This window comes from Arsenophonus sp. PmNCSU2021_1 (genome assembly GCF_036919435.1).
In the GTDB taxonomy this organism is placed as follows: Bacteria; Pseudomonadota; Gammaproteobacteria; order Enterobacterales; family Enterobacteriaceae; genus Arsenophonus; species Arsenophonus nilaparvatae.
On sequence record NZ_JAZHPL010000004.1, the window covers coordinates 461,372 to 640,811 of the forward strand.

The window sequence follows — 179,440 nt, forward strand, 5'->3', positions numbered from 1 at the left end:
TCGGCGACACTGGCGATATCCGGCGACACCCCTTCAACCTCGTGGGCCGCCGCCAGGGTTTCCATGCTGTGGGTCATGCTTGCTCCTTACGCCACACGCTGGCTGCGAATGGCGGTAAATTTGGCGGAAATTTCGCCCGCGTCCGTCAGGGATTCTTCCCCGTTGCTCCAGGCGTTGGTCATCATGTGCGTTTCGCCGGAATCGGCGGCAAACTCCAGCGTGACATCGTGCCAGCCGTTGATGACGTCCACACTCAGATCACCCCGCGCCGGGAATTTGCATTCCAGCGTGGCGGCGCGAGGTGTCGATTTGTAGCCATAAACGCGTGCGCCGGTCACTTCCTCGCGTTTTTCCCCGGACGGGGTAAAGGTGGCCCCCGTCAGGGTCGGGTATTCCTGCCCGTTAACCCGGACAATGGCCTTGCCCTGGTATTGCAGTTTGCCAAATGCCATCGTACCCCCTTACAAAATGAACTGAATTTGTTCTGCGAAAATGCGGAACTGGTTGACCACATCCGGCCTGCACAGTACGTCTACCCGGTTGCGGTCGTTTTTGTTGCGCTCGACAATCAGGCTGTCGCGGAAGCGCTCGAAGTTCTCAATCAGCCCCGCCTCCAGCCACTCTATCGCCAGCGCCAGTAACTGGGTGCGGATAATGGCCGGCGTCACCATCGCCTGCCCCGGTGCCACCGGCGTACCGTCATCGGCCAGCTTATGGCGCGGAAAGCGCTGGGTGATGCGTACCCCGGTGGAATAGCGCAGATAAGACAGCGTCGCCACGGTATTCACATCGAGGTAAGACGGATCCGGATCGCCATAGGCGTTGGTACGATAGGTGGTTATCTGCCGCTCAATCTGCACCCCATCGTCGGCCCCCACGGTCACGGTAGCGATGCCGTCATACAGCAGCTGGTTACGCTCATTGGGGCGCAGCCGGTCAGACAATGCCGGCGCCAGCCGTCGCGGCAGGCGCAGGCTTTGCAGCGGGCGCGCCGGATCAAGACTTAAATGTTTTGCGCCAATGGCGCACAGGGTGGCCGCCCACAGATAGCCCGGCTCGGGGGCGCGCTGAATGCCGCTACAGGTCAGCAGAAAATCATTGCGCGTCTTACCGAACTGGGTGATTTCCCCCAGACTGCCGGTATGGGCCGCCCAGGCGATGCCGTCAGACATTTTGGTCGGTCCCCAGCGATCGCGCAGCGCTTCACTCAATAATTTCAGATTAGCCGCATCGAGCCAGGGCATGACAATATGGTGATACTGGGTATCCCCCAGCGCGGCAATACTGTTGGCCAAATCAGGGTTCGTCGCCCGTGCAGCGGGCGCGGCAAGTGTCACTGCCAGTCCGGGCGGCGTTATCTCGCCATCGTAATAATTCAGGCGGATATCCTGCGCCGAATAGTCGGAAATAAACCGTGCCGTCAGGGTCACCACCGTTTGATCGGCAGTGACATTTTCACCCCCCGGGGCGGCAGACACCGCGGTCACCGGCAGCGACGGCAGGGTATTAATCGCTGTCGCCAACGCATCACCGACCGTCTTACCCTGCTGGCCTTTCTCCACCGTCACGCGCACCCGCACACCGCCGAGATAGACATTCAGTACCCCGGCCTGTTGTGCTGTGCCCGATAAGGTCAGGCTGCCGGCATCGGCCTTGCCCGCCCCGTTACCCTGCGCCATCACGGTTAACACCGCATCCGGGTTATCGGTTAAAAATTCCCTCACCATCGCCGCCAGCATCGATCCCTGGCCCCAGAGTGTCGCGGCATGATCGGCGCGGGTGATGCGGACCGGCGTGTCTACTGCGCCGCTGCCGTCGACCTTGCCGTCCTTGATGGCGGCCTGACCCAACATCAGCACCTGGGTCAGCGTGGTCGGGGTACCGGTGACGGCCTGCGAATTATCAATCTCAATATGCGTCAGCGGTAGGCGAACCCCGGCGCTGATTTCATTAAAGCTTATGGTCATGAAGGCGACTCCTGTTTACTCAAGGCGGCAGGGGCTGACGTTTGCCGGGTGGCCGCCGGTTTGGATGGGGGCGGGATTTCCAGCACATCCTTGAAACGCAGCAGGCGTGTTAGCCAGAAAGCATTGCGCGGCACCCAGGCCCCCGTATCCGGTAACATCCGCAGGGAATTCGGTTCACGCACCGCACGCTCCGGGGCCGGCACCACAAAAATCATCGGTAAGTCATGCGGGTTAGGGAAGCGCATCAAAGCGTTATCGGTGTCATTCATGGTCGTTGTTCTCTCCGCGCAGGGTGATAGGGGCGGCGAACGGCGGGCTGCCGTCCGTCTGGGTAAAGGTTTGATAATGGCGCAGGTACGCATCCACACCGTCATCCTGAAGCAAAGGCGGCACCGGCTCCTCGCAGGTGAAATAAGTGCCATACAGCACCACGCCATGTTGCCCCTGTTGCTCGGTGTACAGGTTGCGCCCTTCTTCAAAACGCATCGGTCCGGCATGACCGGGACGAAAACCCGACAAGCCCGCTATCAGCCGCGCCACTATCTGGTAGAGGCCGGGGCGGTCTCCCTCGGCACCATTGATAACCTCGGCCACCACGTAAAAAACAAAACGGCTGTCAATCACCCCTTTCACTTGACCCGCCTGCGCTCCCAGCCACACCAGATATACCGAGGGCGGTGTAAGTAGCACATCACGCAGCCCCGCCTCGCTCCAGTCGCCGGGATGGGTGGCGATATCACGCAACGTGTTGCCAAATACCTCATGTAGTCGCGCCAGCAAGGCGTTTTCGGTGGAGACAATCATCAGATAAACCCCTTCTGCCTGCGCCCGAACACCGACGCCTCGGCCTGCATCTGCGGCAGGTCGGCACTGTCGGGAGCCTGGTTATCGTTATCCACCCCGAGCGGCAGTTCACCCTTTTTCACCGCCTCCAGCCAGCGCAGCGCATCCTGGTAACGCTGGCGGGTTTGCTCAGTGGCCCGCTCGTCATTCAGGTAGTAAAACGCCAGGGTGCAGGCATGCTGTTTCAGCACCGACGGCACCACCGAGAGCGGCAGCGCGTAACGGGCCGCGATAAAGCTGTCCATCAGGGCGCTGGCATCGCTGAGCGCCTGGTCCACTTTCTGCCGGGCTGCCGCCTCATCGCCGCGCCCGTCGACCAGTTTTTCTATCAACGGGGCGCTATAGCGGGCGCGTAAATCCTGCTCACTGGCATACATCCCCTGACTCTCCGTTAATGACCGTTAAAACCCGGTTTAAAGGGCGTTTAGAGCGCATCCGCCACCAACAGTGTCAGCTTGCCTTTCATTTCGTTAGAGACCGTGGTGCTGCCCTCGGCCAGTAATTCCCGCTCCAGTAACTGGGTGGCGGTTTTTTCCAGCTCCACCGGCACCACCAGATGGGTCGGGCGAATACCCAGCTTGCGACCGCCATCGGCACTAAAGCCGCGCATGGCGCTCCAGCCTTTCCAGAGGTTATCCAGCGTCAGTGACGCCTGCATGCGGTAAGCCATCTGCCAGAAGCCGTAGCCCACATTGCGCCGGGCGGAGGCACCAAAGACAAATTCGTTATCGGTAAACGCGCGCCCCTCATCGACCTTGGTCAGGGCGAGTAACTCCGGCGGGCGGCGGTTCTGGAAAATCAGCGGTTTAAGCGCCCGTGAGCAGTCCAGCAGATACCATACCGCCCCCTCGTAGTCTTTTTCTGTTGCCCCGGTGCCGGTTTTTTCAATCAACTGGTTGGCGACCTTTTTGGCGGTGCCGGTGCCGTCGACCTTGGGATAGACCGGATGCTCGCTATCAAAAAAAGGTTTACCGTCGTAGCAGTCGGTTTTATTGCCGTCGCGCAAGGCGGTAAACACCAGTTCGTCCGGTTGTGCGGCGGCAGCGCGCCCCATTTCCTGAAACAGCGGGGTATACACGCCCAGATTGTCATCCTCGAAATCATCGCGGGTAATGGCCACCGTACCTTCATAGGTCTTGTTGTTGATGGTGTAACCATAGACTTTCATCTGCTGGATACTGCGTGCACCGACCCACTCACGGAACGCGGGAAACTGCCCCAGCCAGCCGTAGGTATTGGATTTTGACGTCGAGGGCACGCTGGTCGCCACCTGCTGATAGTGAGACGGGGCCATCGCCAGCCCGTTCTGAAACTCTTTGCGAAAGCCGGTCATCAGGGCAGTGATTTGCGACGGGGTAATGGGGGTTGGCATTATAGTGCGTCCTCGGTCTTGATTTTCTGGAACGCCGCCGGGGTCATCCCCAGCACGCGCGCGGCCTGTAACTCTTCCGCCGACAGGGCGACGGTGGCGGTTTTTTCACGGTGTTGGGGCGGCAGCATCAGGGTTTCGGTCTGCACCCGGGTCAGGGCGGCTATCGGCTGGCGCGTCGCCAGTTGCGCCGACAACGCCGCCACGCCAATCTGGTCGCCGAGTGTTTCCAGGTAGGCGCGCTCGGATTTCAATATCCGCCCGTCCTGCTCGGCCTGGTCCAGCGTCTGCGCCAGGGTGGTTTTTCCCAGGTCGGCGGACAGTGACACCACCTGCTCACGCACCGCGTTATAGGTCTCGACCGGGACATAGCGGCGTAAATCCACGGCCGCCGTCGGTGCCTGGGTTTTCAGGGCGTTCAGGTCAGCGGACAGGGCCGCCATAGTGGTTTCCAGCGCGGTAGCCTTGTCCGCCTGGCTTTTTAGCGTGGTCACGGCAGACAGGGCGGCGGTGGCGACCTCATCGGTCAGCTCGCCGCCCTCCGGCACCGTCAGGCCCAGCGCGGCCAGCAGCGCTGTTAACGATGGATTCATTGCAGGCTCCTTAGGGGAGGAAGGGGGAACAGTTAACGCCTGGTAGATATCTTCGGCGCTCAGAGCGGCCACCGGGCGCAGGCCCGTCAGACCCGGATCGCCGGTAATGGCTAACATTCTTAGCTCCAGGGGTTCGCCGCTGCGCGCGTCATAGCCCATCACCGGCGAAAAATAGGGAAATTCATTGTTTTTTAGGCGCTCAAGCGCCGGCGGGTTCCACTCCGGCTTGACCCAGACCCCGGTGTTGTCGTCCCAGCGAAAACGTGCCGGGGTAGCCGGAACAAAGCCGGCTGCCGGGGCCGCTTCCTGTTTAAACAGCGTCTGGTGGTTATAATCGATTTTGACAGGCTGATTGAGTGCCACCACCCGCGCCACCATGCGGTTAAACGCGGCTTCGTTAATCAGCCAGCCTTCGGCGGGCGTCTCGGGGCGACCGTCACGCGCCCGGACATGGCCGGCGGGCATCACCTGACACCAGCCGTCATGATCAAAGGGCGAGAGCGTCGCGGCGTTGAGCACCGCATAGGCTATCTTGGGAACAGGGGGTTTTGTCGTCATGCCGGCAGTGTGGCAGCCTGAGTGCGGACGGTGGGATTACGCTACATTAACAATCAAAGAGGGGGCCAGTTTTACGTTGGCAGGGGGGCAGATTTCAATGGGCACTGACAACGGCGGGCGATCGCCTGAATAACCCCGTTCAAAACCCCTTCAAAAACGCCGTAGCGCGTTCAAAAGATTTTTTTGATGCAAGGTATACCTTCTCCGTCATCATCGCGTGGTGGGGCGCACTGGCGTTTATGGGTGCAGGGCGTTGGACAGGCGTTGCGCCAGGGCGTCAAGGATATCCCGCTCGCCGGTCGGATCCAGTCCCATAAACGGACGGGCCGGGATGGCTGCCGGCCCCGGACGCATCCCCGGTTTGCCGCCCCACTGATGGATGGCCGCCTGCGGCGCATTGGCCCCGATACGCGCCCAGCTATCCCCCCAGTCGATGCTCACCGAGCGCGCCATATCGCCCTCACGGGTTAACACCTTGATCGGGCTATAGCCGTGCCGCTCACGCCAGCGGCGATACGGATCGCTCAAGGGTGCCCAAGCTGCCCCGGTATCCGGCGCGCGTTCGCGTTCAAACGCCTGCTCAGTGGCCGAAAGGAGGCTGGCGGCAACGATACGGGTGATCGCCTTGCCGTCTTCGCCAACGCGTTGCAGTTCAGCAAACAGGGTTTGCAGGCGCTGGCGATCAATCACTGCGGTTAATTCAGTCTGTGACATCTTGCCCTCCGTATGGGGGTCGGTTAAAATACAGCCAATAGACCGGTGTACGCTTAATGGTAAAGTCGATGTCAGTCCCAGCAATGGGGCATAACATGTATGCAGGTTCGATCCCTGCCACCGGTTTAGTCTAACGTTCCTGCCAGCAGTTCTAGCTTGCCACCGGCCAAATCAGATTTCACTTTATTGAGGTTGAGAATGCGATAAGCATTGATCACCACATCCAGGGTATCCGGGTGTTTCTTAACGCCATAAGACGCATTAACCACAATACGTGCCAGCCCCGCTTTTCCTGGCACAAGAAAAAGCAGGTTTTGGTGAGCCTTATCCCAGAGTACAGCTTGAGGCTTTGCCAACAAGCCAGGAAGTGCGGCCACATCCTCGGGCAACAATGCCACCCCGGTTTTAGGGTGCTTGTCACTGTCGGCATGCAACAGGTTTTTTTCGCTCATTGCCAGCAGACGGGCCGGTGCTTGCCCCGTGCGTGCCTGTACCGCACGGGCAATGGCTTCCGGCAAAAAGCCCAGCGTGTGAATGCCGTTGCCGGCACGCCGGCTTTGCATAATGCGCGTGGCCCACAGCGAAAAACTCAACTGACGCACCGGGCTGTTGTTCAGATCCTGCACCACGGCTTCACGCAGCGCCGCGTCTTTGACCTCAAGGAGTTTGCGGATCATGGTCTGGTCAACACCGAACGCCGCCGCGCCGGGGTGATAGGACCAACCCACATCCGGCGTCATTTTTACCTTGCCATCATCAAAGGTGGTCACGGGGCTGGTGACGATTTCCCCACTACGCTTATCGACACCCGCCGCTGCCTCATGCGTGTGTAGCTGACCGGCCTCTTCCGTAACGTGCAGGCCCAACGCATCGAGTCGGCGTTTTGACAAGGCGCGTACCCGGCAGCGGCAGTTAAACCCGTTGGGCGGGTAATGACTTTGCCAGAAGGGGTGATCGTAACGAAAGACCTTGCCATGCAGGGCGGCATGCGAGGGCCGGGTGCGGCTATCCCCGACGGCGACATACTGCCAGTAGGGATACAGGTCTGCGGTGGCCATCATCTGTGCATAGCGCCCGGCATTATAGGCGACGCGGGTATTGACGTTATATATCGTCGCCAGACGGCGGGCGCTGCCCAGTTGTACGACTTCGGCCTTGCCCTGGCTGTCGACCACGACCTGCTTCCCCCACCATCCGAGCGTTTGCAGCCGGGGCGTCAGCGTGTCGATAAAATCCTGCCGGGATATTCCCTGTGATTTTGCTCTATCCACCTCGTCACGGATCGCACTCAGGACGTCCAGCCGCGCCGCCTTGGCGACGGTAAATATCCGGGCATGAACGTCCGCCTGTTGCTCAAACCAGTTCCAGGTGATGTGATACCCCTTGGCGCGGAAGTAGGCGATGGCCTCTTTTGGCGGCAGGCGGGCGACGACGCCCAAATCAATCGGTTGTGGCATCGAGACGCCCCCAGACTTCCAGTGCAAAGGTGGCGCGGGTCAGCAGTTCAATCAGCGCGCGGTCGTCCATCTCGGGGTAAAGAATCGCCGCCTGCTCCAGCGCCGCCTCTGGCCCCTGCTCACGGATAGCGGCTATCACCGGTGCCAGTAGCGGGTCGGCACTGGCGTTCAATCCCGGGGCGTCAAGTGCTGTCTGCACCGCGTCCAGCGCGTCGCTTATCGGCGCTGCCGGTGTGAGGGTCGCGGATAGCGCCGTTTGCGCCACTGCCGGTGGTGACGAGACGGTAAACACCGCCTCATTGCCATCCGGCACTGGAATGCGCAGCTTATCGTAGATCCAGGAAACCGGTATCGCCATGCCGGTCGCCAGTTTGGGAATAGCCTCGGCAAAGCTGGCCATATCCTCACATTCCAGCGTATCAAACACCAGGCGGGGGAGTCGCCGCGGGTCAAGCGGGACCGGGCTGTTCAGTGCCAGCAGCGGATAAATGAGATCACGGTTAAAGGTCCGTGACAGCTGGCGTAAATCGGCGTTGCGGATCTCCTTGCGCACCGCATTGTGCACCTCGCCCAGCGAGCGCGCGCCTTTATCGCCCGCCTCTGAGGTCAGTGTCCCGCCGAGGATCGCTTTAGATATCGCGCGCTCTCCCCAGGCAATCATCGCCATAAACGGGTCAGACTGACCGTTAGCGGCGGCCTCAAACTCCAGGCTCATGCCGGCGGGAATAATCCCCCCGGCCCGGCGGCCAATATCCATCACCGCCCGCATCAGGGCGCTTTTCTGCTCGGCACTCGCGCCGCTGGGGTATTTCCCCACCCGCAACGGTAGTCCGTAAATCTCCAGAAACTCGGCGAAATCCCGCACGCTGTAATTCTTGAAGATAAACGGCCAAATCAGCGTGCGCACCAGCCCCTGGGTGCCGGGGTAGCCGGTTTTGGCCTTGGCCTCATGGCAAATCCAGCCAAACGGCTGTAACACCTGTCCGGCATAGCTGCCATCGCGCAGCCGCAGCTCGCGGTAGTCGTCGGGATTGACGCAGAACAACGCCGGATCGCGCCAGTGGACAGCGCGCGGGAAAAATTCGCCGCCGCGCCGGGGACCCCAGATAATTTCCTGCATCGCATAGCCTTTGAGAAGGGCGTCGGTGGCGTCAAACAGCGCATTGTCAAACCAGGGCGCATCGGTGAGCCGCGCTTCCAGCGCCACTGCCTGGGCTTTCTCCTGGGCGTTGGGGTTATCCGGCGGCTGAATACGCCATTCCACACTGTGCAGCGCCAGGCGGCGCTTGCTGAGTTCAGAAAACAGATGGGTATCTTTTTCTTCCAGATCGGCGGCCAAATCCACCAGAGCGGTCATGTCACCGTGCTCTGCCGCCCGCAAACAGCGTGCGGCACGGTTAGGGGTGATACCGGACGCCGGATGTTCTGGCGCACGGCTGGCCACCTGGGGAATATCGGTCTTTGCCGTCTGGCTGTCCGGTGAAAACACCCGCGGCTGTCCCTGAATATCTACAAGCCTTTTCATTACCAGCATCCTCGCTCATCAGCGTTATCATCGTCATCGCCGACCTCATCGGCATACTCCATCGCCCGGATACGGGCTGGCAATGCCTGACAGGCCGCCTCATCCAGCACAAAACCGTCCAGCGCGGCGGCGCGGTTGGCCATACAGAGCGCCACCGCATAGTCGCCGTGACGGCGCGCGCCCTGAACGCCTGACGGCGTATCCTTGCTGCGGCCCTTGTCAATTTGCGGTATCCCGTTCACTACCTTGATATGCAGCAAATCATCCAGCGTGGACTGATGGCGGGCCAGGGTCAGGTTTTGCGCTTCCAGCTCACCTTTCAGTTTGGGCATCCATTCGGCATACCATTTTGCCGAGAGCGTGACGCAATCCACCATGTCCGGGCCGAAATGCAGCCGGGCGGCTTCGGCCAGATAGCCGCCGTTGCCGGTGGCGTCAAAGGCGGCCCCCACCAGACGCGGCAGCCGGGTCAGGATGGTGAGCATTATCTGCTTTTGCTGGTCATAGGTGACGTTGCGCAGCTCGACGCGCAGCGCCTCGCGCTTGCTTAAATCCGGGGCGATGGCCAGTACCACAAACACCGACAGATCGCCCTTGCGAGCAAAGTCCTCGCCGAAACAGTAACGACAGTCCGGCGCAAGGGTCGTCAGCACCGCCTCGAGGTGCGCCTGACACCAGGCCTCCACTTCAGCTTCACGCTGCGCGGCGCTCCACAGTTCAAATACCGCCGGGGCCTCAAAGCGCAGCAGGGGGACACGGCCTGTCGGGGCCATCGCCGCCTCAATCAGCGGGCGGGCAAGATAGGCACCGCCCGACTTGCGCGGCACACAGCCGTATTCCTCCTCGGCACATTCGCGATTGGGGGCATTTTTATACAGGTTATCGCGCCACGATTTTTCGGCGTCAGGCGACCACATCTGCCCGGTGACCGTGCAGATACGGCGATACAGTCCCTCGCCAATCGCCTCATCGAGCGTGATGCGGTGCAGGCTGTAATCCTTGCGCCCTTCGCGGGCGTCCTGAATGTAGGCATTAAACGGGTTATCGACCCCGTTATGGGTGGAAATCAACCGCACCCGCGCGCCCCACATGTTGAGCGCCAGCGCCGCCTTGAGCAGCTCTTCAAGGGATTCATGGAACGCCGCCTCGTCAATCACCACGTCGCCCTGCAAGCCACGGAGGTTGGACGGGCGAGCGCTTAACGCCTGAATTTTAAAGCCGCTGTGCGGAAAGCGGATCATGTACTGGAGAATTTCCTCGTGTTTCTCGCTGTCCCAGAAAGTGGACTCGTAAACATCGGCCTGGGCCAGCTGGTTAAAGGCGCGGGCAAACAGCGCGCAGGCGGCAATATATTCCAGCGCCATCTCCTTCTTGCTGCCGACGTAAAACACGTTGCGTCCGCCATCGCGCCGCGACTTGCTGGCGGTGATGACGTTGCGCCCGGCCTCGGCCCAGGTCAGGCCGGTACGGCGGGATTTTTCGGCAATGCACACCGGGCTGTCGTCGAGGAACCAGCGTTGTTGATAAGGCAAAAACACCGGTTCATTTTCGGGTAACGCCAGTGATTCGGGCACATCGACGCCGCAGGCGCGGGTGGCCTCGCGCAGGTCAATTTTGCGCGGGTCGGTCAATCGGTGCATCGGGGCCGGTTGTTCAGCGGTTCGCATTGTCTGTTTCCATTAAAAATCAAACCGTTAAAAAATGCATTAGGCCTTACCCAGCAAAATGTCGCGGATTTTGCTTTCCATCTGGTGACTCATGCCCTCTTGTCCACGGAGCGCTTCACTGACGGCATTCGCCGCTTCCTCAGCATAAGCCTGGCGGATTTGTGCCTCGCGCTTGTGGCTCATCTCTGCCGTGCGCTCCAGGCGCTGGGCGGCCAGCATGGCTTCTTTGAGAAAATCAATATCAATCTCGTCGTTATCCTGGCTGGCAATCTGGTGCTTGCGGATGCCCTTGAACAGCAGGGAGCGCGCCATCTCCATAATCAGCCGCGAGGTTTCGCCGGTGGGTTTTTCGCCCAGTTCAGCGGTCAGGGCGCGGGTCTGCTCACGCAGCTCGCGTAAATCCCGCGCCACGCGCTCGTTTTGCGTTGCCAGCCGGTTCACCCCTGAGCGGGACAGTTGTTGCTCGACCGGGAGGCCTGCGGCATCAATCAGGCGGTTAATCTCGTCCACAATCTGTAACTGGGTAATGCGTTTTTCTCGCAGCAGGGCAAACAGGCGTTGACGAATATCCGCCGGTAATAAATCCACCTTACTGGCGCGCCCGCGCGTGAGGTTTTCTTCCATCGCGACCTCCCTAGCGCCGACGTGGCTTCTTCACGCCCGGCACGGTTGCGCGACCCTCGGCGACCTCCTGCCCGCGCCCGCTCAGATGGGCCACTAGATAACCCCCGGGCAAGGTATCAAGCCGCAACAGGTCCTGCTCCGCCAGCCAGGCCAGTAACACGCGCACCCGGTCGCGCGACACCTTATGACCGTAGGCGTCGAGGCAGTCCTGCAACACCGATTCATTTAATTCGCCGTGATACTCATTCAGTGAACGCACTATCACCAGGCGTTGGTCTTGCGTCAAAATATCGTCAATCATCCGTCACTCCGGTAAAGGGCTTTTTCCACCAGTAACTCTAGCTGATGCGTCACCGCCTGCAAGCTGGCGCGGGTTTCTTTCAAATCGCCGCGCAGCTCGGTGATTTCCACTTTCAGGGCATGCACTGTCTGTGCCGACGGCGCATTACCCAGCTGGGTTTCTACCGTCAGCAGACGGGCGTTAAGGCGCTCGACCTGCTCGCGTCCGGCAAAGGAGCGGCGCATCAGCCACATAAACAGCGCCCCTGCGGTGCTGGCAGCAGAGAGCGCCGGGGCAATAGAGTCTTTAAGCACGTTAACCCACACGCCGCCGCTCCCGTCGTGCCTGGCAGGCCACACAGCAGCGCGCCTGGGGCATCACGGCCAGCCTTGCCGGGTCTATCGGAACCCGGCACGCGGCGCAATAACGCGCGGGCGGGGTTCGGGTCCGTCCGTTGTCCGGTATTGAGGGGGTTATCGTTTCCATCGTTTACTCATCATGGGGTTGCTCTTGTCGGTAATGCTCGGCCTGGCGCAACGCGGCCTTGTCGGCATTACACTGTTTAATCACGGCCAGCAGTTGCAGGGAATAGTCCACGCTGGCCCCAAAGGTCAACGGCTCCGGTGGTAGCGGAGCCGGACAGGCCGCCAGTAAGCCTTCAGGGAGCGGTACGGGCGGCAACGTCACCACTTTCACGGGCGGCGCGGCGCACCCGGTCAGCCACAGGGCCAGGCACAGGCTCACGGGCACAATTGACCCACGATAACCGCTGGCGCACCTGTTGGCGGTCCTTTTCGCTTTCTCCGCGCAGGTGTTGTTTTTCATGCGTGACGGTCTGCTCCAAGGTATGAAATACCTGCTGTATTTGGCGTTGCTCTGCCAGTGCCTGCCAGGCTTCGTCCCGCTCCTGGCGCAAGTCGTGCAGCGCGGTTTCCCGCAGGCGTTCACGTTGCCAGAGCCAGCCGGCAGTAGCGAGTAATAACGCCAGCAGGCACAGCGTCAGCCCCGTTTTAAGTAACGTGTTCACAGCGTCGCCTCGGGGTCAGGCAGTCCATGCCGACACAGCCATTCATCGGCGGCGCGGCGATTGACCAGACCGTTCAGCGTGACGCCCTTCACCTTAACCCAGCGACGAAACTCATCGCAGGCCGCCGGGATATCGCCGGCATTCAGGCGCTTTAGCAGGGTCGAGCGCGCAAAGGCCCCCGACCCGACATTGTGAATAAACGCCGCGAGCGCCACGCGCTGCCCGTCTGACAGCGGTACGGTGACCTGCTGGTCAATCACAGCGAAAGCCTGGCGCATATCCGCCGCCAGCAGGGCCTCACATTGCGCCGGCGTTTGGGTCGTCTCGGGGGTGATATCGCTACCGGTATGGCCGTAGCACACCGTCAGCACCCCGCCGCTGTCGGCATAGGGCTGGAGGGCGTGACCTTCCCAGAACGCGGTATAGCAGGCGGCAATAGTCAACAGACCGGCACCGGAGACGGCGAGGAGTTTTTTACGTAACGGGTCGGGCAACGGCGGCATAGCGATACCTTGATACAGGGATTCCTGGTCACAGGGTAAGCGTTGCGTGATAAGGCGGGGGATTACGCTCCGTTAACAATCCGTCCCCTGGGGGCCAGTCGATTGTTCGGATACGTTAGCAGGGGTTAGTCGGCAAACAGGGCGGGTTGGGTACGCTTGACATAGCGCTGGCGCTGGGTGGCAATCACTTTATAAATCTGTATCTGGCCGAGCCGGTATGCCTTGCGTAGCGTTTCAATCGGTGTGCCCTGCTGCCAGCGGTGGAAAATTTCATCGTCGCGTAACGCCGTAAGCAGACTGTCGCCTTTGGGCAAATAATAGTTACGCCCACCCGCATACGCGGCCAGGGCCGCCGCCATTTTACGCGCCAGAGGGCGAGATTGGGGGGCGGTAAATCCCTGGCGTTGCAGTTCATTATCCATCACATCCACCAACGCGGCGAGTAATTGTGGCCACTGAGGCTGTAAGGTTTCCTCATCCACCGTGTCTATTCGGTCAATTAACGCATGCAGCTGGGTATCATCGGCGAGTAAATCTGCTTGTTGTATCTTCATCGTCTACCTCATCAGGTGAGTTGAGTAATAATGTTATTATACAATATATTATCCCATAACCCTAAAGCGAGACGCCCCTTCTGCCCACGGTGAAGATACCCCGTTACCGACGTTATGACGATACACGGGTCTCGGCCTCATAACGCTGACAAACGCGCGGATAACTTTCAGCCGGCGTACCCGGGGGGAGTGTCGCCAGCATGCAGCGCCGATGCCAGCGCTTAAGACTTTCAAGCACCTTGACGGCCAGGGCGTTATCCTGATTGAGCCAGGCCAGCTGTGCCACCCCCAGGCCACCGTTCTCCCTTGCGGTGGTACGCCTTATCCAGGCATTCAGTGCTGCCTCATCGCCGGACTGCACAAACCCCTGGCGGTGCATGGTCTGCCAGATGGCAAGGATTTTAGCGACCGGTGACGCGGGTTTAACGCCGCGTAAAACCGGCTTTGAACGCACGGTAAAGCCTTTTTGCTGAAAGGCATGTAACACCCTGACCAGCTCGGGTACCGTCATTTCCCGGCAACTGGTTTTATCGGCGCACACCTTCATCAGCGCCGCGCGGTAGGTCGCTTCATCCAGCTGCAACTCCCGACGGGCCACATGGATAAGTTTGATTAAGGTAGCCCGGTTCATGCCTTATCTCCCGTGTTTATCGTCGCCGGTGGTTGGGTCAATAGGCGTTGCGACAAGGCGGCCAGCTTGCGCACTTTTTCATCGTCAATCATCGCCGCCAGACCGTTTAGACGAAGCTGGGCGAGCATGATTTCCATGTCCGCCACGGCTTGACAGACTTGTCGCATATTCTGACCCTGCGAAAGAAAACGGCACAGCGCGCCGGCCAGTGCCCCGCAGCGCTCAATGGTTTTTAACATCTGTCGGTCATGCCCCCAACGCGCCAGGGCGGCGTCATAAATTAAATTTTCATTCACTACCATCAATATGTCCTCGGCTGAATTCGGCGCGCCCGATGCCCTAACGTGCGCGCCGGATGTAAAGCCATCGATTAAAAAGGCATTACAGTTTGGAGATATCGAGCGACAGTTGTTTATAACCTGAGTTCGGGATAAGCATTATCAATTATACTTGAAGATACGTACCTGCAACAGGTATCTTTGGTTTAGATGGCATTAAACAATATGCAACCAGTCCGCCTAATAAATTCACTACAAAGTTAGCCGGAGAGCGATGTCGCGTATGCTCTATTTGACAAAGATTTTTTAACTCATCAAATACCGTTTCAATGACAGAACGATGACGCAAGATGGCTTTGTCGAAACAAGTCTGTTTAATAGGCTTCATTTTCTTCTTGATATTCGTTATAAGGCTAATTCCCATCGTTTTGAGTTGCTGTTTCAGTGAAGCCGATAAATACCCTTTATCTGCGTACAAACAACCAGAAAGATCCTTTGTCAGCTCAGGCAATGGTTTCCGATCATCGGTGTTTCCTGGTGTGAGTCGAAAACTGAGTATTTCCCCCAAATGATTGATAATTACATGAAGCTTGAAACCAAAGAACCAACCTGTTGAATTTTTTCCCCGTTCAGCTATCCCATTGAAGACTTTATGTCTGCGGATCCGTAAGTTATCACACACCGCTATCGGAGTAGAATCGGCAACCGATAGCCCCGTGCATTTTCCCTTAATTGACTCAAACAGTGCCGTTAACGCTAAGGCACTACGCGGAAGTAACTCTACACAGCGTGAATAGGATGGCAAGTTAAGAAATTCCTTCCGGAGATATAAGCGGACATAATAGAGATAAAATACCTTGAATTGCCTGAATCGGAGTTGATGAAACAACACAACCAGTGTCATCATTTCCGCCAACGAAAGCTGAGTAGACCGTCTACGACGCTTAGTACCGTTAGTCAGCAAATATTCATGCATTTTTGGCTCGAAGTCTTTGCAAAAATCATCCATCAGGCAATAAAGTTCAGTAAGATTTTCCATAATTGTTTAACAATGCTCTACTCTTTAACCAGACTGTTAGAGTATTTTAACAAAACAGGCTCATTCAACTATTTGAATATCAAGACTTTCTCTTTATTTCTTATCCCGAACTCAGGTTTTATAGGCTTTGTCCGCTTCCCGCTGATAAAAACGCAGATAGGTACTGCTGCCGCTGACCTTAATCGAATCGCTGACCGCCCGCATCGCCTCTTGCCATTCTTCATCGTCAATATCTAAATCCCGTAGCGCCAGCACTTCATTAATATCAATCTGTCCCTGTTTATTGACCTTAAAGGAACGCTTCACGATGGCGATTAATTTGGCATCCGCGCCATCTGACCATTTGGTAATGCAGGCCGCGATTTTTTCTTTCGCCGCCTGGATACGTTCATCAAAAATACGGTGTTCGCCCACCGCCCGAACAAGACGATATTGCCCGTCAAAGCTGGTCAGGGTGACATTGCCTTTAGCGGCCCCGTAATTGACGCCATATTCGGCGGCGGATAAATCGACAAAATCCCGAATACGTTGCAGGGCGCGCAATTTAAATTCGGCCAGTTGATGCCGGAGCTGCCGCGCCTCGGTAAACAGGCTGTCAATCAATTCATCGCGTAACAGGTCAATCGGCTTGATATGACTGACCGGCACCATATGCCCTAACGCATTAATGCGATAGCCGTCAGGGGGTGTTAGGGGAGATTTTTCAGGGTGATAATGCATATTTCGTGTTTCCTCGCTAAAAGAGTGGATAACGGCGGCGCATTTAGTCCTGCGCGTCCCAATAGACCAGACAGCCTGATAACGGTTTGGCATAGACCTGACGCCGCTGGCCCTGGTAATACAAGGTAATGGCCGTCACCGCATCGGACGCCGTCGGCTGACCCGCCGGCGGGATAATTTTTATAAACGGGCGCTGCCGATAACGCCGGGCGGACAGAATGTCGCTGCCGACCGCGCGTAACTGATAACGCACGCTATTCATCGCATCAAACATGTTCATCATGATGACCTTTCCTTTTCAGCATATTCATTGATAACCGAGCCTCACACAGTAGCGTGCTCAGTAAAACCGGCCCCGATTCGGACGGCACTGACCGCCCGGACAACAATGCCCGTAAGGTGCGCCAGGCGGCGTACCACGCCTGACGCCGGCTTGGGCCAGAGAGATAACAGCCCAGTTGCAGCGCTTCCCAGCTATCTACATCAAATCCCTGCCACCGGTAATACTGTTGCTGGGCCGGGGGCAAGGTCGCCGCCGCCATCTCATACCGGTCCAGCCAGAGGTACGGCGTTGCCCCGCGTGACAGGGTAATATTGGGCCGGATAGTCCCATCAACGTTATAGCTGGCGTAGCGGGCCATACGCCGCAGGGCGCGGACTTCATGGCGTACAGGGTTATTCATCATTGGCTCTCCTGAGTAAACGGTTCATGTCATGACATAACTGCATCATCACCTCTTGCGCATCCGGCAACACATAGAGCGCAGCGCCCCGATTGCCAAATGACACTAACAGGCTGTGTGACGATTCCAGCGAGACGGACACCACCCGCCGGGTATTGAGCAGCACCTGGCGTCCGGTGCTGTCGGTAAAGAGTACGCCGCCCATGCTCACCCCCTGGCCGGCAGCAGGTCGGTCTCGGTATACACCTCCCTGAAGGCCGCCTTGATGTATTTTTCCCCCAGTTGGGCCTGTGCATCACCGCTGGCCATCAGCCACGCCTGGCGCAGGGTGTGCGACAATACCCGCAAGGCACCGGCTTTCTGGGCAATGGCCTGTACCAGCGTCAGCTCACTCTCGCCGGTAATGCCCCAGGCGGCAGCAATCGCGGCCACATCCGCTTTTTTTGCCTTTAACAGCCGTTTAGAGCGGGCGATACGGCTGTACAACCGGGCCAGGTCATCCGCCCCCTGGGTTGAGCGGGCCGATTTCGACAGGCCGCGCGGGTTACCAATCAGTACCATACCGACCCCGGTCGCATCCTGAATGGCGCGCAGCTGCTCCAGCCCGTCAATGCCCAGGTGGTCAGCCTCATCGACAATCACCAGCCCGTGAGTGCCGGTTAGCCGCCGCCGAATTGCACGCGCCAGCGTCCCCTTGTTTCTAGGCAGGTCGCTAAGGCCCAGCGCTTCCGCCAGCTCCAGCAGACACTCGGTGATGCTGGCGTGGGCCGGGGAAAGGGTCACCATCCAGGTATTGGCATGCTGGCAGTACTGACGGGCGGCAAAGGTTTTGCCCACCCCCGGCACCCCGACAATCACATTCATGCACTGCGCCAGCCGGACAAACTGGAACACCGCCCATATCTCCTTGACCGTGGCGGTCTCCACAAACTGCGGCGGCGCAGGCAAGGTCTTTTTTTGCTGATAATCCGTCAGCCAGCGGGTTAACAGTTCACCGACCCGCTGGTTATTGCCGTTATAACTGCCGTTGATAAAGCTGGATATCACTGCGCTCGACTGGCCGGTTTCGCGGGCAATCTGCGCCTGGGTGACCTGGCCTGTATCGATTAACGGTTGCAGCTGCTTGATAATCTCTGGGTTTTCAGTCATCATCTTGCCTCCTGATAAAAGTTGTTTTGTATTTCAATCAGCCATCGGTTTGCCGACCAGATGGCTTTTTTACAACAGCGGGTCAATCTGCTGGGCTTCCAGTAATGCCAAACCCCGCTGTAGTGCCGCTTCCGTATCAAGGTCGCTCTGTTCTTCAACCTCAGCTTTTAATGCGGTATTCCCCAATTGCCGATAAACATTGACCGGTAACTCGAGGTCATTCACTTTCTCACCCGGCAACGTCAGGGTGTTTTCTGCCTCAGCAAGCGCCACTTTCTCCTCACCCCGCTTACGCATCCCTTTGATACGTTGCTGCCGGTTGTGGTATTCCGCCGTTACCGGGAAGGCCAGCTGTTTATTGCCGTCCCACAAGGCTTCACACAGGTAAGTACCGTCCATACGGCGCACGATAACCTTGCTGCCATCGTGAATGTCGTAACTCACCAGCACCTTGCGGTCGTGCTCATCGGCCAGTTTGGCGGCATAATAAATATTGTTAAGGAAACGGATTTCACAGCGCCTGACCGTGCGCTCGGTCTGTGGCATAAACAGGTCACGCAGTTCAAACTGTGTCAGCCATTCCAGCTCGGTGGCTTCGTTTTCCAGCTTCCAGCGGCGAAACTCGGCCGGACTGTAATGCTGGCCATCGGGGCGTTTGGGTAATTCACTGTGCGGACGGGCGTTGTACCACTCGACCCCGGCCTTGATTTCATCAATCAGCCTCTCCCAGGAAGGCAGCTTGCGTAGCGTGCTCTGCTGGGCGACGGTCAGTGCATGGCCCTTTGCCTGGGCATTTAAGGCGGATTTAAGCGCCTTGCCAGTCTTGCGCACGGTTTCCCGGTCAGCGCCGGTACCGTAATAAGTGGCAAAGCGGCGGGCAATGTACATGGGCAAGGTACGGTTAAGGCGTTCAATAATGCCGCGCCCCTGGGGATTGCCGGCAATACCGGTCGGGTGGTCAATCTCGAGCCGCCGCAGAATACCGGTCACGTCTGCATCCAGGGTGAGATTGGTTTCCCCACTGCCGTTATCTGAGTAGTAGAGAAACGGCTTGCCGTGAGTGGCAATGCCATAACGTAGGGCATCGGTGACGGCAATCACGTTTTCAGAGAGCGAGAGGCTCCAGCCGGTGATATAGCGGCAGCTGCCATCGAGAATAAAGGTCACTTCCGGCGAAAAAGGTTGACCGTGGTCGGGATGGGCGACTTTCATCTTCATGCCGTGACCGTCTCCAATCCAGACGTAGTTAACCGGTAAACTGCTCCAGTCGCGGCGGACAAACCCTTCCAGCTGGCGATATTCGCTGCCGGTTTTGCGCCCGCGCTGTTTGACGATTTCGGGGAGTTTATCCATCGCATACAGCACCGCATCATAGGACGGCTGCGCGGCCAACATCAGCGGCTCATCGGCATAGCGTTGTTGCCACTCGGCGCAAAAATCTACATAGGCCTCTTTCATGCTGCACCCGTTTGGCTTGCGATAGTGCGCCAGATAGTCATGTAACCAGGCGATTTGCTCCGGCTTAACGACTTCACGCTTACCCGGTGCCAGCACTATCAGACGTTCGGCGGGGGTAGTGGCCTTTCTGTAGTCGGCCAGCCAGCGCTTAAGGGTGATTTCACTGAGCTGACGGCTTTTGCCCTTCTTGGCATTGGCCACCTGTGCCGCTTGCGCGATGCTCTCGGGCAACTGGCCGGTTTTCGCCTGCTGGACGATAAAGCGGATGGCCTGGGCGCAGCTATAACGGGGCTGTTGGCCTATGGTGAGGATATGTTGCACCAATAACATGCGTGCATCGGCAATCTGACGTTGTTTATCCGTCAGGTCGGCTAATTTATTGCCAAGCAATGCAGGGCAACGGCGATAAACTTCCAGCTTGCCAAGCTTCTCCGGATCGGTGCTGACCTTTGATACAGTGGGTTGTTTGGCAGCAGCATCCACCGGCGCGGCGATCATCAGTTGTTGAAGATGACGCTCACGGATCGCACATTGTGCTTCCGCCGGTAAGCAATCTATGTGGTACTCGTAAGCCTTGGTGCCGGGACGTTTACGTACCAAATCGGGCGTATTTTTCGTTAAACGCGCCAATATCTCTCTAATGCCTTTAGTAGTTTTAGGGAGACCCATTACGCCAATAAGTTCTTTAGCAACAACAAACATAATTATGATGCCTTACGTATGTAACTTTTAATCTTGTAACGGCTGGGCCAAATGGTTTCCGGTTCGACCCCCAACGCTTGGGCAATAATCTTCTGATAAGTCTTACAGGGCGTGCGTAAAACCGTTTTGAGCGAATCCTTGCTGTAACCGGCTTGCAAGGACAGTAAGCGAAACGACAACCCTCGCTTATGGATCTCCGCTTTAATGATCTCAGGGTGCCAATCAGCACACATGTCTTCTTTTTTGCTCATCATTCGTCTATCCTAAAAAGTTATCCGCATGAATAACTGAAAAGTTATGCGTACAGGTAAAGTATAAGAACCAAAAGAAACCAATTCAAGGTTTCTTTGTGGTTTTAATGGTTTTATTTATTTCTTTTTATAAATCAATGCAATAAGTTGCAGGTGCTGGTGATGACAAAAAAACCTAGTCGTACTTTTCTTGAACCCGAAAAAGAACCGGTAATCGAGAGAATTTTTCAATTGGTTGATAGATATTCATCTAGAAGTGAAGCCGCAAGGGCTTGGGGGATTAATGTTAGTACATTAAAAAATTATTATAAAAGAAGACACTTAAAGCCAAGCCCTAGACGAAGCCAGTTATTGAAGATAGCCGAGCACGAAGGCGTTTCTCTCAATTGGCTTCTTAATGGTGAAGGCGACATTTATGAATCCGACAAAAAAACCCAAGAACCCAATAAGTTGGTTTCAAATGGAGATGCCGAACGGAAGCTTTTTGAGCTTTTATCGCTTCTGACGGATCAAGAAAAGTTAAGATTATTCGAGATTCTTGCTCGTAAAGGACTTGAGACAGTTTTTCACCTACTTGATACAGAAAATCAAGCACTTCTAGAACTAAAAGGAGATAGAAAACGAATAGCTTTACGGTTAGAATCCATGTCAGAAGAACAGCTTAGAGAGATTTTATCCAAAATTGAAATCAGTGCCGGAGAAACCATTTCAGAAATAGATCACATTGATGCTAACATCAGGGTCAGAGCATGAAATAAGCCTTGGCCCAGTAAAACTGTCTTATAAATGCAATTTAAAGGGCATTAAAGCTTGTTTGTAGCGGTATCAAATATTTTACTTACAGGTAAACAATTGCTTATTTTTTAAGCATCGGTATCAAATCAGAAAATCGCTTCTAACCTCAAGAAATCCCATGAGTTCCCGCCAATTCCCGGATATTCCCACGAGTATCAAATAAATTACTTCTCTATACGTTTGCCCAGGCGATAGCCGGACGCGGGCCACAAGGCACCATTAATTTTAATACCGCCTCTGACCGGGTACGCCTGTGTTATCCGCAGGTCAAGGTCTATGACAAGGCGACGAATCAGAATCGTCTGGAGCCGCTCTCAGCGCGCGCGGCGGGCCTGCGGGCAAAAATTGACCGGGAAAAAGGGTTCTGGTGGTCGTCTTCCAATCAGGAATTGATGGGCATTGTCGGGATTGAGCGCCCGTTAAGTGCGCGCATTGATGATGCCAATAGCGAGGTCAATCTGCTTAACCAGAACGGCATTACCACGGTGTTTAACCGCTTTGGTAGCGGATTACGCCTGTGGGGCAATCGCACCGCGGCCTGGCCGACCGTGACGCATCTGAAGAATTTTGAAAATGTGCGGCGCACCGGGGATATGATTAATGAATCTATCCGCCATTTCAGTCTGCAATATATTGATCGCCCCATTAATCAGGGGCTGATTGATGCGCTGACCGAATCCGTGAATGGCTATGGTCGGAGGTTGATTGCCGATGGGGCGCTGCTGGGTTTTCACTGCTGGTATGACCCGGCGAAGAACACCAAGGATGCGCTCAGTCTGGGGCAGTTGAAACTGAATTACAAATACACCCCACCGCCGCCGATGGAGCACCTGACCTTTGAGACGGAAATCACTAATGACTATCTCACCTTCCTGAAAAGTGGGGTTTCCACATGAGCGTGACGCACAGGGTCAATAAGATAACGATAAGGAGGAGATGATGGCGGGCAATGCACTGCATTTTATGACCAATGCCAACGTCTACCTGGACGGCAATAGCCTGATAGGTCGGGAAAAAGAAATCAAGCTACCGGAAATCAACGTGGTGCAGCAGGAGCATCAGGCGCTGGGGATGATAGGCAAAATTCAGTTACCGGCGGGGTTTGACAAGCTGGAAGGGGAGATTCACTGGACCAGCCTGTATGAAGAAGTGGCGCTGCGTACCGCCAATCCCTTCAAGGCGTATCCGCTGCAATGTCGCGGTAGCCTGCAGCGCTATAACCCGGCACAGGGTCGCCAGGATGAATTACCCGTCGCGGTGTTTATGACGGTGATGTTCAGCAAAAATAGTCTGGGCAGCTTTAAGCAGCATGAGGTGCCGGAGATGAGCAGCAGTTTTACCTGCAGCTATATCAAGCAGGTGATGGATGGCCAGGTGCTGCTGGAGCTGGATGTGATCGCCAATATTTTTAAAATCAACGGTGAAGATATGCTCACCGATTATCGCGCCAATCTGGGCGCTTGACAGTAACAGGTAAGGAATAACCCTCATGACACCGTCTTTACATTACACCTTGCAATACCCTTATGCCCTGGGCAGTGGTGAAAGGCTAACCCAGGTCAGCTTAAACCGGCTCAAGGTCAGTGACATCAAGGCGGTACGCCGCTTAAGTGAAAACGCCAATGACTGGGACAGTCTGTTGATTGCCCGTATGACCGGCCTGATACCGGAAGATATCGACAATATGGATTTGGTGGATTATCAGCAGTTGCAAGACCACTTTCGCCAGTTTGCGGGGCTGGATGCACTCGCCGAAGGCGCTGCGTCAGGCGCAGGCCCTGTTGGCGAGATGGTTCCGTTGGCAGCCGAGTGAGCTGGATGCGCTGACCGTGGTGGAATTTGAGGACTATTTACAGGAAGCCGCCGCCCAAATCCGGCAGGAGCACGGGCAACGCGGGACAAGTACTTAACCGTTAATCAGACGTAACACAGGCAGGTGACTCGGTGGCCAACACATTTTCGATTGGGGTGGTGATTAAGGGGGCGGTGGCCAGTGCCTTTCGCTCGGCGATGGGTGACTCCCGACGTAGCCTCAATCTGTTAGGGGACACCACCCGTCGTCTGCAGACTCGTCAGCAACAACTGACCCAGGCAATGACCCGCTACGGTCAGTTGGGCGGTCAGGCTGCGCGTAACCTTAATAGCGAGCTGGGTCGGGTGGGTCAGACACTTTCCCGTCTCGAGCAACAGCATCGCCGTTTGCATCACACTATGATGGCCAGTCAGATTGCCGGGCAACAACGACAGGCCCTGATGGGGCAAGGACTGGCGTTAGGGGCCACCACGGCGGCAGCGGTGGGCGCGGTCGCGCCGTCTGTCAAGCAGTCGATGACCTTTCAGGACAATCTGGTCGATATGGGTATCACCGCCGGTTACGACGGTGCCACCCAGGCGGCGCTGGGTAAAGATATCCGCGCCTGGAGCCAGCAATACAACCAGACGCAGGATGATTTACAGGCCGCCACCCGTGCGCTTATTGGCAATAACATTGACAGCCTGGACGCTATTCGCGCCTACCTGCCACACATCGCCCGCGGCGCAACCGCCACCCGCACCTCCGCTGAACTGTGGGCACAGGCGGCGGTGACCACCCAGCAGTGGTTGGGCATTGCCGCGAAAGATTTTGCTGTGGTACAGAACATCATGGCGCAAGGGGGTAAGGCTGGGTCATTTGAAATCGCTGACCAGGTGAAGTGGTTGCCGGAGCTGGCACCACAAATGGCCAACATAGCCCAGGGTAAAGCGGCGGTGGCCGAGATGGTCGCTGCCTTGCAGGTAGCCAAAATGGGTGCCGGTAGCACCGATAAAGCGGCGAACAATTTCAATAACTTTCTGGAAAAACTGTACGCCCCTGAAACTAAAAAACGTTTTGGTGATGTCGGTATCGATATTGAAAAATCACTCATGCAGCAAAAAGCGCACGGGATTTCGCCGATTGAAGGGATGATGAATACCCTGCAAACCTATCTGGCGCAAAAGAGTCCCGAGGCGCTGGCGCAATTTAAATCAGCGATGGCGCTGCAGGACGATACCGCCCGCGATAAAGCGTTACTGGCCCTGCAGCAGAACTTTGGCTTAGGTGAACTGTTTGCCGATATGCAGGTGATGGCCTTTGTGCGTCCGATGCTGGCCAATATGGACAAGTACCGGCAAATCCGCGCCCAGGCCCTGGCGGCCGCGGACAAGGATGTATTAGGCAGTGACTATAAAAAACGGCTTGAATCCCCCATTGAACAGATGAAAAAGTTAGGCATTGCCAGTCAGGATTTGTCGCTGAGTCTCGGTGATGCACTAAAACCAGCGGTAGAGAATTTAGCCGCCACGGTACTCCCTTATGTGAACGCCGCCAATGCCTGGGTCAAAACCCACCCCCAGCTGGTCAGTGGTATGGCTAAAACGGTGGGCGCGCTCCTGTTGTTTAAGGGGGGATTGTTGGCCACAAGGTTGGCGTTCAATCTGCTGGGTTCGCCGATACGCCTGCTGTGGGGCGGGTTTACCCGGCTGCGTACCGGTTGGTTATTACTCAGCACCGCCTTTGGCATGGGTGGGCGCTTAAGCCGCTTCGCGGGCAGTGCGGGACGATTAGGTAAGGTGTTGGCCGGCGGACTGGTGACGGGCCTGCGCCTCGCCGGACACGCACTGCTGTGGCTGGGGCGGGCACTGATGTTTACCCCTATCGGCCTGACTATCACCGCGATTGCCGCCGGCGCTTACCTGATTGTCCGCTACTGGACGCCGATAAGCGCTTTCTTTCAGGCCCGTTGGGCCGAGGTGAAACAGGCGTTTTCCGGCGGTATTGCGGGCGTTGGGGCACTTATCCTTAACTGGTCGCCAGTGGGTCTGTTCTATAAAGCCTTTGCCGGGGTGATGAGCTATTTCCATGTTGAACTGCCCGCCCATTTTACCGATGCGGGTCGCCAGCTGATTGAGGGTCTGGTCAACGGGATCAAGAGTCGTTTAACCGCCGCCAAAGAGGCGATTGTCCATTTTGGTGACAGTGTGTCGGGCTGGTTTAAGGAAACGCTGGGGATCCTCAGCCCTTCTCGTGTTTTCGCCGGATTGGGGGACAATATTGTGCAGGGGGCGGTGCTGGGCATTACCCGCACCACGCCCGCGTTAGAACGCGCCGTCGGCGGCCTGATGCCGCTGATGCAACCGCCGTCCCCGCGTGTGCCCCACTGGCCTGATACCCCGATCTCCCCTGCCGGTCAGGGGAAGGCTTTTTCAGGCATGCAGATCACCTTTGCGCCGCAGATTGTGATGAACGGTCAGTCGCAGACGACCCCGGCGGCGTTGCGTGATGCATTGGCTATCAGTGTGCGTGAGCTGGAAAAACGCCTGGCGCAGCTGATGCACCAACAACAACGGCGGGCCTTTCACTGATGCTGGCGATACTCGGTGAGATTGAAGTGCAGTTACAGACCGGCTTTACCGCGCTGGAAGCCATCCTTGGCGGTGAGTTTGCCGAGCAGGCGCGCATTGGCCGTAAACCGGGTCTGCAGTGGGTCGGCGACAAGTGCGATGAATACAGTTTAAGCGTGCGGTTTCATCAGCAGTACTGTCAACCGACCGCGCAATGGCAACGGCTACAGGCCGCCTGTCGTGCCCACCAGGCACTGGCGTTTGTGCTCGGCAATGGCGAGTACCTGGGGCATTTTGTGATCACCACGCTTACCGGTCGTACGGTGTTGGCGCATGCCGACGGTATCGCCCAATGCCTGGAGGTCGATATCAGTCTGCGTGAATTTACCGGCGATCTGCGCCAACCACTTAAGCCGCCGGCGATGGCCACGACACTGAACAGAAAAGCCGCCGGGCTAACCCGGGCAATAGCCACCGGTACACCGCTATCGCGGGCGGTGGGTCTGGCCCGTCAGGCGCAGTCGGCACTGGCCACGGCCTCACAGGCGATCCGGGTGGTGCGCCAGATGAAAACGGATCCGGTCGCGGCGTTAACGCGCCTCCCTGGGGTCATTACTAGCTTAGGTGAGGTGGCCACCCCGTTGATACAGGCGCAGCCGTTGTTGGCCGGCCTGGAAGCCCATTTTCCTGCGGCCAGTCAGCTGACCCGAGCGGCGGGCAAGGTGGCGACCACGGCCAGCCAGGCGAAAAACACGCTCAGTGCTCTGACCCCCGGTACCGGCCAGGCACTGCCCGGTGCACTGGATACGGTGGCCGGTCAGGTGGGCGGTGCCCTCAGTACCTGGAACGACGTCACCCCGCTGCTGAGCCGTCTGACGAGCCATCTGGTGACGCGCCGCTAAAGGAGAACAGGACGATGTTTGCAAGCCAACAGGAAGAAGAACATAAGCCAGGTGTCTGGCAGCATATTACCCGTGAGGGCGAGCGCTGGGATACGCTGGCCGCCTACTATTACGGTGACGCATTGGGCTATGTGCGGATCATTGCCGCCAATCCTGATATCCCCATTACACCGGTGTTGCCTGCCGGCATCACCCTGGCTATCCCGTTGATTAACGCACAGGACAGCGTTGAGGAGACACCGCCATGGTTGCGTTAATGACACAACGACAGCAGGCGGTACCGGCCCCGACCTGGACCCTGCATTATGGCCAAAAGGACATCACGCACGATATCACCCCGGACGTGCTCGGGATCCGCTTTACCGATCAGCTCAGTGGCCAGTCTGATGAGCTGACGGTCGAACTGGAAGACAGCGCCGGGCGCTGGCGTGGGGCCTGGTATCCGGGTAAAGGCGACACGCTCTCATTGGCGCTCGGCAGGGTCGGCGCGCCATTACGTCCCTGTGGCACCTTTTCGATTGATGAAATAGAGCTTAGTGGCCCGCCGGATACGGTGTCGCTGCGTGGGTTATCCGCTTCGGTGACCACCGCGCTGCGAACCCGGAGCTACCGGGCGTTTGAGCAGACCAGCCTGGCGGCCATCGCCCGGCGGATTGCCCAAAAACACCACCTGACACTGGAAGGGCTGATTGCGCCGCTGCCCCTTGACAGGGTCACGCAGCAACATGAAACCGACCTGGCTTTTTTGCGCCGGCTGGCGGAGGAGTACGGCTATATCGTTAAAGTCACGCCGAGCAGGCTGATTTTTTCTGAGCGCATCAGATTGCGAGAAGCCTCGCCAGTTAACGTCATTACCCCGCAAGCCGTCAGTCATTACAGCCTGCGCGATACGCTTAACCGTATCTACCAGCAGGGCAAGGTGAAATACCAGGACAGCCAGCGCAAACAACTGGTCACGGTCGGTATCAAGGCCGATGGCACGATAGGCGACGTGGCGCGAGAAACGGCGCCTCAAAAACAGGGACGTTCAACCAGCGCCGATACCTTAAGACTGCACAGCCGGGCACGGAGCCGGGAAGAAGCGACTGCCAAGGTGTGTGCGGGGCTGAACCGGCATAATGAATATCAACGGGTGGCGACGGTAGCGCTGGCGGGCAATACGGCGTATCAAGCCGGGTTAACCGTGCGCCTGGCCGATTTTGGTCGCCTGTCCGGGGTGTGGCTTATCACCGAAGTCCGCCATGCCCTGTCGCGCCAAAGCGGGTACACCTGTGAACTCACCTTGGGCCAGGGGCCGATGGCGCGCATGAACAGGAAAACGATTCGCGCGGATCAGTCGGCGACCCCACCGGTGATGGGGGTGAAAGCCGATGGCAGCGTGGGGCCGCTGAGTGAAAAAGAGATGACAATCGGAGAAAAGCCACCATGAAAGCACTGCAATTGATGTTCGGTACCATCAGCCAGATTGATGAGCAAAACGTCCGGGTACGGGTACGGCTGCCGACCTGTGATAACCTGCGCACCGCCTGGTTGCCGGTATTGCAACGCAACACCCAGGATAACAAGGATTACGGGCTACCGGATTTAGGTGAACAGGTGAGTCTGCTGCTGGATGCTGACGGTGATGACGGCGTGGTGTTAGGGGCGGTGTATTCCGAGGTAGACCCCCCCACGGTGGCAAACCGCGATAAACGTCGGGTGGATTTTGCCGACGGGACTTTTGTCGAGTATGACCGCAAAAACCACGCGATGGCTATCGGGGGCGAGATACAGGCCCTGACGCTGACCACCCAGACCACGGTGCTGATTCAAACGCAAAATGCGACGGTGAAGGCAAGTAAAACCCTGTTTTTGGATGCACCCGATACGGTCGCGACGGGCAACCTGACGGTGCAAAAGCAACTGACGTACCAGGGCGGCATGAGCGGTTCGGGCGGCAGTGGCGCGACAGCCATCATTGACGGCACGCTCCAGGCCAGCGGCGATATCCAGGCAGGTCGGGTGTCGCTGCAAGAGCATCAACATAGCAACGGGCATGACGGTAAACCCACCGGCAAGCCGTTATAAGTGAGGGAGGAACGCGTTTGATGAACACAATGACCGTCCTCAGCGCCGCAGACTGGCAACCCGCGCTGCATGCATCGGGTGAGCGGGTCAGTGGCGTCGAAGATATTCAGCAGTGCCTGCGACTGATTTTAGGCACCCCAAAAGGCAGCGACCCGCATCGACCGGATTTTGGCAGTGACCTGCATCGCTATCTGGATATGCCGGTTGAGCGGGCCTTGCCGCATGTGGTACGGGAAACGGTGGAGGCCATCAGGCGCTGGGAGCCCCGATGCGAATTACATCAGGTGCGGCTTAATGCGCAGGGTGAGCGGGTGAATCTCCTGCTGCGCTGGCGACTGCCGGGCAGTCAGGTCAACGCACAAACGGAGGTGGCATGGCGTTAACCCTCGAGAAGCCGGTTTTTATTGCAGCGGATGCGCAGACCATTACCCGCGAGATGATCACGGACTATGAAGCGGCCAGCGGCAAGACCCTGTGGCCGGCGCAGGCTGAGCGGCTATTGATTGACCTGTTCGCCTACCGGGAAACCCTGGTGCGCAGTGCCATTCAATCCGCCGCCGAACAAAACCTGGTGGCCTTTGCCCGTGCGCCAATGCTGGATTATCTGGCCGAGCTGGTCGGCGTTTACCGTCTACCGGCTCAACGGGCACGCACCACGGTGGAATTTTCACTGGCGGCCCCGCCCTCGGTGACGATACCGATACCAGCCGGCACACGGCTCAGCGCCACGGACAGCCTGCTATTTACCACCGACAGCGAAGTCAGGCTGACGCCGACGGCATCCACGGTGACGGTGAGTGCGACCTGCAGCGAGGCGGGAACAAAGGGTAACGGTTGGCAACCGGCGCAAATCAGCACCCTGATGGAGGCCATCGATGACGGGGATATTCAGGTCACCAATACCACGCCAAGCGAAGGCGGCTCAGACGCGGAGGATGATGAGCATCTACGCAACCGTATCCGTCTGGCTCCGGCGTCCTTCAGTACCGCCGGTTCCCGTGAAGCGTACCGTTTTCATGCCATGAGTGCCCATCCGGGGATTTGTGATGTGGCGGTGACCCGCCCGAAACCCGGCACGGTCAATCTATATCCGCTGCTGACCAGCGGGCTGCCGGACAAGACGGTGCTCAGCCTGGTGACGGCCCTGTGCTCGGAAGAGCGGGTGCGCCCGCTGAATGATACAGTGCAGGTGCTGACCCCTGAAAAGGTTGACTATACGATTAGTGCGCAACTGACCTGTTATGCCAGCCAGCCGGGCGAGCCGGTACTGAAACAGGCGCGGCAGGCCGCTGAGCAGTATGCGGCAAGCCAGGCTAAACAGCTGGGTCGGGATATTGTGCCCAGCCAGATTATCGCGGCACTCTCGGTCCCCGGCGTTTACCGGGTGCAGCTCACGAGTTTCACTACCCTTGAGCCGACGGTACTGGCCGCGCAGCAATGGGCGCATTGTAGCGACATTCAGTTGACCCTGGGCACGGAGAGCGGCGATGACCGATAACAGCCTGTTACCGCCGCTGCTGGCGGCAGAGAGCCATTTTCAGGCGCTGGCGGCACAGGCCGCGCGGTTGCAGCAGATTGACCTGACGCCGCTGCTGGTTTATCTGCTGGATATGACCGAGGCGTCGGCCTTGCCCTGGCTGGCAGAGCAGCTGGCGTTAACCGGGGTCAATGGCTGGTCTCTGGCAGAATCGGATGATGCGCGCCGGGCGATGCTGAAATCGGCCATCACGCTGCATCGCTATAAGGGCACCCCCTGGTCGATTCGTGCCATGATACGGGCGCTGGGATTTGGGGAGGTGACGATAACCGAAGGGGGAGCAGCCCTTAAACCTGAACAGGCCACCGCGTATCCCGATGGCGAGACTCACTGGGCACTGTACCGGGTCATTCTTAACCAGCTGATCACCAATGACCAGGCAGCAAAATTGCGCGAGACGCTGGCGGCCTTTGCGCCGGCGCGGAGCGAACTGGTGGCGCTGGATTATACGGCAGTGCCGCTGCGCTATAACGCTCAGACGACCTACCATGGGCGCTATAATCATGGCAGCAGTTAAAAGTATGCAAAAACAGTTAATCCATACACGAAAAAAGACTACACTGTGACCAACAATCCACCCATGATGGAATAAGCACGATGGAGAAAAAAGACATGAGCTATTTAAAAGAACAGGCCGAATGGGCGGACGGTATCTACCAGATAGAGACCTCCGACCCGGTATTGGGTGGGCCAGACGGTATTACCAACCGGCCCGCGCGTGAACTGGCGAATCGCACCGCCTGGTTAAAGCAGCAATTAAAAGCGGCGGAAGCGGCGTTAAGGGCGCATACACGCTCCCGAAACCACCCGGATGCGAGCGTAAGTGAAAAAGGTTTTGTCAAGCTCAGCAATGCCAATCAGAGCAGCAGTGAAACGGAAGCCGCAACCCCCAAAGCGGTAAAAATTGTCAATGACAGGCTGAATGCGGTGGTCGACCATGCGCCTTCCGATTTAGATACGTTGAACAAGCTGGCCCAGGCCATCAGTAATAACCCGAAATTTGCCGAAAGCGTGACCCAACTTCTGAGCCAAAAGTTGGCAAAAAATGAGAATGGGGCCGACATCCCAGACAAGAATCTTTTTCTAGAAAACCTTGGTTTGTTAGAAACGGTAAATCTGGCTAAAAATGCCACACCCAATCAGCGTAAAATTAACGGCAAAACTCTCACTCAGGATGTGCAGCTAACTGCCACAGATGTTCATGCTGTTACACCCGAAGTATTGCGTGTCGAAATCCCGGTAGGTATTCCCCTGCCTTGGCCTGCTGAAAGAGCGCCGACCGGTTGGTTTATCTGCAACGGTGAGCCATTCGATAAGAAAAAATACCCGCTTTTAGCACTCGCCTATCCATCAGGAAAACTCCCTGATTTACGTGGTGAGTTTATTCGTGGCTGGGATGCTGGGCGAGGCGTGAATCCTAGGCGTAAGGTTTTATCGTCTGAAACTGCATCACTCGAGAGCCACGCTCATGGTTATCGGGACAGGTATTATGTTGAAGATGATGGTCCACTAGGCCACGCAAACAATAAAGAAAAAATGCCTGTAGGGTATAATGCAGATACAGGTTCACGTGCTACGGATGGAGATAATGATTCTTTTCTATTCATTGACAAAACAACGTCTAATGCAGGCGGTAGCGAAACCCGCCCGCGAAATGTCGCGTTTAACTACATTGTCAGGGCGGCCTGATAATGTTGAGTTAGTAGCAAACCAGCTCCCATGTTCTCGGCGCTTTAATCCCTGTTCTGGTATAATCTGCACTGATAATTAACGATTTTCCGACTATTTCGACATAAGTACCTAAATTGCCCTCGGGAGCAATACCTTTGTATTTTACCGTCGCGTTTGCCGAGAAAATGGCATGAGGGACGGGACAAGGTAAAGATACCGTATAAATCTGTCCGGCATTGAGTGGTGGTGTGATGCCCCATTGTCTGATAAGGCCGCTGTCACCACATTTCCACCATCCATTCGTAGCGAGGTGAGCTGTATTTTTTGCTCCTCGATTGTTAATCTGCATATTAAGCCAGCTGCTTAACGCCCCGCCCCAAATAGGGCCAGTTACATCACCATTTTCTTGATAAACCGCGGTTCTGCCGCCCCATGAGATATGCAAATTGCTATGAGTATTGATGGTTCCATCAATTTCTACACTCTTTAACCAATGCAATCGATCATTATTCCAGGAAGCTACTTTTGCATTATTAGCATAAAATGCCACGTTGCCATCGCCATTAGCCCGTAATCCTGAATCGTTATCGCCGATATGCACAGATTGGGTCACATGGAGGTTGCCATTGACGCTACCACCCGTTCGTTTATCCAGTGCATTTTTTGCACAATCTACCGTTTCTAACAAACCAAGGTTTTATTAAATAGAGAATTTAGCTAATATTTTGCCCAAAACCAGCAATGACAAGGCTTTCAGAGGGAGAATAAGAGGCTAAAATGGCAAAAATAGGCTATATGAGGGTGTCAAAAAATGACCAAAACACCGATTTACAGCGAAAATCACTCATTTGTACAAATTGTGAGCAGATTTTTGAGGATAAAATCAGCGGAAAAACAGACCAGAGACCCGGATTAAAACGCGCGCTAAATGCACTGAAATCGGGTGACACCTTAGTCGTCTGGAAGCTGGATAGACTGGGTCGCAGCATTAAACATTTGATTACTTTAATATCCAAACTGGAAGATGAAGGTATTCATTTTCATAGTTTGACGGATGCCATTGATACCTCTACGTCCGCTGGCCGTTTTTTCTTTCATGTGATGAGTGCGTTGGCACAGATGGAGCGAGAACTGATTGTTGAGCGTACTAAGGCAGGTTTGGCAGCGGCAAGAAGTAGGGGGCGTATTGGCGGCAGACCTCAGTCGCTATCTTTTGCACAGCAACAGGAAGCTCAAAAATTATTGGCGAATGGTCATAGCAGAAAACAGCTTGCATTACTGTATGGGATTTCATTGACCAGCATCTACAAATATTGTCCCGCTGATCGTGCCACTCAAACAGACCAAAGTGCCTCCGATGAAAAATGACAGTGTAATTTCGTTGCACTGATGGAAACAAAAGTAGCCTGCCATTTATCGCACGTTTTGGCTTCAAATATCGCACGCCGCATCACCAATAACGAGGTTTTATCATGGCATGTCACCGATCATGCAAAACTGATCCACTAACGATCATCTAAAACTGATCCACTTGGTATTATTCGCACATTTTTGTACGGATAATTTATGTTAACCAAGGAGATATTTGTGGATATTCATGTTCGCTTTGCACAAGGACAAAGCCTTCGAAAAATTGCCCGTGAATTGGGCATATCCCGTAACACCGTAAAACATCATTTACAACAACAGACAATGCCAACTTATGCTAAAAGAAGTCAACAACCGACTAAATTAGCACCCTTTAAACCTTATTTGCTTCAGCGAATTGAACTGGCTAAACCTGATTGGATCCCTGCAACAGTCTTATTTGATGAAGTAGTTGAAAGCGGCTATCAAGGCGGTATTGCTCAATTACGCCGATTTGTTTGTCAATTTAAACCAAGCATTGTTCCCGAAGCTGTCGTCCGTTTTGAAACACAGCCAGGTCAACAAATGCAAATCGACTTCACCAGCATCCGGCGAGGTAAAAAATCACTAAAAGCGTTTGGTGCAACGCTAGGCTATTCGCGTGCGAGTTATGTAAAGTTCTTTGATAATGAACGAGCAGAATCCTGGCAACAAGGTTTACGAGAAGCTTTCGACTATTTTGGTGGTGTACCACAGGAAATATTGTGTGATAACGCAAAATCCCTCATCATCGAACGGGATGCTTATGCAGAAGGTGAACATAAATTACATGTCGAAATGCTTCAAATGTCGAAAGATTACGGGTTTAAATTGTGTGCTTGCAAGCCCTACAGGGCAAAAACTAAAGGGAAAGTAGAGCGCTTTAACCTCTATTTAAAAAACAGCTTTATCGTACCATTAAATACCGACCTTCGTGCTCATAATCTTGAACTGGATATTGAGATAGCTAATGCAAGAGTGGGGCCCTGGTTACAACGCGTTGCCCATCAGCGGATTCATGGAACAACGTCACGAGTTTCGCACAGGCCTATAAAATTCTAGAAATGGCTTAAAAGTAATGATTAATCTGCAAGTTACTGAAATGCATAAATTCACTTAATTTACAATAAGTTATATTTAATTTATAAGGTTTTATCTATTTACATATTATGCTGAATTAAACTTAAAAATAGAGCGTTTTTTTATTGGTGCGAAACTCGTGAACGTTAGAGAAGCCAGCAGATAGACTAGCTAAGGAAGTTAAGTATCTTCTACCCTTACCAGCAAGGGTTTGCCAATCTATCCCGCAGACTGATACGCTTAATATCCGTATCGTACCGCCCCTTGAATCTGTCAGTTTGCAACACTCAATCAGCGTATACGAAGCATTGCTGGGAGGTGAACATGTTATTGCATGAACAAATTGAACACCTGTGTGAGTCATTGAAATTAAATTCTATTCCGACTCATTGGTCATCACTTGCCGAACAATGCATTGCCCAAGACAAAAGCTACGGAGAGTTTTTACTGTGCCTATTAAAATGTGAGCAACAACAACGAGATGAACGAACCCGTAATCTTTTGAGTCGGATGGCAGGATTCCCAGCACATAAAGAACTTAATACGTTCGATTTTAAGTTTGCAACGGGGATCCCCAAACAACACATACAGGAATTAAGCGCATTAACGTTTATTGAACGTAATGAAAATGTCGTGTTGCTTGGCCCAAGCGGTGTAGGCAAAACGCATTTAGCTATTGGGTTAGGATTAAAAGCAGTACAGGCCAAGAAGAAAACCCGCTTTACCACGGCAGCTGAACTGATGTTGCAACTCTCAACTGCCAAACGACAAAATAAGCTCAAACAATATCTATCACGTTCGGTGATGGCCCTGAAATTGTTGATTATCGATGAGATTGGATACCTGCCGTTTGGGCGAGAAGAAGCAAACCTGTTTTTCAATGTGATTGCCAAGCGTTATGAGCATGGCAGTGTCATATTGACGAGTAACTTATCATTTGGGCAATGGCCAAATGCTTTTGCTGATGACGCAACATTAACTGCCGCTATGCTTGATCGTTTACTTCATCATTCGCATGTACTGCAATTAAGCGGTGAAAGCTATCGATTGAAAGATAAGCGGCGCTCAGGAGCAATGACTGAGTAAAAGTGGATCAATTTTGATTGATCGGATTTAGCTAAAAAGTGGATCAGTTTTCGGTGATCGTTGACAATGGCATACAATATTTCTAATGGTTCGCGTGTTTATGTTGCCAATAAATATGCGGATGAGATAACAATGACGGCGGCTACCAATGCGGTAGAGGCGGTATTAACTGTCAACGCGATTGGCAGTATTAAAGCGGGCGATATCGTCCAAATTGATTGTGGCTGGAAGAAAATGTCAGGCGCTTTTAAAGTGAAAGAAGCAGCTGATACCCGTATTACACTGGCATCAATCGATACCACCGATAAAACCGTTTTTCCTGATGGTGGGGCTAAAGGGAGTTTAAAGAAAGTGGAAGCATGGGAAGCAATGCCGCAAGTCATGACTTTATCAACGGAAGGGGGTGAGCAACAAACGCAGGAAATTCAATTTTTGGAAGATGAGCAGGCAGAAACGGTTGATACCTTTAAAAATGGCATCACGCAGGTTTATACCTTTGCACATGATGCGAAATCACCCATCCGTAAGTTATTGATGAAACTCGATGACAACAAGCAAATAACCACGATGCGTTTTTTCAATAAACGTGCCAGCGAGGATCGTTATTTTACCGCTTCGGTCTCTTTCCAGCGCGTGCCCAATACCGCCATCAATGAAGTTGAAAACGTGGTAGCCCGTTTCTCACTTAAATCTGATATGCAAATCTATACGGTATAGTTTAAGGATGCAGCATGGCAAAATTTACCCTGATACCCAAGCCAACGTTTAAAGCCAATGTCCTCATTCCGGTGGCAGGCAAAAAAGAGCCAGAGGTGGTCACTTTCACCTTTAATCATAAAGCCATGAGTGAACTGGAAACCATGCGAGAGATGCCGATTGATGAATTTTATCGGCAGATTATTGCTGACTGGGCAATTGAAGCGCCTTATCACGCTGATAACTTAAAGTTGCTATTTGACAACTATCCCTCAGCTGCCAGCGCCATTAGTACAACGTATTATAGCCACGAGTTTCGCACAAAACTAATTTGGGTACGCTAATAAAACACGGATTTGCTCAGTAATAGCACTTTTGATTACGTCCCAATTTTGTTGATAAAGGGTTATTTTTTCAGATATACGACGTTTATGTTGTTCAAACCACGCAGAAATAGCGAGAAAAATATGATTTCTTTGCGCTCGGCTCGTGCGAGCCTGACAGCGTTCAATACCACAGTTTTGTTTAACTTCTCGATGATAAACTTCAACAGACCAACGGGCATCCATGATAGATTTGACGTATTGACGGGTGGGATTCTCTTTGTTTGTTACTATATAATCAATACGGCCGTTTTTGGCTGTAAATTTGAAAACGGTTACCCAACCATATCCTCGCAAGTGTATTGACGTTCCTTCTTCTGAGATGTCTAACTTGTTCAGTTGTTTGTTATGGTTAACAATCCTATTTTTCCTCAGCGTGGTTACCCAGATCCAACCATGAGAGCGAATTGATTTCAGGTTATCCAGGCTAGAATACCAAGCATCCATCACTACGGCTTCTGGCATGATCCCTCTTTTTTTAGCAAGAGTGAGCATTTCGGAAAAGTGCGTGTTTTTTGTTTGTCCATCAGAATCTTTATCATAAATACGATAATTGATAGGAATTGATTCAACCTTCGTCAGATCATGCCAAAGCAAATTAACTAAACCTATGCCAGCAATAACCTCATGTTCATTACCTGAATATTGATAATGGACCATCTCTATTTTTTTACTACGTGTTTTGGCAATCAATGTATCATCGGCAATTAGTACGCAAGGGCTTTTTTTGTCTATAGAAGGTTCAACTAATCGCCATAGGTCTTTAGGTCTAAAACATCTACTTTTTAGCCATCGGCTAACAGTGTCATGAGATAAAGGCGATGGGCTTACTTCTGATAACGCTAAACCAGAGTATCTTAAACTGCTTACTTGTAAGAATGTTTTATAGATATCTTTAATACATGGATAACCCGACAAAATATGAACACCCTGATTTTTTCTTGTTTTTAAATTTATACTTCTTTTTTGGAGATTGCGAAACTTGTGATAGCGAACTATTAGGCCAACGCGAAAAAAACTCCTAGCGGTCGTTGAGGCCATGTATGGCGGCATGACCGAGACCGATATCCGCAACTTTGAAGCCGCCTTTGGTTTTAGGCCGGAAGACAGCGAGGTTGAAGTCTGGCCAGATGTCTGGGCGGCTTATCTTACCTTTAATGCGCTGCGTACTCAGTGGCGAATGGGGGTGAATGGGCCAACAGCGCTGGATTATAGTGTACTGCCACAGGTTATTGATTTATTAAACCTGAACAGTGATAAGACGACTTTGTTTAATGATATACGGGTGATGGAAGCGAAAGCCTTAGCGATAATGCACCAATAAGGCGGATATTTTTATCACAGGCTTTAAATTTTTTGTTGTTTGAAGGAAAATATAATGACTGATATCGCCACGATTTCATTAAAAGTCAACACGGCGGATTTGGAAAGAGGTGAACAGAAGTTAAAATCCTTTCAGGGAACAGCGGAAAAGGTTGAAAAGGCTTCATCAAATCTGGAGGGCGGATTAAAAAAAGTCAGCTTGGCCTCATTAAGACATGCCGAAAGCTCGCCGCTTCACATCAAAAAGGTTTACTCCCCCTTGACCAGTTTGTTGATTACAACACGATACTGGAGGAATCGAGAGATAAACTAAGTCGGATGAATTTGGCACTGACCGCAGAAGGGAGAGCGCTACTTGCACAGGAAGAAACTTCAAAGCGAGCGAAGTTAGCCGCGGATAATTTTCTAAACACATTAAAACAGCAATCAGACACGATAGGCAAGACGCGAACTGAAATTCTTGAACTGAAAGCGGCGCAGATGGGCATTTCGCAACAAGCAGCGCCGATGATTGCCAAAGTAAAAGCACAAGAAAAAGCGTTTATGAATGGCGCGGTAACGATGGGGCAATATCGTCATGCAATGCGTATGTTACCGATGCAAATGACCGATGTGGTGACTTCATTGGCTTCTGGTATGCCCGCCTGGATGGTATTCGTTCAGCAAGGTGGACAGATAAAAGATTCGTTTGGCGGTGTGGGTAATGCCTTTAAAGCAATAGGCTCAATATTAACCCCTACCCGATTGTTGATGGGGGGATTGGCAGGTGTTACGGCAGCGGTTGCCATCGCCGCTTATAAAGGCTCTCAGGAATTTAGTGAATTTAACAAACATCTTATTTTAACGGGTGGTTATGCAGGTAAAACGGCGGGGCAACTTGACAGGTTGGCCAAACAGCTGTCAGGAAATGGCATCACACAAGGGGGAATGGCGGATGTAATCACTAAAGTTGTGGGGTCGGGTTCATTTTCTGGCAATGAAATTGATAATATTGCCAATGTCGCTGCCAGAATGGAAAAATTGGTGGGTCAATCTGTTGATGAAACAATAAAACAGTTCCAACGCATCAAAGATGACCCAGTTAAAGCGATTAACGAACTTGACAAAAGCCTGCATTTTCTGACAGCAACACAATTAGCGCAAATATTGACATTAGAGGAACACGGAAGAAAGCACGAAGCCGCTAAAGTTGCCATGGAAGCCTATGCGACTGCAACGAAGAATAGAACCCAGCAGGTAAAAGCGAATTTAGGTTATCTTGAGTCAGCCTGGGCAGCGGTTAACGATAAAGCAAGACTCGCCTGGGATAGCATGTTAGATATTGGTCGTGAACACACATTAGACCAGAAGATACGCGAATATGAAGAAAAATTAGTCGCATTCCAGGTAAATCCGGGTGCAAGATTAAATTATTATCATGCCTCAGGAAAAACAGAGACAGATATAAGGCGTGAACTTGATTTACTGAAAGAGAAAAAATATCAACAGGATATTGAAAATCAGAGAAAGCAAGCGGTTGTAAGGGCTCAAGAGGCAGAAAAAGCACGGTTCAGGGTTGACGAGGCGCTTAAACGCAAATATGAAAATGCGGAAGAAAAGCATCAAAGTGAGCTTGAAAGAATAAGAAATTCAGGCGGTTCAAAATCCGTAGTCGATGAAGCAATAAGGCGTGAAAATGCCCGTTATGCGAAAGAAAAATCAAGTCCAGATTCAAAAGCTGATACATACCGCCCGTCTTTAGGCACCCGTTGGGAAGAGGAAGCGCAAGCCAGAAACAGAGCACTACAGTCAGAACTACGAACGTTACAGGATGAAAGTCAATATGTTGGGATTATCAGCCAGCAACGTCGAGAACTTTTTAAAACAGAAAACCAGTTAGCCATTCTTGAAGAGGCCAAAAGTGGCACACACCAACGCCGACTGAGTGAAGATGAGCAATCGTTATTATTAAAAAAAGAGGCGATTCTCTCTGAGAAGCGTGAAGCTGCAGAGATAGGCGATAAAATTGAGAAACAAAAACAACTCAATGCCTTGCGGTTATCGAATGATGGATTGCAAGAAGAAATCAGACTTAGGCTGGAGAGTATTGGCAAAACTGAGATTCAAATAGCTAAAGAGCAAGCGCTAAAGAAATATCGTGAAGAAATGGCGCGTAAAGGGATTGAACAAGAAAATCCTGAGTATGGACGAGGCCTAACGCTCATTGATGAGAAGTACAAAAATGAGGAGTCATTGCGGAAAAACTGGGAAGCCGGGATTAAGCGAGGATTTACAAATTTCGAACAACAAGCGACTGATGCTTATGGCAATGTCGCCAATGTTACCCAATTTGCTTTTGAGGGAATGAGTCAATCACTGACTGATTTTTTGGTAACAGGTAAGGCTAATTTTGCTGATTTCACAAAATCATTACTTGAGATGATTGTGAAGATAATGACGCAAATGGCCATTTTAAAGGCGATGAAAGGGGCTTTTGGCGGGCAAACAGGCGGAATTGGAGGCGCGATTGCCAGTATTTTTGGTTTCTCATCAGGCGGTTATGTGGGCGTTGGAGGTAAATATGACCCGAAAGGTATCGTTCACGGTGGCGAGTTTGTATTTACCAAAGAAGCGACTCAACGGTTAGGTATTGCTAACCTGTATCGTCTAATGGATGGAACCAAGCGGGGCTATGCGTCTGGTGGATATGTGGGCACGTCTTCAACGCCCATGTACGGTATGCAGCCCATAGCAAGCGGTATCAATGTCAATTTAGGCGGTATCCATGTTGATGGTCAACCGCAGCAATCCAGCCCTTCCAATGTCAATATGCGCGCAGCTGAACAATCCTTAATCCAGAAAATTAAATCGGTTTTAGTGGCAGAGAGTCGCGACGGTGGTGATTTGCATAAAATTATCAAGACAGTCAATGGGCGGGGTTATTAATCCGATGAGTGTATTTTCTATGCAGCAATTAGCTTCTTTTGATATAGTTACCTATGAATAAAATTAATGGTTAGCTAGATGATGGTTAAATTAAAGGAAAAACAATGAAAAAAACGTTATTGTTTTTAATCCCCCTATTATTTTCTGGCGCAGTAATGGCAAAAGCCGGTGAGAGTACGCTTTCTTTTGGGTATTTGAATGTAAAGTCTAATGAGGTTAAAGACCAAGTTAATCTGTTAAGAGAAAATGCAAGGAAAGCGGGTGATGAAATGAATAATCACTTTGGCAAATCGGCAACGCTTTCCTTAGATAGTTATCATGATTTAGGGGGCGCTTTTATGCGTTACCGGTATGAAATCGATGACGAATGGGGTGTAATCGGTTCAATTACCTATTCTACCAAAGATTATAATGCCACTGCAAAGGCGGATAAAAATAATAAAAAAGATAGAATACATGCTACAGGTAAAGTATCCGGTGATTATGTTTCTTTGATGGTGGGTCCCACTTATCGGGTTAATGACTCTGTCAGCCTTTATGGACTAATCGGTGGCGCCTATAAGAAAGCTTCTTATGAATCAAGCTCACAAGAGTTCAGAGATAATAAATTAGTTAATAGCGCTAAATATTCAAATTCAGATAACAAAACACAGTTAGCCTATGGGGTTGGTATGCAAGTCAACTTCTGGCAAGGGGCAACTTTAGACGTGGGCTATGAACGTTCAGGCAGTGGCGAATGGAAAACTGACGCATTCACGGTTGGTTTAGGATATAAGTTTTAAGTTGTGAGAGTGTAAAATAAACTGTGTAAATGGCATTTTGATAAAAAACTTTTTATAGGATAACAAAATGCCTATCAGTAACGAATTGATTGATGAACTACTCAAAGATTGTCATGCTCCACAAGACCTATTGGGTGAAAGTGGGAAACTCTCCTTCCGTCATAGCACTACTACATCTTTCTGTGGATTTCCAGATACCAGTGAAAACGGTCAGAAGATTTTCCCAGGTTTCAGCATCCCCATCCCCATCCCCATTTCCATATGCACGGATAGTGATCCTGATTCGGTATCCATCCTTATTGCCAGTCGCCAAATTGATGAAGTGAGTAGACGCAAGTTGGATATCGACGAGTCCATTTAGGAAGTCGGGCATGTATACTTGCAGGTAAAGCGAAAGCATTCTAATTAGCCATGTAATACTTGCTGTATTAGAACTGACAGCATGATCCCTAAATAAAAACGACTACGTAATTACTTTGAATGTTTATTCTGTTTTATTAAAATTGATTTTAATTCTTTAATTTCAGTTAATAAATCCGTTGTGATCTTTGGTATTCCAGAATTTGTACAATTGACCTCCTTATTTCTATTTATAGCTTCCTGAAGAATCATAACTATTTCTGTGTTCATGGAGCGCCCATTTTGTTCAGCAATCTCAGCTATCGCTTCTCTCATTCCAGCAGGCATCCTAATGTTAAATCTATCCATTTCTTGGCTTGGGTATTTCTTTGACATGATAGTACCTCAAAATTTTATTAAATTAATGATAGCACCAACTTGACATATTTATAAATGATGATAAATTGGAGCTAGTGCCAAGTTGGATTTTATGCCGGTTTGGTTTTATATGGAGATAGTACATGAGTAATGAATTACATAGCCAAATAAGAAATAGTCGATTTACTTTAAATCTACCTATACGAATGCGTAAGGAGTTAGAAGAGAAAGCGGAAATGGATTTTATATCCTTAAATTCTGCAATTATTATGCGATTAGCCAAATGCTTACGTGAGGAGCGTGATGATGTTAAATAAAAGCAAAACCCCAACTGCGGGAACAGTTAGGGTTTCAAATGAGTTAACCATTTACAGCGAGATTAACAACATGAATACTTTAGCAGTTACAACACAAAATGTCACTATGTCGAGCAGTGAGATTGCTGAATTAACGGGTAAGAAAAAAGCTGATGTCCATGTTGATATCTGGAATATGCTATTTCAACTTTATTCTATTTCGAAAGATGACGGATTTTTCCATCATGTTAAAAATCAATCAGTTACTATCAAAGAAGGGATTTATGTCACCTTTGATGTTCGGGGTTATGTTTCTGAATTTAGTCTTGATCGTTATCATTCAGAGGTTTTAGTAACTGGCTATGATGTTAAGCGTCGTGCTGCGGTAATTAAACGTTGGTTCTGCCTTGAAACTAATCAGGTAAAACCGATTGTTGATCCTATGATTGCATTAAATGATCCGGCTGTCATGAGAGGCTTGTTGCTAAATTATAGTGAAAAAATCCTTGAGCGTGACCATCAAATAGCAGTAATGAAGCCCGATGTAGAAGCATTAGAACGCCTCGCTAAATCCGATGGTGCTATGTGTGTGACTGATGCCGCTAAACAATTACAAATACGTCCTAAAGCCCTGTTTGATTTCTTGAGTGGGAATAAATGGATTTATAGACGCTTGGGCAGTCCCTGGATTGGTTATCAGGACAAGATTCAACAAGGATTGATTGAGCATAAAGTGACAACCATTACCCGCACTGATGGCGTTAATGAAACTAAAACACAAGTTCGTATCACACCTAAAGGGATTGCTAAATTGGCAAAACTGTTAAGCGTGGAGGGGGCAGCATGAGTAACGCCATTTCTACAATTAATGTCTCATTCTATGGTGATGATTTGTACGTGGTGAATTACAACAATGAACCCTATGTACCCATGAAGCCAGTAGTTGAGGGCATGGGGCTGGACTGGAAAAGTCAGTTTCACAAGATTAAATCTAGATTTTCAAAAGGTATGGTGGAAATCACCATACCTACAAAAGGGGGTCAGCAATCCATGATTTGCCTTGCTCTTCGTAAACTTGCAGGCTGGCTATCGACTATTAGTCCGAATAAAGTGAAAGCAGAAATCAGGGATAAAGTTGTCCGTTATCATGATGAGTGTGATGATGTGCTCTATGAGTATTGGACGACCGGAGAAGTCAGGAAAAAAGAAGATAAATTATCGGTGCTTAATCGCTTTTCAGGCGAAAGTGGTAGAATTTTAATCACGATAAAAGATAACAGAGTTCATCATGCTAGTGAAATATCAGCAGATGAGTATGTATTATCGCTGGATTCTTTTATGGAGCTGGCTCACCGAGCAGGGTATCTGATTATCCGCAAGGATAAATTATTGTCACTGTCTAATGAATGGTAATACGTAATACATTAATTAACGTGTAATTTACAGGCCACTCTTCAGGTGGCCTTTTTTATGGAGTCAAGTTAATGGATGAATTTAAATGGCGAACCCAGATTCAAGACAGCCCGACTGGCGAGTTCAGGTATCGAATCAAAGAAGTGGAATTTGGTGATGGTTACAAGCAGGTATCCGCCGATGGGATCCATCCCGAATCGCAATCCTGGCCTTTTTCTTATTTAGGCAAAAAGGCCGAAGTGATGCCTATCTTTGATTTTATTCGCCAACACACCGTTAAATCATTTATCTGGATGCCCCCGTTTGGTGTCAAGGGAGTGTATCGGGTCAAAGCCGATTCAATCAAGATGACGCCGGTTGCGCGTGATGTCATGAAAATATCAGCCACGTTTGAGGAGGCTTTTTCGGCATGATAATCCATTCAGATGTACAAAAATTAGAACCCGGTGAAAAAATCCAGTTGGTGGAAGTCGATGGCAGTGCTTTTGGTGGTCCGGTTTTGCGTTTTCATGCTTACAATCTTCGTTACACCCCCGAAGAAATTGAAAAGGCAGAAGATAAATTAAAGCCGAAGCCTATCTGGTGGCAAGGTAACGAATATGGCGCATGGCCTTATGAAATTTCGGGTTTATCAAAAAGTAGTGAGGGCAGCCAAGCCAGACCGATTCTTAAAGTGGGGAACATTGATAGTCTGATATCATCACTGTGCCTGGAATTTGATGATATGGTTCAGGCAAAAGTAACCATTTATGAGACCTTTTCGCACTATCTGGATAGCAAATTTTCCTGATGATAATCCCACCGTAAATCCGGATGAATGCTTTAAACAGGTATTTTATGTTGACCGCAAAAGTCATGAGGAAGCGGGGGGAATTATTCAATTTGAACTGGCTTGCCCGTTTGATTTACAAGGCGTTATGTTGCCAGTGCGTCAAATTCATCATCTCTGTTACTGGTGCATGCGGGGTGGGTATCGTTCAGGCAATGGGTGTGCCTATAATGGCCAACGCTATTTTGACGAGAAAGGCAATCCGGTTAATGACCCCGCCTTAGATGTTTGTGGCGGCCTAATGAGCGATTGTAAAAAGCGATTTGGTGAAAATGCACCCTTGGATTTTGGCGGATTTCCTGCGGCAGGGTTAATACGATGATAACAAAAAGTCTTACCGAAGCAATATTTAATCACGTTAAAACGGCATTTCCGCAAGAAGCCTGCGGGGTTATTTGCCAAAAGAGCCGTGTAAAACGCTATTTTCCTTGCCGTAATCTTGCTTTAAATCCGACTGAATATTTTGAACTATCACCCGAAGACTATGCCAATGCGGAAGACTGGGGAACGCCTGTTGCTATCGTCCACTCACATTGTGGCGACGGCGTGACAACACACCCAAGTGAAATAGATAATCTGCAATGCGATGCCAGTGAATTACCGTGGATAATTGTGTCGTGGCTCGAGGGGGATTTGCGTATTATTCAACCAAGAGGGGAGCGTGAATTAACGGGAAGAGCGTTTGTTTTGGGTTACGCCGATTGCTGGACTCTGATTGTTGATTATTTTCGTCAAGAACACGGTATTACATTGAATAATTATAGTGTCACTTATCCATGGTGGGAGCAAGGTGAAAACCGTTACATGGAGAATTTCACCAAAGAAGGTTTCGTTGAAATTAATGACACACCAAAAGTAAGTGATGTGGTCATTATGCAGGTTCAGGCTGATGTCGCCAATCATGCGGGTGTTTTGTTGGATAAAGGTATGCTGTTGCATCATCTGTACGGGCAATTAAGCCGTGTCACGCCCTACAGTGATTACTGGCGCCACCGCACCGTCAAGATTGTCAGAAGGAAAGAATGGGCATGAGTGAACTAAAAACGGTTAGGCTGTATGGAAAACTGGGCGCAAAATATGGACGCGTCCATCAACTGGCCATTAGCTCCCCAAGAGAAGCCATTAAAGCGTTATGTGTGCTTTACTCAGGCTTTGAGCGTTATCTGGCGGATGCGCATTTGAGAGGCGTAGAGTTTGCGGTCTTCAAGGGAAAGCGGAATATAGGCGAAGATGAATTTCACCTGAACACAAAAGAGGATATTCGAATAGCGCCGATAATTAAGGGCAGCAAACCAGGTGGCTTCTTTCAGACGATGTTAGGGGTGGCCATGATAGGAGCAGCAATGATGCTGGGACCTGCTGGGTGGGCAGCGTTTGGGGCAGGCGGGTTTATGGGTGGTGCTTTAGCGTTAGGCGGTGCGTCAATGGCATTAGGCGGTATAGCGCAAATGTTGTCACCGCAGCCGCCTGGGGCTTCCGTTCGTCAGGACGCCGATAATAAACCGTCTTATGCGTTTGGCGGTGCGGTGAATACGACAGCGCAAGGTAATCCGGTGCCGTTATTGTATACCTTGGATAGAAAAGAGATAGGTGGGGCAATCATATCCGCGGGGATTTACACCGAAGACCAACGATAACATTCATTATGGACATTGAGTCGCTGAGGCGACTTTTTTTATGGGTGAAATATGACAAGTCTTATTTTTGGGGCTAAAGGCGGTGATGGCGGTGGACATAAACCCGTAGAGTCTCCTGATAGTTTGCTATCGGAATCAACCGCAAAATTACTCTTTGCTATTTCTGAAGGAGAAATTGCCGGGGGGTTAGATGCTACCCGTATTTTTCTAGATGGTACGCCTATCGGTAATGCTGACGGCAGTAAAAACGTTGAGGGCGTGACGTGGGAGTTTCGTCCGGGCAGTGAGCAACAGGCATACATCAAAGGTATTCCGTCAGTTGACAATGAAATTAGCATCAGCAGGGAGTTAAAAGATGAACAGCCGTATATCAGGTCGATAAATAATATCCAGCTATCCGCTATTCGGTTACGTTTTTCGGTACCACAACTTCTTGAACAACATGATAATGGTGATACCTCCGGTTACCGCATCGATTATGCCATTGACCTGTCAGCGGATGGGCGTGGCTACAAGGAAGTGTTGCATGCTGCCTTTGATGGGGAAACAACCAGTGAATATCAGCGCACACACCGTATCGATTTGCCTGCTGCCAAAACCGGCTGGCAATTGCGTGTTCGTCGTTTCACCCCTAACAAAAATACGGCGCGAATTGCCGATAAAGTGGTTGTTGCCGCCATTACTGAGGTGATTGACGCAAAATTAAGATATCCTAATACCGCTTTATTGTTTATCACCTTTGATGCAAGACAATTTAATAATCGCATCCCTAAAGTCAGTTTGCGCCCCAAAGGTGGTTTGCTGGTAAAAGTACCCGCAAACTATGACCCTGTAAACCGAACTTATTCGGGCGTCTGGAATGGCACCTTCAAGTTGGCCGCGACGAACAATCCCGCCTGGATTTTTTATGACCTGGTTTTGAATAACCGTTACGGTTGTGGAGAGCGGATTAATAGCACACAGATAGATAAGTGGGATTTATACCAGATAGCCCAGTATTGCGATGAAAACGTTCCTGACGGTCAGGGTGGTTCAGGTAAAGAGCCTCGTTTTTTATGTGATATTTATATTCAGTCTCAGGAATCGGCTTATCAGGTATTGCGTGATATTGCGGGCATTTTTAGAGGCATGACTTTTTGGGCGGATAATTCTGTCAAAGCGGTGGCTGATATGCCCTCGGATGTCTTTCGGATTTTCACGCAAGCGAATATCGTCGATGGAAAGGTGACATATTCAGGCGGTAGTCAGCAAAACCGTTATACGCAGGTGCTGGTTTCCTATTCGGATGCCGATAATCACAGTCATGATGGGATTGAGGCGGTCTCTGATAGCAAACTGCAGCGCCGTTATGGTGTGCGTAAAACGGATATTTCGGCGATGGGTTGCACTCGGCAATCAGAAGCAAACCGACGTGGACGCTGGATATTATTAAACCTGAGTTCGGGATAAGCATTATCAATTATACTTGAAGATACGTACCTGCAACAGGTATCTTTGGTTTAGATGGCATTAAACAATATGCAACCAGTCCGCCTAATAAATTCACTACAAAGTTAGCCGGAGAGCGATGTCGCGTATGCTCTATTTGACAAAGATTTTTTAACTCATCAAATACCGTTTCAATGACAGAACGATGACGCAAGATGGCTTTGTCGAAACAAGTCTGTTTAATAGGCTTCATTTTCTTCTTGATATTCGTTATAAGGCTAATTCCCATCGTTTTGAGTTGCTGTTTCAGTGAAGCCGATAAATACCCTTTATCTGCGTACAAACAACCAGAAAGATCCTTTGTCAGCTCAGGCAATGGTTTCCGATCATCGGTGTTTCCTGGTGTGAGTCGAAAACTGAGTATTTCCCCCAAATGATTGATAATTACATGAAGCTTGAAACCAAAGAACCAACCTGCTGAATTTTTTCCCCGTTCAGCTATCCCATTGAAGACTTTATGTCTGCGGATCCGTAAGTTATCACACACCGCTATCGGAGTAGAATCGGCAACCGATAGCCCCGTGCATTTTCCCTTAATTGACTCAAACAGTGCCGTTAACGCTAAGGCACTACGCGGAAGTAACTCTACACAGCGTGAATAGGATGGCAAGTTAGGAAATTCCTTCCGGAGATATAAGCGGACATAATAGAGATAAAATACCTTGAATTGCCTGAATCGGAGTTGATGAAACAACACAACCAGTGTCATCATTTCCGCCAACGAAAGCTGAGTAGACCGTCTACGACGCTTAGTACCGTTAGTCAGCAAATATTCATGCATTTTTGGCTCGAAGTCTTTGCAAAAATCATCCATCAGGCAATAAAGTTCAGTAAGATTTTCCATAATTGTTTAACAATGCTCTACTCTTTAACCAGACTGTTAGAGTATTTTAACAAAACAGGCTCATTCAACTATTTGAATATCAAGACTTTCTCTTTATTTCTTATCCCGAACTCAGGTTATTAACGAATGCTTATGACAGGACGATTACCTTTTCAACAGGGCTTGAAGGGGCTATTCCAACGCCTGGACAGATTATAGGGGTAGCGGATGCAAATCTTGCAGGGCGAATTATTGGTGGCAGGATTTCATCTGTTGATGAGAGAAAAATTACGCTCGACAGGCAGGCAGATGTTAAATCGGGTGACAGACTTATCATTAACTTACCCGATGGAAAATCAGAAGCAAGAACCGTCCAGACGGTTAACGACAATATTATCACTGTAACAGCCCGTTATTCTCAACCGATTGAAAAAAATGCGGTTTGGACAGTAGATGCCAATGACTTGGCGATTCAGCTTTATCGCGTAATTAGCCTTCAGGACAACGCCGATAATACATATACCCTCACGGGGACTTTCCATAATCCAGATAAATATGCGCATGTTGATTCGGGCGTCAGGATTGATAAAAGACCGATTACTGTTATCCCCCCTGGTGTCCAATTACCCCCGAAGAACGTACATATCTCTGCTTATACCCAAATCAGTCAAGGGATTGCTGTTACAACGTTAAGCGCTGACTGGGATGCCACAGAAAATGCGATTGCCTATGAGGCGCAATGGCGAAGAGGAAATAATAACTGGGTAAGTATACCTCGAACATCTACATCCAGTTTTGAAGTTCAAGGGATATATGCCGGACGTTATCAGGTAAGGGTAAGAGCCATAAACTCATCGGATATCTCATCAATCTGGGCGAATGCGCCTGAGACAATACTGAAAGGTAAGGAAGGCGAACCCCCTACACCTGTTAACTTCAGAGCTTCCACGTTGGTGTTTGGGATTAAGTTAGACTGGGGATTCAACGAAAATACGGAAGATACGTTAAAAACAGAGATTCAGTACAGCGAAACGAATGACGGTGAAGGCTTGATGTTACTGGCTGATATCCCTTATCCGTCAAAAAGCCATGAAATGTCAGGGTTGGCCGCAGGGACAGTCTTTTATTTTCGCGCAAGACTCGTTGATAAATCCGGTAACCCGTCACCGTGGACAGAATTTGTGCGGGGTGAGTCAGAATTCGATGCCAGCAGTATCATTGATGAAATTGATAAAAAAATTAACGATACGGAAGCGATTAAGCAGCTAAAGAAAGGGATAGACAGTAGCACAGAAGCGATACTGGAAAACGCGAAGGGACTTAACGGCAATACGCAGTATTTCATGCGTCAAAATGGCAAGATTAAGGCGGAAATTGTCAGGGTTGACAATTATGTGGTAACCGAGACTAAAGCCTTGGCTGAATCTATCCATCAGGTCAGAGCGACAGCAGATAAGTCCTGGGCAGCCGCGCAAAACTCGCTACAAGCCAAATATGACATGAAAAAGGGTGAGGCTTCTGCAACCTGGACATCGTTAGTCAAGATTGTTTATGACGGCGTCTCTTATGATGCAGGCATGGTGATTGGTGCTGAGCTTAAAAACGGTAAAGTCAGCACACAAATTGGCTTTAGCGCCCAAACATTCATCGTATACAATCCGGCTAATGGCAAGATGGAGCCGGTTTTTGCCATCAAAAACGGTCAGGTAATTTTTAATGATGCGCTAATAAGTAAGGCAACCATTGAAAATGTAATAGTCGGAATGGATTTAAAGTCTAAAAATTATATTCCCGGACAACAAGGAACACGTATAGATATGGTTAACGGTAATTTTGAAGTTAACGGCGTATCCTCTAATTATCGGACAAGACTAACAAACAAAGGTTTTTATGTATATTTAGGCAATACTCCGATTATAGAAATTGGAGAATTTATATGATTGGCTTAAGAATAACAAATCCAGATGGTTCTTTTTTTTATTTTAATGAAAATACAACACCAGCGACAAATATATGGACAAAAGCTGTTGACGTTAGAAGAGGTAGTTGGACCTGCCCCAACCCAATACCGCAAGGTTATAAATTTGTTATTTCTCGCGGAGGAGCACTTGCTAGTGTAAGATTTGTGCAGCATGGTAACGCTATGGTTGCCGCAGGGACAGAAACACTAGTATCTTATTCTGAGTCTAATCGTTTAGTGACAGTACGTAATTTACACGGGGTGGGGACTGAACCTATCCAAATTATAGCTTATCCAGACTACAATAAAATACCTCTTGTAGGAAGCGCGGGGTTGAAGATACTAGGTAGCGCTATTTTTCTAAGTTCACTGCCGATAACTGGTTATTCATACGCTTTTCACAAGAAGATTATGATTATTGATGGAGTTTTTAATCCTGTAGAATTAGGAGCTGGTTTAACACCAGATAATGCCATTTATTTTTTTTATTCTACCGATGTAAAAAATTATATTGGCAGAGAGCCTATCAGGGATGGGGGTGGAAGTGTAAAAAGTTTGAGGATATCAAACATAAGACGTAATTCACATAGCTTGGCAAAATCTAAATATTATGTAATTGCTTTTAGGGCAGCTAAATCTGGCGAACTAGAGACCAAGGGGTGTGGACTAAAATTGCGTAATATTGATGGTAATGTGACATTTAATTCTCAGTTTAATGTTATGACAAAACCTGTTTTAGTACCAAGTAGTGAATTTGCGGTTGGAAAAGGAAAAACAATTCCAGGAATAAAAAGGCCGATGTACACCCCTCAACGGGTTGGAGATTATTTTTGGCATACGGATGGCGGTTATCTAGATTATCTAAATGTCTGTCGATACAGTGCAACAAGTTTAGGTCTTTCTCGTTACAGATATTTTTATAATTCAGCATATATTGGTGAAACGACAACCGCCTTGTTATCTTTCCCAGTATTAGTATTGGATGCAGAAGATTACTTTAAATTCTAATTAAAACCCTTCTTTTATTTATAACGGAAATAAAAATGATTTATTCAGATGGCACAATTACAATAGTGTCAGGCTCTTCTATTGTCAAAGGCACAGGCACAAAATGGAATAGCAATAATCCACTAGTATCACCTGGCATGTTAATGCTGATTAAAAATGGTGATGTGAATTATCCGTACATGATATTGGCAGTTAATAGCAACACGGAATTAGTCCTTGCTGAAGAAGCAACATTTTCAGCTACCGACACAACATACACGATTAATCTCACCAAGCCCAATAATAATTCTGATGCAGCAAGAGCACTTGTTGCAGCCAACACTTACATTATCTATTTTCTGCAAAACATGAACACATGGATGACTGAAAATGGTGTGGTTGAAATCACGTTACCGAGTGGTAAAACAGTTAAGTTAGCGTCGATTAAAGCACTGCAAGAGCTAGTAGAAAGCAAAGCAGATGCTAGTAGCATTGAAGAGATAAAAACTGCACTAGAAAGTAAAGCTGATACAAAAACTGTTGAAGACATAAGTGAAACGGTGACCGGTAAGTTTGATAAGGACACGAGTTTCGCACCAATAAAAAAACGCTCTATTTTTAAGTTTAATTCAGCATAATATATAAATAGAAAAAATCTCATAAATTAAAAATAACTTATTGTAATTTAAGTAAATTTATACGTCTTAGCAAGTTACAGATTAATTATTGTTCTGAAGCCATTTCTAGAATTTTATATGCCCGTGCGAAACTCGTGAAGGAAAGCGTAGTTCAGGAAATCGGTAGCGCTACTGATAAAGTCATGAGTCAAAAAGCATCTACTGATATTCTTGCGAAAAAAGATTCAAATGAACAACTTAGAGCTGGAAAAATAAGTGCCTCACATTCTACCGGTGACTCAGTTATATGGTTAGGAGATCCTAAAGAGGGTTATGATTTAGTCTATGTACGTTCATCTAAACGTGGTTTTATACGTAATAATAGGCTTAGCGTAGCAACTTATTTTCCAGATAAAGATGGAACATTTGCTTTATTGTCAGACATTCCAAAAATGATAGCGGATGCTAACGGTTTTTTTAAAAGAGCCTCGCCGATAGTAAAAATCCATCCCGATGGTAGTTTTGAAACCAACGAAGAATCAGAAGGGGCAAGAGTCCAACGAACTGGAATTGGCAGCTATTTTATTTCCGGCGTCATGGGTTATAACGCTGATGGAGCATGGGGTGTGAATGGCGGAATATCAATCCCTAAAGATATTAATGGATTAGAACTTATCTACGTCAGAGACAAAATCTTATCCAATGGTGATATTGAGATTCAAACATTTCACCGACAACACACCCATTTGCCTAAAGATTTTCAAAATTGGCGAATTAAAGAAATTATTGACGGCAAACCAGTTTATTACGCTGACGGTGAGCAAGTTGATATTCCACCCTCGACATGGTTAGACGTGCGGGTGCAAATGCCCGTTGATTCAATTTGGGGTCAGCAGCAAAGATTGAAAGCGAAATAGCACTTCACAAAAATTTTTATCTGAAAATCGGATACATTGAACATCAAAAGACTTACCTTCTTACTCGAAAATTTCGTTAGTTGATTAAACCCTATCATGGGATAGCGGGTGTGGTAAACAACTTTTCACATTAAAAAATCGATCGAATCGATCAAAATAATTCATTTTATTTTTGTTTTGGATTCATGGAAAACTAAATACCCATGCGGCATTTAATTCTAAATGTCAGTTTTATTTAGTTAAATTAATCAAAAAATGGAGATAAAGTGAAGAAAAAAAACTATACTAGCCTGTGCGATTATGGGAATTCTGGCAAATGTTAACGCTGAAGAAGTTAAAACCAAGGGTGAGTTTTCATCAGTATTGGGTACAACAGCCGAAGCTTCAGCATTAGGTACAAAAGCTGAAGCTTCCGGACTCGCAAGCACTGCTATTGGTACGGAAAGTAAACCCACCGGTGAGTATTCATCAGCATTAGGTGCAAAAGCCGTAGCTTCCGGATACGCAAGCACTGCTATTGGTCAAGCAAGTAAAGCCACCTGTAAATTTTCATCAGCATTAGGTTCAAGAGCCGAAGCTTCCAGATATGCAAGCACTGCTATTGGTACGAGAAGTAAAGCGCAAAGAGAATATACAGAGAATCTAATTGATATGGTTAGAAATCAACTGAATGATCCCGATAAAAATGCATTAATTACAGAGCTCTCTGTTGGTTATATTGTTCAAGAGGATAAGAAAAGTGGCACTGCTGGTGTAAAAAAATTTAGTCAAATCACCCACGTTGCCCCGGGTACTGAAGACACCGATGTGGTTAATCTTTATCAAATGAATAGTGCAATAGAGAAGAAATTAAGCGATACACGGATAAATCATCTTGAGGATAAGTTATCGAAAACTAACACGAAAATTGAACGAGGACTCGCGACCTCTGCGGCGCTGACCGGACTTTTCCAGCCTTATGGGGTCGGTAAAGTGAATTTCACGGCAAGTATTGGGGGATATGGTGCTTCTCAGGCCCTGGCGGTTGGTACAGGCTACCGTATCACTGAAAATGCGGCCGTTAAAGCGGGGGTTGCTTATTCTGGGGGCAATCATGTGATGTATAACTCGTCATTTAATTTTGAGTGGTAATCCTGTTAAGTTTTACAATAGTCCCCAGAAAAACGCTGGGGACTTTTATCTTCACGAGTTTCGCAATCTCCAAAAAAGAAGTATAAATTTAAAAACAAGAAAAAATCAGGGTGTTCATATTTTGTCGGGTTATCCATGTATTAAAGATATCTATAAAACATTCTTACAAGTAAGCAGTTTAAGATACTCTGGTTTAGCGTTATCAGAAGTAAGCCCATCGCCTTTATCTCATGACACTGTTAGCCGATGGCTAAAAAGTAGATGTTTTAGACCTAAAGACCTATGGCGATTAGTTGAACCTTCTATAGACAAAAAAAGCCCTTGCGTACTAATTGCCGATGATACATTGATTGCCAAAACACGTAGTAAAAAAATAGAGATGGTCCATTATCAATATTCAGGTAATGAACATGAGGTTATTGCTGGCATAGGTTTAGTTAATTTGTTTTGGCATGATCTGACGAAGGTTGAATCAATTCCTATCAATTATCGTATTTATGATAAAGATTCTGATGGAAAAACAAAAAACACGCACTTTTCCGAAATGCTCACTCTTGCACGAGTTTCGCACCAATAAAAAAACGCTCTATTTTTAAGTTTAATTCAGCATAATATATAAATAGATAAAACCTTATAAATCAAATACAACTTATTGTAATTTAAGAAAATTCATGTGTTTTAGTAACTTGCAGATTGATCATTGCTTTTAAGCCATTTCTAGAATTTTATATGCCTGTGCGAAACTCGTGTCTTGCTAAAAAAAGAGGGATCATGCCAGAAGCCGTAGTGATGGATGCTTGGTATTCTAGCCTGGATAACCTGAAATCAATTCGCTCTCATGGTTGGATCTGGGTAACCACGCTGAGGAAAAATAGGATTGTTAACCATAACAAACAACTGAACAAGTTAGACATCTCAGAAGAAGGAACGTCAATACACTTGCGAGGATATGGTTGGGTAACCGTTTTCAAATTTACAGCCAAAAACGGCCGTATTGATTACATAGTAACAAACAAAGAGAATCCCACCCGTCAATACCTCAAATCTATCATGGATGCCCGTTGGTCTGTTGAAGTTTATCATCGAGAAGTTAAACAAAACTGTGGTATTGAACGCTGTCAGGCTCGCACGAGCCGAGCGCAAAGAAATCATATTTTTCTCGCTATTTCTGCGTGGTTTGAACAACATAAACGTCGTATATCTGAAAAAATAACCCTTTATCAACAAAATTGGGACGTAATCAAAAGTGCTATTACTGAGCAAATCCGTGTTTTATTAGCGTACCCAAATTAGTTTTGTGCGAAACTCGTGATCTTTTCTCAATTACCCCATTCAAGGGGCATCCTATTAGCAGCGTTGGAGGAAATGGGTCAATTCCGCTTTATGCCAGTTTGAAAGGGCACCATTTAGCGTTAACTGGTTATCCTGTGTAGTCTGAGATAACAAAGTTTCTATCTCAGCAATAACTCTATCTGCATTTTCGCGTTTGCGGATAATCTGTTTAATTGCTAATTTCTCTGCATCGGCTATTTTATCTTGAAGCTCTTCCGTTACGTGCCAGATACGCTCACATTCTGTAGCAATAGAAGGAACTAACCGGACTTCCATCGGATAAGGTGAAGGAATGCCTGTCACTTCTCTTAATGCATACCAGATAGCATTATTCCATGAATCTCTAAAACGAAAGTTTTATCTCTAAAACGAAAGTTTTGTGTCATTAGGGCAATGATACGAGCAAGATTTTGTGTATCTTTGTTGCTGAACTTTTCGTGAGCTTCGGGTTGGTATTTTGGTACAGAATGTAACTCTGCTTCCATGCGGTTAAATTCAGCAATGTAGGCTTCTTTAAATGCAGCTGCTTTTTTGCCAGTAAATCCCATAACCAAGAATACGAAGCCATCTTTGGTCATTTCGTACATGGGACGTTTTTCACCTTTACTATCAGTGTAACTAACGGACACAAAATTGTGTTGGTTAAATGAAGGTGAGCAATCAAGATTTCTTATTTTATCTAAAACCCGTTCATGACGTTTACCAAAGTAATCTGCTACATCTCTAGATGTAGTAATGACTTTTCCATTATGGAAGGTAACTTTAGGTGTGATAGTAGAAAGTTGAATATTCATTCTTGTATCCTTTTTCAGAGGAAACCTGAAAGGCTCAGGCGGCCAAGTGCTGAAAACTTGTACAAGATCAAGCGGGTTTATTTCCATTGCTGGTCTTTTATTCGCCCACACTCGGCCATATCTAAAATATGGACACAAAAGATCCGCAATCTATCGTGCGCGGACTTACGTCTTGTAAGGTGTTTTCAGCGCCTAGTATAGAATATAGCGCATGATTTCTTCTTTCGTCAATGGGTATTGTTCAAGAAAAGCCGCGTGTCATTTGCGTATCTTTTTAAGTCCTATTGTTGTCATATCGAGGTCAGCTTAATTTTCATAACTTCCTGTTTTTAAAGCTATTGTCCTACTGCTGACCATGTAAATTTGGTGGAGCTGGCGGGAGTTGAACCCGCGTCCGAAATTTCTACATCCTCGGTACTACATGCTTAGTCTAGTCTTTACATTCGCCAGCTAGCTGTGGACAGACACACTACTAACAGACTAGCCTGATTAAGTTTAACGCTTCAACCCCAGGCTAGGCATCCACGCGATCTCTTTTAGGTTTGACCTCTCTTGATCCCCGTCCTAAGAGCGGAGGCTAGAGAGAGAGGGCTCTGCGCAGGTTATTAAGCTGCCAGTGCGTATTTATCGTCGTTTGCGACTATTTTTTTGCGGCTTTTTACGAGGCCAACCGCCCCTCGGCATGCACCTTGGGTTTCGCAAATCCCGTCGAATCCAGAATCAGCCCCAAGTTTATTACTTTAATTATATCAGAAAAAAACTTAATAATGCTAGTACTTAGCTCATTATCGACCTGCGTTTTTCATAATTCTCGCTTTGTCTAACTTCCATTCGCGATCTTTAATGTCAGAACGCTTATCGTGCTCTTTTTTACCCTTGGCGACACCAATTTTGACTTTACACCAGGCATTTTTCCAGTAAAGGGATAATGCTACCGCTGTGTGGCCTTCGCGATTGATTTTACCAAATAGCGAATCTAGTTCACGCTGATTTAGCAATAACTTTCGGGTGCGCATTGGATCACAAACCACATGGGAGGAGGCTACATTTAGCGGGGTAATTGTTGCACCAAAAAGATAAGCTTCACCTTCTTTCAGTAAAACATAACTGTAGCTAATATTGGCTTTACCTGCGCGCAGTGCTTTGACTTCCCAACCCTGCAAAGCTATGCCCGCCTCAATTTCTTCACTGATGAAGTATTCATGGCGTGCTCTTTTATTTAACGTAATCGTTGCCGAACCGGGCTTGTGTGCTTTTTTCTTTGTCATAATTGGCGATTATACTGTATGTATAAATAAATGGCACGGTAAGGATCTATTATTTGGTGTTAAGTGAGCATTTATTAGACTAAGTTGTCGTGCAGAATTTTTATTTAAGTGTATATCAATGTTATTATTGTTTCTGATTTATTTGGTGAGAATGGTTATGCCGCAAATTAGTCGATCTGCATTAGTGCCTTATAGTGCGGAGAAAATGTACAATTTAGTTAATGATGTAGATTCATATCCACAATTTTTACCAGGTTGTGTGGGCAGTCGGGTGCTGAATCATGTTAATAATGAAATGACTGCGTCGGTTGAGGTTGCTAAAGCGGGTATTAGTAAAACTTTTATTACGCATAATATATTGCAAGATAATAAGAGTATTCAAATACAGTTGGTAAAAGGGCCATTTCGTAAATTAATGGGTAATTGGTTATTTACACCTTTAAATGAAAATGCCTGTAAAGTGGAATTATATCTTGATTTTGAATTTACTAATAAATTGATTGAGTTGGTTTTTGGTCGGATTTTTAAAGAATTGTCTGGAAATATGGTGCAAGCTTTTACTCAACGTGCTCACGAGGTTTATCGTGGTTGAAATAAATATTGAGGTGGTTTATGCATTGCCAGATAGGCAATTTCTGTTGCGCGTCAAGCTAGCAGAGGGTGCGAGTGTTGAAGAGGCAATTATGCAATCAGGTATTTTGTCACTTCGAGATGGCATTGATTTGAGTAAAAATAAAGTCGGTATTTATAGTCGACCCGCTAAATTATCCGATGTCTTATCTGATGGTGATCGGGTTGAAATTTATCGTCCATTACTTGCTGATCCGAAAGAGATACGTCGTAAACGGGCAGAAAAAGCCAAACAAAAATCTTAATAATCTGTTTGTAATGAGGTAGGTTGACCGCCAATTTAAATGTCGCCTAATTGGCAGTCTATTAATATTTATTTAAATAAATATCAATAACGTGATGTAGCATCTACATAAGTGTTGATGCTTTTTGTGCTGCTAATGTATCGTTATTTTTAATGTCAACTAAAATCCCATTGCGATCAAAAGTGAGTGTTAGTGTTTGCTGTTTAACTTTTTCATGTCCAGGCTGTTGACGGAAAATATAATACCAAACTTGCTGGCCAAACGGTTCCTTTAGCATTGGTGTTCCTAATGTATAGGCTACTTGTTGTTGCGTCATTCCTTTTTGGATTTTTGCAACATCACTGGCAGAAAGATAGTTTCCTTGATTAATGTCAGGACGGTAAACAAGCCGTTCTGCTATAGAACAACCCGCTGTTAAAACAACAACAGACATAGCAGCAGCAATTAACAGTTTACAACGCATGGTCATATATTCCTTTAAGAGTCAGAATATCGATAATAATCGACATTGATGAAATTGAAAACCTTTCCTCATTTTTCTATGATCTATACTATACAATAAAGTTGAGGATGTTTTTAAGCAGCAAGTAGATCTTTTGCGCTAGCCAGGATGTTTTTTGTTACTTCACTACCACCCAGTAAACGGGCGATTTCTTGTAAGCGAGTTTTTTTATCTAATAATTGCATTTGTGTTTCTGTTTCACAGCCATTGGTCTGTTTACTCACATAAAAATGGTGATGTCCACAGGCTGCAACTTGAGGTAAATGGGTAACACACATAACTTGAGTTGAATTGCCTAATTCACGTAACAATTTTCCAACTACCGCGGCGGTAGCACCGCTGATACCCACATCAACTTCATCAAAAATAAGTGCGGGAGTATCCATTTTTTGGGCTGTAATGACTTGTATGGCCAGCGCGATGCGTGATAGTTCTCCACCTGAAGCAATTTTTATTAATGCTTGATGTGGTTGCCCAGGATTGGTTGTCATGTTGAACTCGACTTGGCTTGCTCCATCAATTTGTAAATGTTCAGGATTAAAATTTACATCAACCGTAAAATAGCCATGAGGCATTGAAAGTTGGTGCATACTGTTGGTGATTAATTGACTTAATTCACTGGCATATTGTTGCCGTATTTGGTGGAGTTTGCCGGCTATTTCTAATGCATATTGATGTTGAACTTCGACCTGACTAGTTAAGTGGTCACAATCATCTTGCTGCTGATTTAGTTTTTCTTGTTCTGACAGTAGTTGTTGGTGTAATTCAAACAATAATTCGGGCGCAACCCGATGTTTACGGGCTAAATTGACATATTTGGGGATGCGTTGTTCTAATTCGAATAGTTGGCTAGGATCTAGCTCCGTTCGATCACCATAATGACGCAATTCATTACTCACTTCATTAATTTGGATCGATGCCTCTTCAAGCATATCAAGTAAATGACTGAATTGATTACTAACAGAAGCAAGCTCATTAATTTCTTGCTTTGCATGATTTAGCATACTGATAATATTTTGTTCCTCATTGTCATTAAGAATTTGTAATGCATTTTGACTCAAGGAAAGAAATTGTTCACGATTTGCTAGCTGTTTATACTCTTGCTCTAATTTTTGATATTCATCAGCTTGTGGTATCAATTCACCCAATTCTTTAAGATGATATTCAATAAGTTGTTGGCGCGACAGGCGTTCAGTTGCTTGTTGTTGAAATTTCGTTAGTTCTTGGCAACTTTGATGCCAATTTTTCCAGGCCGATTTCATTTCAGCCAAGAGAGTGGTTTGGTTAGCGTAAGTATCCAACAGAAATTTTTGATGCTGATTATCTAATAATAATTGGTGAGCGTGCTGGCCATGTATTTGAATAAGTAACGTCCCTAGTTCGCGCAATTGTGATAAGGGAACCGCTGTGCCGTTAATAAAACCACGTGATCGTCCATCAGCAGTGATGGTTCTGCGTAGCAAGCATTCATTATGGTTATCTAACTGATAATTTTTAAGCCAATCTTGCGCTGAAGGAGTATCAGTAAGAGAAAAATAGGCACAGATATCGGTACGAGAAGCACCAGGGCGAACAATAGTGCTATCCGCTCGGTTGCCTAAACATAAACCTAATGCATCAATTGCAATTGATTTGCCAGCCCCTGTTTCACCGGTAATAGCACTCATACCAGGATGAAAATCAATTTCTAGTTTGCGGACAATGGCAAAATTATTGATGGTTAATTGAATAAGCATGTGCTTCTCCTGTATGTAAAAACACAACTGTTAATAAATACAGTATAAACTGGTTTTTTATACAGTAAAGTAGTAATTAAAAAAAATTAAAAGGTTTTCTTTGACCAGCCTAATTTTGAACTTAATGTATTGAAATAATTATAATCTTTTGGGTGGATGAGATTAAGTTTTTTATTACTTCGTTTGATTAATACTTCATCATCATCTTGGATAGGTAAAATAATTTGGCTGTCACAGCTGATTTCATAATTGATGTTTTTTTGTCTAAATTTTAATTTAATACTACTATCGCTGCTGATGACTAATGGACGCGATGAGAGGGTGTGAGGGAACATAGGGACTAGCGCGATAGCCTCAAGATTTGGAGTGAGTATCGGGCCACCGGCAGAGAGTGAATAAGCGGTTGAGCCAGTTGGTGTAGTAATAATTAGTCCATCGGAACGTTGTGAAAAGGCAAAGCGATCATCAATATAAACTTTAAATTCAATCATGTGAGCCACTTTGCCGGGGTGTAAAATGACCTCATTAATTGCCGTACTAATGCGAGGTTTGTGATTTTTTTTGCTGATTTGAGTTTCCAGTAAGAAGCGTTGTTCTTCATAGAAATGGCCAGCTAATACTTCTGTTAGCTTTTGTAGCGCGTTATCTGGCCCAAGATCAGTTAAAAAACCAAGGTTACCGCGATTGATGCCAATAACTTTATTTTCATAGCGTGATAGAACACGAGCAGCGCCAAGCATATTACCGTCACCGCCAACAACAATAATTAAATCAGCTGTTTTACCAATTTCTGTTAATCCACCAATGGTGGCATTTTTTAGTTTAAGCTGTTGAGCAATTTGTCGTTCAACAATAACTTTATATTTTTGCGCTCGAAGCCAATTATAAAGTTGTTCATGAGTTGCCAATGCCTCTGTATGTCGAGGATGACCAACAATGCCAATATATTCAAATAATGTCTTTTTTGCTGCTTTTCCGGTCAGCATGGTTTATTTCCTCTTATCAAGTTGGCGTGTTCTCTTGAATCCCAAACTTTTATCCCCATAATAAGCTAATAATCTGGATTAATGCTAAAAAGAATGTGGAGATACTCATGAGTAGTAAAGATCATAAAGTGCATGATGAGCAAGCCTCTAAACAAAAAGAATTAAAAAAATTACAAAAAAATGAGGCAAAAGAACAAGCAATTGAGACCGAACAACCAGTGAGTTCTACTGAAGAAGTATTAATTGATCCACGCATTACTGAATTAGAGCAGCAATTGCTTGAAGCGCAAAAACGTGAGCGTGAAGCGTTGCTACGCGCTAAGGCTGAAGTGGAAAATATTCGCCGCCGTACTGAGCAAGATGTTGAAAAAGCACACAAGTTTGCCCTAGAGCGGTTTGCCAATGAGTTGTTACCCGTTATTGATAATTTGGAAAGAGCAATCGAACTTGTTAATCGGGAAAATTCTGAATCGATGTCAATGCTTGAAGGACTTGAATTAACTTTAAAATCTTTTTTAGCTACTGTTGGCAAATACGGTATTAAGGTGGTAGCGGAGAAGAATGTTGCTTTCAATCCAGAACTGCATCAAGCCATGACCGTGATCGATTCAGAAGAACATGAACCTAATCAAGTTATTGATTTTATGCAGAAAGGCTATACTTTAAACGGTCGTTTACTACGCCCGGCGATGGTGATTGTGTCAAAAGCAAAATAAACTGAAATAATGCCACCCATATGGTGGTGGCATTTAGTTTATTGTTCTGGAATGAAAGGTGTCCAGTCTATCGGGCTTAATCCTTGTTTTATGAGTATTTCATTGGTTTTGGAAAAATGTCTGCATCCAAAGAAACCTCTATGGGCCGAGAGTGGTGAAGGATGGGGCGCTTTAAGCACAAAATGTTTTTGGTTATCGATAAATTGGCCTTTTTTCTGCGCATGAGATCCCCACAATAAAAAAACCACGCCAGCACGGTGTTGATTAATTGCCGCTATAACCTTATCCGTAAATGTTTCCCAGCCAAGATGGGCGTGAGAATGAGCTTTGCCTTGTTCAACGGTTAAAACCGTGTTTAATAATAATACCCCTTGTTGTGCCCAACTGACGAGATAACCATGATTGGGGTATTGGAAATCGGCAATGTCTTTTGCCAGTTCTTTGTACATATTAACCAGTGAAGGCGGTGCAGGAATACCTGGCCGAACTGAAAACGAGAGTCCGTGCGCTTGATTCGGTCCATGGTATGGATCTTGTCCTAGGATCACAACTTTTACTTCGCTGAGTTCGGTGTAACGGAAAGCGTTGAAGACATCTTTTTGTGGTGGATAGATTGTTGTGCCATGTTGACGTGCTTTGGCAACATAAGCCAGGGTGTTACGGAAGTAATCTTGTTCTTTTTCTAGGCCGATGACATCGTGCCAGCTGGGCAAAGAGGGCATAACCATTCCTTTAGGTTTTGATTAATATCATGTTTAACTTAATATCTACGTTATATGAGGTAAATTTTAAAACGGAAATCGCTTATTTTTCATTATATATTTTGATATTAAAAATATTTTCTAAAAATTATAATTTTTTTTAAATGAAAAATTGATTTAAAACAGTAACCTGTCGATAATATTATTAATAACGCTTTGAAATTATTGATTAATGTCAATGAATTGCTGATATTTAATTGATATATATTTTATAGAAATAATGGTTATAGCAAATAGCCAATTTGAAAATAATTTCAAATTGTTATTTCAATCTTGTTCGAATTTGGAGGTCGACATGGTTATTGGAATTCAGATTACTAAGGCAGCTAATACAGCACTATTAAATTCCTTTTGGTTATTAGACGATGAAAAAAATGAAGCTCGCTGTATTTGCGCTAAAACTGATTTTAATGAAGGACAAATTGTTGCCAAGGAGTTGTTAGGTTCGTTTGAATATCGCGAAATTCCCCTTGAGGTTAAACCGCAGGTGTCAGTAGAAGGCGGACAACATTTAAATGTTAATGTTCTGACTCGGGAAACATCACGAGTTTCGCACCAATAAAAAAACGCTCTATTTTTAAGTTTAATTCAGCATAATATGTAAATAGATAAAACCTTATAAATTAAATATAACTTATTGTAAATTAAGTAAATTTATGCATTTCAGTAACTTGCAGATTAATCATTACTTTTAAGCCATTTCTAGAATTTTATAGGCCTGTGCGAAACTCGTGAACATTAGAAGATGCGATTGAAAACCCAGAAAAATATCCTCAATTGACCATTCGTGTTTCAGGCTATGCGGTGCGTTTTAATTCTTTAACACCTGAGCAGCAACGCGATGTTATTACGCGTACTTTTACACAAAGTTTATAATAAAATAGCACTCAATTAATTTATTGATAATTAATAGCCGGATAATCTTATCAGGCTATTAATTTTTGTTATTTCACCAAATCAATCAATAAATAGTTTAAATATTTATTATTTGTTATCAGTTTGCTTTACTGATGGTTGACGACGTTTGCCAATATTTTTACTGTCGCGATGGCGTTCTTTGGTTTTTTTCTTTTTTTGTTGGTCAATTTTTTTCTTTTCTTGTCGTTTTAGCTGGATTTTTTTCGATGGTTTGGGTTTACGTAGTGAACCTTCAGCCGGCGCTTTGGTGGTAGGCCGAAGGCTATCGATGACGCGTATTTTTAATGGTTCTTTAAGATAACGGTTGATTTTACCTAATAGCGGTTGATCATGGGCTTCTACTAAGCTAATTGCAATTCCTTTTCGTCCCGCGCGTGCGGTTCTACCAATTCGATGCAGATAAACATCAGCAGTATGCGGTAAGTCGAAATTGAATACGTGACTAATATCGTCAATATCAAGGCCACGTGAGGCAACATCGGTCGCGACTAAGACGTTAATTTGCCGACTATTTAGGCGTTTAACCGCTTCAGTCCGTTTTGCTTGAACCATTTCTCCTTCAAGTAACCAGGTTTTTATTTTGGCTTGCTGTAACCATTGAACTAACTCATGTGCTCTTTCGCGTTTACGGACAAAGATAATAGATTTAGTGGCATCGGGTTGTTTTAACAGATGGCAAAGTAGCGCAGTTTTATGTTCGAGGTTATCAGCGCGATAATAGTATTGTTGGATCTTTTTTCGTTCACGCCTTGAAGGATCAGAATCAATTTCATAAGGATTATTTAGTAATCGATTAGCAAAATCGTGAATGACATCACCCGCTAGTGTTGCTGAAAATAGCATAGTTTGTTTGCGCCAGCGTGTTTCACCGGCAATGGTTTCAATGTCGTTGGCAAATCCCATATCAAGCATTCGATCAGCTTCATCTAAAATTAACGTTTCGATCGCCCGACAATCAAAATTTTCTTCTTTAATATACTGTAGTAAGCGGCCTGTGGTTGCGACCACAATATCTTGGTTTTCACTAAAAATTTCAGCGTGGTTAATATAAGATACCCCGCCAGTAATGGTTGCGATATCAAGATGGGTGTATTTGGCTAATTCTTTTGCTTGTTCAGCTACTTGCATTGCCAGTTCACGGGTTGGCGCTAATATGAGAATACGCGGTGGCCCAGATCGTTTACGTGGAAAATCAAGTAAATGTTGGATCACCGGCAGTAAGTAAGCGGCAGTTTTTCCTGTTCCTGTAGGCGATGAACCTAAAATATCGTGTCCTTCCATAGCGGCAGGGATAGTTGTAAGCTGAATGGCTGTCGGGCGGTCATAGCCTTTATCATCCAGTGCATTGAGAAGACTTTGGTCTAACTCAAGTTCAGAAAATGTGGTTGCAGTCATTGTATACCTCTGGTTAGGCAATGGATTATAAACAGAACGTCCAAATTGTTCATCTATTAAAATGTTTTGTTGAATGTTTGAGTGATCATATAAATAATTATTAGTAATTAATGGCAATTTGGTCGCATTTTCTCCTTCATATATGAAAGAGGGTTAATTATATTCCCCTCTCTAGTTATTTAGTTGATGGGGTCAAAATAGTCGGTTTAGCATCTGGTTGCTGTTGCGGATAATCTAATGTGTAATGTAATCCACGGCTCTCTTTACGATCAAGCGCACAGCGGATCATCAATTCAGCTACTTGCACAAGGTTACGCAGTTCCAATAAATTATTTGATAAACGGAAATTTGAATAGTATTCCTCTATTTCTTGTTGTAGTAAATGGATGCGCCGCAATGCCCGGGTCAGTCGTTTGGTCGTTCTGATAATTCCCATATAATCCCACATGAACAGTCTTAACTCATGCCAGTTATGTTGAATAACAACTTGTTCATCTAAATTATGACATTGATTTTCATTCCATTTGGCTAGTGTAGATGGCATATCAATTTGTTCGATATGTTGTTTTATCTGTTTTGCCGCAGACCATCCATAGATGAGACACTCTAATAATGAATTGGATGCTAGTCGGTTGGCGCCATGTAACCCGGTATAACTGACTTCACCAATAGCATATAGGTGTCGAAGATCGGTTTGACCATAATGATCCACCATAACACCACCGCATGTATAATGCGCCGCCGGTACAATCGGAATTTGCTCATTGGTAATGTCGATACCTAATGTGGCTAATTTATGATAGATACACGAGTTTCGCACAGGCATATAAAGTTCTAGAAATGGCTTAAAAGCAATGGTTAATCTGCAAGTTACTAAAACACATAAATTTTATTAAATTACAATAATTTGTATTTAATTTATAAGGTTTTGTCTATTTATATATCATGCTGAATTAAACTTAAAAATAGCGCGTTTTTTTATTGGTGCGAAACTCGTGAGATAGTTGGAAAATGTCGTTTTATCTCGCTTGCCGGCTGATGGCTAATATCAAGAAACATACAATCTGCCCCCAAGCGTTTCATTTCATGATCAATGGCCCGGGCAACTATATCACGAGGGGCAAGTTCCGCTCTTTTATCAAAATCAGGCATAAAGCGGCTGCCATCAGGTCGCTTCAGATAGGCACCTTCACCTCGTAACGCTTCAGTTAGTAGAAAATTGCGCGCTTGTGGATGATAAAGACAAGTCGGATGAAACTGATTAAATTCAAGATTGGCTACACGACAACCGGCTCGCCAGGCCATTGCAATTCCATCACCTGATGAAATGTCAGGATTGGTAGTATATTGATATACTTTTGCGGCTCCTCCGGTTGCTAAAACTGTCACTTTTGCATGGCAAATAACGATTTGTTGTTGATTGAGATCCCAAATGTAAGCACCGATAATTGTTGTTGGATCTTTATCTGAGCGGATCAAATCGATCGCGTTATGCTGCTCCTTAATCGTGATATTCGGATGTTTGATGGCTTTTTCAACCAAGGTGGTTTCTACTTGCTTGCCTGTTGCATCGGCATGATGAAGAATACGGCGATGGCCACCTTCTTTTGCAAGATGATATTGTTCTTTACCGGCCAAATTTAGCTCTTTATCAAATAAAAGACCTTGATTGATAAGCCATTGGACAGAATGGCGGGCATTGCAAGCGACAAATTCAACGTTTTTTTATCACACAGCCCGGCACCGGCAATTGAAAGTATCATTAACGTGGGCTTCTATACTATCGGTTTGATCAAAAACCGCTGCAATTTCACCTTGAGCATAGTAAGATGCGCCTTCAGTTGAAATGTTTTTACTAAGTATCGTTATTTGGTATTGTGGCGCTAATCGAAGTGCTAACGACAGACCGGCGATGCCACTACCAATGATTAAAATATCCGTATAATGTTGTGTTGATGGCATAATATTTTATTACTAAGGTTTCGGAATAGAGTAAATTACCATGTTAGCCTATTCTTTTATTTAGAGTAAATACGATGGCCTTGAAAGAACTTTTCTTATGGTTTAGCTTAGATTAAATATAAATAATTTAAATTGACTGGAACTTTGCGAGTTTTTGTTACTCAAAAAAATGCTTGCTTACAAATGAGAGAAAACATGGCGGGTTCAAATAAGGAAAATATGAGGCTTATTTTCGGGAGAAGTGACCTCGAATGAGCGAGCAGTTAACAGACCAGGTGCTGGTTGAACGGGTACAAAAAGGGGATAAAAAAGCTTTTAATTTACTGGTTATTAGATACCAGAATAAAGTTGTGAGCCTTGTTTCTCGTTATGTGCCGCAGGGAGATGTACCGGATGTAGCTCAAGAGGCATTTATTAAAGCTTATCGCGCTATCAGTTCATTTCGTGGTGAAAGCGCATTTTATACTTGGCTTTACCGGATCTCTGTAAATACAGCAAAAAATTATCTTATATCCCAAGGACGTCGACCGCCATCGAATGATTTGGATGTAGTTAATGCAGAGAATTTTGAGGCTTCTAATGCATTAAAAGAAATTTCGAACCCTGAGAATTTAATGTTGTCAGAAGAATTGAGAAAAGTAGTCTTCCGGACTATAGAGTCACTTCCTGAAGATTTACGTCTGGCAATTACGCTTAGGGAGTTAGATGGACTAAGTTATGAGGAGATAGCGCTTATTATGGATTGTCCTGTTGGTACAGTTCGTTCGCGCATTTTTCGAGCAAGAGAAGCTATTGATAATAAAGTGCAACCGCTAATACGAAATTAAATGCGGCTCACATTTTACTGAAGGGTACTTTGGCATGCATAGAGAGAGACTTTCCGCTTTAATGGATGGAGAGATCTTTGATTCAGAATTGATCCATACCATTTTACAAGATGTTTCGTTACAGAAACGATGGGAGAGCTACCATCTTATCCGCGACAGTTTGAGAGGCGATATCAATGAAGTTATCCATCTTGATATTACCGACAAAGTAGAGCAGGCGCTGGCAAGTGAGCCTATCCAAATTGCGCCTAATGCAATACCGGAGTCACAACCTGTACCTGCTAGCTGGTGTTTAATGCCTTTTTGGCGTAAGCTTCGCCCTTGGGCTAACCAGATGACGCAAGTTGGTGTCGCAGCGAGCGTTGCCGTAGCTGTTATTGCAGGTGTTCAGAATTATAATACGTCTAGCATAGAAACTGATGTCAAATCTGACTCACCCATATTTAATACGGTACCTATCATGGGGGCTGCGTCGCCTGTGAGTTTAAATCTATCTAATGATCAATTGTTTGCTCATCCACAAACCGAGCAGCTAGAACAACGTAATCGCCGACTTGGTCTGATGTTACAACAATATGAGCTTGAGCGTCGTTCAATGCTGAATCAAAGTGTAACATCATCTTCACCAGTAGCAGAAAAATCTTACTCAGGAGCAGAATAGTAGTAATGAAGCATTGGTTATCCGCCCTCTTTTTTTTGCTGGGCGGTTTATTGTTGCCTTTACATTCCTATGCGAAAGAATTATCGGCTGAAACTTTATTAACTGATATGGGTAATGCAGTAAAGTCTTTACCCTACGAATTATCATTTATTATTGTCAATCCACAAGGTATAACGCCGATCAGATACCGTCATGTCACTATTGACAATCAACCAATTGCTCAAATGATGCAGATGGATAATTCTCGTCGTGAAATTATTCAGAAAGGTAATCAAGTTAGCTACTTTGAGCCAGGATTTGATTCTTTTAGCTTAGAGGGCGCTTATATCGTTGATTATTTGCCGTCGGTAGTTTTTGCTAATTTTACTAAACTGCAATCCTATTATAATTTCATTAAGTTAGGCAGAACACATATTGGTGATATAAGCTGTCAGGTTATTCGTGTTATACCGAAAGATAATTCACGTTTTAGCTATATCTTATTAATTGATGAAAAAAGCAAGTTACCATTGAGCATTGATCTTTTAGATAGTAAGAATGAAATATTAGAGCAATTTAGAGTTGTCTCTGTGGCTTTTAATAGTCAAGCGTTGCTGAAATCAATGCATGTGATCGCATCGTTGAATATGCCTCCCTTATTACTTATCCCCAAATCGATCACTAAGCGATTTAACTGGCAAATAAACCAACTGCCGTTGGGATTTGAAGAAATTTCACGTAGTTGTAAAGAGATTGCTGCTAATGAATCTTTAGAGGCCATGTTATTTAGTGATGGGTTATTTAGTTTTTCTATTAATGTTACTAAAGCAGGTGAGCATCAACTTAGTGAAAAACCATTTCGTAAAGGTGGTTTAACTATTTATACGGTGATAAAAGGACAATACGAAGTGACGGTTATTGGCCAGTTACCATTGTTAACCGCTAGCCAGATTGCAGCTAATGTTAGTTTTAAAGAGGCTAGTAATGGTTAAAGAGTGGGCAACGGTTGTGTATTGGCATAATGGTCGAGCTGTGTTGCGATATGGTTCTAATTCCGGTTGTGGTAGTTGTGCTGCTCGCTCAACTTGCGGATCTTATATTCTCAATAAAATAGGACGGAAAACTGAGTATCAATTAGAACTTGAGGTCAGTCAGCCTCTGATAGTTGGTCAGAAAATTGAAGTCGGGATCCCTGAAGCCCGTTTATTACGTTCAGCAATGCTTGTTTACCTTACCCCATTACTTGGCCTTTTTATCGGCAGTGGGGTTATGCAATTTCTTTTTTTAAATCAATTTATTATATTTTTAGGTGCAGTTATTGGTGGCTGTGTTGGCTTTTTTCTGGCAAAAAAAATTGCGCATTATTGGGAAAAAGAGACGCTATATAAACCGATCATTTTACAAATAGGTTTACCGCCTGATGAATTAAAACAGCAAGTATGAATGACATAGTAAGCCTAAATGCCTATCATTAGTAATTACATATCGTCACTAATCTATGTCTATAACCGCCTTATTCATAAAAACGACTTTTTCATTATCAATGATTCTTTGAGTTGTTTGTCGCTTATATGTAAAATGCATTCCCAAGATTGTTATAACAGCTTTTATTAGTTTTAGCTTTGTAGGGCTAAGCTATCGCTAAAACTGATTTTATAAGGCCATTTAGAAGAAGATATAACCTTGAAAATCAAACATATAAGAAATTTTTCCATCATCGCTCACATTGATCATGGTAAATCAACTCTGTCGGATCGTATTATCCAGATCTGTGGTGGCCTTTCTGATCGTGAAATGGCAGCCCAGGTATTAGATTCTATGGATTTGGAGCGGGAACGAGGGATCACAATAAAAGCGCAGAGTGTTACCCTGAATTATAAAGCCAGTGATGGTGAAACCTATCAGCTTAATTTTATTGATACACCTGGCCATGTTGACTTCTCTTATGAAGTATCCCGTTCATTAGCTGCTTGTGAAGGGGCATTACTGGTTGTTGATGCAGGGCAAGGTGTTGAAGCGCAAACCCTTGCTAATTGCTATACTGCTATTGAAATGGATTTAGAAGTTGTTCCTGTACTTAATAAAATCGATTTACCTGCGGCAGAGCCTGATCGGGTAGCTGAAGAAATTGAAGATATTGTTGGCATCGATGCTCATGATGCTGTTCGATGCTCAGCAAAAACAGGATTAGGGGTACAAGACGTAATTGAGCGGCTAGTTAAAGAGATCCCACCACCAGAAGGTGATCCGGCAGCGCCTTTGCAGGCATTAATTATTGATTCGTGGTTTGATAATTATTTAGGTGTTGTTTCGCTGGTACGGATTAAAAATGGTACGCTTTGTAAAGGTGATAAAATTAAAGTGATGAGCTCTGGCCAACTTTATAATGTTGATCGCTTAGGAATTTTCACACCCAAACGAATTGATCGTCAACAACTAAATTGTGGTGAAGTCGGTTGGCTGGTCTGTGCCATAAAAGATATTCACGGCGCGCCGGTTGGCGATACATTAACTAGCGCTCGTCATTCTTCAATACAGGCGTTGTCTGGTTTTAAAAAAGTAAAACCGCAGGTTTACGCCGGTTTATTCCCCGTTAGCTCTGATGATTATGAAGCATTTCGTGACGCTTTAGCTAAATTAAGCTTGAATGATGCTTCGTTATTTTATGAACCAGAGAGTTCAACTGCATTAGGTTTTGGATTTCGGTGTGGTTTCCTTGGCCTACTTCATATGGAGATTATCCAGGAGCGTTTGGAACGTGAATATGATTTGGATCTTATTACAACCGCGCCTACAGTTATTTATGAAGTTGAGTTAACAAATGGTGATGTCATCTATGTTGATAGTCCCTCTAAATTACCAGCACTTAATAATATAAATGAATTACGCGAACCAATTGCAGAATGTAACATGCTAATGCCTAAGGAATATCTTGGTAATGTTATTACGCTCTGCGTAGAAAAACGCGGTGTTCAGACTAATATGGTTTACCATGGTAATCAGGTCGCATTAACCTATGAAATTCCTATGGCTGAGGTGGTGTTAGATTTCTTTGATCGCTTGAAGTCTACTTCTCGAGGATATGCTTCATTGGATTATGGCTTTGTCCGCTTCCAGGCGGCTGATATGGTGCGTCTAGATGTGTTAATTAATGGTGAAAGAGTGGATGCCTTAGCCTTGATTCCCCATCGTGCAAATGCACCATATCGTGGTCGTGAGCTAGTTGATAAAATGAAAGATCTGATCCCGCGCCAACAGTTTGATATTGCAATCCAGGCTGCAATTGGTACCCATATTATAGCGCGTTCAACGGTGAAACAATTACGTAAAAATGTATTAGCTAAATGTTATGGTGGTGATGTTAGCCGTAAGAAAAAATTACTACAGAAACAGAAAGAAGGTAAGAAACGTATGAAGCAGGTTGGTAATGTTGAACTACCACAGGAAGCGTTCCTTGCTATTCTTCACGTAGGTAAAGATAACTAACCGTTGTAAGGAGTCATAATGGCTAACACTTTTTCTTTGATCTTGACGCTGGCGACCTTGATTACAGGGATTATCTGGGGTATTGATCGTTTTAAATTAGCACCTGCTCGTAAGAAGAAAATGGCGCAGCAGCAAAAAGTTACTGACGGAAGCGTAGAGCAGACGCATTTAGCTGAAAGTATTCATAAACCATCATGGGTTGATACTTGTTCATCTATTTTTCCGATATTAGCGATTGTATTAGTGATACGTTCGTTTATTTATGAGCCATTTCAAATCCCGTCAGGTTCAATGATGCCTACCTTATTGGTCGGTGATTTTATACTAGTAGAAAAGTTTGCTTATGGATTAAAAGATCCTGTTACCCAAACAACATTATTGGAAACAGGAAAACCTAAACGTGGTGATATTGCGGTATTTAAATATCCTAAGGATCCTAGTGTAGATTTTGTTAAACGTGTTATTGGTCTACCTGGTGATAAAATTGTTTATGATCCTGAACAAAAAGAGTTACGTATATATCCGAATTGTTCAATTTCAAACTGTGTTCGAGCGTTACCAATTATCTATTCTTCATTAAAAGAGAGTGAATGGTCTTTATTTTTTAATATTGACTCTATGGTCGAAAGTCAGAAAGGAAGTTATCAAATTCCATTGGGCGAACCAGTACCAAGTAACGCATTACGTCAAGCGGAAAGAATCGAAAAATTAGATGATACTAGCCATGAAATCTTAGTGATCCCACAAGTATATACTCAGTCACGTTACCAACAGCCCGGTTTACCAGACAATGAATGGATTGTTTCCCCTAAACACTATTTTATGATGGGAGATAATCGGGATAATAGTGCAGATAGTCGTATGTGGGGTTTTGTGCCAGAAGAAAATTTAGTTGGGCGTGCAGTTATTATCTGGTTTAGCCTTGATAAGCATGAGGGTGAATGGCCAACTGGAGTGCGTTTAAGTCGTATTGGTGCAATCAACTAATAAAATAATGAGATAAACTAATCATTAATGCTAAATTGATTTATATCGTAATCGATATAGAATATAGCACGATAATCAAAAATGATGGTTTCTTGAACGATATCAGGAAACCTGCCAACGCAACAGTTTTGTAAAAATTTATTTTGCAGATCTGTTGCGTATGCTTTTTGTAATTTGATAATGAAATAATTGGTAGCACATGAATTTTTCTTTAATTGAGTGGTCAGAGCGACAAGAAATTAAACAGCTACAGCGTAAGCTTGGCTATACTTTTAAACAAATTGAATTATTAAAGCAAGCGTTAACTCATCGTAGTGCCAGTAGTAGTCACAATGAGAGATTGGAGTTTTTAGGCGATTCAATTCTTAGTTTTGTGATTGCCAATGATCTTTATCATCGTTTTCCTAAGGTTGATGAAGGCGATATGAGTCGTATGCGAGCAACATTGGTCAGGGGTAATACACTGGCTGAGCTTGCACGAGAGTTTGATTTGGGAGAATGTTTGCGTTTAGGGCCAGGTGAATTAAAAAGCGGTGGTTTTCGTCGAGAATCAATATTAGCAGATACAATCGAAGCGTTAATTGGCAGTATTTTTTTAGATAGTGATATTCAAACGACTGAACAAATTGTTTTAGCTTGGTATGACACTCGATTAATAGAAATTAGCCCCGGCGATAAACAAAAAGATCCTAAAACACGTTTACAAGAGTATTTACAGGGACGCCATTTACCTTTACCAAGTTATTTGGTAGTTCAAGTTCGCGGTGAAGCGCACGATCAGGAATTTACTATTCATTGTCAGGTTAGTGGTATAAATGAACCGGTTGAAGGAGTGGGTTCAAGTCGTCGTAAGGCTGAACAAGCCGCAGCTGAACAGGCATTAAAAATATTGGAGCTTGAATGAGCAAACAGAAAACCTATTGTGGATTTGTAGCCATTGTAGGGCGCCCAAATGTGGGTAAATCAACATTATTGAACCAATTACTCGGGCAAAAGATTTCTATTACTTCACGTAAACCACAGACAACCCGTCATCGCATCATGGGCATTGAGACAGAAGGTAATTATCAAACAATTTATGTCGATACTCCAGGATTGCATGTAGAAGAAAAGCGCGCAATAAATCGTTTAATGAATCGGGCAGCAAGTAGCTCAATTGGTGATGTGGAACTGATTATTTTTGTTGTTGAGGGCACACATTGGACAATCGATGATGAGATGGTAATAAATAAGCTGCGTCATTTGCCTTGTCCGGTATTATTAGTGATCAATAAAATTGATAATGTAGTGTATAAAACCCGTTTGCTGCCCCATATTGAATTTCTTAGCAAGCAAATGAATTTTCTGGATATTGTGCCAATTAGTGCAGAAAAAGGTACCGGTATCGATATTATTACTAAAATTGTCCGTCAACATATGCCAGAAGCAGCACATTATTTTCCAGTGGACTATATCACTGATCGTTCACAACGTTTTATGGCTGGTGAAATTATTCGTGAGAAATTAATGCGTTTTCTCGGCGATGAGCTCCCTTATTCGGTCACAGTTGAAATTGAGCAATTTGTGGTAAATGAACGCGGTGGCTATAACATTCATGGCCTGATTTTGGTTGAAAGAGATGGCCAGAAAAAAATGGTTATTGGCAATAAAGGTAGCAAAATTAAGAAAATTGGCATTGAAGCCCGGATGGATATGGAAAAACTTTTTGCTACTAAGGTTCATCTTGAACTTTGGGTGAAAGTTAAAGCCGGATGGGCTGATGATGAACGTGCACTGCGTAGTTTAGGCTATATGGACGATCTTCATTAAGGCGGGTTTCCGTGGACGGTTGGCAACGTGCATTTGTACTTCATACTCGCCCTTATAGTGAAACGAGTTTACTGTTAGATTTTTTCACCGAAAATGAGGGCCGTATTCGACTATTAGCCAAAGGTGCTCGTAGCCGTCGATCTAATTTAAAAGGCTGCTTACAACCTTTTACGCCATTGCTGATCCGTTGGGGAGGCAAGGGAGAAATGAAAACGTTGCGTGGCGCAGAACCTATTTCTCTAGCGCTACCATTTACCGGTACCGTACTGTATAGCGGTCTATATGTTAATGAATTGCTTGCGCGAGTTTTAGCCCAAAATATCCCTTATCAAACCCTATTTTTTGAATATCTGACCTGTTTGCAGGTATTGGCTGGTAGTGAATATACGCCGGAACATGCATTGCGCCGTTTTGAATTATCATTGCTATCTCATTTAGGTTATGGTGTTGATTTTTTACACTGTGCCGGTAGTGGTGAACTGGTGGCAGATAGCATGACTTACCGTTATCGAGAAGAGAAAGGTTTTATTGCCAGTTTGGTTATTGATCACTTAAGTTTTACCGGTAAGCAGCTTAATGCATTTGCCGCTCGTCAGTTTCCTGATGTCGATACATTAAGAGCAGCCAAGCGTTTTACCCGTATTGCGCTAAAGCCTTATCTGGGCGGAAGTCCATTAAAAAGCCGTGAGCTTTTTTACCAGGTCATATTGCCTAAAACGCGTTGAAGCGAGGTTATTAAAACCTCTTTGAATATATTATGATTGCATGGATAAACGAAATTCAAACTATGAAATGGATAACAGGAGTTAAATATGGCAGAGTTATTATTAGGCGTTAATATTGATCATGTTGCCACGGTGCGAAATGCGCGGGGAATACAATATCCTGATCCACTACATGCAGCATTTCTTGCTGAACAAGCTGGGGCAGATGGGATCACTGTTCATTTGCGTGAAGATCGCCGTCATATTACTGATCGTGACGTTAAGTTACTTCGCCAGACGTTACAAACCCGGATGAATTTGGAGATGGCAATAACGGATGAAATGGTCAATTTTGCCTGTCAGATCAAACCTCAATTTTGCTGCTTGGTACCAGAGCGACGTAAAGAAGTTACGACGGAAGGTGGGCTTGACGTTGTTGGGCAACAAGCATTAGTCGCAACGGCGGTCAAACGATTAACCGAAGCAGGTATCATGGTTTCTTTGTTCATTGATGCTAAAGAACAACAAATTGATGCTGCAGTGGAAATTGGTGCTCCCTTTATTGAAATTCATACTGGTGCCTATGCTGATGCTAAGAGCGAGTTAAAGCAGCAAGAAGAGTTTAAACGTATCAAGCAGGCGATAAGTTATGCCACTGCAAAAAAACTTAAGGTCAATGCGGGTCATGGGTTAACTTATCATAATGTTCAACGTATTGCTCAATTGCCTGATATATATGAACTTAATATTGGCCATGCGATTATTGGGCGAGCACTCTTTAGTGGCATGGCGACAGCTGTGAGTGATATGAAGAAAATTCTTCGTGAGGCGCGTTGTTAATGGCGATTATTGGATTAGGTACTGATCTGGTTGAAATTGTACGTATTGAGCAAATTATCAAGCGTTTAGAGGAACGTCTGGTGAAGCGTATATTGTCCGCGCAAGAGTGGCGACAATATCAACATCATTCTCAGCCAGTCCGTTTTTTGGCTAAGCGTTTTGCGGTCAAAGAGGCAGCAGCAAAAGCTTTAGGCACGGGGATCCGAAACGGTTTAGCGCTTAATCAATTTGAAGTTTTTAATGATCAATTAGGTAAGCCAGGGCTTAATTTATTAGGACAAGCAAAAATATTGGCTGATTCTTTAGGTGTACAACATATCCATGTATCATTATCTGATGAACAAAATTATGCTTGTGCCACTGTGATTATGGAAAGTTAAATTTTATCGGCATGATGTAATAGGACAAATTTATCCCATAATTGTTCTTCTGTTTCAGGATTATCAGGATCTTTTAAAATGGTATTGTTGATCGGACAAACAGATTGGCAAGTTGGCTTATCATAGTGGCCAATGCATTCAGTGCAAAGATTGGGATTGATTTGGTAAAATTCTTCTCCCATTGAAATCGCTTCATTTGGGCATTCTGGTTCACACATATCACAATTGATACAGCGTTGAGTAATTAATAAAGACATAGCAATATGTTATAAGTAATTTGAGTAAATATAAATAAATTATGCATTAAAAACATAATCTTATCTGTAACTGATGATTTTGTACAGTATATATTCTATTGAAAAACCCGATTCAGTAATACAAAGCTGCAACCCAGATCGATTTTACTCTCTTTACAATGATAAGGGTATGAGCGTTACATCGGCTGTTTGTTCAAAAAGCAGTTCAATAGTAGCTAGAACAGTACACCACAGACAAAAAACTAAGTGTTGGCGCTTTGATGTAAACTCATAGCTAAAATCTGTGTTGCAGCAGCTAAATCTATTTTAAAACACTTTGCTAAATCGTGTCGATCTAAAAACTCAAAAGAATATAATCAAAGGCTGGATTTTAAATAGAAATCCAGCAATATTGTTGCTAAGTAATTGTTATTCTATCAAGGAAAAAGGTAAAATATTTTCATTAGCTGTTAGCACTCGATCATATTCTCTTTCGCTTCTAAGAATATTTTTATCAATGTCATAGCCAAGCAGTTCGGATAAAATATACTTATTCATCAAACCACTCAAGTATCCGTCTTTATTACGAAAAGATTCGATAAAAGCACAATTAAAATTTTTATTAGTCGATTTATACATAAAGGGGATCAAATATTGTTCTCTTCCTTTTTCCAATCCATGACCAACATTGACTATCTCGCCGTGATCTGCGGTATAAATTAAAATCTATTTTTTTAGCATTAATGATATTCATTATATTATTTATGATCCTGTCAGTATGATGAATAGAGAGATCATAATCCGCTGCTTTTGGTAAAGCTTTTTTATCCATTGCATCATAGTTGTCATAGGGTAAATTATTACCATAAAGATGAATAATGATAAATCTCTTTTGTGCATTATCAGATAACACTTTTGCTAGCAGGTTGGCTAATTCATTATCGTTATAATTGGTTAGCCTTAAATCATCACTTTTTTGAGCGATAAAACCATATTTTGAACCATGCAGACCTTGTATTTCTTGGGAACCTAACCAATATGTTTTATATCCATTGGCTTTTGCCATTTCAATAATAGATTTATTGTTGAACAGGTTTTCTTCATTTTCCGGTGTGTGAAAGGCTAGTGTCATTGACACTGAATCTCGGGTTATCGGTGAACTGGAATGGGCATTATTTAAGATGCAGCTATCTTCGGTTGAAAATATTTTTGTCATATGTGGCGTTGTATCTAAATGATAGCCATATGCACTATAGCGGGAGTAGAGTGAGGCTTCCCCCATGATTAATATAATATTTTTATTATTATTGTCTTTTTTAGATAATATTGCATGATTAAATTTTTCAATTTTGGCTGTATTTGCATATTTATTATTTTCATATGATGAAATTAATAAATAAACCACGTCACCAAATACTAAAGGGACTTTATGATGAAAAAAAATCCCGAGCTGTTTTTTATCTTCTTTGATATTAGAAATTAATCTGTTTTCATCTTTGATATCTAAAACAACCAGGATCATCGAAAGTGCTGTAAACGATAATGCTGAATACAATAATACACGAGTTTCGCACGGGCATATAAAATTCTAGAAATGGCTTCAGAACAATAATTAATCTGTAACTTGCTAAGACGTATAAATTTACTTAAATTACAATAAGTTATTTTTAATTTATGAGATTTTTTCTATTTATATATTATGCTGAATTAAACTTAAAAATAGAGCGTTTTTTTATTGGTGCGAAACTCGTGTAATAGAGAGGTATTTTTTAAATTTTTCTTAATTCTTGTTATTAGATAAAATAAAAAAGCAGTAAAAATCAATGTAGGAAAAATTAACTTCAGCAGTAAACTGCCTGACATAAATAGAACTTCATTTATGTTGGTTTCAAGGATGGAATGGAGAATAGAAGTTGTTATATTTTCGTTAAAATTTAACGAATATATAACTTTTATATTTATAAAGAATAAAAAAAGTAATCCAATTAGTTTTGGTAATTTATTCTTACTTATTAATAAGAAAGTAATTAAGAGAATAATAAAACTAGATATATGCGGTAGTCTTGAATCTTCTTTGAAAACAAAAACATTTAATAAAAGTGAGAATATAAATAATAATATTATTATATGGTTAAAGTATTTTTTTGCGGTTTTCATATAATTAATTTATTAATCTGCAATAAAAATGAAGATATATAACTTTTCAGCTAGCGGTATTGAATATATCTTTAATTTGTTTTAATAGCAGGTTGGTATTCCTATGTATGCTTGGTATTTTTTTGTGTTGCTAAATAGAGCGAAATTGCGAATAAATAACGCCAATTCAAAAAATTAAAAGATAATACAAAAATATATTACAATTATTTTAAAACTATTTAAAGTTATTTTATATCACAATTGATACAGCGATAAGTAATTTATAGTGACATGTTAAGCTCTATTTAAAATATTACTTATATCATTAAATTAGTCAAAACTGCATTTATTATTAAGCTAAAGCCGTGAATAAACGCAGTATATTTTATATCTCAGATAACAAATTATCATGCTATAACCACAATATTTGCCTTATTTGCTGTTTGGTATAATGTCATGGTGCCATATCTGACGGTAATTTTGTATAGTCAATTCGTTTATTATTAAAGTCAATAACACTATTTTGCACGAGTTTCGCACCAATAAAAAAACGCTCTATTTTTAAGTTTAATTCAGCATAATATATAAATAGAAAAAATCTCATAAATTAAAAATAACTTATTGTAATTGAAGTAAATTTATACGTCTTAGCAAGTTACAGATTAACTATTGTTCTGAAGCCATTTCTAGAATTTTATATGCCCGTGCGAAACTCGTGAGTTTATTGGTTTCTTCCTTGGCACTATTGAAGTCTTTGACAAATTTGATTTCTGGATAACCGCTATTTAAAATATCGAATTCACCCGTTTCTTTATAATCTTTAGGGCCATATAGAAGAAACGCCAAAAAGGTAATAAAAGCACCAATCTTTGTTTTGTTACCGGTTTTAAGCTTAAATGTTGTACAGAAAAAACCGAACAGTAAAATAAATAATGATCCAGCATAAAGATAGTATGGAATATTACTAATAAATTCTATTGCTTCATTTAAATTGGTATAAGTAACTAATGTTGCTATGGTTAGTGAGGGAGTACCATAAAGTAGCCTAATTGAAAAATATAGCGCTGCAATAATGGTGAATATAATAATGAATCCACTATATATTATTCGTAACTGATTGATAACGATTAGCAATGCGACGATACCAGCTGTATAGTTTAGTCTTGGTGGGTAACCCATAGCGTAATGAATTAGGCTGAATAATATAATAAGTAGCGATATTTTCAGCAAAAAATTTCGATTATCATTTATTAATTTTTTTATCATTTATTATATCCGATTTAGATCAGTGACTACCCTTAATGCAACGATACACAAAGTTGAATTAGTTAATTTTCTTAATAACATAAGTGATTTTTGGGGTGATTTATTGATGTTATTTATTATATGAGATGGCTATTAATTAGTATTAAAGAGTTATTAAATCATAACTTGATATTATATTATAACTATTTTTGCGATATTAAATTAATATTTGAGGTTTTTATTCGTGGATCAAGCCCAAAAAGATGTTTATTGGATGCGAAAAGCTATTTTACTAGCTAAAAATGCTCAAGAAAAAGGTGAAATTCCTGTTGGCGCGGTATTAGTACATGAAGATGAATTGATTGCAGAAGGTTGGAATCATCCTATTTTGTCTCATGATCCATCTGCCCATGCGGAAATTTTAGCTTTGCGGGCAGCGGGTCAATCTTTACAAAATTATCGCTTACTCAATACGACGCTTTATGTGACACTCGAGCCTTGTATTATGTGTGCCGGAGCTATGATCCATGCGCGCATCGGTCGTTTGGTATATGGCGCCTCTGATCAAAAAACTGGCGCTGCTGGTTCAATTATTGATGTTTTTAATCATCCAGATATGAATCATCGTATTCTGGTATTGGGAGGGGTTTTGGCCGATGAATGTTCGACGATGTTAAGTGTTTTTTTTCAACAACGGCGAGCAGAAAAAAAATTGGCCAGGAAAGGGCAGCGTTGATAAATTAAATCTGCCTAAGTCGCTTAGTAAGGCGGCTTAGGCAGAAATAGAAGCTAATACTGTTTGTAATGATTAGCTAAATTAGTCACTACTTCACGAGTTTCGCAATCTCCAAAAAAGAAGTATAAATTTAAAAACAAGAAAAAATCAGGGTGTTCATATTTTGTCGGGTTATCCATGTATTAAAGATATCTATAAAACATTCTTACAAGTAAGCAGTTTAAGATACTCTGGTTTAGCGTTATCAGAAGTAAGCCCATCGCCTTTATCTCATGACACTGTTAGCCGATGGCTAAAAAGTAGATGTTTTAGACCTAAAGACCTATGGCGATTAGTTGAACCTTCTATAGACAAAAAAAGCCCTTGCGTACTAATTGCCGATGATACATTGATTGCCAAAACACGTAGTAAAAAAATAGAGATGGTCCATTATCAATATTCAGGTAATGAACATGAGGTTATTGCTGGCATAGGTTTAGTTAATTTGCTTTGGCATGATCTGACGAAGGTTGAATCAATTCCTATCAATTATCGTATTTATGATAAAGATTCTGATGGAAAAACAAAAAACACGCACTTTTCCGAAATGCTCACTCTTGCTAAAAAAAGAGGGATCATGCCAGAAGCCGTAGTGATGGATGCTTGGTATTCTAGCCTGGATAACCTGAAATCAATTCGCTCTCATGGTTGGATCTGGGTAACCACGCTGAGGAAAAATAGGATTGTTAACCATAACAAACAACTGAACAAGTTAGACATCTCAGAAGAAGGAACGTCAATACACTTGCGAGGATATGGTTGGGTAACCGTTTTCAAATTTACAGCCAAAAACGGCCGTATTGATTACATAGTAACAAACAAAGAGAATCCCACCCGTCAATACGTCAAATCTATCATGGATGCCCGTTGGTCTGTTGAAGTTTATCATCGAGAAGTTAAACAAAACTGTGGTATTGAACGCTGTCAGGCTCGCACGAGCCGAGCGCAAAGAAATCATATTTTTCTGGCTATTTCTGTGTGGTTTGAACAACATAAACGTCGTATATCTGAAAAAATAACCCTTTATCAACAAAATTGGGACGTAATCAAAAGTGCTATTACTGAGCAAATCCGTGTTTTATTAGCTTACCCAAATTAGTTTTGTGCGAAACTCGTGTACTTTTTTCTTTGCTGCTGGTTCTAGAGAATAATAGCGGATCCCTTGCGGCGAGCTGCATATTTTGATTCATTTCCTTATTCTGTAGGTAACTCACCAAACTTTGGTGATAATGGCGGATATTTTCCACATAGCGATAGGCTTCATAGCCACGTGCATAACCGTAGGTTAATTTAGCAAAATATTTTTTCTTGCTAAGTAGCGGCAGTCTGGCTTTTACATCTAACCAACTGTCTGGATCTCCGCCTTGTATGCGTGTCAGTTTCCTGGCATCAAGCATATGTCCCAACGCCATATTATAGGCCGATAAGGCAAACCAAATACGATCATCAGGCGCAATAGTAGTTGGTAAGCGCGAAATCAGATATTGCAAGTAAGCGGCGCCACCTTTAATACTTTCCTCTGGATCCAGCCTATCTGACACACCCATAGTTTGTGCAGTAGGTACTGTTAGCATCATTAAACCACGAACACCAGTGGGTGATGTGGCTAGTGGATCCCAGTGTGATTCCTGCCAGGAAATTGCTGCTAGTAGACGCCAATCTATATCTTCTGCATATTTTTTAAATAGATGCTTATAGGTTGGCAAAATTTTATTAATTGCAGTAATAAAAGAAAGCGTATCAAAATAGTCAAAAGTAGCAACATGGCCAAAATATTTTTCATCTAAACGTGTTAAAAGTTCTTCTTCATTACTTTTATTGAAGAAGTCTAACATTGCTGCATTTAGACTATTATCTTTTGAGCGTTTCATATACCAATTAAGGTTATGATCGTCGCTAACATTAAAAGCGACAGCAATGTTTGGATGAATACGTTGCTGCATAGCGACGACAATAGAATTTTCTAAGGTATAATCAATTTTCCCTTCAGCTAGCAGTTGCAATAACTCAGTCGCATTATAATGACTGGTTTCTTCCCATTGAAGATTTGGATATTTTTGCTTCAACTGTTGCAGCGTATTAGCGTTTACTGAATCAGTGGCAACGACAAACTTTCCTTTTACATCGTTCAAAGAGCGTGGACGACTTACCCCTTTGAGATAAATTAGCTGCTGGGAAACGGTATAGTAGGCCGGGCCAGGCTGTGCTTTATCGAGGCGCTTCTCATTATAAAGAAGTCCTGCAGTAATAAAGTCACTATTACCGTTTTCAAGGTCATTAAAAAGTTGATTGATATTTGAACGTACATTGATACGTAGCTTTACGCCAAGGTAATCGGCAAAGCGTTTAGTCAGTTCGTAATCAAATCCGCTTGCTTCTTGCTTATCGTTAAAGGACATAAGGGGTGAATTAATGGTACTTACACGTAATTCACCGCGAGAAATAATTCTCGTCACCTGGTCTTGCTGCTGGTTGGGCCACTCAATATTAAGTGTAATGACACCAACAGAAATTATAGAGACAATAACGATAACAAGATAATTAATTCTAATATTAATCAAATGGTTATATCTCGTTAGTTAAACATATTTTCTTAATTAAAATGACCAAATTATGGCCAATTTTTTAAGAGCCGGACATTCTGCTTAACAAAAGTAGAATTTGCAACTTAATTTAATCTATTTTACATATCTTTAACATTTGCGGGTGCGTGATAAATGTGCACGCAAACGGTTTCGTATTGGTTCATGATGATTTATAATAGCCTTCCAGTTTTCCTGATACATATCCTTCAGGCCAGCTTTATAAGTTAAGAGAATCTATTACTATGGAAATTCTGCGCGGCTCACCCGCTTTATCGACATTTCGCATTACTAAGCTTCTTTCCCTATGCCAGCAGCAGCAACTACCGGTTACTGACATTTATGCTGAATATGTACACTTTGCTGAACTTGGTGCGCCATTAAATCAGGATGATCGACAAAAACTAAGTCAATTGCTTCATTATGGTCCTTCATTAACTGAGCAACAGCCTGCTGGCCAGTTACTCTTGGTTACTCCTCGACCAGGCACTATTTCACCCTGGTCTTCAAAGGCAACGGATATTGCTCATAACTGTGGATTACAGCAGGTTATCCGGCTTGAGCGTGGAATTGCTTATTATATTATTTATTCCTCGCCATTGGATATATCACAATTGGATGATTTATCTGTCATTTTGCATGATCGGATGGTTGAAACTGTTTGGACTTCTTTCGAGCAAGCAGAATCACTCTTTATGCACCATAAGCCGGCACCGATGGTGACGATAGAAATATTAAAAAACGGTCGTCGTGCACTTGAATTGGCAAATATTGAATTAGGGTTAGCGTTAGCTACAGATGAAATTGATTATTTAATGGATGCCTTCCAAACATTAGAACGGGATCCAACGGATGTTGAACTCTATATGTTTGCGCAAGCTAATTCAGAACATTGTCGGCATAAAATATTTAATGCCAGTTGGGTTATTGATGGTAAATCACAACCTAATTCTTTGTTTAGTATGATAAAAAATACTTATCAACAAACGCCAGATTATATTTTATCAGCTTATAAAGATAACGCTGCCGTAATGGAAGGATCGAATATTGGGCGTTTTTTTCCTGATCCAGTAACCGGCAAATATGATTATCATCATGAAAATGCTCATATTTTGATGAAAGTAGAGACCCATAACCACCCAACAGCTATTTCTCCTTGGCCTGGTGCTGCCACCGGTTCAGGTGGAGAAATACGTGATGAAGGGGCAACAGGGCGTGGTGCAAAGCCTAAAGCCGGTTTAGTTGTATTTGCTGTTTCTAACTTACGTATTCCAGGTTTTAAACAACCATGGGAACAAAATTTTGGCAAACCACAGCGTATTGTTAGTGCACTTAATATTATGCTTGATGGGCCATTGGGTGGCGCCGCTTTTAATAATGAATTTGGCCGACCCGCTTTATTAGGTTATTTTCGCACTTATGAAGAGCTAGTGAATAGTCATAATGGAGCAGAATTACGTGGTTACCACAAACCGATTATGCTAGCAGGCGGTATAGGTAATATTCGGGCAGAACATATTAAAAAGGGCAATATTCCAGTTGGCGCTAAATTAATCGTATTAGGTGGCCCATCGATGAATATTGGGCTGGGAGGTGGCGCAGCTTCATCGATGACTTCAGGGCAGTCTGATATTGATCTTGATTTCGCTTCGGTGCAACGTGATAACCCTGAAATGGAGCGTCGTTGTCAAGAGGTTATTGATCGGTGCTGGCAGTTGGGAACTGATAATCCGATCCTATTTATTCATGATGTTGGCGCTGGTGGCCTTTCTAATGCTATGCCTGAGTTAGTGAATGATGCTGATCGAGGCGGAATATTTGAACTACGTCAAATATTGAATGATGAACCAGGCATGGATCCTCGTGAGATTTGGTGCAATGAATCTCAAGAGCGCTATGTATTAGCTGTTTTACCTGAACAACTTCCCCTATTTGAGTCTATCTGTCGTCGAGAACGCGCGCCATATGCTGTTGTTGGTGAAGCGACAGAAAATCGCGATCTTGTTCTTAATGATAGTTATTTTACTAACCAGCCTATTTGCATGCCGCTAGATATTTTGTTAGGTAAAACGCCTAAAATGCTACGTGATGTTAGTTCTCAATTTGCTGCCGGTAAGCCGATTAATCGAGAAATGATAACCTTAACCGAAGCAGTTAAACGGGTATTACATTTGCCAGTAGTAGCAGAGAAAACTTTTCTGATTACAATTGGTGATCGCAGTGTTACCGGAATGGTGGCCCGCGATCAAATGGTTGGCCCTTGGCAGATCCCGGTTGCTGATTGTGCGGTCACGACAGCTAGTTTAGAAAATTATTATGGCGAAGCTATGTCGATCGGTGAGCGCTCACCCATTGCGCTATTGAACTATGCGGCATCTAGCCGAATGGCGGTTGGAGAAGCGTTGACCAATATCGGTGCTGCTTATGTTCAGTACTTAAAACGGGTGAAGCTTTCCGCTAATTGGATGGTAGCAGCGGGACATCCTGGTGAAGATGCCGGTTTGTATCAAGCGGTGAAGGCTATTGGAGAAGAGCTATGTCCGGCATTAGGTTTAACCATCCCAGTTGGTAAAGATTCGATGTCAATGAAGACCACCTGGCATAATGGCGAACAGATTTGTGAAATGACGGCGCCGCTTTCTGTGGTTATTACCGCTTTTTCCCGGGTTGAGGATGTTCGTCTGACGGTTACACCTGAACTGAAAAGTGATCAAAATAATGCATTATTATTAATTGATCTCGGGCAAGGTCATAATGCATTGGGAGGTTCAGCACTTGCACAGGTATATCGGCAAATAGGTGATCATGCCCCGGATGTCCGTGATGCTAAATTATTAACCGGTTTCTTTAATGCAATTCAGGCGCTTATAAAAGAACAAAAATTATTAGCTTACCATGATCGTTCCGATGGTGGCCTATTTGTTACATTAGCAGAAATGGCATTTGCCGGTCATTGTGGGTTAGATATTGATATCGGTTATTATGATAAAGATATTCTTGCTGCTTTATTCAGCGAAGAATTAGGGGCAGTCATTCAGGTCAAGCAAGCGGATAGGGAAATGGTGGAAGCATGTTTGGCCGAGCATGGATTGGCTGGGTGTGTACTGTATCTTGGTACAGCAATTAAAGACGATATTGTTACTATCAATAGTCACGGTAGAGAAATTTATCGTGAAAAACGTAGCCAATTGCGTTTATGGTGGGCTGAGACTACCTGGCAAATGCAACGTTTACGTGATAATCCGGCGTGTGCAGATCAAGAACATCAGGCTAAACAAGATCTGACAGATCCTGGATTGAATGTAAAAATAAACTTTGATCCAGCAGATGATATTGCAGCGCCTTATATTATGACAACCCCGTCACCTAAAGTGGCTGTTTTACGTGAACAGGGTGTCAATTCTCATGTTGAAATGGCGGCCGCATTTCACCGTGCAGGTTTTACTGCCATTGATGTGCATATGAGTGATTTGTTAGCAGGCAGGGTAACACTCGCTGATTTTCAGCTATTAGTTGCCTGTGGCGGCTTTTCTTATGGTGATGTATTGGGGGCGGGAGAAGGCTGGGCAAAATCAATTTTATTCAATTCACGCGTACGTGACGAATTTGCAGGCTTTTTTACTCGTTCTGATACTTTATCATTAGGCATATGTAATGGTTGTCAAATGATGTCTAATCTCAACCAGTTGATTCCAGGTGCTGAACATTGGCCACGATTTGTACGTAATCGTTCAGAACGCTTTGAAGCGCGTTTTAGTTTGGTCAAAGTGATGGAAAGTCCTTCACTATTTTTACAAGATATGGCTGATTGTCAGCTACCAATAGTGGTATCTCATGGTGAAGGTCAAGTTGAAATGCGAGACATTGCGCATCTTGACCAGTTGGAAAAAAATCATTTAGTTGCGCTACGTTTTGTTGATAATTATGGTCAGGTTACTCAACAGTATCCAGCAAATCCAAATGGATCGATTAATGGTATTACTGCAGTGACCAGCTTAGATGGGCGGGCGACTATCATGATGCCCCATCCGGAGCGAGTATTTCGTACAGTTACCCATTCATGGCATCCGCCAGAATGGGGCGAAGATAGCCCCTGGATGCGTATTTTTCGTAATGCGCGGCGGCAGCTGGGTTGATATTGATATAAATATTTTTCCCTATGGCTAATTAAAGTGATAAAAACTTGGTTAGTCATAGGAGATAAAATGTAATTTTTGCGCGGTTGATTGAAAATAAGTAAAAATAAATTTCATTATGAGCTAAATTTAGCTGAAATTTGATGTTGATTATTATTCAAATTATTTAAATTTGCTTATTAAATCTTATAACTGTCATTAATTAGCTAAGTGATAAAAACAAGTTGTCTCTAATTGGAGACATTTAATTGTATGATTTTTTGTTAATATTTTATTCACTCAATGAAATGTCGCTAATAGGCGACATTTTTATTAAAAATCATGGAATTAAATTTAATGAAAAACCATTTTAAATGCTTAATAAATTTATTTTACATTAAATTTCAATAGGTTAATAAAATTTTTAAAAAGTTGGCATATAAGGTGCATACTATATTGAGTAGTCGCTCATTCAACTTTTTATGTTGGTCCCAATATAGAGGGATGCACACCACATAAGCCAGGAATGATGCCAAAAGTCAGGTGCCTACCGTCCAGCAGCATGATATTTGCTTATAAACAAGCTTTATCAAACATCGGGCGACACGTGGAGTGAGGCACCATCTATTAAAAATTCTCTGCTCTCCTCGCCAATATCGGTGGGGCGCAGTGAATTATTTAATAAAGTATTTATTGCTGCTTAAGCGTATGAATATTATTTACTCTCCTTGCCTTATTCCCTTATTAATTAAAATGTTACCCTCGATTTTGGTGATTAAAAGACTGTTTTTCTCATAATAATCAAATTAGAAATTTTTTATTAAATCGGCAGGCAAATTCACTATCGAATATAAGTTCTGTTACCATAATAGTATGAATAGGTAATGAGATGATTTCTTTGAATAAGTGGCATTCTTTTCCGCGTTCACTACGCCAACTGGTGGTGATGGCTTTTTTATTGGTTCTTTTGCCATTATTAATATTGGCATACCAGGCCTATCAAAGTTTAGATCAATTGAGTAATCAAGCGGCTGATATCAACCGAACCACTTTGCTTGATGCTAGGCGCAGTGAAATCATGACGAGTACTGCGCTTGAAATGGAGCGTAGCTATCGTCAATACTGTGTGTTAAACGATCAAACTTTTGCTGCTTTATATAAGAAAAAACGGCAAGAATATAGTGAGATGCTAGCTCGCCAAATGACTATTTTGCCTGATAAAAACCAAATCACGACTATTCAAACCTTACTGGAAGATCTCTCCGATTTAAAATGCGAAAATAACTCACCTATCCCGGCAATGGCGGAGGCACTTGAACGTTTTTCGGTTACCAACAATCAGTTAGTACAATTAACACGTGATGTTGTATTTGGACGAGGTACGCAATTGCAGAATGCAATTGCTGAAAAAGGTCAATATTTTGGTTGGCAAACGCTAATTGTGTTTTTATTGAGTGTATTATTAGTTGTGTTGTTTACTAGAATGATTATTGGTCCGGTTAAAGCTATTGAGCGTATGATTAATCATCTTGGGGCAGGAGGAACACTTTTCACCAGACTTGAACGTTTTAAGGGCCCTAGTGAGTTACGTTCATTAGCTCAGCGTATTGTTTGGTTAAGTGAGCGACTGAGCTGGTTGGAATCACAACGGCACGAATTTTTACGTCATATTTCTCATGAATTAAAGACACCTTTAGCCAGTATGCGTGAAGGGGCTGAACTATTAGCTGATGAAGTAGCAGGGCCTTTGACTTTAGATCAACGAGAGGTTGTCGCTATTTTGGATAATAGTAGTAAACATTTGCAACAACTCATTGAGCAATTATTAGACTATAATCGTCAGTTAGCCGATGGGCCAGCACTGATTCAGCAAATTGATTTAACCAAGTTAGTGGCAAATGTCGTTTCCTCAAATAATTTAACGGCTAGAGCTAAAAATATTCAAACTGAAATTGAGTTAAATATTACTCATTGTTGTGCAGAGCCAACTTTTTTGGCAAGAGTGATTGATAATCTCTATTCTAATGCAGTGCACTACGGTTCTGAATCGGGTAAGATCTGGATAATAAGCAATGAAACTGATGATAAACTCCAAATCGATATCGCTAATACAGGAACACCTATCCCAGAATCTGAACAAAATATGATTTATGAACCTTTTTTTCAAGGATCTTTATTGCGTAAAGGGGTAGTAAAAGGGAGCGGGTTAGGATTAAGCATTGCCCAAGATTGTATTAAAAGAATGAATGGTCAATTGTTGCTTATTGATTGTCAGTTTGCTGATGTCTGTTTTCGTATTGAGCTACCACTAACCACAGAGTATGAATAATGCCAAATTGGTCTAATTACAACACCCTAATAGCCGCAGGGATAATGCGGAAAACATGGCATATTGCATTTGCGAAGCTAAGTTGTGGGGGATTTTTTTCCACTAAATGGAAAGTAAAGTTAACAACACTTCTTTTACCTTTTTTATTAATATCTTGTAGTAAATATCACCATCCAGTACCACTGGATATGATAAATGAATCGATACCAATAGAAGAACGTATAACAGATTATCGCTATGTTACTTGTGAAAAAATATGGAATATAGATAGTGAGAATGCTTCAGATAATCCGCTTTACTGGTTGAGAATTGTTGACTGTGCTAATCGATTGAATAAAGAGCAAGCGGCTTTGATGGCTAAAACGATTCAGTTAATTAATTGGCAAAATGTTTTTCGACATAGTATTTTACTCGATGTCGCAGAGCCAACCGTCACTGCCCGGCGTAAAGTGATTGATAATTTGAATAGTTATAGTTTGCAGTTCCCTTCACCTATTCGCCCACTGTTAGAATTATGGCGTGAAAAGCAAATTCAGATTGTTAATGTTGAAGAAGCAAATGCTAAATATTTACGTTTACAACAAGAGAGCGATAATAAACTAGATCGTTTAGCTGAACAAAACGCTCATCTAACCTATGAATTAAATATTGTCTCACGTAAGTTGGAAAATCTGACCGATATTGAACGACAACTTTCTTCACGCAAACAGCAGGAACAAGCTGTTTCAAGTGGAAAAATGGATAAAAGCAGTACCAATTCAACAGCAAATAGCGCAGAGCTGAAAACGACAGATGTGATTAAAGAGTCTCATCAGGTTGATAAAAGCGGAGAAAATCCCCAATGACAGTGCATAAATCAGCCAATCTATTATTGGTAGATGATGATCCCGGTCTATTGAAATTATTGGGTATGCGTTTGACTAGTGAAGGATTTAAGGTGGTTACCGCAGAGAATGGTGTGGATGCCTTGAAAATTCTAGCAAAAGATAAAATTGATCTGGTTATCAGTGATTTGCGTATGGATGAAATGGATGGCATGGCACTTTTTGCGGAGATACAGAAACAGCAGCCAGGCATGCCGGTCATTATTTTAACGGCGCATGGTTCAATCCCTGATGCGGTAGCGGCAACACAAAGAGGGGTATCGAGTTTTCTCACTAAGCCAGTTGATCGTGATGCTCTCTATAAAGCGATTGGTGAAGCCTTAGCTATGTCAATTTCCGTTTCTGATGAAAATTGGAGTGAGGAAATTGTCACTCGTAGCCCGATAATGCTTCGTTTATTAGAACAGGCACGTATGGTGGCGCAATCTGATGTTAGTGTATTAATAAATGGGCAAAGTGGTACTGGTAAAGAAGTGTTGGCACGAGCAATTCATCGTGCTAGTCCTAGAGCTAAAAAATCCTTTATTGCAATTAACTGTGGGGCTTTACCTGAGCAGCTTTTAGAATCGGAGCTGTTTGGTCATGCCAAGGGCGCTTTTACCGGTGCGGTTACACATCGTGAAGGTCTATTTCTCGCTGCGCAAGGTGGGACACTATTTCTCGATGAAATTGGTGATATGCCTTTGTCTCTTCAAGTGAAACTATTGCGGGTTTTACAAGAACGTAAAGTGCGGCCTTTAGGCAGTAACCGTGATTTGGATATTGATGTTCGAATTATTTCAGCGACCCATCGTGATTTACCAAAGGCAATGGAAAAAAATGAATTTCGGGAAGATCTCTATTACCGTTTGAATGTGGTAAATATCAAAATTCCTACCCTTAATGAGCGTTCGGAGGATATCCCTTTATTAGCAAATCATTTGTTAAGGGAATCAATAAAGCGTCATAAACCTTTTGTGCGTAGCCTATCGAGGGATGCAATGAAATGCTTAATGGCGGCAAGTTGGCCGGGTAATGTAAGGCAATTAGTGAATGTTATTGAGCAGTGTGTTGCATTAACAACCGCGCCGGTTATTAGTGAAGCATTAGTCATTCAGGCGCTGCAAGGCGAGAATACTGCATTACCTACTTTTGTTGAGGCTCGCAATCAATTTGAGCTTAATTATTTGCGTAAATTGTTACAAATGACAAAAGGTAATGTTACCCCTGCCGCGCGTATGGCAGGTCGAAACCGAACGGAGTTTTATAAATTATTAGCCAGGCATAAACTGGATGCTAATGATTTTAAAGAATAATTTTTATTATGTCTGGAGAATGAAATTTTATGAACCGAACGCTGAATATTGCACTAGCACAATTAAATTGGCTGGTAGGTGATATTGAAGGCAACTGTGAATGCATGTTGCAGGAAGCTAAGGCTCAACAGTTACAGGGTGCAGATCTTATTCTGTTTTCAGAATTAGCTTTAACTGGCTATCCGCCCGAGGATTTACTTTTTCGGCCGGATTTTTACCAACGCTGTAGCAAACAGCTTGATCGTCTGAAAGACGCTAGTCAAAATATCTCCATTGTTGTTGGTCATCCATGCTGGCAAAATGAAAAATGTTATAATGCATTGTCATTTTTCTGGCAGGGGCAGTTAGTGGCGCAATATTTTAAGCAACAATTGCCTAATTATGGTGTTTTTGATGAAAAGCGTTATTTTCATTCAGTTAACGAAACTTGTGTAATACCTTTTAAAGGTTACAAGTTAGGTTTTTTAATTTGTGAAGATGTCTGGTTTGATGAGCCAGTTGATGCAATTAAAGCTCAAGGCGCTGATGTCCTCATTATCATTAATGCTTCACCTTACAATCGTGAAAAGCCGCATATTCGTTGGACATTATTAAAATCACACTGCCAAAGAACCCAATTACCAATTGTCTATTTAAACCAGGTTGGTGGACAAGATGAGCTCATCTTTGATGGCGGCTCAAAAGTATTCAATGGCAAGGGTGAGATAACGCATTATTTAGCGCAGTTTGCTGAGCAAGTTCTCCAGTGTAAATTTAATGATGATGAACCACTGCCAGTGGCTAATTCAGCAGAAACTTTATCACCGATAGCCCAGGTTTATGAAGCATTAGTCATGGCAACCCGTGACTATATTAATAAAAATGGATTCTCTGGCGTTATTTTGGGATTATCAGGCGGAATTGATTCAGCTTTAACCTTGGCTATTGCAGTAGATGCTTTAGGTAAAGATAAAGTTCAGGCAGTAATGATGCCTTTCAAATATACCGCTGAAATGAGTATCCATGATGCCAAAGAGCAGGCAGCATTGTTAGATATTGAATTTGCGATAATATCTATTGAAGCTATGTATGATGCATTTATGGCAGGTTTGTCACCATTATTTATCGGCATGGCGCCCGACACAACCGAAGAGAATTTGCAGGCTCGCTGTCGGGCTATCATTCTGATGGCAATATCGAATAAGCGTGGCCGTTTAGTATTAACGACCAGTAACAAAAGTGAGTCCGCCGTTGGTTATACCACTCTTTATGGTGATATGGCCGGCGGGTTTGCGGTGCTTAAAGATGTACCAAAGATGTTAGTATTTGAGCTAGCAAAGTATCGAAATACGATTTCACCAATCATCCCTCAGCGCGTGATCGAACGGCAGCCTTCTGCTGAGCTAGCGCCAGGGCAGCTCGATCAGGATAATTTACCCCCTTATCCTGTATTGGATGCGATCTTGGAAGGTTATGTTGAACAGGATAAATCGGTCAGTGAATTAGTTGCGGCTGGGTTTGATGAAGTAACAGTTCGTAAAGTGATCAAGTTAGTTGATATTAATGAATATAAACGGCGTCAGGCACCGATAGGTCCGCGCGTTACAATGCGAAATTTCAACAAGGATAGGCGTTACCCAATTACTTCGGCTTTTGGTCGTAAAAACTGGTGATAATAGGATAATTTGATGAAAAAAATTGATGCAATTATCAAACCTTTCAAGTTGGATGATGTAAGAGAAGCTTTAGCAGATGTCGGCATAACCGGAATGACAGTGACGGAAGTAAAAGGGTTTGGCCGCCAAAAAGGCCATACAGAACTTTATCGTGGTGCAGAATATATGGTTGATTTTTTGCCTAAAGTAAAAATTGAAATTGTTGTTCCGGACGATATTGTTGACAGTTGTATTGAAACGATAATACAGACGGCACAAACGGGAAAAATTGGTGATGGCAAAATTTTTGTTTATGATATTGCTCATGTGATCCGTATTCGAACCGGCGAGCAGGATGAAGCGGCTATTTGATTTTAAAGGGTAACAGATGGTTGAAAGTTACAGAGGAGTTGATATGGAATCTGTAACTTTTTATTCCACCTGTTACCACTTACCCTGGTTTTAGTGAGGTTTTTAATTATTATTGTTCATTTCCCTCAATAACTTTATGTGGTCCAAAACACTCATAGTGGATGTGACTGGTATTTACACCCATGGCGAGCAACTGTTTGGCAATAAATTGCATAAAGTTGACTGGACCACAGAAGTAATAATGCATATTTTTAAGATTAAGCTGCTCTTTTACTTTTGACAGCTCCATTAACCCTTGGTATTGGTACTGTTCTTGTGGTCTATCTTGCTCTCGTGGATTGTTATACCAAACGGCACTGAAGCCATGAGTAAAATCAGTTAATTTATTTTTTACTTCATTAGCAAAGGCGTGATGTCCACCATGCTCTGTCGCGTGTAGCCAATTCAGTGGTGCTTTATGTTGTTGCTGATGTAACTTCTCCAACATACTTATCATCGGCGTTAAGCCGACACCGGCTGAAATTAGTGTTACTGGTGTATCGGCATTAACGACGAGAAAAAAATCACCGCAGGGTGGTGCCAGTTTGACGATGTCACCTTCTTTTATCTCATTATGAAGATAGTTTGACACACTTCCTTTTTCTTCACGTTTTACAGCGATACAATAACTTTTGCCGTTAGGTGCATTGGTTAATGAATATTGCCGAATTTGTTGATTACACGAGTTTCGCACCAATAAATAAACGCTCTATCTTTAAGTTTAATCCAGCATAATATATAAATAGACAGAATCTTATAAATCAAAAGCAACTTATTGTAATTTAATAAAATTTATGTGTTTTAGTAACTTGAAGATTAATCATCGATTTTAAGCCATTTCTAGTATTTTATACGCCTGTGCGAAACTCGTGGATTAGTGAGTTTTTCATTATCCTGTTAGGTAAAGAGTTAAATATTGTCCTGGGCGGAAATCGACTACTTCATTACCATCTTCTGGAATAAATTGAAAACTGGTGATCGTTTCGCTGCGCGGGATCTTTTTAGCCACTTTGAAATGACGTAAACCTCGCCAACCTCCGATACGCTCTTCATTTGTTTGGTAGATCTGCTCTTCACGGTTAATAAAGATATCGGCTAGCACGTGAAAAGCTTTAGCCCAGGCATGAGCCTGTACATAAATTTGTGTAATTGCCTGATTTTGATATGTTCAATCCAACATCAAATGAAGGTTAATTTATGGACGAAAAACAATTGCAGGCTCTGGCTAATGAATTGGCCAAAAATCTCAAAACCCCTGACGATCTCAGCCAGTTCGATCGTCTGCTGAAGAAAATCAGCGTTGAGGCGGCTCTCAACGCCGAAATGTCCCACCATCTGGGCTACGATAAAAATCAGCCCAAACCGGGTGCCAACTCCCGCAACGGCTATTCCACAAAGACAGTTACCACCGGCGATGGTCCTCTGGAACTACGCACTCCGCGCGATCGTGACGGTTCTTTCGAACCGCAACTGGTGAAGAAAAACCAGACCCGGATCACCGGGATGGATAACCAGATTTTATCGTTGTACGCCAAAGGGATGACCACCCGCGAGATAGCGGCTGCGTTCAAAGAACTGTATGACGCGGATGTCTCACCGGCGCTGGTCTCGAAGGTCACCGATTCCGTGATGGAGGAGGTTACCGAATGGCAAAATCGCCCACTGGATGCAGTCTATCCTATTGTTTATCTTGACTGTATCGTCCTGAAGGTCCGGCAGGACAGTCGCGTTATCAATAAATCCGTGTTTCTGGTCCTGGGTATCAACATCGAAGGTCAGAAAGAACTGTTGGGTATGTGGCTGGCCGAAAACGAGGGCGCGAAGTTCTGGCTCAGTGTGCTGACAGAACTAAAAAACCGTGGTCTGAACGATATCCTCATCGCCTGTGTCGACGGTCTGAAAGGCTTTCCGGACGCCATCAACACCGTGTATCCGGAAGCCCGCATTCAGCTGTGCATCGTGCATATGGTGCGTAACAGCCTACGGTTCGTCTCCTGGAAGGACTACAAAGCCGTCACACGCGACCTGAAAGCCATCTATCAGGCTTCCACGGAAGAAGCAGGCCAGCAGGCGCTGGAAGCGTTCGCCAGCGCATGGGACAGCCGCTACCCGCAGATAAGCCGGAGCTGGCAGACAAACTGGGCCAACCTGGCGACGTTCTTCTCTTACCCGGCAGACATCCGCAAGGTGATCTACACAACGAATGCCATAGAGTCCGCTGAACAGCGTGATCCGGCATGCCATCAAAAAGCGTAAGGTGTTCCCGACGGATGACGCAGTGAAAAAGGTGGTGTGGCTGGCAATCCAGGCGGCGTCACAGAAATGGACAATGCCGCTGAGGGACTGGCGTATGGCGATTAGCTGCTTTATTATCGAGTTCGGTGACCGCCTGGACGGTCACTACTGAGAAAAGGCATTTACACAGAATCGTGTACAGGGTCTGAAAATTCAATATGATAAAAAAATATTATCACCATAATTCACCATTCATCCACTATTAATTTTAAATTTCAATCCAGCTATCCTGCCTGTCATCCTGATATTTAGCTGTCATTTCTGCTGACTTGTGACCGAGTAATTTGCGAGTAAATTCACTCCCATTTTTTTCTGTATACAATCTTGCTGATAAACTTCGGATCTCATGAAATGATGGCGGAGTACCTTCCCATATCAAATTAGTTAGATCTCTAGCCTTTGAAAATCGTTTTGATATTCTTTCTGCAGAAATTTTTTTGCCATCATCATTGATTACATATTCTGAATTATTTTTGTTATTTTTTATGATATTTGATAATCGAATGCCTATTATTTCTAAACTCAAAGGGATGTTTAATTTAGTTTCTGTTTTTTCACGAGTTTCGCACAAAACTAATTTGGGTAAGCTAATAAAACACGGATTTGCTCAGTAATAGCACTTTTGATTACGTCCCAATTTTGTTGATAAAGGGTTATTTTTTCAGATATACGACGTTTATGTTGTTCAAACCACGCAGAAATAGCGAGAAAAATATGATTTCTTTGCGCTCGGCTCGTGCGAGCCTGACAGCGTTCAATACCACAGTTTTGTTTAACTTCTCGATGATAAACTTCAACAGACCAACGTGCATCCATGATAGATTTGAGGTATTGACGGGTGGGATTCTCTTTGTTTGTTACTATGTAATCAATACGGCCGTTTTTGGCTGTAAATTTGAAAACGGTTACCCAACCATATCCTCGCAAGTGTATTGACGTTCCTTCTTCTGAGATGTCTAACTTGTTCAGTTGTTTGTTATGGTTAACAATCCTATTTTTCCTCAGCGTGGTTACCCAGATCCAACCATGAGAGCGAATTGATTTCAGGTTATCCAGGCTAGAATACCAAGCATCCATCACTACGGCTTCTGGCATGATCCCTCTTTTTTTAGCAAGAGTGAGCATTTCGGAAAAGTGCGTGTTTTTTGTTTTTCCATCAGAATCTTTATCATAAATACGATAATTGATAGGAATTGATTCAACCTTCGTCAGATCATGCCAAAGCAAATTAACTAAACCTATGCCAGCAATAACCTCATGTTCATTACCTGAATATTGATAATGGACCATCACTATTTTTTTACTACGTGTTTTGGCAATCAATGTATCATCGGCAATTAGTACGCAAGGGCTTTTTTTGTCTATAGAAGGTTCAACTAATCGCCATAGGTCTTTAGGTCTAAAACATCTACTTTTTAGCCATCGGCTAACAGTGTCATGAGATAAAGGCGATGGGCTTACTTCTGATAACGCTAAACCAGAGTATCTTAAACTGCTTACTTGTAAGAATGTTTTATAGATATCTTTAATACATGGATAACCCGACAAAATATGAACACCCTGATTTTTTCTTGTTTTTAAATTTATACTTCTTTTTTGGAGATTGCGAAACTCGTGTAATTGATGAATGATTGCCCCTGAAAAGGGGCGTTAAGATTATTTAGTTACGTTGGAGGAAGCGATTGACGTTCGCTTGTTGCCATTTTTCAAGTGATTGGCTCATGACGCTATCGTGTTCGTGAGTACTGGCTTCTAACAGTTGTTGCATTTCACGAAGTACCGTATCGACATTTTCCTTATGGCGGAGTAAACGACGAATAACTTGTTTTTCAGCATCAAAAATAGCGGATTTGAGCGTACTGGTCATGCCGTAAATTCGTCGGCATTCTTCTGCGATTATCGATATTTGATTAACTTCAAAATGTTGAGGGGATGCAACTCCTGTCGCATGACGTAGCGCATACCAGATACCTTGCGTCCATGCTCTCAAATCTAAATCCATTCGCCATGCTCCAGACAAGATGAGCCAGATTGCGTGTGTCGTTATCGTTTAAAAGTTCAGGTGCTTCGGGTTGGTATTGAGGGTTACCAACTTCCTTGTCTAATATATCGAGTACCCATTTTCTGAATTCTTTGGCTACTGGAGTACGGGCAAACATAGCAACAAGATGAGCTCCACGTAGGGAGAATATACGAACAGTCTTTTCGTAATTTCCTGAGACCTTCAAATTGAGGGTCTCAGTCATATCACTAGAAAACTCATCGGAATTCCTTTCGTAAATTTGCGTCACAGCGTCAAAATTTTTATATTCTAGCGCCTTTGCAATTTCTACAGATGTTAAATATACACGGCAATTATGGTTAACAACATTGAAGTGAACATCATGAAATGAGAGTTTAGTATTCATTTATATTACGTCCTACTTGATTGTTCAATATTACCCATTGTTCAGATGGGCGGTCGGGCACTTGAACACCGCAAGTAGACGGTCAGCAATTTTCCCTTCGAAAAGGTATTGTATATTTTGCTCGCTACCCGACCATAACAATCTATGGACGTAAAAAAACGCATTACTTTCGGGCGCGGTATCCGCTACTTGGGTGTGTTCAGCACCTGATAGAAACTATAGCGCATGATTTCTTCTTTCGTCAATGGGTATTTTGGAAACTAAAATACCAGCTCTACTGGTTGGCTTAGGTTTCCCTGGTGTCGGAATATATTTTATGATTAATGATGAAGCTAAAAGGGCATGGCTTGTTTTATCTGTGAAAGTATTATTATCTCAACCAATAATCCAAAATAGATCGCTTAATGCGATCTAGGCATTCTCAGTATTCTATGCATTCAATTATTTTCTTTTACCTCCATATAGTGCAAATAACATCAAACGAATATGAAATACGGTCAATAATTGATTCAATGAATTTGTTTCAAACTTTAATTTAGCTGCTGCGATATCGCGCTGAACCAATCGGTAGTTGACTGAACGTAACACTGAAATCTGTTTTTGCGGAATACCAAAAGCAAAGAGTAATGATGTTTCAAATTCAACAGGGGTTAACTCTGGAAAAAGATTACGTAATTCTGGATATTGGGTAGGATCAATAATTCTCATGCGATACCTTCCATTGTATACAAATTAGCATGTTGTATTAACGATTGGGCTTCACAAATGAGCACAGGAAAGCTAGACTTTTTCATTAGCTTTAATTCCTACTTGGTTAGGGGTTTAGGGTTAGCTGTCTGCTGGGATGCGCGTCCTTTCAGTCAGCGATGATTTCTCATTGTTACTCTGAGTTCACAATGAAAATGGTTGTGTTATACTTCCCAAAAAGGAGGTATCTGTTATGGGTCAGGTTGCATTTGATACATTAAAATTTGTTGAAACGCTTGAAGGTGCTGGTTTACCTAAAGATCAGGCTAAAGCTATATCTCTGGCTGTCCGTGAATCACATCAAGCGGTTGATGTGGCAACCAAGAGAGATTTAGGCGATGTTCGTAAAGAAATAGACGGCAGATTTGACAAAGTTGATGCTCGCTTCGAGAAAATTGAGTCTCAAATTGCTGATGTTCGCAAAGACTTATCTGCTGAAATAACCAATGTCCGTAAAGATTTATCTTCTGAGATAGCACTAGTCCGTAAGGATGTTGAACATATTGCTAATGGACTGCTTTTAAAACTTGGTGGTGTAATCGTTGTGACTATTAGTGCTGCAACAGCAATACTCAAATTCTTCTAATTATTGCACTATAATTACCATAGGGCTGTTAGCTTAATGGTATAGCAGAGGGTTTAATTCTTCGGTTGCAGGTTCAAGTCCTGCACAGCCCGGCAATCTCACGATGTACCTTCATCAGTCTTAAATTCTCTTTTTTGAGACGATTATTTTCTTTTGTTAAGCAGTGTATTATCGTTTTGAAAGTTCTTGTTTCCATGTCGTCGTCATTCCATATATCAATGCTGCTTAAGTATTTCGCATCGCTCAAATTACGACTGGCATTAGTCACTCCTACCAAATTACCCATATTGGGATGTTTCGCTGTTACAATGCGTGGATTGTCCAATCTCATCATGTGTACTCCTTGTTAACATTTGCTGAAAAAATAGGATGTGTGCCCAAGTGCCACTTGGTGTCCGATTACAGTCATCACGGACGGGTAAACGCAATCAAACTATATTTAGCTATTTGAAAGATAATTTATAGTGTTGACTGTCCCACGAGCGCAGAGCCGCATTCACACATCCTTAAATTGATTTGATTGCCTACTTTTAACCACGTTAGGCGAGGTGGTTTCTCTTGTACCCCTACAGAGAGAAATAAGCTAAAATAATTTCACCCTTACAGAGTGAGAAAATTAAGCCTATGAACAACACTTGGTGGCAGGAATTTGTTCGTTTCTTCCTGCAAGGAATAACCCTAAATCGGTTGATTTATATGCTTATTATATTGATTATCTTAATAATCATTACACCAGCACAGATAAAAGAATGGATAAATTTTTACAATCCTGAAATTATTCCAAGTTATTGGATGTACTACACTCTATTATTTTGTGTTAGCTATGTTATAGCTTCCATTTTTGGTGCTACCTACAATTTTATAAAGCCTTTTTATTACTCACTGTTAAATTGGATATATAAGCGTAAAGCCGAAAAATATATAGACCAATTAACGGATGATGAGAAAGACTTTATTTGTTTGTTTTTAGATTTGAAGTACCAGTAAATAAGTTCAATAGGAATAACCCGTTGATAGAAACATTGGTTCAAAAAGGGATTCTGATTGATTTGGGCGCATTACCCTATCAGCAAGATAAAAATCAGTATAAAATTAATGAGTATTATTCTTCTTTGATTATAATAAAGCTTTCATCTAGATGGAATTAAACTTTAATTAAATACAAATCTGGATTTTATTATTGTTCATCTTTTGATTTCTCAAGCTGCTCTATAATATATCCAGCTAGCCTTAGTTATATTTGATTTTATATTACTTGAGCTAACTGTCATTTCAGTTCCTTATTTTTGAAGGCCCAATTCAATACATCATAAAGAAGCCATTTTTTAGATAATATATGAACTCCATCGTCACGAACAGGTTTAGGAAAGTCTTTTTCTAACATTATTATATTTTTAAGCGCAATATAATTAACGCCAAGTATCGATGATAGATAGGATAGATTACATTCAATTTTGTTATATTTAAGCATGACTAGTAGAGCATTTATGAACATTTCATCTTTAACTATATAATTTTTTCTCATATGAGACCTCGAAACTAATTAAGTATATGACGTCTAATCTTATTTTAGACAATAAATTTCATGATATTTATATTGCTAATCTTAACAATTAGCGGTGAATCCAAAATGTGATTTTGGCTTTTTGTTAAACCGTCTAGAAGTGTACAAAGCTGCTATGGGCAAACAGCAATTATCAAATGAGTCATAAACTTTAGTAGGGCGAATTGATATTGCTATTTCAATACGACTCATCACTTTTCTTTTTAGTGAAAGAGCAGGGCGTTTAGTGTTGGGTGGTGTTTGTTGCTGAGAGGGTTTACTTGGATTTAAGGCTGCTTTCAGTGCCATATTAAGTGCTTTGTTATATTCATAAGCTGTTTGCTTGGCTCTTCTACGCTCATGTCTACGACTACGTGTCAATGCCAACTGAATTCTGATCCACTTTGCTAAAGTAAAACTGATCCACCCCCTTTAATTTACTCGCTAAGTTCCGGTTTCAATTTTTTATGTAGCTGACCGCTTTTTAGCTTGTCTTTTAACCGATAACTTTGTCCACTAATCTGTACAATATGTGCATGGTGCAGCAATCTATCCAGCATAGCCGCTGTTAGCGTCTCATCGTCACCAAATGTACTTGACCACTGAGCAAAAGACAGATTACTAGTTAAGAGCACACTACCCGCTTCATATCGCTTTGCCACCACCTGGAAGAACAGGTTTGCTTCTTCCTTGCCAAAAGGTAAATAGCCAACTTCATCGATACACGAGTTTCGCAATCTCCAAAAAAGAAGTATAAATTTAAAAACAAGAAAAAATCAGGGTGTTCATATTTTGTCGGGTTATCCATGTATTAAAGATATCTATAAAACATTCTTACAAGTAAGCAGTTTAAGATACTCTGGTTTAGCGTTATCAGAAGTAAGCCCATCGCCTTTATCTCATGACACTGTTAGCCGATGGCTAAAAAGTAGATGTTTTAGACCTAAAGACCTATGGCGATTAGTTGAACCTTCTATAGACAAAAAAAGCCCTTGCGTACTAATTGCCGATGATACATTGATTGCCAAAACACGTAGTAAAAAAATAGAGATGGTCCATTATCAATATTCAGGTAATGAACATGATGTTATTGCTGGCATAGGTTTAGTTAATTTGCTTTGGCATGATCTGACGAAGGTTGAATCAATTCCTATCAATTATCGTATTTATGATAAAGATTCTGATGGAAAAACAAAAAACACGCACTTTTCCGAAATGCTCACTCTTGCTAAAAAAAGAGGGATCATGCCAGAAGCCGTAGTGATGGATGCTTGGTATTCTAGCCTGGATAACCTGAAATCAATTCGCTCTCATGGTTGGATCTGGGTAACCACGCTGAGGAAAAATAGGATTGTTAACCATAACAAACAACTGAACAAGTTAGACATCTGAGAAGAAGGAACGTCAATACACTTGCGAGGATATGGTTGGGTAACCGTTTTCAAATTTACAGCCAAAAACGGCCGTATTGATTACATAGTAACAAACAAAGAGAATCCCACCCGTCAATACGTCCAATCTATCATGGATGCCCGTTGGTCTGTTGAAGTTTATCATCGAGAAGTTAAACAAAACTGTGGTATTGAACGCTGTCAGGCTCGCACGAGCCGAGCGCAAAGAAATCATATTTTTCTCGCTATTTCTGCGTGGTTTGAACAACATAAACGTCGTATATCTGAAAAAATAACCCTTTATCAACAAAATTGGGACGTAATCAAAAGTGCTATTACTGAGCAAATCCGTGTTTTATTAGCGTACCCAAATTAGTTTTGTGCGAAACTCGTGCGATAATCAATAGTCTAGGTTTACTGATAACTCGGGTAAGATATCCTTTAAGGTCACCTTGTCGATCAGAGGTAAGCAGCTGCAACATCATGTCCGCCGCAGTTAGAAAACGGATGCTTAATCCCTGCATCGCAGCCCTATAGCTGATGGCAGTAGCAAGGTGGGTCTTACCGACACCAGACGGACCTAGCAACACGATATTCTCCTGGCGCTCAATAAAAGCCAGTCCAGCCAGTTCCTGTATTTGGTTACGGGGAACACCGCTGGCATATTTGTAATCAAACTGCTCCAACGTCTTTATCACTGGCAGCCCAAATAAACGGAGTATCGTTTGACGCCGACGTTCAGTAAGTCCTTCATACTGGAGTCGAAAAACAGACTCTAGAAAGTCAGCGAGTGTACCGTTCTTGTCGACAGTTCCTTGCGCTACAGCTGGCCACTCTGTGCTTAGTCTGTCCAGTTTAAGCTGCTGGTAGAATTTTTCGATGCGTTCATACTGAAGACTCATATCGGCATCTCCAGAATCGACTGATAGACGGACAAAGGATGTTGTAGGCTCTCGATAGGAATGGGGCGAGTCTGATGTATCGGTAAAGGAAATGCTTGCATGACTTTCGGCAGCGGCAACAGTGCCAAGCGTTCTTGTAGCATGCGCTCTTCCGGCGATACACCCGTAGTGCCGTGTTTACGTACATTAGCTATTGTACTCAGCCAGTCTCCAATACGTGAGTTGGCGGCGGTAGCATCCAAAGTAAGCCCTGCCTGACGAAATAACGCGGTTAGTGGAACAATGAAACTGTTCTTAAGATAGTGATTAAAAGGTTCAACCTTACCTTTAGTCTTCGCCCTGTATGGACGGCAGACTTTCGGACTGAAAGCATATTTTTCGGCAAGCTTGATAAGCTGTGGGTTCCAGCGGTGTTTACCAGGACCATAAACATCACGCTCAATGATAATGGTCTTCGCATTATCAAATAGCAGCTGACGAGGCGTACCGCCAAAATACTGTAGGGCTGACTCAATCCCGTCGCCCCAGGCTGCTGAATTTTGACAGGTGTAAAACCTAACAAAAGTGGAGCGACTCCAGCCTAACGTGGCAACGAATGCCATCAAAGGATTCTTCCCCTGTCTGATAATCGTGAAGTCAACCTGCATCTGTTCACCGGGTTCAGTCTCAAAGCGGACAACATCTTCAATAACGGTTTGTTTCATAGGATGAAGAAAAGCGGTCAGCAAGCTATAGCTGCCTGTGTAGCCTCGTTCACGGATCTCCCGTAGCAATACGCAGGCCGGTATCCAATCAGGTCTGGCCGCCTCTACGCGTTCGAGAATATATACCTTGAAGGGATCCAACTTACCGGGTCTAGGCGCTCTCGATTTATAACGCATATTCGCCGCCGCTTCAGTGCTACGAAGATATCGCCTCCCGGTTACTCTTGAGCATGAAAGCCGTCGCGCAATCGCACGTATAGACATACCCTGGCGATGTAAAACAGAAATTTCCACTCTGATCTCCAATGTTATCATCGGCAGTACCTTAAAACTGCCATATTTATTCTTAGTGGATCAGTTTTACATTAGCAAGTGGATCATTTTTACATTGGTAGCGACACCGTTATTGTATACCTTGGATAGAAAAGAGATAGGTGGGGCAATCATATCCGCGGGGATTTACACCGAAGACCAACGATAACATTAATTATGGACATTGATTCGTTGAGGCGACTTTTTTTATGGGTGAAATATGACAAACCTTATTTTGGGGGCGAAAGGCGGTGATGGCGGTGGACATAAACCCGTAGAGTCTCCTGATAGTTTGCTATCGGAATCAACCGCAAAATTACTCTTTGCCATTTCTGAAGGAGAAATTGCCGGGGGGTTAGATGCTACCCGTATTTTTCTAGATGGCACGAGTTTCGCACAAAACTAATTTGGGTACGCTAATAAAACACGGATTTGCTCAGTAATAGCACTTTTGATTACGTCCCAATTTTGTTGATAAAGGGTTATTTTTTCAGATATACGACCTTTATGTTGTTCAAACCACACAGAAATAGCCAGAAAAATATGATTTCTTTGCGCTCGGCTCGTGCGAGCCTGACAGCGTTCAATACCACAGTTTTGTTTAACTTCTCGATGATAAACTTCAACAGACCAACGGGCATCCATGATAGATTTGAGGTATTGACGGGTGGGATTCTCTTTGTTTGTTACTATGTAATCAATACGGCCGTTTTTGGCTGTAAATTTGAAAACGGTTACCCAACCATATCCTCGCAAGTGTATTGACGTTCCTTCTTCTGAGATGTCTAACTTGTTCAGTTGTTTGTTATGGTTAACAATCCTATTTTTCCTCAGCGTGGTTACCCAGATCCAACCATGAGAGCGAATTGATTTCAGGTTATCCAGGCTAGAATACCAAGCATCCATCACTACGGCTTCTGGCATGATCCCTCTTTTTTTAGCAAGAGTGAGCATTTCGGAAAAGTGCGTGTTTTTTGTTTTTCCATCAGAATCTTTATCATAAATACGATAATTGATAGGAATTGATTCAACCTTCGTCAGATCATGCCAAAGCAAATTAACTAAACCTATGCCAGTAATAACCTCATGTTCATTACCTGAATATTGATAATGGACCATCTCTATTTTTTTACTACGTGTTTTGGCAATCAATGTATCATCGGCAATTAGTACGCAAGGGCTTTTTTTGTCTATAGAAGGTTCAACTAATCGCCATAGGTCTTTAGGTCTAAAACATCTACTTTTTAGCCATCGGCTAACAGTGTCATGAGATAAAGGCGATGGGCTTACTTCTGATAACGCTAAACCAGAGTATCTTAAACTGCTTACTTGTAAGAATGTTTTATAGATATCTTTAATACATGGATAACCCGACAAAATATGAACACCCTGATTTTTTCTTGTTTTTAAATTTATACTTCTTTTTTGGAGATTGCGAAACTCGTGGATGGTACGCCTATCGGTAATGCTGACGGCAGTAAAAACTTTGAGGGCGTGACGTGGGAGTTTCGTCCGGGCAGTGAGCAACAGGCATACATCAAAGGTATTCCGTCAGTTGACAATGAAATTAGCATAAGCAGGGAGTTAAAAGATGAACAGCCGTATATCAGGTCGATAAATAATATCCAGCTATCAGCTATTCGGTTACGTTTTTCGGTACCACAACTTCTTGAACAACATGATAATGGTGATACCTCCGGTTACCGCATCGATTATGCCATTGACCTGTCAGCGGATGGGCGTGGCTACAAGGAAGTGTTGCATGCTGCCTTTGATGGAAAAACAACCAGTGAATATCAGCGCACACACCGTATCGATTTGCCTGCTGCCAAAACCGGCTGGCAATTGCGTGTTCGTCGTCTCACCCCTAACAAAAATACGGCGCGAATTGCCGATAAAGTGGTTGTTGCCGCCGTTACTGAGGTGATTGACGCAAAATTAAGATATCCTAATACCGCTTTATTGTTTATCACCTTTGATGCAAGACAATTTAATAATCGCATCCCTAAAGTCAGTTTGCGCCCCAAAGGTGGTTTGCTGGTAAAAGTACCCTCAAACTATGACCCTGTAAACCGAACTTATTCGGGCGTCTGGAATGGCACTTTCAAGTTGGCCGCGACGAACTGTCAGCGATCATGCAAAACTGATCCACTAACGATCATCTAAAACTGATCCACTTGGTATTATTCGTACATTTTTGTACGGGTAATTTATGTTAACCAAGGAGATATTTGTGGATATTCATGTTCGCGTTGCACAAGGACAAAGCCTTCGAAAAATTGCCCGTGAATTGGGCATATCCCGTAACACCGTAAAACATCATTTACAACAACAGACAATGCCAACTTATGCTAAAAGAAGTCAACAACCGACTAAATTAGCACCCTTTAAACCTTATTTGCTTCATCGAATTGAACTGGCTAAACCTGATTGGATCTCTGCAACAGTCTTATTTGATGAAGTAGTTGAAAGCGGCTATCAAGGCGGTATTGCTCAATTACGCCGATTTGTTTGTCAATTTAAACCAAGCATTGTTCCCGAAGCTGTCGTCCGTTTTGAAACACAGCCAGGTCAACAAATGCAAATCGACTTCACCAGCATCCGGCGAGGTAAAAAATCACTAAAAGCGTTTGGTGCAACGCTAGGCTATTCGCGTGCGAGTTATGTAAAGTTCTTTGATAATGAACGAGCAGAATCGTGGCAACAAGGTTTACGAGAAGCTTTCGACTACTTTGGTGGTGTACCACAGGAAATATTGTGTGATAACGCAAAATCCCTCATCATCGAACGGGATGCTTATGCAGAAGGTGAACATAAATTACATGTCGAAATGCTTCAAATGTCGAAAGATTACGGGTTTAAATTGTGTGCTTGCAAGCCCTACAGGGCAAAAACTAAAGGGAAAGTAGAGCGCTTTAACCACTATTTAAAAAACAGCTTTATCGTACCATTAAATACCGACCTTCGTGCTCATAATCTTGAACTGGACATGGAGATAGCCAATGCAAAAGTGGGGCCATGGTTACAACGAGTCGCTCATCAGCGGATTCATGGAACAACGTTAGAGAAGCCAGCAGATAGATTAGCTAAGGAAATTAAGTATCTTCTTCCTTTGCCAACAAGGATTTGCCAATCTATCCCGCAGACTAATGCGCTTAATATCCGTATCGTACCGCCGCTTGAATCTGTCAATTTGCAACACTCAATCAGCGTATATGAAGCATTGCTGGGAGGTGAACATGTTATTGCATGAACAAATTGAACACCTGTGTGAGTCATTGAAATTAAATTCTGTTCCGACTCATTGGTCATCACTTGCCCAACAGTGCATTGCCCAAGACAAAAGCTACGGAGAGTTTTTATTGTCCCTATTAAAATGTGAGCAACAACAACGAGATGAACGAACTCGCCATCTCTTTAGTCGGATGGTAGGATTCCCAACGCACAAAGAACTTAGTTCGTTCGATTTTAAGTTTGCAACGGGTGTTCCTAAGCAACAAATACAAGAATTAAGTGCATTAACGTTTATTGAACGTAATGAAAATGTCGTGTTGCTTGGCCCAAGCGGTGTAGGCAAAACGCATTTAGCTATTGGATTAGGATTAAAAGCAGTACAGGCCAGGAAGAAAACTCGCTTTACAACAGCGGCTGAACTGATGTTGCAACTCTCAACTGCTAAACGACAAAATAAGCTCAAACAATATCTATCACGTTCGGTAATGGCCCCGAAGTTGTTGATCATAGATGAGATTGGATACCTGCCATTTGGGCGAGAAGAAGCAAACCTATTTTTCAATGTGATTGCCAAGCGTTATGAGCATGGCAGTTTCATATTGACGAGTAACTTATCATTTGGACAATGGCCTGGTGCTTTTGCTGATGACGCAACATTAACCGCCGCTATGCTTGATCGTTTACTTCATCATTCGCATGTACTGCAATTGAGCGGTGAAAGCTATCGATTGAAAGATAAGCGGCGATCAGGAGCAATAACCGAGTAAAACAGTGGATCAATTTTGATTGATCGTATTTAGCTAAAAAGTGGATCAGTTTTCGGTGATCGTTGACAAACAATCCCGCCTGGATTTTTTATGACCTGGTTTTGAATAACCGTTACGGTTGTGGAGAGCGGATTAATAGCACACAAATAGATAAGAGGGATTTATACCAGATAGCCCAGTATTGCGATGAAAACGTTCCTGACGGTCAGGGTGGTTCAGGTAAAGAGCCTCGTTTTTTATGTGATATTTATATTCAGTCTCAGGAATCGGCTTATCAGGTATTGCGTGATATTGCGGGCATTTTTAGAGGCATGACTTTTTGGGCGGATAATTCTGTCAAAGCGGTGGCTGATATGCCCTCGGATGTCTTTCGGATTTTCACGCAAGCGAATATCGTCGATGGAAAGGTGACATATTCAGGCGGTAGTCAGCAAAACCGTTATACGCAGGTGCTGGTTTCCTATTCGGATGCCGATAATCACAGTCATGATGGGATTGAGGCGGTCTCTGATAGCAAACTGCAGCGCCGTTATGGTGTGCGTAAAACGGATATTTCGGCGATGGGTTGCACTCGGCAATCAGAAGCAAACCGACGTGGACGCTGGATATTATTAACGAATGCTTATGACAGGACGATTACCTTTTCAACAGGACTTGAAGGGGCTATTCCAACGCCTGGACAGATTATAGGGGTAGCGGATGCAAATCTTGCAGGGCGAATTATTGGTGGCAGGATTTCATCTGTTGATGAGAGAAAAATTACGCTCGACAGGCAGGCAGATGTTAAATCGGGTGACAGACTTATCATTAACTTACCCGATGGAAAATCAGAAGCAAGAACCGTCCAGACGGTTAACGACAATATTATCACTGTAACAGCCCGTTATTCTCAACCCATTGAAAAAAATGCGGTTTGGACAGTAGATGCCAATGACTTGGCGATTCAGCTTTATCGCGTAATTAGCCTTCAGGACAACGCCGATAATACATATACCCTCACGGGGACTTTCCATAATCCAGATAAATATGCGCATGTTGATTCGGGCGCCAGGATTGATAAAAGACCAATTACTGTCATCCCACCGGGTGTTCAATCGCCCCCTAAAAACGTACATATCTCTGCTTATACCCAAATCAGTCAAGGGATTGCTGTTACAACGTTAAGCGCTGACTGGGATGCCACAGAAAATGCGATTGCCTATGAGGCGCAATGGCGAAGAGGAAATAATAACTGGGTAAGTATACCTCGAACATCTACATCCAGTTTTGAAGTTCAAGGGATATATGCCGGACGTTATCAGGTAAGGGTAAGAGCCATAAACTCATCGGATATCTCATCAATCTGGGCGAATGCGCCTGAGACAATACTGAAAGGTAAGGAAGGCGAACCCCCTACACCTGTTAACTTCAGAGCTTCCACGTTGGTGTTTGGGATTAAGTTAGACTGGGGATTCAACGAAAATACGGAAGATACGTTAAAAACAGAGATTCAGTACAGCGAAACGAATGACGGTGAAGGCTTGATGTTACTGGCTGATATCCCTTATCCGTCAAAAAGCCATGAAATGTCAGGGTTGGCCGCAGGGACAGTCTTTTATTTTCGCGCAAGACTCGTTGATAAATCCGGTAACCCGTCACCGTGGACAGAATTTGTGCGGGGTGAGTCAGAATTCGATGCCAGCAGTATCATTGATGAAATTGATAAAAAAATTAACGATACGGAAGCGATTAAGCAGCTAAAGAAAGGGATAGACAGTAGCACAGAAGCGATACTGGAAAACGCGAAGGGACTTAACGGCAATACGCAGTATTTCATGCGTCAAAATGGCAAGATTAAGGCGGAAATTGTCAGGGTTGACAATTATGTGGTAACCGAGACTAAAGCCTTGGCTGAATCTATCCATCAGGTCAGAGCGACAGCAGATAAGTCCTGGGCAGCCGCGCAAAACTCGCTACAAGCCAAATATGACATGAAAAAGGGTGAGGCTTCTGCAACCTGGACATCGTTAGTCAAGATTGTTTATGACGGCGTCTCTTATGATGCAGGCATGGTGATTGGTGCTGAGCTTAAAAACGGTAAAGTCAGCACACAAATTGGCTTTAGCGCCCAAACATTCATCGTATACAATCCGGCTAATGGCAAGATGGAGCCGGTTTTTGCCATCAAAAACGGTCAGGTAATTTTTAATGATGCGCTAATAAGTAAGGCAACCATTGAAAATGTAATAGTCGGAATGGATTTAAAGTCTAAAAATTATATTCCCGGACAACAAGGAACACGTATAGATATGGTTAACGGTAATTTTGAAGTTAACGGCGTATCCTCTAATTATCGGACAAGACTAACAAACAAAGGTTTTTATGTATATTTAGGCAATACTCCGATTATAGAAATTGGAGAATTTATATGATTGGCTTAAGAATAACAAATCCAGATGGTTCTTTTTTTTATTTTAATGAAAATACAACACCAGCGACAAATATATGGACAAAAGCTGTTGACGTTAGAAGAGGTAGTTGGACCTGCCCCAACCCAATACCGCAAGGTTATAAATTTGTTATTTCTCGCGGAGGAGCACTTGCTAGTGTAAGATTTGTGCAGCATGGTAACGCTATGGTTGCCGCAGGGACAGAAACACTAGTATCTTATTCTGAGTCTAATCGTTTAGTGACAGTACGTAATTTACACGGGGTGGGGACTGAACCTATCCAAATTATAGCTTATCCAGACTACAATAAAATACCTCTTGTAGGAAGCGCGGGGTTGAAGATACTAGGTAGCGCTATTTTTCTAAGTTCACTGCCGATAACTGGTTATTCATACGCTTTTCACAAGAAGATTATGTTATTGATGGAGTTTTTAATCCTGTAGAATTAGGAGCTGGTTTAACACCAGATAATGCCATTTATTTTTTTTATTCTACCGATGTAAAAAATTATATTGGCAGAGAGCCTATCAGGGATGGGGGTGGAAGTGTAAAAAGTTTGAGGATATCAAACATAAGACGTAATTCACATAGCTTGGCAAAATCTAAATATTATGTAATTGCTTTTAGGGCAGCTAAATCTGGCGAACTAGAGACCAAGGGGTGTGGACTAAAATTGCGTAATATTGATGGTAATGTGACATTTAATTCTCAGTTTAATGTTATGACAAAACCTGTTTTAGTACCAAGTAGTGAATTTGCGGTTGGAAAAGGAAAAACAATTCCAGGAATAAAAAGGCCGATGTACACCCCTCAACGGGTTGGAGATTATTTTTGGCATACGGATGGCGGTTATCTAGATTATCTAAATGTCTGTCGATACAGTGCAACAAGTTTAGGTCTTTCTCGTTACAGATATTTTTATAATTCAGCATATATTGGTGAAACGACAACCGCCTTGTTATCTTTCCCAGTATTAGTATTGGATGCAGAAGATTACTTTAAATTCTAATTAAAACCCTTCTTTTATTTATAACGGAAATAAAAATGATTTATTCAGATGGCACAATTACAATAGTGTCAGGCTCTTCTATTGTCAAAGGCACAGGCACAAAATGGAATAGCAATAATCCACTAGTATCACCTGGCATGTTAATGCTGATTAAAAATGGTGATGTGAATTATCCGTACATGATATTGGCAGTTAATAGCAACACGGAATTAGTCCTTGCTGAAGAAGCAACATTTTCAGCTACCGACACAACATACACGATTAATCTCACCGAGCCCAATAATAATTCTGATGCAGCAAGAGCACTTGTTGCAGCCAACACTTACATTATCTATTTTCTGCAAAACATGAACACATGGATGACTGAAAATGGTGTGGTTGAAATCACGTTACCGAGTGGTAAAACAGTTAAGTTAGCGTCGATTAAAGCACTGCAAGAGCTAGTAGAAAGCAAAGCAGATGCTAGTAGCATTGAAGAGATAAAAACTGCACTAGAAAGTAAAGCTGATACAAAAACTGTTGAAGACATAAGTGAAACGGTGACCGGTAAGTTTGATAAGGAAAGCGTAGTTCAGGAAATCGGTAGCGCTACTGATAAAGTCATGAGTCAAAAAGCATCTACTGATATTCTTGCGAAAAAAGATTCAAATGAACAACTTAGAGCTGGAAAAATAAGTGCCTCACATTCTACCGGTGACTCAGTTATATGGTTAGGAGATCCTAAAGAGGCCCGAGTTTCGCACCAATAAAAAAACGCGCTATTTTTAAGTTTAATTCAGCATGATATATAAATAGACAAAACCTTATAAATTAAATACAAATTATTGTAATTTAATAAAATTTATGTGTTTTAGTAACTTGCAGATTAACCATTGCTTTTAAGCCATTTCTAGAACTTTATATGCCTGTGCGAAACTCGTGAGAGGGTTATGATTTAGTCTATGTACGTTCATCTAAACGTGGTTTTATACGTAATAATAGGCTTAGCGTAGCAACTTATTTTCCAGATAAAGATGGAACATTTGCTTTATTGTCAGACATTCCAAAAATGATAGCGGATGCTAACGGTTTTTTTAAAAGAGCCTCGCCGATAGTAAAAATCCATCCCGATGGTAGTTTTGAAACCAACGAAGAATCAGAAGGGGCAAGAGTCCAACGAACTGGAATTGGCAGCTATTTTATTTCCGGCGTCATGGGTTATAACGCTGATGGAGCATGGGGTGTGAATGGCGGAATATCAACCCCTAAAGATATTAATGGATTAGAACTTATCTACGTCAGAGACAAAATCTTATCCAATGGTGATATTGAGATTCAAACATTTCACCGACAACACACCCATTTGCCTAGAGATTTTCAAAATTGGCGAATTAAAGAAATTATTGACGGCAAACCAGTTTATTACGCTGACGGTGAGCAAGTTGATATTCCACCCTCGACATGGTTAGACGTGCGGGTGCAAATGCCGGATAATTCGATATGGGAATAACGGCATGCGCAAAACTAATAGCCCTATCACAGGGGCGTAATATTAGCAGCGTTGGAGGAAATTGTTAACATTAGCTTGTTGCCATTTTTCAAGTGATTGGCTCATGACGCTATCGTGTTCGTGAGTACTGACTTCTAACAGTTGTTGCATTTCACGAAGTACCGTCTCAACATCTTCCTTATGGCGGAGTAGACGGCGGATAACTTGTTTTTCAGCGTCAAAAATAGCGGATTTGAGCGTACTGGTCATGCCGTAAATCCGGAGGCATTCTTCTGCGATTATCGATATTTGATTAACTTCAAAATGTTGAGGGGATGCGACTCCTGTCGCATTACGGAGCGCATACCAGATACCTTATGTCCATGCTCTCTCAAATCTAAATCCATTCGCCATGCTCCAGACAAGATGAGCCAGATTGCGTGTGTCGTTATCGTTTAAGAGTTCTGGGGCTTCTGGTCTGGTTTGTGGATGCTCATATTTGCCAGTTTTGCGGATAGATGGCAGAACCTCATTTGTTACCCATTTGCGAAAACGATGAGGGAGCGTTCCTTGTTTGACTGCATCACGGCAACGTAAAATAATTGTATATAGCCCAGATTCATTAATAATATTGCTTTCACCTTGACGGCCTAGATTAAACCTAGATCGTTCATCTTTATCTAAAACCTTCAATGAATCAGTAGTGTTTTTTATGCCTAAAGTATTGCAAACATCAACAGCCACAAACCAAGGTTCATTTTCAATTATTATTGTACGGATACTGTGATTTTCAAAAGTAAATTCTAGAGAGTTAATTGATAGTGCAGACATACATGTGTCTCCTGTTAGCAGTAATTTAGCTACCAGAATAGAGACTAAACTATTGGTGGTAGCCCAGATGGAATTAGTCTTACCGGTCTAACAGGACTCCGGTGCTTCATATGAAGCTCCCACCTGAGCCACCATTGATATGTGACTAAGATATGACAACAAAAAAGACGCTGGCGCGTCATAATCACGAGTTTCGCAATCTCCAAAAAAGAAGTATAAATTTAAAAACAAGAAAAAATCAGGGTGTTCATATTTTGTCGGGTTATCCATGTATTAAAGATATCTATAAAACATTCTTACAAGTAAGCAGTTTAAGATACTCTGGTTTAGCGTTATCAGAAGTAAGCCCATCGCCTTTATCTCATGACACTGTTAGCCGATGGCTAAAAAGTAGATGTTTTAGACCTAAAGACCTATGGCGATTAGTTGAACCTTCTATAGACAAAAAAAGCCCTTGCGTACTAATTGCCGATGATACATTGATTGCCAAAACACGTAGTAAAAAAATAGAGATGGTCCATTATCAATATTCAGGTAATGAACATGAGGTTATTGCTGGCATAGGTTTAGTTAATTTGCTTTGGCATGATCTGACGAAGGTTGAATCAATTCCTATCAATTATCGTATTTATGATAAAGATTCTGATGGAAAAACAAAAAACACGCACTTTTCCGAAATGCTCACTCTTGCTAAAAAAAGAGGGATCATGCCAGAAGCCGTAGTGATGGATGCTTGGTATTCTAGCCTGGATAACCTGAAATCAATTCGCTCTCATGGTTGGATCTGGGTAACCACGCTGAGGAAAAATAGGATTGTTAACCATAACAAACAACTGAACAAGTTAGACATCTCAGAAGAAGGAACGTCAATACACTTGCGAGGATATGGTTGGGTAACCGTTTTCAAATTTACAGCCAAAAACGGCCGTATTGATTACATAGTAACAAACAAAGAGAATCCCACCCATCAATACCTCAAATCTATCATGGATGCCCGTTGGTCTGTTGAAGTTTATCATCGAGAAGTTAAACAAAACTGTGGTATTGAACGCTGTCAGGCTCGCACGAGCCGAGCGCAAAGAAATCATATTTTTCTCGCTATTTCTGCGTGGTTTGAACAACATAAACGTCGTATATCTGAAAAAATAACCCTTTATCAACAAAATTGGGACGTAATCAGTGCTATTACTGAGCAAATCCGTGTTTTATTAGCGTACCCAAATTAGTTTTGTGCGAAACTCGTGATAATGTCGCCTGTTAGAACTATGGTAGACTAATACCAGCGAGAGTGTAAAATAAACTGTGTAAATGGAATTTTGATAAAAAACTTTTTACAGGATAACAAAATGCCTATCAGTAACGAATTGATTGATCAACTACTCAAAGATTGTAATGCCCCACAAGACCTATTGGGCGAAGGTGGGTTGCTTAAAGAACTCACCAAACGTCTTGCTGAAAGGGTGCTGGAAGCGGAAATGGCGATGCATCTTGGTTATGACAAACATGATCCTATCGGTAACAACTCGGGAAATTCTCCAAACGGCACAACCGGTAAAAATGTACGTTCTGTGCATGGAGCTATCGGGTTGGATGTTCCTCGCGATCGAAATAGCACTTTCGAACCAAAGTTGATATCGAAAGGGGAAAGACAGTTTAATGGATTTGATGAGCGTATAATTTCTCTGTATTCGAGAGGGTTAACGGTTCGAGATATTCAGGCGCATTTTCAAGAAGTCTATGGTGTTGAAGTGTCAGGAACCTTCATTTCTCAGGTAACCAATGAGGTGATGGAAGAGGTTAAAGCCTGGCAAAAAAGGCCGTTGGAGGCGCTGTATCCTATTGTTTATCTTGATTGTATTGTTGTTAAAAGCCAGGATTCCGGCGTAGTCATCAACAAATCCGTTTATCTCGCTTTGGGCATAAATATCCATGGAGAGAAGGAATTATTGGGCTTGTGGATAGCAAAAAGCGAAGGAGCTAAATTCTGGCTATCGGTGATGACAGAACTCAAGAATCGAGGCTTGCAAGATATTTTCGTTGCGTGCTGTGATGGTTTAAAAGGTTTTCCTGAGGCTATTGAAGTGCTTTACCCGCAAACCCGTGTTCAATTATGCCTAGTCCATCAAGTACGTAATTCTCTTCGCTACCTCCACTGGAAAGAGCGTAAAGCGGTGGCAGCAGACCTGCGAGCTATCTACGGTGCGGCGACAGTCGATGCTGCTGAGCCTGCTCTGGAGGCATTCTCAGCCAAATGGGATGAGAAGTACCCAACAATTAGTCCGTCATGGACAAACAATTGGGAACGGCTAATCGTTATTTTTGACTTTGCTCCTGAAATCCGTAAAGCCATTTATACCACCAATGCGATTGAGTCACTTAATGCGTCATTGCGTAAGATTACTAAAACGCGGCGAGTTTTCCCAACAGATGAATCTGTCCTCAAGCTACTTTATTTAGCGTTGCATAATATTTCAATAAAATGGACGATGCCTATCAAAGATTGGAAGCCCGCCATGAGTCAATTTATGTTGATGTACGGTGATCGGATCACCTGCTAACGGAGGAGCCATTTACACAAAAAATTTTACAGACCCATACCAGCACCTGATTTATCAGATGCAAGTAAACTATAGCGCATGATTTCTTTTTTCGTCAATGTTTTATTATGCTGCAATTCCGTTCATCATCACGCTTAGCAGTCTGGGAAATTGACTGTTGATAGAATATTTTCTATGCCTATGTATTCACTCAATTTATTTGTCGCGTTAATTATTTCAGAAGGCTTGAGATTAAGTTCTGTTTTTGCAAAATCCAGTAATATAAGTCCCGCATTAATCTTATCGGTGAATTCTTGTTGATGAGTTATTAGGTTATAATTACAGGCTGTTGTTGCTCTATTTTTTTCTATAATTGTTTCTTTTTTAAGCCACGTAGCGTAACGGATAGCTAATGTTTCTACAGCCCAAATTCCTGATTCAATGCCACCATGCATTGTGTTTAATGCGTTATTACCTAAAGCTTTTGCTATCTTACGAATACCTTTGCTTTTTAAAAAAGCTGATGGCCGTTGCGATTCTGTCGCTTTACCTTGTGCAACGGCAGCACGATGTAAATCATTCAGACAATACCGCCCGAAAGCATCTTGACGAACAACGGTATTTTCAATAACAACTAATTTAGATATAACTATTTCTCCGTAATGAAACGAATTGTTAAAGTGGTTTGGGGATTAAAAAAGAGGGTAAATTTAAACTGAGATTTCAGTCAAAATTAGGTAAAATTGGAACTCACTATAAGCTGCAAGTAATTGATTTATAGTGAGTGAAATCGCTTATTTTTGCGTATAAATGCGTATATTAAATGAGCTATTTTTTTATAAGCAATTGATATTTATGTTTTTTATTTTTCTTAATCAACAATGAGAGGAATAGTTGATTTGACGGTCGCGATAGTTTGAGTATCTATCATATAAAGTTCCTAAGTTTTGGCCAGAGTTTATAAGTTGTATTTTACATGCAACTTAAATTGTTTAATATTAAAAGTAAATAATTAATTGTAAAACTGAGATTGAATTAGCATATTTAATTGGCAATAAAATCGCTATTGAGAAATGTTTTTATTTGATAATTAGGATGTGGCAATCGTTTGCGTAATTTTTTATTTTTGGGCTATCTCAGTGAGCTAAAAGAGTTTACACTGTGTGATATTCATTTAGTTGAATAAAGATTTAAAATGTGGCTGAGTCAGGAGAAGTAAATGTTAAAGTGTGAAATGAATATTGCAGATTATGATCAAGAACTATGGCAGGCAATGGAAAATGAAGTTAAGCGTCAGGAAGAGCATATTGAGTTAATCGCTTCAGAAAATTATACCAGTCCAAGAGTTATGCAGGCTCAAGGTTCTCAACTTACGAATAAATACGCCGAAGGATATCCTGGTAAACGTTATTATGGTGGTTGTGAATATGTTGATATTGTTGAACAACTCGCTATAGATCGAGCAAAAACTCTATTTGATGCGGATTTTGCTAATGTTCAGCCACACTCAGGTTCACAAGCTAATACCGCTGTTTATATGGCTTTGTTGCAACCTGGTGATACGGTATTAGGTATGAATTTGGCACATGGTGGACATTTAACCCATGGCTCACCCGTCAATTTTTCTGGTAAGCTTTATAATATCGTTCCTTACGGTATCGATGAAGAGGGTAAAATTGATTACGACGATATAGCCACTCAGGCACAAAAACATAAACCTAAAATGATCATTGGCGGTTTTTCTGCTTATTCAGGCGTGGTTGACTGGGCTAAAATGCGTCAAATTGCAGATAGTATTGGTGCTTACTTATTTGTTGATATGGCACATGTCGCTGGCTTGATCGCTGCTGGCGTTTATCCTAACCCTGTTCCTCATGCACATGTCGTGACGACCACTACCCATAAGACTTTGGCTGGCCCTCGTGGTGGTTTGATCTTGGCTAAAGGTGGTGATGAGGCGTTTTACAAAAAACTAAATTCTGCCGTATTCCCTGGTGCTCAGGGTGGCCCATTAATGCATGTTATTGCTGGTAAAGCGGTTGCATTAAAAGAAGCGATGGAGCCTGAATTTAAAACTTATCAACAACAAGTGGCTAAAAATGCGAAAACAATGGTGGAAGTTTTCATCAAACGTGGTTACAAGGTTGTTTCTGGTGGAACTGAAAACCATTTATTTTTATTAGATTTAGTGGATAAAGGGATCACAGGTAAAGAGGCAGATGCTGCGCTGGGTCGCGCTAATATTACCGTCAATAAAAATAGTGTACCGAATGATCCTCAGAGCCCATTTATTACTTCAGGTATTCGTATTGGTTCACCCGCCATTACTCGTCGTGGTTTTAAAGAAAAAGAATCGGCTGAATTGGCCAATTGGATATGTGATATTTTGGATAAGATTGATGATGAAAGCGTGATCCAAAATGTAAAACAAAAAGTATTGTTGATTTGCCAACAGTTTCTTGTTTATGCATAAATAAGTTAAAATTTAGTCATCCGTTTCGGCCCGTTTTAGTTGTTAACTGAAACGGGCTTTTTACATCGATAATCAAATGGGAATAAATAATGATTATTCCATCAACACGTTGGCTTGCTTTAGATTATTTCACTTATTTTTTTGCTTATGGCATTTTTTTGCCTTTTATCGCGATTTGGCTAAATGGTGAAGGACTTGAGGCTGATATAATTGGTATCTTGCTAGCCGCCAGCCTTACCGCTCGTTTTATTGGTTCTTTAATGATCGCACCGATAGTGAAACGAGCCTATCACCTAATTACGACTTTGCGTCTATTTGCTGGTTTAACGTTGCTCTTTGCTGTTGGATTTACCGTAAGTTCACATTGGTTATGGTTATTATTTATCATGTTGGCTTTCAATCTCTTCTTTTCACCGATGATACCTTTAACCGATGCGTTAGCCGCGACTTGGCAAAAACAGTTAACATTTGATTATGGAAAATCAAGGGTTTGGGGTTCGATTGCATTTATTATTAGCGCTTCTTGGATCGGTTATTTAGCGAATAGCGGGGGACATAAAATAATTATTTACGCATTACTTGTCAGTATAATCATTATGCTGTTGACGATGTTATTACAACCTACAGTTATGCCTAAAGCCACTTATCGCCAAATAGCTAATACAACTATATCATTGAAGCAATTATTAGCCGATAGCTCAGTCTGGCGTTTTTTACTGTGCATTACTTTATTACAAGCTTCTCATGCTGCCTATTATGGTTTTTCTTCAATTTATTGGCAACAAGTGGGTTATTCCGATGGTATTATTGGCCTGTTATGGTCTTTAAGTATTGTTGCTGAAGTGATTGTGTTTACCTTTAGCCATGTCCTTTTCCGTCATTGGCAGGTAAGTGGATTATTATTGTTATCAGCCAGTTGCGCGGTTGTTCGTTGGGGATTAATGGCCTATTTTACCACTTTACCAATACTGATAGTTAGCCAACTTTTACATAGTGGTACTTTTACTGTTTGTCATCTAGCGGCAATGCGTTTTATTAGTGCACGTAGCGAAGGTGAAATTATTCCGCTGCAAGCATTTTATTCGGCATTTGGACTAGGAGGTGGTTTAGCGCTAGTGACAATTGTGGTAGGTTTTGTTTATGAACATTTACCTTTTCACCATAACTGGGTATTTTGGTTAATGGTATTGATTGCCATTCCAGCACAATTTATTCGCCCGAATAAAAAAATAACATCATTAAATTCGATGGAATAGCCAAACAATTAAGTTAGAGTAGTTCATTTAATTTGAATAAGAGATAAATATTAACCAACTATGCAGATAAAAATTATTATATTAAAACTAAACAAGCTGGCCAATCATTAAAATACCCCTTAATGCCTGAAAAGGAATAGGGGTTTTATATCCAATTAAGCAATAAAGCACCGACAACAAGAGTAAATATTGAAAATATTTAGCGGGTTTATTTAACTAATTAAAGCCATGGTGAATTTTTACCATTTGCAGCCTTCACCAATTAGTAAATGACAAAGTTACGCTATCAAGACATTATTAACTCAATATAACTTTGGCTATTGCTTTTTAAGCGCATTGTTTAGCATTTCAATGGATCGCTTAACCCGGTCTGCATTTCTAGCACCATTTTTTTCACTATCCGTGGACTGCCAGCTAGCAGATTGCCAGAGGTGAGATAATTATGTCCGCCAACGAAGTCGGTTACAATTCCACCGGCTTCACGCACCAATAGTTCTCCAGCCATAAAATCCCACGGTTTTAAGCCAATCTCAAAAAAGCCATCGACACGATCAGCAGCAACATAAGCTAAGTCCAAAGCCGCTGAACCTGTGCGGCGAAAATCGGCGCATTTTTTAAATAGTTTAGCGACAATATTAATATATGCAGCTGAATGTTGTTTCGCTTTGAAAGGAAAACCCGTGGCAATAATTGCCCCTTCTAATTCATTATTATTTTTAAGACGAAGGCGGTAACCGTTTAATTGTGCACCTTGCCCACGTACCGCAGTAAATAGCTCATTAAGCATAGGATTATAAATAGCGGCGATTTCTGTACGGCCGTTAATACGTACTGCGATGGAGACGGCAAAATGGGGTAAGCGTTTAGTGAAATTGGTTGTGCCATCCAAAGGATCAATAACCCACTGAATATCATTTTTTTCACCAAGTATTTGACCACTCTCTTCAGTAATAATGGTATGAGTAGGATAAGATTTTTGAATGACTTCAATAATAATTTGTTCTGCTTTTTTATCAATATTGGTCACGAAATCATTTTGGCCTTTTGCCATTATTTCGATAGAGTCAGGTTTTTCATAGCTTTTAGCAATAAAGTTACCTGCTTGGCGAGCTGCCCGTATAGCAATAGTTAGCATTGGATGCATGGGTTATTTCCACTGGAATGTTAAAGAACAAGGTTTAAGCAAGTTCGGCAGTATAACAGAGATTCGTCAACATGACTATGATTGTGGTAGAATAGCCTAATTATTAACACCAAATAAAGACAATCATGCTAGAAAATATTCGCATTATTTTGGTTGAAACCTCGCATACCGGAAATATGGGATCAACTGCCCGTGCGATGAAAACGATGGGACTAACTAATTTGTACTTAGTTAATCCACTCATATTGCCGGATGCACAGGCTATTGCATTATCAGCTGGCGCCAGTGATGTTATTGGTCAAGCGACTATCGTGAAAACATTAGATCAAGCTTTGCTTGGATGCAGCTTGGTAATTGGAACGAGTGTGCGCGATCGTACGTTATCATGGCCACAGGTAACGCCTCGCGAATGTGGCGAAAAAACTTTCCGCCAGGCAATAAATTCTCCGGTGGCTATCATTTTTGGCCGCGAACGAGTTGGTTTAACAAATGAAGAACTACAGAGATGCCAATATCATCTTCATATTCCAACCAACCCTGAATATGGTTCACTCAATTTAGCAATGGCTGTTCAATTGATCAGTTATGAAATTCGTATGGCATACCTAGCAATAAATGAAAAAAAATCCTCTGTGGATAATGAAGATAGGGTACAATATCCACCATTTGAGGATATAGAACGATTTTATAACCATCTTGAAGCAGTGCTTAATGTATCTGGATTTATCAGAAAGCGTCACCCTGGGCAAATCATGAATAAATTGCGACGTTTATTTACTCGAGCGCGTCCCGAAGTGCAGGAACTCGATATTTTGCGTGGTATTCTCACATCAATTGAAAAATGGCACATAAATAATAGTTGAGTAAATTACTAGGTTAAATAGTTGACTAAAACACTCTGGAATGACACAATTTTTGTCACATTTAACTATGGGGATATATTATGAGACTCACATCTAAAGGACGCTATGCAGTAACAGCCATGCTGGATGTGGCATTGCATTCAAAGATAGGGTCTGTGCCATTGGCTGATATATCGGAACGTCAAGGCATTTCTCTTTCTTATCTTGAGCAACTTTTTTCTCGACTTCGCAAAAACGAACTGGTTTCCAGTGTTCGTGGTCGTGGCGGCGGATATCTATTAGGTCGGGAAGCGAAAAATATTTTTATCGCTCAAGTGATTTCTGCTATTGATGAGTCTGTTGATGCCACTCGTTGTCAAGGAAGAAAAGAAGGATGTCAAGGTGGAGAGCGTTGTTTGACCCATGCACTATGGCGTGATTTAAGTGACCGTATTACGGGTTTTCTTAGTAATATTAGCTTAGAAGAATTGGTCAATAATCAAGAAATACAAGAAGTTGCTGATCGTCAAGATAACGATAAACACCATGTGAGAAGAGCGACTCATCAATCCGAACCCATTATTAATATACGAGCATAAATTGCACGGTTCTACAAAATAGAATAATTGCAAAGTGATAAAATTTTGAGACGTTTTTCGTCTTATGGAGCTAGTGAGTTAATGAAACTACCGATTTATTTAGACTACTCGGCGACTACACCGGTTGATCCCCGTGTTGCTGAAAAAATGATCCAGTGTATGACAATGGATGGCAATTTTGGTAATCCATCATCGCGCTCTCATGGTTTTGGCTGGCGGGCTGAAGAAGCTGTTGATATTGCGCGAAATCAGATTGCTGAATTAGTTAATGCGGATCCGCGTGAGATTGTTTTTACTTCAGGAGCGACTGAATCAGATAACCTGGGAGTGAAAGGGGTTGCCAATTTCTATCAGAAAAAAGGTAAACATATCATTACCAGTAAAACCGAGCATAAAGCGGTTTTGGATACTTGCCGTCAACTTGAGCGTGAAGGTTTTGAAGTGACTTACCTTTCACCACAAAATAGTGGTCTTATTGATTTACATGAACTTGAAGCGGCTATGCGTGATGATACAATTTTGGTTTCTATCATGCATGTCAATAATGAGATTGGAATCATTCAAGATATTGCCTCTATTGGCGAACTTTGCCGCAATAGAGGAATTTTTTTTCATGTTGATGCTACCCAAGCGGTCGGTAAATTACCGATTGATTTGAGTAAACTAAAAGTTGATTTAATGTCTTTCTCAGCACATAAACTGTATGGACCAATGGGAATAGGTGCACTTTATGTGCGTCGTAAACCCCGTATTCGACTTGAAGCCCAACAACATGGTGGTGGTCATGAACGAGGCATGCGCTCAGGAACATTACCTGTCCACCAAATTGTAGGAATGGGGGAAGCTTATCGGATTGCTAAAGCAGAAATGGCGGTAGAGTCTGATAGATTAAATGCCTTACGCCAACGTTTATGGAACGGCATTAAGAATATTGAAGAAGTTTATCTTAATGGTTCCCTGGTAAATGGAGCACCTCATATTCTGAATGTCAGTTTTAACTATGTAGAAGGTGAATCATTGATGATGGCACTCAAAGATTTGGCTGTCTCATCAGGTTCCGCGTGTACATCAGCAAGCCTCGAACCTTCATATGTACTAAGGGCATTGGGAATGAATGATGAGTTAGCTCACAGCTCAATTCGTTTCTCCTTTGGTCGATTCACCACAGAAGAAGAAATCGATTATGCCATCCAGCTAATCCATAATGCGATAGGTCGGCTGCGTGATCTTTCTCCGTTATGGGAGATGTATAAGCAGGGTGTCGATCTTAATAGCATTGAATGGGCTCATCATTAATAGACGGATTAAGGAGTTTACAATATGGCATATAGTGAGAAAGTAATTGATCATTATGAAAATCCACGTAACGTAGGTTCGTTTGATAATGATGATCCAATGGTGGGCAGTGGGATGGTAGGGGCACCTGCATGCGGTGATGTCATGAAGCTTCAGATCAAAGTTAATGACGCAGGCATCATCGAAGATGCGCGTTTTAAAACTTATGGTTGTGGTTCGGCCATTGCCTCTAGTTCATTGGTAACGGAATTGATGAAAGGTAAGTCATTGGATGAAGCGGAGACTATCAAAAATACGGCTATTGCAGAGGAATTAGAGCTGCCTCCGGTTAAAATTCACTGTTCTATTTTGGCAGAAGATGCGATTAAAGCCGCTATTGCAGACTATAAAAATAAACGGCAAAGCAAATAATTAATTAATATAAAAATCCCTTTTAGGCGTGATGCTATTTTATTTTTGTTTATAGTATCCGCCTGCACTGGTTTTGATTGAGAGGTGTTGTATGTCAATTTCTCTAACAGAAAATGCTGCAGAGCGTATTCTGACTTTCTTACATAACCGAGGAAAAGGTGAAGGATTACGTTTAGGCGTTAGGACTTCTGGCTGCTCAGGCATGGCTTATGTGCTTGAATTTGTTGATATCATTAATGAAGACGATACAGTATTTGAAGACAAAGGCGTAAAAGTTATTGTTGATGGTAAAAGCATTGTTTATCTCAATGGGACAGAATTGGATTTTGTTAAAGAAGGTCTTAATGAAGGTTTTAAGTTTAACAATCCTAACAGCAAAAATGAGTGTGGCTGCGGTGAAAGCTTTAACGTATGAGAGTTTATTTATTATTTGTTAAGTCTAAAACTAAATAGACGACGTGATAAATTTTTTAACAGTCTATTTAATATTTTCAACTTAGAGCATTTATGGATTATTTTACCCTTTTCGGTCTGACATTTTCATATTCTATTGATCTTGAGCAATTAACTTACCGTTATCAGGAATTACAGGGCCGGTATCATCCTGATCGCTTTGCTAACCAATCTGAAAGCGACAAAGTATCTGCACTGCAACAGGCTGCGACAATTAATGCTGCTTATCAAGCCTTAAAACACCCTTTGAAACGTGCTGAATATATGCTCACTTTATATGATATTGATATCAATAATGAGCAATATACTATGCATGATACGGCTTTTTTGATGGAGCAGCTTGCGCTACGTGAAGAATTGGAGTGTATCGAAACCAGTGTTCAAGCAGAAGAGGCATTAGCCTTGTTTTCCTCTAGTTTAGTTAAAACAATAAAAAACTACTTACAGGAAATGGAAAAACAACTAAATAGTGAACAGTGGATAAATGCAGCTGATACTGTTCGGAAACTTCGTTTTCTTGATAAGTTGCAGCAACAAGTTGAACAATTGGAAGAGCGCTTATTCAATCGTTTTTAGAGTAAATTTTATGGCATTATTACAAATTAGTGAGCCGGGCATGTCGTCGATGCCACATCAGCACCGTTTAGCCGCTGGTATTGATTTAGGTACCACAAATTCGTTGATTGCAACGGTTCGCAGCGGAAAAGCGGAAACACTGCCTGATCCAGCAGGATATGAATTGCTACCCTCAATAGTTAGTTATCAACCAACGGCTATTACAGTAGGTAAGCAAGCACAAGCAAAAGTAGAACAAGATCCGGCTAATACCATTATTTCAGCTAAGCGTTTATTGGGTCGCTCACTGGCTGAGATCCAGCAACGTTATCCTAATTTACCCTACCAATTGACAGCAAGTAAAAATGGCTTACCGCTGATTCAGACAGCTATAGGGCAAGTTGATCCTATTCAAGTTTCTTCTGAGATATTAAAGTCGTTGGTGCAGCGGGCAGAAGAAACATTGAATGGTAGATTAGAAGGTGTAGTGATCACTGTGCCTGCTTATTTTGATGATGCGCAACGTCAAGGAACTAAAGATGCGGCGCGGGTGGCCGGATTACAGGTATTACGTTTATTGAATGAACCCACTGCGGCTGCTATTGCCTATGGTTTAGATTCACAACAAGAGGGTATCATTGCTGTTTATGATTTGGGTGGTGGTACTTTTGATATTTCCATTCTTAGGTTACAGCGTGGCGTATTTGAAGTATTAGCAACAGGCGGAGACACGGCATTAGGAGGTGATGATTTTGATCATTTGCTGGTGGATTGGATATATCAACAGGCGGGTATTACTGATCGCCAAGATCATCGCCTACAGCGACAGATTTTAAATATAGCCAGCCAGGCTAAAATAGCATTAACGAATTGTAGCCATACTGAGATTGAAATCAATGGTTGGCGAGGGGTTTTGTCAAGGGAGCAGCTAAACACATTAATTTGGCCATTGATCAAACGCACTTTATTAACCTGTCGTCGCGCATTGAAAGATGCAGCGCTTGATATCGATGATGTTTTGCAGGTCGTCATGGTGGGTGGTTCGACGCGTGTACCGTTGGTGGTTTCTATGGTTGAAGAATTTTTTGGCCTTACACCATTAACTTCAATTGATCCGGATAAAGTTGTTGCTATTGGGGCGGCTATTCAGGCAGATATTTTAGTTGGTAATAAACCTGATAGTGAAATATTGCTACTGGATGTTACTCCTTTGTCGCTTGGCTTAGAAACCATGGGGGGCCTGGTTGAAAAAGTGATCCCACGCAATACGACACTGCCTATCGCTAAGGCACAGGAATTTACTACCTTCAAAGATGGGCAAACAGCCATGACATTTCATATTGTCCAAGGAGAACGTGAAATGGTTAATGATTGTCGTTCGTTAGCGCGTTTTACCCTACGTGGAATACCGCCACTAGCTGCCGGCGGAGCGCATATTCGGGTCGTTTTTCAAATAGATGCAGATGGATTATTGAGTGTCAGCGCAGTAGAAAAGTCAACCGGTGTTCGTTCTTCGATTCAAGTTAAACCTTCATATGGTTTAACTGATGAAGAAATTGCCAATATGATCACTGATTCAATCACTAATGCTCAAGATGATATGGTAGAGCGTCGTCTTGCTGAGCAGAAAGTTGAAGCTGCTCGGGTAATAGAAAGTCTAATGGCTGAATTAAAACAAGATGCGCATTTATTGAATAAAGAAGAAAAAGCAGCAATTGATAATGCTGTAAATAAATTAGTTAACTGCACACAGGAAAGCTCCTCACCTGTTGCGATTGAAAATGCAATTAAACAACTGGATAAGCAAACACAGGATTTTGCTGCCAGACGTATGGATATCTCTATTCGTCAGGGATTATCAGGTCATTCTGTGGACGAGATATAATAATGCCGAAAATAATTTTTTTACCGCATAAAGAGTTATGCCCTGAAGGGGCGGTTGTGGAAGTCCAGAAAGGTGAATCGATTCTTAATGCTGCCTTACGTAGTGGTATTGATATTGAACATGCTTGTGAAAAATCTTGTGCTTGTACCACATGCCACTGTATTGTTCGTGAAGGTTTTGATTCACTGGAAGAAAGTTCTGAGCTAGAGGATGACATGCTAGATAAAGCATGGGGGTTAGAGCCTGAAAGCCGCTTAAGTTGTCAGGCTATTGTGACCAACGAAGATCTGGTAATAGAAATTCCTAGATATACGATCAATTATGCCAGAGAGCATTGATCCTTATATTTAATTGCAGGAGGGGATGGTGAGTTTAAAGTGGATTGATAGCCGTGCAATAGCAGAGGCACTCTATGATAAATATCCTAATATTGATCCGCAAACGGTTCGTTTTACCGATATGCATCAATGCATTTGCCAATTAGACGATTTTAATGACAATCCGCAAGCTTCAAATGAAAAGATCCTAGAAGCCATTTTATTAATATGGCTTGATGAGTATCAATAATGACTGATTGAAGCAATCAATTACATATAAAGCTGGGAATTGCCAGCTTTTTTATTGCTATCACTCATCGTGCAATGTATTAACTCATGATAACCTTTATGATTAATATCTTATATTTATCAATTATTCCATAAACACAATATCACAAACTAAGGAGGGAAGAGGGAATGGAAAAGCAGATCATGCAAGTCTCGCTATCTTATCAAGCAGCGGCGCCTTGTTGGGAAAAGAATGCATTAATCAGTTCTAGTGAACAAGGGATAGTCATTCATCTGAAGCCACAAGCAAAACTGTGTGCTATCCAGAGTGCTGGTCGTAGATTGGACAGTCAAGGCATTCACCATGTGCTGTTAGCAGGTAATGACTGGGACTTGGAAAAAAGTTGGGCATTTTGGCAAGGTTTCAGAGCACCTAAGGGAGCGCGTTCGATTGAATGGCCAAATTTATCTGAAAATGAAAAAAAAGAGCCACAGTATCGCATCCGAATTATTGATTGGGTACGAGATATTATTAACGCACCGGCTGAAGAATTATCGCCTGAACAGCTGGCTCAGCGTAGCGCTGATTTATTATGTGAAACAGTAAAAGATAATATTAACTACCGTATCATTCAGGGTGAAGAGTTAGCCAAACAGAAATATAGTGGAATTTATACTGTAGGCCGTGGCTCAAGCCGTCCACCCGCATTACTAGTGCTGGATTATAATCCAACTGGCAATTTAAAAGCACCGATATTTGCTTGTTTAGTAGGAAAGGGAATTACGTTTGATTCTGGTGGTTATAGCATAAAGCCATCTTCATCAATGAATTCAATGAAAGCCGATATGGGTGGGGCAGCTATGCTAACTGGAGCGTTAGCCTTAGCAATAAGCCGAGGTTTAAAACAACGAGTAAAACTTTTCCTCTGCATTGCCGATAATATGGTTAGTGGTAATGCCTTTAAATTAGGTGATATTATTCGCTACCGTAACGGCAAATCTGTTGAAATTATGAATACCGATGCGGAAGGAAGACTGGTTTTAGCAGATGGATTGATCGATGCTTGCAAAGAAAAACCAGCATTAATTATTGATGCTGCTACGTTAACTGGCGCTGCCAAAATCGCGGTAGGTAACGATTATCAATCGGTATTGAGTTTTGATGACAAATTGGTGGCTGAATTGATGTCAGCAGCAGAAATGGAGAATGAACTCTTTTGGCGATTACCTTTAGCTGAATTTCATCGCCGCCAATTACCTTCTGGATTTGCTGATCTCAATAATATTGCATCACCTTCTCATACTGCGGGCGCTAGCACCGCTGCTGCTTTCTTATCTCATTTTGTTGAAAATTATCATAAAGGGTGGTTACATATCGATTGTTCGGCGGCTTATCGTAAATCTGCTGTGAATTTATGGGCGGAAGGTGCGACTGGCATTGGCGTCAGGACGATTGCTAGTCTATTGCTAAAAAAAGCAAAATAGCGGTTATTTGGTATGATTGTTTACCCAGAAATATTATTTTCCCGGGTAAATAATTAGTTAGCAAAAGAGTATTAGTTAGGAAAGAAGCTAAAATGGCAGCTGATAAAATCAATCAAACTGCGCTGATGACTACCATTACAGTGCCAGGCGGTAGTATCATTAAATTGCGCATACCTGAAACTATGCCGCAACAATTAATCAATGTGCTATGTCAATTTTTCCAACAGCATAAAATCATACGCCGTGCTTTTTTACTGCAAGCGGAGGATGATACTGTAGTAGAAGCGTCGGTTATGCTTATTGCTTTAGAAATTAATATTGGCTATGAAAAAGAAGGGCAACTATTAATTCCGCAGTTAGGAAGCATGGCGCTTGATTATCTGGAAGCTAATCAGTCAGTTGATTTTTATTTTTTGCAACCGAATAGTACAGGTATCGATCATTTTATTGTGCGCCATACGCAGCCGTTTTATCAACGTAAAATAGGGGGCTGGTTGCGCAGTACCATTGCTGTTAAAAATTGTTAAATTATGTCACCCATTATTTCCTTATTTATACCCCGCTTTTTTTATATTTAAATTTGTTTATGCCTAAATCCTAAAGAGAATTGAGCAGATTATTGTTTGTGATCATGTCTGGTGTTTTAAGTTTTATAAAAATGTGATTTAAGCTAAAGAAATAAAAAAATTGTATAAAAAAAATTAACAAAATTTATCGTTAAGTGGGCAATTGAATTGCCAATATTTATAATAGCTAGCTATTTTGCCTTAATAAAATGATGATAAATCTTTTTCTTGGCGGGCATAATGGATGCAAGGCAAAAATATCCTGATGAAAAATAACAGCTAAGAGGATTTCTAATGACAATACAACGCACGTTTTCCATTATTAAGCCAAATGCAGTTAAGAAAAATGCTATTGGTGCGATTTATGGCCGGTTTGAGCAAGCTGGATTCGAAATTATTGCTGCTAAAATGGTGCATTTAAGCGAAGAACAGGCAGCTGGATTTTATGCTGAGCATAAAGGTAAGCCTTTTTTTGCTGGATTAGTCGAGTTTATGACCTCAGGCCCCATAATGTTGCAAGTTTTAGCCAGTGACGATGCTATACAGCGCTATCGTGATTTGATGGGCGCAACGGATCCTGCTAAGGCATTGCCAGGGACACTACGTGCTGATTATGCTGATAGTTTTACCGAAAATGCAGTCCATGGTTCAGATTCTGTCGTGTCAGCAGAACGAGAAATTGCTTTTTTCTTTACTGATGACGAAATTTGTCCGCGTTAACAAACAGAAATAGGATATTATTAGCAAAATATTAATAAAGTTTGTAAAATACCATGCCTTGTTAAGTGATTTATTGACAAGGTTATGGCATATAAAGCTATTAAAATAAGATTTAATGCCAATAAATATAGTTAATTATTAAAAATCTACAGTTTTCGCCGAAAAGTGTAATAACGAGGCAATAAAAATGTTTCAATCTAAAACAACAGCGCAGTGTGTGCCCTCTTTTTCTCCTGTTACCAAATCAACAAAAATTAATTTGTTGGATATGGATCGTAAACAGATGCGGCAATTTTTTAGTGACATGGGTGAAAAACCATTTCGAGCCGATCAGGTAATGAAATGGATTTATCACCACTGTTATGATGATTTTGATTTGATGACTGATATCAATAAGGTGTTGCGGACTAAATTAAAAGCAGTTGCAGAAATTCGGGCGCCTGAAATTGCGCAAGAGCAGCGCTCTGCTGATGGCACAATCAAATGGGCAATCACGGTAGGTGAGCAACAAGTCGAAACAGTCTATATTCCTGAAGATGATCGAGCGACACTTTGTGTCTCTTCTCAAGTTGGCTGTGTCCTTGAATGTAAGTTTTGTTCAACCGCTCAACAAGGTTTCAATCGTAACTTACGCGTTGCAGAAATCATAGGCCAGGTGTGGCGGGCTGCTAAAGTCATCGGCTCTTTAAAATCTAGTGGCCGGCGGCCAATTACCAATGTTGTGATGATGGGAATGGGAGAGCCCCTATTAAATCTAAACAATGTTATTCCAGCAATGGAAATTATGATGGATGATTTTGGCTTTGGATTGTCAAAACGACGAGTGACTTTATCGACGTCTGGTGTTGTGCCTGCGCTTGATAAATTGGGTGATATGATCGATGTTGCTTTGGCAATTTCCTTGCATGCTCCGACTGATGAAATTCGTGACCAGATTGTACCTATTAATAAAAAATACAATATTGAAACCTTCCTGGCTAGTGTTCGGCGTTATCTCACTAAATCTAATTCAAATCAGGGACGTGTTACCGTTGAGTATGTGATGCTAAATGGTGTGAATGATAGTATTGAACATGCTCATCAGCTCGCTCAATGTCTTAAGCATACGCCTAGCAAAATTAATTTAATTCCTTGGAACCCATTTCCTGGTGCGCCATACAGCCGTAGTTCTAATAGTCGTATTGATCGTTTTGCAAAAGTATTGATGAAATATGGTTATACTACTATTGTGCGTAAAACACGTGGTGATGATATTGATGCGGCCTGTGGTCAATTAGCGGGTGATGTTATTGATCGAACAAAACGAACATTGAAAAAACAGCTTGTTGGTGAACCAATTATGGTAAAAGCAGTCTGAATATTAATTATGTAAATAAAGGGAATTAGATATCATAATTCCTTTTATTACCAGTTATATAAACAAACGAGAGTGATATGATAAGGATATCTGTCATTAATATTCTATTGTTAGTGGGTTTATTAATAGGATGTACTAGTATTAATAAAGACGTTGATATTGCGATTGTGACACGGACACAGCTAGGCATTGCTTATTTATCAGCAGGGAATTATCCAGCAGCATCTTATCATTTTAAGAAGATAATGCTGGCAGAGCCAAAAAATGGGATAGCAAATTTAGGCATGGCGGTCATTATGCGTCAGCAAAAGCAACCAGATTTAGCATTAAAATATTTTAAAGTGGCAATTCGTTCATCAGCAATCAATAATACAAGTATGCGATATTATTATTTAGACTTTTTATGCTCTGAAAACATATCTGAGGAGATAATTAAATTGAGGAAAGAGGAAGAACGTAGTGGGCTGAATTGTCAAAATATTTCAAAAGTAAAATAAGAAATATTATCGGTATGAAGGTTTTTTATTAACTTATAGATGAAGTTTTTTAAAAGCCTTCATGATGTTAAAACTCAAAAAAGACCAATATTTCCGCGAATGAATAGCAAACCTAAAACAGAAAAAACAGAAATCACCGTTGGCCAACGTTTATTACAGGCACGGGAAACGCTTGGTCTTTCCCGAGAAATCGTTGCCGAGCGACTTTGCTTAAAAGTGTGCACAGTACGTGAGATAGAAGAAGACAGCAATTCCCATAATGTTGATCCTACTTTCTTGCGTGGTTACATTCGTTCTTATGCAAAATTAGTGAAAATTCCAGAAAAAGAAATTCTTGAATTATTGGATAAACATACACCAGCAAAAGCAGCTGTAGTTTCTCCTATGCAGAGTTATTCTCTAGGAAAAACCCGTAAAAAACGCGAAGGCTGGTTAATGAAATTTACCTGGCTAATTATCATTATTTGTATTGCTATGGTAGGTATTTGGTGGTGGCAGGGTTATAAAGTACAAAAACAAGAAATTGCCACGATGGCTGAACAGAATCACTTGAATACTGCTCAAATGCCGGCAGATCCAGCTTCTTCTACTCCTGGTGAAGTAGCAGAGACTGAACAAAATAATTTAAATACATCGTCGACAGAAACTAATGTACAGCCGGTAACCTCATCGATAGCTAATAATGTCGTATCACCAGCTCCTAAAACGCCATTAACGTCTGAAACACCAAAAAATAGTGATATAAATGCTAATATCGAGTCAGTAAATCCAGCAGAAGTAAAAACAGTGCCATTGCCAGGCAGTATGAATAATAGTAATCCAGAACGAGATAGAACAGCAGAGGTTTCTACTGATACTGATGCTGCTAATATAGAATCTGGTGATGGAGTTGTGATGAACTTTAAAGGGGAGTGCTGGTTAGAAGTTCGTGATGCTAAAGGTAAGATTTTATTTAGTGGTATTAAAAATACAGGCCAAAAACTTGAATTAAATGGTGAACTTCCTTATCAATTTAATATTGGTATACCCGCCAATGTTAATCTGTTATTCAAAGGTAATTCCGTTGATCTAAATCGCTTTATTAAAGCTAATCGTCCAGCCAAGTTTAAATTGCCTGGATTGTAAATGAATATTGTAAGACAACATCTATAAATAATGATAAATTGTGAACAAATAAGAAGCCATCGTCAATTCGATGGCTTCAATTATAGAAATAGCGCAACTTATTAAACATGGATGTTGAAGGAGAGTAATATGCATAATCAATCACTGATAAAAAGGCGTAAATCAACGCGCATTTATGTAGGAAATGTTCCCGTTGGTGATGGTGCCCCCATTACAGTACAATCTATGACAAATACGCGGACAACGGATGTTGAAGCGACAGTTAAACAGATTAAATCTTTAGAACGAGTAGGCGTTGATATTGTGCGTGTTTCTGTGCCTACAATGGATGCAGCAGAAGCGTTTAAACTTATTAAGCAACAAGTTAATGTTCCTGTGATTGCTGATATCCATTTTGATTATCGTATTGCACTAAAAGTAGCTGAATATGGTGTGGATTGTTTACGTATCAATCCATGTAATATTGGTAATGAAGAGCGCATTCGTCAGGTTGTTGACTGTGCACGTGATAAAAATATTCCTATTCGGATCGGCGTTAATGGTGGTTCATTAGAAAAAGATATTCAAGAAAAATATGGGGAGCCCACGCCAGCAGCGTTAGTTGAATCTGCTATGCGCCATGTGGATATATTAGATAGATTGAATTTTGATCAGTTTAAAATTAGCGTTAAAGCTTCAGATGTTTTTTTGGCTGTAGGCGCATACCGTTTACTAGCTGATAAAATTAATCAACCTTTACATTTAGGTATTACCGAAGCGGGTGGAGCGCGAGCAGGTTCGGTGAAATCTGCTATCGGATTGGGAATGTTATTGTCTGAGGGGATTGGTGATACATTACGGATTTCATTAGCTGCTGATCCGGTTGAAGAAGTTAAAGTTGGTTTTGATATTTTGAAATCTCTGCGTATTCGCTCGCGAGGTATTAATTTTATTGCTTGTCCAACCTGCTCACGTCAAGAGTTTGATGTCATTGGTACCGTTAATGCATTAGAAGAACGGTTAGAAGATATTATTACTCCGATGGACGTTTCAATTATTGGTTGTGTTGTTAATGGTCCTGGTGAAGCCGAGGTTTCTACCCTTGGCGTCACAGGGGCAAGAGCAAAGAGCGGATTTTATGAAGACGGTGTGCGTCAAAAAGAACGTTTAGACAATGTTGATATGATCGATCAGTTGGAAGCTAAAATTCGGGCAAAGGCCGTTATGTTGGATGAAAATCGGCGGATTGTATTGAACAATTAGATAAATAATTTAATCATATTGGCTCATAAAGTAATGAGCCGATTTTGTTTATGGATTGCACCCTGTTAATATTCACTTTTATAATCCATATTATGATAGATTTTTAAATAGAGAAATAACGTGGTTAAAAACATTCAATCTATTCGCGGTATGAATGACTTTCTTCCTGCCGATATTCAATTCTGGCAAAAAATTGAAAGCAAATTAAAACAAATCCTTGCTAGTTATGGTTTTAGTGAGATTCGAACTCCCATCGTAGAGCAAACCTCATTATTTTCTCGCGCAATAGGTGAGGTCACTGATGTGGTTGAGAAAGAGATGTATACCTTTGATGACCGGGATGGTGACAGCTTAACACTGCGTCCAGAGAATACAGCTGGTTGTGTACGCGCTGGGATCGAACATGGTTTATTGTATAATCAGCAACAACGTCTCTGGTATTTAGGCCCGATGTTTCGTTATGAGCGGCCACAGAAAGGGCGTTATCGTCAATTCCATCAGTTAGGTGCAGAAGTTTTTGGTTTAGCCGGGCCCGATGTTGATGCCGAACTTATCATGATGACAGCACGTTGGTGGCGTGAGTTGGGGATCGCTAACCATGTTTCACTGGAATTAAATTCGATTGGTTCATTAGCGGCGCGCGCAAAATATCGTCAGGCATTAGTCACTTTTTTGCAACAGTATGAAGATAAATTGGATGAAGATTGCCGACGTCGACTGTCGACTAATCCGTTACGCATCCTTGATTCAAAAAATCCTGATGTGCAAAAACTGCTTAATGATGCGCCATTACTTGCTGATTATCTTGACGATGATTCGAAACAACATTTTACTGGACTTTGTAAATTACTTGATGTAGCAGGCGTTCAATATCGAATTAATCAACGTTTAGTTCGTGGTTTAGATTATTATAATCGTACTGTATTTGAGTGGGTTACTGATGCATTAGGTGCGCAGGGTACGGTATGCGCCGGCGGTCGCTATGATGGTCTGGTCGAGCAGCTCGGCGGGCGGACGACCACCGCGGTAGGTTTTGCGATGGGAATGGAGCGCATGGTGTTATTGGTGCAACAGCTTAATCCAGGTTTTGTTGCTGACTGTACCTTAGTTGATGTTTATTTGGTTGCTTGTGGTGAGGCAAGTCAACAGGCAATATTAGTCCTGGCTGAAAAAATTCGCGATAAATTGCCAGCTTTGAAATTAATGACTCATCATGGTGGAGGTAACTTTAAAAAACAGTTAGCTCGCGCTGATAAACATCAGGCGAAAATTGCCCTAATTTTAGGTGAAGATGAGTGTCAATCGGATGAAGTCACAATAAAAGATTTGCGTACCGGCGAACAGGAAAAAATTTCTCAGCAGAATGTTGCTGTACGTTTGGTTGAACTTTTAGGTTAAAGGAGACTCTGTGGAAGTCTATACCACTGAAAACGAGCAGGTAGATGCTATTAAACGCTTTTTTGTTAACAATGGCAAAGCGTTAGTAATTGGGTTAGCTGTCGGAGTTGGCGCGATTATTGGTTGGAATTATTGGCAATCACATCAGGCAAATCGTTTGCAAGAAAGTGCTCAAGCCTTTGAACAAATTTCATCTCAATTGCAGACAGGTTCAAAACAAGCACTGGCTGCTGGCGAACAATTTGCTAATGAAACAAACAATATTTATGGTGTATTGACCAATATTGAACTTGCCAAAATTGCGGTGGAAAAGAGTGATATTGCTGGTGCAGAAAAAGCATTACTAAAGGCATTAGCAGTAGCAAAATTAGATAATCTTAAAGATTTGATCAATGTCAGATTGGCACGCGTACAGTTAACTTTGAACAAGACAGATCAAGCACTGATTACTTTGACTCAAGTACAGGATAAAGGATGGAGTACGATTGTTGAAGATATTCGTGGCGATATATTATTGAAAAAAGGTGATGTTGCTGGCGCCCGTGCAGCTTATTCTAAAGGAATTGAATCAAGTGGAGCTGAAATGATGAAGACAATATTAAAAATAAAAATTAATAGCTTGCCAAACTAAGAGGAATATTAACATGCAATTGGCTAGAACGCTCTTGGTTGGTTTGTTGGCAATGACTTTATTAATGGGATGCTCAACGGAAAAAGATTCTATCGTAATGTCTCCTTTACCTGAGGTTGACAATCAATTTACCCCTTCTATCATCTGGCATCGCTCGATAGGGGATGGTAGTGGAAAATATTATTCTCAACTTTCAACGGCTTACGATGATTCTGTTGTTTATGCAGCCGATCGTAAAGGAACGGTGAAAGCAATGGATGTTGATTCAAGTGAGATACTATGGTCAATTGATTTATCAGAACATGTTGGTTTTTTCACGGCTAATTTGCCGGCCTTACTTTCCAGCGGATTAACGGTTTCAGGAGATAAGCTTTATATAGGGACAGAAACTGGCAAAGTTATCGCATTGAATAAAGCCGATGGAGAAATGGCATGGGAAACAGATGTTGCCGGAGAAGCACTTTCGCAGCCAGTAGTGAGTGACGGTTTGGTATTGATTCATACCAGTAACGGTGTGTTACAAGCGTTAGATGCACAGACTGGACAAAGTAAATGGAGTATTAATTTAGACACCTCGACATTATCAGTAAGAGGAAAGTCAGCGCCAGCTACTGCTTATGGCGTCGCGATTGTTGGTAGTGATGGTGGTCGTATTAGTGCCATAATGCTTGCTCAAGGGCAGATTGTCTGGCAACAATATATTTCTCAGATCCGTGGCGCAACGGAAATTGATCGTTTACACGATGTTAATATGACGCCGGTTATTGATACTAATTCAGGCGCTATCTTTGCTATTGCGTATAATGGTGATTTAGTTGCAATGGATATGCGCTCTAGCCAAATTATCTGGAAGCGTCATCTAGGCACGGTGAATGATATTATTGTCACCAATGATATTATCTACTTAGTTGATCAAAATGATCGTGTGCTGGCCATTCGTAAAAATGATGGTGTCACTTTATGGACACAAGATGCTTTATTACATCGCAATTTGACCGCACTGGCTATTTATGATGGTTATTTAGTAGTTGGCGATGGTGAAGGTTATCTTCATTGGTTAGATACCCAAGATGGTCAATTTGTGGCACAAAATAAAGTTGATAGTTCGGGCTTACGCAGCCGTCCGATTATTGCCAGTGATAAATTACTTATTCAGGCAAAAGATGGAACTGTATATCTGATTGAACGTTAATTGCCTGACATTTTCTTATTTTCCAGATAGAATTAACGGCTGCTGATTTTCGCAGCCGTTTTATTTTTTAGTATTCTGAAGATTGGAATCAGAATACCGATTTTAATTTTTATGAGGCATCTTAAAAATGATACCTGTCATTTCGCTAGTAGGGCGTCCAAATGTAGGAAAATCTACCTTATTTAACCGATTAACTCGAACTAGGGATGCGCTGGTTGCTGATTTTCCTGGTTTAACCCGTGACCGAAAATACGGCACAGCAGAGTTTGCTGGACAGGAATTCATTATTATTGATACCGGTGGTATCGATGGTTCAGAAGAGGGGATAGAAACCCATATGGCTTCTCAATCCTTACTAGCGATTGAAGAAGCTGATATTGTTTTTTTTATGGTTGATGCTCGTTCAGGATTGATGCCGGCAGATTATGAGATTGCGAAACATTTGCACAGTCGCAAAAAGGATAGTTACCTGGTCGCAAATAAAACTGATGGTTTGGATATCGATACAGTTTTAGGTGATTTTTATGCACTTGGGATCAAGGATATTTATCCCATTGCCGCATCTCATGGACGTGGTGTTACTCAACTGATTGAAAAAGTGGTTTCTCCCTATTCGCCGCAAAAATCAGCCAATGATATTGAATTGTCGCCAGAGGAGGCTAATGCAGCTTATTGGCTTGCTCAGGAAGAGAAAGAGGCGCTTGATAATAATAGTGAAGAAGAAGCCTTTGATCCGCGTTCACTACCGGTTAAGTTAGCGATTGTTGGTCGGCCAAATGTTGGTAAATCAACCTTAACTAACCGTATTTTGGGCGAGGATCGAGTAGTTGTTTATGATATGCCAGGTACAACGCGGGATAGCATTTATATTCCGATGGAACGGGATGGATGTGAATATATACTGATTGATACAGCGGGTGTGCGTAAGCGCGGAAAAATAACTGAAACGGTCGAAAAATTTTCGGTGATCAAAACGTTGCAATCAATTAAAGATGCTAATGTTGTTTTACTGGTTATTGATGCCAGAGAGGGTATTTCTGATCAAGACTTATCATTATTAGGTTTTATTTTGAATGCAGGGCGTTCTCTGGTGATTGTAGTCAATAAGTGGGATGGCATGTCGCAAGAGGATCGTCAATCGGTTAAAGATATGCTGGATTTGCGATTAGGTTTTATTGATTTCGCTAAAGTGCATTTTATTTCAGCGTTGCATGGTAGTGGTGTTGGTAATTTATTTGAGTCTATCCATGAAGCTTATGAATCGGCAACACGGCGAGTAAGTACAGCCTTATTAACACGTATTATGAAGATGGCAGAAGAAGAACATCAGCCACCCCTGATACGAGGTCGCAGAGTGAAAATGAAATATGCTCATGCCGGCGGTTATAATCCACCGATTGTGGTCATCCATGGCAATCAAGTTGCTGAATTACCCGATTCTTACAAACGTTATTTAATGAACTATTTTCGTCGCACATTACAGGTTATGGGGACACCGATTCGTATTCAATTTAAAGAAGGCGCTAATCCTTATGCCGGCAAGAAAAATAAATTGACACCAATGCAGCTACGTAAGCGTCTAATTGCCCATCTTAAAAAACGTTAATAACAAATTGCACACTTAAAAAATAAGTGTGTTACTAATATTTATACCCACTCTTTTTCGATTAAAAAATGATTATAAAGTTTTTCTTCATCTGAATTGGACTCAGGATGATAGTTATATTCCCAGCGTGCTAGTGGTGGTAAGGACATTAAAATTGATTCTGTTCTACCGCCAGTCTGCAGCCCGAACAGGGTTCCACGATCGCATACCAGATTAAATTCTGCATAACGTCCTCGGCGGCATAATTGAAATTGGCGCTCGCGTTCACTCCAAGCTGTCTGTTTTCTTTTTTCAACAATAGTAAATACGCCTTAAGAAAACCATTGCCAATATCCTGAGTAAAGTGAAAGCAGGTAGTAAAATCGGGTTGGTTTAAATCGTCAAAGAAAAGGCCGCCAACCCCGCGTGGCTCATTGCGATGTTTGATAAAAAAATAGCGATCACACCATTTTTTATAGTTGGGATAAATTTCTTTTCCATAAGGTAAACATAGAGACTGCGCAATCTTGTGCCAGTGTATAATATCTTCTTCAAAGCCATAATAGGGAGTTAAATCAAATCCACCACCAAACCACCATACTGATGGTTCACCTGGTTTTTCTGCAATGAAAAAACGGACATTAGCATGGGCTGTTGGAATATAAGGATTGAGTGGATGAGTAACTAAAGAAACTCCCATTGCTTGATAGCGACGACCTACCAGTATTGGACGATTTTCTGTGGCAGAAGCAGGTAAATGCTCACCACTTATATGGGAAAAATTGACTCCTACTTGCTCAAAAATCGTCCCATTTTTTAATATACGGCTACGACCGCCACCTTTTTGTTTATGTTGCCAGTTATGTTGGGCAAATTTTGCGGTGTTATCGATATGTTCAAATTGCTGACAGAGCTTATCTTGCAAAGTGAGAAGAAGTGCCTTCACTGCATTAATATCAGGTATATTCATAACATTGCTTTTGATTATTATTAGAGTAGTAGATTAGCGGTTAATTATACACTCAATACGGTCTGAATACATTTTGTTATTGATTGGATCTGTTAGTATTGCAATAACGATAGCAAAATATTCAGCATGACCGCCTATAAATATTAATAGTAGAGTTATGCATGTATCAGTGAATCAAGTAAGCTAATTATAGTCTATTCAAAAACTGTCGTTGTTGGCAGTTTAAGTCTATGGTTAATACTATAATTGTCGGTTAGTAAAGTTAACCACAACCCAATTTCGGCTAAAAAGCAGAAGTATTTATCTATTCTCTTATTGTCAGAATGGAATGGATTTAATATAAAATGAATTTTAGCCAATAAAATTCTTACATTATTTAGTGTTGGTATTATTATTTTAGTAAATTTTAATTATTTGCTATTGAAAAGCCAAGTAGAGCGGTGTTAAATAAACAGAATAATAAATTTACGTAATAACCATATGATTTTATTGTAAATAAATTAAATTATTTAAAAGTGAAATAATGATTCATGGAGTATAAAATCAACATTTTCAGCGCTATCTTATTCATTTTATTTTGCTACCATCATTCTTGTTTAGATAATAAGAATGCCAATCTTTATTCTTCACTAAGTAGGTAAAAAAATATGGAAATAAGAACCTTTCAACAAGATGATTTCGAAGAAATTATCACATTATGGGGGCTTTGTCAGCTAATTCAAACAGATAGAGATCCTGAAGCAGATATCGAGCGTAAAATGTTATCGGGGGCAGATCTTTTTTTAGTTGCTGAAATGGCAGGTGAAGTTGTTGGTACCATCATGGGAGGATACGATGGTTATCAAGGATCTGCTTATTATTTAGCGGTGCACCCTGAATACCGTGGTAGAGGGATTGCCAATGCATTAATTAGTCGTTTAGAAAAAAAATTAATTGCTAAAGGTTGCCCACAAATTATGTTTTTAGTACCTGAAGAGAATGACGCTACCATCTGTATGTGTGAGAAAATGGCTTACGAAGAGTTACAACAGGAAAATATTTTATACACTAAACGATTAATTGATGATCAAGCGTTTGAGTGATTAATGCAATTAATTTGATGATACCAATATTTATCTTTTTTGATATAAAATTTTATTAATTTATTTTTTGTGAAAATTTTTTATCGGTATTAGTGGATTATTTTTAAACTGTCAGATTAATAAAAGTTAATTTCATCTTTATTTGGAAAATAACTTGTTTTACTTACTTTTTTGTAGATTATTAACTTGTATTCTATCACGCTGCTAATTTCACACATTATAAACAAATTTTAAATAAAATTATTAATATTTTTACTTTTTTTATTATATTGTAAATTAATTTTAAGGGGTTTTTTATGCCACAACTTTTTGGCAACAGCCGATTATTTTGGTTAAAAGTGTCATTTGCAACAAGTCTATTATCACTAACCGGATGTAGCAGTATTTCATGGTCAAGTTTATATCCAATGAATTGGTTTGCCAGTTCAGTTAAAATTTCCGCTACCGGAGTTGGTCAGATTAATAAAATGACCCCGATGGAAGAGCAGATTATTGCAGCAGCGTTAAATAACCGATACCATTTTCGCTCTGGAATGCAAATTGAGCAGGGGCAATTAATGTCTCTTTTCCAAGGTATAAATAATTTTCAAGAAAAGATAGTTATTTATGGTGTTGAGAATGGGGAAGTTAAGCGAATCGAAATCGTGGATGAAGATATTAAAACAGTATGGGATACAAAAATAGGAACACTATTCTCGCAAATCTATCAAAACGCAGTGCAAGGTAGTTGTTACCCTGATTCAAAGCAAACCAATATGTTAACTAATTGTGTTTCTCCTCAATCTAGCCATGTTACTTATCGTTTTACTGGCAAATCGAGTGGGTCCCAAAAATCTAGTGCCATCAACTGATGTTTTAGCTAATTGGAAAGTAAGTGGTATTATTTGGTCTGCACAATAATGATTTAATTTAGTAATAAATTATATCAAGGTATGACATAAAAATTGAATTGTTTAAATCCTTTAATCAAAGTTGCATATTATAACTTTGTTGCAAGGACTATCAGCTATTTTTGTTGTTTATGTTGCTATTAGCGTTGTTTTATTCTTTATAATAAAAATAATTAGGTAAATAATGTGGATTATTTGGAAAAATTTATTGGTAATACGCCACTAGTTAAGCTAAAAAGATTGACTAAAAATAGGGATGCTGAAATTTGGGTAAAACTAGAGAGTAATAATCCTGCCGGTTCAGTCAAAGATAGAGCTGCCCTTTTTATGATCCAGCAAGCAGAAAAACGAGGTCAAATTACACCTGGTGATACCTTAATTGAAGCAACTAGTGGTAATACAGGGATCGCATTGGCAATGATAGCCACCATAAAGGGATATAAACTAAAATTATTAATGCCGGAAAATATGAGTGTTGAACGTCAGTCAGTGATACGAGCTTATGGTGCTGAAATAGTTTTGGTTAGTGAAGCGGAAGGGATGGAAGGGGCTCGTGATCGTGCATTAGAGATGCAATCTCGAAATGAAGGTAAAGTGCTTGATCAATTTAATAATTTTGATAATCCATTAGCCCATTTTATGACGACAGGCCCTGAAATTTGGCGTCAGACAGCAGGGCGGATCACGCATTTTGTCTCAAGTATGGGGACAACTGGAACAATTACCGGTGTCAGCCAATATTTAAAATCTAAATCAAATAAAATAGAAATTATCGGTTTGCAACCAGCAGAAAATAGCTATATTCCAGGGGTTCGGCGCTGGTCTCAAGATTATATTCCAAGTATATTCAGATCTGCACAAGTTGATAGAATATTGGATATCACTCAGATAGAAGCAGAACAAATGATGAAGAGCCTAGCAATAGATGAAGGTATCTTTTTGTGGTGTTAGTTCAGGAGGCGCTGTGGCAGGGGCATTACGCGTTGCTAAACAGAACCCCGGGGCAGTTATTGTGACTATTATTTGTGACCGAGGGGATCGTTATCTTTCCACTGGATTATTTAATTGAATTAAATAATATCAAAGATAAATAGTTGTTTATAGTAAACAATCATTGTTATTAAATAGCGAAATAGGGAAGAATGGTAGTTTATTTTTTGATCTGCATAATAACGGTTTCACCTACAACAATAGAGCCACTAAATTTAGTTAGTTCTTTTATTTCATCCATATTAGAAATGACTACAGGTGTTAATGTCGATTTTGCTTTTTCTTCTAATAGAGGAAGATCAAGTTCAAGCACTAAATCTCCTTTTTGTACTTTTTGTCCTTCCTCTGCTATGCGGGTGAATCCTTCACCCTTTAATTCAACTGTATCAATACCGCAATGGACAAATAACTCAATACCATTATCTGATTCGATAGAAAATGCATGGTTCGTTTCAAATATTTTACCAATAGTTCCATCAACTGGAGCAACAATTTTGTTACCAGTAGGCTTGATAGCAATGCCATCACCAACAATTTTCTCGGCAAAAACAACATCTGGAACATCTTCTATATTAACAACTTCACCTGAAATTGGCGCAATAATATCAATATTGCCAGTGCTATTTTTATCATCTGAAACCAGTGATTTGAGTTTGTCAAACAGACCCATGGATCTTCTCCTAATTAATTGTTTTCTTATGGGGTCAAGAGTTGGTTGATGATTTTAGCAAAGTGTTTTTTCTTTAATAAATGTTTCAACCAAATCCATCAATTCCTTCGCTGTCGGTTGATTAAGAGCTTGTTCTGCTAATGTTTTTGCATCTTTGAAATTTGCATTTCGGATAATTTTTTTAATAGTTGGGATTGAGATTGCACTCATACTAAATTCATCTAATCCCATACCAAGTAATAATAGTGTAGCACGTTCATCACCAGCAAGCTCACCACACATACCTGTCCATTTCCCTTCTGCATGAGAAGCATCAATAACTTGTTTAATAAGTTTTAACACTGAAGGAGACATTGGATTATAAAGGTGAGAAATCAGATCATTTCCGCGATCAACCGCTAAGGTATACTGTGTTAGATCATTGGTTCCGATGCTAAAAAAATCGACTTCTTTTGCTAAATGATGCGCAATAACCGCAGCTGCTGGTGTTTCAATCATAATCCCAACTTCAATCGACTGATCGAAAGCGTGCTTTTCCTCGGTTAATTGCTGTTTAAGTATAGCTAGCTCTTCTTTTAAGGTGCGAATTTCTTCCACAGAAATGACCATGGGAAACATAATACGTAGATGGCCGAAGGCAGAGGCTCTTAAAATAGCACGTAATTGAACGTGTAGGATTTCTTTGCGATCAAGGGAAATACGAATTGCTCGCCAACCAAGAAAAGGATTTTCTTCTTTCGGTAGGTTCATATAGGGAAGATCTTTATCCCCACCAATATCCATGGTACGAATAATAATAGCCTGTGGCCCCATAGCTTCTGCAACCGCTTTATAAGCTTGAAATTGTTCTTCTTCGCTAGGTAAATTATTGCGATCCATAAACAGAAATTCAGTACGGTACAGACCCACACCTTCAGCACCATTACGCTCAGCACCTTCTACATCACGTACAGTACCAATATTTGCGCAAACTTCAACTTGATGACCATCTAAAGTTATTGCGGGCAAATCTTTCAATTTTGCGAGCTCACTTTTTTCACGTAAATACTCATCTTTAATTTGTTTAAGCTTGTCAATCTCACTATCAGATGGATTTTGATAAAAATGATTATTGAGAGCATCTAAAACAAGATAATCGTTTGGTTGGATGTTCTTCGTTGCATTGCTTGTGCCAACAATAGCCGGAATTTCCAGCGATCTGGCCATAATTGAAGTATGAGAAGTGCGTCCGCCTATATCAGTAATAAAGCCAAGTACTTTCTTCAAGTTTAATTGTGCGGTTTCAGACGGGGTAAGATCTGCCGCAACCAAAATGACTTCTTCTGTAATTGAACCAAGATCAACAATAGGCAACCCTAAAATATTTTTTAGCAGGCGTTTACCAATATCTCTGACGTCAGCGGCACGTTCCTTGAGGTATTCGTCATTCAATTCTTCTAATGCTGTGGCTTGTTCTTCAATCACTTTTTGGGCTGCAGCATCCGCAGTTTTGTGCTCTTTTTTGATGAAAGAAAAAATTTCCTGCTCAAGTTCTTCATCTTCAAGCAGCATTATATTACCTTCAAATATTTCCGCTTTTTCTTCACCAAGATTTTTTTCTGCGGTTTTTTTTATCGTTTTTAATTGTGCTATTGCTTTTTCGCGTCCAGCAATAAAACGGTTAATTTCACTGTCAATTTGGGCGTCAGAAATTTTCTTTTGATTGACAACAATTGGCGCTTCTTTAAGAATTAATGCCTTGCCGAAGGCGATACCTGGTGATACTGAAATTCCTGAAATCATAAATGTTACCTTACTACCAATGGGCGAAAAATAGCTAGCTCATAGGACTGGCTTTGATACTTATGGTTAAATAGATATCGCCAGATAAAGATATCCAGGGATAAAAAATAGAAAATAAATGTTATATTGCCCGTATGTCATTACTCCAATTCGGCCATTAGTTTAACTAGATGTTCTACTGCTTTCTGCTCATCTTCACCTTCAGCAGAAATAGTGACAACAGTTCCTTGACTCAGGCCGAGTGTTTGTAGTTTAAATAAACTTTTAGCGCTCGCAGATTTTCCGTTATAGGAAAGTGTAATTTCAGAAGAAAAACTTTTTGCCTCTTTGACAAACTGAGCCGCCGGGCGAGTGTGAAGACCATTAGGTGCTGTGATGGTGACTTCTTGTTGGAACATATTTTTTCCCTCAACAAACTTAATATTTTTTATTAGTAAATCGAAAATATTTTAGCTGAAATAATCTGGATTTGCGTATTACTTTTCAGTGATAATAAAAGAAAAACGTTTTTTTCCATTATCAAACATAAATTTTATGTATATCGACATTATAGAGCCAGACATGTTAATTTGCCTAGTTTATGCCCTATTTGTAAATTTTCACTGCTTATTTTTTGATTAATTTCGATTGTCGAAATAATTAATGACTTAAATACTAAACTCGTTTCAAGAAATCATCTTAATACACACTAAACTTTGATCTACGACACAAAAAAAGCACTTTTAAAGCGCTTTTTTAGCTAATTGTGCGCAAAAATAGTCATTAGCTTGCATTGGCAGCAGAAAATAAATCTGTACTCAAATAACGTTCACCGGAAGAAGGTAAAATAACCACAATATTCTTATTTTGAAATGCCGGTTTTGCCGCTAATTTTACTGCTGCGGCAACTGCAGCGCCTGATGATATACCGGCTAAAATACCTTCTTTTTGCATAATTAGCCGAGCGGTTTGTATCGCTTCGTCATCGCTAATAGCAAACACATCATCAATAAGAGCAAGATCCAGGTTATCAGGGATAAAACCAGCACCTATGCCTTGGATTTTATGTGGACCAGGTTTTATTTCTAGGCCAGCTAATGTCTGGCTTATTACTGGCGATGCGGCTGGCTCGACAGCAATCATTTTAATGGCTTCACCGCCTGCTTTCTTTTTTAGATAACGGCCGATGCCAGTAATTGTAGCACCGGTACCAACTCCAGCCACGACAGCGGCTATCTCACCATCAGTATCTTGCCAAATTTCAGGTCCAGTTGTTTTTTGGTGAATTTCAGGATTGGCTGGATTATTAAATTGTTGCAAAAGAAGATAACGATCCGGAGCAGTGGCAACAATTTCGATGGCTTTTTCAATGGCGCCCTTCATGCCCTTAGCACCTTCAGTTAGGACTAAATTAGCGTCAAGCGCTTTTAATAATTTACGCCGCTCAAGGCTCATAGTTTCAGGCATGGTCAAGGTAAGCTTATATCCACGCGCAGCGGCAACGTAAGCCAGGGCAATTCCGGTATTGCCACTGGTCGGCTCGATTAAAGTTTTATTGGTTGTCAATTTGTCTAGTTTAGGGGTTAACAGACCTTTTTTTTCTGCGTCCCAAATCATATTGGCACCAATGCGGCATTTTACGCTAAAACTTGGGTTACGTGATTCGATTTTTGCTAACAAATTTCCGTTACCAAAGTGTTTCAAACGAACTAATGGAGTATGACCAATAGTTAGCGAGTTATCTTCAAAGATGTTGCTCATCGATCGTCCTTACTATTTTTCAGAAGCTATAAACATGCTCAAATATAGTACTAATCACCATACGCTAAGCGAATTATTTTGGAAATAAAAATTTATCCTATCGTTATATCGCACAGGTGTTTATCGTCGCTTTGATTAATTTTTACTAACTGATATAACGGGATATTTGGTGGTAACTAATAACTATTTTTTAGTAAATTAAGCTTAATTTTTATGTTGACTGCGGATACTAACATCAAATATGCCACAATCATTTATTTTGATTATTATTACTATCTGAGATAGCTGAAGTTAGGGTAAGAAATTTTAGCTAACTTCAGCGTTTGAGTTAATGACGGTTATGTTTCAGACGGTAGAGATCAACCCACATTGCTGTTGCACCGCAGATTGCGACGGGCATGATAACCAAATTGATAATAGGGATCATCGTCAGCAAATTGACTATTGCACCAAACTGGATACTGGTTGTTCGATTATTGGCAAGTGCCAACTTCATTTGATCAAATTTTACTTTATGGTTATCAAAAGGATAATCACAATATTGAATTGCCATCATCCAAGCACCAAATAAAAACCATAAAATTGGTGCGATTGTCTGAGCAATACCGGGAATGAAAAACAGGATCAGCAACGGAATAACACGAATAAGGTAGTAACATAATTTTGTTACTTCCCGCGCTAAGATCCGCGGTATGTCGGCAATAAGTACCGCAAAACTGGTATCGGGCGCGGGAGTTCCTGTTAATTCGGCTTCCAATTTTTCAGCTAACCAGCCATTAAAAGGAGAAGCAATAAAATTGGCGATAGTACTAAAGAAGTAGCCAAATATAAGTAAAATAGAGAGCACCGCAATAGGCCATATTAGATAACTTAACCACTGCATCCAACTGGGAACATAAGAAAGTAATGTTTGGATCCAATCGCCTAATTTGCTATAAAGCCACCAAAAGGCACTACCGAGTAAAATAATATTTGCTAATAAGGGTAAGATAACAAAACGTCTTATACCTGGACGAGTAACTAGCTGCCATCCCTGAGCAAAATAATAGAAACCATTCGCAGTTTTTAGTGATTTTATTGAATTAATCATACTTCATATTATCTCCTTTAGGTTTGATCTTGTATCATGTAGATAGGATTTTTAGCTGGCTAGTCTTTTGTTGGCTAAAAAAACAGCGAAAAAAGAATAAATATCTAACTTTTTGTAAGAAAATTATGTAGAGGGTTGCACTTAACGTTATTGGCAAATACTCTTAATATAATGATACCGCCATGGTGGCGATTATTTTTTCAAACAACAGAGATAGAGCGATGCAGGATTTGCGTCTAATATTAGTGGTCGTTGGTGCGATAGCTATAATAGCTTTACTGTTACATGGCTTTTGGACAGGTGGTAAAGAGCGTTCGAAGCTATTTAAAGATCGCCCTATGAAGCGCCGTAAACAACATAGTCAGTATACACCTGAGAGTGCAGGCGATCCATCCCTTGGCGATAAAATGATGGAGGCACAACAATCAGCATCTAAATTGACTAGTCAGAAGGCAAATGAACAATTTGCTTCCCGAAAATCTGAATCATCTAAGGTAGTGAAAACACCTAACGATGATCCACATCTAGCTGATACTGAAGTAGAAATTGGATCTCGTGCTAAGCAAGAAAAGAGCGTTCAGACTAAACAGCTTGAACTTGAGATTTCTGAGCCTGCGCTAAATTCAATTAATAGTGAAGAAAGGGAAGACGCTTTCGTAGCAAACACAGGAGAAAGCAGCCAACAGGCTGTTGGTGGAGTTGAACATCCTGATGGTGAAAAACAACAAAGTAACTTAGCTGATGAAGCTGATAAAAAGGATATTGTTGTTGTTTTACATGTTGCGGCACTGCAAGGTCAAGTTTTAGGCGGTGATCTGTTGTTACAAAGTATTTTTCAATCGGGTTTTCAGTTTGGTGAAAGGCAGATCTTTCATCGTCATGTTGATCCTTCTGGTTCTGGGCAGATTTTATTTAGCTTAGCCAATATGGTGAAACCCGGTTCTTTTGAGCCAGAGGCCATGTCTGATTTCACCACTCCGGGTATATCTATATTTATGATGGTACCTTCATATGGTGACTCAGGACAAAACTTCAAATTGATGTTGCAAGCAGCACAACGTATTGCGGCTGATGTTGGTGGTGTCGTGCTTGATGAGGATCGCAAAATGCTGACACCCCAAATGATAGAGGAATATCATAGCCGAATTAGAAAAGCATTAACTTAAATATTAGATGATTAGTAATCAACCCCCGTGATAGCGGGGGTTTTGTCTTTAGTTGTATGGTGAATAATGAAAGAACAACAAAATTATCTTGCTCGGCTTAAACAGCAATTACGGCATCATGAATATCTTTATCATGTATTAGATACGCCTGAAATACCCGATGCAGAATATGATCGGATGATGCAGGAATTGAAAAAATTGGAGGCTGAGCATCCAGAATGGATTACTGCTGATTCGCCAACACAACGGGTTGGTGCTGCGCCATTAACGGCTTTTGAGCAGGTACGCCATGAAATACCGATGCTGTCATTAGATAACGTTTTTGATGAAGAGAGTTATTTAGCCTTTGATAAACGAGTACATGATCGTTTAAAAAATAATAGCCAGTTGACATTTTGTTGTGAACTTAAATTAGATGGTTTGGCGGTTAGCCTGTTATATGAACATGGCGAGCTGGTGCAGGCTGCGACGCGTGGTGATGGTATAACAGGCGAAAATATTACGGCTAATATTCGTACCATTCGAGCAATTCCGCTCCGTTTGACCGGCGATAATATTCCTGCGCATATTGAAATTCGTGGTGAAGTTTTTATGACTCATCGCGGTTTTGAAAAACTGAATGAGGAAGCTCGGCGTAATGATGGTAAAATTTTTGCCAATCCACGTAATGCCGCAGCAGGCTCATTACGTCAGCTTGATCCTCGTATTACTGCCAAAAGGCCATTAGCCTTTTTTTGTTATGGTTTCGGCTTGTTAGCGGGCGGACAATTGCCGGCTAGCCAATATCAATGTCTAATGCAGTTTAAAAAATGGGGCTTACCCGTTAGTGATAAGGTAGCGCTTTGCCAAAATAGCCAACAAGTTTTAGCCTATTACCATCAAATTGAGCAAGAGCGTTTAGGCTTAGGTTTTGATATCGATGGTGTCGTTGTTAAAGTGGATCCGTTGTCGCTGCAAGAAGAGCTTGGTTTTGTCGCTCGAGCTCCTCGTTGGGCTACGGCATTTAAATTTCCCGCTCAAGAACAGATAACTTTATTGTATGATGTTGAATTTCAAGTAGGACGTACCGGTGCTATTACACCGGTTGCCCGATTAGAGCCTGTTCAGGTTGCAGGCGTCACGGTAAGCAATGCAACATTGCACAATGCTGATGAGATAGAACGTTTAGGTATACGCATTGGGGATACCGTCGTTATTCGCAGAGCGGGTGATGTGATCCCGCAGATTGTTAATGTGCTCACTGAAAGACGTTCTACTGATAGCAGAGAAATTCGGTTTCCTATTCACTGCCCGGTTTGTGGTTCAGCCATTGAACGTATCGAAGGTGAGGCTGTGATCCGTTGTACTGGTGGTTTAATTTGTGCCGCACAACGTAAGGGTGCCTTGAAGCACTTTGTTTCGCGCCGAGCAATGGATATTGAGGGCATGGGTGATAAGATTATTGATCAATTGGTTGATAAAGAGTATGTAAAGACAGCGGCCGATCTTTACTGTTTAAATCCTGATATTTTAGCCAGATTAGAGCGTATGGGGCCAAAATCTGCACAAAATCTAATTAATGCGCTTGATAAATCCAAACAAACCACATTAGCTCGCTTTATTTATGCGTTGGGTATTCGGGAAGTTGGCGAAGCAACGGCGGGCAATTTGGCGACACATTATGCGACGTTAACTTCACTCATATCAGCAGATATAGAGTCGCTAAAAACAGTACCCGATGTTGGCGAGGTAGTAGCAAAGCATATTATTAATTTTTTTCACGAACAACATAATCGCGATGTTGTTAATGAGTTAGTGAATGAAATTGGTATTAGCTGGCCAGCTATACCAGTTAAGAAAACCAATAGTTCATTTACCGGCAAAACACTAGTTTTAACCGGTACATTAAACCGTTTAACGCGTGATGAGCTTAAAGACAAGTTAATATTACTTGGCGCAAAAGTCACTGCCAGTGTTTCTAAAAAAACCGATCTGGTGATCGCAGGTGAAGCTGCTGGTTCTAAATTGGCAAAAGCAAATGAGTTAGGAATAAAAATTATTAATGAGGATGAATTAATGGAGTTACTACAAGAACATTAATCTTTTATGGCTTTTCGAGGTAGTAATTCGCAGGATGTTGACTGCTTTGATTTCGTAATCGTTTTATTCATCATCAATTAGCTATCAGCAAGTTAAATCACTAAATTACCCACTTAATACGGTTTTTAGTGATTAAAATCACGCCCGATTATTTTCTATTACATAAAATAATATAACTATTTGTTAAATTAAAAACCTACTTGGAAATATTTATGTCTGCCGTTTTTCACTTTCTTTTATCCATTATTCTTATTGGTGGGTTATCGATTTTAACCAGTAGCGATCGTGCTAGTATTCGCATTCGCTATGTTTTTCAACTATTAGTTATTGAGTTAATATTAGCCTGGTTCTTCCTCAATTCAGATATTGGTCAGGGATTTGTGGCTGGATTTGCTAAATTTTTTGACTATTTATTGGTTTATGCCGCAGCAGGAACTGATTTTGTATTTGGTGGAATGATGGACTCAAATCTCGCTACCTTCTTTTTGCGAGTATTATGTCCAATTATTTTTGTTTCAGCTTTAATTGGCATCCTGCAACATATCAAAGTGCTACCTTTTATTATTAAAATAATAGGAACATTACTGGCTAAAGTTAATGGTATGGGAAAACTGGAATCTTTTAATGCGGTCAGTTCATTAATCCTTGGTCAGTCAGAAAACTTTATTGCATATAAAGATATATTGAGTCGAATGTCACCACGTCGGATGTATACGATGGCAGCAACAGCCATGTCGACGGTTTCTATGGCGATTGTAGGCGCCTATATGGGAATGCTTGAGCCTAAGTATGTCGTTGCGGCGCTGATCCTGAATATGTTTAGTACATTCATTATTCTATCATTAATTAATCCCTATTCGGTTGACGAAGAAGAAGATATTCAAGTCAGTCATCTTCATGATGGCCAAAGTTTTTTTGAAATGTTAGGTGAATATATTCTGGCTGGTTTTAAAGTTGCTTTGATTGTAGCGGCAATGTTGATAGGATTTATTGCGATTATTGCTGGAATTAACGCCATTTTCAGTGCAGTGATAGGAATAAGCTTTCAGGATTGTTTAGGCTATGTGTTTTATCCATTAGCATGGATCTTGGGTATACCTGCTGAAGATGCACTTAAAGTCGGTAGTATTATGGCCACCAAATTAGTATCTAATGAATTTGTCGCTATGGGATATTTGAAACAAGTTGCCGCTGAATTATCCCCTCGTTCAGTAGGTATTTTGTCGGTCTTTTTAGTTTCTTTTGCTAATTTTTCATCAATAGGCATTGTTGCAGGAGCAATAAAAGGGCTCAATGAAAAGCAGGGAAATGTTGTCTCTAGCTTTGGCTTAAAATTATTATATGGTTCCACGCTAGTCAGTTTCTTATCGGCAGCAATAACGGGATTAGTTTTGTGATAATTTGACAGTATGTTTGCAAAGCGGCATTCTTGATTAACGAATGCCGTGTTTGGTTCTATTAACCAATAATATAGTGGAATTCTGCATGCAGAAACAGGATCTGATCGATATTGCTAATACCGTTATGCCATTCGGTAAATACAAAGGACGGGTTTTGATTGATTTACCCGAAGAATATTTACTTTGGTTTGCACGTAAAGGTGAATTTCCTCAAGGAAGACTAGGTTATTTAATGGAAATGACGTTAACAGTCAAAGTGGAAGGGCTAGACAACTTAGTTAAGCCACTAAAGCATTCATAGTAAGTAATGGAATTTAATATTGATTAAATCTAAATTGGCTAGAATTTAAATTTGGTGGAGCTAAGCGGGATCGAACCGCTGACCTCTTGCATGCCATGCAAGCGCTCTCCCAGCTGAGCTATAGCCCCTACACAAAGTCGATTGGACGGGCGCATAATATGCAAGCTGAATAAGACTGTCAATCGATTAATAGGAAAATAGTGTTTAACCGTTGAAAAAATGCTCATACAGCTTAGTGTTAAGAAAAAAGGCACAGTGAAATGTGCCGTTATGCTAAGTTAATTTTATTCGCTAACCCTATTTTCACGCTCATTAATATAAACCAAAGCGTTATCAATGCGTTTTAATGAACGATTTTGGCCAATGGCATGTACAGTGGCATCAACACTCGGTGATTGACCTGCTCCTGTCACAGCGACCCGCAGAGGCATACCCACTTTACCCATCCCAATTTCCAGTTCTGTAGCCGTTGCTTCGATTGCATGATGAACATTTTCACATGTCCAGTTGCTAATAGCCGCCAATTTTGTCCGTACGGTTTCTAATGGTAAGCGCGCTATCGGGCGTAAATGTTTTTTAGCGGCGTCGCCGTCGAATGTAGCAAAATCCTGATAGAAATAGCGACATGAACTGGCTATTTCTTTTAAGGTCTTACAACGTTCACCGAGAAGCTTAACTAAATCTGCTAAGCTTGGTCCAATTTGGGTATCAATACCTTGCTGTTCAATGTGCCATGCTAAGTGAGTAGCAACATATTCTGCCGGTAATGAATTGATATAATGATGATTCAGCCATGATAATTTATCAGTATTAAAGGCACTGGCGGATTTATTAATTGCATCTAAGGAAAAATAACTGATCATTTCCTCGCGGTTAAAACTTTCTTGATCACCATGGGACCACCCGAGACGAACCAAATAGTTTAATAAGGCTTCTGGTAGATAACCATCATCTCGGTATTGCATGACACTAACTGCGCCATGACGCTTAGACAATTTTTTACCATCATCACCCAAGATCATTGAAACATGCGCATATACAGGTATTGGCGCACCGAGAGCGGTTAATATGTTAATTTGCCGTGGGGTATTATTAATATGATCTTCACCACGGATCACATGGGTGATTTTCATATCCCAGTCATCAATAACAACACAGAAATTATAGGTAGGAGAGCCATCGGTGCGGCGTATAATGAGATCATCTAGCTCAAGATTGCTAAATTCAATTGGGCCACGGATTTGGTCTTCAAAAATAACAAAGCCTTGTTGGGGGTTGCTAAAGCGCACTACGTGAGGTTCATTCGGTGTATGGTTATGAGCATGCGAGCGGCAATAGCCATCGTAACGTGGTTTTTCGCCTCTAGCCATCTGTTCTTCACGTAAATTGTCTAACCGTGTTTTAGAACAGTAACAGCGATAAGCTGTCCCTGCACTAAGCATTTGATCGATAACTGCATGATAACGATCGAAGCGTTTAGTTTGATAGTAAGGACCTTCATCCCAATTTAAACTTAACCAGTTCATTCCATCCATTATGGCGTCAATGGCTTCTTGTGTTGAACGCTCAAGATCGGTGTCTTCAATACGTAAGACAAACTCTCCGTTATTATGTCGACTATAAAGCCATGAATAGAGTGCGGTACGAGCACCGCCGACGTGAAGATAACCGGTTGGACTTGGTGCAAAACGGGTTTTTATTTTATTCATTAGGATTGCCTTAATGATCTTTTTTTATATCGAATCTAGTCTAGTGATAAATTTACAGTTGGTTATTTTATCACTGCAACTTAATTCCTCAATGCTGTTAGCGCGATAATGATACTTTATTTTGCTAATTTAATGGTAAAACTGCTTAATTTATGCTGATAGGAGCTAGACTAAATAAGTTTAAATAAATATTATTTAGCGTCGATAATATTTGGGGCATCTTGCTTAATTTTGCAACGAACGGATATTTTCCTTAGAAAAACCGTTGACTCATGCAGAACTATCTCTATAATGCACCTCCATCACGACGGGCGATTAGCTCAGTTGGTAGAGCATCTCCCTTACAAGGAGGGGGTCATCAGTTCGAATCTGGTATCGCCCACCAATTGTTGTGATGATTTAGTTATGATTGGGCGATTAGCTCAGTTGGTAGAGCATCTCCCTTACAAGGAGGGGTCATCAGTTCGAATCTGGTATCGCCCACCATTCATCCAAAAAATAAAGCATTATTTGTTTAAATTATTTATGCTGTGTTTTGCTATTAATAGGGCCGGTAGAGCAGTTGACTTTTAATCAATTGGTCACAGGTTCGAATCCTGTACGACCTACCAATTAAAACAAGGAGTTAGCATCCATGTGTTGCTTCTGGTTTTACTAACTGGGACGATTTTGGGACGGAATCGTCAAAAAGGGTATCAATGTTTTTTGCGTGTTCACTAAGATGGCATGGTGCAAGGTGGGCGTACCTGCGCACCACTTCTATCGATTCCCACCCTCCCATTTCTTGTAAAACAGATAATGGAACCCCGGATTGAATTAACCAGCTGGCCCATGTGTGACGTAGGTCATGGAATCGAAAATTTTTGATTCCTGCTCGTTTTAATGCCATTCTCCATGCAGTATTTGAATCAACTCGCATTTTTCGTACAGATGGCGTTACTGTCCCGTTTGGCTTTGTACTCGGTTTTGTGTGGACGAAGACCCATTGATGATGATTGCCTATTTGGTTGCGAAGCACTTTACAAGCGGTATCATTCAACGCAATGCCGATTGCTCTACCTGATTTACTCTCTTCAGGATTAATCCATGCAACTCGTCTCTGCATGTCAATTTGGGGCCATTCCAAATTAATAATATTAGAGCGTCTTAACCCTGTAGCTAAAGCAAACTGAACAGCCGATTTAAGCGGTTCTGGGCATTCTTCTATCAAACGTTGGGCTTCATGTGGCTCTAGCCAACGTATCCTTTTATTCTTTGGTTGAGGAATTTTGATTGAAAGTGCCTTGTCAATCCATTTCCAATCTCTTTCAGCGGCGCGAAATAAGGATTTCATGAATGCTAAATATAAGGCTTTTGTTCCAGTGGCTGATAACTTAGGGTTAAAAATGGTTGTAGTTTATCCTTTTTTAGTTTTTGAAGTGACTTTTGCTTTCCAATTGTTTTCATCACGAGTTTCGCACCAATAAAAAAACGCTCTATTTTTAAGTTTAATTCAGCATAATATATAAATAGAAAAAATCTCATAAATTAAAAATAACTTATTGTAATTTAAGTAAATTTATACGTCTTAGTAAGTTACAGATTAATTATTGTTCTGAAGCCATTTCTAGAATTTTATATGCCCGTGCGAAACTCGTGTACTAGAGATTATTTGCTGTACGGTTTGCTGCTTTGTTGCGGTAACATCGTTACCGCTGTGTGTTTGCTATTCACAACGTAATTTTCCCTGGTGTTGGCCAGCCTTGGGCTGGTCTTTTTTAATAGCTAAAGGCTTACCTTTCGGTATGGGTAGTTTAAGTGGGGTAAATTCAGGTGGGATAATGACTTCTCGATCTAGACTATTTCTTCAAGGCATCGATGAATATTCCTATATAAATCAAGAGTGCAGGCATTATCATGACGCCAATAACCAGTAGCTCTTGCCCCCCTAAATGGATGTTGCCTAATTCGCCACGTTTAAACCTGATTTGTGGGTCAATGACAGTATCGGCGTGCGCGAGATGTCCAACTAGCATTTCAAAGGCTAGCGCTGCGCTGATAAAAAGTAATGTCGTGATTAGTAATTTGATGATGTTAAGTTTCATCGTTGAACCTTTGTAAAATTAGCTTATTTCTTAACGCAAATCGCTTTGGCGTTGATATCCTTGAAAGTTTCAAACTCACGCTCAAACTGTTTAGCGGCGAATTGGCACATATTTTCAGTGTCAAATTCCTGAGTATGAACACTTGCAAAGTTACTGGATGCATAAGGACTGGCGTACATGGACAAGATTAAAATCCACATAGTGGGAACTCCTTTAATTGAGAAAATATTCATAAATTTAAGGTTAATTAATTTTCTATACATATAATTAAACTGTTTATATATACAGCTTTACTATGCTATGGTATAGTTATTTGGTTGTGTGTTTGCTAACAGCAATATTTTTACCTGGTGTTGGCCAGCCTAGCGCTGGTCTTTTTTATTTCCTTCTCATCGCTTCCAGTAATAAATCCTGTATCGCCCGTTTTGAATTACGACGCCCCATGACCACTTCATCGAGTGTATCTTTAGCGACGATATGATGGATAAAGACAGGGCGATTGTGTCCTGCTTGCGCTTGACGGGTGGGGCCGATACGTTCGATAATTTGCTGGTACTGCTCTAAATCCCACCAGTGGGAGAAAAAGACCAGAATATTACCGCCGTCCTGTAAATTTAAGCCGTGTCCACAGCTTGCGGGGTGTGCAAAAAGTAACGGGATTTTGCCATTATTCCAGTCGGTAAGGGTTTGTGGGCTAGCGTCTAACATTTTGCCTTTTGGAAACGCTTTTAATAAACGTTCAAGGTCATGTTTCCAGTGGTAAGCAACCATAACTGGCATCCCTCCAGCCTCATTGACAATACTTTCCAGCGCCTGGATTTTGGCATCATGGATCACAGTCCAGTTGTGATTGTCATCGTTATAGATAGCACCGCTACAATTGTGTGCGATGAAAGGCTCTTCAGTGCCGCGCACTACAAAACGGTTGCGTGGACCTGCATTGGTGATGTCGAAGACTTTCGCAGTATGTGTTGGTGTAAGGCTTTCTTTATTGGATATTTGTATCTGAATATTCTTGCGTGGAGCGTACTTGTTTTTATCCCGAAGGTTTCCGCAGCTTCGGTTACAGTCATGGCTCCTTTGGGAGTGTTGATAATCACATTTGTACGTTGATTTCTGCTTTGCATCTGTGGAGTAGCCCATCGGCAATTTTCTAGAGAATACCCCTTTGAATTGTCTATCCGATCCAGACTTACTCCGGGGTACCATGAAAGCCCCATATCCTCTAAAAAGTTTACGAAAGACTTTTGCCAGCGTTGGCAGACAGTTATTCCCCTGCCTCCATAGTTTTTCCAATCTTTGCTGCGAGGATTGCCACAGCGATAGCGCATTTGTTGCCACGTGTTCCAAATTGGGTGTGACGTCATCCCGTGAGAACCGCGAGTTTTTACTAGCACTTCTCCTCTTCGACATCCGCATGATTTCAGCGGCGTACGGTTTGTATTTGTGAGATTTGTTCCGATCGCTATCACCTCTTTTCCGCATATACATTTTGCCAACCACGTAGCACGTTTTTGTTTTGTATTTGTACTTCCGTGGCGTTTTATAATCGTCAGGTAGCCAAAAATTTGACCTGTTAAATCCTTTGTATGATTGGGCATTAATAATATCCTCCGCTTTTTTCCAGCCTTTATCTGTTAAAATCTGGTGATCAGGTGTCATTCGAACACCCCAGCATGTCACCACGGGTTTAATTCCCATGTTAATTACACCGCCATGCGCTACCCACGCTATACCGTCCCACAACAAATCGTCGGAAGTGACTGTTTCAATTGGTTTCCAGCCGTGATTAGTCAGTATTTCGCTGTTTTCTGCTATACACATTTGCAAACATTTTATTGTTTTGGCAGCGGCATTTAATGCTTCGATCGCACTGTCGCTCAACTCAAGAAACAGTTCTTTTTCCATGGCCTGATAGTGCGCTCGCGCTTTTGCAGGTAGCTCAACGTTGATAACGTTGTGTATCGGCTCTTCGATATTAAACCAGTCAGCGGCGTTAAGGGATAGCGTGACATCACTCAGGGCTAACTGAATTTGTAGCTGAGCAAATTCTAAAGGCCAAATCTGCTCCACTGTTGCCCAGGGAACTGGATACGATTAAACCTGCGGGACGTAAACGCATTATGCGTTCTGCCTAAGCGTTCGCCCTGGTCAACAAACCACGCTTGCCCCCATAAGTCCATTAGGCCATTCTGTGAAGGCGTACCGGTTAGATTTACCCATCTATGGACAGATTTATGGGCGATTTTGGCTAGGGCTGCGGTGCGTTTACCCCCTTTGCGTAACCGGAATGATTTTAATCGGGTGCTCTCGTCTGCGATAATCGTGCCAAAAGGCCAACTGTCTCCGAGGATGTCAACCAGCCAAACGAGATTGTCATAATTGACCGTAAATACGCTGGCATAGGTATTTTTGAGTGCTGCCATCCGTGATTTGGCAGTGCCAATGATGGGTTGCACCTCGATATTATGGAGGTGGTTCCATTTAAGTGCTTCATCCGGCCAGGTGGATTGGGCTACCCGTAAAGGGGCTAACACCAATGTGGGTTTGGTTTCACTGCCTGCAAGATAGAGATTTTCTAACGCCGTCAGCGTTGCTGCTGTTTTACCCATTCCCATTCCCGCCCAGACATTTGAGCGTTTGATATCCAGCAGATGATTGATAATGAGATTTTGGTAAGGGCGAGGGGTGAAGGTTTTCATAAATTGCCTTTTAGCTGTTTTTAAAATAATTCAGCGATATCGATACCGTGTATTTCAAGCCACGCCTCTCTCGGATAAATCACTTCACGGCGGTTTTGGTCAGGATTGAAACAGGTTGGGTATCCCGAGGTGAGTGCGTCATAAATATCGTGTTTGTCGAGCCAGGCATTTAACACTTTCCAGCCAAACATTTTTCCCGTCGCTCTCCACACTGCCTGTTGAGAAGCCCATTCTTTACTTGCGCCAAATCGGGCGGCCATTTTTTCACGCTCTCGTATCGCACGATTAGCAATGCGCTGGTAGGCTGAATTACGTTGGAGTGCAGTGGCTTCCCTTTTGCGACTAATATGGGATTTGGTACGGATAGCTTCATTTCTCTGGTCAGTAATAACAGCCTTTTCCTTTTCTGAGATAACCAAGGCTTCAAGCGCTTCGATGTAGTTAGTGGGTAATGAAGGGGTGTTTAATTTCTGTTCCAGTTCTTGCCAACGATCAACCAGGCGAGCCGTAAATTCAGGGCAAAGTTGAGCAACAACAATAATGCTGTCACGTTTACCTTGTTCACCGTCAAAAATAAAAACTTCAGTGTGGTGATTTGGGCTATTTGATTGTTTATTCTCAACTTTCTCAGATTGAGGAAGTTGAATAATCTCACTTTTAGCCAATGTTTCAATAGTCCGTTTTACGTTGTCGTGACGTTTGTTGACCAGTTCAGCAATCTCAAGGCTTGACATAGTTAAACTTTGGAAAGTTATTAAATTTGACATAAAGAATATTCCTCAATAATGAAATTGATGAAAGATTGCCCCTTTAAAAAGGGGCGTTAAGATTAATTAATGGCGTTCTAGGAAGTGGGTCAACTCACCTTCATACCAATGGTCAGTGCGAGCGGTGATTATCCCGATTTGTTGATGGTGAAATTGCTCAAAAAGCTGTTTGATATCCGTTAATACCGTATCAATATTTTCACGTTTACGTAAAAGTCGCTTAATCGTCTGCTTTTCCGCGTCATTAATAATTTGTCGTAGTGACTCGCTGATGTAGTAAATCCGTCTACATTCGTCAGCCATCAGCGGTATATGCTCTACCTGAAAACGCTCAGGTGAAGGTGTGCCCGTCACTTCACGTAATGCCAGCCACACCGCTCTAGTCCATGACTGTTCAAACCGGAAGCCATTCGTCATACAGCAGACTAAATGTGTTAAATTGCGCGTATCCGAATGGCTAAAACGCTCTGCGGCTTTTGGTTGGTGTTGTGGTTGATGGCGATCATATCTGCCAGTTTTACGAATCGATGGGAGTACTTCATTAAACACCCAATCCTGAAATTGTTTTGCTTCGGACTTATTGCTACGGAAAATCACACGATAAAGGTTAGGTTCATTCACATAAACAAGCTGTTGGTTTCCGCCTTTTGTAGGGGTGTAGATTTTTTCTACTCCCCGTGGGTCAAGAGTTCCTCGTGTATTTTTAAGGGGTTCGTTTTTAACGAATTCCTTTGAGATCTGCACTAAGTCAGATGAACGTGATATATCTAAAATTTCGCATACGTCTTTTAGACAGAACCACGGTTCAGAATTTATTATTTTTATGCGTACATCGTGTGTTTCTTGGAAAGAAAATGAGATAGCTTGTGCGGTAGTCATAATATGACCTCCGATAGTGATTTAGATTTACTCACCACCGAGAGACGCTAACCTCTGATTGGTGGTGAACTGAATGGAGTTAGCGTTACCGGAAACCACCGACCGGCCAACCTTACGGTTGCCCCATCCAGCCCACCATTGAATTGTGGCTAGATTACGACATTAAAAAACACGCTCGCGGCGTGTACATGTCGCGGTAGTTTATGGCGGAACGCTAATCCAGACATCTGATTTTGCAGATGCAAATAAACTATAGCGCATGGTTTAATCTTTCGTCAATGGGTATTTAAAATGTCAATGTTTTTATTATGCAGCTGCAATTCCGTTCATCATCACGCTTAGCAATCTTGGAAACTGGCTATCATAAAAATGAGGCTGAGTCTGACGGGGATGATTTGGGTCAGTCAAATTTTTACCAAACTGTAATCCCTTTTCTGTCAGTGACCAGAATAATTTTTCCTTGTCAGGATGTTTACTGCTTGGGCGCGATTTACGTTCAACAATACCACGAGTTTCGCAATCTCCAAAAAAGAAGTATAAATTTAAAAACAAGAAAAAATCAGGGTGTTCATATTTTGTCGGGTTATCCATGTATTAAAGATATCCACGAGTTTCGCACCAATAAAAAAACGCGCTATTTTTAAGTTTAATTCAGCATAATATATAAATAGATAAAACCTTATAAATCAAATACAACTTATTGTAATTTAAGAAAATTCATGTGTTTTAGTAACTTGCAGATTGATCATTGCTTTTAAGCCATTTCTAGAATTTTATATGCCTGTGCGAAACTCGTGATATCTATAAAACATTCTTACAAGTAAGCAGTTTAAGATACTCTGGTTTAGCGTTATCAGAAGTAAGCCCATCGCCTTTATCTCATGACACTGTTAGCCGATGGCTAAAAAGTAGATGTTTTAGACCTAAAGACCTATGGCGATTAGTTGAACCTTTTATAGACAAAAACACGAGTTTCGCACAAAACTAATTTGGGTACGCTAATAAAACAGGGATTTGCTCAGTAATAGCACTTTTGATTACGTCCCAATTTTGTTGATAAAGGGTTATTTTTTCAGATATACGACGTTTATGTTGTTCAAACCACGCAGAAATAGCGAGAAAAATATGATTTCTTTGCGCTCGGCTCGTGCGAGCCTGACAGCGTTCAATACCACAGTTTTGTTTAACTTCTCGATGATAAACTTCAACAGACCAACGGGCATCCATGATAGATTTGAGGTATTGACGGGTGGGATTCTCTTTGTTTGTTACTATGTAATCAATACGGCCGTTTTTGGCTGTAAATTTGAAAACGGTTACCCAACCATATCCTCGCAAGTGTATTGACGTTCCTTCTTCTGAGATGTCTAACTTGTTCAGTTGTTTGTTATGGTTAACAATCCTATTTTTCCTCAGCGTGGTTACCCAGATCCAAACATGAGAGCGAGTTGATTTCAGGTTATCCAGGCTAGAATACCAAGCATCCATCACTACGGCTTCTGGCATGATCCCTCTTTTTTTAGCAAGAGTGAGCATTTCGGAAAAGTGCGTGTTTTTTGTTTTTCCATCAGAATCTTTATCATAAATAAGATAATTGATAGGAATTGATTCAACCTTCGTCAGATCATGCCAAAGCAAATTAACTAAACCTATGCCAGCAATAACCTCATGTTCATTACCTGAATATTGATAATGGACCATCTCTATTTTTTTACTACGTGTTTTGGCAATCAATGTATCATCGGCAATTAGTACGCAAGGGCTTTTTTTGTCTATAGAAGGTTCAACTAATCGCCATAGGTCTTTAGGTCTAAAACATCTACTTTTTAGCCATCGGCTAACAGTGTCATGAGATAAAGGCGATGGGCTTACTTCTGATAACGCTAAACCAGAGTATCTTAAACTGCTTACTTGTAAGAATGTTTTATAGATATCTTTAATACATGGATAACCCGACAAAATATGAACACCCTGATTTTTTCTTGTTTTTAAATTTATACTTCTTTTTTGGAGATTGCGAAACTCGTGAAAAAAAGCCCTTGCGTACTAATTGCCGATGATACATTGATTGCCAAAACACGTAGTAAAAAAATAGAGATGGTCCATTATCAATATTCAGGTAATGAACATGAGGTTATTGCTGGCATAGGTTTAGTTAATTTGCTTTGGCATGATCTGACGAAGGTTGAATCAATTCCTATCAATTATCTTATTTATGATAAAGATTCTGATGGAAAAACAAAAAACACGCACTTTTCCGAAATGCTCACTCTTGCTAAAAAAAGAGGGATCATGCCAGAAGCCGTAGTGATGGATGCTTGGTATTCTAGCCTGGATAACCTGAAATCAACTCGCTCTCATGGTTGGATCTGGGTAACCACGCTGAGGAAAAATAGGATTGTTAACCATAACAAACAACTGAACAAGTTAGACATCTCAGAAGAAGGAACGTCAATACACTTGCGAGGATATGGTTGGGTAACCGTTTTCAAATTTACAGCCAAAAACGGCCGTATTGATTACATAGTAACAAACAAAGAGAATCCCACCCGTCAATACCTCAAATCTATCATGGATGCCCGTTGGTCTGTTGAAGTTTATCATCGAGAAGTTAAACAAAACTGTGGTATTGAACGCTGTCAGGCTCGCACGAGCCGAGCGCAAAGAAATCATATTTTTCTCGCTATTTCTGCGTGGTTTGAACAACATAAACGTCGTATATCTGAAAAAATAACCCTTTATCAACAAAATTGGGACGTAATCAAAAGTGCTATTACTGAGCAAATCCCTGTTTTATTAGCGTACCCAAATTAGTTTTGTGCGAAACTCGTGAATACCTAATAATTGCAGACGCTTAAAGCCGGATGGTGGGCTGTAAGACTTGCCATGTAATTGCAAAAGCTCCGTAAAAGAATGTGTCACTTCGCTTGATACTGCCATGCTTCCTTCAGGTGCATCAACCGCGTAAGCGGGTATTATATCCGGCATGCCAAGGGAAGATTGCAATTTTTTCATCGCTCCCAACATGGCGGAAGGTGCTATTCGTAGTTCCTGCTTGTAAAAAGCGATCATGGCTAAGCCAGCTTGTACTTTATCGGTTAAGGCGCCATTGTTGCTTTTTACTGAATCACGAAATTGTTCATAAACCTGAACTTCAAATGCAGGTTCAATCCATGCGGCATATCTAATGGCAACGAGTTCATCTGCCCAAGTACCTGATTCAAGTCCACCTTTAATCACATTAACCGAAGCTCTTTTTTGAGTATTGCTTAAAGATTGCACAAATGAAGCTATTCCATCACCTCTTAGAAAGTTTGATGGCCGTTGCGATTCTGTCGCTTTACCCTGAGCAACGGCGGCACGATGTAAATCATTTAGACAATACCGCCCGAAAGCGTCTTGGCGTACAATGGTATTTTCGATAACAACTAATTTAGACATAAAAATATTTCTCCGTAATTAAACGAATCAAGGTATTAATGTGAAAGATTTTGCAGATTAAACCCTAAACCCGTTATACTTACCTAAACACGGGAGGATTACCTATGGGTCAGGTTGCATTTGATACACTGAAATTTGTTGAAACGCTTGAAGGTGCTGGCTTACCTAAAGACCAGGCTAAAGCTATATCTCTGGCTGTCCGTGAATCACAGGAAGCAGTTGACGTAGCGACCAAAAGAGATTTAGAAGATGTACGTAAAGATTTATCTGCTGAAATAGCGTTAGTCCGTAAAGATGTTGAAGCCTTAACTAATAGCCTTCTGATAAAACTAAGTGGTGTCATGTTAGCTATTGTTGGTGCAGCGGCAACCATTGTAACCTTAGTTATAAAACTGGTTTAAAAAGCAAGCTCCCAGCCCGCAACGGGTAAGATGCTGCTTAAATCGTGACTGTCCAGTACGATGACCTGATGACCGAGAGCAAAAAGCCGAGCATGTTCCCGTAATTGATAAGGCGTTGGTTTTTTGCCAGGGGCTTTGCATTCTACAAAAATGATTTGGCCTTCAGGTAATATGACTAGCCGATCGGGTACGCCCCGTCGTCCGGGTGAAACAAATTTATAGGCAATGCCGCCGATTTTTTGCACCTCACGCACTAAATGTTTTTCGATACTCTTTTCCCTGATTAACCGCATGGATACTTCCTTTTTATGTCTTCCCGTTTTATTTGCATAATGCAAAAATCGGCGCGGTTCTCACTCCAGATACGATTATTGCGATTGCGCGCCAGCCGGTTTGCCTGTGACCATGCGCGCGCGGTGTCATGGTATTGCCCTGACTGTTCAAGGTGAACTGCATCGCGCGCCGCCTTAAAATAAAGTGGGCTGTCGTTTTTTCTAAAGGCCATGATAGCTCCAAAAATAAACTCCTTCCTAGTCTGTGGGAAGGATATCGCTCTTAGGGGGGTGAATAGTGGGGTAAATGTGTTTTAAGTATTTTTTCAATCGTTGAGGTTGCTGACGGATTACCTTGTAGTTGAATGGTCTTATTGCGGTATAGATTGATGTACACCCCACAGGCTAATTCATAGCATATAAAATTCCCTTTCATTTTCGTATAGCGCGGCAAATCATTTGATACCGAAAGGCAAAATATTTGATACGCTCAAAAAACACACAAAGGAAAGTTATTTGATACTAACTGCGGTATCGAGGTAAATATTTTAACCTGAGTTCGGGATAAGAAATAAAGAGAAAGTCTTGATATTCAAATAGTTGAATGAGCCTGTTTTGTTAAAATACTCTAACAGTCTGGTTAAAGAGTAGAGCATTGTTAAACAATTATGGAAAATCTTACTGAACTTTATTGCCTGATGGATGATTTTTGCAAAGACTTCGAGCCAAAAATGCATGAATATTTGCTGACTAACGGTACTAAGCGTCGTAGACGGTCTACTCAGCTTTCGTTGGCGGAAATGATGACACTGGTTGTGTTGTTTCATCAACTCCGATTCAGGCAATTCAAGGTATTTTATCTCTATTATGTCCGCTTATATCTCCGGAAGGAATTTCCTAACTTGCCATCCTATTCACGCTGTGTAGAGTTACTTCCGCGTAGTGCCTTAGCGTTAACGGCACTGTTTGAGTCAATTAAGGGAAAATGCACGGGGCTATCGGTTGCCGATTCTACTCCGATAGCAGTGTGTGATAACTTACGGATCCGCAGGCATAAAGTCTTCAATGGGATAGCTCAACGGGGAAAAAATTCAACAGGTTGGTTCTTTGGTTTCAAGCTTCATATAATTATCAATCATTTGGGGGAAATACTCAGTTTTCGACTCACACCAGGAAACACCGATGATCGGAAACCATTGCCTGAGCTGACAAAGGATCTTTCTGGTTGTTTGTACGCAGATAAAGGGTATTTATCGGCTTCACTGAAACAGCAACTCAAAACGATGGGAATTAACCTTATAACGAATATCAAGAAGAAAATGAAGCCTATTAAACAGACTTGTTTCGACAAAGCCATCTTGCGTCATCGTTCTGTCATTGAAACGGTATTTGATGAGTTAAAAAATCTTTGTCAAATAGAGCATACGCGACATCGCTCTCCGGCTAATTTTGTAGTGAATTTATTAGGCGGACTGGTTGCATATTGTTTAATGCCATCTAAACCAAAGATACCTGTTGCAGGTACGTATCTTCAAGCATAATTGATTATGCTTATCCCGAACTCAGGTTAAGTATTGTGAATGTAGTTAAGCCACTGTAATTGATCTGTTTTGACGATCGATAACACTTTATTGATCGTCTATATCGCTGATGTTTTATGTTATCCGACAAGAGTTCAGTAGTGAGATTTTGCTGTACATAAAACACCCCAAAATGGATTAAAATTTAATCAAAACCTCGATTTTAGCCCTAAATCGGCATTTTGGCTAAAATTTGAACGGTAAATACAGTGTTTTTTGCCGTGCATTTTCCTCATCAAGCCATCATTTAGGCTTATTTTGTCAGGAAACAGGCGAAATCCTTTTTTACAAAAAACCTTGGTTTAACGGAAACGGTAGATTGTGCAAAAAATGCACTGGATAAACGAACGGGTGGTAGCGTCAATGGCAACCTCCATGTGACCCAATCTGTGCATATCGGCGATAACGATTCAGGATTACGGGCTAATGGCGATGGCAACGTGGCATTTTATGCTAATAATGCAAAAGTAGCTTCCTGGAATAATGATCGATTGCATTGGTTAAAGAGTGTAGAAATTGATGGAACCATCAATACTCATAGCAATTTGCATATCTCATGGGGCGGCAGAACCGCGGTTTATCAAGAAAATGGTGATGTAACTGGCCCTATTTGGGGCGGGGCGTTAAGCAGCTGGCTTAATATGCAGATTAACAATCGAGGAGCAAAAAATACAGCTCACCTCGCTACGAATGGATGGTGGAAATGTGGTGACAGCGGCCTTATCAGACAATGGGGCATCACACCACCACTCAATGCCGGACAGATTTATACGGTATCTTTACCTTGTCCCGTCCCTCATGCCATTTTCTCGGCAAACGCGACGGTAAAATACAAAGGTATTGCTCCCGAGGGCAATTTAGGTACTTATGTCGAAATAGTCGGAAAATCGTTAATTATCAGTGCAGATTATACCAGAACAGGGATTAAAGCGCCGAGAACATGGGAGCTGGTTTGCTACTAACTCAACATTATCAGGCCGCCCTGACAATGTAGTTAAACGCGACATTTCGCGGGCGGGTTTCGCTACCGCCTGCATTAGACGTTGTTTTGTCAATGAATAGAAAAGAATCATTATCTCCATCCGTAGCACGTGAACCTGTATCTGCATTATACCCTACAGGCATTTTTTCTTTATTGTTTGCGTGGCCTAGTGGACCATCATCTTCAACATAATACCTGTCCCGATAACCATGAGCGTGGCTCTCGAGTGATGCAGTTTCAGACGATAAAACCTTACGCCTAGGATTCACGCCTCGCCCAGCATCCCAGCCACGAATAAACTCACCACGTAAATCAGGGAGTTTTCCTGATGGATAGGCGAGTGCTAAAAGCGGGTATTTTTTCTTATCGAATGGCTCACCGTTGCAGATAAACCAACCGGTCGGCGCTCTTTCAGCAGGCCAAGGCAGGGGAATACCTACCGGGATTTCGACACGCAATACTTCGGGTGTAACAGCATGAACATCTGTGGCAGTTAGCTGCACATCCTGAGTGAGAGTTTTGCCGTTAATTTTACGCTGATTGGGTGTGGCATTTTTAGCCAGATTTACCGTTTCTAACAAACCAAGGTTTTCTAGAAAAAGATTCTTGTCTGGGATGTCGGCCCCATTCTCATTTTTTGCCAACTTTTGGCTCAGAAGTTGGGTCACGCTTTCGGCAAATTTCGGGTTATTACTGATGGCCTGGGCCAGCTTGTTCAACGTATCTAAATCGGAAGGCGCATGGTCGACCACCGCATTCAGCCTGTCATTGACAATTTTTACCGCTTTGGGGGTTGCGGCTTCCGTTTCACTGCTGCTCTGATTGGCATTGCTGAGCTTGACAAAACCTTTTTCACTTACGCTCGCATCCGGGTGGTTTCGGGAGCGTGTATGCGCCCTTAACGCCGCTTCCGCCGCTTTTAATTGCTGCTTTAACCAGGCGGTGCGATTCGCCAGTTCACGCGCGGGCCGGTTGGTAATACCGTCTGGCCCACCCAATACCGGGTCGGAGGTCTCTATCTGGTAGATACCGTCCGCCCATTCGGCCTGTTCTTTTAAATAGCTCATGTCTTTTTTCTCCATCGTGCTTATTCCATCATGGGTGGATTGTTGGTCACAGTGTAGTCTTTTTTCGTGTATGGATTAACTGTTTTTGCATACTTTTAACTGCTGCCATGATTATAGCGCCCATGGTAGGTCGTCTGAGCGTTATAGCGCAGCGGCACTGCCGTATAATCCAGCGCCACCAGTTCGCTCCGCGCCGGCGCAAAGGCCGCCAGCGTCTCGCGCAATTTTGCTGCCTGGTCATTGGTGATCAGCTGGTTAAGAATGACCCGGTACAGTGCCCAGTGAGTCTCGCCATCGGGATACGCGGTGGCCTGTTCAGGTTTAAGGGCTGCTCCCCCTTCGGTTATCGTCACCTCCCCAAATCCCAGCGCCCGTATCATGGCACGAATCGACCAGGGGGTGCCCTTATAGCGATGCAGCGTGATGGCCGATTTCAGCATCGCCCGGCGCGCATCATCCGATTCTGCCAGAGACCAGCCATTGACCCCGGTTAACGCCAGCTGCTCTGCCAGCCAGGGCAAGGCCGACGCCTCGGTCATATCCAGCAGATAAACCAGCAGCGGCGTCAGGTCAATCTGCTGCAACCGCGCGGCCTGTGCCGCCAGCGCCTGAAAATGGCTCTCTGCCGCCAGCAGCGGCGGTAACAGGCTGTTATCGGTCATCGCCGCTCTCCGTGCCCAGGGTCAACTGAATGTCGCTACAATGCGCCCATTGCTGCGCGGCCAGTACCGTCGGCTCAAGGGTAGTGAAACTCGTGAGCTGCACCCGGTAAACGCCGGGGACCGAGAGTGCCGCGATAATCTGGCTGGGCACAATATCCCGACCCAGCTGTTTAGCCTGGCTTGCCGCATACTGCTCAGCGGCCTGCCGCGCCTGTTTCAGTACCGGCTCGCCCGGCTGGCTGGCATAACAGGTCAGTTGCGCACTAATCGTATAGTCAACCTTTTCAGGGGTCAGCACCTGCACTGTATCATTCAGCGGGCGCACCCGCTCTTCCGAGCACAGGGCCGTCACCAGGCTGAGCACCGTCTTGTCCGGCAGCCCGCTGGTCAGCAGCGGATATAGATTGACCGTGCCGGGTTTCGGGCGGGTCACCGCCACATCACAAATCCCCGGATGGGCACTCATGGCATGAAAACGGTACGCTTCACGGGAACCGGCGGTACTGAAGGACGCCGGAGCCAGACGGATACGGTTGCGTAGATGCTCATCATCCTCCGCGTCTGAGCCGCCTTCGCTTGGCGTGGTATTGGTGACCTGAATATCCCCGTCATCGATGGCCTCCATCAGGGTGCTGATTTGCGCCGGTTGCCAACCGTTACCCTTTGTTCCCGCCTCGCTGCAGGTCGCACTCACCGTCACCGTGGATGCCGTCGGCGTCAGCCTGACTTCGCTGTCGGTGGTAAATAGCAGGCTGTCCGTGGCGCTGAGCCGTGTGCCGGCTGGTATCGGTATCGTCACCGAGGGCGGGGCCGCCAGTGAAAATTCCACCGTGGTGCGTGCCCGTTGAGCCGGTAGACGGTAAACGCCGACCAGCTCGGCCAGATAATCCAGCATTGGCGCACGGGCAAAGGCCACCAGGTTTTGTTCGGCGGCGGATTGAATGGCACTGCGCACCAGGGTTTCCCGGTAGGCGAACAGGTCAATCAATAGCCGCTCAGCCTGCGCCGGCCACAGGGTCTTGCCGCTGGCCGCTTCATAGTCCGTGATCATCTCGCGGGTAATGGTCTGCGCATCCGCTGCAATAAAAACCGGCTTCTCGAGGGTTAACGCCATGCCACCTCCGTTTGTGCGTTGACCTGACTGCCCGGCAGTCGCCAGCGCAGCAGGAGATTCACCCGCTCACCCTGCGCATTAAGCCGCACCTGATGTAATTCGCATCGGGGCTCCCAGCGCCTGATGGCCTCCACCGTTTCCCGTACCACATGCGGCAAGGCCCGCTCAACCGGCATATCCAGATAGCGATGCAGGTCACTGCCAAAATCCGGTCGATGCGGGTCGCTGCCTTTTGGGGTGCCTAAAATCAGTCGCAGGCACTGCTGAATATCTTCGACGCCACTGACCCGCTCACCCGATGCATGCAGCGCGGGTTGCCAGTCTGCGGCGCTGAGGACGGTCATTGTGTTCATCAAACGCGTTCCTCCCTCACTTATAACGGCTTGCCGGTGGGTTTACCGTCATGCCCGTTGCTATGTTGATGCTCTTGCAGCGACACCCGACCTGCCTGGATATCGCCGCTGGCCTGGAGCGTGCCGTCAATGATGGCTGTCGCGCCACTGCCGCCCGAACCGCTCATGCCGCCCTGGTACGTCAGTTGCTTTTGCACCGTCAGGTTGCCCGTCGCGACCGTATCGGGTGCATCCAAAAACAGGGTTTTACTTGCCTTCACCGTCGCATTTTGCGTTTGAATCAGCACCGTGGTCTGGGTGGTCAGCGTCAGGGCCTGTATCTCGCCCCCGATAGCCATCGCGTGGTTTTTGCGGTCATACTCGACAAAAGTCCCGTCGGCAAAATCCACCCGACGTTTATCGCGGTTTGCCACCGTGGGGGGGTCTACCTCGGAATACACCGCCCCTAACACCACGCCGTCATCACCGTCAGCATCCAGCAGCAGACTCACCTGTTCACCTAAATCCGGTAGCCCGTAATCCTTGTTATCCTGGGTGTTGCGTTGCAATACCGGCAACCAGGCGGTGCGCAGGTTATCACAGGTCGGCAGCCGTACCCGTACCCGGACGTTTTGCTCATCAATCTGGCTGATGGTACCGAACATCAATTGCAGTGCTTTCATGGTGGCTTTTCTCCGATTGTCATCTCTTTTTCACTCAGCGGCCCCACGCTGCCATCGGCTTTCACCCCCATCACCGGTGGGGTCGCCGACTGATCCGCGCGAATCGTTTTCCTGTTCATGCGCGCCATCGGCCCCTGGCCCAAGGTGAGTTCACAGGTGTACCCGCTTTGGCGCGACAGGGCATGGCGGACTTCGGTGATAAGCCACACCCCGGACAGGCGACCAAAATCGGCCAGGCGCACGGTTAACCCGGCTTGATACGCCGTATTGCCCGCCAGCGCTACCGTCGCCACCCGTTGATATTCATTATGCCGGTTCAGCCCCGCACACACCTTGGCAGTCGCTTCTTCCCGGCTCCGTGCCCGGCTGTGCAGTCTTAAGGTATCGGCGCTGGTTGAACGTCCCTGTTTTTGAGGCGCCGTTTCTCGCGCCACGTCGCCTATCGTGCCATCGGCCTTGATACCGACCGTGACCAGTTGTTTGCGCTGGCTGTCCTGGTATTTCACCTTGCCCTGCTGGTAGATACGGTTAAGCGTATCGCGCAGGCTGTAATGACTGACGGCTTGCGGGGTAATGACGTTAACTGGCGAGGCTTCTCGCAATCTGATGCGCTCAGAAAAAATCAGCCTGCTCGGCGTGACTTTAACGATATAGCCGTACTCCTCCGCCAGCCGGCGCAAAAAAGCCAGGTCGGTTTCATGTTGCTGCGTGACCCTGTCAAGGGGCAGCGGCGCAATCAGCCCTTCCAGTGTCAGGTGGTGTTTTTGGGCAATCCGCCGGGCGATGGCCGCCAGGCTGGTCTGCTCAAACGCCCGGTAGCTCCGGGTTCGCAGCGCGGTGGTCACCGAAGCGGATAACCCACGCAGCGACACCGTATCCGGCGGGCCACTAAGCTCTATTTCATCAATCGAAAAGGTGCCACAGGGACGTAATGGCGCGCCGACCCTGCCGAGCGCCAATGAGAGCGTGTCGCCTTTACCCGGATACCAGGCCCCACGCCAGCGCCCGGCGCTGTCTTCCAGTTCGACCGTCAGCTCATCAGACTGGCCACTGAGCTGATCGGTAAAGCGGATCCCGAGCACGTCCGGGGTGATATCGTGCGTGATGTCCTTTTGGCCATAATGCAGGGTCCAGGTCGGGGCCGGTACCGCCTGCTGTCGTTGTGTCATTAACGCAACCATGGCGGTGTCTCCTCAACGCTGTCCTGTGCGTTAATCAACGGGATAGCCAGGGTGATGCCGGCAGGCAACACCGGTGTAATGGGGATATCAGGATTGGCGGCAATGATCCGCACATAGCCCAATGCGTCACCGTAATAGTAGGCGGCCAGCGTATCCCAGCGCTCGCCCTCACGGGTAATATGCTGCCAGACACCTGGCTTATGTTCTTCTTCCTGTTGGCTTGCAAACATCGTCCTGTTCTCCTTTAGCGGCGCGTCACCAGATGGCTCGTCAGACGGCTCAGCAGCGGGGTGACGTCGTTCCAGGTACTGAGGGCACCGCCCACCTGACCGGCCACCGTATCCAGTGCACCGGGCAGTGCCTGGCCGGTACCGGGGGTCAGAGCACTGAGCGTGTTTTTCGCCTGGCTGGCCGTGGTCGCCACCTTGCCCGCCGCTCGGGTCAGCTGACTGGCCGCAGGAAAATGGGCTTCCAGGCCGGCCAACAACGGCTGCGCCTGTATCAACGGGGTGGCCACCTCACCTAAGCTAGTAATGACCCCAGGGAGGCGCGTTAACGCCGCGACCGGATCCGTTTTCATCTGGCGCACCACCCGGATCGCCTGTGAGGCCGTGGCCAGTGCCGACTGCGCCTGACGGGCCAGACCCACCGCCCGCGATAGCGGTGTACCGGTGGCTATTGCCCGGGTTAGCCCGGCGGCTTTTCTGTTCAGTGTCGTGGCCATCGCCGGCGGCTTAAGTGGTTGGCGCAGATCGCCGGTAAATTCACGCAGACTGATATCGACCTCCAGGCATTGGGCGATACCGTCGGCATGCGCCAACACCGTACGACCGGTAAGCGTGGTGATCACAAAATGCCCCAGGTACTCGCCATTGCCGAGCACAAACGCCAGTGCCTGGTGGGCACGACAGGCGGCCTGTAGCCGTTGCCATTGCGCGGTCGGTTGACAGTACTGCTGATGAAACCGCACGCTTAAACTGTATTCATCGCACTTGTCGCCGACCCACTGCAGACCCGGTTTACGGCCAATGCGCGCCTGCTCGGCAAACTCACCGCCAAGGATGGCTTCCAGCGCGGTAAAGCCGGTCTGTAACTGCACTTCAATCTCACCGAGTATCGCCAGCATCAGTGAAAGGCCCGCCGTTGTTGTTGGTGCATCAGCTGCGCCAGGCGTTTTTCCAGCTCACGCACACTGATAGCCAATGCATCACGCAACGCCGCCGGGGTCGTCTGCGACTGACCGTTCATCACAATCTGCGGCGCAAAGGTGATCTGCATGCCTGAAAAAGCCTTCCCCTGACCGGCAGGGGAGATCGGGGTATCAGGCCAGTGGGGCACACGCGGGGACGGCGGTTGCATCAGCGGCATCAGGCCGCCGACGGCGCGTTCTAACGCGGGCGTGGTGCGGGTAATGCCCAGCACCGCCCCCTGCACAATATTGTCCCCCAATCCGGCGAAAACACGAGAAGGGCTGTGGATCCCCAGCGTTTCCTTAAACCAGCCCGACACACTGTCACCAAAATGGACAATCGTCTCTTTGGCGGCGGTTAAACGACTCTTGATCCCGTTGACCAGACCCTCAATCAGCTGGCGACCCGCATCGGTAAAATGGGCGGGCAGTTCAACATGGAAATAGCTCATCACCCCGGCAAAGGCTTTATAGAACAGACCCACTGGCGACCAGTTAAGGATAAGTGCCCCAACGCCCGCAATACCGCCGGAAAACGCCTGTTTCACCTCGGCCCAACGGGCCTGAAAGAAAGCGCTTATCGGCGTCCAGTAGCGGACAATCAGGTAAGCGCCGGCGGCAATCGCGGTGATAGTCAGGCCGATAGGGGTAAACATCAGTGCCCGCCCCAGCCACAGCAGTGCGTGTCCGGCGAGGCGCAGGCCCGTCACCAGTCCGCCGGCCAACACCTTACCTAATCGTCCCGCACTGCCCGCGAAGCGGCTTAAGCGCCCACCCATGCCAAAGGCGGTGCTGAGTAATAACCAACCGGTACGCAGCCGGGTAAACCCGCCCCACAGCAGGCGTATCGGCGAACCCAGCAGATTGAACGCCAACCTTGTGGCCAACAATCCCCCCTTAAACAACAGGAGCGCGCCCACCGTTTTAGCCATACCACTGACCAGCTGGGGGTGGGTTTTGACCCAGGCATTGGCGGCGTTCACATAAGGGAGTACCGTGGCGGCTAAATTCTCTACCGCTGGTTTTAGTGCATCACCGAGACTCAGCGACAAATCCTGACTGGCAATGCCTAACTTTTTCATCTGTTCAATGGGGGATTCAAGCCGTTTTTTATAGTCACTGCCTAATACATCCTTGTCCGCGGCCGCCAGGGCCTGGGCGCGGATTTGCCGGTACTTGTCCATATTGGCCAGCATCGGACGCACAAAGGCCATCACCTGCATATCGGCAAACAGTTCACCTAAGCCAAAGTTCTGCTGCAGGGCCAGTAACGCTTTATCGCGGGCGGTATCGTCCTGCAGCGCCATCGCTGATTTAAATTGCGCCAGCGCCTCGGGACTCTTTTGCGCCAGATAGGTTTGCAGGGTATTCATCATCCCTTCAATCGGCGAAATCCCGTGCGCTTTTTGCTGCATGAGTGATTTTTCAATATCGATACCGACATCACCAAAACGTTTTTTAGTTTCAGGGGCGTACAGTTTTTCCAGAAAGTTATTGAAATTGTTCGCCGCTTTATCGGTGCTACCGGCACCCATTTTGGCTACCTGCAAGGCAGCGACCATCTCGGCCACCGCCGCTTTACCCTGGGCTATGTTGGCCATTTGTGGTGCCAGCTCCGGCAACCACTTCACCTGGTCAGCGATTTCAAATGACCCAGCCTTACCCCCTTGCGCCATGATGTTCTGTACCACAGCAAAATCTTTCGCGGCAATGCCCAACCACTGCTGGGTGGTCACCGCCGCCTGTGCCCACAGTTCAGCGGAGGTGCGGGTGGCGGTTGCGCCGCGGGCGATGTGTGGCAGGTAGGCGCGAATAGCGTCCAGGCTGTCAATGTTATTGCCAATAAGCGCACGGGTGGCGGCCTGTAAATCATCCTGCGTCTGGTTGTATTGCTGGCTCCAGGCGCGGATATCTTTACCCAGCGCCGCCTGGGTGGCACCGTCGTAACCGGCGGTGATACCCATATCGACCAGATTGTCCTGAAAGGTCATCGACTGCTTGACAGACGGCGCGACCGCGCCCACCGCTGCCGCCGTGGTGGCCCCTAACGCCAGTCCTTGCCCCATCAGGGCCTGTCGTTGTTGCCCGGCAATCTGACTGGCCATCATAGTGTGATGCAAACGGCGATGCTGTTGCTCGAGACGGGAAAGTGTCTGACCCACCCGACCCAGCTCGCTATTAAGGTTACGCGCAGCCTGACCGCCCAACTGACCGTAGCGGGTCATTGCCTGGGTCAGTTGTTGCTGACGAGTCTGCAGACGACGGGTGGTGTCCCCTAACAGATTGAGGCTACGTCGGGAGTCACCCATCGCCGAGCGAAAGGCACTGGCCACCGCCCCCTTAATCACCACCCCAATCGAAAATGTGTTGGCCACCGAGTCACCTGCCTGTGTTACGTCTGATTAACGGTTAAGTACTTGTCCCGCGTTGCCCGTGCTCCTGCCGGATTTGGGCGGCGGCTTCCTGTAAATAGTCCTCAAATTCCACCACGGTCAGCGCATCCAGCTCACTCGGCTGCCAACGGAACCATCTCGCCAACAGGGCCTGCGCCTGACGCAGCGCCTTCGGCGAGTGCATCCAGCCCCGCAAACTGGCGAAAGTGGTCTTGCAACTGCTGATAATCCACCAAATCCATATTGTCGATATCTTCCGGTATCAGGCCGGTCATACGGGCAATCAACAGACTGTCCCAGTCATTGGCGTTTTCACTTAAGCGGCGTACCGCCTTGATGTCACTGACCTTGAGCCGGTTTAAGCTGACCTGGGTTAGCCTTTCACCACTGCCCAGGGCATAAGGGTATTGCAAGGTGTAATGTAAAGACGGTGTCATGAGGGTTATTCCTTACCTGTTAC

At 43.4% G+C, this 179,440-nt stretch carries 194 protein-coding genes, 3 tRNA genes, 1 other RNA gene and 23 pseudogenes (1 of these 221 only partly in view); 122 read left to right on the forward strand and 99 right to left on the reverse strand.

Going from position 1 to position 179,440, the window contains the following annotated elements; genetic code table 11:
- The 8 genes in view from V3224_RS06970 to V3224_RS07005 are tightly spaced (at most 47 nt apart) and all read right to left on the reverse strand, a layout consistent with a single transcriptional unit that may run on beyond the window.
- On the reverse strand, positions 1-77 hold the start of the coding sequence (locus V3224_RS06970) for a hypothetical protein (RefSeq protein ID WP_334467921.1). The gene continues 385 nt to the left of window position 1, outside the view; the window shows 77 of its 462 coding nt (coding positions 1-77); it begins with the start codon at positions 75-77; the stop codon falls past the left edge of the window.
- Between the two features lie 9 nt (positions 78-86).
- Positions 87-452, reverse strand: coding sequence for a phage tail tube protein (locus V3224_RS06975; protein WP_334467919.1), 366 nt, complete (start codon positions 450-452; stop codon positions 87-89).
- 9 nt (positions 453-461) lie between these two features.
- Positions 462-1,967 (reverse strand): phage tail sheath subtilisin-like domain-containing protein, encoded by a 1,506-nt coding sequence (locus V3224_RS06980; protein ID WP_334467917.1) that lies wholly within the window; start codon positions 1,965-1,967, stop codon positions 462-464.
- Positions 1,964-2,329 carry a DUF2635 domain-containing protein gene (locus tag V3224_RS06985; protein ID WP_334469522.1) on the reverse strand — a complete coding sequence of 122 codons (366 nt, stop codon included), beginning with the start codon at positions 2,327-2,329 and terminating at the stop codon, positions 1,964-1,966. Before V3224_RS06985 ends, V3224_RS06980 begins: the two co-directional genes overlap by 4 nt.
- Positions 2,229-2,771 (reverse strand): phage protein Gp37, encoded by a 543-nt coding sequence (locus V3224_RS06990; RefSeq protein ID WP_334467915.1) that lies wholly within the window; start codon positions 2,769-2,771, stop codon positions 2,229-2,231. Before V3224_RS06990 ends, V3224_RS06985 begins: the two co-directional genes overlap by 101 nt.
- Entirely contained in the window at positions 2,771-3,187 is a 417-nt protein-coding gene (locus tag V3224_RS06995) for a gp436 family protein (protein WP_334467914.1), read from the reverse strand. The genes V3224_RS06990 and V3224_RS06995 overlap by 1 nt, the downstream gene beginning before the upstream one ends.
- Positions 3,188-3,234: 47 nt before the next feature.
- Positions 3,235-4,182 carry a Mu-like prophage major head subunit gpT family protein gene (locus tag V3224_RS07000; RefSeq protein ID WP_334467912.1) on the reverse strand — a complete coding sequence of 316 codons (948 nt, stop codon included), beginning with the start codon at positions 4,180-4,182 and terminating at the stop codon, positions 3,235-3,237.
- The gene (locus V3224_RS07005) at positions 4,182-5,330 is read right to left on the reverse strand and encodes a phage protease (RefSeq protein WP_334469524.1); all 1,149 of its coding nucleotides are present in this window, start codon (positions 5,328-5,330) and stop codon (positions 4,182-4,184) included. The genes V3224_RS07000 and V3224_RS07005 overlap by 1 nt, the downstream gene beginning before the upstream one ends.
- On the opposite strand from V3224_RS07005, the gene V3224_RS07010 reads away from it, so the two are divergent.
- Entirely contained in the window at positions 5,329-5,463 is a 135-nt protein-coding gene (locus V3224_RS07010; protein WP_334467910.1) for a hypothetical protein, read from the forward strand. The two genes, V3224_RS07005 and V3224_RS07010, sit on opposite strands and share 2 nt — an antisense overlap.
- Before the next feature lie 104 nt (positions 5,464-5,567).
- On the opposite strand, the gene V3224_RS07015 is transcribed toward V3224_RS07010, so the two are convergent.
- Positions 5,568-6,044 carry a phage virion morphogenesis protein gene (locus tag V3224_RS07015; RefSeq protein ID WP_334467908.1) on the reverse strand — a complete coding sequence of 159 codons (477 nt, stop codon included), beginning with the start codon at positions 6,042-6,044 and terminating at the stop codon, positions 5,568-5,570.
- 41 nt (positions 6,045-6,085) lie between these two features.
- Between V3224_RS07015 and V3224_RS07020 the strand changes: the two are divergent.
- Positions 6,086-6,170: pseudogene (locus V3224_RS07020) on the forward strand.
- Here the strand turns inward: V3224_RS07020 and V3224_RS07025 are convergent.
- Complete coding sequence (locus V3224_RS07025) at positions 6,170-7,501, reverse strand: phage minor head protein (protein ID WP_334467906.1); 1,332 nt, start codon at positions 7,499-7,501, stop codon at positions 6,170-6,172. The pseudogene V3224_RS07020 and the gene V3224_RS07025 sit on opposite strands and share 1 nt — an antisense overlap.
- Positions 7,485-8,858, reverse strand: coding sequence for a DUF935 domain-containing protein (locus tag V3224_RS07030; RefSeq protein WP_442889632.1), 1,374 nt, complete (start codon positions 8,856-8,858; stop codon positions 7,485-7,487). Before V3224_RS07030 ends, V3224_RS07025 begins: the two co-directional genes overlap by 17 nt.
- Between V3224_RS07030 and V3224_RS29810 the strand changes: the two genes are divergently transcribed.
- Positions 8,857-9,006: a hypothetical protein gene (locus V3224_RS29810; RefSeq protein ID WP_442889630.1), complete on the forward strand. Its 150-nt coding sequence runs from the start codon at positions 8,857-8,859 to the stop codon at positions 9,004-9,006. The two genes, V3224_RS07030 and V3224_RS29810, sit on opposite strands and share 2 nt — an antisense overlap.
- Before the next feature lie 19 nt (positions 9,007-9,025).
- On the opposite strand, the gene V3224_RS07035 is transcribed toward V3224_RS29810, so the two are convergent.
- The 19 genes from V3224_RS07035 to V3224_RS07115 all read right to left on the reverse strand — a co-directional run bounded on the left by V3224_RS07035 (position 9,026) and on the right by V3224_RS07115 (position 20,595).
- Entirely contained in the window at positions 9,026-10,693 is a 1,668-nt protein-coding gene (locus V3224_RS07035) for a hypothetical protein (RefSeq protein WP_334467902.1), read from the reverse strand.
- A 39-nt stretch (positions 10,694-10,732) separates the two neighbouring features.
- On the reverse strand, positions 10,733-11,317 hold the full coding sequence (locus V3224_RS07040) for a DUF3486 family protein (protein ID WP_334467901.1): 585 nt from the start codon (positions 11,315-11,317) through the stop codon (positions 10,733-10,735).
- Positions 11,318-11,327: 10 nt separating this feature from the next.
- Positions 11,328-11,618, reverse strand: a complete 291-nt coding sequence (locus V3224_RS07045; protein ID WP_010618208.1) for a VpaChn25_0724 family phage protein — start codon at positions 11,616-11,618, stop codon at positions 11,328-11,330.
- Positions 11,615-11,923 carry a DUF2730 family protein gene (locus V3224_RS07050; RefSeq protein WP_334467899.1) on the reverse strand — a complete coding sequence of 103 codons (309 nt, stop codon included), beginning with the start codon at positions 11,921-11,923 and terminating at the stop codon, positions 11,615-11,617. The genes V3224_RS07045 and V3224_RS07050 overlap by 4 nt, the downstream gene beginning before the upstream one ends.
- Entirely contained in the window at positions 11,913-12,083 is a 171-nt protein-coding gene (locus V3224_RS29815) for a TraR/DksA family transcriptional regulator (protein WP_442889627.1), read from the reverse strand. The genes V3224_RS07050 and V3224_RS29815 overlap by 11 nt, the downstream gene beginning before the upstream one ends.
- Positions 12,084-12,086: 3 nt before the next feature.
- On the reverse strand, positions 12,087-12,347 hold the full coding sequence (gene lysC, locus V3224_RS29820) for an Rz1-like lysis system protein LysC (protein WP_442889989.1): 261 nt from the start codon (positions 12,345-12,347) through the stop codon (positions 12,087-12,089).
- A complete protein-coding gene (locus V3224_RS07055; RefSeq protein ID WP_334467898.1) occupies positions 12,256-12,624 on the reverse strand; it encodes a hypothetical protein in 369 nt (122 codons plus the stop codon). The genes lysC and V3224_RS07055 overlap by 92 nt, the downstream gene beginning before the upstream one ends.
- On the reverse strand, positions 12,621-13,127 hold the full coding sequence (locus tag V3224_RS07060; protein WP_334467897.1) for a lysozyme: 507 nt from the start codon (positions 13,125-13,127) through the stop codon (positions 12,621-12,623). Before V3224_RS07060 ends, V3224_RS07055 begins: the two co-directional genes overlap by 4 nt.
- A gap of 125 nt (positions 13,128-13,252) precedes the next feature.
- The gene (locus V3224_RS07065) at positions 13,253-13,681 is read right to left on the reverse strand and encodes a Mor transcription activator family protein (protein ID WP_334467895.1); all 429 of its coding nucleotides are present in this window, start codon (positions 13,679-13,681) and stop codon (positions 13,253-13,255) included.
- Positions 13,682-13,793: 112 nt separating this feature from the next.
- Positions 13,794-14,312 (reverse strand): gp16 family protein, encoded by a 519-nt coding sequence (locus V3224_RS07070; RefSeq protein ID WP_334467893.1) that lies wholly within the window; start codon positions 14,310-14,312, stop codon positions 13,794-13,796.
- A complete protein-coding gene (locus V3224_RS07075; RefSeq protein WP_334469526.1) occupies positions 14,309-14,614 on the reverse strand; it encodes a hypothetical protein in 306 nt (101 codons plus the stop codon). Before V3224_RS07075 ends, V3224_RS07070 begins: the two co-directional genes overlap by 4 nt.
- A gap of 142 nt (positions 14,615-14,756) precedes the next feature.
- Entirely contained in the window at positions 14,757-15,629 is an 873-nt protein-coding gene (locus tag V3224_RS07080; RefSeq protein WP_334469528.1) for an IS982 family transposase, read from the reverse strand.
- A 111-nt stretch (positions 15,630-15,740) separates the two neighbouring features.
- On the reverse strand, positions 15,741-16,349 hold the full coding sequence (locus V3224_RS07085) for a DUF3164 family protein (RefSeq protein ID WP_334470338.1): 609 nt from the start codon (positions 16,347-16,349) through the stop codon (positions 15,741-15,743).
- 43 nt (positions 16,350-16,392) lie between these two features.
- Complete coding sequence (locus tag V3224_RS07090; RefSeq protein ID WP_334469530.1) at positions 16,393-16,632, reverse strand: hypothetical protein; 240 nt, start codon at positions 16,630-16,632, stop codon at positions 16,393-16,395.
- Positions 16,616-17,035 carry a hypothetical protein gene (locus V3224_RS07095; protein ID WP_334469531.1) on the reverse strand — a complete coding sequence of 140 codons (420 nt, stop codon included), beginning with the start codon at positions 17,033-17,035 and terminating at the stop codon, positions 16,616-16,618. The genes V3224_RS07090 and V3224_RS07095 overlap by 17 nt, the downstream gene beginning before the upstream one ends.
- Positions 17,025-17,237 carry a hypothetical protein gene (locus tag V3224_RS07100; RefSeq protein ID WP_334469532.1) on the reverse strand — a complete coding sequence of 71 codons (213 nt, stop codon included), beginning with the start codon at positions 17,235-17,237 and terminating at the stop codon, positions 17,025-17,027. The genes V3224_RS07095 and V3224_RS07100 overlap by 11 nt, the downstream gene beginning before the upstream one ends.
- Before the next feature lie 2 nt (positions 17,238-17,239).
- Complete coding sequence (locus V3224_RS07105; protein ID WP_334470340.1) at positions 17,240-18,181, reverse strand: AAA family ATPase; 942 nt, start codon at positions 18,179-18,181, stop codon at positions 17,240-17,242.
- A gap of 69 nt (positions 18,182-18,250) precedes the next feature.
- Positions 18,251-20,341 (reverse strand): Mu transposase C-terminal domain-containing protein, encoded by a 2,091-nt coding sequence (locus tag V3224_RS07110; protein WP_334469533.1) that lies wholly within the window; start codon positions 20,339-20,341, stop codon positions 18,251-18,253.
- 2 nt (positions 20,342-20,343) lie between these two features.
- The gene (locus V3224_RS07115) at positions 20,344-20,595 is read right to left on the reverse strand and encodes a helix-turn-helix domain-containing protein (RefSeq protein ID WP_442889993.1); all 252 of its coding nucleotides are present in this window, start codon (positions 20,593-20,595) and stop codon (positions 20,344-20,346) included.
- A gap of 159 nt (positions 20,596-20,754) precedes the next feature.
- Between V3224_RS07115 and V3224_RS07120 the strand changes: the two genes are divergently transcribed.
- From V3224_RS07120 to V3224_RS07185, 14 genes and pseudogenes are all read left to right on the forward strand, one after another.
- On the forward strand, positions 20,755-21,345 hold the full coding sequence (locus V3224_RS07120; RefSeq protein WP_334469535.1) for a helix-turn-helix domain-containing protein: 591 nt from the start codon (positions 20,755-20,757) through the stop codon (positions 21,343-21,345).
- Positions 21,346-21,563: 218 nt separating this feature from the next.
- Positions 21,564-22,283: pseudogene (locus tag V3224_RS07125) on the forward strand (phage tail sheath family protein); the annotation flags it as partial.
- 43 nt (positions 22,284-22,326) lie between these two features.
- Positions 22,327-22,851 carry a phage major tail tube protein gene (locus tag V3224_RS07130; protein ID WP_334469187.1) on the forward strand — a complete coding sequence of 175 codons (525 nt, stop codon included), beginning with the start codon at positions 22,327-22,329 and terminating at the stop codon, positions 22,849-22,851.
- A gap of 25 nt (positions 22,852-22,876) precedes the next feature.
- Positions 22,877-23,200, forward strand: coding sequence for a phage tail assembly protein (locus tag V3224_RS07135; protein WP_334469186.1), 324 nt, complete (start codon positions 22,877-22,879; stop codon positions 23,198-23,200).
- Positions 23,169-23,297, forward strand: a complete 129-nt coding sequence (locus tag V3224_RS07140) for a hypothetical protein (RefSeq protein WP_334470379.1) — start codon at positions 23,169-23,171, stop codon at positions 23,295-23,297. The genes V3224_RS07135 and V3224_RS07140 overlap by 32 nt, the downstream gene beginning before the upstream one ends.
- A 34-nt stretch (positions 23,298-23,331) precedes the next feature.
- Complete coding sequence (locus V3224_RS07145) at positions 23,332-25,770, forward strand: phage tail tape measure protein (protein WP_334469537.1); 2,439 nt, start codon at positions 23,332-23,334, stop codon at positions 25,768-25,770.
- Complete coding sequence (locus V3224_RS07150; protein ID WP_334469182.1) at positions 25,770-26,651, forward strand: phage tail protein; 882 nt, start codon at positions 25,770-25,772, stop codon at positions 26,649-26,651. The genes V3224_RS07145 and V3224_RS07150 overlap by 1 nt, the downstream gene beginning before the upstream one ends.
- A gap of 14 nt (positions 26,652-26,665) precedes the next feature.
- Complete coding sequence (locus V3224_RS07155; protein ID WP_334469180.1) at positions 26,666-26,908, forward strand: tail protein X; 243 nt, start codon at positions 26,666-26,668, stop codon at positions 26,906-26,908.
- Entirely contained in the window at positions 26,896-28,080 is a 1,185-nt protein-coding gene (locus V3224_RS07160; protein ID WP_334469178.1) for a phage late control D family protein, read from the forward strand. The genes V3224_RS07155 and V3224_RS07160 overlap by 13 nt, the downstream gene beginning before the upstream one ends.
- Positions 28,077-28,718: a phage baseplate assembly protein V gene (locus tag V3224_RS07165; protein ID WP_334469539.1), complete on the forward strand. Its 642-nt coding sequence runs from the start codon at positions 28,077-28,079 to the stop codon at positions 28,716-28,718. The genes V3224_RS07160 and V3224_RS07165 overlap by 4 nt, the downstream gene beginning before the upstream one ends.
- A 20-nt stretch (positions 28,719-28,738) precedes the next feature.
- Positions 28,739-29,101, forward strand: a complete 363-nt coding sequence (locus tag V3224_RS07170; protein ID WP_334469176.1) for a GPW/gp25 family protein — start codon at positions 28,739-28,741, stop codon at positions 29,099-29,101.
- Positions 29,092-30,216: a baseplate assembly protein gene (locus tag V3224_RS07175; RefSeq protein WP_334469174.1), complete on the forward strand. Its 1,125-nt coding sequence runs from the start codon at positions 29,092-29,094 to the stop codon at positions 30,214-30,216. Before V3224_RS07170 ends, V3224_RS07175 begins: the two co-directional genes overlap by 10 nt.
- On the forward strand, positions 30,206-30,772 hold the full coding sequence (locus tag V3224_RS07180) for a phage tail protein I (RefSeq protein ID WP_334469172.1): 567 nt from the start codon (positions 30,206-30,208) through the stop codon (positions 30,770-30,772). Before V3224_RS07175 ends, V3224_RS07180 begins: the two co-directional genes overlap by 11 nt.
- 95 nt (positions 30,773-30,867) lie before the next feature.
- Positions 30,868-31,944 carry a tail fiber protein gene (locus tag V3224_RS07185; protein WP_334469541.1) on the forward strand — a complete coding sequence of 359 codons (1,077 nt, stop codon included), beginning with the start codon at positions 30,868-30,870 and terminating at the stop codon, positions 31,942-31,944.
- 10 nt (positions 31,945-31,954) lie between these two features.
- Here V3224_RS07185 and V3224_RS07190 read toward each other — a convergent pair whose 3' ends face one another.
- The gene (locus tag V3224_RS07190) at positions 31,955-32,614 is read right to left on the reverse strand and encodes a gp53-like domain-containing protein (RefSeq protein WP_334469543.1); all 660 of its coding nucleotides are present in this window, start codon (positions 32,612-32,614) and stop codon (positions 31,955-31,957) included.
- An 89-nt stretch (positions 32,615-32,703) separates the two neighbouring features.
- On the opposite strand from V3224_RS07190, the gene V3224_RS07195 reads away from it, so the two are divergent.
- The 5 genes from V3224_RS07195 to V3224_RS07215 all read left to right on the forward strand — a co-directional run bounded on the left by V3224_RS07195 (position 32,704) and on the right by V3224_RS07215 (position 36,518).
- On the forward strand, positions 32,704-33,294 hold the full coding sequence (locus tag V3224_RS07195; protein WP_334469545.1) for a recombinase family protein: 591 nt from the start codon (positions 32,704-32,706) through the stop codon (positions 33,292-33,294).
- A gap of 198 nt (positions 33,295-33,492) precedes the next feature.
- A complete protein-coding gene (istA, locus tag V3224_RS07200; protein WP_334469547.1) occupies positions 33,493-34,374 on the forward strand; it encodes an IS21 family transposase in 882 nt (293 codons plus the stop codon).
- 342 nt (positions 34,375-34,716) lie between these two features.
- Entirely contained in the window at positions 34,717-35,478 is a 762-nt protein-coding gene (gene istB, locus V3224_RS07205; RefSeq protein WP_334469549.1) for an IS21-like element helper ATPase IstB, read from the forward strand.
- Positions 35,479-35,544: 66 nt separating this feature from the next.
- On the forward strand, positions 35,545-36,195 hold the full coding sequence (locus tag V3224_RS07210) for a phage tail tube protein (protein ID WP_334469550.1): 651 nt from the start codon (positions 35,545-35,547) through the stop codon (positions 36,193-36,195).
- Between the two features lie 14 nt (positions 36,196-36,209).
- Complete coding sequence (locus V3224_RS07215; RefSeq protein ID WP_334469551.1) at positions 36,210-36,518, forward strand: phage tail assembly chaperone; 309 nt, start codon at positions 36,210-36,212, stop codon at positions 36,516-36,518.
- On the opposite strand, the gene V3224_RS07220 is transcribed toward V3224_RS07215, so the two are convergent.
- Entirely contained in the window at positions 36,501-37,475 is a 975-nt protein-coding gene (locus V3224_RS07220; RefSeq protein WP_334469553.1) for an IS701 family transposase, read from the reverse strand. The genes V3224_RS07215 and V3224_RS07220 overlap by 18 nt on opposite strands.
- A 133-nt stretch (positions 37,476-37,608) precedes the next feature.
- Here V3224_RS07220 and V3224_RS07225 point away from each other — a divergent pair, with 133 nt between their 5' ends.
- The 5 genes from V3224_RS07225 (at position 37,609) to V3224_RS07245 (ending at position 41,948) form a co-directional block, all read left to right on the forward strand.
- A complete protein-coding gene (locus tag V3224_RS07225; RefSeq protein ID WP_334469555.1) occupies positions 37,609-37,881 on the forward strand; it encodes a DUF1799 domain-containing protein in 273 nt (90 codons plus the stop codon).
- 54 nt (positions 37,882-37,935) lie between these two features.
- A complete protein-coding gene (locus V3224_RS07230; RefSeq protein ID WP_334469556.1) occupies positions 37,936-38,193 on the forward strand; it encodes a hypothetical protein in 258 nt (85 codons plus the stop codon).
- Between the two features lie 5 nt (positions 38,194-38,198).
- Complete coding sequence (locus tag V3224_RS07235; RefSeq protein WP_334469558.1) at positions 38,199-40,805, forward strand: phage tail tape measure protein; 2,607 nt, start codon at positions 38,199-38,201, stop codon at positions 40,803-40,805.
- Positions 40,806-40,909: 104 nt separating this feature from the next.
- Complete coding sequence (locus tag V3224_RS07240) at positions 40,910-41,587, forward strand: Ail/Lom family outer membrane beta-barrel protein (RefSeq protein ID WP_334469560.1); 678 nt, start codon at positions 40,910-40,912, stop codon at positions 41,585-41,587.
- Positions 41,588-41,654: 67 nt separating this feature from the next.
- A complete protein-coding gene (locus V3224_RS07245; RefSeq protein WP_334469562.1) occupies positions 41,655-41,948 on the forward strand; it encodes a hypothetical protein in 294 nt (97 codons plus the stop codon).
- Between the two features lie 110 nt (positions 41,949-42,058).
- On the opposite strand, the gene V3224_RS29825 is transcribed toward V3224_RS07245, so the two are convergent.
- On the reverse strand, positions 42,059-42,322 hold the full coding sequence (locus V3224_RS29825) for an Arc family DNA-binding protein (protein ID WP_442890000.1): 264 nt from the start codon (positions 42,320-42,322) through the stop codon (positions 42,059-42,061).
- 125 nt (positions 42,323-42,447) lie between these two features.
- Between V3224_RS29825 and V3224_RS07255 the strand changes: the two genes are divergently transcribed.
- The 8 genes and pseudogenes from V3224_RS07255 to V3224_RS07290 form a co-directional block, all read left to right on the forward strand.
- Positions 42,448-42,621, forward strand: coding sequence for an Arc family DNA-binding protein (locus V3224_RS07255; protein ID WP_310509930.1), 174 nt, complete (start codon positions 42,448-42,450; stop codon positions 42,619-42,621).
- Positions 42,611-43,447: a phage antirepressor KilAC domain-containing protein gene (locus V3224_RS07260; RefSeq protein WP_334469564.1), complete on the forward strand. Its 837-nt coding sequence runs from the start codon at positions 42,611-42,613 to the stop codon at positions 43,445-43,447. The genes V3224_RS07255 and V3224_RS07260 overlap by 11 nt, the downstream gene beginning before the upstream one ends.
- A pseudogene (locus V3224_RS07265) lies at positions 43,444-43,797 on the forward strand (phage antirepressor N-terminal domain-containing protein); the annotation flags it as partial. The gene V3224_RS07260 and the pseudogene V3224_RS07265, both read left to right, overlap by 4 nt.
- Before the next feature lie 287 nt (positions 43,798-44,084).
- The gene (locus V3224_RS07270; protein WP_334469566.1) at positions 44,085-44,426 is read left to right on the forward strand and encodes a phage tail protein; all 342 of its coding nucleotides are present in this window, start codon (positions 44,085-44,087) and stop codon (positions 44,424-44,426) included.
- Positions 44,423-45,164: pseudogene (locus tag V3224_RS07275) on the forward strand (phage minor tail protein L). Before V3224_RS07270 ends, V3224_RS07275 begins: the two are co-directional and overlap by 4 nt.
- On the forward strand, positions 45,161-45,874 hold the full coding sequence (locus tag V3224_RS07280; RefSeq protein ID WP_334469568.1) for a C40 family peptidase: 714 nt from the start codon (positions 45,161-45,163) through the stop codon (positions 45,872-45,874). The pseudogene V3224_RS07275 and the gene V3224_RS07280 overlap by 4 nt, the downstream one beginning before the upstream one ends.
- Complete coding sequence (locus V3224_RS07285; protein ID WP_334469570.1) at positions 45,871-46,479, forward strand: tail assembly protein; 609 nt, start codon at positions 45,871-45,873, stop codon at positions 46,477-46,479. Before V3224_RS07280 ends, V3224_RS07285 begins: the two co-directional genes overlap by 4 nt.
- 51 nt (positions 46,480-46,530) lie before the next feature.
- Positions 46,531-47,910 (forward strand): annotated as a pseudogene (locus V3224_RS07290) (host specificity protein J); the annotation flags it as partial.
- 28 nt (positions 47,911-47,938) lie between these two features.
- Here V3224_RS07290 and V3224_RS07295 read toward each other — a convergent pair.
- Positions 47,939-48,811 carry an IS982 family transposase gene (locus tag V3224_RS07295; RefSeq protein WP_334469571.1) on the reverse strand — a complete coding sequence of 291 codons (873 nt, stop codon included), beginning with the start codon at positions 48,809-48,811 and terminating at the stop codon, positions 47,939-47,941.
- A gap of 207 nt (positions 48,812-49,018) precedes the next feature.
- Here V3224_RS07295 and V3224_RS07300 point away from each other — a divergent pair, with 207 nt between their 5' ends.
- From V3224_RS07300 to V3224_RS07335, 8 genes and pseudogenes are all read left to right on the forward strand, one after another.
- On the forward strand, positions 49,019-49,195 hold the full coding sequence (locus tag V3224_RS07300) for a hypothetical protein (RefSeq protein WP_334469573.1): 177 nt from the start codon (positions 49,019-49,021) through the stop codon (positions 49,193-49,195).
- Between the two features lie 59 nt (positions 49,196-49,254).
- Entirely contained in the window at positions 49,255-50,730 is a 1,476-nt protein-coding gene (locus V3224_RS07305; protein ID WP_334469575.1) for a phage tail tip fiber protein, read from the forward strand.
- Positions 50,727-51,758, forward strand: coding sequence for a hypothetical protein (locus V3224_RS07310; protein ID WP_334469577.1), 1,032 nt, complete (start codon positions 50,727-50,729; stop codon positions 51,756-51,758). The genes V3224_RS07305 and V3224_RS07310 overlap by 4 nt, the downstream gene beginning before the upstream one ends.
- A gap of 35 nt (positions 51,759-51,793) precedes the next feature.
- Positions 51,794-52,375 (forward strand): hypothetical protein, encoded by a 582-nt coding sequence (locus tag V3224_RS07315; RefSeq protein WP_334469579.1) that lies wholly within the window; start codon positions 51,794-51,796, stop codon positions 52,373-52,375.
- Between the two features lie 182 nt (positions 52,376-52,557).
- On the forward strand, positions 52,558-53,271 hold the full coding sequence (locus tag V3224_RS07320; protein ID WP_334469581.1) for a phage tail fiber protein: 714 nt from the start codon (positions 52,558-52,560) through the stop codon (positions 53,269-53,271).
- Between the two features lie 300 nt (positions 53,272-53,571).
- Positions 53,572-54,402 (forward strand): YadA-like family protein, encoded by an 831-nt coding sequence (locus tag V3224_RS07325; protein ID WP_334469583.1) that lies wholly within the window; start codon positions 53,572-53,574, stop codon positions 54,400-54,402.
- Positions 54,403-54,523: 121 nt separating this feature from the next.
- Positions 54,524-54,957 (forward strand): annotated as a pseudogene (locus tag V3224_RS07330) (IS701 family transposase); the annotation flags it as partial.
- A gap of 195 nt (positions 54,958-55,152) precedes the next feature.
- Positions 55,153-55,695, forward strand: a pseudogene (locus tag V3224_RS07335) (transposase); the annotation flags it as partial.
- A 54-nt stretch (positions 55,696-55,749) separates the two neighbouring features.
- Here V3224_RS07335 and V3224_RS07340 read toward each other — a convergent pair.
- From V3224_RS07340 to smpB, 4 genes and pseudogenes are all read right to left on the reverse strand, one after another.
- On the reverse strand, positions 55,750-56,037 hold the full coding sequence (locus V3224_RS07340; RefSeq protein ID WP_334469589.1) for a hypothetical protein: 288 nt from the start codon (positions 56,035-56,037) through the stop codon (positions 55,750-55,752).
- Positions 56,038-56,204: 167 nt separating this feature from the next.
- Positions 56,205-56,501 (reverse strand): annotated as a pseudogene (locus V3224_RS07345) (Rha family transcriptional regulator); the annotation flags it as partial.
- Between the two features lie 391 nt (positions 56,502-56,892).
- Positions 56,893-57,256, reverse strand: a transfer-messenger RNA (tmRNA) gene (ssrA, locus tag V3224_RS07350).
- Between the two features lie 57 nt (positions 57,257-57,313).
- Positions 57,314-57,796: an SsrA-binding protein SmpB gene (smpB, locus tag V3224_RS07355; protein WP_334469591.1), complete on the reverse strand. Its 483-nt coding sequence runs from the start codon at positions 57,794-57,796 to the stop codon at positions 57,314-57,316.
- A gap of 157 nt (positions 57,797-57,953) precedes the next feature.
- Between smpB and V3224_RS07360 the strand changes: the two genes are divergently transcribed.
- Both V3224_RS07360 and V3224_RS07365 read left to right on the forward strand, forming a co-directional pair.
- Positions 57,954-58,388, forward strand: coding sequence for a type II toxin-antitoxin system RatA family toxin (locus V3224_RS07360; RefSeq protein ID WP_334469593.1), 435 nt, complete (start codon positions 57,954-57,956; stop codon positions 58,386-58,388).
- A complete protein-coding gene (locus V3224_RS07365; RefSeq protein ID WP_334469594.1) occupies positions 58,381-58,671 on the forward strand; it encodes an RnfH family protein in 291 nt (96 codons plus the stop codon). Before V3224_RS07360 ends, V3224_RS07365 begins: the two co-directional genes overlap by 8 nt.
- Positions 58,672-58,774: 103 nt before the next feature.
- On the opposite strand, the gene bamE is transcribed toward V3224_RS07365, so the two are convergent.
- The 3 genes from bamE to nadK form a co-directional block, all read right to left on the reverse strand.
- A complete protein-coding gene (gene bamE / locus V3224_RS07370; RefSeq protein WP_032114779.1) occupies positions 58,775-59,134 on the reverse strand; it encodes an outer membrane protein assembly factor BamE in 360 nt (119 codons plus the stop codon).
- Between the two features lie 113 nt (positions 59,135-59,247).
- Complete coding sequence (gene recN, locus V3224_RS07375) at positions 59,248-60,909, reverse strand: DNA repair protein RecN (RefSeq protein WP_334469596.1); 1,662 nt, start codon at positions 60,907-60,909, stop codon at positions 59,248-59,250.
- A gap of 86 nt (positions 60,910-60,995) precedes the next feature.
- Entirely contained in the window at positions 60,996-61,895 is a 900-nt protein-coding gene (gene nadK, locus V3224_RS07380; protein WP_334469597.1) for an NAD(+) kinase, read from the reverse strand.
- Between the two features lie 107 nt (positions 61,896-62,002).
- Here nadK and grpE point away from each other — a divergent pair, with 107 nt between their 5' ends.
- Positions 62,003-62,611, forward strand: a complete 609-nt coding sequence (grpE, locus tag V3224_RS07385; protein WP_334469599.1) for a nucleotide exchange factor GrpE — start codon at positions 62,003-62,005, stop codon at positions 62,609-62,611.
- A 38-nt stretch (positions 62,612-62,649) separates the two neighbouring features.
- Here the strand turns inward: grpE and ung are convergent, their stop codons facing one another.
- Positions 62,650-63,333, reverse strand: coding sequence for a uracil-DNA glycosylase (gene ung / locus V3224_RS07390; protein ID WP_310509198.1), 684 nt, complete (start codon positions 63,331-63,333; stop codon positions 62,650-62,652).
- Between the two features lie 334 nt (positions 63,334-63,667).
- Here ung and V3224_RS07395 point away from each other — a divergent pair.
- Both V3224_RS07395 and V3224_RS07400 read left to right on the forward strand, forming a co-directional pair.
- Positions 63,668-63,913, forward strand: a pseudogene (locus V3224_RS07395) (autonomous glycyl radical cofactor GrcA); the annotation flags it as partial.
- A gap of 194 nt (positions 63,914-64,107) precedes the next feature.
- A pseudogene (locus tag V3224_RS07400) lies at positions 64,108-64,248 on the forward strand (glycine radical domain-containing protein); the annotation flags it as partial.
- 108 nt (positions 64,249-64,356) lie between these two features.
- Here the strand turns inward: V3224_RS07400 and srmB are convergent.
- From srmB to V3224_RS07415, 3 genes and pseudogenes are all read right to left on the reverse strand, one after another.
- Positions 64,357-65,685, reverse strand: coding sequence for an ATP-dependent RNA helicase SrmB (srmB, locus tag V3224_RS07405; protein ID WP_334469601.1), 1,329 nt, complete (start codon positions 65,683-65,685; stop codon positions 64,357-64,359).
- Between the two features lie 175 nt (positions 65,686-65,860).
- Positions 65,861-66,505 carry an FAD-binding protein gene (locus tag V3224_RS07410; protein ID WP_442890009.1) on the reverse strand — a complete coding sequence of 215 codons (645 nt, stop codon included), beginning with the start codon at positions 66,503-66,505 and terminating at the stop codon, positions 65,861-65,863.
- Positions 66,506-66,663: 158 nt separating this feature from the next.
- Positions 66,664-67,647 (reverse strand): annotated as a pseudogene (locus V3224_RS07415) (FAD-dependent oxidoreductase).
- Positions 67,648-67,898: 251 nt separating this feature from the next.
- On the opposite strand from V3224_RS07415, the gene rpoE reads away from it, so the two are divergent.
- From rpoE to acpS, 11 genes are all read left to right on the forward strand, one after another.
- Positions 67,899-68,474 (forward strand): RNA polymerase sigma factor RpoE, encoded by a 576-nt coding sequence (gene rpoE / locus V3224_RS07420; protein ID WP_032114772.1) that lies wholly within the window; start codon positions 67,899-67,901, stop codon positions 68,472-68,474.
- A 34-nt stretch (positions 68,475-68,508) separates the two neighbouring features.
- Positions 68,509-69,135 carry an anti-sigma-E factor RseA gene (gene rseA / locus V3224_RS07425; protein ID WP_334469604.1) on the forward strand — a complete coding sequence of 209 codons (627 nt, stop codon included), beginning with the start codon at positions 68,509-68,511 and terminating at the stop codon, positions 69,133-69,135.
- 5 nt (positions 69,136-69,140) lie between these two features.
- On the forward strand, positions 69,141-70,106 hold the full coding sequence (rseB, locus tag V3224_RS07430; protein ID WP_334469606.1) for a sigma-E factor regulatory protein RseB: 966 nt from the start codon (positions 69,141-69,143) through the stop codon (positions 70,104-70,106).
- Positions 70,099-70,557 (forward strand): SoxR-reducing system protein RseC, encoded by a 459-nt coding sequence (gene rseC, locus V3224_RS07435; protein ID WP_334469608.1) that lies wholly within the window; start codon positions 70,099-70,101, stop codon positions 70,555-70,557. The genes rseB and rseC overlap by 8 nt, the downstream gene beginning before the upstream one ends.
- A 246-nt stretch (positions 70,558-70,803) precedes the next feature.
- A complete protein-coding gene (gene lepA / locus V3224_RS07440; RefSeq protein ID WP_334470345.1) occupies positions 70,804-72,600 on the forward strand; it encodes a translation elongation factor 4 in 1,797 nt (598 codons plus the stop codon).
- 18 nt (positions 72,601-72,618) lie between these two features.
- A complete protein-coding gene (gene lepB / locus V3224_RS07445) occupies positions 72,619-73,587 on the forward strand; it encodes a signal peptidase I (RefSeq protein ID WP_334469610.1) in 969 nt (322 codons plus the stop codon).
- A 199-nt stretch (positions 73,588-73,786) separates the two neighbouring features.
- Positions 73,787-74,491 carry a ribonuclease III gene (gene rnc / locus V3224_RS07450; protein WP_052044814.1) on the forward strand — a complete coding sequence of 235 codons (705 nt, stop codon included), beginning with the start codon at positions 73,787-73,789 and terminating at the stop codon, positions 74,489-74,491.
- A complete protein-coding gene (era, locus tag V3224_RS07455; RefSeq protein WP_334469615.1) occupies positions 74,488-75,396 on the forward strand; it encodes a GTPase Era in 909 nt (302 codons plus the stop codon). The genes rnc and era overlap by 4 nt, the downstream gene beginning before the upstream one ends.
- An 11-nt stretch (positions 75,397-75,407) precedes the next feature.
- Positions 75,408-76,121: a DNA repair protein RecO gene (recO, locus tag V3224_RS07460; RefSeq protein ID WP_334469617.1), complete on the forward strand. Its 714-nt coding sequence runs from the start codon at positions 75,408-75,410 to the stop codon at positions 76,119-76,121.
- Positions 76,122-76,208: 87 nt separating this feature from the next.
- The gene (gene pdxJ / locus V3224_RS07465; protein WP_334469619.1) at positions 76,209-76,940 is read left to right on the forward strand and encodes a pyridoxine 5'-phosphate synthase; all 732 of its coding nucleotides are present in this window, start codon (positions 76,209-76,211) and stop codon (positions 76,938-76,940) included.
- On the forward strand, positions 76,940-77,320 hold the full coding sequence (gene acpS / locus V3224_RS07470; RefSeq protein WP_334469621.1) for a holo-ACP synthase: 381 nt from the start codon (positions 76,940-76,942) through the stop codon (positions 77,318-77,320). The genes pdxJ and acpS overlap by 1 nt, the downstream gene beginning before the upstream one ends.
- Here the strand turns inward: acpS and V3224_RS07475 are convergent.
- The 4 genes from V3224_RS07475 to V3224_RS07490 form a co-directional block, all read right to left on the reverse strand.
- Complete coding sequence (locus V3224_RS07475) at positions 77,317-77,577, reverse strand: YfhL family 4Fe-4S dicluster ferredoxin (protein WP_032114763.1); 261 nt, start codon at positions 77,575-77,577, stop codon at positions 77,317-77,319. The two genes, acpS and V3224_RS07475, sit on opposite strands and share 4 nt — an antisense overlap.
- A gap of 408 nt (positions 77,578-77,985) precedes the next feature.
- Positions 77,986-78,195 (reverse strand): hypothetical protein, encoded by a 210-nt coding sequence (locus tag V3224_RS07480; RefSeq protein ID WP_334469624.1) that lies wholly within the window; start codon positions 78,193-78,195, stop codon positions 77,986-77,988.
- Positions 78,188-79,078 carry a sulfatase-like hydrolase/transferase gene (locus V3224_RS07485; RefSeq protein WP_334469626.1) on the reverse strand — a complete coding sequence of 297 codons (891 nt, stop codon included), beginning with the start codon at positions 79,076-79,078 and terminating at the stop codon, positions 78,188-78,190. The genes V3224_RS07480 and V3224_RS07485 overlap by 8 nt, the downstream gene beginning before the upstream one ends.
- A 1,280-nt stretch (positions 79,079-80,358) precedes the next feature.
- The gene (locus tag V3224_RS07490; RefSeq protein WP_334469628.1) at positions 80,359-80,958 is read right to left on the reverse strand and encodes a hypothetical protein; all 600 of its coding nucleotides are present in this window, start codon (positions 80,956-80,958) and stop codon (positions 80,359-80,361) included.
- Between the two features lie 223 nt (positions 80,959-81,181).
- Between V3224_RS07490 and tadA the strand changes: the two genes are divergently transcribed.
- Together tadA and V3224_RS07500 are read left to right on the forward strand one after the other, a co-directional pair.
- Positions 81,182-81,673 (forward strand): tRNA adenosine(34) deaminase TadA, encoded by a 492-nt coding sequence (gene tadA, locus V3224_RS07495; protein ID WP_334469630.1) that lies wholly within the window; start codon positions 81,182-81,184, stop codon positions 81,671-81,673.
- A gap of 163 nt (positions 81,674-81,836) precedes the next feature.
- Positions 81,837-82,811 (forward strand): IS701 family transposase, encoded by a 975-nt coding sequence (locus tag V3224_RS07500; protein ID WP_334469632.1) that lies wholly within the window; start codon positions 81,837-81,839, stop codon positions 82,809-82,811.
- Here the strand turns inward: V3224_RS07500 and mltF are convergent.
- Positions 82,771-84,273, reverse strand: coding sequence for a membrane-bound lytic murein transglycosylase MltF (gene mltF / locus V3224_RS07505; protein ID WP_334469634.1), 1,503 nt, complete (start codon positions 84,271-84,273; stop codon positions 82,771-82,773). The two genes, V3224_RS07500 and mltF, sit on opposite strands and share 41 nt — an antisense overlap.
- A gap of 266 nt (positions 84,274-84,539) precedes the next feature.
- On the opposite strand from mltF, the gene purL reads away from it, so the two are divergent.
- The 6 genes from purL (at position 84,540) to glnB (ending at position 94,923) form a co-directional block, all read left to right on the forward strand.
- On the forward strand, positions 84,540-88,430 hold the full coding sequence (gene purL / locus V3224_RS07510; protein WP_334469636.1) for a phosphoribosylformylglycinamidine synthase: 3,891 nt from the start codon (positions 84,540-84,542) through the stop codon (positions 88,428-88,430).
- A gap of 868 nt (positions 88,431-89,298) precedes the next feature.
- A complete protein-coding gene (locus V3224_RS07515; protein ID WP_334469638.1) occupies positions 89,299-90,738 on the forward strand; it encodes a sensor histidine kinase in 1,440 nt (479 codons plus the stop codon).
- A gap of 44 nt (positions 90,739-90,782) precedes the next feature.
- Positions 90,783-91,583: a two-component system QseEF-associated lipoprotein QseG gene (gene qseG, locus V3224_RS07520; RefSeq protein ID WP_334469640.1), complete on the forward strand. Its 801-nt coding sequence runs from the start codon at positions 90,783-90,785 to the stop codon at positions 91,581-91,583.
- Positions 91,580-92,917 (forward strand): two-component system response regulator GlrR, encoded by a 1,338-nt coding sequence (gene glrR / locus V3224_RS07525; protein ID WP_334469642.1) that lies wholly within the window; start codon positions 91,580-91,582, stop codon positions 92,915-92,917. The genes qseG and glrR overlap by 4 nt, the downstream gene beginning before the upstream one ends.
- Positions 92,918-92,946: 29 nt before the next feature.
- Positions 92,947-94,569 (forward strand): NAD+ synthase, encoded by a 1,623-nt coding sequence (locus V3224_RS07530; RefSeq protein WP_334469644.1) that lies wholly within the window; start codon positions 92,947-92,949, stop codon positions 94,567-94,569.
- A gap of 15 nt (positions 94,570-94,584) precedes the next feature.
- On the forward strand, positions 94,585-94,923 hold the full coding sequence (gene glnB / locus V3224_RS07535) for a nitrogen regulatory protein P-II (RefSeq protein WP_032114757.1): 339 nt from the start codon (positions 94,585-94,587) through the stop codon (positions 94,921-94,923).
- A gap of 109 nt (positions 94,924-95,032) precedes the next feature.
- Here the strand turns inward: glnB and V3224_RS07540 are convergent, their stop codons facing one another.
- Positions 95,033-95,656: an FAD-binding oxidoreductase gene (locus tag V3224_RS07540; RefSeq protein ID WP_334469647.1), complete on the reverse strand. Its 624-nt coding sequence runs from the start codon at positions 95,654-95,656 to the stop codon at positions 95,033-95,035.
- A gap of 195 nt (positions 95,657-95,851) precedes the next feature.
- Complete coding sequence (locus tag V3224_RS07545) at positions 95,852-96,064, reverse strand: hypothetical protein (RefSeq protein ID WP_334469649.1); 213 nt, start codon at positions 96,062-96,064, stop codon at positions 95,852-95,854.
- 95 nt (positions 96,065-96,159) lie between these two features.
- Here V3224_RS07545 and V3224_RS07550 point away from each other — a divergent pair.
- A pseudogene (locus tag V3224_RS07550) lies at positions 96,160-97,369 on the forward strand (IS256 family transposase).
- Between the two features lie 96 nt (positions 97,370-97,465).
- On the opposite strand, the gene V3224_RS07555 reads toward V3224_RS07550, so the two are convergent.
- The 5 genes and pseudogenes from V3224_RS07555 to V3224_RS07575 all read right to left on the reverse strand — a co-directional run bounded on the left by V3224_RS07555 (position 97,466) and on the right by V3224_RS07575 (position 100,373).
- Entirely contained in the window at positions 97,466-97,828 is a 363-nt protein-coding gene (locus tag V3224_RS07555) for a tyrosine-type recombinase/integrase (protein WP_334469651.1), read from the reverse strand.
- A 2-nt stretch (positions 97,829-97,830) separates the two neighbouring features.
- Complete coding sequence (locus tag V3224_RS07560; protein ID WP_334469652.1) at positions 97,831-98,805, reverse strand: IS701 family transposase; 975 nt, start codon at positions 98,803-98,805, stop codon at positions 97,831-97,833.
- A 112-nt stretch (positions 98,806-98,917) separates the two neighbouring features.
- Positions 98,918-99,259: a hypothetical protein gene (locus V3224_RS07565; protein ID WP_334470382.1), complete on the reverse strand. Its 342-nt coding sequence runs from the start codon at positions 99,257-99,259 to the stop codon at positions 98,918-98,920.
- An 82-nt stretch (positions 99,260-99,341) separates the two neighbouring features.
- Positions 99,342-99,665: pseudogene (locus tag V3224_RS07570) on the reverse strand (BRO-N domain-containing protein); the annotation flags it as partial.
- Between the two features lie 441 nt (positions 99,666-100,106).
- Positions 100,107-100,373 (reverse strand): transcriptional regulator, encoded by a 267-nt coding sequence (locus tag V3224_RS07575; protein WP_334469653.1) that lies wholly within the window; start codon positions 100,371-100,373, stop codon positions 100,107-100,109.
- A gap of 232 nt (positions 100,374-100,605) precedes the next feature.
- Between V3224_RS07575 and V3224_RS07580 the strand changes: the two genes are divergently transcribed.
- A complete protein-coding gene (locus V3224_RS07580; protein WP_334469654.1) occupies positions 100,606-100,998 on the forward strand; it encodes a hypothetical protein in 393 nt (130 codons plus the stop codon).
- Positions 100,999-101,071: 73 nt separating this feature from the next.
- On the opposite strand, the gene V3224_RS07585 is transcribed toward V3224_RS07580, so the two are convergent.
- On the reverse strand, positions 101,072-101,332 hold the full coding sequence (locus tag V3224_RS07585; protein WP_334469655.1) for a hypothetical protein: 261 nt from the start codon (positions 101,330-101,332) through the stop codon (positions 101,072-101,074).
- A 290-nt stretch (positions 101,333-101,622) separates the two neighbouring features.
- Between V3224_RS07585 and V3224_RS07590 the strand changes: the two genes are divergently transcribed.
- Entirely contained in the window at positions 101,623-101,985 is a 363-nt protein-coding gene (locus tag V3224_RS07590) for a super-infection exclusion protein B (RefSeq protein WP_334469657.1), read from the forward strand.
- 23 nt (positions 101,986-102,008) lie between these two features.
- Positions 102,009-102,146: a hypothetical protein gene (locus tag V3224_RS07595; protein ID WP_334469659.1), complete on the forward strand. Its 138-nt coding sequence runs from the start codon at positions 102,009-102,011 to the stop codon at positions 102,144-102,146.
- 119 nt (positions 102,147-102,265) lie between these two features.
- Here V3224_RS07595 and V3224_RS07600 read toward each other — a convergent pair whose 3' ends face one another.
- The 3 genes and pseudogenes from V3224_RS07600 to V3224_RS07610 all read right to left on the reverse strand — a co-directional run.
- Entirely contained in the window at positions 102,266-102,523 is a 258-nt protein-coding gene (locus V3224_RS07600; protein ID WP_334469661.1) for a hypothetical protein, read from the reverse strand.
- A gap of 81 nt (positions 102,524-102,604) precedes the next feature.
- Positions 102,605-102,928 carry a hypothetical protein gene (locus V3224_RS07605; protein ID WP_334469663.1) on the reverse strand — a complete coding sequence of 108 codons (324 nt, stop codon included), beginning with the start codon at positions 102,926-102,928 and terminating at the stop codon, positions 102,605-102,607.
- A gap of 50 nt (positions 102,929-102,978) precedes the next feature.
- Positions 102,979-103,263: pseudogene (locus V3224_RS07610) on the reverse strand (ATP-binding protein); the annotation flags it as partial.
- Positions 103,264-103,333: 70 nt separating this feature from the next.
- Here V3224_RS07610 and V3224_RS07615 point away from each other — a divergent pair.
- Positions 103,334-104,308, forward strand: a pseudogene (locus V3224_RS07615) (IS701 family transposase).
- Here the strand turns inward: V3224_RS07615 and V3224_RS07620 are convergent.
- Positions 104,268-104,834, reverse strand: a complete 567-nt coding sequence (locus tag V3224_RS07620) for an ATP-binding protein (RefSeq protein WP_334469664.1) — start codon at positions 104,832-104,834, stop codon at positions 104,268-104,270. The pseudogene V3224_RS07615 and the gene V3224_RS07620 overlap by 41 nt on opposite strands.
- Entirely contained in the window at positions 104,831-105,853 is a 1,023-nt protein-coding gene (gene istA, locus V3224_RS07625) for an IS21 family transposase (RefSeq protein ID WP_334469665.1), read from the reverse strand. Before istA (V3224_RS07625) ends, V3224_RS07620 begins: the two co-directional genes overlap by 4 nt.
- 85 nt (positions 105,854-105,938) lie before the next feature.
- Here istA (V3224_RS07625) and V3224_RS07630 point away from each other — a divergent pair.
- Both V3224_RS07630 and V3224_RS07635 read left to right on the forward strand, forming a co-directional pair.
- Positions 105,939-106,019, forward strand: a pseudogene (locus tag V3224_RS07630) (tail assembly protein); the annotation flags it as partial.
- A gap of 51 nt (positions 106,020-106,070) precedes the next feature.
- Positions 106,071-106,256 carry a hypothetical protein gene (locus tag V3224_RS07635; RefSeq protein WP_334469667.1) on the forward strand — a complete coding sequence of 62 codons (186 nt, stop codon included), beginning with the start codon at positions 106,071-106,073 and terminating at the stop codon, positions 106,254-106,256.
- On the opposite strand, the gene V3224_RS07640 is transcribed toward V3224_RS07635, so the two are convergent.
- Complete coding sequence (locus tag V3224_RS07640; protein ID WP_334469669.1) at positions 106,253-107,227, reverse strand: IS701 family transposase; 975 nt, start codon at positions 107,225-107,227, stop codon at positions 106,253-106,255. The two genes, V3224_RS07635 and V3224_RS07640, sit on opposite strands and share 4 nt — an antisense overlap.
- A 66-nt stretch (positions 107,228-107,293) precedes the next feature.
- Between V3224_RS07640 and gpJ the strand changes: the two are divergent.
- From gpJ to V3224_RS07680, 8 genes and pseudogenes are all read left to right on the forward strand, one after another.
- Positions 107,294-107,974 (forward strand): annotated as a pseudogene (gpJ, locus tag V3224_RS07645) (TipJ family phage tail tip protein); the annotation flags it as partial.
- Positions 107,975-108,062: 88 nt separating this feature from the next.
- Entirely contained in the window at positions 108,063-109,103 is a 1,041-nt protein-coding gene (gene istA, locus V3224_RS07650; RefSeq protein ID WP_334469671.1) for an IS21 family transposase, read from the forward strand.
- Positions 109,090-109,851: an IS21-like element helper ATPase IstB gene (gene istB / locus V3224_RS07655; RefSeq protein WP_334469673.1), complete on the forward strand. Its 762-nt coding sequence runs from the start codon at positions 109,090-109,092 to the stop codon at positions 109,849-109,851. Before istA (V3224_RS07650) ends, istB (V3224_RS07655) begins: the two co-directional genes overlap by 14 nt.
- 65 nt (positions 109,852-109,916) lie before the next feature.
- Positions 109,917-112,262, forward strand: a pseudogene (locus V3224_RS07660) (host specificity protein J); the annotation flags it as partial.
- On the forward strand, positions 112,259-112,723 hold the full coding sequence (locus V3224_RS07665) for a hypothetical protein (RefSeq protein ID WP_334469677.1): 465 nt from the start codon (positions 112,259-112,261) through the stop codon (positions 112,721-112,723). The pseudogene V3224_RS07660 and the gene V3224_RS07665, both read left to right, overlap by 4 nt.
- A gap of 149 nt (positions 112,724-112,872) precedes the next feature.
- The gene (locus V3224_RS07670) at positions 112,873-113,289 is read left to right on the forward strand and encodes a hypothetical protein (RefSeq protein ID WP_334469679.1); all 417 of its coding nucleotides are present in this window, start codon (positions 112,873-112,875) and stop codon (positions 113,287-113,289) included.
- A gap of 35 nt (positions 113,290-113,324) precedes the next feature.
- Positions 113,325-114,038, forward strand: coding sequence for a hypothetical protein (locus V3224_RS07675; protein WP_334469681.1), 714 nt, complete (start codon positions 113,325-113,327; stop codon positions 114,036-114,038).
- A 281-nt stretch (positions 114,039-114,319) separates the two neighbouring features.
- A complete protein-coding gene (locus V3224_RS07680) occupies positions 114,320-114,778 on the forward strand; it encodes a phage tail fiber protein (RefSeq protein ID WP_334469683.1) in 459 nt (152 codons plus the stop codon).
- A gap of 42 nt (positions 114,779-114,820) precedes the next feature.
- Here the strand turns inward: V3224_RS07680 and V3224_RS07685 are convergent, their stop codons facing one another.
- The gene (locus V3224_RS07685; protein ID WP_334469685.1) at positions 114,821-115,027 is read right to left on the reverse strand and encodes a hypothetical protein; all 207 of its coding nucleotides are present in this window, start codon (positions 115,025-115,027) and stop codon (positions 114,821-114,823) included.
- A gap of 105 nt (positions 115,028-115,132) precedes the next feature.
- Positions 115,133-115,588 (reverse strand): BRO-N domain-containing protein, encoded by a 456-nt coding sequence (locus V3224_RS07690; protein ID WP_334469687.1) that lies wholly within the window; start codon positions 115,586-115,588, stop codon positions 115,133-115,135.
- A 254-nt stretch (positions 115,589-115,842) separates the two neighbouring features.
- Between V3224_RS07690 and V3224_RS07695 the strand changes: the two genes are divergently transcribed.
- Positions 115,843-116,814: an IS701 family transposase gene (locus tag V3224_RS07695; protein WP_442890166.1), complete on the forward strand. Its 972-nt coding sequence runs from the start codon at positions 115,843-115,845 to the stop codon at positions 116,812-116,814.
- 120 nt (positions 116,815-116,934) lie between these two features.
- A complete protein-coding gene (locus V3224_RS07700) occupies positions 116,935-118,146 on the forward strand; it encodes an IS256 family transposase (protein WP_334469691.1) in 1,212 nt (403 codons plus the stop codon).
- 134 nt (positions 118,147-118,280) lie between these two features.
- Here V3224_RS07700 and V3224_RS07705 read toward each other — a convergent pair whose 3' ends face one another.
- A complete protein-coding gene (locus V3224_RS07705) occupies positions 118,281-118,778 on the reverse strand; it encodes a KilA-N domain-containing protein (RefSeq protein ID WP_334470347.1) in 498 nt (165 codons plus the stop codon).
- Between the two features lie 566 nt (positions 118,779-119,344).
- Here V3224_RS07705 and glyA point away from each other — a divergent pair.
- Together glyA and V3224_RS07715 are read left to right on the forward strand one after the other, a co-directional pair.
- Positions 119,345-120,598 carry a serine hydroxymethyltransferase gene (gene glyA, locus V3224_RS07710; protein ID WP_334469693.1) on the forward strand — a complete coding sequence of 418 codons (1,254 nt, stop codon included), beginning with the start codon at positions 119,345-119,347 and terminating at the stop codon, positions 120,596-120,598.
- Between the two features lie 89 nt (positions 120,599-120,687).
- Complete coding sequence (locus V3224_RS07715) at positions 120,688-121,854, forward strand: 3-phenylpropionate MFS transporter (protein ID WP_334469695.1); 1,167 nt, start codon at positions 120,688-120,690, stop codon at positions 121,852-121,854.
- 340 nt (positions 121,855-122,194) lie between these two features.
- Here the strand turns inward: V3224_RS07715 and suhB are convergent, their stop codons facing one another.
- Positions 122,195-122,998, reverse strand: a complete 804-nt coding sequence (gene suhB / locus V3224_RS07720) for an inositol-1-monophosphatase (RefSeq protein WP_334469697.1) — start codon at positions 122,996-122,998, stop codon at positions 122,195-122,197.
- 125 nt (positions 122,999-123,123) lie between these two features.
- Here suhB and trmJ point away from each other — a divergent pair, with 125 nt between their 5' ends.
- From trmJ to der, 20 genes are all read left to right on the forward strand, one after another.
- Positions 123,124-123,861 (forward strand): tRNA (cytosine(32)/uridine(32)-2'-O)-methyltransferase TrmJ, encoded by a 738-nt coding sequence (gene trmJ, locus V3224_RS07725; protein ID WP_334469699.1) that lies wholly within the window; start codon positions 123,124-123,126, stop codon positions 123,859-123,861.
- Positions 123,862-123,941: 80 nt separating this feature from the next.
- Complete coding sequence (gene iscR, locus V3224_RS07730; protein ID WP_334469700.1) at positions 123,942-124,439, forward strand: Fe-S cluster assembly transcriptional regulator IscR; 498 nt, start codon at positions 123,942-123,944, stop codon at positions 124,437-124,439.
- A gap of 81 nt (positions 124,440-124,520) precedes the next feature.
- Positions 124,521-125,735 (forward strand): IscS subfamily cysteine desulfurase, encoded by a 1,215-nt coding sequence (locus V3224_RS07735; protein ID WP_334469701.1) that lies wholly within the window; start codon positions 124,521-124,523, stop codon positions 125,733-125,735.
- A 24-nt stretch (positions 125,736-125,759) separates the two neighbouring features.
- Positions 125,760-126,146, forward strand: coding sequence for a Fe-S cluster assembly scaffold IscU (iscU, locus tag V3224_RS07740; RefSeq protein ID WP_334469703.1), 387 nt, complete (start codon positions 125,760-125,762; stop codon positions 126,144-126,146).
- 91 nt (positions 126,147-126,237) lie between these two features.
- Positions 126,238-126,561, forward strand: a complete 324-nt coding sequence (iscA, locus tag V3224_RS07745) for an iron-sulfur cluster assembly protein IscA (protein WP_032114749.1) — start codon at positions 126,238-126,240, stop codon at positions 126,559-126,561.
- 92 nt (positions 126,562-126,653) lie between these two features.
- The gene (gene hscB, locus V3224_RS07750; RefSeq protein ID WP_334469705.1) at positions 126,654-127,175 is read left to right on the forward strand and encodes a co-chaperone HscB; all 522 of its coding nucleotides are present in this window, start codon (positions 126,654-126,656) and stop codon (positions 127,173-127,175) included.
- Positions 127,176-127,185: 10 nt separating this feature from the next.
- A complete protein-coding gene (gene hscA, locus V3224_RS07755) occupies positions 127,186-129,039 on the forward strand; it encodes a Fe-S protein assembly chaperone HscA (RefSeq protein ID WP_334469707.1) in 1,854 nt (617 codons plus the stop codon).
- Between the two features lie 2 nt (positions 129,040-129,041).
- Positions 129,042-129,377 (forward strand): ISC system 2Fe-2S type ferredoxin, encoded by a 336-nt coding sequence (gene fdx, locus V3224_RS07760; protein WP_334469709.1) that lies wholly within the window; start codon positions 129,042-129,044, stop codon positions 129,375-129,377.
- A gap of 28 nt (positions 129,378-129,405) precedes the next feature.
- Entirely contained in the window at positions 129,406-129,606 is a 201-nt protein-coding gene (gene iscX, locus V3224_RS07765; protein ID WP_334469711.1) for a Fe-S cluster assembly protein IscX, read from the forward strand.
- Positions 129,607-129,773: 167 nt separating this feature from the next.
- Positions 129,774-131,069, forward strand: coding sequence for an aminopeptidase PepB (gene pepB / locus V3224_RS07770; RefSeq protein WP_334469713.1), 1,296 nt, complete (start codon positions 129,774-129,776; stop codon positions 131,067-131,069).
- A 92-nt stretch (positions 131,070-131,161) separates the two neighbouring features.
- The gene (locus V3224_RS07775; RefSeq protein ID WP_334469715.1) at positions 131,162-131,596 is read left to right on the forward strand and encodes an enhanced serine sensitivity protein SseB C-terminal domain-containing protein; all 435 of its coding nucleotides are present in this window, start codon (positions 131,162-131,164) and stop codon (positions 131,594-131,596) included.
- A gap of 333 nt (positions 131,597-131,929) precedes the next feature.
- Positions 131,930-132,355, forward strand: coding sequence for a nucleoside-diphosphate kinase (gene ndk, locus V3224_RS07780; protein WP_334469717.1), 426 nt, complete (start codon positions 131,930-131,932; stop codon positions 132,353-132,355).
- A 187-nt stretch (positions 132,356-132,542) separates the two neighbouring features.
- On the forward strand, positions 132,543-133,712 hold the full coding sequence (locus V3224_RS07785) for a bifunctional tRNA (adenosine(37)-C2)-methyltransferase TrmG/ribosomal RNA large subunit methyltransferase RlmN (RefSeq protein WP_334469719.1): 1,170 nt from the start codon (positions 132,543-132,545) through the stop codon (positions 133,710-133,712).
- Between the two features lie 77 nt (positions 133,713-133,789).
- On the forward strand, positions 133,790-134,209 hold the full coding sequence (locus V3224_RS07790; RefSeq protein ID WP_334469721.1) for a fimbrial assembly protein: 420 nt from the start codon (positions 133,790-133,792) through the stop codon (positions 134,207-134,209).
- Positions 134,210-134,308: 99 nt separating this feature from the next.
- The gene (gene rodZ / locus V3224_RS07795; RefSeq protein WP_334469723.1) at positions 134,309-135,334 is read left to right on the forward strand and encodes a cytoskeleton protein RodZ; all 1,026 of its coding nucleotides are present in this window, start codon (positions 134,309-134,311) and stop codon (positions 135,332-135,334) included.
- Positions 135,335-135,463: 129 nt separating this feature from the next.
- Positions 135,464-136,576 (forward strand): flavodoxin-dependent (E)-4-hydroxy-3-methylbut-2-enyl-diphosphate synthase, encoded by a 1,113-nt coding sequence (gene ispG / locus V3224_RS07800; RefSeq protein ID WP_334469725.1) that lies wholly within the window; start codon positions 135,464-135,466, stop codon positions 136,574-136,576.
- 120 nt (positions 136,577-136,696) lie between these two features.
- Positions 136,697-137,974, forward strand: coding sequence for a histidine--tRNA ligase (gene hisS / locus V3224_RS07805; protein ID WP_334469727.1), 1,278 nt, complete (start codon positions 136,697-136,699; stop codon positions 137,972-137,974).
- A gap of 10 nt (positions 137,975-137,984) precedes the next feature.
- Positions 137,985-138,605, forward strand: a complete 621-nt coding sequence (locus V3224_RS07810; protein ID WP_334469729.1) for a YfgM family protein — start codon at positions 137,985-137,987, stop codon at positions 138,603-138,605.
- Between the two features lie 13 nt (positions 138,606-138,618).
- On the forward strand, positions 138,619-139,797 hold the full coding sequence (gene bamB, locus V3224_RS07815) for an outer membrane protein assembly factor BamB (protein WP_334469731.1): 1,179 nt from the start codon (positions 138,619-138,621) through the stop codon (positions 139,795-139,797).
- Positions 139,798-139,924: 127 nt separating this feature from the next.
- Positions 139,925-141,403: a ribosome biogenesis GTPase Der gene (gene der, locus V3224_RS07820; RefSeq protein ID WP_334469733.1), complete on the forward strand. Its 1,479-nt coding sequence runs from the start codon at positions 139,925-139,927 to the stop codon at positions 141,401-141,403.
- A gap of 41 nt (positions 141,404-141,444) precedes the next feature.
- Here the strand turns inward: der and hemF are convergent.
- Positions 141,445-142,274: pseudogene (hemF, locus tag V3224_RS07825) on the reverse strand (oxygen-dependent coproporphyrinogen oxidase).
- Between the two features lie 725 nt (positions 142,275-142,999).
- Here hemF and V3224_RS07830 point away from each other — a divergent pair.
- The 4 genes and pseudogenes from V3224_RS07830 (at position 143,000) to cysM (ending at position 145,393) form a co-directional block, all read left to right on the forward strand.
- A complete protein-coding gene (locus V3224_RS07830; protein ID WP_032114735.1) occupies positions 143,000-143,434 on the forward strand; it encodes a GNAT family acetyltransferase in 435 nt (144 codons plus the stop codon).
- A 296-nt stretch (positions 143,435-143,730) separates the two neighbouring features.
- Positions 143,731-144,285 carry a DUF1131 family protein gene (locus tag V3224_RS07835; protein ID WP_334469735.1) on the forward strand — a complete coding sequence of 185 codons (555 nt, stop codon included), beginning with the start codon at positions 143,731-143,733 and terminating at the stop codon, positions 144,283-144,285.
- Positions 144,272-144,334: a DUF1131 family protein gene (locus tag V3224_RS07840; RefSeq protein ID WP_334470349.1), complete on the forward strand. Its 63-nt coding sequence runs from the start codon at positions 144,272-144,274 to the stop codon at positions 144,332-144,334. The genes V3224_RS07835 and V3224_RS07840 overlap by 14 nt, the downstream gene beginning before the upstream one ends.
- A gap of 176 nt (positions 144,335-144,510) precedes the next feature.
- Positions 144,511-145,393: pseudogene (gene cysM / locus V3224_RS07845) on the forward strand (cysteine synthase CysM).
- 81 nt (positions 145,394-145,474) lie between these two features.
- Here the strand turns inward: cysM and crr are convergent.
- The 5 genes from crr to cysZ form a co-directional block, all read right to left on the reverse strand.
- Positions 145,475-145,984 carry a PTS glucose transporter subunit IIA gene (gene crr / locus V3224_RS07850; RefSeq protein WP_334469737.1) on the reverse strand — a complete coding sequence of 170 codons (510 nt, stop codon included), beginning with the start codon at positions 145,982-145,984 and terminating at the stop codon, positions 145,475-145,477.
- Positions 145,985-146,038: 54 nt separating this feature from the next.
- Entirely contained in the window at positions 146,039-147,766 is a 1,728-nt protein-coding gene (gene ptsI / locus V3224_RS07855) for a phosphoenolpyruvate-protein phosphotransferase PtsI (RefSeq protein WP_334469739.1), read from the reverse strand.
- A gap of 140 nt (positions 147,767-147,906) precedes the next feature.
- Complete coding sequence (ptsH, locus tag V3224_RS07860) at positions 147,907-148,164, reverse strand: phosphocarrier protein Hpr (protein ID WP_334469741.1); 258 nt, start codon at positions 148,162-148,164, stop codon at positions 147,907-147,909.
- A 364-nt stretch (positions 148,165-148,528) separates the two neighbouring features.
- The gene (gene cysK, locus V3224_RS07865; protein ID WP_334469743.1) at positions 148,529-149,506 is read right to left on the reverse strand and encodes a cysteine synthase A; all 978 of its coding nucleotides are present in this window, start codon (positions 149,504-149,506) and stop codon (positions 148,529-148,531) included.
- A gap of 328 nt (positions 149,507-149,834) precedes the next feature.
- Positions 149,835-150,596 carry a sulfate transporter CysZ gene (cysZ, locus tag V3224_RS07870; protein WP_334469745.1) on the reverse strand — a complete coding sequence of 254 codons (762 nt, stop codon included), beginning with the start codon at positions 150,594-150,596 and terminating at the stop codon, positions 149,835-149,837.
- Between the two features lie 221 nt (positions 150,597-150,817).
- Between cysZ and zipA the strand changes: the two genes are divergently transcribed.
- The 4 genes from zipA to V3224_RS07890 all read left to right on the forward strand — a co-directional run bounded on the left by zipA (position 150,818) and on the right by V3224_RS07890 (position 155,542).
- Complete coding sequence (gene zipA, locus V3224_RS07875) at positions 150,818-151,762, forward strand: cell division protein ZipA (protein ID WP_442890169.1); 945 nt, start codon at positions 150,818-150,820, stop codon at positions 151,760-151,762.
- Positions 151,763-151,828: 66 nt separating this feature from the next.
- Positions 151,829-153,841, forward strand: a complete 2,013-nt coding sequence (ligA, locus tag V3224_RS07880; protein WP_334469749.1) for an NAD-dependent DNA ligase LigA — start codon at positions 151,829-151,831, stop codon at positions 153,839-153,841.
- Positions 153,842-154,053: 212 nt separating this feature from the next.
- The gene (locus tag V3224_RS07885) at positions 154,054-155,238 is read left to right on the forward strand and encodes a NupC/NupG family nucleoside CNT transporter (protein ID WP_334469751.1); all 1,185 of its coding nucleotides are present in this window, start codon (positions 154,054-154,056) and stop codon (positions 155,236-155,238) included.
- Between the two features lie 88 nt (positions 155,239-155,326).
- On the forward strand, positions 155,327-155,542 hold the full coding sequence (locus V3224_RS07890; RefSeq protein WP_032114724.1) for a DUF3820 family protein: 216 nt from the start codon (positions 155,327-155,329) through the stop codon (positions 155,540-155,542).
- A 52-nt stretch (positions 155,543-155,594) separates the two neighbouring features.
- On the opposite strand, the gene V3224_RS07895 is transcribed toward V3224_RS07890, so the two are convergent.
- Together V3224_RS07895 and gltX are read right to left on the reverse strand one after the other, a co-directional pair.
- Positions 155,595-155,670, reverse strand: a tRNA-Ala gene (locus tag V3224_RS07895).
- A gap of 156 nt (positions 155,671-155,826) precedes the next feature.
- A complete protein-coding gene (gene gltX, locus V3224_RS07900) occupies positions 155,827-157,251 on the reverse strand; it encodes a glutamate--tRNA ligase (protein WP_334469755.1) in 1,425 nt (474 codons plus the stop codon).
- A gap of 309 nt (positions 157,252-157,560) precedes the next feature.
- Here gltX and V3224_RS07905 point away from each other — a divergent pair.
- Together V3224_RS07905 and V3224_RS07910 are read left to right on the forward strand one after the other, a co-directional pair.
- Positions 157,561-157,636, forward strand: a tRNA-Val gene (locus tag V3224_RS07905).
- 26 nt (positions 157,637-157,662) lie between these two features.
- Positions 157,663-157,737 (forward strand) — tRNA-Val (locus tag V3224_RS07910).
- A gap of 139 nt (positions 157,738-157,876) precedes the next feature.
- On the opposite strand, the pseudogene V3224_RS07915 reads toward V3224_RS07910, so the two are convergent.
- A pseudogene (locus V3224_RS07915) lies at positions 157,877-158,611 on the reverse strand (site-specific integrase); the annotation flags it as partial.
- Between V3224_RS07915 and V3224_RS29830 the strand changes: the two are divergent.
- Positions 158,583-158,717: a hypothetical protein gene (locus V3224_RS29830; protein WP_442890037.1), complete on the forward strand. Its 135-nt coding sequence runs from the start codon at positions 158,583-158,585 to the stop codon at positions 158,715-158,717. The pseudogene V3224_RS07915 and the gene V3224_RS29830 overlap by 29 nt on opposite strands.
- A gap of 372 nt (positions 158,718-159,089) precedes the next feature.
- Here the strand turns inward: V3224_RS29830 and V3224_RS07920 are convergent, their stop codons facing one another.
- The 7 genes from V3224_RS07920 to V3224_RS07950 all read right to left on the reverse strand — a co-directional run bounded on the left by V3224_RS07920 (position 159,090) and on the right by V3224_RS07950 (position 164,274).
- Positions 159,090-159,335: a hypothetical protein gene (locus V3224_RS07920; RefSeq protein ID WP_334469757.1), complete on the reverse strand. Its 246-nt coding sequence runs from the start codon at positions 159,333-159,335 to the stop codon at positions 159,090-159,092.
- 23 nt (positions 159,336-159,358) lie between these two features.
- Positions 159,359-159,535: a hypothetical protein gene (locus tag V3224_RS07925; protein ID WP_334469759.1), complete on the reverse strand. Its 177-nt coding sequence runs from the start codon at positions 159,533-159,535 to the stop codon at positions 159,359-159,361.
- Positions 159,536-159,713: 178 nt separating this feature from the next.
- A complete protein-coding gene (locus V3224_RS07930) occupies positions 159,714-161,408 on the reverse strand; it encodes a DEAD/DEAH box helicase (protein ID WP_334469761.1) in 1,695 nt (564 codons plus the stop codon).
- Complete coding sequence (locus V3224_RS07935; protein ID WP_334469763.1) at positions 161,387-162,037, reverse strand: SNF2-related protein; 651 nt, start codon at positions 162,035-162,037, stop codon at positions 161,387-161,389. The genes V3224_RS07930 and V3224_RS07935 overlap by 22 nt, the downstream gene beginning before the upstream one ends.
- A gap of 20 nt (positions 162,038-162,057) precedes the next feature.
- Positions 162,058-162,804 (reverse strand): Rha family transcriptional regulator, encoded by a 747-nt coding sequence (locus V3224_RS07940; RefSeq protein WP_334469765.1) that lies wholly within the window; start codon positions 162,802-162,804, stop codon positions 162,058-162,060.
- Between the two features lie 66 nt (positions 162,805-162,870).
- Entirely contained in the window at positions 162,871-163,683 is an 813-nt protein-coding gene (locus V3224_RS07945; protein ID WP_334469767.1) for a BRO-N domain-containing protein, read from the reverse strand.
- Between the two features lie 306 nt (positions 163,684-163,989).
- Positions 163,990-164,274: a hypothetical protein gene (locus V3224_RS07950; RefSeq protein WP_334469769.1), complete on the reverse strand. Its 285-nt coding sequence runs from the start codon at positions 164,272-164,274 to the stop codon at positions 163,990-163,992.
- A gap of 184 nt (positions 164,275-164,458) precedes the next feature.
- Between V3224_RS07950 and V3224_RS29835 the strand changes: the two are divergent.
- Positions 164,459-164,653: pseudogene (locus tag V3224_RS29835) on the forward strand (IS701 family transposase); the annotation flags it as partial.
- Between the two features lie 14 nt (positions 164,654-164,667).
- Here V3224_RS29835 and V3224_RS07955 read toward each other — a convergent pair.
- Entirely contained in the window at positions 164,668-165,642 is a 975-nt protein-coding gene (locus V3224_RS07955) for an IS701 family transposase (protein ID WP_334469771.1), read from the reverse strand.
- Between the two features lie 69 nt (positions 165,643-165,711).
- Here V3224_RS07955 and V3224_RS07960 point away from each other — a divergent pair.
- Positions 165,712-166,497 (forward strand): annotated as a pseudogene (locus tag V3224_RS07960) (IS701 family transposase); the annotation flags it as partial.
- Here V3224_RS07960 and V3224_RS07965 read toward each other — a convergent pair.
- On the reverse strand, positions 166,480-167,124 hold the full coding sequence (locus tag V3224_RS07965; protein WP_334469773.1) for a KilA-N domain-containing protein: 645 nt from the start codon (positions 167,122-167,124) through the stop codon (positions 166,480-166,482). The pseudogene V3224_RS07960 and the gene V3224_RS07965 overlap by 18 nt on opposite strands.
- Positions 167,125-167,228: 104 nt before the next feature.
- Between V3224_RS07965 and V3224_RS07970 the strand changes: the two genes are divergently transcribed.
- On the forward strand, positions 167,229-167,525 hold the full coding sequence (locus tag V3224_RS07970; protein WP_334469774.1) for a DUF1640 domain-containing protein: 297 nt from the start codon (positions 167,229-167,231) through the stop codon (positions 167,523-167,525).
- Here V3224_RS07970 and V3224_RS07975 read toward each other — a convergent pair.
- Positions 167,522-167,818, reverse strand: coding sequence for a VRR-NUC domain-containing protein (locus V3224_RS07975; protein ID WP_334469775.1), 297 nt, complete (start codon positions 167,816-167,818; stop codon positions 167,522-167,524). The genes V3224_RS07970 and V3224_RS07975 overlap by 4 nt on opposite strands.
- Positions 167,809-168,030 (reverse strand): ANR family transcriptional regulator, encoded by a 222-nt coding sequence (locus tag V3224_RS07980; protein WP_334469776.1) that lies wholly within the window; start codon positions 168,028-168,030, stop codon positions 167,809-167,811. Before V3224_RS07980 ends, V3224_RS07975 begins: the two co-directional genes overlap by 10 nt.
- Before the next feature lie 435 nt (positions 168,031-168,465).
- On the opposite strand from V3224_RS07980, the gene V3224_RS07985 reads away from it, so the two are divergent.
- Complete coding sequence (locus tag V3224_RS07985; RefSeq protein WP_334469778.1) at positions 168,466-169,338, forward strand: IS982 family transposase; 873 nt, start codon at positions 168,466-168,468, stop codon at positions 169,336-169,338.
- Positions 169,339-169,754: 416 nt separating this feature from the next.
- Positions 169,755-170,339 (forward strand): gp53-like domain-containing protein, encoded by a 585-nt coding sequence (locus V3224_RS07990; protein ID WP_334467938.1) that lies wholly within the window; start codon positions 169,755-169,757, stop codon positions 170,337-170,339.
- A gap of 10 nt (positions 170,340-170,349) precedes the next feature.
- Here V3224_RS07990 and V3224_RS07995 read toward each other — a convergent pair whose 3' ends face one another.
- The 11 genes from V3224_RS07995 to V3224_RS08045 all read right to left on the reverse strand — a co-directional run bounded on the left by V3224_RS07995 (position 170,350) and on the right by V3224_RS08045 (position 179,417).
- Positions 170,350-171,426, reverse strand: coding sequence for a tail fiber protein (locus V3224_RS07995; protein WP_334469541.1), 1,077 nt, complete (start codon positions 171,424-171,426; stop codon positions 170,350-170,352).
- Positions 171,427-171,521: 95 nt separating this feature from the next.
- On the reverse strand, positions 171,522-172,088 hold the full coding sequence (locus V3224_RS08000) for a phage tail protein I (protein ID WP_334469172.1): 567 nt from the start codon (positions 172,086-172,088) through the stop codon (positions 171,522-171,524).
- Positions 172,078-173,202 carry a baseplate assembly protein gene (locus tag V3224_RS08005; protein ID WP_334469174.1) on the reverse strand — a complete coding sequence of 375 codons (1,125 nt, stop codon included), beginning with the start codon at positions 173,200-173,202 and terminating at the stop codon, positions 172,078-172,080. The genes V3224_RS08000 and V3224_RS08005 overlap by 11 nt, the downstream gene beginning before the upstream one ends.
- Positions 173,193-173,555 (reverse strand): GPW/gp25 family protein, encoded by a 363-nt coding sequence (locus tag V3224_RS08010; protein ID WP_334469176.1) that lies wholly within the window; start codon positions 173,553-173,555, stop codon positions 173,193-173,195. Before V3224_RS08010 ends, V3224_RS08005 begins: the two co-directional genes overlap by 10 nt.
- Positions 173,556-173,575: 20 nt before the next feature.
- Positions 173,576-174,217, reverse strand: a complete 642-nt coding sequence (locus V3224_RS08015) for a phage baseplate assembly protein V (protein ID WP_334469539.1) — start codon at positions 174,215-174,217, stop codon at positions 173,576-173,578.
- Complete coding sequence (locus tag V3224_RS08020; protein ID WP_334469178.1) at positions 174,214-175,398, reverse strand: phage late control D family protein; 1,185 nt, start codon at positions 175,396-175,398, stop codon at positions 174,214-174,216. Before V3224_RS08020 ends, V3224_RS08015 begins: the two co-directional genes overlap by 4 nt.
- A complete protein-coding gene (locus tag V3224_RS08025) occupies positions 175,386-175,628 on the reverse strand; it encodes a tail protein X (RefSeq protein ID WP_334469180.1) in 243 nt (80 codons plus the stop codon). Before V3224_RS08025 ends, V3224_RS08020 begins: the two co-directional genes overlap by 13 nt.
- Positions 175,629-175,642: 14 nt before the next feature.
- Positions 175,643-176,524 (reverse strand): phage tail protein, encoded by an 882-nt coding sequence (locus V3224_RS08030; RefSeq protein WP_334469182.1) that lies wholly within the window; start codon positions 176,522-176,524, stop codon positions 175,643-175,645.
- Complete coding sequence (locus V3224_RS08035) at positions 176,524-178,962, reverse strand: phage tail tape measure protein (RefSeq protein WP_334469184.1); 2,439 nt, start codon at positions 178,960-178,962, stop codon at positions 176,524-176,526. The genes V3224_RS08030 and V3224_RS08035 overlap by 1 nt, the downstream gene beginning before the upstream one ends.
- 34 nt (positions 178,963-178,996) lie before the next feature.
- A complete protein-coding gene (locus tag V3224_RS08040) occupies positions 178,997-179,125 on the reverse strand; it encodes a hypothetical protein (protein WP_334470379.1) in 129 nt (42 codons plus the stop codon).
- Entirely contained in the window at positions 179,094-179,417 is a 324-nt protein-coding gene (locus V3224_RS08045; protein WP_334469186.1) for a phage tail assembly protein, read from the reverse strand. The genes V3224_RS08040 and V3224_RS08045 overlap by 32 nt, the downstream gene beginning before the upstream one ends.
- Positions 179,418-179,440: the final 23 nt, after the last annotated feature.

Coding starts and splice junctions, on each gene's coding strand:
- V3224_RS07310 (WP_334469577.1), top strand. CDS start 50,727: ATGATTGGCTTAAGAATAACAAATCCAGATGGTTCTTTTTTTTATTTT.
- iscA (WP_032114749.1), top strand. CDS start 126,238: ATGTCAATTTCTCTAACAGAAAATGCTGCAGAGCGTATTCTGACTTTC.
- V3224_RS07530 (WP_334469644.1), top strand. CDS start 92,947: ATGAACCGAACGCTGAATATTGCACTAGCACAATTAAATTGGCTGGTA.
- V3224_RS07100 (WP_334469532.1), bottom strand. CDS start 17,237: ATGGGCGGCGTACTCTTTACCGACAGCACCGGACGCCAGGTGCTGCTC.
- V3224_RS07255 (WP_310509930.1), top strand. CDS start 42,448: ATGAGTAATGAATTACATAGCCAAATAAGAAATAGTCGATTTACTTTA.
- nadK (WP_334469597.1), bottom strand. CDS start 61,895: ATGCTGACCGGAAAAGCAGCAAAAAAGACATTATTTGAATATATTGGC.
- der (WP_334469733.1), top strand. CDS start 139,925: ATGATACCTGTCATTTCGCTAGTAGGGCGTCCAAATGTAGGAAAATCT.
- pepB (WP_334469713.1), top strand. CDS start 129,774: ATGGAAAAGCAGATCATGCAAGTCTCGCTATCTTATCAAGCAGCGGCG.
- V3224_RS07315 (WP_334469579.1), top strand. CDS start 51,794: ATGATTTATTCAGATGGCACAATTACAATAGTGTCAGGCTCTTCTATT.
- V3224_RS07075 (WP_334469526.1), bottom strand. CDS start 14,614: ATGGTAGTGAATGAAAATTTAATTTATGACGCCGCCCTGGCGCGTTGG.
- glnB (WP_032114757.1), top strand. CDS start 94,585: ATGAAAAAAATTGATGCAATTATCAAACCTTTCAAGTTGGATGATGTA.
- glrR (WP_334469642.1), top strand. CDS start 91,580: ATGACAGTGCATAAATCAGCCAATCTATTATTGGTAGATGATGATCCC.
- era (WP_334469615.1), top strand. CDS start 74,488: ATGAGCAAACAGAAAACCTATTGTGGATTTGTAGCCATTGTAGGGCGC.
- srmB (WP_334469601.1), bottom strand. CDS start 65,685: ATGACTGCAACCACATTTTCTGAACTTGAGTTAGACCAAAGTCTTCTC.
- V3224_RS07995 (WP_334469541.1), bottom strand. CDS start 171,426: ATGAGCTATTTAAAAGAACAGGCCGAATGGGCGGACGGTATCTACCAG.
- V3224_RS07245 (WP_334469562.1), top strand. CDS start 41,655: ATGCCTATCAGTAACGAATTGATTGATGAACTACTCAAAGATTGTCAT.
- ligA (WP_334469749.1), top strand. CDS start 151,829: ATGAAAGAACAACAAAATTATCTTGCTCGGCTTAAACAGCAATTACGG.
- recN (WP_334469596.1), bottom strand. CDS start 60,909: ATGCTTATTCAATTAACCATCAATAATTTTGCCATTGTCCGCAAACTA.
- V3224_RS08005 (WP_334469174.1), bottom strand. CDS start 173,202: ATGGCGTTAACCCTCGAGAAGCCGGTTTTTATTGCAGCGGATGCGCAG.
- trmJ (WP_334469699.1), top strand. CDS start 123,124: ATGCTAGAAAATATTCGCATTATTTTGGTTGAAACCTCGCATACCGGA.
- V3224_RS07360 (WP_334469593.1), top strand. CDS start 57,954: ATGCCGCAAATTAGTCGATCTGCATTAGTGCCTTATAGTGCGGAGAAA.
- V3224_RS07985 (WP_334469778.1), top strand. CDS start 168,466: ATGGAAAATCTTACTGAACTTTATTGCCTGATGGATGATTTTTGCAAA.
- V3224_RS06975 (WP_334467919.1), bottom strand. CDS start 452: ATGGCATTTGGCAAACTGCAATACCAGGGCAAGGCCATTGTCCGGGTT.
- V3224_RS07565 (WP_334470382.1), bottom strand. CDS start 99,259: ATGGATTTAGATTTGAGAGCATGGACGCAAGGTATCTGGTATGCGCTA.
- V3224_RS07270 (WP_334469566.1), top strand. CDS start 44,085: ATGGATGAATTTAAATGGCGAACCCAGATTCAAGACAGCCCGACTGGC.
- V3224_RS07015 (WP_334467908.1), bottom strand. CDS start 6,044: ATGTCACAGACTGAATTAACCGCAGTGATTGATCGCCAGCGCCTGCAA.
- V3224_RS07280 (WP_334469568.1), top strand. CDS start 45,161: ATGATAACAAAAAGTCTTACCGAAGCAATATTTAATCACGTTAAAACG.
- V3224_RS07480 (WP_334469624.1), bottom strand. CDS start 78,195: ATGTATAAATCGACTAATAAAAATTTTAATTGTGCTTTTATCGAATCT.
- V3224_RS07155 (WP_334469180.1), top strand. CDS start 26,666: ATGTTTGCAAGCCAACAGGAAGAAGAACATAAGCCAGGTGTCTGGCAG.
- V3224_RS29815 (WP_442889627.1), bottom strand. CDS start 12,083: ATGGAAACGATAACCCCCTCAATACCGGACAACGGACGGACCCGAACC.
- V3224_RS06990 (WP_334467915.1), bottom strand. CDS start 2,771: ATGATTGTCTCCACCGAAAACGCCTTGCTGGCGCGACTACATGAGGTA.
- pdxJ (WP_334469619.1), top strand. CDS start 76,209: ATGGCAGAGTTATTATTAGGCGTTAATATTGATCATGTTGCCACGGTG.
- V3224_RS07490 (WP_334469628.1), bottom strand. CDS start 80,958: ATGATAAAAAAATTAATAAATGATAATCGAAATTTTTTGCTGAAAATA.
- V3224_RS08020 (WP_334469178.1), bottom strand. CDS start 175,398: ATGGTTGCGTTAATGACACAACGACAGCAGGCGGTACCGGCCCCGACC.
- V3224_RS07065 (WP_334467895.1), bottom strand. CDS start 13,681: ATGAAGATACAACAAGCAGATTTACTCGCCGATGATACCCAGCTGCAT.
- V3224_RS08025 (WP_334469180.1), bottom strand. CDS start 175,628: ATGTTTGCAAGCCAACAGGAAGAAGAACATAAGCCAGGTGTCTGGCAG.
- V3224_RS07040 (WP_334467901.1), bottom strand. CDS start 11,317: ATGGAAGAAAACCTCACGCGCGGGCGCGCCAGTAAGGTGGATTTATTA.
- V3224_RS07285 (WP_334469570.1), top strand. CDS start 45,871: ATGAGTGAACTAAAAACGGTTAGGCTGTATGGAAAACTGGGCGCAAAA.
- V3224_RS07950 (WP_334469769.1), bottom strand. CDS start 164,274: ATGGATAACCCGACAAAATATGAACACCCTGATTTTTTCTTGTTTTTA.
- V3224_RS07045 (WP_010618208.1), bottom strand. CDS start 11,618: ATGATTGACGATATTTTGACGCAAGACCAACGCCTGGTGATAGTGCGT.
- glyA (WP_334469693.1), top strand. CDS start 119,345: ATGTTAAAGTGTGAAATGAATATTGCAGATTATGATCAAGAACTATGG.
- V3224_RS29825 (WP_442890000.1), bottom strand. CDS start 42,322: ATGTCAAAGAAATACCCAAGCCAAGAAATGGATAGATTTAACATTAGG.
- grpE (WP_334469599.1), top strand. CDS start 62,003: ATGAGTAGTAAAGATCATAAAGTGCATGATGAGCAAGCCTCTAAACAA.
- V3224_RS07165 (WP_334469539.1), top strand. CDS start 28,077: ATGAAAGCACTGCAATTGATGTTCGGTACCATCAGCCAGATTGATGAG.
- rodZ (WP_334469723.1), top strand. CDS start 134,309: ATGAATAGCAAACCTAAAACAGAAAAAACAGAAATCACCGTTGGCCAA.
- istA (WP_334469671.1), top strand. CDS start 108,063: ATGTTAACCAAGGAGATATTTGTGGATATTCATGTTCGCGTTGCACAA.
- V3224_RS07620 (WP_334469664.1), bottom strand. CDS start 104,834: ATGAGTCTTCAGTATGAACGCATCGAAAAATTCTACCAGCAGCTTAAA.
- V3224_RS07975 (WP_334469775.1), bottom strand. CDS start 167,818: ATGCGGTTAATCAGGGAAAAGAGTATCGAAAAACATTTAGTGCGTGAG.
- V3224_RS07090 (WP_334469530.1), bottom strand. CDS start 16,632: ATGATGAACATGTTTGATGCGATGAATAGCGTGCGTTATCAGTTACGC.
- V3224_RS07180 (WP_334469172.1), top strand. CDS start 30,206: ATGACCGATAACAGCCTGTTACCGCCGCTGCTGGCGGCAGAGAGCCAT.
- V3224_RS07970 (WP_334469774.1), top strand. CDS start 167,229: ATGGGTCAGGTTGCATTTGATACACTGAAATTTGTTGAAACGCTTGAA.
- V3224_RS08015 (WP_334469539.1), bottom strand. CDS start 174,217: ATGAAAGCACTGCAATTGATGTTCGGTACCATCAGCCAGATTGATGAG.
- V3224_RS07215 (WP_334469551.1), top strand. CDS start 36,210: ATGGCAAAATTTACCCTGATACCCAAGCCAACGTTTAAAGCCAATGTC.
- V3224_RS29830 (WP_442890037.1), top strand. CDS start 158,583: ATGAATGCTAAATATAAGGCTTTTGTTCCAGTGGCTGATAACTTAGGG.
- V3224_RS07635 (WP_334469667.1), top strand. CDS start 106,071: ATGACAAACCTTATTTTGGGGGCGAAAGGCGGTGATGGCGGTGGACAT.
- purL (WP_334469636.1), top strand. CDS start 84,540: ATGGAAATTCTGCGCGGCTCACCCGCTTTATCGACATTTCGCATTACT.
- V3224_RS07600 (WP_334469661.1), bottom strand. CDS start 102,523: ATGAGAAAAAATTATATAGTTAAAGATGAAATGTTCATAAATGCTCTA.
- V3224_RS07175 (WP_334469174.1), top strand. CDS start 29,092: ATGGCGTTAACCCTCGAGAAGCCGGTTTTTATTGCAGCGGATGCGCAG.
- V3224_RS07230 (WP_334469556.1), top strand. CDS start 37,936: ATGACTGATATCGCCACGATTTCATTAAAAGTCAACACGGCGGATTTG.
- rseC (WP_334469608.1), top strand. CDS start 70,099: ATGGTTAAAGAGTGGGCAACGGTTGTGTATTGGCATAATGGTCGAGCT.
- zipA (WP_442890169.1), top strand. CDS start 150,818: ATGCAGGATTTGCGTCTAATATTAGTGGTCGTTGGTGCGATAGCTATA.
- V3224_RS07295 (WP_334469571.1), bottom strand. CDS start 48,811: ATGGAAAATCTTACTGAACTTTATTGCCTGATGGATGATTTTTGCAAA.
- ptsI (WP_334469739.1), bottom strand. CDS start 147,766: ATGATTTCAGGAATTTCAGTATCACCAGGTATCGCCTTCGGCAAGGCA.
- iscR (WP_334469700.1), top strand. CDS start 123,942: ATGAGACTCACATCTAAAGGACGCTATGCAGTAACAGCCATGCTGGAT.
- V3224_RS07735 (WP_334469701.1), top strand. CDS start 124,521: ATGAAACTACCGATTTATTTAGACTACTCGGCGACTACACCGGTTGAT.
- V3224_RS07120 (WP_334469535.1), top strand. CDS start 20,755: ATGACAAAAAAACCTAGTCGTACTTTTCTTGAACCCGAAAAAGAACCG.
- V3224_RS07585 (WP_334469655.1), bottom strand. CDS start 101,332: ATGATGAGATTGGACAATCCACGCATTGTAACAGCGAAACATCCCAAT.
- V3224_RS07010 (WP_334467910.1), top strand. CDS start 5,329: ATGCCGGCAGTGTGGCAGCCTGAGTGCGGACGGTGGGATTACGCTACA.
- V3224_RS08010 (WP_334469176.1), bottom strand. CDS start 173,555: ATGAACACAATGACCGTCCTCAGCGCCGCAGACTGGCAACCCGCGCTG.
- V3224_RS07835 (WP_334469735.1), top strand. CDS start 143,731: ATGCCACAACTTTTTGGCAACAGCCGATTATTTTGGTTAAAAGTGTCA.
- V3224_RS07095 (WP_334469531.1), bottom strand. CDS start 17,035: ATGATGAATAACCCTGTACGCCATGAAGTCCGCGCCCTGCGGCGTATG.
- lepB (WP_334469610.1), top strand. CDS start 72,619: ATGGCTAACACTTTTTCTTTGATCTTGACGCTGGCGACCTTGATTACA.
- V3224_RS07225 (WP_334469555.1), top strand. CDS start 37,609: ATGACCGAGACCGATATCCGCAACTTTGAAGCCGCCTTTGGTTTTAGG.
- V3224_RS07030 (WP_442889632.1), bottom strand. CDS start 8,858: ATGACCGCTCTGGTGGATTTGGCCGCCGATCTGGAAGAAAAAGATACC.
- istA (WP_334469547.1), top strand. CDS start 33,493: ATGTTAACCAAGGAGATATTTGTGGATATTCATGTTCGCTTTGCACAA.
- ndk (WP_334469717.1), top strand. CDS start 131,930: ATGACAATACAACGCACGTTTTCCATTATTAAGCCAAATGCAGTTAAG.
- hscA (WP_334469707.1), top strand. CDS start 127,186: ATGGCATTATTACAAATTAGTGAGCCGGGCATGTCGTCGATGCCACAT.
- V3224_RS07925 (WP_334469759.1), bottom strand. CDS start 159,535: ATGTGGATTTTAATCTTGTCCATGTACGCCAGTCCTTATGCATCCAGT.
- bamB (WP_334469731.1), top strand. CDS start 138,619: ATGCAATTGGCTAGAACGCTCTTGGTTGGTTTGTTGGCAATGACTTTA.
- V3224_RS07070 (WP_334467893.1), bottom strand. CDS start 14,312: ATGAACCGGGCTACCTTAATCAAACTTATCCATGTGGCCCGTCGGGAG.
- V3224_RS07320 (WP_334469581.1), top strand. CDS start 52,558: ATGAGTCAAAAAGCATCTACTGATATTCTTGCGAAAAAAGATTCAAAT.
- V3224_RS06995 (WP_334467914.1), bottom strand. CDS start 3,187: ATGTATGCCAGTGAGCAGGATTTACGCGCCCGCTATAGCGCCCCGTTG.
- V3224_RS07235 (WP_334469558.1), top strand. CDS start 38,199: ATGAATTTGGCACTGACCGCAGAAGGGAGAGCGCTACTTGCACAGGAA.
- V3224_RS07085 (WP_334470338.1), bottom strand. CDS start 16,349: ATGCATTATCACCCTGAAAAATCTCCCCTAACACCCCCTGACGGCTAT.
- V3224_RS07000 (WP_334467912.1), bottom strand. CDS start 4,182: ATGCCAACCCCCATTACCCCGTCGCAAATCACTGCCCTGATGACCGGC.
- V3224_RS07115 (WP_442889993.1), bottom strand. CDS start 20,595: ATGATGAGCAAAAAAGAAGACATGTGTGCTGATTGGCACCCTGAGATC.
- rnc (WP_052044814.1), top strand. CDS start 73,787: ATGAATTTTTCTTTAATTGAGTGGTCAGAGCGACAAGAAATTAAACAG.
- V3224_RS07300 (WP_334469573.1), top strand. CDS start 49,019: ATGCAAATCTTGCAGGGCGAATTATTGGTGGCAGGATTTCATCTGTTG.
- V3224_RS08045 (WP_334469186.1), bottom strand. CDS start 179,417: ATGACACCGTCTTTACATTACACCTTGCAATACCCTTATGCCCTGGGC.
- cysZ (WP_334469745.1), bottom strand. CDS start 150,596: ATGATTAATTCAATAAAATCACTAAAAACTGCGAATGGTTTCTATTAT.
- V3224_RS07185 (WP_334469541.1), top strand. CDS start 30,868: ATGAGCTATTTAAAAGAACAGGCCGAATGGGCGGACGGTATCTACCAG.
- qseG (WP_334469640.1), top strand. CDS start 90,783: ATGCGGAAAACATGGCATATTGCATTTGCGAAGCTAAGTTGTGGGGGA.
- ptsH (WP_334469741.1), bottom strand. CDS start 148,164: ATGTTCCAACAAGAAGTCACCATCACAGCACCTAATGGTCTTCACACT.
- gltX (WP_334469755.1), bottom strand. CDS start 157,251: ATGAATAAAATAAAAACCCGTTTTGCACCAAGTCCAACCGGTTATCTT.
- V3224_RS07130 (WP_334469187.1), top strand. CDS start 22,327: ATGGCGGGCAATGCACTGCATTTTATGACCAATGCCAACGTCTACCTG.
- rseB (WP_334469606.1), top strand. CDS start 69,141: ATGAAGCATTGGTTATCCGCCCTCTTTTTTTTGCTGGGCGGTTTATTG.
- V3224_RS07160 (WP_334469178.1), top strand. CDS start 26,896: ATGGTTGCGTTAATGACACAACGACAGCAGGCGGTACCGGCCCCGACC.
- V3224_RS07965 (WP_334469773.1), bottom strand. CDS start 167,124: ATGTCTAAATTAGTTGTTATCGAAAATACCATTGTACGCCAAGACGCT.
- iscU (WP_334469703.1), top strand. CDS start 125,760: ATGGCATATAGTGAGAAAGTAATTGATCATTATGAAAATCCACGTAAC.
- istB (WP_334469673.1), top strand. CDS start 109,090: ATGTTATTGCATGAACAAATTGAACACCTGTGTGAGTCATTGAAATTA.
- V3224_RS07025 (WP_334467906.1), bottom strand. CDS start 7,501: ATGCCACAACCGATTGATTTGGGCGTCGTCGCCCGCCTGCCGCCAAAA.
- V3224_RS07195 (WP_334469545.1), top strand. CDS start 32,704: ATGGCAAAAATAGGCTATATGAGGGTGTCAAAAAATGACCAAAACACC.
- V3224_RS07135 (WP_334469186.1), top strand. CDS start 22,877: ATGACACCGTCTTTACATTACACCTTGCAATACCCTTATGCCCTGGGC.
- acpS (WP_334469621.1), top strand. CDS start 76,940: ATGGCGATTATTGGATTAGGTACTGATCTGGTTGAAATTGTACGTATT.
- V3224_RS08030 (WP_334469182.1), bottom strand. CDS start 176,524: ATGCTGGCGATACTCGGTGAGATTGAAGTGCAGTTACAGACCGGCTTT.
- ung (WP_310509198.1), bottom strand. CDS start 63,333: ATGCCCTCTTTGCCCAGCTGGCACGATGTCATCGGCCTAGAAAAAGAA.
- V3224_RS07830 (WP_032114735.1), top strand. CDS start 143,000: ATGGAAATAAGAACCTTTCAACAAGATGATTTCGAAGAAATTATCACA.
- V3224_RS07790 (WP_334469721.1), top strand. CDS start 133,790: ATGATAAGGATATCTGTCATTAATATTCTATTGTTAGTGGGTTTATTA.
- V3224_RS07475 (WP_032114763.1), bottom strand. CDS start 77,577: ATGTCTTTATTAATTACTCAACGCTGTATCAATTGTGATATGTGTGAA.
- V3224_RS07715 (WP_334469695.1), top strand. CDS start 120,688: ATGATTATTCCATCAACACGTTGGCTTGCTTTAGATTATTTCACTTAT.
- V3224_RS07590 (WP_334469657.1), top strand. CDS start 101,623: ATGAACAACACTTGGTGGCAGGAATTTGTTCGTTTCTTCCTGCAAGGA.
- V3224_RS07170 (WP_334469176.1), top strand. CDS start 28,739: ATGAACACAATGACCGTCCTCAGCGCCGCAGACTGGCAACCCGCGCTG.
- V3224_RS07260 (WP_334469564.1), top strand. CDS start 42,611: ATGTTAAATAAAAGCAAAACCCCAACTGCGGGAACAGTTAGGGTTTCA.
- V3224_RS07060 (WP_334467897.1), bottom strand. CDS start 13,127: ATGCCGCCGTTGCCCGACCCGTTACGTAAAAAACTCCTCGCCGTCTCC.
- V3224_RS07690 (WP_334469687.1), bottom strand. CDS start 115,588: ATGTCTGCACTATCAATTAACTCTCTAGAATTTACTTTTGAAAATCAC.
- V3224_RS07920 (WP_334469757.1), bottom strand. CDS start 159,335: ATGAAACTTAACATCATCAAATTACTAATCACGACATTACTTTTTATC.
- V3224_RS06980 (WP_334467917.1), bottom strand. CDS start 1,967: ATGACCATAAGCTTTAATGAAATCAGCGCCGGGGTTCGCCTACCGCTG.
- V3224_RS07980 (WP_334469776.1), bottom strand. CDS start 168,030: ATGGCCTTTAGAAAAAACGACAGCCCACTTTATTTTAAGGCGGCGCGC.
- V3224_RS07080 (WP_334469528.1), bottom strand. CDS start 15,629: ATGGAAAATCTTACTGAACTTTATTGCCTGATGGATGATTTTTGCAAA.
- ispG (WP_334469725.1), top strand. CDS start 135,464: ATGCATAATCAATCACTGATAAAAAGGCGTAAATCAACGCGCATTTAT.
- V3224_RS07005 (WP_334469524.1), bottom strand. CDS start 5,330: ATGACGACAAAACCCCCTGTTCCCAAGATAGCCTATGCGGTGCTCAAC.
- V3224_RS29810 (WP_442889630.1), top strand. CDS start 8,857: ATGTCACCGTGCTCTGCCGCCCGCAAACAGCGTGCGGCACGGTTAGGG.
- V3224_RS07935 (WP_334469763.1), bottom strand. CDS start 162,037: ATGAAAACCTTCACCCCTCGCCCTTACCAAAATCTCATTATCAATCAT.
- V3224_RS07515 (WP_334469638.1), top strand. CDS start 89,299: ATGATTTCTTTGAATAAGTGGCATTCTTTTCCGCGTTCACTACGCCAA.
- V3224_RS07210 (WP_334469550.1), top strand. CDS start 35,545: ATGGCATACAATATTTCTAATGGTTCGCGTGTTTATGTTGCCAATAAA.
- V3224_RS07785 (WP_334469719.1), top strand. CDS start 132,543: ATGTTTCAATCTAAAACAACAGCGCAGTGTGTGCCCTCTTTTTCTCCT.
- V3224_RS07685 (WP_334469685.1), bottom strand. CDS start 115,027: ATGACCAGTACGCTCAAATCCGCTATTTTTGACGCTGAAAAACAAGTT.
- crr (WP_334469737.1), bottom strand. CDS start 145,984: ATGGGTCTGTTTGACAAACTCAAATCACTGGTTTCAGATGATAAAAAT.
- V3224_RS07485 (WP_334469626.1), bottom strand. CDS start 79,078: ATGATCCTGGTTGTTTTAGATATCAAAGATGAAAACAGATTAATTTCT.
- V3224_RS07035 (WP_334467902.1), bottom strand. CDS start 10,693: ATGCGAACCGCTGAACAACCGGCCCCGATGCACCGATTGACCGACCCG.
- V3224_RS07665 (WP_334469677.1), top strand. CDS start 112,259: ATGATTGGCTTAAGAATAACAAATCCAGATGGTTCTTTTTTTTATTTT.
- V3224_RS06985 (WP_334469522.1), bottom strand. CDS start 2,329: ATGCGTACCTGCGCCATTATCAAACCTTTACCCAGACGGACGGCAGCC.
- suhB (WP_334469697.1), bottom strand. CDS start 122,998: ATGCATCCAATGCTAACTATTGCTATACGGGCAGCTCGCCAAGCAGGT.
- V3224_RS07890 (WP_032114724.1), top strand. CDS start 155,327: ATGCAGAAACAGGATCTGATCGATATTGCTAATACCGTTATGCCATTC.
- V3224_RS07940 (WP_334469765.1), bottom strand. CDS start 162,804: ATGTCAAATTTAATAACTTTCCAAAGTTTAACTATGTCAAGCCTTGAG.
- cysK (WP_334469743.1), bottom strand. CDS start 149,506: ATGAGCAACATCTTTGAAGATAACTCGCTAACTATTGGTCATACTCCA.
- V3224_RS07240 (WP_334469560.1), top strand. CDS start 40,910: ATGAAAAAAACGTTATTGTTTTTAATCCCCCTATTATTTTCTGGCGCA.
- hscB (WP_334469705.1), top strand. CDS start 126,654: ATGGATTATTTTACCCTTTTCGGTCTGACATTTTCATATTCTATTGAT.
- istB (WP_334469549.1), top strand. CDS start 34,717: ATGTTATTGCATGAACAAATTGAACACCTGTGTGAGTCATTGAAATTA.
- V3224_RS07325 (WP_334469583.1), top strand. CDS start 53,572: ATGGGAATTCTGGCAAATGTTAACGCTGAAGAAGTTAAAACCAAGGGT.
- smpB (WP_334469591.1), bottom strand. CDS start 57,796: ATGACAAAGAAAAAAGCACACAAGCCCGGTTCGGCAACGATTACGTTA.
- fdx (WP_334469709.1), top strand. CDS start 129,042: ATGCCGAAAATAATTTTTTTACCGCATAAAGAGTTATGCCCTGAAGGG.
- rseA (WP_334469604.1), top strand. CDS start 68,509: ATGCATAGAGAGAGACTTTCCGCTTTAATGGATGGAGAGATCTTTGAT.
- V3224_RS07105 (WP_334470340.1), bottom strand. CDS start 18,181: ATGACTGAAAACCCAGAGATTATCAAGCAGCTGCAACCGTTAATCGAT.
- V3224_RS07945 (WP_334469767.1), bottom strand. CDS start 163,683: ATGACTACCGCACAAGCTATCTCATTTTCTTTCCAAGAAACACACGAT.
- bamE (WP_032114779.1), bottom strand. CDS start 59,134: ATGCGTTGTAAACTGTTAATTGCTGCTGCTATGTCTGTTGTTGTTTTA.
- V3224_RS07150 (WP_334469182.1), top strand. CDS start 25,770: ATGCTGGCGATACTCGGTGAGATTGAAGTGCAGTTACAGACCGGCTTT.
- V3224_RS08000 (WP_334469172.1), bottom strand. CDS start 172,088: ATGACCGATAACAGCCTGTTACCGCCGCTGCTGGCGGCAGAGAGCCAT.
- V3224_RS07580 (WP_334469654.1), top strand. CDS start 100,606: ATGGGTCAGGTTGCATTTGATACATTAAAATTTGTTGAAACGCTTGAA.
- rpoE (WP_032114772.1), top strand. CDS start 67,899: ATGAGCGAGCAGTTAACAGACCAGGTGCTGGTTGAACGGGTACAAAAA.
- V3224_RS07700 (WP_334469691.1), top strand. CDS start 116,935: ATGCCTATCAGTAACGAATTGATTGATCAACTACTCAAAGATTGTAAT.
- istA (WP_334469665.1), bottom strand. CDS start 105,853: ATGATAACATTGGAGATCAGAGTGGAAATTTCTGTTTTACATCGCCAG.
- V3224_RS07675 (WP_334469681.1), top strand. CDS start 113,325: ATGATTTATTCAGATGGCACAATTACAATAGTGTCAGGCTCTTCTATT.
- V3224_RS07575 (WP_334469653.1), bottom strand. CDS start 100,373: ATGAGAATTATTGATCCTACCCAATATCCAGAATTACGTAATCTTTTT.
- V3224_RS07775 (WP_334469715.1), top strand. CDS start 131,162: ATGGCAGCTGATAAAATCAATCAAACTGCGCTGATGACTACCATTACA.
- V3224_RS07110 (WP_334469533.1), bottom strand. CDS start 20,341: ATGTTTGTTGTTGCTAAAGAACTTATTGGCGTAATGGGTCTCCCTAAA.
- V3224_RS07885 (WP_334469751.1), top strand. CDS start 154,054: ATGTCTGCCGTTTTTCACTTTCTTTTATCCATTATTCTTATTGGTGGG.